Consider the following 225,369-nt stretch of genomic DNA (forward strand, 5'->3'; position numbering starts at 1 on the left):
GGTCGGCCCCGCCTCCTCGGCTTCGCCGTCGTCGGCCTCGTCCTCATCCTCGGCTTCCGCATCGTCCGCGGCCGGGGCGTCGTCGGCCTCGGCGGCCGGCGCCTCCGGCGCGGGCTCCTCCAGGTCGTTGAAGCCCACCACCAGCTCGGCCAGGCGCTTCTTGCCGGCCTTGTGCAGTTCGTAGTCCTCGAGCAGCAGCTGCACCGACCAGGGGAAGCTGGCCAGCGAGGACAGCATCTGGTTCAGGCCTTCCTCGATGCGCTTGGCGATGGCGATCTCGCCTTCGCGGGTCAGCAGCTCGACCGTGCCCATCTCGCGCATGTACATGCGCACCGGGTCGGTGGTGCGGCCGCCCTCGGCGTCGAGCGCGGTCAGCGTGGCCGCCGCCTCCTCGGCCGCGGTGTCGTCGACCTCGCGGTTGCCGGTGGAGTCGCCGGTGAGCAGCAGCGATTCGACATCGGGTGCGATCTCGTGCACCTCGATGCCCATGCCGTTGATCATGCCGATGATGTCCTCGATCTGCTCCGGATCGACGAGGTCGTCGGGCAGGTGGTCGTTGACTTCGGCGTAGGTCAGGTAGCCCTGCTCCAAGCCCTTGGAGATCAGGAGCTTGATGTCGGACTGCTCGGCTGGACGTTCGTTCGCCATGAGGCGCGCACCGGGGAGAAAAGTGAACCCGTAATTATACCATCGCCGCCCCCTCGGGTCCTCCGCGGGTGGCCTGGAGCCCGTCCATCAGGGACCGGGCTGCAGCACAGATGGGGACGGATCCTGCGGATTCCAGCTCGCGGGCCGCCCTCCGAGGCCCCCGAGCAGCCGGAAGCGCCGGATCAGGCGCGCAGCAGGAAGGTGACCGGCCCGTCGTTGACCAGGGCGACCGCCATGTTGGCACCGAAGCGGCCGGTTTCCACCGGGCCGACGTGACGCGCGCGGCATTCAGCCAGCAGACGGTCGAAGACCGCCCGGGCCTCGTCTGGCGGCGCGGCGGTGCTGAAGCCGGGGCGCATGCCCGAGCGGGTGTCGGCCGCCAGCGTGAACTGGCTGACCAGCAGCAGGCCGCCGCCGGTGTCCGACAACGAACGGTTCATCCGCCCCTCCCCGTCTCCGAAGACCCGGTAGCCCAGCAGGCGATCGGTCATCCGCGCCAGCTGCGCCTCGCCATCGCCCGGCTCGATGCCCACCAGCGCCAGCAGCCCGGGCCCGATGCGGCCGACGACCTCGTCTTCGACACGGACGCTGGCTTCGCTGACGCGCTGGATGAGGGCAAGCATGGGCGGGCGCGGGGTTCCGGGGCGCGTGGGGCGTCAAGCCTAATGGTTCGGCATTCCGCGCGCATGGGTGGATCTGCCGCGACACGCGGATGCCCTGCTGCGCGCACGACGCCTGCTGCAGCCGCGGGTGTGGATGTCCGTCGTCGAGGGCTGCGGCGCATGGCGACGCGCCGCCGACCAAGGCCCAGCCGGGGCGCCCGCCCGCCGCGCCGGGCGACTGCTGCCAGCGCGCCCGGCCCTGTGCGCATAGCGCGATGCGGCGCGGCCGTCAGGGCCCCGCGCCCCGGGTTGCGGTCCGCGCTCGCTACACTTGCGCGCATGACCGACCTCCTGGCCCGGCTCCTGTATGCGCTCGCCGCCGTGATCGGCCGGCTGCCCTGGCCCGCCCTGCAGCGCCTGGGCGACGCGCTGGCGTGGCTGTGGCTGCGCACCGGCGCGCGGGAGAGCCGGGTGGCGCTGCGCAACCTGGAACTGGCCTACCCCGACCTGCTGCCGGCCCAGCGCGAGGACTGGCGCCACCGCATCCTGCGTTCGACCGGCCTGCAGACCCTGCAGACCCTCCGGATGTGGACCCGCCCGCATGCCGAGAACCTGGGCCTGATCGCCGAGATCCACGGCGAGGCGCTGTTCGACGACGCGCTGACAGCGGGCCGCGGGCTGATCGTGGCCGCGCCGCATTTCGGTAACTGGGAACTGCTCAACCAGTGGCTGGCGGCGAAGACGCCGCTGGCGATCCTCTACAAGCCGCCGGAATCGGCCATCGGCGAGGCCTTCCTGCGCCGCGTGCGCGCCGACACGCAGGCCGACCGCGTCACCCAGGTGCGGGCCGAAGGCGCGGGCGTGCGCCAGCTGTACAAGCGCCTGCAGGCCGGCGGCGTGGTCGGCATCCTGCCCGACCAGCAGCCCAAGGGCGGCGACGGCGAATTCGCACCCTTCTTCGGCGTACAGGCCTCGACCATGACCCTGCTCGGCCGGCTCGCCTCGCGCAGCGGCGCCACGGTGCTGTTCGCCTGGTGCGAACGCATCGGCCCGGGCCCGGCGCATGCGCTGCGGATCATGGCCGCCTCGCCCGGTGTCGCGGCGGCCGACAGCCGGATCGCGACGGCCGCGCTCAATGCCGATGTCGAGCGCATCGCCCGACGCGATCCGGCCCAGTACCAGTGGACCTACAAGCGCTTCAAGGCGCAGCCGCCCGGCGCCGCGACCTCCAATCCCTACGCCGATCTGGAAGGCGGATGAGCGCGCCGGACACTGCCCCGGACCTACCAGGTCCCGCGGACGACGACGCGGGCTGGCAGCCGCTGCCGTCGCGCGCCCGCTGGCTGTTCGTGCTGGGCAGCGCCTTCGGCAACGGCCTGCTGGCGCTGGTCCTGCTCGTCCCGATCGGGCTGCTGGTCGCGGAAGCATGGCGCCTGCCCCTGGCGCTGGCGGTGCTGGTCGCCCTGCCGGCGTTCGGCGCCTGGGCCGGTCAGCGGCGCTACGCCTGGACCCGCTGGCGCCTCGATGGCGATGGCTATGCGCTGCGGCGCGGCCGCCTGTGGCGCCAGGAAACCCTCGTTCCCGGGTCGCGGGTGCAACACCTGGACCTGCGCCACGGCCCGATCGAGCGCCGCTTCGGCCTGTCCACGCTCGTGATCCACACCGCCGGCACCCGCAGCAACGCGGTGGCCACGGCCGGGCTCGATGCCGCCGACGCGGAGCGGCTGCGCGACCGGCTGGCGCGCTGGATCGAGACCGATGACGACGAGCCCTGATCCCGCGCTCCAGGCCTCGCCGGCCGACCGGCGCCTGCATCCGTGGTCCTGGCTGTTCGTGCTGCTCGGCTCGCTGCGGCAGTTCCTGGTACCGCTGCTGGTGCTGCTGGTGTTCGGCGGCCGCCGCGACGAGGGCTACCAGCTGGCCGCCGCCGGCGTGGCGGTGCTGGTGCTGGCGGCGGTGTCGGTCTGGCGCTATTTCACCTACCGCTTCCGGATCGAGGGCGACAGCCTGGTGATCCGCAGCGGCCTGCTCGAACGCAGTCTGCGGCAGGTGCCGTTCTCGCGCATCCACAACGTCGAGTTGCGGCAGAGCCTGCTGCATCGCCTGTTCGACGTGGCCGAGGTCAAGCTCGAATCGGCCGGCGGCACCCGGCCCGAAGCGCAGATGCGGGTGCTGCAGCTCGGCGATGCGCTGGCGCTGGAACAGCTGATCCGCCAGCGCGCGCATGGCGTGGAGGCGACAGCCGACGCCGCGCCCGCCGACAGCGGGCACCTGCTGCTGGCGCTGCCGCTGCCGGAGCTGGTGCGCCTGGGGCTGGTCTCCAATCGCGGCATGGTGGTGGTGGGCGCGGCATTCGCGCTGGCCTGGCAGGCCTTGCCGGAGAACACGATCAAGCAGGGCTTCGACCGGATCCGCGGCGAGCTGTCGGGCTATGCCGCCCATCTCGATGGCGGCTGGACCTCGACGGCGCTCGCGCTCGCCGGGGTGCTGCTGCTGGCCCTGGCGCTGCTGCGGCTGTTCTCGGTCCTGCTGGCGATCGTGCGCTACCACGGCTTCGAGCTGCGCGAGCACGGCCGCCGGCTGACGGTCGAGCGCGGACTGTTCTCGCGCGTGCGCAGCAGCGTCTCGCGCCGCCGCATCCAGGCCTGGACCCTGCGTGAAGGCTGGCTGCACCGGCGCTTCGCGCGCCGCTCGCTGTCGATCGATACCGCAGGCGTGCAGGGCGACGACGGCCAGGGCCAACCGCGCGAGGCGCCCGAGCTGGCCCCCATCGCCACGCCCGCGGCCTGCGATGCGCTGCTGGTCCGGTTGCTCGACGGCGGCCTCTGGCCACCGGAAGGCTGGCGCCCGCTGCACCCCCGCGCCTGGCAGCGGCTGCTGCTGGGCGATGCGGTGTTCGCCACCCTGCTCAGCGCCGGACTGTGCTGGTACGGCGGCGCCTTGGGGCTGCTGGGCCTGCTCTGGCTGCCCTGGGGCTGGTGGCTGGCGCTTCGGCACGCGCGCTTTGCCGGCTACCACGTCGACCGTCGCCTGGTGGCCGTACGCGAGGGCTGGTGGGCGCGCCACTGGCGCTTCGCCGAGATCGACAAGCTGCAGTCCCTGCAATTGCGCCAGTCGCCGCTCGACCGCCGTTTCGGCATGGCCTCGATATGGCTCGATACGGCAGGCGCCAGTGGCCTGGCGCCGCCTTTGCGCATCCGCTACCTGCCGCTGGCCGAGGCGCGCGCCCTGCACCACAGCCTCGGACGCGAAGTGGCGCGGCGGCCGTTGCGCTGGTAGCGAGCCTCAGCCGCGCAGCGGCGGCTGGGCGGCAAGTTCGAGGAACAACGCCTCGTAGCGCGCATTCATGTGCTCGCGCCCGTATTCGCGCAGCGCCAGCGCGCGCGCGGCCGCACCCAGGCGCGTGGCCAGCGCGTCGTCGCGCAGCAGGCGCTCGAGCGCATCGGCCAGCGCGACCGGATCCGACCCGGGCACCAGCAGGCCGTCCACGCCGTCCGCGATTACCTCGCGCACACCGGGAACCGCGCTGCCCACCACCGCGCAGCCGGCCGCCATGCCTTCGATCAGGGCCAGCGGCATGCCTTCGTAGCGGGTGCTGAGTACCGCGATGCGATGGGTCTGGAGCAGTTCCGGCACGTTGCGCGCCACGCCCAGGAAACGCACCTGGTCCTGCAGGCCCAGTTCGGCCGCCAGACGTTCGACCGGCGCGCGATGCAGGGCCTTGCCGCCGCCGGCCAGCAGCAGCGGTGGGCGCAGTCCGCGCTCGGCGAGCAGGGCCAGGGCACGCAGCAGGCTGGCGTGGTCCTTCTGTCGCGAATAGCGCGCGACCATGACGATGCCCGGAACGCGTGCGGCAAGCGGATGCGCGTCGGCCCCGGCGAAGGGATCGAGGCGGATGCCGTTGGGGATGGCGATGGTGCGCCCGGGCGGCATGCCCATGTCCAGCAGCACCTGGCGCACGCCTTCCGAGCAGCCCACGATGCGCGACGTGCGCGCGGCCAGCCAGCGCGTCTGCGCCAGGCGCCAGCGGGTGTAGCGCTCGCGGGTGTTGTGCTCCACGTGCACCAGGTGCGGCACCTTCGCCAGCAGCCCCGCGTAGCGCCCCCAGAGATGTTCGCTGAAGCCGTGCGCCACCAGCACGTCGGGCCGGAACTCGCGGCACAGCCGCACCAGGGCCTGGATGGTGGCCAGGTGCGTCCAGCCCGGCACCAGCCGCAGCGGGGTTCCGGCCGCGCGCAGTTCCGCGATCCGGGCTGGATCGCCGCGCCGCTTGCGGCGCAGCACCAGCAAGGGTTCCACCCGCCCGCCCGCCATGCCGGCATTCACCAGCTGGATCGCGACCTGGGTCGCGCCGCCGGAGAATCCGCCAGTGACGAGATGGAGCACGCGCGGGCGGGCCTGGGTCATGACGAGTGATTCACGCGAGGGGGTTCATACGATAGCGCCAGCGCACCCCCGCGTATCCGCCGCGCCATGGCTCTGCTCTGCACAGGCTGCCTCCTGCTTGCCTTCGCCGCAGCGATGTCGCTGGCGTGGTGGCTGCGGCGGCCGGTCGAATCGGCGCCGTGCCGGCCACGCGTCTGGCTGATCGAAGGCGGCGGGCCGGTGCGGGGCGGAGCGACGATCCCGCGCACGCTGTGGTCGTACTGGCACGAGGATCGCGTGCCCCTGGTGGTGCGCCGCTGTCTGGACAACTGGCGACGCCACTGCCCTGGCTGGGAAATCCGGCTCATCGTCGGCGACGACCTGTTGCGCCATGTCGAGGCCGACGACCTCCCGCCCGACTTCGAACGGCTGACACCGGCGCGGCGCTCGGACTGGCTGCGGCTGTATCTGCTCTCGCGCCACGGCGGCGTCTGGATCGACGCGAGCACTATCCTCACCGAATCGCTCGACTGGCTCGTGGAGGCGCAGGCCGACAGCGGCGCGCAATACCTGGGCTTCTACCTGGAGGGATTCTGCGTGCCCGGCGGCACGCCGGTGCTCGACAGCTGGTGCATGGCCGCGCCGCCGGGCATGCCCTTCCTCGTCGACTGGCATGCGGAGCTGGCCAGGGCCCTCGCCGTCGGCGACGAGGCCTATCTCGAGGCCCTGCGCCGCCAGGGCCGCTACCAGCGTCTGGTCAAACGCATTTCCAGGCCGGGCTACCTGATCGTCCACGTCTGCGCCCAGGTGGTGCTGGACACGGGCCGTGCCTACCGCCTGCAGCTGTGGCGGGCCGAGGACACGGCGTACTTCCTGCAGCAGATCTCGCACTGGCGACGCTTCCGCCTGTACCGGCGCCTGCTCGCCCATCCCGCGCCGGCGCGACCCCCGCGCCTGATCAAGCTGCGCGGCGGGGAGCGCAGGAAGCTCGAAGGCTATGTCGCCCACCACCTCTACCGCGAAGGCAGCATCGTCGCCCGTTACCTGCCCTAGCCGCGCCTCACTGGGCCCGGTGCAGCCAGCCGCGCCGCGCGAGGCTGCGCTCGGCGCGCCAAGCGCGCAGCCACCAGCCACGCGCGCGGTACTCGGCCAGCACCGCAGGCATGCCCTGCGGGAACACGGCCGCGATGGCGTCGCGGCAGTCGCGCACCAGCGCCTCGTCCTCGGGCAGCTTGCGCGCCAGCGAGGCGAAGGTACGCAGGCAGAAGTATTCCAGCGCCAGGCGCGTGCGCGCCGAGATGCCGCCGGGCAGGGCCAGCAGCCCGGCGTGGAACTCGCGCAGCGATTGCAGCAGGTCGCGCGACTTGGCCGGCGTCATCCGCGCCAGGATGCTGTCGCCGCGCTGGCGGTAACCCACCCAGGGGCGTGCGGCGTGGGTCCAGCTGCGCACGGCACCGGCGAGTTGCGGGATCACCGCGATGTCCTCGAAATACCGCCCTTCGGGGAACCGCGCCGCGCGCCAGGCCGACAGGGTCGCGATCTTCGACCAGGTATGCAGCTGACGGGTCTCCAACAGTCCGGTCAGCAGGACGTCCCGATCGTGCGAGATACCTGCGGCTGCCCCGTCGAACGAACGCCGGTGCCAGCCGCGGCGCAGCCGCTGACTGAGGCCGGAGCGCTCGCCGAACAGCGCGTAGTCGCACAACACCAGGTCGGGTGCATCGCGCTCGACCAGCGCGCGCAGCCCGTCGATCGCCCCCGGACGCAGCACATCGTCCGAGTCCAGGAACCAGACGTAGCGCCCGCACGCCTGCTCCAGCAGGCTGTTGCGCGCCGCGGACAGGCCGCGGTTGCCCTCGTGCGTGAAGCTGCGGACGCGGCCAGGGTGCGCGTCCTGCACCCGACGCACGACCTGCATGGAGCCATCCGGTGATGCATCGTCGAGCACCAGGATCTCGACGCCGGCATCGGCCTGGGCCAGCACCGACTCGAGGCAGTCGCGGATATAGGGTTCGACGTTGTAGACAGGCACCAGCACGCTCAACCAGGGCGGGTTCGCAGATGGCGACATCGAGCGTTCCGGAGCGTCGGGAAAGACCGGCGCGAGTCTACAGCGGCGGCGCCCCGCACACGACCTGCGGTCTTATCCGGTCTTGCGCAGCGCGGCGTAGAAGAAGCCGTCCATCCCGTACTCGCCGGGCAGCCGCTGGCGGCCGGCGCCCGCAACGTGGCCGTACGCCGGGTCGAGCCCGACGGCCACGGCATCGGGCGTGCGGGCGAGGAAGGTCTCGACCTGCTGCCCGTTCTCCGCACGCAGGATCGAACAGGTGGCGTACAGCAGGGTGCCGCCAGCGGCGAGCAGCGGCCACAGCGCATCGAGCAGGCGCGCCTGCAGGATGGCCAACGCCTCCAGATCGCCGGGCCGCCGGTGCAGCAGCACATCGGGCTGGCGACGCACGATGCCGGTCGCCGAACACGGCGCGTCGAGCAGGATCGCGTCGAACAACTCGCCATCCCACCATGTCGCAGGCGCGGTGGCATCGGCCGCGAGCAGGCGCGCGTGGCGGCCTACCCCCAGCCGCTCGAACGTGTCGCGGACGCGGCGCAGGCGTCGTTCGTCGACATCGAGGGCGGTCAGCTGCAGCGTCGGATCGCGTTCGAGCAGGTGCGCGGACTTGCCGCCCGGGGCCGCGCAGGCATCGAGCACGCGGCGACCGGCCACAACGCCGGCGAGCGGCGCCAGCACATCGGCCACGCGCTGCGCGGCTGCGTCCTGCACCGAGGCATCGCCTTCGGCGAAGCCGGGCAGCGTGATCGGCGAGACAGGCGCATCGATGCGCAGCGCATCGGGCAGGTCCTCGGCCACCGTGGCCGCCACCCCGGCCTCCTGCAGCCGCGCCGCATAGTCCTCGCGCCGGCTACGCCCGCGGTTTACCCGCAGCCAGGTCGGTGCCGGCGCTGCGCTGGCGTCGAAGATCGCGACAGCCGCCTCCGGCCAGTCGGTCTGCACCCGCTCGCGCAGCCAGGCCGGCCAGGCGGCTGCGGCCTCGCCCGCCGGCAGCCCCTCGCGCTGGGCACGCCGCAGCAGCGCGTTGACCATGCCGGCCTGGTGGCTGCGGCCCAGGGCGCGGGCGGCGTCGACGGTCGCGTCCAGGGCCGCATGCGCCGGCAGGGCCAGCGGATCTAGCTGGGCGAAGCCCACATGCAGCAGCGCACGCAGCGGAGCGTCCCGCCGCGCCAGCGGTCGCGGCATCCAGGCCGCCATCGCCGCGTCGTAGCGTGCGCGTCCGCGCAGTGCGGCAAAGGCGATCGCCTCGACCAGGGCGCGGTCGCGCGGGTCGGCCAGCGTCGGCAACACTTCCGCCAGCATCGTCCTGAGCGAGCGGCCCTGGCGCAGGACCGCGTCGAGCAACTCGATGGCCCGCAGGCGCACGGCGACGCCGGGCGCCAGCGCGCCCTGGGCTGGTCCCGGCCCACCGCGCCGACGCTTCATGCGCCAGGCCCGCGCGCGGCGTCCGCCGCGCGCATCGCCAGTTCGCGACGCGCGTTGAGGTAGTCGGCGGCCGTGATCACCTTGCCGCCCGGGCGCTGCAGCGAACGGATGCGCAGCGCACCGTCCCCGCAGGCGATGTCGATCCCGTCGCGCCGGGCCACCAGGACCGTGCCCGGCGCGGCGCGATGCGCCAGCCCGAGCGCGACCGCGCCGTGGATGCGCACCGCTTCGCCGGCCACCTCGCCCTCGGCCACCGGCCACGGCGAATACGCCCGCACCTTGCGCGCCAGCGTTGCGGCCGGCTGCCGCCAGTCCAGGCGCGCCTCGGCTTTTTCGAGCTTGTGGGCATAGGTCACGCCCTGCTCGGGCTGCGCCACTGGCGCGGGGCGCACGCCGGCGCGCAGCAGGGTGAGCCCGTCACCCAGCACCTGCGCGCCGAGGTCCGCCAGGCGCGCATGCAGCTGCCCGGCGGTTTCGTCCGCGCCGATCCGAGTGGCCTGGGACAGCAACACCGGGCCGGTATCCAGGCCCTGCTCCATCTGCATCAGGCAGACGCCGGTTTCGGCATCGCCGGCTTCGATCGCGCGCTGGATCGGCGCCGCGCCACGCCAGCGCGGCAACAGCGAGGCATGCACGTTCCAGCAGCCGTGGGACGGAATCGCCAGCACCTTGGGCGGCAGCAGCAGCCCGTAGGCCACCACGACCATCAGGTCCGGCTGCAGCGCGCGCAGGGCCTTGCGCGATTCCACGCTGCGCAGGGTTTCGGGCTGCAGCACCGGCAGGCCCAGCCGCTGCGCCTCGAGCTTGACCGGCGAGGCGGCCAGTCCCCGCCCGCGTCCGGCGGGACGGTCGGGCTGGGTATAGACCGCGACCACCTCGCCACGGGCGGCCGCCACGCGCAGCGAGGGGACCGCGAAATCGGGCGTGCCGGCGAAGACGATGCGCATGGATGAAGAGCCGGGATTCGGGATTGGGGATTCGGATTGGGAATAGCGGGAGCGGGGGGGCGGGAGAATCCCGCCGTACCGCGCCCCCCGCTCGCGGATCGCTAATCCCGGCCTTTCCGCAGTTTCTCGAGCTTCTTGATCGCGCGGTCGCGCTTGAGCGGCGAGAGGTAGTCGATGAAGAGCTTGCCGTCGAGATGGTCGATCTCGTGCTGCACGCAGGTGGCGAGCAGGCCATCCACGCGCAGCTCGAAGGGCTTGCCGTGCCGGTCGAGCGCATCCACCACGATGCCGTCGGCACGGGTGACGTCGGCATAGATGCCGGGGATCGACAGGCAGCCTTCCTGGTGCGCACGCAGTTCGGGCGAGCGCTCGCGGACGGTCGGATTGACGAACACCAGCGGCTGCTCGCGCCCCTCGGTGACGTCGATGACCATGAAGCGCTGGTGGGTGTCGATCTGTGTCGCCGCCAGCCCGATGCCCGGCGCCTCGTACATGGTCTGGAACATGTCGTCGAGCAGGCGCTGGAAAAGCGGATCCTCCAACTGCGCGGGGTCGACCGGGCGGGCCACGGTCCGGAGCCGGGGGTGGGGATATTCGAGGATCGGGAGCAGGGCCATGGCGGAAAGGTGGCGGCGGTCACAACCGCACGGAACGGCTGGCCATTGTAGCGCCCTGCGGCTTGCAACCGGCCGCCCCTTTCAGGCTATAGTGCGGCCGCTGCACGGGGAAATCTTCAAGGGGAGCAATTAGATGGCCCGTATGCTTCAGCGCCTTTCTCAGGGGCTCCGCACGACGTGCGTGGTCGCCTTGATGACGGTGGCCACCTACGCGACCGCGCAGACCATGCGCGGCGATCATCCCGATACGTATGTCGTGCAGCGTGGGGATACGCTGTGGGACATCGCGGGCCGGTTCCTGCAGCGGCCGTGGCTGTGGCCGGAAATCTGGCAGGCCAACCCGCAGATCCACAATCCGCACCTGATCTATCCGGGCGATGTCATCAGCCTGGCCTACCTCAACCGCGTGACCGCGACCGAGGGCCCGCGCGAAGCGACGGCGCAGCCGATCAATGCGATCCCGCTGTCGGACGTGGAGGCCTTCCTCAAGGACCTGCGCGTGGTCGACGGATTCGAGCACCTGCCCTACGTGGTCGGGCTCGAGGAAGACCGCCTGCGCGCGACCCAGGGCCAGGTGGCCTACATCCGCGGCCTGGAAGGGGCGAGTGCCGGCCAGCGCTATGCGGTGGTGCGTCCGACCGTGCGCTATACCCACCTGGACCGCAGCGGCCTGTGCTGCGACCTGTTCCACAAGGACGACCTGGATTTCCGCGGCAAGCGCATCGCCGACTTCCAGCAGTTCTGGACCAACGTGATCACCCCGGACAAGGGCCAGGAACTGCTCGGCTACGAGTTGCAGCGGGTCAACGTCGGCACGATCACCCGTGGCGAGGTCGGCGGCATCCAGGCCAGCACCCTGCTGTTGGACGAGACCGGTCGCGAAGTCCGCATCGGCGACCGCCTGATCCCGGTCGACGCCCAGCCCTACGACCTGCAGTTCTTCCCGCACGCCCCGTCCCAGCAGCTCGAATACGGCCGTGCCCGCGTGCTGGCGGTGGCCGACGCGCTGTCGCACGGCGGTCCGCGGGACGTGATCGCGCTGTCGGTGGGCGCGCGCGAGGGTGTGGACAACGGCACCGTGTTCTCGCTGTGGCGCGAGGGCACCAACACCGTCGACCGCGTCGAGAAGGGCCCGGACCGAGACGCCGACACCGTGTTCTACGAGAACAAGGTGCGCCTGCCGGACGAGTTCGCCGGCCACGCGATGGTGTTCCGCACCTACGACAAGGTCAGCTACGCGCTGGTGATGGACAGCATCAAGCCCACCCGCGTCGGCTACCACCTCAAGCACCCCGACGCGCCCTACTGACGGCGCGGGGTTTTCCGACAGGACACAGCGACGGCGCCGGAAGGCGCCGTCGTCGTCTGCGCGGCACGCTGCCGGCATGACGACCGACGACCTCGCCCTGCTGCGCCTGATCGACTGTGGCGGCGCCAGCGCGCCGCGCCGCAGGCTGCTGGAGCGGCATGCCGGGCCGGCCGCGGCCCTCGCCGCAGGCCCGCACGCCTGGCGCGACGCTGGCCTCGATCAGGCCCAGGTGCGCGCCCTGGACCGGGACGACGCCCCCGCCGCCCAGGTCCAATGGCTGGCGGATCCGCGCCATCGCCTGCTCGGCTGGCACGATCCTGACTACCCGGCCCTGCTGCGCCGCATGGCCAGCCCGCCGCTGGCGCTGTTCGTGGCCGGCGATGCCGGCCTGCTCTGGCATCCGGCCGTCGCGGTGGTCGGCACCCGCGCGCCCACCGCGGCGGGCCGCGACCAGGCCCGGGACTTCACCCGCGCCTTCGCCGGCGCCGGCCTGGCGGTCTGCAGCGGCCTGGCCGCGGGCATCGATACGGTGGCCCACCAGACCGCGCTGGATGCCGACGGCATCACCGTGGCGGTGCTGGGCAGCGGTATCGACGTTCCCTACCCGCGCTCCAATGCCGGACTGCACCGGGCCATCGTCGCGCGCGGCGTCGTGCTGAGCGAGCATCCGCCCGGAACCGGCGCCCGCCGCGAGCACTTCCCGGCCCGCAACCGGATCATCGCTGGCCTGGCCCTTGGCACGCTGGTGGTGGAGGCCGCGCAGCGCTCGGGGGCGCTGATCACCGCGCGCCTGGCCGCCGAGGCCGGGCGCGAGGTGTTCGCGCTGCCCGGCTCGATCCGCAACCCGATGGCGCGCGGCTGCCACCGCCTGCTGCGCGAGGGCGCCACGCTGGTGGAACGGCCGGGCGAGGTCGCCGCCGCCCTCGCGCCGGTGGCCGCCAGCCTGGCCGACGCCTTGCGCCAGCGCCTGCACGCCCCCATCCAGGGATCCGCGGCGCCCCTCCCGGAGTCCGTGAGCAGCCAGGGCCCGGAGGATCCGGACTACCAGCGCTTGTGGTCGGCCCTGTGTCACGACCCAAGCCCTATGGATGAACTGCTGGAGCGCACTGGATTGACGACCGCCAAGGCGTCGTCCATGCTCCTGCTCATGGAGCTGGATGGGCGGGTCGTGCACGAGCACGGCCGTTATTCCCGAAAGTCATGACATTTCGCGCCCTCGGGCGCAGGCCGGGGGGAAATGAAAGAGAGCATCCTGGACGTCCTGCTCTATCTGTTCGAACACTATTTCAGTGAGGACGCGGACCTGGTCCGCGACCGCGACTCGCTCCAGGCCGGCCTGCTCGAGGCCGGATTCAGCCCGGCGGAAATCAGCAAGGCCTTCGACTGGCTCGACGCGCTGGCCCAGCAGCGGCCCGGTGCCGGCACCGGCCGCGCCGACGGTCCGGTCCGGGTCTACTTCGGGCCGGAGCTCGACAAGCTCGATGTCGACTGCCGCGGCTTCCTGCTGTTCCTGGAACAGCACGGCGTCCTCGATGCCGGCCAGCGCGAGCTGGTGCTGGACCGGGCCATGGCCCTGGACCAGGACGAGCTGGACCTGGACGACCTGAAGTGGGTGGTGCTGATGGTGCTGTTCAACCAGCCGGGCATGGAGGCGGCCTACGCCTGGATGGAAACCCAGATGTTCGCCGACGAACCCGAGCCGGTGCACTGACGCCGCGCTGATACCCGGATGATCCCGCCCGTCCCCGGCGTCGGCCCACCGCCGCTGCCGCCACCGCCCGCACGTCCGCGGCCGGCGCCAGCGCCGCGCCAGGGCATGCACGGCTGCCTGATCGCCCTGCTGGTCGCGGGCGGGCTGGCGATTCCGGTGGCCGCGATCCTGGTCGCGATCGCGATGCCTGCCTACAACGATTACCTGGCGCGCTCGCAGATCGTCGCTGCGCTGGCCGAAACCGCGCCAGTGAAGGTCAGGCTGGGGGAATTCGTCGCGCAGCACGGCCGCTGTCCGCTTGCCGACGAGCCCGGCTTCGGTGCCGCGCACGCGCCAGGCCAGGCCCACGCCGGCGTCGCCTTCATCGCCACGGACTCCGGCTGCGCGATGGCGATCGCGCTGCCCGACACCCGTGGCGGGCCGCTGCAGGGCAAGCGACTGTGGCTGGAGCGCGAGGAGGATGGCAGCTGGCGCTGCGGTTCCGATGCCGAAGACCGGTACCTGCCCGCCGACTGCCGGGGCTGAGGCGCAGCGTCGCGGGGGCGGCGCCGAACACAAGCAACACAGGGGAAAACACGATGTCGAACTGGTATTACGCCGATGCCGACCACGCGCGCCAGGGGCCGGTCGACGCCGCCAGCCTGGTGCGCCTGCGGCTGCAGGGCAGGCTGGGCTGGGACACGCTGGTATGGCGCGACGGCATGGCCGACTGGCAACCGATGCGCGACTTCGCCGCCGAGCTGGCACAGGCCGACGACCGGGCGCCGCCGCTGCCGACATCCCCAACGGCCGATCCCGTGGCCGCGGCGGGAGCGGCCGCCGCGGTCGACCCGGCATCGCCCTATGCCCCGCCGGTGGCGGCCGTCAGCGCGAGCGGGGCCGTGGTCGCCGGGGGCGAGGTCGTCCACGCCGGATTCTGGAAGCGCTTCGCCGCCATGGTGATCGACGGCCTGGTCACGGCCGTGGCGTCGTGGGCCATCCAGATTCCGCTGCTGCTGATGGCCGGCGCCGCCGGCGCGATGGGCGGGGACCTGTTCGGCACCGGCGGTTCGCTGGCGATCGTGCTGCTGTCCTACGGCGTGGGCCTGCTGGTGCCGCTGCTGTATTTCGCCTGGATGCACTCGGCGCCGGGCCAGGCCTCGCTGGGCAAACTGGCGGTCGGGATCAAGGTCTGCCGCGGCAATGGCGAGCGGATCAGCTTCGCGCGCGCGTTCTGGCGCTATGCGGCCTACTTCGCCACGGTGGTGTTCAGCTTCGGCCTCGGCGGCCTGGTATCGGCGCTGACGACCGGCCTGGCCGAACGCAGGCAGGCGCTGCACGACATGATCTGCGACACCCTCGTGGTGGACCGCTGGGCCTTCACCGACCGGCCGGACCTGCAGCGGCGGGAGCTGGGAACCGTGGCCTGGGTCATACTGGTCATCGGCCTGGTTCTGCTGGGCCTGCTGCTGCTGGGAATCGTGGCCGCGATCGCAATTCCGGCCATGACGGGCTGAGCGGCGGCGGCCGGCCGGGCGCGGCTTGCTTGACACCGCCATGGGCGGCGTGATTCCACTATAAATAGCGCCGTCCCCGGACGGCATCGTCTCCTGCGCCCGGGACCTCCCGGGCGTCGTGTTCTTCACATCCCGAACGGCGCGGCCGACAGGCCCGCCCGGAACCCGCACCCGATGCCCAAGCACCTGCTCATCGTCGAATCGCCGGCCAAGGCCAAGACGATCAACAAGTACCTCGGCAAGGACTTCCAGGTCCTTGCCTCGTACGGCCACGTCCGCGATCTGGTGCCGAAGGAGGGGGCCGTCGACCCGGAGGACGGCTTCCGCATGCGCTACGAGCTGATCGAACGCAACGAGAAGCACGTCGAGGCGATCGCCAAAGCCGCCCGCGCCGCCGACGGCATCTGGCTGGCGACCGACCCGGACCGCGAGGGCGAGGCGATCAGCTGGCACATCGCCGAGATCCTGCGCGAGCGCGGCCTGCTCGAGGGCAAGGACCTGCAGCGCGTGGTGTTCACCGAGATCACCCCGCGCGCGATCAAGGAAGCGATGAACCAGCCGCGTCGCATCGCCGACGAACTGGTCGACGCCCAGCAGGCGCGGCGCGCGCTCGACTACCTGGTCGGCTTCAACCTCTCGCCGGTGCTGTGGCGCAAGATCAAGGCGGGCCTGTCCGCCGGCCGCGTGCAGTCGCCGGCGCTGCGCATGATCGTCGAGCGCGAGGAGGAGATCGAGGCGTTCAAGGCGCGCGAGTACTGGACGATCGAGGCCGACTGCGCGCATCCCTCCCAGCCCTTCGGCGCCAAGCTGGTCAAGCTGGACGGGCAGAAGTTCGAGCAGTTCACCATCACCGACGGCGACACCGCCGAGGACGCGCGGGCGCGCATCGCCGCCGCGGCGCAGGGTTCGCTGCACGTCACCGACGTGGCCAGCAAGGAACGCAAGCGCCGGCCGTCGCCGCCGTTCACCACATCGACCCTGCAGCAGGAGGCCGCGCGCAAGCTCGGCTTCACCACCCGCCGCACCATGCAGGTGGCGCAGAAGCTGTACGAGGGCGTGGCCATCGGCGAGGAAGGCACGGTCGGCCTGATCACCTACATGCGTACCGACTCGGTGAACCTGTCGCAGGACGCGCTGGGCGAGATCCGCGACGTGATCGCGCGCGACTTCGGCACCGCATCGGTGCCGGACAAGCCCAACGTCTACCAGACCAAGTCCAAGAACGCGCAGGAGGCGCACGAGGCGGTGCGGCCGACCTCCGCGCTGCGCACGCCGGCGCAGGTGGCCCGCTACCTGTCCGACGACGAGCGCCGGCTGTACGAACTGGTGTGGAAGCGCGCGGTCGCCTCGCAGATGATCCCGGCCACGCTCAATACCGTGACCGTCGACCTCGCTGCCGGCGCCGAGCACGGCTTCCGCGCCTCCGGCACCACGGTGGTCGTGCCCGGCTTCCTGGCGGTGTACGAGGAAGGCAAGGACAGCAAGGGCAAGGAGGACGAGGACGAGGGCCGCAAGCTGCCGGCGATGAAGCTCGGCGACCGCATCCCGCTCGATCGCATCCACGCCGACCAGCACTTCACCCAGCCGCCGCCGCGCTACACCGAAGCCTCGCTGGTCAAGGCGCTGGAGGAGTACGGCATCGGCCGCCCCTCGACCTACGCCTCGATCATCCAGACCCTCACCGGCAAGCAGTACGCGGTGCTGGAAGGTCGCGCGTTCAAGCCCACCGACGTGGGCCGCGCGGTGTCCAAGTTCCTCAGCAACCACTTCAGCAAGTACGTCGACTACGACTTCACCGCCAACCTCGAGGACGAACTCGATGCGGTCAGCCGCGGCGAGGAGGAATGGATCCCGCTGATGGAGAAGTTCTGGGGCCCGTTCAAGGAACAGGTCGACGAGAAGAAGGCCACGCTCGACAAGGCCGATGCCGGCAGCATCCGCGTGCTCGGCGACGATCCCGAGAGCGGGCGCCCGGTCAGCGCGCGCATCGGCAGGTTCGGCCCCCTGGTGCAGATCGGCACCGTCGAGGACGAGGAGAAGCCGCGCTTCGCCTCGCTGCGCCCGGGCCAGAGCATCTATTCGATCAGCCTGGAGGAGGCGCTGGAGCTGTTCCAGCTGCCGCGCGCGCTCGGCCAGAGCAACGGCGAGGACGTGAGCGTGGGCATCGGCCGCTTCGGTCCCTTCGCCCGCCGCGGCAGCACCTATGCATCGCTGACCAAGGAAGACGATCCGTACAAGATCGACCTGGCGCGCGCGGTGTTCCTGATCGAGCAGAAGGAGGAGATCGCGCGCAACCGCGTGATCAAGGAATTCGAGGGCAGCGACATCCAGGTGCTCAACGGGCGCTTCGGCCCGTACATCAGCGACGGCCGGCTCAACGGCAAGATCCCGAAGGACCGCGAGCCGGCGTCGCTGACGCTCGAGGAAGTGACGCGCCTGCTCGAGGAAACCGGCAAGCCGGCGCGGCGCGGTTTCGGTGCGAAGAAGGCGCCGGCAAAGAAGGCCGCGGCGAAAAAGGCGCCCGCCAAGAAGGCGACGAAGAAGGCTGCGACCAGGAAAACGGCGGCCAGAAGCGCCGCCCGGCCCTATTCCTCGGACCTGGAGGAAGCCAAACCCCTGGTCACTGCCGCCAAGTTCGAACCCGGCAAGAAGCGCGTGGTGAAGAAGGCCGACGACGCGCCGTTCTGAATCGCGCAGGGCGCAGGCGACCGCTGAATCGGCGCCTGCCGCCGCCACCCGACTGCGATTCACGCCAGCGAAGCGTCGCGCGCAGGGGCGGCCGCGCCGGGGTTGTTACCTGTGGGAGTGCGCTTGCGCGCAAAAAAATGTTCGCGACCAAGGTCGCTCCGACACGCAGGGAGAGGCGGTCTGCGACCACGGTCCGGGCCCCGCCCCAACCGGAACGGTCCGGCGTAACGGCACACCGATCGCCCACCACCGCGATTGGTATTCGCCCGGCATATCCCTAAGCTTGCCGGCATGCCCCCGTCCGCTTCCGCTTCCGTCCAGGACGCCATCGCCATCGTGCGACGCGGCGGCGTGATCGCCTATCCGACGGAAGGTGTCTGGGGCCTGGGTTGCGACCCCTTCGACGAGGCGGCGGTGATGCGCCTGCTCGCGCTCAAGCAGCGCGAGGTCGAGAAAGGTCTGATCCTGGTCGCGGCCGAACCGGCCCAGCTCGACGGGCTGGTCGACTGGAGCCGCCTTGCGCTGCCCACGCGTCGCGACGTGCTCGCATCCTGGCCCGGCCCCCACACCTGGGTCATGCCGGTCGCCGCGCGCGTTCCGCGGTGGATCACCGGTGCGCACGACGGGGTGGCGGTGCGGGTCAGCGCGCACCCGGTCGTCGTCGCACTGTGCAATGCGTACGACGGCGCGCTGGTCTCCACCAGCGCCAATGTCGCCACGCACCCGGCGCCCCGCACACGCCAGGAACTCGATGCGGCGATCGCCGCGGGCGTGGACGCGATCGTTGCCGGGGAAACCTCCGGACTGGCCCAGGCGACCGCGATCCAGGACGCACGGGACCGACGCAAAATCCGCTAGAAAACAAGGGCTTTTCCGCCGCTTCCTGTTGCAGCGGAAACCATCACGGCGCCGGCGTTGCCGCGCCGCACCAATTGTGTTTTATTCGGATCACGTGGCTGCGCCGCCGGGTCGTCACCGCCAGGGTGACGCGCCGGTTTCCCCACGCACACCCGTCCCTCCCACCACGACGACACGACGATGCGGGCACACCCGGATCGGGGCCTCCACGACCCCGCAAGCGAACACGACAGCTGTGGTTTCGGCCTGATCGCCAGGATCGAGGGCGAACCGGAACGGGCGGTCGTGGACATCGCGCTGGAGGCGCTCTCGCGCATGGCGCATCGCGGCGGCGTCGCCGCCGACGGCCTGTCGGGCGACGGCTGCGGCGTGCTGATCCATGGTGCCGAACGGTTCGTGCGCGTGCTGGCGCGGGACGCGGGGCTGCCCCTGCATGCCGGAACGGTTGCCGCCGGCATGGTGTTCCTGCCGCACGGGGCCACCGACGCCGCCCACTGCCGCGACACGCTCGCCGCGCAACTCGGGCGCGAGGGCGTGCGCGTGGCCGGCTGGCGCGAGGTGCCGCTGGACATGGCCGCCTGCGGCAAGCTCGCGCGCCAGACCGTGCCGCGGATCGAGCAGGTCTTTATCGAGGCCGACGAGGCCGAGCTCGACGCGCTCGAGCGAGCGCTCTATCTCGCCCGCCGGCGCACCGAGGAAGCGCTGTCCGCGCTGCCCGACTTCTACGTGGTGGGGCTGTCGCCGCGCCTGCTCGGCTACAAGGGCATGGTCCTGCCCAGCCACCTGCGCCAGCTGTTCCCCGACCTCTCGCATCCGGACCTGGCCGCGCGCGCGGTGGTCTTCCACCAGCGCTTCTCCACCAACACCCTGCCGCGCTGGCCGCTGGCGCATCCGTTCCGCCGCCTGGCGCACAACGGCGAGATCAACAGCATCGAGGGCAACCGGCGCTGGGCGCAGGCGCGCAAGGGCGTGTGGCGTTCGCCGCTGATCGACGTGTCGGAGTTCTCGTCGAGCGTGACCATGCATGGCTCGGATTCGCAGTCGCTCGACAACATGCTCGAGTGGCTGCTGCTCGGCGGCATGGACCTGCCGCAGGCGATGCGCATCCTGATCCCGCCGGCGACGCAGTCGCTGGAGTACAAGGACGCGGACCTCTCGGCGTTCTACGAGTACTACTCGATCAATTCCGAGCCCTGGGACGGCCCGGCGGGCGTGGTGATGTGCGACGGCCGCTATGCGGCCTGCACGCTCGACCGCAACGGCCTGCGCCCGGCGCGCTGGACCCTGTCGAAGGACGGCGTGTTCGTGATCGCGTCCGAAGCCGGCGTGTGGGACCTGCCGCCCGACCAGGTGCAGGCCAAGGGCAAGCTCGGCCCGGGCGAGATGATCGCCGTCGACCTGGAGGGCGGACGCCTGCTCGACAGCGACGCGATCGACGACATCAACCGCGCGCGCGCGCCGTACAAACAGTGGCTCAAGCGCGGCATGCGCTGGCTGCACACCGAACTGATCGATCCGGCGCTGACCGACGCGCCGTTCACGCCGGAAATGCTGCTGGCGTTCCAGAAGCTGTTCCAGCTCTCGCGCGAAGAGCAGGAGGCGGTACTGCGCCCACTCGCCGAGACCGAGCAGGAAGGCATCGGCTCGATGGGCGACGACGTGCCCATGGCCGCGATCAGCCAGCGCGTACGCCCGCTCTACGACTGCTTCCGCCAGGCCTTCGCGCAGGTGACCAACCCGCCGATCGACCCGATCCGCGAGGACTGCGTGATGTCGCTGTCCACGCAGATCGGGCGCGAGGGCAACCTGTTCCTCGACCAGGCCGAGAACGTCGACCACGTGATGCTCAACTCGCCGGTGCTGTCGCAGCGCAAGCTGCACCAGCTGCTGGCGCTGGAGCGCTTCGCGTCGCGCCATCGCTACATCGACCTGTACTTCGACCGGCGCGCCGGCCTGCGCGCGGCGATCGCCCGCATCTGCGCCGAGGCCGAGGCGGCGGTGCGCGAGGGCGTGGAGCTGCTGATCCTCAGCGACCGCCGCCCGCGCCACGGCCACGCCGCCGTGCACGCCCTGCTGGCCACCGGCGCGGTACACCTGCACCTGGTGCGCCTGGGCCTGCGCTGCGACGCCAATCTCATCGTCGAGACCGGCACCGCGCGCGACCCGCACCACTTCGCCTGCCTGATCGGCTTCGGCGCCACGGCCATCTATCCCTACCTGGCCTACCAGAGCCTGGCGGCGCTCGCGCGGCGCGGGCTGCTCGGCGGCAAGACCAGCAACGAGCCCAGCCAGTTCGGGCGCAGCTACCGCCGCGGGGTCAAGAAGGGCCTGCTCAAGATCCTGTCGAAGATGGGCATCGGCAGCATCGCCAGCTACCGCGGCGCGCAGCTGTTCGAGATCGTCGGCCTCGACGAGGACGTGGTCTCGCTGTGCTTCGAGGGCACGCCGTCGCGCATCGGCGGCGCCGGCTTCGCGCGCCTGGAAGCCGACGCCTGGTCGCTGGCCGAACACGGCTGGGACGACAACGCCCTGCCCGAACCGGGCGGGCTGATGCGCTACGTGCACGGCGGCGAGTACCACCAGTACAACCCGGACGTGGTGACCAGCCTGCAGCGCGCGGTGCTCACCGGGACGCGCGAGGACTGGAAGGTCTATGCCGACCACGTCAACACGCGCCCGCCGGCGGCGCTGCGCGACCTGCTCGGCTTGCGCCCGCTCGGCGCGCCGCTGCCGCTGGACGAGGTCGAACCGGTGTCGTCGATCGTCAAGCGCTTCGACAGCGCGGCGATGAGCCTGGGGGCGCTGTCGCCCGAGGCGCACGAGGCGCTGGCGATCGCCATGAACCGCCTCGGCGGCCGCAGCAACTCGGGCGAAGGCGGCGAGGATCCGGCCCGCTACGGCACCGAGAAGCGCAGCAAGATCAAGCAGATCGCCTCGGGCCGCTTCGGCGTCACGCCCGAATACCTGATCAATGCCGAGGTGCTGCAGATCAAGGTGGCGCAGGGCGCCAAGCCGGGCGAAGGCGGGCAGCTGCCGGGCAGCAAGGTCAATCCGTTGATCGCGCGGCTGCGCTATGCGCGCCCGGGCATCGGCCTGATCTCGCCGCCGCCGCACCACGACATCTATTCGATCGAGGACCTGGCGCAGCTGATCTTCGACCTGCGCCAGGTCAATCCCGAGGCGCTGATCTCGGTCAAGCTGGTCTCGCACGCCGGCGTGGGCACGATCGCCGCGGGCGTGGTCAAGGCCGGCGCCGACCTGATCACCATCTCCGGCCACGACGGCGGCACCGGCGCCAGCCCGCTGGGCTCGATCCGCTACGCCGGCGTGCCCTGGGAGCTGGGCCTGTCCGAGGCGCGCCAGGCGCTGCAGGCCAACGAACTGCGCGAGCGCGTGCTGCTGCAGACCGACGGCGGGCTCAAGACCGGGCTGGACGTGGTCAAGGCGGCGATGCTGGGCGCCGACAGCTTCGGCTTCGGCACCGCGCCGATGATCGCGCTGGGCTGCAAGTACCTGCGCATCTGCCATCTCAACAACTGCGCCACCGGCGTCGCCACCCAGGACGAGCGCCTGCGTTCGGCGCACTTCACCGGCCTGCCGGAGCGCGTGGAGAATTTCTTCCGCAACGTGGCCGAGGACGTGCGCGAACTGCTGGCCTCGCTCGGCGCGCGCTCGCTGGACGAGATCACCGGCCGCACCGACCTGCTCGAGCAGCAGCTGCGCCACACCCGTGAGGACGTGGACATCGACCTGTCGCGGATGCTCGCGCGCGATCCCGGCCAGCCCGCCGCGTACTGCGGCGCGCCCGCGCTGCAGGCCCCGGCCGATGGCCTGGCCGCGCGCCTGGAGGCGGCGCTGACGGGCGCGATCGAGCGCGCGCAGGGCGGCGAGCATGTCGACACCATCCGCAACACCGACCGCAGCATCGGCACGCGCCTGTCGGGCCTGATCGCGCGCCACCACGGCAACACCGGCATGGCCGCGCGTCCGCTCACCCTGCGTCTGACCGGCAGCGCCGGGCAGAGCTTCGGCGCGTTCAACGCCGGCGGCCTGCGCCTGGAGCTGGAGGGCGAAGCCAACGACTACGTCGGCAAGGGCATGGCCGGTGGTCGCATCGTGCTCTCGCCGCCGCGCGGCAGCGCGTTCGAGTCGCGGCACGCGCCGATCCTCGGCAACACCTGCCTGTACGGCGCGACCGGTGGCGAACTCTACGCGGCTGGACGCGCGGGCGAGCGCTTCGCGGTGCGCAACTCCGGCGCGGTGGCGGTGGTCGAGGGCGCGGGCCACCACTGCTGCGAGTACATGACCGGCGGCACCGTGGTGGTGCTGGGCCGTACCGGCCTGAACTTCGGCGCCGGCTTCACCGGTGGCCTGGCCTATGTGCTGGACCTGGAGCGCGACTTCGTCGACCGCTACAACCACGAACTGATCGACATCGTGCGCATCTCGCCCGAGAGCTTCGACAACTACCGCCAGCACCTGACCGACCTGCTGCAGTCGCACGCCGACCTCACCGGCAGCGCCTGGAGCGCGCGCATCCTCGACGAGTTCCGCGATTTCGTCGGCAAGTTCTGGCTGGTCAAGCCCAAGGCCGCGAGCCTGGAAGCGTTGGCGCACGAACTGCGCAGGGCGGCGTGATGAGAGCCGGGATTTGGGATTCGGGATTCGGGATTGGGAAACGCGGAGGCGTGCCTCCCGACCCATGCGCGATGTCCGCGCGTGGCGTTCTTCCGATTTCCCATTCCCGATTCCCGATTCCCGCCCATGAGCAAGAAGCAGGTCTTCCAGTTCCTTGACGTCCCGCGCGACATGCCGCGCAAGGTGCCGCTGCAGCTGCGCACCGACGGCGACTGGAACGAACTCTACGGCCGCTTCGGCCAGGCCGAGGCCGTGCACCAGGCCGGGCGCTGCCTGGACTGCGGCAATCCGTATTGCGAAGCCAAGTGCCCGGTGCACAACTACATCCCCAACTGGCTGGCGCTGGTGGAGGAAGGGCGCATCCTCGAGGCGGCCGCGCTTTGCCACGAGACCAATCCGCTGCCGGAGATGTGCGGCCGCGTCTGCCCGCAGGACCGCCTGTGCGAAGGCGCGTGCACGCTCAACGCCGGCTTCGGCGCGGTGACCATCGGCGCGGTGGAGAAGTACATCGTCGATACCGCCTTCGAGCAGGGCTGGCGTCCCGACCTGTCCAAGGTGGTGGCCACCGGCCGTCGGGTAGCGGTGATCGGTGCCGGTCCCGCCGGCCTGGCCTGCGCCGACCGCCTGGCGCGCGCCGGCATCGCCGCGACGGTGTTCGATCGCTACGAGCAAGTGGGCGGCCTGCTGCAGTTCGGCATCCCCAGCTTCAAGCTCGACAAGTCGGTGATCGACACCCGGCGCGAGGTGCTCGAGGAGATGGGCGTGCGCTTCCGCCTCGGCGTGGAGATCGGCCGCGATGTCGCGATCGGCAGCCTGCTGTCGGAGTACGACGCGGTGTTCCTGGGCCTGGGCGCCTACCGCTATACCGATGGCGGGCTGCCGGGCCAGGACCTGTCCGGCGTGCTGCCGGCGCTGCCCTTCCTGGTGCAGAACGGGCGCATCGTGACCGGACGGCAGCCGCATGGCCGCCCCATCGCCGGCTGGGAAGACCGGCTGGAACTGCCCGACCTGGCCGGCAAGCGCGTGGTGGTGCTGGGCGGCGGCGATACCGGCATGGACTGCGTGCGCTCGGCCGTCCGCCTCGGTGCGGCCAGCGTCACCTGTGCCTACCGGCGCGACGAGGCCAACATGCCGGGTTCGGCGCGCGAGGTGGCCAACGCTCGCGAGGAAGGCGTGCGCTTCCTGTTCAACCGCCAGCCGCTGGCGATCGAGAGCGCCGACGGCAGTAGTGCCAGCGGCGTGCGCGTGGTCGAGACGCGGCTGGGCGAACCCGACGCCAATGGGCGCCAGCGCGCCGAACCGGTCGCCGGCAGCGAATCGGTGATCGAGGCCGACGTGGTGATCATCGCCTTCGGCTTCTCGCCGCGCCCGCCCGAATGGCTGGACGCGCTCGGCGTGAGGGCGCGCGAGAACGGCCGCCTGATCGTCGGCGGCGAGGGGCGCCTGCCCTACCAGACCTCGCATCCGCAGCTGTTCGCCGGCGGCGACTGCGTGCGCGGTGCCGACCTGGTCGTGACCGCCGTGCAGGAAGGTCGCGACGCCGCCGCCGCGATCGCGCGCATGCTGCGCAGCCAGGAACAGCCGATGGCTGCGCTGGACGCGGCCTGAGCGGCGCCGGCTTGAATCCGGGCTGAGGCCGGCGCGCCCCGCGTTTGCAGGGGCCGGGTTGCGGTTGCAAGATGGCCGCATGCGCCTGCCAGCCACCGCCCGCCGCCTGTTGCCCGCACTGGCGATTGCCGCGTGCGCGCTGGGCGCGACGGCGGCCGAGCCGGTGACGGTGTATCGCTGCGTGGATGCGCGCGGACATGTCACCATCGGCGACGTGCCCTGTGCCGAGGGCAGCGACGGAGAGGTGCGCGAGATGCAGCGGCCGCAGGACGGCACGCCACTACCGCGACCCGCGCCCGTCCAGGCCCAGGCGCCACCGGCGCCCGCTCCGCAGGTGGTCGTCGCGCGCGCCCCGCAGCCCATGTACGAGTGCGTGACGCCGGACGGCGAGCGGTACACCAGCGAGACCGGCGACGGCAATCCGCGCTGGGTGCCGCTGTGGGCCCAGGGCTATCGCGGCAATTGGCGGCCGGGGCATCCCCGCCAGGATGGCGGCGGCCGCGAACTGATCGACTACTACGCCCGGCGGCCCCTGGGCGGCTATGTCGGCGCCCCCACGCCCAGGCCCGAGCCGCCATCGAGCGGCCGCGGGCGACCGCCGCACGGCGGGCACGGCGGACACGGTCCTGGCTACGGCGGCGCCGGCACCTGGGTGCGCGACACCTGCCATGCCCTGCCCCAGGGCGAGGTCTGCGCGCGCCTGGCCGACCGCCGCGACGAGATCCGGCGCCGCTTCTTCAATGCCCAAGAGCGCGAGCGCGACACGTTGCGCCTTGAAGAGCGCGGCATCGACGCGCGCCTCGCCGCGGACTGCGGACAGCCGTGACGCGCCCCGCCTTGCTGCTGGCCGCCGCCCTGCTGGCGTACGGCCCGATCGCCGCGGCCCAGGACGCAGCCACCATCTACCGCTGCACCGCCGCCAGCGGCGAGGTCACGATCCAGAACGGCACGCCCTGCCCGGCCGGCAGCCGCCAGGAGATCCGCCGGGTCGAGGCGCTGCCGACGCGTCCGGCCCCGCCCGCGCCGCTGACCGTGGTGGAAGAGCCGGCCTGGACTCCGCCCCCGGCGTCGGACTTCGTGCTGGTCGCCGGCCCCGAAGACGAACCGATCGCCGGCCCGCCGCGGCCCGACCTGCCCCGGCCGGCCAGGCTCGCGGCCGAGGATCGCCTGCCGCCCCCGCCGATCTACCAGTGCGAGACCTGGGACAACGACAGCTACGTCAGCGAGGACCCGGCGCCGAAGCCGCGCTGCGTGCGCCTGGACACGGGCGGCGTGGGCCAGGCCTGCGAGAACCGCTACGACGCCTGCGCGCGCATCGGCCAGCAGGCCGAGTGCGCGGGCTGGAAGCGGCGCCAGCGCGAGATCGAATCGGCATGGCGCCACGCGCGTGCGGCGGACAAGGCCGGGCTGCAGGAGGACTTCGCGCGGGTCACCCGCATCCTCACCGATTCCACCTGCGCCCTGCCGCCCTGACCGGTCGGCCGCTCAGCCTTCGAAGCTGATCCGCACCGATTCGGCGCTGCGCTGCGCGGGGCCGTGGTACACCGCCTCGATGTTGTTGCCGTCCGGATCCAGGACGAACGCGGCGTAGTAGCCGGGATGGTAGGCGCGCTCGCCCGGCGCGCCGTTGTCGCGACCGCCGTGCGCCAGGGCGGCCGCATGGAAGGCGTCGACCATGGCCCGGTCCTGCGCCTGGAACGCGAAGTGGTGGCGCCCGGTGGGCTGGCCCTGCGCCGCCTCGCTGTCGATGCCGGAGACGAACAGCTCGTCGGCCCAGAACCAACCTTCGCCGCTGCCGCCGAGCGGCACGCCCAGCGCGGCGAGGACGGGTTCGTAGAAGCGTCGGCTCGCGTCCAGATCGCGCACCACCAGTTGCAGGTGATCGATCAGGCGGCCGCGGAACAGTTCGGTGGTTTCCATCTAACGCATCCTGCTGGGTCGGGGCGCCTTGATAGCATTCCGCCCCTTGCCGGCGCCACCGGCTACAGCCAGCGTGGTACGGCGTCCCGATAGGCGGCGTAGGCCGCGCCGAGGCGCGACTGCAGCGTCGCCTCCTCCCAGGGAATGATGCGGTGCTGCAGGACCCACACCGGCAGCGGCAGCATCGCCAGCGCCCAGGGAAGGTCGTACATCAGGGCCAGGCCTACGTAGCTGGCCAGCATGCCGATGTAGACCGGGTTGCGCGTACGCCGGAACGGCCCGCCTCGCACCAGTCCGCTGGGCACGCTCCCGGGCATGATCGTGGTGCGGCGGCGTGCGAACAGCGCGAAACTCCACAGCACCAGCAGCAGGCCTCCATTCGCGAGCACGGTGCCGGCAAGCTGCAGGCCATCGCGCAGGCCGCCATGCGGCACGGGCAGATCCAGGCCGCCCTGCACCAGGGCGCCGGCGGCGAACGCCAGTACGCAGTGCAGCGGCGAGGTCGAGCGCACCAGCCAGGGTGCCGTCGTGCGCGTTGCGCCCGCCGGCGCGACGTCAGAAGCCATAGCGCAGGAAGCCGCCGTCCACCGCGATGCATTCGCCGGTGATGTAGCCGGCCGCGGGCAGGCACAGGAATGCGACCGCGGCGGCGACCTCCTCGGGTTCGCCCACCCGCCCCATCGGCGTGCGCAGCAGCACCTCGTCCAGGTAGTCCGGATCCGACAGCTTGTCGGAGGTGCGGCGCGTGCGGATGTACCAGGGCGCCACCGCGTTCACGCGCACGCCGTCCTCGGCCCATTCGGCCGCGAGGTTGCGCGTCATCTGGTGCATGGCCGCCTTGCTCATGCCGTAGGGCGCGCCGCTGCGCACGTGGGTCAGCCCCGACACGCTGCCGACGTTGACGATCGACGAGACGGCATGGCGGGTCAGCAGCGGGTAGGCGTAGCGCGACAGTTCGAAGGCACTGAACAGGTTGATCTCGAAGATCTCGCGCCACTCGTCCTCGGTGTAGTCGTTGGCCGCGCGGGTGAGGTTGCCGCCGGCGTTGTTGACCAGGATGTTGAGGCCCTCGCCCTGGTCCTCGACCCAGTCCAGCACTTCCCGCCGCTGCTCCTCGTCGGCGACGTTGCCGATGAAGGCGCGGATGTCGCCGGCCGGGAATTCCTCGGCCAGCTCATCGCGCGCGGCCTCCAGCGCATCGCCGTTGCGCGCGACGATCAGCACCGTGGCGCCGAAACCCAGCAGCTCGCGCGCGATCGCGCGGCCGATGCCGGCGCTGCCGCCGGTCACCAGCGCCAGTTGCCCATCCAGGCGCCAGCGATGCGGATCCATGCTCAGTTCCCCTTGACGTGACCGGCGTAGCATAACGCCGGACCCACAGGGAGGCCGCCATGCACGCCATCCGCCGACTGGGCATGCTCGCCGCGCTGTTCGCCTGCAGCGCCTGCGCGCCGCCGCCCGATCCGCCCGAAGAGAAGCTTCCGGAACCCCAGGCAGCAGCGCCGGCCGAAGCGGCCCCGACCTGAAATGCGCTGGCACGATCCCGGCAGGAATCGCGCCCGACCGGACGGTCAGCTGCCCGGCTTCAGCGGCTGCGCGAGGCCTCGTCGAACACGATGAAGATCACCAGGTCCTCGTCGCCCAGCTGGCGCAGCGCGTGGCTGTCGCCGTTGCGGGTGAGGATGGCGTCGCCCGCACCGACCTCGCGCACCGCGCCGTTGAGCGTCAGCTCGCCCCGGCCCGACAGCACGTAGTAGATCTCGTCCTTGTCGTTGACGTGGGCGCCGATCGTCGCGCCCGGATGCAGCGCGCGCTTGCGGAATACCAGGTCGAACCCGGTCGCGTCGGCGAAGAATGGATAGGCCGTGGTGCTGCCCTGGCCGCCATGCGGGCCTGGCTGCACGACGGCGATGTCGCGTTCGGCGACCACGACCGAGGGCGAGACCGGTGGCGCGGTGCCGGCCTCGATGCGATGGCACTCCTCCGGCGTCACCTCGCGCACCGGCGCGCCGGCATCGGCCCCACGCCAACCCGCGGCCACCAGACACGCCACCAGCTGCGCGCCTGCCGCGCTGAAGTGGGTGTCGTCGGCCTGCCTCTGGGCCGGCATGTGCATGTAGTAGGGCTTCGAACGCGCATCGCCGGCCAGACGCAGCCAGTCCATGCTCGCGGCGTGGAGGTCGACCAGCGTCACGCCCTCGCGCCGCGCCAGCTCGCGCACCGCCTGCGAATAGGGGCCGTGCGTGTCCAGCAGCTGGCTGCCGTCGAACTTGCGCCGCGCCACAGGCGTCACCAGCACAGGGATGGCCCCGCGCGCCCGCGCCAGGTCGACGTAACGCATCAGCCAGCGCGGGTACTCGGCCGTGGGTTCGCTGTAGCGCGCGGGATCCTCGATCTTTGCGTCGTTGTGGCCAAACTGCACCAGCAGCACGTCGCCCGCGTCCAGTTCGCGCGCGATGCCGTCCAGCCAGCCCTGCTCGATGAAGCTGCGCGCACTGCGCCCGCTCTGCGCGTGGTTGCGCACCTGCGCCCCATCGGCCAGGTAGCGCTGCAGCTGCATGCCCCAGCCCTGGCGCGGCGCGCGCGACGCCGGATACTCGCTGGCGGTCGAATCCCCCGCGATGAAGACGCGAACGGACGCGTCTGCCGCCGAAGCGGTGGCGGCGATGCACAGGCCGGCGCAGGCGGCCAGCTGCTTGATCCGATGCAGCATGGATGTGTCCTCGGAGCGGCCGGCGATGGTTCCCCGGCCGGGGACGGAAGCGGAACGGACGGATCGCCGCATGGGAGAGGACGCCGGCCGTCCGCCCGTTCCGCAGTCGATCAGCGCGCGAGCCAGCCGCCGTCGACCGGGATCACCGCGCCATTGACGTAATCCGAGGCGCGGCTGGCCAGGAACACCGCCGCACCGCCGAGATCCGAGGGTTCGCCCCAGCGCGCCGCCGGGATGCGGTCGAGAATCGCCTGGTTGCGGTCCGCGTCCGCGCGCAGCTGCGCGGTGTTGTCGGTGGCCATGTAGCCCGGCGCGATCGCATTGATGTTCACGCCCTTCGCGCCCCACTCGTTGGCCAGCAGCCGGGTGATGCCGGCGATGCCGCTCTTGGACGCGGTGTACGAGGGCACGCGGATGCCGCCCTGGAACGACAGCATCGAGGCGATGTTGATGATCTTGCCGCTGCCCTGGGCGATGAAGTGGCGGCCGGCGGCCTGCGACATGAAGAACGCGGACTTGATGTTGACGTTCATCACGTCGTCCCAGTCCTTCTCGCTGAAGTCGACCGCGTCGGCGCGGCGGATCAGGCCGGCGTTGTTGACCAGGATGTCGAGCCGGCCCAGCTGGGCGACGGTGCCCTCCACCAGCCGCGCCACCGGTTCGATCGAGATCAGGTTGGCCTCGAGGTTGACGAAGCGGCGGCCGAGCGCGCGCACCTTTTCGCCGGTTTCAACGGCTTCCACGATGCCGGCGCCGGCGATGTCCGCGCCCGCCTCGGCCAGCGCCAGGGCGATGCCCTGGCCGAGGCCCGTGTTGGCGCCGGTGACCAGCGCGACCTTGCCTTCCAGACTGAAGGGATTGCCTGCCACGTTGTTGCCTCCTGGTTACTTGAGCTGGCAGATGTCCAGCACGTGCATGTCGGTGTAGTCGAGGTTCTCGCCGCCCATCGCCCAGATGAAGGCGTAGTTGGACGTCCCCGCGCCCATGTGGATCGACCACGGCGGCGAGATCACCGCCTCGTCGTTCTGCATCACGATGTGGCGCTGCGCGTCGGGCTGGCCCATGAAGTGGTAGACGCGATCGTTCTCGCCCAGGTCGAAGTAGAAATAGATCTCACTGCGGCGGTCGTGCAGGTGCGGCGGCATGGTGTTCCACACGCTGCCGGGCTTGAGCACGGTCAGGCCCAGCAGCAGCTGCGAGGACTGGCAGGTGGCCGGCACGATGAACTGGTAGATCGTGCGTTCGTTGCTGGTTTCCAGCGCGCCGCGCTCCAGTGCGACGGCGTCCTTGATCGACAGTTGCCTGGTCTCGAAACGCGCGTGCGCAGGCGTCGAGGTGAGGTAGAACTTCGCCGGCGCGGCTGCGTCGTCGGAGGCGAAGGTGACGTCCTGGCTGCCCATCGCCACGTACAGGCCGTCCTTGGGCCCGAGCGCGTATTCGGTGCCGTCAACGGTCACCTTGCCGGCGCCTGCACCCACGTTGATCACGCCCAGTTCGCGGCGCTCCAGGAAGGGATGGCCCTTCGCCGACTCGGGTTCGGTCTGGCGCGGCAGCGCGACGGATTTCGAGACCGGGGCGGCCCCGCCGATCACGAAGCGCTCGTTGTGCGAGTAGTTGAGCTGCACCGTGTCCGCGACGAACAGGTTGCCGACCAGGTAGCGGTCGCGCAGCTGGTCGTTGCTGGCGCCATCCATCATGTCGGGGTGGGTGGCGTGGTAGGTCTTGCTGAACATGGCGGGGACTCCGTGATTCGGAGGCCGGCGAGGCCGGCCAGGGGATCGACTCGAGCCAGTCTATCCACTTTGGTAACCGGTGTCATATTGCGCTGCGGCACGCCGGGCCGCTGCCAGCGCTTCCTGGGAAGGACCATTGGACGCAGGCCAGGCGAAGGGGTTCGCGCGGAACGCCGGCCGGCTCCGACTTCCACCGCAACTGTCCGGGCCGCGGGCAGACGTTGTCCGCACAGGCGGACCGCGCCGGCGGCGCGCGACTGCGCACGCGTCAGCGCGTGGACACCATGGGTCGAGCGCGGCGCCGGATGCCTGCAGCCGTCAAGGCTGCGCGCCAGCCGATCCACTGAGATCGTCTGTCCGAACGCGGGAACGCTGTCGCCCGCCTACGCGGGCGGCTGGCAGGAGTCGCGGATCACCAGGTGCGGACGCACGCTCGCGAGCGGACGGCTGGTCGACTCGGCCTGCAGCAGCATTGCCGCCGCCATACGACCGGTGTCGCGGGTGTCGCGGCGCACCGAGGTCAGCGGCGGCCACAGGCGCGAGGCCAGGGTGCTGTCGTCGTACCCCACCACCGACAGCTGCTGCGGGATCTGGATGCCGGTGCGCAGCGCCACGCGGTAGACGCCGGCGGCCATCTCGTCGTTGCCGCAGAAGATCGCGGTCGGGCGCTCTTTCGCCGACAGCAGCTTCTCGGCGGCGGCCACGCCCGACTCGAAGGTATAGCCGGCCTCCACCAGTCGCGATTTCGGCAGCTCGATGCCGCGCCGCTGCAGTGCGCCGACGAAGCCCTGCGTGCGTTCGATCGCCGACCGGTAGGCGGCCGGGCCGGTGATCATCGCCACATCGCGATGGCCGAGACTTTGCAGATAGTCCGCGACCTCGGCCGCACCGTCGCGGTCGTGGGTGACCACCATCTTTTCCGGGCCGTCCAGCGAGACCGCGGCGATGCGCGCGTAGCGGCAGCCGATCTCGTTGAGCATGTCGCACAGCGCCTGGTCCTCCGACACGCGCGGCACCAGCATCACCCCGTGCAGCTTCTGCTGCTGCACGAAGCGGCGCACGCCGTCCACGTAGTCGGGGCTGCGGCTGTCGCAGGGATGCACCACCAGTTCGAAGCCCGAATCGCGCAGCGCGTCGAGCGCGCCGTACTGGATGTCGACGATGTACTGTGCGGTCGGGTTGTCGTAGATCATGCCGATCAGGAACGAGCGCCGGAACGCCAGCCCGCGCGCCATCGGGTCGGGCACGTAGCCGACCTCCCGCATCAGCGCCTCGACCTTCTCGCGGGTGTCGCTGCGCACCAGCGGCGAGTGGTTGATGATCCGCGAGACGGTCTTCTTCGACACGCCGGCAAGCCGGGCGATGTCGTTGATGGTGGCGGCCTTGCCGCCGAGCGAGGCCTTGGGGCTGTCTTCCTTGGGGGGGCGCGACATACGACTCCTGCCCGGTGATACCGGTGTCCGGGCAGTCTAGCGCGGAGCGGCCGGGCTTTGTCGGATTCAGGCGGGGCCGGCGCCCCGCACCGGTCCGCCCCGACGCCCCGATCCCCGCGGGCGATGTCAGCCGCGCAGCATCGCCGGCAGCCACAGCGACAGCGGCGGCCAGAACGCGACCACCAGCAGCACCGCTAGGCCGGCGAGCCAGAACGGCCAGATCGTGCGCAGGCTCTGGCCGATGGTGATCTTGCCGATCGCCGTGCCCACGAACAACACCGAACCCACCGGCGGCGTGACCAGGCCCAATCCACCGGCCAGCACCAGCACCATGCCGAAGTGGATCGGGTCGATGCCATAGGCGCGCGCCACCGGCAGGAAGATCGGCGTGCAGATCAGGATCATCGGCGCCAGGTCCATGAAGATGCCCAGCAACAGCAGCATCACCACGATCAGCACCAGCACCATCTCCGGGCTGTCGGCGAAGGACTGCAGCGCATGCACCGCCGCAGCGGGCACCTGCAGGTAGGCCAGCAGCCAGCCGAACAGCGCCGCGGTCGCGATCACGAACAGGATCACCCCGGTGGTGCGCGCCGCATGCGTCACCGTCGCCAGGAACTCGCGGAAGCGCAACTGCCGGTACAGCACCGTGGTCACCAGCAGCGCGTACAGCACCGCGACCGCCGCACTCTCCACCGCGGTGAAGATGCCGGCGCGTATGCCGACGAAGATCAAGGCCACCAGGCCCAGGCCCGGCAACGCCGCCAGCAGCCGCACCAGCACCGCGCGCAGCCCCGGGAAGGGCTCCACGCCGTAGCCACGGCGCCGCGCGACGACGTAGCCGGTGACCATCAGCACCACGGTCATCAGCAAGGCCGGCAGGATGCCGCCGGCGAACAGGTCGGCGATCGAGATGCCGCCCCCCATCGCCGCCGAGTACAGGATCAGGTTGTGCGAAGGCGGTACCAGCAGGGCCACCAGCGCCGCGGTGATGCTCACGTTCACCGCGAAATCACGGTCGTAGCCGCGCTTGACCATCTGCGGGATCATCGTCCCGCCGACCGCGGAGACATCGGCGATCGCCGATCCGGAGACGCCGCCGAAGAACAGCGAGGACAGGATGCTCACCTGTCCCAGGCCGCCGCGGATGCGCCCTACCAGCGAGGACGCCAGCGCGATCAGCCGTTCCGAGATGCCGCCGCGCATCATGATCTCGCCGGCGAAGATGAACAGGGGAATCGCGATCAGCGACGCGGTCCCGATGCCCGCCCCGATCTGCTGGACCATCACCACTTCCGGCAGCCCGAGATAGGCCAGCGTCGCCATCGACGCGGCCGCCAGGGCGAACGCCACCGGCACGCCGATCGCCAGCAGCAGCACGAAGATTCCAAACAGCAGCGCGATCGCCATCAGCCTTCCCCGCCCTTGTCCGCGGTCCACACCGCAACGCCGCGCGCGAGCGCGAACACCACCATCAGCGCCCCGCCCAGCGCCAGCGGCAGATAGGGCAGGCTCTGCGGCAGCGGCGCGCCCGCCATCCTGATGTCGAGGCCGTCGGCCAGCAGCACCGCGCCCCAGCTAGCCATCACCGCGCCGATCGCCGCGATCACGAGGTTGACCACGGTGTCGACGAACCTGCGATGCAGCGGCCGCATCGCCTGCGCCAGCAGGAAGAAGCCGAAGTGACGTCCGGTGTGTACGCCCGAGGCCGCGCCGAAACTCATGGCCGCGGCCAGCAGCAGGATGGTCACCGGCTCGGTCCAGCTGGGCGAATCGTTGACCACGTAGCGGGCGAACACCTGCCAGCCCTGCACCACCACCAGCCCCAGCAGCGCGGCCACCGCCACGCCGATCGAGGCATCCGACAGGCGGTCGAGCGCGGTGGCGCGCACGTCGTGCTGCGGCTTCTCTTCTTCGCTCATCGTCCCTCCTCAGGTCGCCGCGCGGATGCGGCGATGGATATCGGCGATGGCCGCGTCAGCCAGGTAATCCTCGACCAGCGGGCGCGCCGCCGCGCGGAACGCTGCGCCATCGACGTCGTTGAAGGCCACGCCGGCTTCGGCCACGGCCTGGCGCGCCGCCGCCTCGGACGCGTCCCACAACCTGCGCATCACCTTGACAGACTCGCGCGCGGCATCGATCAGCAGGTCGCGATCGCCCGGCTGCAGCGCGTCGAGCGAGCGCTGCGAGACCAGCAGGATGTCCGGCGCGCGCGAATGCTCGCTCTGCGACCAGTAGCTGGCCGCCTCGAAATGACGGCTCGAGTGGAAGCTGCGCATGTTGTTCTCGGCGCCGTCGATCATGCGCGTCTCCATGCCCGAGAACGTGTCGCCCAGCGACATCGGCGTGGGGTTGGCGCCGAGCATGCGCACCAGCCGGATGAAGATGTCGGAAGCGGCCACGCGGATCTTCAGCCCGCGCAGGTCTTCCGGCACCACCAGCGGCCTGCGCGTGTTGTAGAAGCAGCGCGCGCCGCTGTCGTAGATCGCCAGCCCCACGAGTCCGCGCGTGCGGAAGCCGTCGAGCACGGTCTGCGCGATGCCCGCATCCAGCGCCTGGCGCATGTGCGCGGTGGAATCGAACACGTAGGGTAGGCACAGCGGAATCGTGAGCGGGAACGCGTTGTTCAGCGCGCCGCCGTAGACGCGGGTGATGTCGATCGCGCCGTAGCGGGCCATGTCGATGGCCTCCGACTCGCGGCCGAGCTGGCCGGAGTGGTACTGGCGCAGGCGCACCCGACCGCCTGTCTCGCGCTCGAGCGTCTCGCCGATGAACCGCACCGCCTCGACCGTCGGGTAGTTCGACACATGCACGTCGGTGGCGGTCAGGACCGTGGCCCCGCCCGCCGCACGCGCACCTGGCCACATCGGCAGGCCCGCCACGCAGGCCGCGCCCGCCGCGGCGATGAATGCGCGCCGCCTCATGCCTGCGTCTCCGCGCCACCGAAAGGCAGTGCCGCCACTGCGCGCCCGGAGATCCGCCCGTGCTGCCCGAAATCGACCGTGGCCTGCTGGCCTTCGCGGATGTCGTGGATGCCGGTCGCGTTGCCGGTCGCGATCAGCTCGCCCGCGCGCAACGGGCGGCACCGCCGTGCCGATCGCGACAGCGCGAACGCATACGCCGCCAGCAGGCCGCCGGGCAGCCTCGATGCACCGCCCTCGCCGACGACGACACCGTCGACCGAGGTCGCAACCTGCATCCGCGCTTCGGGCACCTCGAGCCAGTCCTGGATCTGCGGACCCAGCACCAGCCCGTTGTTGTTGCCGAAATCCGAGACCACCACGCGCGGCCCCAGCTCGTTGATCGTCGCCAGCGGGCTGCTGGCGATCTCGACACCCACGTACAGGTCGGCCGGCAGTCCGGCGGCTTCCGCAGGCGTCCAGTCGCGCTTGCCCTCGGGCGCATCCGCGCGCAGGCGCAGCACGTATTCGGCCTCGATCGCGCCGAAGCCGCCAGCGAAGATCGGGAAGGAGACGCCTGCCGAACCCGCTTGCAGGTTGCCCGCGAAGATCGGCCCCAGCAGGCGCTCGTCCCCGGATGCGTCGCGGCGGTCCGCGGCGATGTAGCCCACCTTCCAGCCGACCACGCGGTCCGGCCAGAGCGCGATGGCGGCATCCTGCACGCGGTAGGCGGCGACCAGGTCGGCGGGAATCGGGCCGGGGAAGTCCGGCAGGCTTACGGCGCGGCGGCGCGCCTGGACAAAGCGGTCGGCGATGTGTTGTCCGGCGGTGTCAACCCCGCCGGGGCTCGTCGGTGTCATATGGATCCTTGTCCCCTCTGCCCTGGCCGCGTGATGTTGCAGTGCAGATCGCCGCACCACGGGTGACGGTATAAGGTAAAGCGGTGTCATCTTTCAATGTGCAGTGCGTCATTTCGTAAGCGAGGCGCTGCCGGCACCCTAACGCACTGCGGAGATCCTGCATGAGCCCATCGTTCCGATCCTCCCTGCTGGCGCGGCTGGCCACCCTTGTGTGCCTGTCCGCGCTGATCCTGCCGGCGCTTGCGCAGCCGGCGTCCGACGCGATCGCGTTTCCGGGCGCGCAGGGCTGGGCGGCAGACACCGCGGGCGGCCGCGGCGGGCGGATCCTGCGGGTGACCACGCTGGCAGCGGAAGGTCCCGGCTCGTTCGCCGAGGCGGTGAACAGCCCGGGGCCGCGCATCGTGGTGTTCGAGGTGGGCGGCGTGATCGACCTGGGCGTCAAGACCCTGCGCATCACCGAGCCCCATCTCACCATCGCCGGGCAGACCGCGCCCGCGCCCGGCATCACCCTCATCCGCGGCGGGATCGATATCGCCACCCACGACGTGGTCGTGCGCCATCTCCGCGTGCGCCCGGGCGACGCCGGCCAGCCCCTGCGCAGCGGCGTGGACTTCGATGCGATCTCCACCGTGCGCGCCGAGAACGTGATCGTCGACCACTGCTCGCTGACCTGGGGCACGGACGAGGGCCTGTCCTCGTCGGGCACGCGCTTCATCGAGGGCGGCCGGACGCTGGAGGATTTCCGCAAGGGCACCTCGCGCCGCGTCACCTTCAGCAACAACCTGATCGCCGAAGGCCTGGCCTATTCCAGCCACGGCAAGGGCGAGCACTCCAAGGGCACCCTGGTCCACGACCACGTGCAGGACATCCTGATCGTGGGCAACCTGTACGCGCACAACTACGAGCGCAATCCGCTGTTCAAGGGCGGCGTGTCGGGGCAGGTGATCAACAATCTCATCTACAACCCGGGCGCGCGTGCCGCCCACTACAACCTCATCGCCGAGGAGTGGCTGGGGCACGACTACGCCACCGGGACGATGGTGCTGCGCGGCAACGTGCTGCGCGCCGGTCCGGACACGCGCAAGCTGGCGCTGTTCATGGTCGGCGGTTCCGGCGATGTCGATCTCTATCTCGAGGACAACCTGGCGGTCGATGCGATCGGCGAGGCCACGATTCCCGAGATCGGCCGCTACACCACCGCACCGGTGAAGGTGAACCGCCTGCGCGATGCGCCCGCCCTGCCCTTCGGCGTGACGCTGCAGCCCTCTGCGCAGGTGCAGGACGCGGTCATCGCCAATGCCGGCGCCACGCCCTGGAACCGCGACCCGATCGACCGGCGCATCGTCGCCGACGTGATCGAGGGCCGCGGCGAGATCATCGACAGCCAGGACGAGGTGGGCGGCTATCCGCAGTACGCCGAGACCCGCAGGCCCTTCGTCGAATCCGAATGGGATCTCGACACGATGGAGCCGCACGCGGGATATGCGCGCGGCGAACCGCTGCGCTGACGCAGGCCCATGCGGGTCACCCGCCGGGCCCTCCTGGAACGCTGCGCGCTGGCGGCCGCAGCGGCGCTCGCCTCCATGACCGTACCCGCTGCGCCGTCTCCCACGCCCAGCTACGCGCGCGTCCGTGGGGGACGCGTCGCAGGCACCGTGGAAGGCGGCGTCCATGTGTTCCGCGGCCTGCGCTACGGTGCCGATACCCGCGGGCAGCGGTTCCTGCCGCCGCGCCGCGAAGACCCGTGGCGCGGCGTCCGCGATGCCACCGTGTTCGGCGCCGCCGCCCCGCAGCGCGGCGGCGAGGGCCCCGGCAGCGAGGACTGCCTGTTCCTCAACCTGTGGACACCCGGGCTGCGCGACGGCGGCAAGCGCCCGGTGCTGGTCTATCTGCACGGCGGCGGCTTCAACACCGGCTCGGGTAGCGACCCGCTGTACGACGGCACGCGGCTGTGCCTGCGCGGCGACGTGGTGGTGGTCACGCTGAACCATCGGCTCAACGCCTTCGGCTACCTGCACCTGAAGGAGCTGCTGGGCAGCGGCTATGCCACCTCCGGCAACATCGGCCAGCTCGACCTGATCGAGGCGTTGCGCTGGGTGCAGCAGCACGCCGCGGAGTTCGGCGGCGATGCCGGCAACGTGACCGTGTTCGGCCAATCGGGGGGCGGCGCGAAGATCGCGACACTGATGGCCATGCCGGCCGCGCGCGGGCTGTTCCATCGCGCCTGGACGATGAGCGGACAGCAGGTCACCGCCGCCGGGCCGCGCGCAGCCGATGGACGCGCGCGCCTCTTGCTGGACGCACTGGGCCTGGCCCCGGGCCAGGCCCATGCACTGACCACGCTGCCGCTGGACGCCGTGCTGCATGCGCTGGCCACGCGCGACCCCTCGCGCGAGGAAGACACCACCCTGTACCTGGGCCCGGTGCTGGACGGCGTAACGCTGCCGCGGCATCCGTTCTGGCCGGACGCCCCCGCGCAATCGGCGTCGATCCCGATGGTCATCGGCAACACCCGCGACGAAACGCGCGCCTTCCTCTGCGCCGATCCGGCCCACTTCGGCCTCGACTGGGATGCGCTGCCGGCGAAACTGCGTGCCCACCAGTACGTGGACCTGGATCCGGAGCAGGTGGTTGTCGAGTACCGGCGGCTGTATCCGCACTACACGCCGAGCGAGGTGTTCTTCGCCGCGACCACCGCGGGCCGCTCCTGGCGGGGCGCGATCGAGGAACTGGAGGCGCGTGCGCGCGCACGTGGAGGCAACACCTGGGCCTACCAGCTCGACTGGCATCCCCGCGACGTCGATCCGGAGGCGCGCCTGCGCGCCTTCCACACCCTCGACATCCCGCTGGTGTTCGACAACATCCAACAGCCCGGGTCGCGCACCGGAACCAGCGCCGGGGCGCAGCGGGTGGCCGATGCCATGGCCGGCACCCTGCTGGCGTTCGCGCGCAGCGGCGATCCCCGCACCGCGGCCACCGCGGACTGGCTGCCCTACTCGCTCGCGCGGCGCGAGACGATGGTGTTCGACCGCAGCCCGCGCATGGAGCACGACCCGCGCGGCGGCGAGCGCAGGCTGTACCAGGGGGTTCCGTTCGTGCAGCGCGGGACGTTCTGACGCACGCCTTCCTGGCGTGCGGGGCAGCCGCGCGTTCGGTCCATCTACCGGCAACGGGATTGGTGCGCACGCACCGTGGACCTTGGCCACCGTTCGTGCGCGCGATCACCTGCGACCCGGATCATCACACAGGCGAGATCGCACCTCAGCGGACGGCAGCATCTGCACTCATGCGGCGCTGAATCACGCGCGCCTGCCGCAGCCGCTGCAGGGTAGCCAACCCCGTGACGCGGATCGAGCTACCGGCGTTCCACAGGGGGATGTTTGCGCACGAGTCACCCACCCGCCCAACTTGCCCTCGTGCTCGCAGGGCAGTTGGGCGTGGATGCGCGGCACTGCGGTGCACGCGGCCGACGCATTGCGCCGGGCACGACAGCACAGCGGGCCGACTAAGCCATAACCTCCCCTGCTGGGCGCGACCTGAACTCCAGGCGGAAACGACAGCGCCTCCCCCTGCTCCCACCCCTCGCTCCGTAGAGGAACCAGAACGGGGCCCATGCGGGCCCCGTCTGGAATCTCACGACGCGCGGCGGCCCTTTCCGGGCCGACGCGATGGGTCAGAACTTGTAGCGGAATCCGACCATGAACTGCCGGCCGGTGTGGGTGTAGGCGATCGGGCGGTCGCCGGTGGAGTCGATCCACAGGTCGCTCCACTCGTCGGTGAGGTTGAGCCCTTCCAGCGAGACCGAGAGATGGTCGTTGATGTTGTAGGCGATCGAGGCGTCGACCGTGGTCGTGGCCTTGGTGCCTTCGACGTCGCTGCCCTCCCGGCCCGGGATCTGGTTGAGATATTCGTCGCGATAGGCGGCCGAGAGGCGTGCGGAGAACTTCTGGTTGTCGTAGTACAGCGTCGCGTTCCAGGCGTTCTCCGACAAGCCCACCATCGGCCCGCGCGCCGACGGGGCGCCACTCGAGCTGAGGTACTGGATCTCGGATTCGACGTAGGTGTAGTTGAGCTGCACGCCGAGGTCCTGCCAGGCGCCCGGCAGGAAGGTGAAGGGCTGCTGGTAGCTGATCTCGTAACCGGTGAGGTCGCCGCCGGGGGTATTGAGCGGCTGCTGGAAGACGAAGTCGTCCGCCGGCGTCGCGCCGGTGCCGGCCAGCAGCGACTCGGGCAGGCCGGAGCTGCTGAACGGCCGCGTTTCGCGCGAGGTCTGGATGTAGCTGTCGATGTCCTTGTAGAACGCGCCCAGCGACAGCAGACCTTCGTTGCTGAAGTACCACTCGAGGTTGAGGTCGAGGGTCTTGGCGCGGAACGGATCGAGCCTCGGGTTGCCGGTGGTCACGGTGCGGGCGCCGCCGCTGACGGTCACCGTGGCGCCCGGGTTGAGGAAGCCCAGGTTCGGTCGCGACATCACTTCGGCACCCGACAGCCGCACGATGAAATCGGGGGCCACCTCGGCGATGAGGTTGAACGACGGCAGCGTGTCCGTGTAGTCGTGGGTCACGCGGGTCGGCACCGAGACGCCGCCCACGATCGAGGAACCGTCGCTGGTGAGTTCGGTGTCAACCCGGCGCACGCCGACGTTGCCGCGGAACGGCACCGGCCCGATGTCGAACGAGAAGTCGCCCTGCACGTAGAAGCCTGTGCTGCGCTCGTTGACGACGCGATTGTTGGCCGCCACACCCGACAGCGTGTCCGACACGGCGAACAGGCCGCGGTTGCTGTAGATGTCGTAGGCGTCCGCGAACGCGTTCACGTCCGGGACCACCCAGCGGTTCGTTCCGCCCGCGCCGATGCCGTACAGGCCGAACTCGCGCACCAGCCCGGCCAGGGTCGCGCTGTCCACCGCCGGCACCGCGCCCTCGGATGCCCGCCGCCACTCGCGGCCGGTGTAGGTGTAATCCTTGTAGTGCGCACCGCCCTTGAGCGAAAAGTACGGCGACGCATTCCAGGTCATGTCCACCTGCCCGGTGTCGTATTCGTTGCGCGCGTACTGGGGCCGCAGCCGCACTTCGGCCAGGCTCCAGCCGTTCGGATCGAGCGGATCCAGCGCGCCGTAGTCGAACGCCGGCAGGCGGCTGTTGCCGCGGTAGTCCCACGAGTACCCGTCGACATCGAACTTGTCCATGATGATCGTGGTCTGGATCGGGTTGTCGTACTCCGAGCGCGAACTGCCCACCAGCGCGTTGAGCGTGACGTCGTCGCTGAAGCGGTGCTTCAGCGTCCAGCCCCACTGCAGGAAGTCGGTGGTCTGTTCGTCGTAGCGTCCCTCGGAGCGGATGTCGACGTTGTCGAACACGCCGTAGACCAGGTTGCCGCGGTCGTCGATCTCGCCGTCCAGCACCACCGTGTTCGGCTTGCCGGTGGCCGGTGGATTTGTTGGATTGTTGCCGCGGCTGAACGACACCGCATTCATGTTGTCCTGCCAGCGATTGGCGTCAAAGCGCGCGTAGAGCGCGTCGAACACCAGCTCGGTGCGGTCGTTGGGGCGGAACTGCAGCGAACCGGTCAGGCCGATGCGTTCCTGGTCGTGGACGTAGACGTTGTAGCGCGGGATCCGCGGGTGGAAGACGTCCGCGCTGCGCGCCTGCAGGAACGGCGAGGAGGCGCTGAAGTTGCCGTTCGAGGTGCCGTTGGCCCAGCGCACCGAGTCGGACCCCTCTTCCACCACCTTGCGATCGGTGTAGGCGACCGAGAGCAGCGCGCCAAGCTTGTCGTCGGCAAAGGTGTTGCTGATCAGGAAGCTGCCGCGCGGATCGGTTTCCTCGAGCAGATCGTTGTAGCTCGCCTGCCCGCCAACCGAGAGGGTGAAGCCGTCGAAATCGAAGGGCCGAGCCGTGCGCAGGTCGACGGTCGCGCCGAGCGAGCCTTCCTCGATCTCGGCCGCCGAGGTCTTGCGTACGACGAGCTGGCTGAACAGTTCCGAGGCGAAGGTGTTGAAGTCGAAGCCGCGTCCGCGGTTCACGCCGCCGGAGGTGTCGGTGCCGCCGCCGGTCGCCAGCGCCTCGATGCCGTTGATGCGCACGCGGGTGAACTGCGGCCCGAGGCCGCGCACCGAGATATTGCGCCCCTCGCCGCCCTCGCGGGTGATCGACACGCCCGGGATGCGCTGCAGCGATTCGGCCAGGTTGAGGTCGGGAAAATCGGCGATGTCTTCCGCGACGATCGCGTCCACCACCCCGGCCTCGCCACGCTTGATGTCCAGCGCCTTCTCCAGGCTGGCGCGATAGCCGGTCACGACCATCGTATCCAGGGTCTGCGCCTCCTCCGCTGCCCCAGGCGCCTCGGCCTCCTGCGCAAGCGCGAGCATGGCGTTCGCCTGCAGCGCGAGGCCGATCGACAACGCGAGCAAGGTAACCGGTGTCTTTTTTACCCTCGAAGCAGCTTGCATAATTCCCCTCCCGTGGAGTCAGACGTGGACCCTGCAACGGCTGACGGTTGTATGGTGTCGCTGGACGATTGCCTGGCGGGCCGAATGACACCGCTGGTCAAAACCCTAACAAAACCTTTCCCCGCAAGCATGCTGCGGCGCAAAACGGCCCATCCCGGGCCGCGGGGAAGGCGCCACCAAGGAGAGCTCATGGCCGGTCGGATCGCGTGTTTCGGTGAACTGCTGCTGCGCCTGGGGGCGCCCGGACGGGAGTTGCTGCTGCAGTCGCCCGCGCTGGAGGTTCGCATCGGCGGGGCCGAGGCCAACGTCGGCGTGTCGCTGGCCCGGTTCGGGCACGAGGTGGCGATGCTGGGCACCGTGGCCGACAACGCCCTGGGTCGCGCCGCCCTGGGCGAACTGCGCCGCCATGGCGTGGACACCCGCGCGGTGCGCGCGGTGGAAGGCCGCATGGGGCTGTATTTCCTGGCGGCCGGCGCCGGCCATCGCCCCAGCGAGGTGCTCTACGACCGTGCGGCCTCGGCCTTCGCGCTGGCGCCCGCCGCGGAGTACGACTGGCCGGTCCTGCTGCGCGGCGTGGGCTGGCTGCATCTGTCGGGGGTCACCCCGGCGCTGGGCGCGGCCACCGCCACCGCCGCGGCCGACGCGGTGCGGGCCGCTGCCGCACTGGGCGTGCGCGTGTCCTTCGACGGCAACTTTCGTCCCAAGCTGTGGGCGGCCTGGGACGGCGAGCCGGCGCGCATCCTGCGGCCCCTGCTGGACGGTTGCGAGATCGCCTTCGCCGACCATCGCGACATCGATGTGGTGCTGGGCGCCGAGGATGGCGACGGCGACGCGCCGCATGCGCAGCGCTTCGCCCGCGCGGCGCGGCGGGCATTCGATGCGTTTCCGCGCCTGCAGCGCCTGGCCTGCACCACCCGCGCCCAGGCCAGCGTCGAGCACCATGCGCTCGGCGCGCTCATGGCCACGCGCGCGGGGGAACTGCACCAGGTCGAGGCGCGCGAACTGCCGGGCATCGTCGACCGGATCGGCGGCGGCGATGCCTTTGCCGCCGGCGTGCTGCACGGCCTGCTGAGCGGCTGGGACGACCAGGAGAGCCTGCGTTTCGGCCACGCTGCAGGCTGCCTCAAGCACTCGGTGCCTGGCGACTTCAACCTGTGCGACGCGGAAGATGTGCTGGCGCTGGTGCGCGGCGAACGCCTGGACGTGAAGCGCTGAGGCCACGACCGCCCACCTGGGCCGCGCCCGGGTGGTCTGCTGCATCGGCGGCGGCGTGTTCCGCCGCCGCGGGCCGCCGGCAGCGCCGGCGAACCTTCAGATCCCGCAGAAGCAGTGCGCCAGCACCGACACCGGCGCGCCGTTGCGGGGCTTGAGCACCTGCTCCAGCACGTCCAGGTCGCGCCCGGCCTGCGGCGCGGCACGCGCGAGCAGAGACTGCGCGAACTCCGAATCGCGCAGCCAGGCCTGGCCGATGCGGCCCTGCACGAAGCCGGTGAACAGCTTCTCGAACGGCGTCGCCGCGCGCTCCACATAGCGCAGGCGCCAGTTGCCCGCCTCGCCCAGCTTGGCCCGGGCCGCGGCATCGGCCACGGCCGCCTGGATGCCGCCGAACTCGTCGACCAGCCCGCGCTCGCGCGCCTGCCCGCCGGTCCACACCCGCCCACGCGCGACCGCATCGATCTGCTCGGGCGTGCGCCCGCGTCCCTGTGCCGCGCGGGTGATGAAATCGCGATAGCCCTTCTCGATCGCCACCTGGATCACCTGCCCGACCTCGGGCGACAGCGGCCGGCTCAGGTCGAAGGCGCCGGCGATGCGGGTGGTGGCCACGCCGTCGGTCCGCACGCCGATCTTCTCAAGCGCGCGCGGGAAGGTCGGGACCAGGCCGAAGATGCCGATCGATCCGGTGATCGTGGAGGGATCGGCGTAGATGCGGTCGGCGTCCATGCTGATCCAGTAGCCGCCGGACGCGGCCACGTCGCCGAAGGAGACCACCACCGGCTTGTCCGCCGCCTGCAGCCCGAGGATCTCGCGCCGGATCACTTCGGAGGCGTAGGCCGAGCCGCCGGGCGAGTTCACCCGCAGCACGACCGCCTTCACGTCGTCGTCGTCGCGCGCCTCGCGCAACAGGGCCGCGGTCGATTCGCCGCCGATCCGGCCCGGCGGCTGCCGGCCTTCCACGATCTCGCCTTCGGCCACCACCACCGCCACCTGCGGGCGCGGGTCCACGGCGCGCGCCGGGCCCTCGGCATGGCGCAGGTAGTCGAGGAAGCCCACCTGGCGGAAGCCGCCCTGGGCCTCCTCGTCCGGCTCGCCGCGCTCGGCCAGCAGGAGCTCCAGCTCTTCCTGGGTCTTCAGCCCGTCCACCAGCTTCTGCTGCAGCGCGTACTGGGCGATGTCCCCGTTCGCCGCGGTGATGCCCTGCGGCAGCGTGTCGATGTCGGCCGCGAGCTTCTCTGCGGTGGTCCCGCGCAGGCGGGCGACATCGGCCAGGTAGCGCTGCCAGACATCGCCGCGCCAGAACAGGTCGGCTTCCTTGGCCTCGGGAGAGGCATCGTCGCGGATGAAGGGCTCTGCCGCCGACTTGTACTCGCCCACCTTGAACAGGTGCATGTCGATGCCGAGCTTGTCCTGCAGGCCTTCGCGATAGAACTGGCGATAGCCGCTCAGGCCCATCAGCAGCACTTCGCCCTGCGGATCGAGATAGACCTCGTCGGCATGCGCGGCCAGCAGGTATTGCGCCTGGCTGAAGCGTTCGCCAAAGGCGACCACCTGCTTGCCCGATTCGCGCAGCGCCTGCACGGCCGCGCCGATCTCGCGGATCGCGGCGAAGCCGGCGAAGCCCATCCGGTCCACGCGCAGCAGCACGCGCTCGATGTTGTCGTCGGTCCGCGCGGCTTCCAGCACCTTCAGCACATCGCGCAGCTGCACCTCGGCCGGGCCCTGGCCGAAGCTGGCCTGCAGCGAGCGGCTCATCGGGTCGGTGGTGTACTGCTCCACCAGCACCGCCTCCGGGGCGAACACCAGGGTGGTGCCCGTCTGCAGCGGCTGCAGCCCCCGGCCGCCGCCCACCACGACCGCCAGCACCAGCAGCAGCAGGAAGAAGAACAGTAGGTTCAGGATCAGCCGGCGGACGAAGTTCATCCCGTCCCAGACGCCGACGATGGCGCGCGCCACGGGGCCGCGCGAAGAGGCTTGACTCATTGGGGGCTTTGCTCGCTGTTCCGGATGTGCAGAGTACCCGCCGGATGCGGGGTTTTCATGCGTCGTTCGTCACCCGGCCCGGTGGCAGGGCGTCCGCCCTGCTGCTGCGCAGGAAGCGCCAGGCCATGAGCACCGCCGCCACCAGCAGCCCGGCGATCAGCCCCAACCACATGCCGGTCGGCCCCCAGCCCAGCCCCAGGCCCAGGCCGGCGCCCAGCGGCATGCCCACGCCCCAGTAGGCGAATGCGGCGATGAACATCGGCACCCGGGTGTCCTTGAGCCCGCGCAGGGCGCCGGCGGAGAGCACCTGCACCCCGTCGGGGAACTGGAAGGCCGCCGCATACAGCAGCAGGGTTCCGGCCAGCGCGGCCACCGCCAGGTCGCGCGTGTAGATCGCCGCGATCGCATCGTGCCAGCCCAGCAACACCGTGGCCGACAGCGCCTGCGTCCCCAGCACCAGCAGCATGCCGGCGTAGGCCGCGCGGCGCACGCCCTGGGCGCCGCGCGCGGCGCCCACCGCATGCCCGACGCGCACCGTGGTCGCCTCGGCCAGCCCGAAGGGGATCATGAAACACAGGGAGGCCACGTTGATCGCGATCTGGTGCGCGGCCACCTCGAACTCGCCCAGCCGTCCGATCAGCAGCGCGGTGACGATGAACAGGCCACCCTCCATCGCCACGGTCACGCCGATCGGCAGGCCGGTACGCAGCAGGCCCCCGATCTCGCGCCAGCGCGGCAGGTCGAAGCGCTCGAACAGGCGCAGCGCCGCGAAGCGGCGCGAGCGCGCCAGGTAGACCAGGAAGCCCGCCACCTGCAGCCACATCATCGTCGCCGAGGCCAGTCCCAGCCCGCCCGCCCCCATCTCGCGGAAACCGAACGCACCGAAGGTCATCGCGTAACCCAGTGGCAGCAGCACCAGTAGGCCACCGAAACCGAAGGCCATGGTCGGCAAGGTCCAGTGCAGGCCATCGCACAGGTAGCGCAGGCAGAAGTACAGGGTGAGCGCGGGGATGCCCCAGCGGATGCCGTGCAGGAAAGCCGTGGCCGTGGGCCGCACCTCCGGTGCGATGCCCATCGGTTCGAGCGCGTATACCGACAGGCTGAGGCAGGCGAACAGCAGCAGCCCCAGCATCAGCGACAGCCACAGGGCCTGTCGGAACAGCGGCCCGATCTCACCGCGCCGGCCGGCGCCGTCGAGCTGCGAAACCGATGGGGGCAGCGCCATCAGCGTGCCCATGGGCACCATCATCGGCAGCCAGAACATCGCCGTGCCGACCGCGACCCCGGCCAGCGTATTGGTGCCGTGGCGGCCGGCGATCACGTTGTCGACGAAGCCGATCAGGCCGGTGGCGAGATGGCCGGCCACCAGGGGCGCGGCCAACGCCGCGGTGGTGCGCACTTCATGGCGGAAGCGCGCCGGCGGGGCGGGCGGAGTCATGGGAGCGGGGGAAGGCGCGACTGCGGCCGGCAGCGATCCAGTGTCGCGCGCTGGCGCCGGGTCGGCGGCGGCCGGTATCTTACCGTCCGTCCCCCTTATCGTCACCGCGGCGCAGGCTGTGCAGGCCACGCCGGACGCGCCTGCCCGCGGCAGCGAGCCAGGCCGCGGGCCAACACGACCAGGACCGTCATGCCGATGAGTACACCGCAGCCCCCGACCGCAGACACCGTGCCAGCCGCATCGCCCGGCGTGCAGGCGGACTGCGCCAACTGCGGCACCGCGCTGCTGGGCGAACACTGCTACGCCTGCGGGCAACCGGTGAAGGGCCTGGTGCGCCACTTCTCGAGCCTGGTGGGCGACGTGCTCGACAGTGTCTTCGAATGGGATTCGCGCACTCCGCGCACGCTGTGGCCGCTGCTCGCGCGGCCGGGCTACCTGACCCTGGAGTATTTCGCCGGACGCCGCATCCGCTACGTCAGCCCGTTCCGGCTGTTCTTCTTCATTGCGGTGCTGACCTTCTTCGTCGGCAAGTTCACCCTGAGCTTCGGCACCGAAAGCCCCGTCCAGTTCGGCGGCGATTCGGGCATCGAGACCGCGCGCGACATCGCCGAGGTCGAGCAGGCGCGCGACCGCGCCCTGGAGCGACTGGCCGCGGCCCGGACCGATGAGGCCACCCCCACCGACGCCGCAGACAATGCCGAGCCGCCCGTCGCGGGCGCCGCACGACGCGCGACCGACGCCGCGCTGAGCGCCGGCGAGGCGGCCATCCGCGCCCAGGCCGAGGAACGCATCGCCGCCTTCCGCCATGCGGAGGAGACCGGCGGCCCACCGCCGATCCCGCGGCTGCACCGGCTGCAGTTCAGCGGCAGCGAGCCCTGGGACGCCGAGCGCAACCCGGTGCGCATCGCATCCCTGCCGGGATTCGCCAACGACTGGATCAATCGCCAGATCGGCCGCCTGGAAAAGAACATCCCGCGACTGCAGGAAGACCCCGACCTGTTCAAGGACGCGGTGCTGGGCGCCGTGCCCTCGACCCTGTTCGTGCTGCTGCCGCTGTTCGCCCTGATGCTCAAGGCCGCCTATGTGTTCAAGCGGCGCCTGTACATGGAGCACCTGATCGTTGCGCTGCACAGCCATGCCTTCCTGTGCCTGGCGCTGCTGCTGATGTTCCTCTCGATGGGCCTGGAGCACTGGCTGGCGCCGACCCAGCTGGCGGCGCTGCTCGCGTTCGACCTGGTCGAGGCCGCGATCTGGATCTGGATGCCGCTGTACCTGCTGCTGATGCAGAAACGCGTGTACCGGCAGGGCTGGACGATGACCCTGCTCAAGTTCGCGGTGATCGGCCTGTGCTATTCGATCCTGCTGAGCTTCGGCGCGGTGTTCACCACGATCACCAGCCTGGTGTGGATGTAGGCGGGAGGGACGCGATGGTGCTTTACGAAGTGAGCGTACGGATCGATCGCGCGGTCGCCGACGCCTACCTGGCGTGGCTGCCCGGGCATGTGCAGCGCATGCTGGCGCTGCCGGGGTTCGAGTCGGCCGAAATGTTCGAAGTGGTGGAGACCCCGCCCGATGCCGGCCTGGTGCAGGCCTGCGTGCACTACCGCCTGGCCGATGCCGGGGCGCTGGAGCGCTACCTGCAGGACCACGCCGCGCGGATGCGCGCCGAAGGCATGGAACTGTTCGGCAACCGGATCCGCGCCGCGCGCAGGGTGTTGCGCCCGCTTCCAGGCTGACCGGCGTAGCGGGCGGCCCGCGCTCGCGCGGGCTTCAGGGCCCCACGCGCTGGCGCAACCATTGCGCCCGCTGCGCCGCCGGCTGCGCCAGCAGGGCCGTCCGCAGGCCGTCGCGCTCCTGCGGCGGAATGCGCTGGGCCAGCACCGCCAGGTCGTCGCGCGCCTGCGCCGGCAGGGCGCGCAAGGCCTGCAGCAGGGCCTCGCGCTCTTCCGGGGGTACCTGGGCGAACAGCGCGTGCAATCGGGGCCAGTCCGCGCCCAGCACCGGCCCCAGCAGCCAGCCGCGCGCGATGCCGGCATCGAGCGCATCGAAGCGCGCACGCAGCGCCTGCTGCTCGGCGATGGGCAGGGAACGCCAGGCTTCCCGCGCGGCGCGCATGCGCTCGCGCTCGGCTTCCGGCAGGGCGCGCCAGGCCTGCCAGACTTCGCGGCGCTCGCGCCGCAACGCTTCGGGCAGCGCCTCCCATGCCTGCAGCCGACGCTGCAGGGCCTCGGCCTGTGCGGGGTCGAGCGCGGCCAGGCGCGCCGAGGGCGACGACTGCGCGCCCGCGCCCGCCGCCCCCAGCAACAGGGCCAGCGCCGCCATGGCCAGGCCAACGCTAGCGCGGCGCATCCACCTGCTCCTGCGAGGCGGCGCCCTCGTCGATCCTGGTGGTGTCGGGGACCGGCGGCAGGCGGTCGTCCTGCCCCAGCGCCATCACCAGCCAGGCATCGAAGGCGGGATCGGCGTCGTCGGCAAACACACCCGTCGCCTCGTCGAGCAGCAGCGCGAGGTCGCGATGGCTGGCGAGCGTTCCCGCCGGGTCGAAGCGGGCGGCCGGTGCCGCCGGCGGCGGCAGGTCCTCGATCCGGATGCGTTCCCCCCCTCCGGTTTCGGGGGCGGGCAGCCAGGGTCCCCACCACGTAGCGGCCAGCGCTCCAGCCGTCAGGGCGCCCACCGCCAGCGTCGACGGCCACAGCCAGGCCGGCCGGCGCGCGGCCTCCGGCGCACCCGCGGTGCGGACCGGCGGCGGGCGCAGGCCGTCGCGCAGCAGGGCGATGGTCTCAAGCCGCTCGGCCGGCACCGCCCGCACCGCCAGTTGCGCGGACTGCGACAGCGCGCGCCAGGCGTCGGGGTCGGCACTGCCGTCGTCGCGATGCGGCAGCGCCCGCTGCAGCGCCAGGCGGTAGGTCGGCCGGGCGATGCCGAGCACGGCCGCGGCCTCCGATTCGGCCAGCCCGGCCACGACCCGCAGCAGCAGGGCCGCGCGCGGCCCGCTGCCCAGCCCGGCCACTGCGGCCGGCACCTCGGCCGAGGCCCCGCCAGCGCCGCGCAGTTGCGGAGCGGCCAGCAGCATCGCCCAGAAGCGGCGGGGCCACTCGGCAAACGGCAGGCCCGGCGCCGCCTGCGCGAACCCGCGCAGGGTTGCGGCCAGGGCCGCGTCGCCCAGCGCGGCGTCGCCGCCCTGCCAGTGCGCGAACACCACGCCGCGACGTTCGACGCCACGCAGGAAAGCGGTCAGGGCGGCACGGGCCGCAACGGGATCGTTCAAGAGGGGAAAACCGGTTTACGGGCCCGGGGGCGGCCCGCTGCGCGCCATGATACGGCGCGCCCGCGGCGGGGCCGCACGACTTGACGATCGTCTCATTCGTTGATCCGCGCGCGGCTGTGCGGGCGCATGTTGTGCACATGCGTCGCCAAAACGTCACATCCGCGGGTCCGTGAAGGGCGTTTGTCTATGTGAAGGCTTTGTTTCACGGTCAAGTCATTGATTTTTCTTGACAAATGTCAGGTGGCGTTTTTTTCGCCAAGCCAGCCTTTCACATGGATGACGCCGTCAAAACGTGCCCCGAAAGCGCTTGGTGCACAGACTTATCCACACAAATTGTGGATAAGGGGAAAACCCTTCCACACCATCGACTTGCGCCACCTACGTCGGCGCGCCGGCAACTTGGCCGCGCAAGTCGCGGCGCGCCAAAGCGGCAGGCCGGCCCGCCACACTCGCTAGACTTCGGCGGTGTCCGACATCGCCCCGCCCGTCCTCCAGGTCGCCCTGCCGCTGCCGCCGCTGCGGCTGTTCGACTACGCCGCTCCGGCCGGGCACCTCCCCGGTCCGGACGACATCGGCCGGCGCGTGCGGGTACCGTTCGGGCCGCGCGAACTCGTCGGCGTGGTCGCCGGGGTGGGGTCTGCCGCACCCGCGCCGGAAGCCCGCCTGCGGCCCGTGCACGCGCTGCTGGACGAAACGCCCCTGCTGCAGGGCGAACTGCTCGAGTCGCTGCGCTGGCTGGGCCGCTACACCCATGCGCCGCTGGGCGAGGTGCTGGCCACGGCCCTGCCGGCCGCCCTGCGCCGCGGCGAACCGATCCCCGACACCCATGCCTGGGCCTGGCGCCTGACCGAGGCCGGCGCAGCCGCGCTGCCCGGCCTGCGCCGCGGCAGCCGCCCCCGGCACCTGGCCGAACTGCTGGCGGCCGCACCCCGCGACGAGGAGGCGCTGGGTTCGATGGAGGCCTGGCGCACCGCGGCGCGCGCGCTGGAGGGCCGCGGCCTGGCCGAACGCATCGCCGTCCCGGCGCCGGGCTTCGCGCCCGCTCCGCAACCCGGCCCGACCCCCAACCCCGAGCAGCGCGCGGCGATCGAGGCCGTGCGCGAGGCGGCGGGCTTCGCGCCCATGCTGCTCGACGGCGTCACCGGCAGCGGCAAGACCGAGGTCTACCTGCACGCGATCGCGGACTGTCTGGCGCGAGGCCGCCAGGCCCTGGTGCTGGTACCGGAGATCGGCCTGACTCCGCAGTTGCTGGCGCGCTTCCGTGCGCGCCTCGGCGTGCCGGTGCACGCCGCCCACTCCGGACTCAACGACAACGAACGCGCCCGCACCTGGGCGGCGGCCTGGCGCGGCGAGGCGCGGGTGATCGTCGGCACGCGCTCGGCCGTGTTCACGCCGCTGCCCGATGCCGGCCTGATCGTGATCGACGAGGAGCACGACGCCAGCTACAAGCAGCAGGACGGCATCCGCTACCACGCGCGCGATTTCGCCCTGGTGCGCGGCAAGTCGCTCGGCGTCCCGGTACTGCTGGGCAGCGCCACGCCGTCGCTGGAGAGCCTGCACAACGCCGGCGCCGGCCGCTACGGCTACCTGCGCCTGTCGCAGCGCGCGGGCGATGCACGCCCCCCCGCGGTCCGCGTGATCGACGTGCGCAAGCGCGCGCTGGATGCGGGGCTGTCGGGGCAGATGCTCGATGCGATCCGCGGCGCGCTCGGCAGCGGCGGCCAGGTGCTGGTATTCCGCAACCGTCGCGGCTACGCACCGGTACTGCTCTGCCACGACTGCGGTTGGAGCGCGCAGTGCCCCCGCTGCAGCACGCCGGAACACGGCCGCCCGATGACCGTGCACGCGCACGGCAGGCGTCTGCAGTGCCATCACTGCGGCCATCGCCGGCCATCGCCGCCGGCCTGCCCGGATTGCGCCAGCCTGGCGCTGCAGCCGCAGGGCGCGGGCACCGAGCGGATCGAGGAAGTCCTTGCAGCGACGTTCCCGGAGGTGCCGGTGCTGCGCATCGACCGGGGCAGCACCCAGCGCCGCGATGCCTTGGCGCAGCTGCTCGGCAGCCTGGGCGACAGGCCGGGCATCCTGATCGGCACCCAGATGCTGGCCAAGGGCCACGATTTGCCTGACCTGAGCCTGGTCTGCGTGGTCGGCGTCGACGAAGGGCTGTTCTCGGCGGACTTCCGGGCCCACGAGAAGCTCGCGCAATTGCTGATCCAGGTGGCCGGTCGCGCCGGTCGCGCGCGCCGCGCCGGCGAGGTGCTGCTGCAGACCCATCATCCGGAGCATCCGCTGCTCGCGACCCTCATCGCCGGCGGCTACCCCGCGTTCGCCGGCGACGAGCTGGCCCAGCGCGAAGCCGCCGGCTTCCCGCCCTATGCGCACCTGGCGCTGCTGCGCGCCGAATCCAAGCACGCCGAACCGCCGATGGAGTTCCTGCGCGCCGTGCGCCGCACGCTCGAACCCGCGGGCCGCGCGCGCGCATCGGCGCAGGACGGGCTGTCGATCAGCGGCCCGATGCCGGCACCGATGCCGCGGCGCGCCGGCATGCACCGCGCCCAGCTGCTGCTGCTCGCGCAGTCGCGGCGCACCCTGCATGCCGCGCTCCACGACGCGGTCCCCGCGATCCACGCACTGACCGAGGCGCGCAAGGTGCGCTGGTCGCTGGACGTGGACCCCGCCGACCTCTACTGAGCGGCTTCGCCGCCCGGCCCGGCCTTGGCCGGAGCGGCCTTGCCGGGACGCCTGCGGCGCCGCGGATCGGCGCGCGGCCGCTCGCGCACCAGCACCTTCTGCCCCTCGCGGCGCACCTCGAACAGTTCCACCGCGTCGATCAGCGCGCTGAGGCTGCGATAGCCGTAGTTGCGCGGATCGAACGAGCCCTGGTTGCCCAAGTGGCTGCCCACGCCGCCCAGATGCGCCCAGCCCTCGTCGTCGGCCACCGCCGCGACCGCGCCGCGCAGCTGGTGCGCCAGCGCTTGGTCGCCCTTGAGCTCGCCCGAGGTCTTGGGCCGCGCCTGGTCGGGCGCCACGTCGCCGTCGTCGCCGAGCTTCTCCAGGAACAGGAAGGTGGAACAGGCCTTCACGAACGGCAGCGGCGTCTGCTTCTGGCCGAAACCGTAGACCGCGTAGCCGTCGTTGCGCAGGCGCATCACCAGCGGGGTGAAGTCGGCGTCGCTGGAGACGATGGCGAAGCCGTCCAGCGTGCGCGCGTACATCAGGTCCATGGCGTCGATCACCATGGCCATGTCCGAAGCGTTCTTGCCGGTGGAATAGGCGAACTGCTGGATCGGGCGGATCGCGTACTCGTGCAGCACCTTCTCCCAGCCGGCCAGGTTCTGGCTCTTCCAGTTGCCGTAGGCACGGCGCACGTTGACCACGCCGTGCCGGGCCACCTCGTTGAGGATGGCGTCGATCTTCGCCGCCGGCGCGTTGTCCGCGTCGATCAGCAGGGCGATGCGCTTGTCGCTTTCGGCCATGTCGGTGTCCCCTGGGTGCAGGCGACAGGGTAGCGCGGCGATCGTACGGCCTGAAACCAACACGGCAGCGGCACGGCGGATCGGCGACAATGCGTGTCCCCGCATTCGCAGACGCCACGCCGACATGCCGACCCAGCTCGAACAGCTCCGTTCCCTGTCCACCGTCGTCGCCGACACCGGCGACATCGAGGCCATCGCCCGCTTCAAGCCGATGGACGCGACCACCAACCCCTCGCTGCTGTTCAAGGCCGCGGCCCTGCCGGCCTACGCCGGACATCTCGCGGAGGCGGTGGCCGGCGCCAGCGGCAGCGGCGAGGCGAAGGTGGCCGACGCGGGCGACCGGCTGTCGGTGGCGATCGGCGGCGAGATCCTCAAGCTGATCCCCGGCCGCGTCTCGACCGAGGTGGATGCGCGCCTGAGCTTCGACACCGAAGCCACGATCGCCAAGGCGCACCGCCTGGTCGAGCTCTACGACCAGGCCGGCATCGGCCGCGACCGCCTGCTGATCAAGATCGCGTCGACCTGGGAAGGCATCCGTGCCGCCGAGCGGCTCGAGCGCGAAGGCATCCACTGCAACCTGACCCTGCTGTTCTCGTTCGCGCAGGCGGTGGCCTGCGCCGAGGCCGGCGTGTTCCTGATCTCGCCCTTCGTCGGCCGCATCCTCGACTGGCACCTGGCCAACGGCATGGACAAGCCGGCCACGCCGCAGGACGATCCGGGCGTGCAGTCGGTCACCCGCATCTGGCAGTACTACAAGCAGCACGGCTACCAGACCGTGGTGATGGGCGCGAGCTTCCGCAACACCGGCGAAGTGCTGGCCCTTGCCGGCTGCGACCGTCTGACCATCTCGCCCGACCTGCTGGCCGCGCTCGAGGAGTCCGAGGGCACGGTCGAGCGCGCGCTGGTCGAAAGCGGCGACCGCGGCACCCCGCCTGCCGCGCTCGACGAGCCGGCGTTCCGCTGGCAGCACAACGAAGACGCCATGGCCACCGAGAAGCTGGCGCAGGGCATCCGCAACTTCGCCGCCGACCAGCGCAAGCTGGAAGCGCAGCTGGCCGCGAAGATCGGCTGAGACTTCGTGCTGCGCATGGCGCCGCCGCAGCGCGGTGCCATGCCTCCGATGCGAGTCGTACGCGGCGCCTGCGGGCGCCGCGTGCATATGCCGGCGCGAAAGTGGCGGCCTCCGCCGCATGGCGGCGTTTGCATACGCGATGTCCACAACGCCGCGCGCCCTGGCCCATAGAATGGGTGCCATGGAAGCCAGCCAGGCACACGTGGTGATCGTCGGCGGCGGTTTCGCAGGCCTCTGGGCTGCGCGCGCGCTCCGCTCCGCGCCGGTGCGCATCACCCTGGTCGACCGCGGCAACCACCACCTGTTCCAGCCCCTGCTCTACCAGGTGGCGACCGCTGGCCTGTCCGCGCCCGACATCGCCGCCCCGCTGCGGCAGATCCTGCGCCGGCAGAAGAACGTGCAGGTGCAGCTGGCGACCGTCTCGCGCATCGACGTGGACGCGCGCGAGGTCGAACTCGACCATGCCGAAGGCGTGCGCCGCCTGCGCTACGACCAGCTGCTGCTGGCCACCGGCGCGACCCACGCCTATTTCGGGAACGAGCACTGGGCGGAACACGCGCCCGGCCTGAAGACGCTCGACGATGCACTGGACCTGCGGCGCAAGCTGCTGCTGGCCTTCGAGCGGGCCGAAGCCGCCACCGACCCTGCCGAGCGCGACGCCTGGTTGAGCTTCGCCATCATCGGCGGCGGCCCCACCGGGGTGGAACTCGCCGGCACCCTGGCCGAGATCGCGCGCCACACCCTGGGCGGCGAGTTCCGCAACATCGATCCGGCCCGCGCGCGCGTGCGCCTGGTGGAGGCCGGGCCGCGCGTGCTGTCCTCGTTCCCGGAAGACCTCTCGGAACGGGCGCGGACGCAGCTGGAGAAGCTCGGCGTCGAGGTGCAGACCGGCGCCGCGGTCGAAGACATCACCGAAGCGGGCTACTGGCGCGGCGGCGAGTTCGTACCGGCGCGCACCGTGGTCTGGGCCGCCGGCGTGGCGGCGTCGCCGCTCGGCCGCTGCCTGGGCGTGCCGCTCGACCGCGCCGGGCGCGTGCAGGTGCGGCCCGACCTCTCCATCCCCGGCCATCCGGAGGTGTTCGTGGCCGGCGACCTGGCGGCGATCGCGCGCGCCGACGGCCGTCCCGTGCCGGGCGTGGCGCCGGCGGCCAAGCAGATGGGCCGGCACGTGGCGCGCATGATCCGCGCGCGCCTGGCCGGACAGGAAGGCGAAGGCGCGCCGTTCCGCTATCGGGACTTCGGCAACCTCGCCACCATCGGCCGCATGGCCGCGGTGGTCGACCTCGGAAAGCTGCGCTTCTCCGGCATGCTGGCCTGGTGGTTCTGGCTGGTCGCGCACCTGTTCTTCCTGATCGGCTTCCGCAACCGCTCGGTGGTGCTGCTCAACTGGTCGGTGGCGTACTGGACCCACCAGCGCGCGGCACGCATCATCCTTGGCGGCGACGATCGGTCCGATACAAAGTAACGATCGGGCGCACCTGCGAAAGCAGCATCGCGTGCACAGCGGCTGGGCTAGGATGTCGCGTCCCCCGAAGCGGCCCGCGCATGACCGATGTCCCCACGCAGAACATGCTGATCGCACTTGCGGTCACCACCGTGGCCGGGCTGGCCACCGGCTTCGGCAGCCTGCTGGTATTCGCGTCGAAGGGCCCGAACGCGCGCCTGCTGGCGTTCGGCCTGGCCTTTGCCGGCGGCGCGATGGTGTACGTGTCGCTGGGCGAGATCCTGGGCAAGTCGGTGGCGTCGTTCTCGGCGCAGTTCGGCGACCGGCTCGGCTTCACCTGGGGCACGATCGCCTTCCTGGCAGGCGTGCTGCTGATCGTCACCATCGACCGCCTGGTGCCCAACCCGCACGAGCGGCTCGAGGTCGACGATCCCTATTTCCGCGAGCACAACGTCGACTACGTCAAACGCGTCGGCCTGCTGACCGCGGTGGCGATCACCGCGCACAACTTCCCCGAGGGCTTGGCCACCTTCTTCGCCACGCTCGAGAACCCCGGCGTGGGCATGCCGCTGGCGTTCGCCATCGCCATCCACAACATTCCCGAGGGCATCGCCATCGCGGTCCCGGTGTACTTCGCCACCAACAACAAGACCTACGCCTTCGTCGCCTGCCTGCTGTCGGGGCTGGCCGAGCCGGTTGGCGCGATCGTGGGCTATGCGCTGCTGCGCCCGTTCATGTCCGACGCGGTCTTCGGTGCGGTGTTCGGCCTGATCGCCGGGGTCATGGTGTTCCTGGCCCTGGACGAGCTGCTGCCGGCGGCCAAGCGCTACGCCAAGGGGCACGAGACCGTGTACGGCCTGGTGACCGGCATGGGCGCGCTGGCGATCAGCCTGGTCCTGTTCAAGTGGTGATCCGCCCGGCCTGAGCGACGTACGGATCGGCCGATCCGCACCTGCGAAGGCGTCCATAGCGTTCGGGTCCGCCGGCCCGGACGACCGCCACTGCCCTGTTCCGCACCCTCCTCCCATCGATCCGATGGAGAAGCCCATGCGTCCCCGCCTGTCCGCCCTCGTCCTGCTCCTGGCACAGGGGCTGTTCTCGCTCGCCTGCTTGGCCACCGCCGCGTATGCCTTCGCCTACCTGTACCTCACCGCGCGCGGCGGCGACCCCTTCGCGGCCCGGTTCGCGGTCTCCGGACTGGATGTGCCGGCGCACTTCTTCGGCGCGGGACTGGCCCTGCTGCTGTTGCCGCTGCAGCTGAGCCAGGGCGTGCGCAGGCGCTGGCCGGCGCTGCACCGCCTCGGCGGCTGGCTGTCGGCGGGGGCGATCCTGATCGGCGGAGTGTCCGGGCTGTCGCTGGCCCAGCAGGCCCACGGCGGCTGGCCCAGCCGGGCCGGCTTCAGCCTGCTGTCGCTGCTGTGGCTCGGCGTGACCGCGAACGGCATCCGCCTGGCCATCGCCGGGCAGATCGCGCGGCACCGGCGCTGGATGGCATATTCGATGGCACTGACCGCGGGGGCGGTCACGCTCCGGGTCATGCTGGCGCTGGGCACCGGCCCGCTGGGCTGGCCTTTCCTGCCGGTCTATATCGGCACCGCCTGGGCCAGCTGGCTGTTCAACCTGGCCGTCTGCGCCTGGCTGCTGCGGCTGCGCGCTCCTGCGCCGCCTACCGCGTCGCGTGCTGTGCCCGGTACGCGCTGGGCGTCTGGCCCACCCGCTGCTTGAACGCGGTGTTGAAGGTCGACTTGGAGGTGAAGCCGGCGTCGTAGGCGATCTCCAGGATCCCCCGCCGGTCGCCGGGATCGGCCAGGCAGGCGCGCACCGCTTCGATCCGGTGGCGATTCACGTACTCCCAGAAGTTGCCGCCGAGCCGGCGGTTGATCACCGCCGAGACCAGATATTCGGGATAGCCGCTGCGCCGCGCGACCTGGGCGATGCCCAGCGCCGGCTCGCGATACAGCGCCTGCTCCGACATCAGCTGCACCAGGCGCGCCTCGACCTCGTCGAAGCGCGGATCGTCGCCCTCGGCCGCGACCGGCGCCGGTCCAGGCGCCTGGGACCCGAGCGGCTCGGCCACCGGAGGCTGGCTCAGGCTGAACCAGCCGACCACGCAGACCCAGCCGGCGACGGCTGCATAGATCAGGAAATAGTCGACCATCGGCAACTGCGCCATCGCATGCAGCGCGGCGATGCCCCAGATCACGAGCTGGCACACGACCATGGCCGCCAGCCAGCGCATCGACAGCCGGTCGGCGTCCGAGCGCCGGCCGCGCAGCCAGCGCCGGTAGCGCCGCACCTGCAGCGCCCCGGCCGCCAGATAGCCCAGCGCGACAGAGAACAGCACCGGGTCGAACCAGCGCCGGTGCCAGTCCCCGTCCGCCGACACGGGCGCGCCCGCAAGCCAGCAGCCGGCCATCCGGGCGAGCAGCAGGGCCAGCCAGATCCCGTGCCACAGATCGCGCAGCCCTGGCGCGCGGCCGCTCACCAGGGTGCGCACGTAGAGGAAGAACAGTGGCGCATAGGCGAACGGCATCAGCCGCAGCACCCGGAATGCGGGGGCGAAGCCCGCCTGGGGCGCCGAGATGTGGGCCGCCTTGACGGCCAGATCGATGGCGATCAGCGCCAGCCACAGCGAGAGCACGCGGTTGGCGGCCGTGTTGACCGGGCGACGCCACAGCGCGGGCGCAAGCATTGCCGCCTGGACCGCGCCTACGGCGTACAGGAGGATCCAGAATCGGGTCACGTGCGAATCGGGTCGGTCACCGCCGCACAGGGTACCGCGCACAGCAAAAGCCCGGCACGTGGCCGGGCTTCATCGCTCCTGCGGGCGCGCCGCGATCAGGCCGTGAACAGCGCCTTCATCTTCTTCAGCGCGTTCGCTTCCACCTGGCGGATGCGCTCGGCCGACACGCCGTATTCGTCGGCCAGCTCCTGCAGCGTGATCTTGCTGTCGGCATCCAGCCAGCGGCGCCGGATGATGTCGCGCGAACGCGCATCCAGCCGGGTCATGCCTTCGCGCAGCAGCTCGAGCTGGCTGTCCTCGCTGTCCATCCGCTCGTAGGCCTGGGCGGGATCCTCGTCGCGCGAGATCAGGTACGCGGCAGGCGCGGGCGGCGCGCGATCGTCGTCCTCGTCGGACGGCGCGTCGAACCCGACGTCGCGGCCGGACAGGCGCGACTCCATCTCCAGCACCTCGCGCTCGGAAACGTTGAGGTCGGCCGCGACGGTGCGCACTTCCTCGGCATTGAGCCACCCCAGACGGGTCTTGCTCTTGCGCAGGTTGAAGAACAGCTTGCGCTGCGCCTTGGTCGTGGCGACCTTCACGATGCGCCAGTTCTTCAGGATGAACTCGTGCATCTCGGCGCGGATCCAGTGCACCGCGAAGCTCACCAGGCGCACGCCGATATCGGGGTCGAAGCGCTTGACCGCCTTCATCAGGCCGATGTTGCCTTCCTGGATGAGGTCGCCCAGCTGCAGGCCATAGCCGCTGTAGCCGCGGGCCACATGGACGACGAAGCGCAGGTGGGAATGCACCAGCTCGCGTGCCGCATCGAGGTCTTCCTCGTCGCGGTAGCGGCGCGCCAGCGCCTGCTCGTCCTCAGAGGACAGCACCGGGATCTGGTGGACGGCGCCGATGTAGGCCTCCAGCGAACCGAGCGGAGTCAGCCCGGTGAAGGCGGGAACCGGCAGGTTGTTGGCAACGAGGGCTTGGGACATGGGCGTCTTCATGGGAAAGGAGTCTAGCAGTCGCTACCTGTGACTGCTAAGGCATGGGAAAGTTCCCTGTGTTGCACGGCTGGAACGACCCCAGTATTCCGCTCGCGCCGCGACGGCGCGGTGAACCGCGAAGCAGGCCGACAACCTCTTAAACATCAATAAGTTACAGAAAAACGAAGGCCGGCGCATCCCTGCGCCGGCCTCCGTGGACAGCACCGCAGCGCCTGAACTCAGAACGTCTGCGCGTAACGCATGTACAGCGTGCGCCCGTACGCGTCGTACAGCTCGAAGTTCCAGGGCCGCCCACGGACCTCCAGCAGCTCGGGATAGCGGTCGCCGGCATTGTTCACGCCGAGGGTGATGCTGCCCTCCCAGGGCGCGCGGTAGGTCACCGACAGGTCGTGGGTGGTGTAGCTGCCCAGGCGCGAGCCCGGCCCACCGCCGACGAAGCCGAACGAAGGCGTGCTGCCCGGATTCTCCTGCGAGTCGATGTAGTTGAGGTTCCAGTTGGCGGTGAAGGCGCCCAGCGTCCAGCTGTTGCGCAGGTTGACCCGCAGGTCGGGCGCGGAGATCCAGCCCAGGCGGTCCTTGACCGTGGTGCCGTCGGTCACCGTGTAGTCCAGCACCTTGGCCACCTGCAGCCAGTTCTCCAGACGCCCCGATCCATCGAGGTCCAGACGGGTCCGCAGGTTGAGGTCCAGGCCGCTGGTCTCCAGGTCGCCTTCGTTGGCGTAGGCCGTGTTGACCTCGCTGATCGAACCGTTGCCACGACGCAACACCGAGGTCCCGCTGGGCAGCGCGATGCCGGCGTTGTCGAAGTTCACCAGCTCCTGGTATTCGATCAGGCGGATGCGGTCCTCGACCTCGATCGAGTAGTAGTCGAGGGTGAGGTTCAGCCAGTCGGTCGCGTCCCAGGCCAGGCCCACGCTGAACTGCCGCGAGGTCTCCGACTCGAGGTCCATGTTGCCGCTCGACCAGGTGTCGACCTGGTAGCTCACGTCATCGCCCTGCGGGCCGTCGGCGATGTTGTCGCCATTGGCGTCGCCGCCGCAGTCGGCCGGCGCGTAGCCCAGCACCACGCAGGTGCGGTAATCGTTGACCTGCTCGGCCGAGAACGCGCGCTTGCCGTGTACGTAGGGCAGCGGCGGGGCGCGGAATCCCTGGCCTACCGACGCGCGCAGGGTCAGGTTTTCCAGCGGCTGCCAGCGCATCGACACCTTCGGCGAGACGTCGCTGCCGTAGTCGCTGTAGCGGTCGTAGCGCGCAGCCACGGTGAAGTCGAAGCTGTCCACGATCGGGAACAGCCACTCGGCATAGGCCGCGTAGATCTCGCGCGAGCCGGCCGCCGAGTTGCCCGAGGAGCCAGCGACCACGCCCGCCTCGGACAGCGAATCGTAGATGTCAGCGTAGTCCTCCTGGCGATACTCGGCGCCGAAAGCCACCACCGACACGCCGCCGCCCATCTCGAACAGGTCGAGCGTGGCATTGGCGTACAGCTCTTCGATGTCGAAGATGCCATCGCGCGAGGTGGTCGCAGTGAATCCCTTGATCACCTCCTCCGAGTTGCCGAACGGATCGAACAGGTTGTACGTGCCGTTGGCGACCGCCTGCTCGGCCAGCGGCGTGACGATGTAGCCGCGGCCCAGTTCCTTGAACTTGGCCTTGCTGCGGCGCATGCCGAAGTCGAGGTAGAGGTTGTCGGTGGCCTGCCAGTTGAAGCCGAGATTGAGGTCGGCGACGGTGTTGTCGACGAAGTTGTCGCGGTTGCCCGCGGCGGCGTAGCGGTGGTAGACGAAGGCGCCCAGGCCGTCGCCGGGCAGCGGGTCGTTGGGCGACCCTTCCGGCACGTACAGCGCACCCGGCGTTGGCGCGTAGCGGCCGAAGCTGTCGGTACTGCTGTAGCTGCCGGAGGCGTAGATCGACCAGTCCTCGTTGATCTGCAGGTTGCCGCGCGCGAACAGCGACTTGTTCTTGACCGAGGCCTCGTCGGCGGCGACCGCGTTGAAGTCGTAGACGCAGTTGTCGCCATTGCGCCAGAAGTTGGGATCGTCGCAGGCATAGCCCGGCAGCGCGCCGCCGAACTCGCCTTCCTCGCCCGGATCGGTCGCGCTCTCGAAGTAGAAGTTGTTGCCGTAGAACGAGCCGCCGCGCAGGGTGCCGCTGATCTGGTCGCGGGTGTAGACCATGTCGCGCGAGTTGGCCGAGGCGCCGAGGATCAGGCTGCCGCGGTCGGACGAGGTGCCGAAGACCAGCGAAGCTTCTTCCGTATCGCCGCCGCGCACCTTGGGGTTGCCGATGCCGTAGCGGACTTCCGCGCCTTCGTAGTCCTTGCGCAGGATGATGTTGACAACGCCGCCGATCGCATCCGAGCCGTACAGCGCCGAGGCGCCGTCGGACAGGATCTCGATGCGCTCCACCGCCGCCAGCGGGATGGTGTTGAGATCGGCGTTGCTGCCGGTCGAGGGCGCGTACGGCACCCGGCGGCCGTCCACCAGTACCAGGGTGCGGTCGGAGCCGATGCCACGCAGGTCGATGTCGGCCATCGCCTGGGCCGAGCTGCCCGAGCGCGGACGGAAATTGCCGAACGATGAGAAGGTCGAATCGCGCAGCACGTCCGCCACGGACACATCGCCGCTGGCGTCGATCGCCGCGCGATCGATCACGGTCAGCGGCACCGCACCCTCGATGTCGGCGCGCCGGATGCGCGAGCCGGTGACCTGGATGCGGTCGAGGGTCTGGGTGTCTTCGGCGGGCGCGTCCTGGGCAGCGACGGGAAGCGCGGGCAGGGCGCAGGCAATGGCGATCGGCAGTGCGGCGATCCCGCGCGCACGCGACCGGTAAAGGGATGTCATGAGGCGTTTCTCCGGATCTCGTTATGTGTGCGTTAAACGCATCGACGACGTTACGGCCCGGGCGCGGCGGACGCTTGGCGGCGCATGCCTGTCCGGTTTGCGCCGTGTGTCGTCCAGGCGACGCGATAACGCGATGGCGGCATGCCGAAGCGCGCGCGGAACGCCCGCGAGAAACTGCAGTTGTTCTCGAAGCCGCAGGCCGCGCCCGCCTCGCTCACCGACAGCCGTGTGCCGCGCAACAGCCCCGCCGCGCGCGCCAGGCGCATGCGGCTCGAGGCCGCCTGCGGGCCTTCGCGGTAGAGCGCCTGGAAGGTCTTGGTGAAGTACCAGACCGAAACGCTTCCCAGCCCGGCGAGTTCGGAGATGCGTACCGGGCGGTCGAGGTTCCCGGCCAGATGCATCCAGGCGCGCTGCATCCGGGCGAACACCTGGCGCCGGCGCCGCAAGGAACGACCCGGGCAGCGATCGACCAGGTCCCGGTAGTCGGCCTGCTGCGCAGCCAGCAGCCGCAGCAGCGGTTCCAGCCGCAACCGGTCGGTTGCCTGGAGCCGGCTGGTATTGCGTGCGAACACGGCGCAGCGCCGCCACAGCCGCAGCGCCGCCGGACGCGCACCCGGCGCCATTTGTCCCAGCCCCGGGAACAGGCCGCCGTCCGCCGCCAGCATGGCCTGCAGGCGCGGAGTGAGCGCGATCCCGATGGCACTGCCGTCTGCCGAGGTCTGCAGCAGCGGGCGCGTGTCGCGCTCGAGCACGATCCATTGCCCGCGCGAAAGATGGAACCGGCCCTCGCGGCAGTCCAGCCGGGCATCGCCGCGCAGTACCAGCCAGGCGCTGGCCGTCGGATCGACGATCGCGACGCTGCCGCCACGACTGGCCACCATCAGAGTGGGCGCGTCATCGCCCGCCTGCCCTCCACCCACGGTCTGCGCGCCACCGCGGTCGCTCCACAACGTCTGCACTTGCATGGCTGTCTCCTGTACGGAATCCAGCCTGCTGTTTGACGCAACGGGTTCCGAAACTCAGGAAACCAGCACGAATTCGTACCGACATCGTGCCGTGCGGCATCCGAAAGTCATGCCCCGCGGTGTGATTGCCATGACCTTCGCCATGGTCCGGCCGCGACTGGCCGCTTCGGCAAGGGCCGCGCCTAGGCCGGGCGCCAGCTGCGCCCAACCGATGTCGATGTTCTGGCTCATCGGCAGGCCGAGGTACAGCCAGCGACCCTGGGCGTCCACCGCAGGCGAGCCGCCCACCGCCATGCCCGCCTGCGAGAGGCAACGCCCGGTTCCCTGTTCCTGCAGCGGTCGCCAGGGCGTGGCGCAGCCGGATTCGGGGCCGATCGAATACACCCGTCCGCCGTGTACTCCCCAGTGCCGGTAGTGCTGGGGTTCGGGAAGCGCGTCGGAGAGGCGGGTGATTTGGCGCAGGGAGGCATCGGTGCGCCACAGGCCCGGCGCCGAGGTTCGACTGAACACGACCGCATCGTTGACGGGGTCGTAGCGCGCCAGCCCCACGTCGTCCCGGGTGGCCAGTTCGCGCCAGTCCGCGCGGGCGTACAGCACCAGGCGCACGCGCCCGCGGCCATCGTCCACCCCCACCAGCAGCCGGTCCGTCTGGCCCGCGTACGCGGCGAATACCGGCCGCGCGGCCGGAACGGGGAGGATCTGCGCGCGGCCGGACACGGCATCCACTTCGTAGAGCCGTTCGCCGGCGGGCGTGCGGCCCAGCACCAGCAGGCTGCGGCCATCGGCCGACCAGACCGGCGGGTGGCGCGGCAACGGCTGCAGTCCCTCGACCGGGTGCAGGGTGGCGGGGTGGTCGACCTCGCCCAGCCACAGTTGCGTCGACATCGAGCGGTCCGACAGGAAGGCCAGGGTGCGCCCGTCCGGCGAGATCGCCGGCAGCATGTCCACGCCGCTGGACGCGAACACGGGCTCTGGCGCCGCGCTGCCGACGCCGTCGAGGCGCGCGCGGAACAGGCCACTGCGCGACTGATCGATCTCGAACACCATCGACCACGCATCGGCGGCGATGTCCGGATGCACGGCGTTGCCGACCGGCAGCCGCGAGAGCGGCTGCATGGCCGCATCCGACAGGCGCAGCAGCCACAGCGTCGACTGCCCGGCGACATGGCTGAGCACCAGGCCGCTGCCATCGGGCAGCCAGTCCCAGCCGCGGATGTCGCCGCGCAGACGGGTCAGCGGGCGGGGCGTGCCCCCTTCGGCCGGCATGATCCAGAGGTCGGCCAGCGACACGTTGCGCCGGAATACCAGCTGGCGACCGTCCGGCGAGTAGCGCGGCAGCTGGTCGACCTCGCCTTCGCCGATCGCGTAAGCCAGCGGCTGCCAGCGGCCGGTGGCGAAATCGAGCCTGTGCAGCGGGGCACTGCTGCCGCCGTCGCCGCGGGGGCCGCCCATGACCAGGCCGCGTCCATCGGGCGTCCAGTCGTACTGGGACCAGGTGCCGTGCAGGCAGGGCCCGACTTCGCGCGGCTCGCCGCCGCTCGCAGCGACCAGCATGAACCGGCACGCATCGGCGGAGACGCGGACGAAGGCGATGCGGGTGCCGTCGCGCGACCACACCGGCATCGTGTCCGACTGGCCAGCGGCCGGCGCGGTGAGCGCGCGCGCCGCGGCCTGTGCCACCGGCTGCAGCATCAGCACACTGTCGCCCTCCGCGCCGGACTGGGCGAACGCCACCGTGGTGCCGTCCGGGGACAGGGCGGGAAGCCGTTCCTGTCCGGGCGCGGAGGTGATCGCGCGATAGCCCAGATCGAGCACGGCGGGCTCGGCCACCGGCGCCGCTGGCACGGAGTCGCCGGTGCCTACGATCCAGAACGTCACGACCAAGGCAAGCATCAGCGCAGCCGCGGACAGCGGCCACCGCCAGCGCCGCGCCGGCCCAGGCGCGACCGGCCCGGCTTGCGGAGCCGGCATCTGCGCCTCCGCAGGCGCAGCCGGCATGGCGGGAGGCTGTAGAGCCGGAAGCTGCACGGCCGGCGGCTGCAGCGCAGCGTCCGCCTCGTCGAGCCATACCGCCGGTGCGAGCAGGCGATAGCCGGTCTTGGCGATCGTCTCGATGTAACGCGGCGCATCCCGGTCGTCGCCGAATGCCTTGCGCAACTGGGTAATGGCCTGGGTCAGCACGTCATCGGTCGGCATCGTGTCCGGCCAGACCTGTTCGAACAGGGCTTCGCGCGTGACCACGCTGCCGCTACGCTCCACCAGCACCAGCAGCACCTGCAGCGCCTTCGGCGTGAGTCGCCGACCGTCGTCGCCCTCGCCTCGCGTCACCACGCGCCGCAGTGCGTCGACCTCGCAGTCGAGCACGCGAAGCCGGTTGGCCACGGGCCGGATCATGGCCGCCGCATCGTGCGCCTGCACGACGGATCGACCTGGTTGCCGGGGAACGGAAGGCTGCGCATGCGTGTCGCGGGACGGTTCGCGGAGAGGGGGAACCCGCAGCCTGTCACCGCGATCGCCTGCCCGCATGTGTCATAGGTCGGGCCCGCGCACCACGAAAATCCCGCCGAGGCCTCACCTGCCTCCGCCACGCTTTGCAGGAACTGGCGCGAGCGTCTGGCGCTGGTCACGGGCACTTCAGGCAGATTCGCCTGGGCGCGGCGATCCCTAGCCTGTCACTTCCTCCCACCCAGGAAGACCGCAATGAAAACGCTCGCGATCACCCTCGGCGCAATGCTGTCGGCCACGGCATTGCTGCCGGTTTCCGCCAGCAGTGCGGCCCCGCTGCCCGACTGCGTCACGCTCTCGCCCACGCACCAGGGCACGCGCGCCGCCGACAACGCGCAACTGCTGCTCAAGGATGGCGACGCCCACTACCGTGTCGACTTCAAGCGCAGCTGCGACGCGATCGGACGCAACTCGAAGATCACACTCGAAACCAATGGCCAGGCGAACCTGCTGTGTCCGCAGGGCACGACCGTGCGCGCGGCCAACACCAGCTGCGGCGCGCGCTCGGTGGAGCTGATCGAGGCGGACGTCTACGAGCGCAGGGCGCGCATGAACCGGCGCCGCTGAGGCTCATGCGGGGGGGACGGACACCGCATTTGCGCCGCCCCGCCCGGTCGCGATCAACGCGGCGCGGGCACCATGCCGGCGCGATACGGGTACTGCGCGAAGATGTCGGCCATGGCGCCGTCGATGCGCGCGTCCCGCTCGGCGGCGTCGCGCGTGCGCCCCACGCGGCCCACCGCGATCCCTTCCCACACCAGGCGGTTGCGCTCGACATCGATCAGGTCGATGTTGAGCGTGCCCTCGGTGTAGCGATGCACGTCGGTCCGGTCGCGCCAGTAGGGCACCACGTAATAGCCGCGCGCCCGGTAGCTGTAGTAGTACGCGTAGTCGACCGTCGGCATCGAAGTGACGTCGGTGCGCTGCTGCGAATAAGCGTTGATGTTGAGCCACAGATCGGGCTTGCCGGTCGTGAACTCGTAGCCCCGGGCTTCCATCTGCGCGCGCGCAGCGGCCTTCATGCGCTCGCTGGCCGCCGAGCTGTAGCCGTGCGGCTCGATCGCGAGCGGGGAGTAGAAACCGAAGCTGCGGTAGCGGCCGAAGTCGGCTTCGGGGTCGGCTTCGGTCGTGATGCGCGGTCCGGTGGCGCAGGCTGCAAGCACGAGGGCCAGGGCGACGAACCCCAGGATCCGTGCAACTGGGCGGAAGGTACTCATGGGCAAGGCCTCCTGTGGGTTCGCGGACGCTAGCATGCGTCCGGCTACGCGGAGTGAATGGATGCGAGACGGCCCGCCGCAGAGCATTTCGAGCCGACGGGCGGCGTGCACATCTCCATGATGCCCGTTGGGCCAGACTGGTCCCACAGCCCGGCCATCCGAGCGGGCCTCTCTCTCTTCCCAAGTTGGGGCGCCGCATGCCGGCGCCCTTCTTTTGTCTGCCCGCGCTTGTCGGACGGCGCAAGCCGGGTTCGGACGCGCCAGCTCCGGACGGCCCAGGGACCCCACCCGCGCAACGAACCCGCGCGGCCGATCTCCCCCGGGACGACGCCACCAGCGGACGCTTCGCCGCGCGCCCTGGCGATCGCAGTCCGGAGTCAGCCACCCCGGACGACTGGCCCGCAAGTTCAGGCCGGCCGGTACACCTGCGCCCCCTGCCCGATGAATTCGGCGGACTTCGCCGCCATGCCCGCCTCGCGCGCGTCGTCGAGGCCCTGCGCCGCGGCGTGATCGCGCACATCCTGGGTGATCTTCATCGAGCAGAAGTGCGGCCCGCACATCGAGCAGAAATGCGCCAGCTTGTGCGCGTCCTTGGGCATGGTCTCGTCGTGCATCGACTGCGCCCGCTCCGGATCCAGCCCCAGGTGGAACTGGTCCTGCCAGCGGAATTCGAAGCGCGCCTTGGACAGGGCGTTGTCGCGCACCTGCGCGCCCGGGTGGCCCTTGGCCAGGTCGGCTGCGTGGGCCGCGATCCTGTAGGCCATGATGCCATCGCGCACGTCCTCGCGATCGGGCAGGCCCAGGTGTTCCTTCGGCGTGACGTAGCAGAGCATGGCCGTGCCGAACCAGCCGATCATGGCCGCACCGATGGCCGAGGTGATGTGGTCGTAGCCCGGCGCGATGTCGGTGGTCAGCGGCCCGAGGGTGTAGAACGGCGCCTCGCCGCACTCGGCCAGCTGCTTGTCCATGTTCTCCCTGATCAGTTGCATCGGCACGTGGCCCGGCCCTTCGATCATGGTCTGCACATCGTGCTTCCAGGCGATCCGCGTCAGTTCCCCCAGTGTCTCCAGTTCCCCGAACTGCGCGGCATCGTTGGCGTCGGCGATGCAGCCCGGGCGCAGCCCGTCGCCGAGCGAGAAGGCCACGTCGTAGGCCTTCATGATTTCGCAGATCTCCTCGAAATGGGTGTAGAGGAAGTTCTCGCGATGATGGGCCAGGCACCACTTGGCCAGGATCGAGCCACCGCGGGACACGATCCCGGTCACGCGTTTGGCGGTCAGCGGCACATAGCGCAGCAGCACCCCGGCGTGGATGGTGAAGTAGTCCACGCCCTGCTCGGCCTGCTCGACCAAGGTGTCGCGGAAGATCTCCCAGGTCAGCTCCTCGGCGCGGCCGTCCACCTTCTCCAGCGCCTGGTAGATCGGCACGGTGCCGATCGGCACCGGCGAGTTGCGCACGATCCACTCGCGGGTTTCGTGGATGTGCCGGCCGGTGGACAGGTCCATCACCGTGTCGGCGCCCCAGCGGATGGCCCACACCAGCTTCTCCACTTCCTCGGCGATGCCCGAACTCACGGCGCTGTTGCCGATATTGGCGTTGACCTTGGTCAGGAAATTGCGGCCGATGATCATCGGCTCGCTTTCCGGATGGTTGATGTTGCAAGGGAGGATGGCGCGGCCGCGCGCGATCTCGTCGCGCACGAACTCCGGGGTGACCAGGGCCGGGAGGCTCGCGCCGAAGGACTGGCCCGGGTGCCGCGCCAGCAGTCCGGCGTCGCGCACCGCGTCGATGCGCTGGTTCTCGCGGATCGCCACGTACTCCATCTCGGGCGTGACGATGCCGCGACGCGCGTAATGCATCTGGGTGACGTTGGCCCCGGCGCGCGCCCGTCGCGGCAGGCCGCGTCGCGGGAAGCGCACCGCGTCGAGCCTGGCGTCCGCCAGACGCCCGCGGCCGAAGGCCGAACTGGGCACGGGCAGCGGATCGCTGTCGCCACGCTCCTCGATCCATCGCGCACGCAGGGGCGTCAGTCCGCGGGCCAGGTCGATGCCGGCGTCCGGATCGGTATAGGGGCCCGAGGTGTCGTACACGGTGACGGGCGGGTTGTCTTCGCCACCGAACAGCGTCGGGGTGCGCGTCTGCACGATCTCGCGCATCGGCACGCGCAGGTCCGGCCTGGATCCCTCGACGAATATCTTCTGCGACCCGGGAATGGGGCGCGTGACGGAGGCGGACAGCGCTCCGGCCTGCTGGATCAGCGAATCTGCGGGAATGGCGTTCATCGGCCTCGTCCATGGGTGGCCGCGAGGGATTCGCGGCACGGGAACGAAGCGAAGACGCAGCCGCCCCCTCGCCGGGGCGTTCGCCGCGAAGCTTCCCTACGCCGGTGTCAGCCGGATCAGGTTCGAAGGGACTGTCTCAATCCGCGGCGCCAGGCGCTGCGGATACCCCCGCTTCAAGGCCTATTAGACCTCGCCCGCCGCGACTGCGCCAGCGTCGCGGCGGGCGTGGGATCAGAACGCCAGGGTCACGCCCGCGATCGGGCCGCGGAAGCGCTGGTCCAGCCCGACCGTGCCGTCGGAACCATGCTGGCGGACATTGAGCTTGAACCAGTCGTAGCCGGCATACAGGCCGAAGTTGTCGGTGAAGCGATACTCCACGAGCGCGTTGGCGCGGCTGAGGTCGCCGTCGTAGTCGTCGAAATCGCCCCAGTCCGCATCCAGGTATTGGCCCTGCACGACGAAACGCCAGCGCTGGTCCTCGGTATTGAATCCCAGCCGCACGCCGACCACGGGCGCGGTGCCGCTTTCGGATGCGCGCGCGGTGTAGATCTCGCCATCGCTGTCGGCACGCAGTTCCGCGGCGAGCTTGGCGCGCTGCACGCCGACCTGCAGGCCGATGCTGGTGGTCGGCGTCTCGACCACCGCGAAGTCGTAGACCGCTCCGCCCAGGTCGAATTCGGTGTCGAAGGCCGCGGTGGTGTCGGCGGGAATCACGGTGTCGCCCAGCTCGATGTCCTCGCCCAGCGCGTAGCTGCGGTCTTCGCTGTAACGGAAATAATTGAACAGCAGGCGATGGCGGTTGCCGAAACGGAACGCACCCTCCACGCGCGGCACGGTTTTCTCGCCCAGTTCGTAGCGATCGCTCTCGAAGGCGTATTCCTCGCCGCCGAACACGGTATCGGCGGTGAACTGGCTCTCGGCCTTGGCGTGCATGCCGCCGAGGCGGAGGGTGAAGCGGTCGTCATCGGCCTGGGCCGCGAATGCGGGTGCCAGCAGCAGTGCGCCAAGGGCGCAGGAAAGAAGTGTCTTGTTCACGGCATAGATCCTGTGGGAACGGACGCCATCGGGTGGCCCGCCGCATTGAAGGAAACCGCCGGTGCAACATGCGTGAACGCGAAGCGGCAAACATGTACGCGGCGTTCAGTTCCATGCGTCGATCGCAGCGGTCCGGATCAAGCGCCGCGGTGCATGCCAGACCTTCGCCGGCACGTCGATCCCGGTCGCCATCGCGGATCACGGGATTCGACGTTGCGGACCGGGATCCACCCGGTCCCGCGCGTCTGCGTTGAGACGCCTCCGCACCCGTCGGCGAGGATGGTTCCCGATGCAATCAAAACCGTGTCTTGACGCACTGCACCAGCGTCCGGTATTCATGGCGGCCATGTCGAACGTCCCCACCATCGCCGCCTTCCGCGACGCCGCGCCCACCGCGCAGGCGGTTGCGATTGCGACGATTACCACCACCGGCACCATTGGGGCCGGGGTGCGGACGCGCGTGCAGGATTGATCGACCACGCCGCTCCGCACCCGATCCGGGTGCGGGCCGCACGGCTTCCACCTCGACCGGACGCGGAGCCCAACCGGAGCTTCCAGAGCATGTCGTCCGTATCCCAACTCCCCGGCGACGCCGTCGCCTCCGCCGCCTCGTCGGTGCTCGCGGCGCTGCGGCCCGCCGCGATGACCCGCGTGCACAAGTTCGGCGGCAGCAGCATCGCCGACGCCACGCGCATCGCGGGGCTGGCGCCGCTGGTCGACGACGGCGCGGGGGGCAGCGTGGTCGTGGTCTCCGCCATGGCCGGCACCACCAATGCGCTGGTGGCGATGGCCACGCAGGCAACCTCGGGACAGGACTGGAGCGGCGAGTGGTCGGCGCTGCGCGAGCGCCATCTGCAGGCTGCCGACACCATCGATCCGGAGGTCCGGCACGGCCTGCGCGATGCGGTGGCCCGCGACTTCGACGGGCTGCGCGACGACCTGCTCGCCCTGGCGTCCGCGAGCGGCGACATCGAACCGCTGGTGGCGCAGGTGCATGGCCTGGGCGAACTGGTGTCCTCGCGCCTGGTCCAGGCCGCGCTCGGGGGCGAAGCCGGCGGCTGGCAACGGCTCGACGCGCGCGACGTGCTGGTCGTGCACCCGGGCGACATGGGCGTGGGCGTGGACTGGGAGGCATCGCGCGAGCGGTTCGCCGACTGGCGCGCGCGCCAGCAGCCCGCGCGGGTGGTGGTCACCGGCTTCATCGCGCGCGATGAGGCCGGCCGCAGCACCACGCTCGGCCGCAACGGCAGCGACTATTCGGCCGCGATCTTCGCCAACCTGTTCGATGCCGGCGAACTGCTGATCTGGACCGACGTCGACGGCGTGCTGTCGGCCGATCCGCGGCTGGTGCCCGATGCCATGGTGCTGCCGACGATGTCGTATGCCGAGGCCTGCGAACTGGCCTACTTCGGCGCCAAGGTGCTGCATCCGCAGACCATGGCGCCGGTGCAGTCGCGCGGCATCCCGCTGTGCATCCGCAACACCCTCAACCCCTCTGCGCCCGGCACCTGGATCCTGGAAGAGAACCCGGCGGGCGACACCGAACTGTCGCCGGTGAAGGGCCTGACCATCGTCCGCGACATGGCGGTGCTGGAACTGACCGGCAACGCGATGGTCGGCGTCCCGGGAACCGCGGAGAAGCTGTTCGCCGCGCTGCACAGGGCCGGCGTGTCGGTGGTCATGATCTCGCAGGGCTCCTCGGAGCATTCGATCTGCTGCGTGATCCGCGACAACCAGGCCGAGCGCGCACGCATCGCGGTGGAATCCGCGTTCGCCGAGGCCATCGCCGACACCCAGGCGCAGGGCGTGCGGCTGACCCGCGACATCTCGATCCTGGCCGCGGTCGGCGACGGCATGGTCGGCATTCCGGGCGTGGCCGCGAGGCTGTTTGCGGCGCTGGCGCAGGCGCGGGTCAACATCCGCGCGATCGCCCAGGGCGCCAGCGAGCGCAACATCTCGGTCGCCATCGCCGATGCCGACGCCACCCGCGCCCTGCGCGCCGCGCACTCGGCGTTCTGGCTGTCGCCGCAGACGGTATCGGTGGGCCTGATCGGGCCGGGCCAGGTGGGCCGCGCGCTGCTGTCGCAGCTGGCCAAGGTGCTGCCGCGGCTGCGCGCGACCTCCCAGGTCGACCTGCGCCTGCGCGCCATCGCCAACAGCGGCTACATGGCGCTCGACCATTTCGCGATCCATCCCGACGAAGCCACCGCCCGCCTGACCGGCATGACCACCCAGGCCTTCGACGCCGGCGTGTTCGCCGCGCACGTCCGCGCCGAACACATCCCGCACGCGCTGATCGTGGACTGCAGCGGCAGCGACGCGGTCGCGCGCCACTATCCCGACTGGCTGGCGGCGGGCATCCACATCGTCACGCCCAGCAAGCACGCCGGCAGCGGCGACTGGGAGCGCTACGTCGCCATCCGCGAGGCCCAGCGCGGCGGCAGCCGCTTCATGTATGAGGCCACCGTGGGCGCGGGCCTGCCGGTGATCAGCACGCTGCGCAACCTGCTCGACACCGGCGATACGGTGCAGGCCATCGACGGCATGCTCTCGGGCACCCTGGCCTGGCTGTTCAACAGCTTCGACGGCAGCCGTCCGTTCTCGGCACTGGTGCGCGAGGCGCGCGAGCTCGGCTATACCGAGCCCGATCCGCGCGACGACCTGTCCGGACTGGACGTGGCGCGCAAGCTGGTGATCCTGGCGCGCGAGGCCGGGCGCGAGCTGTCGCTGGACGATGTCGAGATCGAGAGCCTGGTGCCCGAAGCCCTGCGCGATGTTCCCCGCGACGAGTTCCTGGCGCGACTGGAGGAGCTCGACGCACCGATGCGGCAGCGGCTGGACGCGGCGCGGGCGCAGGGCCAGTCGCTGCGCCATATCGCGCACCTGTCCAGCGAGGGCGGCGCGCGCGTGGGCGTGGTCGCCCTGCCCGCCTCGCACGCCTGCTGCCATACGCGCCTGACCGACAACCTGGTGCAGTTCACCACCGAGCGCTACGCCAGCAATCCGCTGGTGGTGCAGGGGCCCGGCGCCGGGCCGCAGGTCACCGCGGCCGGCGTCTTCGGCGACGTGCTGGCGATCGCGCACTCGCTCAGCACCGGGGTCGGCGTGCAGGCATGAACCACGCGATCCGCGCATTCGCGCCTGCCAGCGTCGGCAATATCGGGGTCGGCTTCGACCTGCTCGGACACGCGGTCGTCGGCCCGCGCGACGTGGCGACGGTGCGCCGCATCGACGCGCCCGAGGTGCGCATCGAGGCCATCGACGGCGACATCGCCGGGGTCGAGCGGCTGCCGCTGGAAGCCGCACGCAACACCGCCGGCGGAGCCCTGATCGCACTGCGCGAACAGCTGGCGCTGCCCTACGGCTTCGCACTGTCGCTGCACAAGGGTATTCCGCTGGGCTCGGGACTCGGCGGCTCGGCGGCCTCGTGCGTGGCCGCCCTGGTCGCGGCCAATGCGCTGCTGGATGCGCCGCTGTCGCGCGAGGCCCTGTACGGTTTCGCGCTGGACGGCGAGGCGATCTCGAGCGGCAGCCGGCACGGCGACAACGTCGCGCCGATGCTGCTGGGTGGCGTGGCCGTAGCCACCGCCCGCCGCGCGCTGCGGCTGCAGGTGCCGGAGTGGCTGCACGCGGTCGTGGTGCACCCGGACCAGGTGCTGGAGACGCGCCGTTCGCGCGAGGTGCTGGCCGAGCCTTACCGGCTGCCGGTCCTGGTCGAGCAGACCGCACACCTCGCGCAGTTCCTCCTCGGCCTGCAGCACGCCGATGCCGCCCTGATCCGCGACGGGCTGCAGGACGTGCTGGTGGAGCCGCGACGCGCGCCGCTGATCCCGGGCTTCGCCGCAGTCAAGGCGGCGGCGCTCGACCATGGCGCGCTGGGCTCCAGCATCTCGGGCGGCGGTCCGAGCGTGTTCGCCTGGTTCGAATCGCGCGAGATGGCCGAACAGGCAGCGCCGGCGATGCGCCAGGGCTTCCTCGATGCAGGCTTCGATGCCCGCGCCTACGTCACGCCCGTGGACGCGCCGCGCGCCGACGTGCTCGGCGCCGACTAGCCCCGCCCCCCGGGCGTGGCATCGCGCCGCCGGCCCCGCCCACCCGTCTTGGAGCGAACAGACAGCCATGCAGTTCATCAGTACCCGCGGACAGGTCGCGCCGACCCCGATCGATGCCGCGCTTGTGGCCGGCCTGGCGCCCGACGGCGGCCTGTACGTGCCCGCATCCATCCCGACGGTGGACTTCGCCCGACCGGATGAGCGCCTGCCCGGGACTGCACTGCGCACGCTGGCGCCCTTCTTCGTCGACTCCGCGCTGCGCGACCGGCTGGCGGCGATCTGCGAGGACGCGTTCTCGTTCGAGGCGCCGTTGCGGCCGCTGAGCGGCACCGGCGACCACGCACTGGAGCTGTTCCACGGGCCGACCGCGGCGTTCAAGGACTACGCCGCGCGCTTCCTGGCGCGCGCGCTCGAGGGCTTGCGCGATCCCGCCGCCCCGTCCACCACCATCGTGGTCGCGACCTCGGGCGATACTGGCGCCGCAGTGGCCGCGGCGTTCCACATGCGTCCCGGCTTTCGCGTGGCGATCCTGTATCCGGACGGCATGGTCTCGCCGCGGCAGGCGCACGGGCTGGGCTGCTGGGGCGACAACGTCGCGGCCTGGCGCGTGGACGGCAGCTTCGACGACTGCCAGCGCCTGGCCAAGCTGGCGCTGTCCGACGCCGCGCTGCGATCGAAGGTGGCCCTGGGCTCGGCCAACAGCATCAGCCTGGGCCGCTTGCTGCCGCAGGCGGCCTATTACGCGCATGCGGCCAGCCGCTTCCACGCCGCGCACGGGCGAGTCCTGAATTTCATCGTGCCGACCGGCAACCTGGGCAACGCCAGTGCCGCCTTCGTCGCGCGCGCGATGGGAGCGCCGGTGGGCGAGATCCGCCTGGCCTGCAATGCCAACGACACGCTGCCGCGCTACTTCTCCGGCGGCGACTACGCGCCGCGCGCCACGCTCGCCACCCTGGCCAACGCGATGGACGTGGGGGCGCCGAGCAACTTCGAACGCCTGCGCCACTGGCTAGGCAGCGACGAGGCGCTGCGTGCCGCCTTCGTCGCCACCACCGTGGACGATGCCACCATCCGCGACGTGGTCCGCGAGGCGCCCGCGCGCCATGGCATCGTGGCCTGTCCGCACACCGCGACCGGGCTGAAGCTGCTGCAGGACCTGCGCGCAGCCGGCGACACCCGCGACTGGGCGGTGGTGGCGACCGCGCACCCGGCCAAGTTCGACAGCATCGTCGAGCCGCTGGTAGGGCACGTGGTGCAGCCGCCGCCGGCGCTGGCCGAGTGCCTGGCCAGGCCGGCCCAGGCCACGCCCATGGCGGCCGACTACGACGCGCTGCGGGCGGTGCTGGAAGCCTGAGGGGCCCAGGGCCGGTGTCGCCCTCCGGCCGCGACTGACGGCGTGCACCGGTGCGCGCTCAGCGCGCCGCCATGAAGGCCTCGATCTCGTCGGCGCTGCGCGCCAGCCTTGCGGTGAGGACCTCGTGGCCCTCGCGGGTGATGGCCACGTCGTCCTCGATGCGGATGCCGATCCCGCGCCATTTGGCCGCGACGCTGCTGTCGTCGGCGGGGATGTACAGGCCCGGCTCGATGGTGAACACCATGCCGGGCTCGAGCAGCCGCGATTCGCCGTCGATGCGGTAGTCGCCCACGTCGTGCACGTCCAGGCCGAGCCAGTGCCCGGTCTTGTGCCGGTAGTAGCGCTTGTAGCTGGCGTCGGCGATGTTCTTCTCGAGCCTGCCCTTGAGCAGGCCGAGCCTGAGCAACCCCTCGGTGAGCGTCTCGACTGCCGCGTTGTGCCCGGTTTCGTAGGCGACGCCCGGCCGCGCCTGCGCCAGCGCCGCAGCGTAGGCGGCGTCGACCAGTTCGTGCAGCGCGCGCTGCGCCGGGCTGAAGCGGCCATTGGCCGGGAAGGTGCGGGTGATGTCGGCGGCATACCCGCGGTACTCGGCACCCGCGTCGATCAGCACCAGGTCGCCGTCGCGGGCCTGGCCCGCATTGGCCCGGTAGTGCAGCACGCAGGCGTTGGCGCCGGCGCCAACGATGCTCGAGTACGCCGGCTCCGCATCGGCGGCCCGGAACACGCGCTCCAGCTCGGCCTGCAATACGTATTCGTGCACGCCGGGCCGCGCCGCGCGCATTGCCGCCTCGTGCGCCTGCACGCTGATGCGCGCGGCCTGCCGCATCAGCCGCAGCTCGTCGCGCGACTTGAACAGCCGCATCTCGTCCAGCAGGTGGCCCAGTTCCAGGAATTCGTGCGGCGGCTGCGCGCCCAGGCGGACCTGTGCGCGCACGCGGTTCAGCCATCCGATCAGCTTGAGGTCGAACTCGGTGTCGCGGCCAAAGTGGTAGTAGACGCGGCTGCGGCCTTCCAGCAGGCCGGGCAGGATCTCGTCGAGGTCGTCGATCGGATACGCATCGTCCATGCCGAAGGCCTCGACCGCGCCTTCGGGACCCGCACGCGGGCCATCCCAGCCCTCGCGCTCGGGGTCGCGTTCGCGGCAGAACAGCAGGGTCTCGCCGTGCTGGCGCCCCGGCACCAGCACCAGCACCGCCTCCGGCTCGGGAAAGCCGGTGAGGTACCACAGGTCGGAGTCCTGGCGGTACGGGTAATGGGTGTCGCGGCTGCGGATGCGCTCCGGGGCAGCCGGCAGCACGAGGATGGCGTCGTCGCCGGCCATGCGCATCAGCTGGCGCCGGCGCCGGGCATACCCCTGGGCGGTGATGCCGGTGGCCGGCCGCATCAGCGCCTGCCTCCCGTCATCGCGAGCGGCGACCGCGGATGCGGCGGAACGGCGGGAGCGCGCATCGCCGCGCGCATGGATCCGACCCCGGGCACCCTCGGCACCCTAGTTCAGGCGCCCGCGATGGCGCGGGCCCAGCGCGCAGTCGCCGTGCAGCAGCAGCACCGCGACCCGGACGTATTCCTCGATCTCCGCCAGCGCGTCTTCGTCTTCCTCGTCGCCGCCTTCCTCCGGCGCCGCGGCCGAAAGACGCACCAGGTCGGCCAGGGCTTCCTGCCCTTCGGCCGACAGCGGCGGGGTCGCGCCGGCCGCCAGCCCGAAACCGCCGACGAAGCCGCGGCACCAGCCGAACAGGGCCCCGCTGCGTTCGTAGAGGCTGGCCTCGGCGTCGGGCAGCAGCAGTTCTAAGCCGAACTCGCGGTCCTCCAGCTGGGACACGCTGGCCTCGCGCAGCCGGTCGAGGGCATCGCCCGGCGCCACTGCGGCGATCTCGGGATCGGCCAGCACCTGCGCCAGCCAGCCCGGGCCATCGCTGCCGCCGCCGGCCAGCCAGCCGCACAGGCCACCGTGCAGTTCGCTCGCGTCGGCACCCAGTTCACGGTCGCGGCAGGCCGATTCGACGTCCTGCAGGGGGGGCAAGGCTGGAGGCACGGGCGGGGTCCGGACGGGGGCGTCCAGTCTAGAGCCTCGGCGCGGCCGCTGCATGCCGCCGCGTCGGGCGCGCTTGTTGCGGGCTGGCGTTGGCACCTACACTCGGCCGGTCCATGAACGCTACGCGCAGGGGTTCGCCGCGTGCCGACCAATCCGGGGGATCTCCAGCTCATGGGCGCGGCCGCCGCCGTGTCGGTGCTGCTGATCGCGCTGGTCGTCATCACCCTGCGCCGCCGCCAGAGCGAGCGCGCGCACCTCGCCCGGCTGCGCGACCGCGAGGAACGCCTGAAGCTGGCCCTCTGGGCCACCGGCGAGCGCTACTGGGACTATGACGTGGCCACCGGGCGGATCAACCGCCTGGCGCTGGACTCGCCCGAGGACCCGGGGGGCGGACTGGGCGAGGATGTGGTCGACCTCGCGGCGATCATCCATCCCGACGACCTGCCGATGGCGCGCCAGCGCATCGCCGACTACATCGCCGGCAAGACCGACACCTTCCTGGCCGAGCTGCGCATCGAGCGCAATCGGGAATGGGTGTGGATGCGCGCGCGCGGGCGCGCGGTGGCGCGCGACGAGCACGGCCGGGTGCTGCGGATCGCGGGCACCGCACTCAACATCACCGGCACCCGGGCGGCCGAACGCGAGCTGCGCATCTCCAGCGAGGTGCTGCGCAGCATGAACGAGGCGGTCGTGGTGATCGACCGCAACTTCGACTTCGTCTCCGTCAACCCCGCCTTCCTGCGGATGACCGGTTACGACGAGGACGAGGTGATCGGGCGCAACGCCAGCATCCTCGACAGCCTCCAGCACGACGGCGCCTTCTACCAGCACATCCGCGAGCAGATCCGGCGCAAGGGCCGCTGGACCGGCGAGATCTGGCAACGACGCAAGGACGGCGAGGAGTTCCTCTGCCAGATCGAAACCAGCACGGTCTACGACAAGAACGGCCAGCTGATCCTGTACGTGATCGTGCTCAACGACATCACCCAGCAGAAGCGCGCCGAGCAGGAGCTGCGCTACCTGGCCAACTTCGACACCCTGACCAACCTGCCCAACCGTTCGCTGCTGTCCGAGCGCCTGTCGCGCGCGATCGTGCGCGCGCACCGCGAGGACAACCGCATCGCGGTGCTGTTCCTGGACCTGGACCGGTTCAAGGACGTCAACGACTCGCTCGGCCATGCCGCCGGCGACCGCATCCTGCGCGCCGCGGCCGCGCGCCTGCAGCAGACCGTGGGCATGCACCACACCGTCGCCCGCCTGGGCGGCGACGAATTCACCGTGGTGCTGGAGAACCTGGACGCCCCCGAGGAGGCCGACCGGGTGGCGCGCGAGATCATCATGGCCTTCGAGGCGCCGCTCCTGCTCGACGACCGCCGCGAGATCGCGATCTCGCCGTCGATCGGCATCAGCCTCTACCCCGACCACGCGCACGTGCCGACCGAGCTGCTCAAGCAGGCCGACACCGCGATGTACCAGGCCAAGGCCGCCGGCCGCCGCACCTTCATGCGCTACGACGATGCGATGGACGTGGTGGTGCGCCAGCGCGCGACCATCTCCGGCGCGCTGCGCAAGGTGCTCGACCGCGGCGAGCTGCGCCTGGTGTTCCAGCCGCGGATGGCGCTCGCGCAGGGCCGGATCACCGGGGTAGAAGCGCTGTTGCGCTGGACCAGCGACGAACACGGCGAGATCCCGCCCTCGGACTTCATCCCGATGGCCGAGGAGAGCGGCCTGATTCTGGAAATCGGCGAATGGGTGCTGCGCGAGGCCTGCCTGACCCTCCAGCGCTGGCGCCAGCATGGGCTGACCGACCTCACCGTGTCGGTCAATGTCTCGGTGCTGCAGCTGCTGCGCGGCGATTTCCCCGAGGTGGTGAGCCGGGTGCTGGCCGATGTCGACCTGCCCCCGAGCGCGCTGGAGCTGGAGCTGACCGAGAGCGTGCTGATGGCCAACGCCGAGCATGCCGCCGCCAAGCTGCAGTCCTTCCGCGAACTGGGCGTGTCGCTGGCGATCGACGATTTCGGCACCGGCTACTCCTCTCTGGCCTACCTGAAGCGGCTGCCCATCACCACGATCAAGATCGACAAGGCCTTCATCGGCGACCTCACCCACGACCCGGAAGACGCGGCGATCACCAGCACAGTGATCACGATGGCCCATTCGCTGGGCCTGAACGTGGTCGCGGAAGGGGTGGAGACGGATGCGCAGGCACGCTTCCTCCGCGACCACCGTTGCGACGAGGTGCAGGGATTCTGGCTGTCGCAGCCGCTGGAAGGGCACGCCTGCCTGGCATTCATCCGCAACTGGCGCCCCGCCGAGGAACAGGCGCTGGCGACGCCGCTGGCGGCGCCTTGACCGCTCCGCGCGGCCTGCTATCGTGCCGCCATGGACCGCCCCGACGTGATCGCCCAGCTCCGCGCGCTGACCGCGCGCATCGACGCGCTGGTCGACCGTGCCCAGAGGCTGGCCGAGGAGAACCGCTCGCTGCGCCAGCAGCACGAGCAGATTTCCGGCGAACGCTCGCAGCTGCTGGCCAAGAACGAACAGGCGCGCTCGCGGGTCGAGGCGATGATCGCGCGGCTCAAGTCGCTGGAGCAGCACACGTGAGCGCCTGCGCATGAGCGGCACCAGCGAGGCGGTCAACGTTCGCCTGCTCGACCGCGAGTACACGGTGGGCGTGTCGGCGGACGGCCGCGACAGCCTGGTCGCGGCGGCAAAGCTGCTCGACGAACGCATGCGCGAGGTGCGCGGCAGCAACCGCATGGCCGCGGTGGATCGCGTGGCCGTGCTCGCGGCGCTGAACCTGGCGCATGAGCTGCAGCAGGTCCGCGTGGAGAACGCGCAGCGCGACCGCGAAATGGCCGATCTGCTCGAAGGCCTGCAGCGCAAGCTCGACGACCTGATCGACGCACGCTGACGACCGCGCTCCCCTCACGTCCGCGCGCGCCATCGCCGCCCTGCAACCCGCCGATCCGGCTGGACCGCGCCGGACATCGGACTTCAATGAACCGCACCATCCTGGCGCCGACGAACGGGCTTGGCAGGTTCTACGTGCGGGCTATACTGCGCCTGCGTCCTCTGCCGTGATCGACGGCATGCGCAACATTCGCCTTGTCCCTTAATGACGACCACGGGGGCGCCGCGGAATCCGGGTGTGCAGGTCCGCCTCGCAGCGGGAAGCCCGATGGATCCCAAGCGTTCCCACTTGAACCCCGGGTTCAAGGTCGTTTCGCAGGCATCGGCACAGGCGGAGGACGTATTCATTCCAGGGCGCGCGTCGCGTGGGCAGGCCGCGGCGCGCTTCCAGTCCCGGTGCAGCGCCGGTCACAATAGGCGCATGTTCCCGCGCCGACCTTTCCGATGAACGACGACCGCGCCGCGCTGCGCCGCGAACTGCGCGAGCGCCGGCGCGCGCTGCCGGCCGCGCAGCGGATCGCGGCGGCCGATGCGTTGGCCGCACGCCTGCTGGCCCTGCCCTTCGCCCCGCGTACCGGCCACGTGGCCGGATATTGGGCACTCGACGGCGAGATCGCCCTGCACGTGTGGCAGATGCGCCTGCCGCGCGAGCTCAGCTATTGCCTGCCCGTGCTGCACGCGGACAACACGCTGCGGTTCGCGCCATGGCGGCCGGGCGCGCCGCTGACCAGCAACCGCTACGGCATTCCCGAACCAGACGTGCCGCCGGCGCAGCTGCTGCGTCCCGAGCAGCTCGACCTCGTGGTCGTGCCACTGGTCGCCTTCGACGCGCACGGCCACCGGCTGGGCATGGGGGGCGGCTGGTACGATCGCAGCTTCGCGTTCCGCGTGGACCGGCCGCCGCCGCCGCGCCTGGTGGGCGCGGCGTTCGCTATGCAGCAGGCCACAGCCATCGCCCCCGAGCCCTGGGACATCCCGCTCGACGCGGTCTGCACCGAATCCGAGACCTTCCTGGTAGATCCATGAGTCCACGCAAGCGCTACTGGCTGATGAAGTCCGAACCCACGGACTTCTCCATCGACGACCTCGAGCGCGTCGTCACCGAACCCTGGACCGGCGTGCGCAACTACCAGGCGCGCAACTTCATGCGCCAGATGCAGGTGGGCGACGGCGTGCTGTTCTACCACTCCAATACCGACGTGCCCGGCATTTACGGCATCGCCGAGGTGGCGAGCGCGGCCTATCCCGATCCGACCCAGTTCCAGAAGAAGTCCAAGTACTTCGACGAGAAGGCCACGCGCGAGCAGCCGCGCTGGGACCTGGTGGACGTGAAGTTCGTGCGCAAGCTCGCGCGCGCGGTGTCGCTCGACGAGATCCGCGGCCATGCCGAGGCGCTGGGCGAGGAGTTCGCGCTGATCCGCAAGGGCTCGCGCCTGTCGGTGCTCCCGGTCACGGCGGCGCAGTGGAAGCTGCTGCTGTCGCTGGAGTAACGGCCGACGCATCGCCGACACCCGTCCCCTGCCGCCGTCGCTGCGCGGGCGCCCTCTTCTTCCCATCCAGTCCAGATCCGAGTTGCCAGCCCCATGTCCGAACACAAGCGCCTGGCCGGCGAGAAGGCCATCGAATTCGTCGAGGACGGCATGGTCGTCGGCGTCGGCACGGGCTCGACCGTGGCCTATTTCATCGACGCGCTCGCCCGCATCCGCGACCGCATCGCCGGCGCGGTGTCGAGCTCGGAGCAGAGCACCGCACGTCTGAAACAGCACGGCATCGAGGTGCTCGACCTCAACGCCACCGGGCCGCTGGCGCTGTATGTCGACGGTGCCGACGAATGCGATCCGCAGCGCTGCCTGATCAAGGGCGGCGGCGCGGCGCTGACCCGCGAGAAGATCATCGCCGAGGCCAGCCGCAGCTTCGTCTGCATCATCGATCCGGCCAAGCGCGTCGACGTGCTGGGACGCTTCCCGCTGCCGGTCGAGGTGATCCCGATGGCGCGCAGCCTGGTCGCGCGCGAGATCCTCGCCAGCACCGGCGGGCAGCCGGTGTGGCGCGAGGGCGTGGTCACCGACAACGGCAACGCGGTCCTGGACGTGCACAACCTGCGCATCGCCGACCCGGTGGCGCTGGAGCGTGAACTCAACCAGATTCCCGGCGTGGTCAGCGTGGGCCTGTTCGCCCGGCGTCCCGCCGACGTGGTGATCGTGGGCGGGGAGCCGCCGCTGGTCCTGCGCTGAAGGTCGGAGGTCCCTGCCAGGCAGGCTCGACCCCGCGCAGCCTGGCGTCCGCCGTCCGGATCGATCCAGCCCAGTGGGGATCCGGCGATCTCAGCGCAGCACCAGGGCCGCCAGCAGGCGCGATGCGCGCCGCGATGGGGCGCGCCGGCGCCGGGCCATCGCGGCGGCCGGGCGGCGACGCGGCCGGGCCATCGGCAGGGAACCGGCGCAGCCCGGGCCGGGGCGCAGCAGGCGCAGCGCGAATGCCGCCGCCAGGCTCGCGGACGGGGCCAGCAGCAGCCACAGGCTCATCCAGCCCGGCGTGGGCAGCGACAGCACGGCCAGGCCGCCGAGCAGCAACGCGCCCAGCAGGGCGGCCTCGAGCTGGCGCAGGGGCTGGGCGGGGGTCCGGCGGGTCGGGAACGCTGTGGTCATGGCGGCACTCCTGGGCGGGACGACAGCCTCGGCCAGGGACATCTCATGGGTTGCGACGCGGCCGGCCGCGCCCGCCTGCCGGCTCAGTAGCCGGCGGCGTCCAGCGCTCGGGTCGCGGCGAGCCGGCCCACGTCGATCAGCTCGGCTGCGCGCCAGAACTCGTAGAACTGGCAGACGTCGCGGGGGATCCGGATCAGCAGCTCGGGCGGGTCGAGCGCGAGCTGCACCCGCGCGATCTGCGCCTGCATCGTGTCCAGCGACCGCGACATGATCTCCGGCAGCGCCATCTGCAGCGCATCGCCGGCCGGTGCGTCGTCCACACCGCGCACCACCCGCTCCAGCCAGTTGCCGACCCGCGCGCCCAGGCCCGGGGGATCCTCATCGGCGCCCGGGGACGCCGGCTCGCCCGGAGGCCGCCGCGGCCAGCCATGCATGTCCACGGCCACCAGCCGATGCGCATCGGCCAACCGCGTCGCCGTGATCGGCAGCGGCGCCAGCAGGCCACCGTCGACCAGCGCGCGTCCGTTGACCGGGTGCGGGGTGAACAGCCCCGGGATCGCGAACGAGGCGCGCAGCGCGTCCCACAGCCGGCCCTCGCGGATCCAGACTTCGCGCTGGCGCTCCAGATCGACCGCGACCGCGGTGAACTCGACCGGCAGGGTTTCGATCAGCGGGTCGCCCACGACCTCGCGCATCGTGTCCACCAGGCGCTGCCCGCGCAGCACCCCCGAACGTCGCCAGCCCGGATCGAGCAGGCGCAGGATGTCGTTGCGCGACATGGCGCGCAGGCGCTGGTCGAACTCGCGCAGCCGGCCTGCGGCGAAGATGCCGCCCACCAGCGCGCCGCTGGAGGATCCGGACACCGCGTCGATGCGGAACCCGCGCTCCTCCAGCACCTCGATCACCCCGATCTGGGCCAGGCCGCGCGCGCCGCCGGCGCCCAGCGCCAGCGCGATGCGTTCCTGCCCGGCAACCTGCGCGGGAGCGGCGGGCGCGTCGGGCCTCACCGCTCGTAGTTCGACAGCGCCAGCTGCAGCAGCGCTTTGGCCTGCTCGCGCAGCGCGGGCGGGCCGACGATCTCGGCGTCGGCGCCGTAGTGCAGCACGTCCATCAGCAGTTCGCGGGAGGCGCTGTAGGGCAGCTTCAGCTCGTAGCGCCCGTCGGGCAGCAGGCGGCCCTGCTGCTGCGAATGCCAGTGTTCGTCGGCCACCCAGCGCGCGGCCTTGGCGCTGAACACGATCGTCGCCACGCCCTTGGCCGGGCCGGAAAAGATGCCGTAGCTGCCGGCCAGGTGGGTGTCGAGCTCGGCCTCGTCGATGTCGCGGGCGGGAGGATCGAGCACGCGCGCGGTGGCGATGCGGTCGACCGAGAAGCTGCGCAGCGCCTCGCGCTCGTGGTCCCAGGCGTCGAGGTACCAGTTGTCGCGGTAGTGGGTGATACGCTGCGGCGAAACCGTGCGACGGGTCTTCTCGTCGGTGGAGCGGGCGCGGTAATCGAACGCCAGCTGCCGGCGCTGCAGCACCGCCGAGCAGACGTTGCGGAACACGTGCTCGTCCATGCGCCGCCCGCGGTGCGGGATCACGCGCACCCGCTCGACCGGCCACTGCTTGCCGGCCGAATGCTCGTCGAGCAGCCTGTCGATGCGCGACTGCAGGGGCGCCAGTGCGCTCGACAGCACCCCGCCGGCGCTGCGCGAGAGCAACTGCTGCGCGGCCAGCAGGGCGTGCAGCTCGTCGGAATTGAGCCACAACCCCGGCAGCTCGAAGCGCCCGCCCTCCTCGGCGTCGTAGCGGAACCCGGCTTCGCCGTCGCCGACGATCGGCGCCATCAGCGCGTCGCGCAGGAAGGCCAGGTCGCGGTAGACGGTGGCGCGGGAACATTCCAGCTCCCCCTGCAGCCGCGCCACCGTCACCGGGTAGCGCGACGTCTTGAGGATGCGGTGCAGGGACAGGATGCGTTCGTATCGGTCCATGCGGGCGATTATGCGCTGTCCGGGGGCGCTGCGGGCCCGTGTTCCGGCGCCGTCCGGGCACCCGGATTTGCAGCCCCGCGGCACCGGCCCCACCATGCGCGGTGGATATCGCGGGGGATCGGCCGGACGTGGCCAGCAGCAGGACCGGAACAACGACGGCGGTGGCGGGGCGGGCGGCAATGCGCGCGCCGACCCCATGCACCTGGGAGACGGCATGGCGCTGTGGCTGACGTTGGCGATCCTGGCCGGCGCGATCGCCCTGTTCGTGACCGAGAAGCTGCGGGTCGACGTGGTCGCCCTGCTGGTGATGACCGCGCTGGTGGTCACCGGCACGATCAGCCTGGCGGACGGGCTGTCGGGCTTCAGCAACCAGGCCACGATCATGGTCGCGGCGATGTTCGTGCTGAGCGCGGCGCTGCAGCGCAACGGCGCGGTGGCGGCCATCGGCGAGGTGCTGTCGAAGATCCGCTACGAATGGCTGTTCCTGCTGGTGATGCTGGTGCTGGTCTCGTGCGTGGCGGCGTTCGTCAACAACACCGCCACCGTGGCCGTGTTCCTGCCGCTGGTCCTGGCGGCCAGCACCGCCAACCGCTGGGCACCGTCGAAGTTCCTGATCCCGCTGTCGTACATGTCGCAGGCCGCGGGCGTGTGCACCCTGATCGGAACCTCGACCAACCTGCTGGTGGATTCCATGGCCCGCGACGCGACCGGCGTGGGCTTCACCCTGTTCGAGTTCGCGCCGCTGGGGCTGGTCTTCGTCGGCATCTGCATGCTCTACCTGATGACGGTAGGGCGCTGGCTGCTGCCCGATCGCGGCGTGCCGGGCACCGAGGAGCACGAACACGTCGGCCGCTACGTGGCCGAGCTGCTGGTGCCGGAAGAATCAGGGGCCATCGGGCTGCGCCGCGAACAGGTGGTGCCCGACAGCATCGACGACGTGGTCGTGCTGGAGATCCTGCGCGACGGCCGCGCGCTCCACGGCAGCGAGGCTCAGGTGCGCGCAGGCGATCGCCTGCTGCTGCGTGGCGAGTGGAAACGCATCGCCGCGGTGCGCAAGGCGCGCAAGCTGCGCTTCGACCACGTGGCGCGCGACCTCGACGGCGATATCGATGCCGAGCGCATGCAGGTCGAGGTGATGGTGTCGCCGGGTTCGCACCTGATCGGCCATACCCTGGCCGGCATGCGCTTCGGCCACATGTATCGCGCGCGCGTCCACGGCATCCACCGGCGCCTGCTCGACGTGCGCCAGCCGCTCGACCAGGTGCAGCTCGACCTCGGCGACGTGCTGCTGCTGGATGCGCCGGCCAAGGCGATCGAGGACCTGCGCGCGGACAAGGGGATGATCGTGCTGGGCGCACGCAGGCAGGCCAAGGTCGACGTGTTCCGCGCCACGGCGTCGGTGCTGATCATGGTCGCCGCGATCACGGTGGCGGCGCTGGGCTGGCTGTCGATCGTGGAGGCGGCGCTGCTCGGATGCGCCTGCCTGCTGGTGTTCCGCCTGATCGAGCCGGACGAGGCCTACCGGGCCATCGACTGGCGGGTGATCCTGCTGCTGGCCGGGATCCTGCCGCTCGGCATCGCCCTGCAGAAGAGTGGCGGTGCGGCGCTGGCGGCCGACTTCCTGATCGGTTCCCTGGGCGGATTCGGGCCACTGGCGGCCCTGGCCGCGGTCTACCTGATGACCTCGATCGCCACCGAGTTCATGAGCAACAACGCCTCGGCGGTGCTGGTGGTGCCGATCGCCCTGGCGACCGCCGAGTCGATGGGCATCGACGCCAAGCCGCTGCTGGTGGCGGTGGCTTTCGCGGCCTCCACCAGCTTCGCCACGCCGATCAGCTACCAGACCAACACCATGGTCTTCACCGCCGGCGGCTACCGGTTCTCGGACTTCGTGCGCATGGGGATCCCGCTCAACGTGGTGTTCTGCACCGCCGCGATCCTGCTGATCCCGCGTTTCTTCCCGTTCTGAGCCCATCCGGCGGCCCGGGGCCGCGGTGGGCCTGCGGTTCAGTTGAGATCACGGCGGCGCTTGGCACAATGGCTGCCGAAACCGTTTCCACCCCGGAGTCCGGATGCTCGCCAGCTGGTGGCTGGCCGTCGTCGGCCTGCCCGTATTCCTGCAGCCCCTGCCCGAAGCGCCGGACCAGCCGGCGGCGATGGCGGTCGCCTCGGGGCGGGTGTCGCTGCGCCAGCCCTGCCTGCGCCTGGTGTGTCCCGACGCGGAATGGCAGCAGGCCCGGCGCACGCTGGCCCCGGCGACCGCGCCGGGGGTGGTGGACGAGATCCGGCCGCGGCGGCTGCCCCGCCTGGCCACGCGCCGCTTCATCGGCCTGCATTCCCCGGCCTCGCGCCGCGACTGGTTCCATTCCAGCGGAGGCGCGGCCCTGGTCGATGCGCGCTACGGGATGGAGGCGGTGCGCAATCCGCAGACCCGCGTCCAGCTCGAACTGGGCACCGGCTACCGCCTGCAGCCCTACGCCAATTACGGCACCGCCGCGCAGGGGCCGGTGGCGATGGGCCAGCTGCGGCTGTCGCAGCGGCTGGGCGACTTCGGCTCGCTGAACCAGCAGGTCCGTCTGGAGCGCGGCCGCGAGAACGCCTATCTGCGCCAGACCATCGGCCTGGACTTGGAACTCGCGCCCCAATGGTCGCTGCTGGGCGACTTCGAACTGCGCCACGACACCGCCGGCAACGGCGGTCAGGGCCACACCGACCGCGAAGGCTCGCTGCGGCTGCACTACGCCTTCTGACCCTACCGTCTTCCATTCGCCCGGCCGGCGCGCGCAGGCCGGCATTCGCCTGCATTCCTGCCACGTGAACCTGTTCCCGATCCGTCCGCTCGCCACCCTCCTCCTGACCTGCGCCAGCCTGCCTGCCCTGGCCGCGGAAGCCGATGCTGTCGATGCTGTCGATGCCGTCGATGCCGTCGATGTCGCCGAAGGCTGGACCGGCACCGGCGAGCTGGGCTTCGCGCTGTCGCGCGGCAACGCGCGTTCCGAAAGCCTCAATACCCGGCTCGCCTTCACGCGCGAGGACGCGCGCTGGCAGCATCGCCTGCACGCGGCCGCGCTGCGCGCGCGCAGCGAGAGCAGCGGCGACTTCGATGGCGACGGCATCGAGGAGCAGCGCTACGCGCTCAGCGCCAACCGCTTCGAACTCGGCGGTTCCAGCGGCTACAGGTTCGACCCGCGTCACTCCCTGGTGGGCAGCCTGCGTTACGAGCACGACGACTTCTCGGCCTGGGAGCAGCAGGCCACCGCCTCGCTCAACTACGGCCGGCTCATGGTCGACAACGAGCGCACCCGGCTCTCCGGCGAGATCGGACCCGGCCTGCGTCGCGCGCGCAGCGCCGAGACCGGGGAATCGGTGGGCGATGCGATCCTGCGCGCCCGCGCCGAACTGAGCCATCGGCTCACCGGCAACACCCAGTTGCTGAACACCCTGCTGGTGGAATCGGGCGCGGACAACACCTTCGCCCAGAACGACCTCGCCATCAGCGTGGCGATGAGCGACAAGCTGGCGCTCAAGGCGGGCCTGCAGACCCGCCACAACACCGAGGTCGACGAGGCTGCCGGCGTGCGCCGGACCGACACCCTGACCACGCTCAACCTGGTCTACAGCTTCCGCTGAGCGGGCTCAGCGCGGCGGCAGGAATGCGCCCGCGCCGCTGGCCAGCAGCTGGCCGGCCACCTCGCGCCCCAGGGCCTCGGCATCGGCACCGGCGGAGCCGGCGCGCACCAGGCGGCCATCCGTCGCATCGCCCACCAGCCCCTGCAGCTGCAGTTGGCCGTCGCCCGACTCCTGCGCGAAGGCCGCCACCGGCACGTGGCAGCTGCCGTGCAGGGCGCGATTCATGGCCCGCTCGGCCTCCACGCAGCGCCGGGTGGGCGCGTGGTCGAGGACGACCAGCAGGCGCTGGATGCGTGCGTCGCCGTCGCGGCTCTCAACCGCGATCGCGCCCTGCGCAGGCGCGGGCAGCCATTGCGGGGGCAGCAGGCGGTCGCGGATGCGCGCCTCCAGCCCCAGCCGCAGCAGGCCGGCGCAGGCGAGCACGATCGCGTCGTATTCGCCGGCATCGAGCTTGGCCAGGCGCGTGTTGACGTTGCCGCGCAGGTCGCGCAGCCGCAGGTCCGGCCGGCGCGCGCGCAGCTGCGCCTGGCGCCGCAGCGACGAGGTACCCACGCAGGCACCCTCGGGCAGCGCGTCGATGCCCTCGTAGCGGTTGCTGACGAAGGCGTCGGCTGGGTCGGCGCGCTCCAGGATCGCCGGCAGCACGAAGCCCGGCTCGAGTTCCATCGGCACATCCTTGAGCGAATGCACCGCGCAGTCGGCGTCCCCGCGCTGCATCGCCACTTCCAGCTCCTTGAGGAACAGACCCTTGCCGCCGATCGCGGCCAGCGAGCGGTCCAGCACTTCGTCGCCGCGCGTGCTCAGCGGCACCAGCGCGACCTCCAGCCCCGGGTGGGCGGCGCGCAGGCGCGCGGCCACGTGTTCGGTCTGCCACAGGGCGAGCGGGCTCTTGCGGGTGGCGATGCGGAGGATGTCCATGCGCGCATTATCCCCCGCGCGCCGGCCCGGCGGGCAGGGCGCGCCTGACGGGGCTAGAGGCTGCGAACGGTGTCGCGCAACTGCGCCACGCAGCGCCGGCTGACCTCGAGCGGGCGATCGCCGTGGCGCAGGATGGCGTGCACATGGCCGTCCAGTCCGCGGCGCAGTTCGACCAGTTCGTGGCGTGCCACCAGGCAATTGCGGTGGATGCGCACGAAGCGGTCGCCGAGTTCGTCCTCCAGCGACTTGAGCGACTCCTCGATCAGGTCCTCGCCGCGCGCGTGGTGGACCACCACGTACTTCTCTTCGGCCTGCAGGTAGCGCACGTCCTCGATCGGGATCAGCCGCAGGCTGCCGCGCAGCCGCGCGCACAGATGGGTGCGGCGCGCGCCCTCGGACCCGTTGCCGGCCCGCTGCTGACGTCCCGCGGCCAGGACCCGCGCCCGCTGCAGCGCGGAGGCCAGACGCTCGGCACGCACCGGCTTGACCAGGTAGTCGACCGCCTCGGCGTCGAATGCCGACAGCGCATGGGCATCGTAGGCCGTGCAGAACACCACCGCCGGACGCGGCTCGAATGCCTGCAGGTGCCGCGCCACCTCCAGCCCGTCGATGCCGGGCATGGCGATGTCCAGCAGGACCAGGTCGGGATCGTGCTGCGCGCAGGCATGCAGGGTCTCGTGCCCGTCGCCGACCTCGGCCACCACCTGCACGTCCGCCTGCGCGGCCAGCAGCGCACGCAGGCGCTCGCGCGCTAGCGGTTCGTCGTCGGCGATGACGATCTTCACTGGGGCACCTTGTCCAGCGGGAGCGTGATCTTGCAGACATAATAGCCATCGTCCCAGCCCGACACCATGCGAGCCTGGGGGCCGAACATGTAGCCCAGGCGGTGGCCGATGCTGCGATGCGCATGGCCCGCCCCGTGGCGACTGCCCGGCCCGGGAGGCAGCGAGGGGTTGCGCACCTGCAGGTTCAACGCCCCGTTGCCCACGTCGATGTCGATCTCGATGGTGCCGCCCTGCGGCAGGCGCGAGATCCCGTGCAGCACCGCGTTCTCGAGCAGCGGCTGCAGCACCAGCCGCGGCATCCGCAGCGACAGCGGCAGGTCGTCCTGCTTGCGCCACGCGATCCGGAGCCGCTCGCCCATCCGCAACTGCTCGATGGCGAGGTAGCGTTCGCTCAGATCGATCTCCTCCCCCAGCGAAGAGTGTTCGCCTGCGCCCAGGGCCGCGCGGAACAGGTCGGACAGGTCGAGGACGGCGCGCTCCGCCACCTCGGGATCGCGCTGCACCAGGCTCGCGATCATGTTCATGCTGTTGAACAGGAAGTGCGGACGGATGCGCGCCTGCAGCGCATCCGCCTCCGCCCTGGCATGCGCGCCCACCTGCGCCTGCCAGCGGTCGATGACGTAGAAGTAGCGCAGCGCCAGCGCCGTCAGCAGCGCCACCACGGCCGCGCTGCCCGTGGTGAACCTCAGCAGTCCGGGCAGTTCGCCGCTCTCGCCCACGCTGGAGAACAGTCCATGGACGATGGCCGACGCCAGTCCGGCGACGGCCACCGACAGCGCCACCGCGACCAGCGCGCCGGTGCGCATCGGCAGGGCCGACAGCGCGCGTCGAAGCACGCACAGCAACCCGGACACCGACAGCGCAAGCCACAAGGCGTAGCCGCTCGCATTGACGAACCCGCGCAGGTCCCATTCGCGGGAACCGTCCGGCACCAGCGCCACCACCAGCACGGTCAGCTGCGCCAGGCCCAGCATCCCGACCAGCCGTGGCATCCGGCACAGGTCCGGCAGCCAGGGCTCGTCGCCAGACCCGGGGCGCATCCGCTCAGCCGGCCGCGAGCCGCTTGCCGAACCAGTCGCCGAGGTCGCGGATCTCCTCGATGCAGACCGAGTGCGGCATGGGGTAGCGATGGAAATCGACCTCGAAGCCGTGCTGGCGCAGCCAGGCGGCGGACTGCTCGCCCGCCGCGAAGGGCACCACCGGATCGGCGCTGCCGTGGGCCATGAACAGCGGCTGCGCGCGGGCCGCCGCCGTCAGTGCGGCTGCGGCGGTCGCGGCGCCCGGCAGGTAGGTGGACAGGCCGACGAGGCCGGCCAGCGGCGTTTCCCGGCGCAGTCCGGCGGCCAGGGTGATCGCCCCGCCCTGGGAAAAACCGGCCAGGAAGATCCGCGAGGCGGGGATGCCGCGCGCGATCTCGCGGTCGATCAGCGCGGTGACCTGGGCGATGGACTCCAGCACGCCCTGTTCGTCGGCGCGGTTGGCCAGGTCGAAGTCGCGGATGTCGTACCAGGCGCGCATGCGGGCGCCGTTGTTGATCGTCACCGCGCGCATGGGCGCATGCGGGAACACGAACCGGATCGAGGGCCAGTCGCGACGCACCAGCTCGGGCAGGATCGGCAGGAAGTCGTTGCCGTCCGCGCCCAGGCCATGCAGCCACAGCACGCTCCAGGCGGGATCGGCGCCGGTTTCGCGCTCGATCGTCTCCAGCAGCTGCGGTTCCTGATCGCTCATCCTGTCCTGTCCCCGTCGATGGAGCGGCGACTATACCGTGCCGCCCCGTGTCCCCCGCCGCAGGCCGCCACGCGCGACGCGCGCCGGTCGCATGGAACAGGCCTGCTGCATGCGGCGCGACCGGCAGGCGCTGTGGCGGTCCGCTGTCACCCACGCGACGCGGACAGTCCCGTATGCGGATGCGCGGGGAGGCGCAGGCCTGCGCGTCAATCTGCCAGCCCGTGGTTCCGCCAGGCCGCGCGGATCGTCGCGCGCGCGGCCTCCAGGGCGTCGTCGAGCGGCACGATCCGGGTGCGACGGTCGAGGGTGCAGTCCAGGCCCGCCGCCACCAGCAGCGCATGCGCGTCGCGCAATGCCGCCGCGGTCGGCGCATCCAGCCTGCCGGCCTCTGCCAGCGCGTCGAGCAGCAGCGGCGTGGCGCGCGGCGACAGCAGCGCCGGCTGCGTGGCTGCATCGCGCAGCACCAGGTACTGCAGCAGGAACTCCAGGTCGACCAGCCCGCCCTCGCCCTGCTTCAGGTCGAACAGCCCCTCGCCGCCACGATCCAGTTCGGCGCGCATGCGCGCGCGCATCGACACCACATCGGCGCGCAGGGCCGCGCCGTCGCGGCTGCGTCCCAGGGTGGCGGCACGTACGCTGTCGAACGCTGCGGCCAGTTCGGCATCCCCCGCCACGCAGCGCGCGCGCACCAGGGCCTGGTGCTCCCAGGTCCAGGCGCGTTCGCGCTGGTAGTCGCCGTAGCTGGCGAGCGAGGACACCAGCAGGCCCTTGCCGCCGTCGGGACGCAGCCGCACGTCGATGTCGTACAGGCGTCCGGCGCCGGTGACCGCGCCCAGCAGCGCCACGACCTTCTGCGCCAGACGTGCGAACCAGCGCGGCGCATCCAGCGGGCGCGGGCCATCGGACTGCGCCTCCAGCGGCGCGTCGTACAGGAACACCAGGTCGAGGTCGGAGCCGAAGCCCAGCTCCTCGCCGCCGAGGCTCCCGTAGCCGAGCACCGCGAAGCCGGCACCGGCGATGTCGCCGTGCGCCGCCTGCAGTTCGCTCCGGGCCAGCGCCAGCACCTCCCGCACCACGGCGTCGGCCAGCCAGGCGAGCTGGCGGGTGCTGTCCTGGGCCGGCTGGCGGCGGTCCAGCGTGGCCAGCGCGATGCGGAAGCTGAGCTGCTGGCGGACCTCGTTGAGCGCGAACAGCGCGCTCTCGGTGTCGTCGCCATCGTCGCCGCGGCAGGCCTCCTCGAACAGTTCGCGGGTGAGTTGCGATCCATCGCTGCGCGCATCGAGCAGTTCGTCGAGCAGGATGGGGTGCGCGGCCAGGCGCTCGGCCAGCAGTGCGCTGCGCGTGACCAGATCGACCAGCCGCGCCAGTGCCGGCGGATGTTCGTCGAGCAGGGCCAGATAGCTCGCGCGGCGCAGGATGTTGTGCAGCAGGGCGAGCAGCCGCCGGATCGCCTGCAGCGGCCGCGTGGCCGGCACCGACGCCTGCAGCAGGACCGGCATCACCCGGTCCAGGCGCGCGCGCGCGGCGTCGGACAGTTCGCGCACGTTGGGCGAGCGCGCGAAGTCGCTCAGCGCCGCGTCCACGTTGCCGGCGTCGCCGAAGCCTGCGGCCGCCAGCGCCTCGGCGCCGCTGCCCTCGGGCAGCGCGCGCCAGTAGGCGGCGATGTCGTGGTCCACCGACGGTTGCTGGCAGCGCTGCGACAGCAGTGCGTCGAACTCCTGTGCCACGCGTTCCCGGCGCTGCGCCGTCGCCGAGGCCAGCGATTCCCAGTGCGCATGCCCGAGCCCGCGCGCGATGCGGTCGCGGTCGACGGCGGAGGCCGGGAGCACGTGGGTCTGCGCATCCCGCAGCATCTGCAGCCGGTTTTCCAGGCGGCGCAGGAAGCGGTAGTCGTCGACCAGGGCCGCGGCGGTGTCCGCGCCGATCTGGCCGGCCTCGCGCAAGGCGTCCAGTGCGGGCAGCAGCCGCGGCTGCTGCAACGCCGGCTCGCGACCGCCCCGGATCAGCTGCAGCGCCTGGGCGAGGAACTCGATCTCGCGGATGCCGCCCGGGCCACGCTTGATGTCGTCGGCGAGATCCTGGCGCGCGACTTCGGCGGCGATCATCGACTTCATCTGGCGCAGGCCGTCGAGCGCGCCGAAGTCGAGGTAACGCCGGTAGACGAAGGGGCGCAGCGTATCCAGGAAGCGCCGCCCGGCGTCGAGATCGCCGGCGACCGGGCGCGCCTTCTGCCAGGCGTAGCGTTCCCAGTCGCGACCTTCGCGCTGGAAGTAGAGTTCCAGCGCGGCAAAGCTCATCGCCACCCGTCCGGCGTTGCCGAAGGGACGCAGCCGCAGGTCGACGCGATGGCAGAAGCCGTCCACCGTGGTCTCGTCCAGCAGCCTGGCCAACTGCTGGCCCAGGCGCGCGAAATAGTCTTCGGCGGCCAGCGGCCGGCCGCCGTCGCTCTCGCCGCCGGCCTCGTAGGCGTAGACCAGGTCGATGTCGGAACTGAAATTGAGCTCGCCGCCGCCGAGCTTGCCCATGCCGAACACGACCAGGCGCAGCGGCCGGCCCTCACGGTCGCGCGCCACGCCGTGGCGGCGGGCGAAATCCTGCTCCAGCGCATCCAGGGCCACGCACAGGCATTGTTCGGCCAGGCGCGTGGTACCGGCGAGCGTGGCATCCACCCCGTCCAGGCCGAGCACGTCGCGCCAGACCAGGCGCGTGGACTCGCCGCGCCGATGCTGGCGCAGCAGGCGCGGCCAGTCCTCCCGCCGGTCGGCATCGAGCGCGGGCGGCGGCAAAGCCTCGGCCCCATCGTCCTGCGCCAGCCGCGCCAGCAACGCCGGCTGCTGCACCAGGACATCGATCGCGAAGTCGCTGGCGATAGCCACCTGCCGCAGACGTCCGCGCAGCGGATCGTCCTCGGCCAGGGCGGGGAAGCGCGCAAGCGCGCGGTCGGCGATGGCCTCTGACTGTGAGCGTGCGTCATCCATGCGGCGATTGTGGCAGCAGGACCGGTTGCAGCCACGCGTCGATCATCATCGCCGCCGACGTCGACATCGACGCACACCAAGGTCCGTAGGCAGCGCACGGTGGCGGTCGCCGGGGGGCCTGAAGCGATTCCCCGCACGCAGTGCGAACGCATGCACGGCTGGCACGACGTGCACCCGGACGGCTGTGAACGCGTGGGGCGGCGGGCAAAAAAAGCCCGCTCGCAGTTGCCTGCCAGCGGGCTTTGCTCCCTCCCCCACGTCGGGTGCGGGGGCATCGTGAACGATTCGTTACACCGGTTGCACGCTGCACCGCAAAACGATACCGGCGGGTTTACTAAGCGTGGACGACGCGGGGTTCGGCCTGCCGCCCGATGGTAACGATTACATCGCCTGCAACGCGTGCTTCCTGCCGCTGCAGTGGCTGATGTCGCGACCCTGCGCGACTGCGCGTGGGCTCGGCAGCCGGCTATCGCGGGCGCGGGCCGCGCCCCAGATCGCGCAGGATCTCGCGCGCGGCATTGCGTCCCGGCAGCCCGGTCACCCCCCCGCCGGGGTGGCTGCCCGAGCCGCACAGGTACAGCCCGGGCAGTGCACCGCGGTAGTTGCCCTGCCCCAGCAGGGGGCGCGCGCTGAACATCTGGTCCAGGCCGAGGGCGCCGTGGAAGATGTCGCCGCCCACCAGGCCGAACTCGCGCTCCAGGTCCAGCGGCGACAGCGCGCGATAGCCCAGCACGCTGCGCGCGAAGTTGGGCGCGACCGCATCCACGGTCTCGATCATCAACCTGGCCACGGTGTCGCGGTGCGCGTCCCAGCCGCCGTCGACCTCGGGATGCACGTGCTGGCAGAACAGGCTGGCGACGTGCTGCCCGGGCGGCGCCAGCGTGTCGTCGAGCGTGGACGAGATCACCAGCTCGACGATCGGTGCACGCGCCCACCCCGGGTTGTGCGCCTTCGACTTGGCGTCGAAGTACGCGGCCTCGAAGTATTGCAGCGAGGGCCCGACCAGGATCCCGCTCTGGTGGTGCGGCTGCAGCGCAGTGCCGGGCGCGGCGCTGAAATCCGGCAGCTCCGACAGCGCCACGTTCATGCGGAACGTGCCGGAGCCGCAGCGGTAGCGTTCGATGCGTTGCGCGGTGTCCTCGTCCAGGTGCGCGCGATCGACCAGGCGCGTGTAGAGCAGTTTCGGATTGAGGTTGGATACGACCGTGCCCGCGCGCAGTTCGCGGCCGTCGTCCAGCACCACGCCCCGTGCGCGTCCGCCCTCGACGATCACCTGCGCCACCGCCTGTCCGCTGTGCACCCGCACGCCGCGCGCGGCGCATTCGGCCGCGATCGCCTGGGTGATCGCACCCATGCCGCCGATCGCGTGCCCCCACACCCCCGGCTTGCCGTTGGTCTGGCCGAACACATGGTGCAGCAGCACGTAGGCGCTGCCCGGCGTGTACGGGCTGGCGAAGTTGCCCACCACCGAATCCCAGCCCAGCGCCGCCTTGAGCGGTGTGGATTCGAACCAGTGGTCGAGCAGTTCGCCGGCGGACTTGGTGAACAGGTCGAGCAGGTCGCGCCGGCCGCGCAGGTCGAGATGGCGCAGCCGGCGCGCGGCGTCCAGCGAGGACAGCCAGTCGGCCAGCGACATCGCCCCACCGAGGTTCGGGGGCGTGCGGTGCATCAGCTCGCGCAGCACCCCGACCGCGCGGTCGAGCATCGCGCCGTAGCCGGCCAGGCGTTCGATGTCGCGCGGCGAGGTGGACTGCAGGGAGGCCTCGGTCTGGCCACTGCCGAGGCGGAACGCGCCGCCGTCTGGCAAAGGCAGGAAGTTCGCGTAGGGCCGCTCGACCACGCGCAGGCCGTGCCGGGCCAGGCGCAGCTCGGCGATCACCTTGGGATCAAGCAGGCTGACGGTGTAGCTGGCGGTCGAGTTGCGGAAGCCGGGATGGAATTCCCCTGTCACCGCCGCGCCGCCGACCACCGCGCGACGCTCGAGCACGCTGACCTGGAGCCCGGCCGCGGCGAGGTACGCCGCGCAGACCAGGCCATTGTGGCCGCCGCCGATGACCAGTATGTCCGTCTGCTGTGGCACTGCCGATCTCCTGCTTCGTGGCGTGATTGTAGGAGCGCCTCCGGGTTCGCGAGCGCAAGATCGGGTCCACCCCCGGTCACGGCATCGACGGCCGCCGGCGCAACGTCGGGCCGCGGCATCGCACGGTGGCCACGTTGCCGTTGAGGCGGCCGAAGAGACCGCGGCCGGCCGGGAGAACCCGCTCGGGTCATGCCGGCGGACGCGGCAGGAATCTCCTCGCGGGGTACAGGACCTCCCGCCAGCGCGCTAGCGCAGCAGGCGCTCCACCGCATCGGCCAGGCGCGCGGCAGCATCGGGGCGTCCCAGCGCGGCAGCGGCGCGGGCGGCGTCGGGCAGCCGGTCCGGCGACTCGAACGCCTCGCGCAGCAGCGCGGCCAGCGATTCGGGCGACAGGTCCGGCTCGGCGACATGCCAGCCGACGCCGGCCGCGGCCAGCGTCTCGGCATTGCGCCGCTGCTCCTCGCGCGCGCCGCCATGCGGCAGCGGCACGAAGATCGCCGGGCGGCCGATGGTGAGCAGGTCGGCGGCGGTGGTGGCGCCGGCGCGGGTGACCACCAGGTGCGCCGCGCGCAGGCGCTCGCCCATGTCGTCGAAAAACGGGCGCACGGCAGCCTCGATGCCGGCTTCGCGCAGCTGCGCGGCGATCGCCTCTGCATCCTCGCCCCGGTACTGCAGCGACAGCCGCAGGCGCGCGCGCAGCGCCGCGGGCAGCAGCGCGAGCGCCGGCGGCACCACCCGGCCGAACACGGCCGCGCCCTGGCTGCCGCCGACCACCAGCAGGTGCAGCGGCGAGGCCGCGTCGAACGGCGGATAGTCGCCGCGCGCGGCGAGGATGGCCTGGCGCACCGGATTGCCGGTCTGCACGATCCTGGACGGATCGAAGCCCTGGGCGCCGGCCACCGCCGGGAACGAGGTGGCCAGGCCATCGGCCAGCCGCAGCAGCTGCGCATTGGCCTTGCTCAGGCGCGTGGCCTGTTCGTGCAGCAGCAGCGGCAGGCCCAGGCTCTTCGCCGCCAGCGCAGGCGCGAAGCTTGGATAACCGCCGAAACCGACCATCAGCGCGGCACGGCGCCGGCGCAGGTCGCGGCGCGAGGCCAGCACGCCGCGCAGGATGGTCAGCGCGGCGCGCGCTTTGGCCGCGATCCCGCCTTCGAGCGAACTCGCCGGCAGCACCACGTGCTCGATACCCGCCAGCGCCTGCGCGTACTGCGCGCCGCGTCGCTCGGTGTGGATAACCACCGCGTGACCGCGGGCCATCAGTTCGCGCGCCAGCGCTTCGGCCGGGAACAGGTGTCCGCCGGTGCCGCCGGCGGCGAGGGCGATGGTGGCGCGGTCGGCTGGAGGCATCGGAACGCAGGCGTCGGGGGCGGACACTATAGCGTCGCCGCCTGCAGCAGGCCGCGCTGGAGCGCCGCGTGCGGCAGCCTGCAAGCGCGGCGGATCGCGGCGCAGAGCACGCGCGCCCGTGACTTTTGTCATGGGGCCGCCGCAGTGCGGTCTGTACCATATCTGCAGTCGGGCCTTGCGCCGTGTGTCGTCGGCGGCCCGTCGCGCGTGTCCTCCCACCTGCCCACCCCGAGCGCCCGCGGCACTGCGTCGCTGCGCCCGCCCCACGGATTGTCCGGATGAACCCCAAAGGTCTCGCCAAACCCGCCCTGATCGTCGTCGCCGTGCTCGCCACCGGCCTGCTGCTGTGGCGCGGTTTCGGCAGCGGCGAGGACGCCGCGCCGCAGGGCCGCGGCCGCTGGGGCGACGGCGAGCGCCCGCCCACGCCCGTGCGCGTCACCGAAGCCGCGCGCGAGCCGCTGGCCGTGCAGATCAAGGCGCTGGGCACGGTGACGCCGCTCAAATCGGTGACCGTGCGCCCGCGCGTGGACGGCGAACTGCTGCGCGTGGTGTTCGATGAGGGCCAGCATGTCGCGGCCGGGCAGCTGCTGGCCGAGATCGACCCGGCCCCGTTCCGCATCCAGCTGGCGCAGGCCCAGGGCCAGCAGAAGCAGAACCTGGCCGAGCTCGAGAACACGCGCATCCAGCTGCGCCGCTACCAGGACCTGTCGCAGGGCTCGTACGTGTCCGCGCAGGACGTGGCCAACCTGCAGGCGCAGGTGCGCCAGCTCGAGGGCCGCCGCGAGATCGACCAGGCCGCGGTGGACGAGGCCAAGCTGCAGCTGCAGTACACGCGCATCGTCGCGCCGGTGGCCGGCCGCGTCGGCCTGCGCACGGTGGACGCGGGCAACCTGGTGCGCAGCGGCGACGAGGATGGCATCGCCAGCATCGCGCAGATGCGGCCGATCAGCGTGCTGTTCTCGGTGCCCGAGAACGTGCTGCCCTCGGTGATCGACGCGGTGCGCCGCGACCCGGCGCTGCCGGTCGAGGCCTGGGACCGCGAGGAGCGCCACGTGCTCGCGCGCGGGCGGCTGTCGAGCCTGGACAACCGCATCGACCCCGAAACCGGCACCCTGCGCCTGCGCGCGCTGTTCGACAACGACGACGGCGCGCTGTTCCCCAGCCAGTTCGTCAACGCCCGCCTGCAGCTGGGCGACGACGAAACCCTGGTGATCCCCGACGCCGCCGTGCAGTTCGGCAGCCAGGGCACCTATGTCTACCTGGTCGGCGCCGACGACACCGCCAGCGTGCGGCCGGTGGTGCTGGGCGCGAGCAGCGAGGGGCGGGTGGCCGTGCTGGAGGGCCTGGAGGCCGGCGACCGGGTGGTGCTCGAAGGCATCGACCGCCTGCGCGAAGGCGCGAAGGTCGAGATCGTGGAGCACGACGGCGACATCGACGGCGAGGACGCGCAGGACGACGGGCGCGACGCATGAACCTCTCGCGCCCGTTCATCCTGCGCCCGGTGGCGACCACGCTGCTGATGCTGGCGCTGCTGCTGTCGGGACTGTTCGCCTACCGCCTGCTGCCGGTGGCCGCGCTGCCGCAGGTGGACTACCCCATCATCCAGGTGCTCACCCTGTACCCGGGCGCCAGCCCGACGGTGACCACCAGTGCGGTGACCGCGCCGCTGGAGCGCCGCCTGGGACAGATCCCCGGCCTCAACCAGATGTCGTCGACCAGCTCCGGCGGCGCCTCGGTGATCACCCTGCAGTTCGCGCTCGAGGTGGACCTGGGCGTGGCCGAGCAGGAAGTGCAGGCGGCGATCAACAGCGCCGGCAGCTTCCTGCCGGGCGACCTGCCGATGCCGCCGGTGTACCGCAAGGTCAACCCGGCCGACACGCCGATCCTGACCTTGGCGATCACCTCCTCGACCATGGCCCTGCCCGAGGTCTACGACCTGGTCGATACGCGCATGGCGCAGCGCCTGTCGCAGCTGCCCGGCGTCGGCCTGGTGAGCATCGCCGGCGGCCAGCGCCCGGCCGTGCGCATCCAGGTCAATCCGTCCGCCCTGGCCTCGGCCGGTGTCGGCATGGACGACATCCGCGCGGCGATCGCCGCGGCCAACGTCAACATGCCCAAGGGCAGCTTCGACGGCCCCACCCGCGCGATCATGCTCGATGCCAACGACCAGATGCGCTCGGCCGAGGAGTACCGCCAGCTGGTGATCGCCTGGCGAGGCGGCGCGCCGCTGCGCCTCGGCGACGTGGCCACGGTCGAGCAGGGCGCGGAGAACCGCCAGCTCGCGGCCTGGTCGGGCGAGGTGCCGGCGATCCTGCTCAACATCCAGCGCCAGCCCGGCGCCAACGTGATCGAGGTGGTCGACGGCATCCAGGACCTGCTGCCGCGCCTGCGCGCGGCCATGCCCGCGGCGGTCGACGTGACCGTGCTCAGCGACCGCACCGAATCCATCCGTGCCTCGATCAAGGGCGTGCAGCACGAGCTGCTGCTCGCCATCGGCCTGGTCGTGCTGGTGACCTTCGTGTTCCTGCGCACGATTCCGGCCACCATCATCCCAAGCCTGGCGGTGCCGCTGTCGCTGGTGGCGACCTTCGGCTTCATGCTGCTGGCGGGCTTCTCGCTCAACAACCTGACGCTGATGGCGCTGACCATCGCCACCGGCTTCGTGGTCGACGACGCGATCGTGATGCTGGAGAACGTGGCGCGCCATCTGGAGGAAGGCAAGTCGCGGCTGCAGGCCGCGCTCGACGGCGCCCGCCAGATCGGCTTCACCCTGATCTCGCTCACCGTCTCGCTGATCGCGGTGCTGATCCCGCTGCTGTTCATGGGCGACGTGGTCGGGCGGCTGTTCCACGAGTTCGCGATCACCCTGGCGGTCGCCATCGCCATCTCGCTGGTGGTCTCGCTCACGCTCACGCCGATGCTGTGCGCGCGCTTCCTCAAGGCCGGGCGCGACCACGGCATCGCCGAGGGCGAGGCCGCGCACAGCGGTGCCGAGGGCGACATGTTCGACCGCGTGGTGGCGCTGTACGACCGCGCCCTGCACTGGACGCTCGCCCGCCAGCCACTGATGCTCGGCGTCACCGTGGCGACGCTGGCGCTCACCGCCGCGCTGTACCTGGCGGTGCCCAAGGGCTTCTTCCCCTCGCAGGACGCGGGCCTGGTCCAGGGCATCAGCGAGGCGCCGGCCTCGATCTCGTTCCAGGCCATGTCGCAGCGCCAGCAGGCGCTGGCCGAGGCGATCCTGGAGGATCCCGACGTTGCCTCGCTCTCGTCCTTCATCGGCGTGGACGGCAGCAATCCCACGCTCAACACCGGCCGCTTTCTGATCGAGCTCAAGCCGCATGCGCAGCGCGACGCCGGCGCGCACGCGATCATCGAACGGATGCAGGCGCGCGCGGCGCAGGTGCCGGGCATCGGCCTGTATCTGCAGCCGGTGCAGGAGCTGTCGATCGAGGACCGGGTGAGCCGCGGCCAGTACCAGTTCGCGCTCACCAGCCCCGACCAGGCGGCGCTGGCGCAGTGGACGCCGCGCATGCTCGAGCACCTGCGCGGCACCGGCGCGCTCGCCGACGTCGCCAGCGACCTGCAGGACGCAGGCCTGCAGGCTTGGGTGGACATCGACCGCGACGCCGCCGCGCGCCTGGGCGTGCAGGCCTCCGACGTGGCCGACGCGCTGTACGACGTCTTTGGCCAGCGCCAGGTGTCCACCATCTTCACCCAGTCCAACCAGTACCGCGTGGTGCTGGAGGCCGATGCGCAGTTCCAGCTGGGCCCCGAGGCGATCGGACGCATCTTCGTGGCGACCGCCGACGGCGGGCAGACGCCGCTGTCGGGCATCGCCCGCGTGTCCACGCGCAGCGCGCCGCTGCTGGTCAGCCATATCGGCCAGTTCCCCGCGGCCACGGTCTCGTTCAACCTCGCGCCGGGCGCCTCGCTGGGCGAGGCGGTGGAACAGATCGAGGCCGCGCGCGAAGCGATCGGGCTGCCGGCCTCGATCGAACTGCGGCTGCAGGGCGGCGCGCAGGCCTTCCGCAATTCGCTGTCCAGCACGCTGTGGCTGATCTTGGCCGCGGTGCTGGTGATGTACATCGTGCTGGGCGTGCTCTACGAGAGCTTCATCCACCCGGTGACGATCCTGTCCACCCTGCCCTCGGCCACCGTCGGCGCACTGGCCGCGCTGCTGCTGTCCGGGCGCAGCCTGGACCTGATCGCGGTGATCGGCATCATCCTGCTGATCGGCCTGGTGAAGAAGAACGGCATCATGATGGTCGACTTCGCGCTGGAGGCCGAGCGCGAGCAGGGTCTGAGTCCGCAGCAGGCGATCCATCGCGCCGCGCTGCTGCGCTTCCGTCCGATCCTGATGACCACGCTGGCGGCGCTGTTCGCGGCGATCCCGATGATGCTGGCCTCGGGCTCGGGCGCGGAGCTGCGCCAGCCGCTGGGCCTGGTGATGGTGGGCGGGCTGCTGGTGAGCCAGGTGCTGACCCTGTTCACCACCCCGGTGATCTACCTGTTCTTCGACCGGCTGACGCGGCGCAAGGCGCCCGCGCCCTTGGCCGACGACGAAGCGTTCTCGTGATGGCCAAGCCGCGTCCCAGTGTGGGAGCGGGCTCGCCCGCGATGCCGTTCGCGACGGAAGTCGGCGCTCCCGAACCCGGCGCCACCGCTTATCGCGCGCAAGCGCGCTCCCACATGTCCCGGGCGGGATGGCGCTGATGGACAGCCAGCGCCTCAACCTGTCGCGCATCTTCATCGAGCGTCCGGTCGCGACGATCCTGCTCGCCGTGGCCGTGGTACTGGCCGGCATCCTCGCCTACCGCATGCTGCCGGTGGCGCCGCTGCCGCAGATCGACTATCCCGCGATCCAGGTCAGCGCCTCGCTGCCCGGCGCCAGTCCCGAATCGATGGCCGCCACCGTGGCCACGCCGCTGGAGCGCGCGCTGGGCACGATCCCGGGCATCACCCGGATCAGCTCCAGCAGCAACCAGGGCAATGTGCGCATCGACCTGCAGTTCACCCTGGACCGCAACGTCGACGAGGCCGCGCGCGAGGTGCAGGCGGCGATCAACGCCGCGCGCGCGCAGCTGCCCTCGGGCATGCCCGGCATGCCGCAGTACCGCAAGATCAATCCCTCGCAGGCGCCGATCCTGGCGCTGGCGCTGAGTTCGTCCACGCACACGCCCGGCCAGGTCTTCGACGTGGCCTCGACGATCATCGCGCAGAAGATCGCGCAGATCCCCGGCGTGGGCCAGGTGGAAGCCGGCGGCGCCTCGCTGCCGGCGGTGCGCGTCTCGCTCAACCCCAGCGCGCTCAACCAGTACGGCATCGCGCTGGACGAGGTGGCTGGCGCGATCCGCAACGCCAATGCGCTGCGCCCGCTGGGCCACGTGGTGCGCGGCGAGCGCCAGTGGCAGATCGAGGCCAGCCTGCAGCTGCGCACCGCGGCCGAGTACCGCGACCTGATCGTGGCCTGGCGCGGCGACCGCCCGGTGCACCTGCGCGACGTGGCCGAGGTCAACGAAGGCACCGAAAACCGCTACGCCGCCGGCTTCCACAACGACCGCGACGCGGTGCTGCTGGTGGTCAGCCGCCAGCCCGGCGCCAACATCATCCGCACCGTCGACGCCATCCACGCGCAGATGGACACGCTGCAGGCGCTGCTGCCGCCGGGCATCGACATGACCCTGGTGATGGACCGCTCGCCGGTGATCCGCGCCACCATGGCCGAGGCCGAGACCACCCTGCTGCTGGCCGTGGCCCTGGTGGTGCTGGTGGTGCTGGCCTTCCTCGGCAGCTGGCGCGCGGCGCTGGTGCCCACGCTCGCCATCCCGGTGTCGCTGCTGGGCGCGCTGGCGATCATCTGGCTGGCCGGCTTCTCGCTCAACACCATGTCGCTGATGGCGCTGATCGTGGCCGCGGTGCTGGTGGTGGACGATGCCATCGTGGTGCTGGAAAACATCTCGCGCCATATCGACGCGGGCCTGTCGCCCTGGCATGCGGCGATGCGCGGCGCCGGCGAGGTCGGCACGACGCTGCTGTCGATGAATATCGCGCTGGGCGTAGTGTTCGTCTCGATCCTGTTCCTGGACGATTTCGTCGAACGCCTGTTCCGCGAGTTCTCGCTGACCCTGGTCGCGGCGATGACGGTCTCGCTGCTGGTCTCGCTGAGCCTGACGCCGACGCTGTGCGCGCGCCTGCTCGGCGGCCACCGCCGCACCGCGGACGTGCCGAAGTGGCAGCGCCTGGGCACGCATGTCTCCGATCGCCTGCGCGGCCTGTACCTGCGCTCGCTGGGCGCCACCCTGCGCCACACCACGCTGGCGCTGCTGGTCCTGCTCGGCGCCATCGTGTTCAACGCCTTCCTGTTCGCCAAGGTGCCCAAGGGCACCGTGCCCGAGCAGGACACCGGCCAGCTGCGCGGTTTCGCGCGCGGCGACGACGGGCTGTCGTTCCAGGTGATGCAGCCCAAGATCCGGGCCTATCGCGAGCACCTGCTGGCCGATCCGGCGATCGAGGAGATCTCCGGCTACCTCGGCGGCGGCACGGGCGTGAACAACGGCTTCGTGATGATCCAGATGAAGCCCCTGGCCGAACGCGGCGTGTCCAGCCGCGAGGTGATCGACCGCCTGCGCGCCAGCCTGCCCAAGGTGCCCGGCGGCAACCTGTGGCTGTGGGTGGACCAGGACATCCGCATCGGCGGCGGCGGTGGCGGCGAGGGCAACTACAACCTCGAACTGCTGTCGGACGACACCGCGCCGTTGCGCGCCTGGACGCCGCGCATCCGCGAGGCGCTGGAGGCGCTACCGCAACTGGTGGACGTGGAGTCCGGCGGCGACGAGGGCATGCGCCAGGTGGCGCTGGAGATCGACCGCGACGCGGCGGTGCGGCTGGGCGTGGACATGCGCACCATCGCCACGGTGCTCAACAATTCCTTCAGCCAGCGCCAGGTGGCCACGCTCTACGACAGCCTCAACCAGTACCGCGTGGTGATGGAACTCGATCCGCGCCATACGCAGACGCCGGATACGCTGGAGCAGGTGTTCGCCATCGGCGAGGGCGGCCGGCGCGTGCCGCTGTCGGCCTTCGCGCGCTGGGAGTACGGCATGGCGCCCGACCGCATCCAGCACCGCGAGCAGTTCGTGGCCACGCGGGTGAGCTTCGCGCTGGCGCCGGACACCACCCTGGAGGAGGCGGTGGACGCGATCGACCAGGCCATGGCCCGGATCATGCTGCCCAACGAGGTGCAGGCGCGGCTGGGCGACGAAGCCGGCAGCCTGCAGGAGATGAAGCAGCGGCAGCTGTGGATGATCCTCGGCGCGGTGCTGGCGGTGTACCTGGTGCTGGGCGTGCTGTACGAAAGCTACGTCCAGCCGCTGGCGATCCTGTCGATCCTGCCCTCGGCCGGGATCGGCGCGCTGCTGGCGCTGCTGCTGTTCGACGGCGCGCTCGACCTGATCTCGCTGCTGGGCCTGTTCCTGCTGGTCGGGGTGGTGATGAAGAACACCATCCTGATGATCGATTTCGCCTTGGCCACGCAGCGCGAGCGCGGGCTGTCTGCCGAGGCGGCGATCCTGGAAGCCGCCAGGTTGCGCTTCCGCCCGATCCTGATGACCTCGCTGGCCGCCCTGCTCGGCATGCTGCCGCTGGTGCTGTCCACCGGCGAGGGCTGGGAAATGCGTCGCCCGCTGGGCCTGGCCATCGTCGGCGGCCTGCTGGTGAGCCAGTGGCTGACGCTGTACACCACGCCCGCGGCCTTCCTGGTGCTGGCGCGGTTGCGCGCACGGCTCGGCAAGCGGCCGCGCACCGCCGCCACGCCCGCGAGATCCGGCACGCCCTGAACGGCCGCAGCGCCACGCCGGGCGGGACGCAGGGCAAACATCCGCTGGCGTATCGGGGCGATAATGGGCGTCCCCACCGCAAGACCCTCCCAGATGCACCAGCACCGGATCCGTTGCGCAGCCCTGCGCGACCGCGTCGTCGACGCCGCCTCCGCCGCCAGCCACATCCTGCCCGGCGCCACCGTCGCGATGAGCGGCTTCACCGGCTCCGGCTATCCCAAGGTCGTGCCCGGCGCGCTGGCCGAGCGCATCGGCCAGGCCCACGAGGCGGGCGAGGCCTTCCAGATCCGCCTGCTCACCGGCGCCTCGACCGCGCCCGAACTCGACGGCGCCCTGGCCAGGGTCGACGGCATCGCCCTGCGGCTGCCCTTCCAGAGCGATCCGGATACGCGCCAGCGCATCAACGACGGTTCGCTGGCCTACATCGACGCGCACCTGAGCCATGTGGCCCAGCACGCCTGGTTCGGGTTCTACGGCGACATCGATGTGGCCGTGGTCGAGGCCGTCGCGATCCGCGAGGACGGCGGCATCGTGCCCTCCACCTCGGTGGGCAACAGCAAGACCTGGCTGGACCTGGCGAAGAAGGTGATCGTCGAGGTGAATACCTGGCAGCCCGAAGGACTGGAGGGCATGCACGATATCTACTACGGCACCGCACTGCCGCCGCAGCGCAAGCCCATTCCGCTGGAACATACCGGCGACCGCATCGGCGAGACCGCGCTGCGCGTGGACCCGGACAAGATCGTCGCGGTGGTGATGACGCATGGTCCCGACCGCAACAGCCCGTTCAGTCCCGCGGACGCGGCCAGCGAGCGCATCGCCGGCCACCTGATCGAATTCCTGCAGCACGAGGTCGCGCGCGGGCGCCTGCCGGCCAGCCTGCTGCCGCTGCAGTCGGGCGTTGGCAACATCCCCAACGCGGTGCTGGCCGGACTGGCGAAGAGCGGCTTCCGCGATCTCACCGCGTTCACCGAGGTGATCCAGGACGGCATGCTCGACCTGCTGCGCAGCGGCGTGCTGGCCAGCGCCTCGTGCACGGGCTTCGCGATGAGCCCGGAGGCCAACGAGGCCTTCAAGCGCGAGATCGATTTTTTCCGCGACAGGATCATCCTGCGCACGCAGGAGATCTCCAACCATCCCGAGCTGGTGCGGCGCCTGGGCTGCATCGGCATGAACGGCATGGTGGAAGTGGACCTGTACGGCAACGTCAATTCCACCCACATCATGGGCAGCCGGATCATGAACGGCATCGGCGGCTCGGGCGACTTCGCGCGCAACGGCTTCCTCTCGATCTTCCTCTCGCCCAGCACCGCCAAGGGCGGCAGCATCAGCTCGATCGTGCCGATGGTCAGCCATGTCGACCACACCGAGCACGACGTCTCGATCGTCGTCACCGAACAGGGCCTGGCCGACCTGCGCGGGCTCTCGCCCAAGCAGCGCGCGAAGGTGCTGATCGAGCGTTGCGCGCATCCCGAGTACCGCGACGCGCTGCAGGACTACTTCGACCGCGCCCTGCGCGACAGCTACGGCAAGCACACCCCGCACCTGTTGCCTGAGGCCCTGTCGTGGCACCAGCGCTGGCTGGACACAGGTTCGATGCTGCCGCGCTGACGCCGGGCGGCGGTAGCCGGCAGCGCAGTCGTCTCTTTCCCCGCCGACGCCGGAACATCGTTGCAGCGCGCGGCGTCCCGGCGGACGCCGTGGTCGCGTTACGGCCGCGGCCGCCTCAGCAGGGAGGCGTCCGCTGCCTGCTTGAAGAACGCGCGCTTGCGCGCCCGCGGCAGCTGCTTGAGCCGCCACTCGGCACGTGAGGCCGACGCGCGGTCGGGATAGGCGCGGCTTGCGATCAGGAAGAACGGGCCGCGGCCGCGCGTATAGCGCGCGCCCCTGCCTTCGGCATGCGCGCGCAGCCGCGCCTCGAGGTCGTTGCTGATCCCGGCATACCAGCTGCCGTCGCCGCACTCGAGCAGGTAGAGCCACCAGCGCCCTGCGGTCGCTTCCCGCTCGGGCTGGGCACTTGCCGGGAAGTCCGGTGACAAAGTTCGTTGGCTGGCGCGGGCGGACATGAGGCAAGCATGCCCCAGCCGCGCCGTGGGAGCGCGCTTTGCGCGCGAAACCCTGGCGGCCGGGTCTGCCCGCGGCGGCAGTACGCCGTCCACCATCCGTCGCTCCCTGCGCATCTTGAAAGCGCGGTGCAGCATGTCCCAAGGCCGCCGTCCTCGAACGAACGGCCAAAGAAAAACCCCGCCTTGCGGCGGGGTTTTCCGTGTTGCGGTACAGCGTTGTGGCGCTGGATCAGAAATCCATGCCGCCCATGCCGCCCATGCCGCCGCCGCCCGGCATCGCCGGCTCTTCCTTCTTCGGCAGCTCGGCCACCATCGCTTCGGTGGTGATCATCAGGCCGGCGATCGAGGCCGCGTTCTGCAGCGCCGAACGGGTGACCTTGGTCGGGTCCAGGATGCCGAACTCGATCATGTCGCCGAACTCGCCGTTGGCGGCGTTGTAGCCGAAGTTGCCCGAACCGTCCTTGACCTTGTTGACGATCACGGAGGGCTCTTCGCCGGCGTTGGTGACGATCTCGCGCAGCGGGGCTTCCATCGCGCGCAGGGCGATCTGGATGCCGTGGCTCTGGTCCTCGTTGGCGCCCTTGAGCTGGCCGATGGCCTGCAGCGCGCGCACCAGGGCGACGCCGCCGCCCGGGACCACGCCTTCCTCGACGGCTGCGCGCGTGGCGTGCAGGGCGTCTTCGACGCGGGCCTTCTTTTCCTTCATCTCGATCTCGGTCGAGGCACCGACCTTGATCACGGCCACGCCGCCGGCCAGCTTGGCCACGCGCTCCTGCAGCTTCTCGCGGTCGTAGTCCGAAGAGGTCTCTTCGATCTGCGCCTTGATCTGCTTGATGCGCGCTTCGATGCCAGCGGTCTCGCCGGCGCCGTCGATGATGGTGGTGTTCTCCTTGGAGACCTGCACCTTCTTGGCGCGGCCGAGGTCGGCGATGGTCGCCTTCTCAAGCTGGAGGCCCACTTCCTCGGAGATCACGGTGCCGCCGGTCAGCACGGCCATGTCTTCCAGCATCGCCTTGCGACGGTCGCCGAAGCCCGGGGCCTTCACGGCGCAGACCTTGACGATGCCGCGGATGGTGTTGACCACCAGGGTCGCCAGGGCCTCGCCCTCGACTTCTTCGGCGACGATCAGCAGCGGCTTGCCGGCCTTGGCCACGCCCTCGAGGACGGGCAGCAGGTCGCGGACGTTCGAGATCTTCTTATCGTGCAGCAGGATGAAGGGATCATCCAGCTCGGCCGACATCGACTGCTGGTTGTTGATGAAGTACGGCGACAGGTAGCCGCGGTCGAACTGCATGCCCTCGACCACGTCCAGCTCGTTCTCCAGGCCCGAGCCTTCCTCGACCGTGATCACGCCTTCCTTGCCGACCTTCTTCATCGCGTCGGCGATGATGTTGCCGATCGACTCGTCGGAGTTGGCCGAGATCGTGCCGACCTGGGCGATCGCCTTGTCGTCGGCGGTGGGCTTGCTGATCTTCTTCAGCTCTTCCACGGCGGCCTTCACCGCCTGGTCGATGCCGCGCTTGAGATCCATCGGGTTCATGCCGGCGGCAACCGCCTTGGAACCTTCGCGGATCAGCGCCTGCGCCAGCACGGTGGCGGTGGTGGTGCCGTCGCCGGCGTTGTCGGAGGTCTTGGAAGCGACTTCCTTGACCATCTGCGCGCCCATGTTCTCGAACTTGTCGGCAAGCTCGATTTCCTTGGCGACGGAGACGCCGTCCTTGGTGATGGTCGGGGCGCCGAAGCTCTTCTCGAGCACGACGTTGCGGCCCTTCGGGCCGAGCGTTGCCTTCACGGCATTGGCGAGCACGTTGACGCCACGCACCATCTTGGCGCGAGCGTCCTCACCGAAACGGATTTCTTTGGCAGCCATTTTGAAACTCCGGGAATAGGGATTGGGGATTAGGGATTAGGAAAAGCGGCAGCGACGGGTTCGAGCGGGCGGGATCGTGAGCGCCGTGCGCTCTTCCGAATCTCCAATCCCGAATCCCGAATCCCGTCGCGGCGATCGGCTCAGCCGAGCACCGCGAAGATGTCGTCTTCCTTCACCACCAGGTAGTCGGTGCCGTCGAGCTTCACCTCGGTACCGCTGTACTTGCCGAACAGGACCTGGTCGCCGGCCTTGACCTTGGGGGCGCGCACGCTGCCGTTGTCGAGGACCTTGCCCTCGCCCACGGCGACGACTTCACCCTTGATCGGCTTCTCGGTGGCCGAATCGGGGATCACGATCCCGCCGGCGGACACCTTTTCTTCTTCCATGCGCTTGATGACCACGCGGTCGTACAGCGGCTTGATGTTGCTCATGTTCAACCCTCGCAAGTGATTGATAGGACTACAAAATTTGCGGCGATCTTAGCAGTCGCGGGTGGAGACTGCCAGGATCGCGGGCGCGAAAATCCCGGACGAACCGGGAGGTGCGGCCGAACATGGGGAGGCTTCACGGGGCTTTCAAGGGCCGCACCGGAATTTTTCGCGTTCCCGGTCTCCGGGGCCGTGGTCCTTGTCCGATCGAGATGCGAAGGATGTGCAGGACGTGCGAGGTGCCGGCTGCGGGGAGTCCCGGGGACGAATGTCCCCCGGCGCCGGCCTGCGGCCGGCGCCTCCTCCTTGATTTCGTCCCCGGGACTCCCCGCATCCGTCTGGACAGCTCTCCGCGCCTGCTGGAAGGCGATCCCGCGCTACCGCAGCCGCGGCCGGCGGGGTCGGCAGGCCCCTGGGGCGAAATCAAGGAGGAGGAGGGCTTCGCCGCAGGCGGAGCCCGGGGGACATTCGCCGCAGGGGCCTGCCGGGCGCGACGGGCTCCTTCAGGTCGCCGCGCCGTCGCGTGCGCTCTGACAGCGCGCATCCAATGGATGCCGCGTTCGGCGCCGGCACGCGCCAGACGGGAGGGTGCAGTCCGGCAGACAGGCCGCCTCAGTCCGCCACCGGCAGCTCCAGCGTTTCCTTGACCTCTTCCATCACGATGTAGCTCTTGGACTCGCGCACATGCGGCAGGGTCAGCAGGGTGCTGCCCAGCAGCTTGCGATAGGACGCCATCTCCGAGATGCGCGCCTTGATCAGGTAGTCGAAGTCCCCGGACACCAGGTGACATTCCAGGACGTTGGGCAGGCGCAGCGCCGCACGGCGGAACTCCTCGAAGATGTCGCCGGACTTGTAGGCCAGGCTGATCTCCACGAACACCAGCAGGCTGGCCTTGACTGCCTCGGGCGCCAGGCGCGCGTGGTAGCCGGTGATCACGCCGTCGCGCTCGAGCCGGCGTACGCGTTCGGTGCAGGGCGTGGTCGACAGGCCGACCCGCTCGCCCAGTTCGGTGAAGGAGATCCGCCCCTCCTGCTGCAGGATCCGGAGGATGCGCCGGTCGATGCGGTCGAGCTCGCGTGCCTTCATTGGTCCCGTCAAGCGCTGGATCTGCGGGGATTTTACCTGCCCTCTGCAGATAAAACCGCGGAATCGACTGGCTGCCAATTCCTATACTGGTGGAAGTCCCGGCTTTCGCTGCGGGGCCCAGCGTCCGCCACCCACCCTCCCGGGCGGCGGCACTGGGCCCCGGCCTTTGCGAGCGGCGCCGCCGGCCAGCCGGGCCGTGCACACAGTCAGATCTTTCGTCGAGAGCGAAGCGATGCGCATCCTGATCCTGGGTTCGGGCGTGATTGGCGTCACCAGCGCCTGGTATCTGCGCCAGCAGGGCCACGAGGTGGTCGTGGTCGATCGCGAGGCGGCGCCAGCGCTGTCCACCAGCTTCGCCAACGCGGGGCAGGTGTCGCCCGGCTACGCCTCGCCCTGGCCCGCGCCCGGCATCCCGCTCAAGGCGGCGAAGTGGCTGCTGTCGCGCCATGCGCCGCTGGCGATCAAGCCCACCGCCGATCCCGCCCAGTACCGCTGGCTGTGGGCGATGCTGCGCAACTGCACCCATCCGCGCTACGCGGTAAGCAAGGCGCGGATGGTGCGCCTGGCCGAGTACAGCCGCGACTGCCTGGCCGAGCTGCGCGGGGCCACCGGCATCGAGTACGAGCAGCGCACCCTCGGCACCACCCAGCTGTTCCGTACCCAGGCCCAGCTCGAGGCGGCCGAGCGCGACATCGCGGTGCTGCGCGAGTACGGCGTGCGCTATGAGCTGCTGGATCCGGACGGCATCGTGCGGGTGGAGCCGGCGCTGGCCCAGGTGCGCGACACCCTGGTCGGGGCGCTGCGCCTGCCGGGCGACGAAACCGGGGACTGCCATCTGTTCACCACCCGCCTGGCGGAGATCGCCGCCGCGGCCGGGGTCGAGTTCCGCCTGGGCCAGCGCGTGGACGCGCTGCTGGCCGAGGGTGATCGGCTCTCGGGCGTGCGCATCGACGGGCGGGTCGAAACCGCCGACCGCTACGTGCTGGCGCTGGGCAGCTGGTCGCCGCAGCTGCTGGCGCCGGTGGGGATCCGGCTGCCGGTGTATCCGCTCAAGGGCTATTCGCTGACGATTCCGATCTCGCGGCCGGAGATGGCGCCGCACTCGACCGTGCTCGACGAGAGCTACAAGGTGGCGATCACCCGCTTCGACAACCGCATCCGCGTGGGCGGAATGGCCGAGGTGTCGGGCTACGACCTGTCGCTGCCACGACGTCGGCGCGAGACGCTGGAACTGGTGGTGCGCAGCCTGTATCCCGACGGCGGCGACCTGGCCGCGGCCGAATTCTGGACCGGCCTGCGTCCTTCCACGCCCGACGGCCCGCCGGTGGTGGGGGCGACGAAGTACCGCAACCTCTGGCTCAATACCGGTCACGGCACGCTCGGCTGGACCATGGCCTGCGGTTCGGCGCGCTATCTGGCCGACCTGATCGACGGGCGAGCACCGGCCATCGACACCGAGGGCCTGGACATCTCGCGCTACGAGCGCCCCTGGCCGGTCCCGACCGGACTGCGCTGACGATGCGTCCCTCGCGCGCCCGCATCGACCTGGAGGCCCTGCGCCACAACTACCGCCACGCGCGCTCGCTCGGCGGCGGCCGGGCGCTGGCCGTGGTCAAGGCCGACGCCTACGGCCATGGCGCGGTCGCCTGCGCGCGCGCGCTCGATGCCGAGGCCGACGGCTTTGGCGTGGCCAGCATCGAGGAGGCGCTGGAGCTGCGCGAGTCCGGCATCCGCGCGCCGATCCTGCTGCTGGAGGGCTTCTTCGACGCCGACGAACTGCCGCTGATCGAGCGCCACGCGCTGTGCACGGTGGTGGCCTCGCCCTGGCAGGTGGAGATGCTGGAGGCCCATCGCGCCACGCGTCCATGGCGGGTGTGGCTCAAGCTCGACTCGGGCATGCACCGGCTGGGCCTGTCGCCGCACGAATATGCCGGCGCGTGGCAGCGGCTGGCCGCGCTGCCCTGGATCGCGGAGATGGTCGCGATGAGCCATTTCTCGCGCGCCGACGAACTCGCCCACGCCAGCACACCCGAGCAGCTGGCCACCTTCGAGGCGGCGCTGGCCGGGCTGCCGCCGGGCACCTGCGCCAGCATCGCCAACTCCGCCGCGCTGATGGCCTGGCCGTCCACGCGGCGCGCCTGGGTGCGCCCAGGGCTGATGCTGTACGGCTCGCACATGCTCGACGCGCCCTGCGCCGCGGCCGACGCACTGCGCGCGGTGATGACGCTCGAATCGAAGGTGATCGCGGTGCGCGAACTGGCCGCGGGCGAACCGATCGGCTACGCCGGCACGTTCACCACCACCCGCCGCACGCGCGTGGGCGTGGTTGCGGCCGGCTACGCGGATGGGTATCCGCAGTACGCCACGTCCGGCACGCCCGTGGTCATCGACGGCCGGCCCGGCGAGCTGATCGGGCGCGTGTCGATGGACATGCTCACCATCGACCTGACCGACCACCCGCAGGCCGGGCTGGGCAGCCTCGTCGAACTCTGGGGCCCGCGGCTGCCGGTCGCCGACGTCGCCGCGCGCAGCGGCAACAGTCCCTACCGTCTGCTGGCCGGACTCAAGCGGGTGCCGCGCGTCTACGCCGGCGAGGCCTGAGCGCGGCGTCGGTCACGCGGCGGAAGGCTCCGACGGCTGCAGTCCCGCGAGCGGCCGATGGATCCGACAGCCACGCGCCAGGACGCATCAGCCCTGCAGGCGTCGCGCTGCCAACCGCGCCCGGACCCTGCCGCGGGGCGGATGCTTGCTTGCCGGGCGTGCAGCGCGCCTAGAACCGCCAGGCCGCCTGCAGCATCGTCTCGCCGTCGTTGGGCTGGTGCAGGCTGGCGTTGGAGATGTGGCGGGCCAGCAGCGAGAAGCGGCCCCAGCGCCAGCCGATGGTGCTGATGAACTGCGGGTCGCCCGACAGCGCCTCGGTCTTGCCGTCCTGCACGCCGACGCCGAACCCGCCCACCAGGCCACTGGGCCGCTCGTAGCGCAGGCCGCCGTGGAAGACGGTGACGTCGTCGCCATTGTCGTAGGCCGAATCGCTGCGGCCGCGCACATGCATCGCGCCGACCTCCCAGCGCAGGGTGCCACCGCGGAACTCGCGCCACTCCGGCAGCCAGGCCACCGCCGCGACGGGCGTGTCCTCGTTGTCGCGGGTGAACGACATGCCCGCGCCCACTTCGACCTGGGCCGCGGCAGCGGCGCTCCAGCCGGCGAGGATGGGGAGCAGCACGACGGCAAGCCGGCGCAGCCCGGCACGAGGCGTTCGCGACATGGGAGTCGAGGCGAGTGTAGGGGCGCAAAGGATACCGGCAGCCCGGTAAACCGGGCGATGCAGGTCTCCGACACGCAGCGTTGGGGATGGCGGGACAATCCGTCCCGCACGCCGGCGGCTGCGGCAGGCCGGCCCCGCAGCCGCGGTCGGCTACCCTATCGGGTCCCGACACCCCCCCGCCACCTCGCCGTGACCGCCCTCGCCTGCCTGTGTACCTGCCCCGATGCCGCGGTCGCCGCGCGCATCGCCGAGGCGCTGGTCGGCGAGCGGCTGGCCGCCTGCGTGAACGTGCTGCCGGGGGTGGAGTCGGTCTACCGCTGGGAGGGCCGGGTGGCACGCGCCGGCGAAGTGCTGCTGGTGATCAAGACCGTGCGCGCCCGCCTCGATGCGCTGACGGCGCGGGTGGTCGAGCTGCACCCCTATGAATGCCCCGAGGTGGTGGCGCTCGACATCGCCGGCGGCCTGCCGGCCTATCTGGCCTGGATCGCGGACGCCACCGGCCCCGGAGCCGACGCTTGAACCGACCGATCGCCCACCTGATCCGCGCTGCCTCGTTCGCGCTGCTCGTCCTGCTGGCCCTGCCCGTCGCGGCCGTGGACGACAGCGAACTGTTGCCGGTCGACCAGGCCTTCGTGCTGCAGGCGCGCGCCGTGGAGCGGGGCCGCATCGAGATCCAGTGGCAGATCGCCGAGGGGTATTACCTCTACCGGCACCGAACCTCGGTCCAGGTGAGCGACGGCGGCTTCAAGGCCAACCCGCTGCAGCTGCCGGCGGGCAAGCGCCATACCGACGAATTCTTCGGCGAGGTGGAGACTTATCGCGACCGCCTGGTCGCCACGCTCACCGGCGCCGCGGCCGATGGCGTGCGCGAACTCGCCCTGCAGGTGAAGTACCAGGGCTGCGCCGACCTCGGCATCTGCTATCCACCGCAGACGCGCACCCTGCGGGTCGCACTGCCGGCCGATGCCCCGGTCGCGCCGACGGGCGCGTCCCCGGACCCGCGCCTTGCTGCGCTGGGGCGCAGCCTGGGCGGCGCGACCCCTGCCCCCGGCGCGCTGCTGGGCCTCGACCCCAGCGGCACGGCCCAGGCGCTGCCGCTGCCGCCGGAACAGGCCTTCGCCTTCGAGGCCATCGCCGGCGACGGCGATACCCTGCTGCTGCGCTTCACTCCGGCGCGCGGCTACTACCTCTACCGCGACCGCAGCAGCTTCGTCGTGGACGGCGCGCCGGGCATCCGCGCCGGCAGGCCGCAGTGGCCGCGCGGCGTGGCCCACCGCGACGAGCACTTCGGCGAGGTGGTGGTCTATTTCGACCAGGTCGACGTGCCGCTGCCGCTGCTGCGCAGCAGCGCCGAGGCCGCGACCGTGCGCCTGACCGCCAGTTTCCAGGGCTGCCAGGACGAGGGCATCTGCTATCCGCCGATGACCCGCACGGTGGAGGTGGCGCTGCCCGCGGGAACGGTCGCGGCCGCTTCGACCGCGCCCGGGGCAACCGGGCAGGCCGGCCCGGCGCAGGAACCCGCGGCCGCATCGACCAGCGCGGCCGACGACGCGCCACCAGCGGACGCCAGCCGCAGCCCCACCGCAGCGCCCTCGACCGGCGCCGACCCGGACGCGGAGACGAGCGCGGGCGTTGTCGCCGCTGCCCGGCCGGCCGACGCCTCCGCCGACAACGCGGTGCGCACCGCGCCTCCGGGCACGGCGCTGCCGGCCGGCGGCGCCTTCGGCGCGCTGCTGCTGGCCCTGCTGGGCGGACTGGTGCTCAACCTCATGCCCTGCGTGCTGCCGATCCTGTCGCTCAAGGTGCTCGGCCTGGCGCAGAGCGGCGAGAGCCGCGCGCACGCCCGCCGCCACGCGCTCTGGTACACCGCCGGCGTGCTAGTGGCCTTCGCCGCGATCGGCGCGCTGGTGCTGGCCCTGCGCGCCGGCGGCCAGGCGCTGGGCTGGGGCTTCCAGCTGCAGCAGCCCTGGTTCGTCGCCGCGCTGGTGTACCTGATGTTCGCGGTGGGCCTGAGCCTGTCGGGCGTGTTCACGCTGGGTGCGGGCATCGGCGGCATCGGCCAGTCGCTGGCCGCCCGCAGCGGCCCGGCGGGCGACTTCTTCACCGGCGTGCTGGCCTGCGTGGTCGCCAGCCCCTGCATCGCGCCCTTCATGGGCGGGGCGCTGGCGTTCGCCTTCACCGCGGCGCCGTGGCTGGCGCTGGCGGTGTTCCTGATGCTGGGCCTGGGGCTTGCGCTGCCCTTCCTGCTGATCGGCTTCGTTCCGGCACTGGCCGACCGGCTGCCGCGGCCGGGTGCGTGGATGGAAACGCTCAAGCAGGTGCTGGCCTTCCCGATGTACCTCACCGCGATCTGGCTGCTGTGGGTGCTGGGCAAGCAGCGCGGCGTGGATGCGATGGCGCTGGTGGCGGTGGGCCTGGCGCTGTTCGCGCTGGGCCTGTGGTGGCACGAACGCAGGCGCTGGACCGGCGGGTTCGCCGGGCGCGCACTGGCGCTGGCGCTGGCCGCGCTGGCGCTGCTGCCGGTGTGGAAGGTCGAATCGCTGCCGCCGCCGCAGCGCGCAGCGCTCGCGGACGAGGGCCACGAGGCCTGGTCCGAGGCGCGGCTGCAGGCGTTGCGCGACGAAGGCCGCGCGGTGTTCGTGAACATGACCGCCGACTGGTGCGTGACCTGCAAGGCCAACGAGCGCCGCGTGCTGTCGCAGCCCGTCTTCCGCAGCGCCCTGGAACAGGCCGACGCGGTCTACCTGGTGGGCGACTACACCAATACCGATCCCGCGATCACCGCCTACCTCGACCGCCATCGCGCGGTCGGCGTACCGCTGTACGTGGTCTATCCGCGCGGCGGCGGCGAGGGCGTAGTGCTGCCGGCCCTGCTCAGCGACGACATCGTGACCGCGGCGCTGCGAAGGGCCGCGCCATGAAGCTGACGCCGCTGAAGATCGTGCTGGTGGCCGCTGCGGCCGGATGCCTGGGCGTGGTCGCGGGCATGTTCGCCACCGGCCCCGGCCCGCTGCTGGGCAGCGAATTCGGCCAGAGGGTGCTCAACGACGCGCTGACCGCCAATGCCGACGTGCCCGGGGGCGTGGCCGTCGCCCGTCGCGGCGAGTCCCTGCCGCCGGTGCGCGTGGACGGCCTGGATGGCGCGGGGTTCGCGCTGCCCGAAGACTTCGCCGGTCGCCCGCTGCTGGTCAACGTCTGGGCCAGCTGGTGCGGGCCGTGCATCAAGGAGATGCCCGAGCTCGATCGTTACGCCCGCGCGCAGGGCGAGGGCGGCGTGCAGGTGCTCGGCCTGGCCCTGGACGATCCCCAGGCCGTGCGCGAATTCCTGCAGCGCATCCCGGTGGCGTACCCGCAGGCGATCGACACGCCCGGGCCGGCCGATGCCGGCGTGCAGCTGGGCAACCCCAAGGGCGTGCTGCCCTACTCGATCCTGGTCTCGGCCGATGGCCGCCTGCTGAAGCAGAAGATCGGCCCCTTCGAGGAGGGCGAGATCGACGCCTGGGCGACGCCCTGAGCGCTCAGTCCAGCCCGGCGAAGGGATCGCGCCAGGCCTCGATCTCCTCCAGCCGCGCGTGCCAGGCGCGCACCTCCGGGAAGGCATCGAGCGCGATCCCGGCCTGCGCCGCGAACGGCAGTACCGAGGACACGCGGAAATCGGCGTAGGTCGGCGCATCGCCCACCAGCCAGCGGCGCCCGGCGAGCGCATCCTCCAGCACTGCGGTAAACGGCTTCAGCTCGGCTTCGGCCTCCGCGACCGCGGCCGCGTCCGGCGCACGCGCGAAATAACGCGGCACCACGATCCGCTCGAAGTACAGCACCCCGGCCCAGCGGGTGAAGTGGTGGGCGCTCCAGCTCACCCACATCATCACCTCCTCGCGCCGCTCCTGCGGCCAGAACGCAGGGAGGAAGCGGCCGGCCAGGCGCATCGCGATCGCATCGGTCTCCCACAAAGTGAGCGCCTGCTCCACCAGCACCGGCACCCGCGTGTTGGGGTTGATCGCGCGGAACGCGGCCTGGTCGCGCCCCATCGGATCGGCGCGGACGAAGCGCAGCGGCGCCTGCAGATATCGAGCCACGGCCACCGCCACGCGGGGGTTGAGGTGGTGGGAGTAGTACAGGCGGTCTTCGTTGGGCATCGTGTCGGCTTCCGGGGTAGTTCCCGAGCGTCGAACGACGGCGGCCGCGATCGACACGCGATCGCGCACGCGCGGCTTCTTGACCGGCGGAAAACTCAAACACCCGCTTAAGTCCAGCAAACGTCGGCGAACTGGACAGCATTCGCGACTTCCCCCAGACTGCGCGCCTTGTCCCGCACCGCATTCTCGATGGCCCAGCTGCTGCTCCTGCACGGCCCCAACCTCAACCTGCTCGGCACACGCGAGCCGGAGGTCTACGGGCACACCACGCTGGCCGACATCGACGCCGACCTGCGGGCCCGCGCCGCCGACGCCGGCCACGCGCTCGAGAGCCTGCAGTCCAATGCCGAGCACGTGCTGGTCGACCGCGTCCAGGCCGCACGCGGCGACGGTACCGCCTTCATTCTGATCAACCCGGCCGCCTTCACACATACCAGCGTCGCCCTGCGCGATGCGCTGGCGGCGGTCGCGATCCCCTTCATCGAGATCCACCTGTCCAACCCGCACACCCGCGAGCCGTTCCGCCAGCACAGCTATTTCAGCGACAAGGCGGTGGGCGTGGTCTGCGGTTTCGGTGCCGACAGCTACCGCTACGCGCTCGACGCGGCCCTGCGCCGGCTGCCGGCCGCCGCCTGAACCCTTTTCTCTCTCGCAAGCCCGAACCCGAGGCCGTCCATGGACCTTCGCAAGCTCAAGAAACTCATCGAACTGCTCGAGGAGTCGAACCTCGCCGAAATCGAGATCAAGGAGGGCGAAGAGTCGGTACGCCTGTCGCGCGGCACCAGCGTCGGCACGCCGATGGTCTATGCGCAGGCGCCTGCCGCCGCGCAGGCTCCGCGCGCCGAGCCGGTGATGCCGATGCAGTCGCCGGTCGAGGCCGCCACCGGCGGCCGTGCGCCCGCGGGCGACTCCGGCCTGCCGGCCGGCCACGTCGTCACCTCGCCGATGGTCGGCACCTTCTACAGCTCGCCGGCGCCCGACAAGCCGCCCTTCGTCACCGTCGGCCAGACGGTCAAGGCCGGCGACACCCTGGGCATCATCGAGGCGATGAAGATGTTCAACCCGATCGAGGCCGACGCCTCGGGCACGGTGCTGGCGATCACCTGCGAAAGCGGACAGCCGGTGGAGTTCGACCAGCCGCTGTTCGTGATCGGCTGAAGCCGATCACGACGGGATTCGGGATTGGGGATTCGGGATTTGGTGGAAGACCTGTCGCTGCCGAGACCACACGAACGCCTGGACGTCTGGCGCGATGCGATGCTGCTCGTGGAAGAGGTCTACCGCGCGACATCCCGGTTTCCGGCGGAGGAGCGCCTGGGCCTGACGGCCCAGATGCGCAGATCCGCGGTCAGTGTCCCGTCCAATATCGCCGAGGGTGCCGCCCGCCGCTCCACCTCCGAATACCTGCGTTTCCTGTCGATCGCACGCGGTTCGCTCTCAGAGCTGGCGACCCAGATTGAAATCTCCCGCCGCCTTGGCTTCGGCGAAGGCCCCGCTATCGATCCGGATCTGCTCGACCGCACGTTCGCGCGCCTCAATGCGCTGATTCGCGCCAACGAGAGACGTCTGCGTGAGCCGGACGAAGCGCTTCCCGAATCCCCAATCCCGAATCCCGAATCCCATGCTCGATAAAGTCGTCATCGCCAACCGTGGCGAAATCGCGCTGCGCATCCTGCGCGCGTGCCACGCGCTCGGTATCCGCACCGTCGCGGTGCACTCCACGGTCGATCGCAACCTCAAGCACGTGGCGATGGCCGACGAGTCGGTGTGCATCGGCCCGGCGCCGTCCAACCGCAGCTACCTCGACATGCCGGCGATCATCGCCGCGGCCGAGGTCACCGACGCGCAGGCGATCCACCCCGGCTACGGCTTTCTCAGCGAGAACGCCGATTTCGCCGAGCGCGTGGAGCAGTCGGGCTTCATCTTCATCGGACCCAAGGCCGAGACCATCCGCCTGATGGGCGACAAGGTCGAGGCGATCCGCGCGATGAAGGAGGCCGGCGTGCCCTGCGTGCCCGGCAGCGGCGGCCCGCTCGGCGACGATGCCGAGGCCAACGTGCGCATCGCGCGCGAGATCGGCTACCCGGTGATCGTGAAGGCGGCCGGCGGCGGCGGCGGGCGCGGCATGCGCGTGGTCCACACCGAGGCCGCGCTGGTCAACGCCATCGCCACCACCAAGCAGGAAGCCAAGGCCGCGTTCGGCAACGACATGGTCTACATGGAGAAGTTCCTGGAGAACCCGCGCCACGTGGAGATCCAGGTGCTGGCCGACGGCCAGGGCAACGCCATCCACCTGGGCGAGCGCGACTGTTCGATGCAGCGCCGCCACCAGAAGGTGGTGGAAGAGGCACCGGCGCCCGGCATCAGCGATGAACAGCGCGCGGAGATCGGCAAGGTCTGCGTCGAGGCCTGCATCCGCATCGGCTATCGCGGCGCGGGCACGTTCGAGTTCCTGTACGAGAACGGCCGCTTCTACTTCATCGAAATGAACACCCGCATCCAGGTCGAGCATCCGGTGACCGAACTGGTGACCGGCATCGACCTGATCCGCGAGCAGCTCAAGATCGCCTCGGGGCAGAAGCTGTCGATCCGCCAGGAGGACATCGTGCTGCGCGGCCATGCGATCGAGTGCCGCATCAATGCCGAAGACCCGGACAGCTTCCTGCCCTCGCCCGGCCTGATCCAGCACTTCCATTCGCCCGGCGGCCCCGGCGTGCGCGTGGATTCGCACATCTACGAGGGCTACACCGTCCCGCCGAACTACGATTCGATGATCGGCAAGCTGATCGTGCATGGCGCCGACCGCGAACAGGCAATCGCCCGCATGCGCGTGGCGCTGAGCGAGATGGTGGTCGACGGCATCAAGACCAACATCCCGCTGCAGCAGCGGATCATGGCCGACGGCGGGTTCCAGGCCGGCGGCCAGAACATCCACTATCTCGAAAAGCGCCTGGCCGAGCGCAAGGACAAGGCGCTCTCGATCGGCTGATCGCGCCCCGGTCGCGCCGCGGTCCGGGAAGCGCGGGCGCAGCCGGCGCTCGTTTCGTTGCAAGGCAGCCGGACCGGCCGACGCGCGGTCGGCCGACGCGTCCGGCGAAAGGTCCTACTGCTGGCCCATCAGGACGCCGCGGACGGCACCGTCCTCCAGCGGCACGGCCGGCACCTGTCCCGGCAGGGGCTCCTCGTCCCGGGGACGCATGTCCGGGACCGGCGTGATGCCATCGGCCGCGGCCGGATCGGTCACCACCACATACTCGCTCGATCCGTCCGGCCAGACGATCTGCACCGTGGTGCCGGGCGGCAGGGTGGCGAACGGCGCCCCGCTCTGTGCGCGGTACACGGCCACCATCTGCGCCGCGCCCAGCCGGCGTTGCTCCTCGCTGGCGCGCACGGTGACCAGCGATACGCGCGACAGCTCCGCATAGCGGTCCTCCGACGCGTCGAGCACGGTCACCCCGATCGCCGCCACCGAATAGACGGCAAACAGCAGGATCCAGAACAACGCGGCGAGACGACGCTTCCTCATGTCCAACTTCATGGTCTTCCTCCAAACCGTTCCACCAGCGCCGACACCGCCTCGCGGACGACATCTGCGCTCTGCCGCGGCACCGCGGCGTCGTATACGAACTCCTCGAATCCCTGTTCCGGCAGGCGCGAGCAGATGCCGCCGTTGACGCAGTACGAGGTCATCACCGGGCTCTGCGGGCCGCAGTCCGCGCCCATGCGGCAGGCGGCGATCTGCCACACCAGCGGCGCGTATTGCGGAGCGATATCCAGGTCCAGCATCGACAGCCAGCCCGTCACCTCTCCAGCCGAGGACAGCGCGCCGAAGGCCTGCGGATCGCCGGCCGCGCCGATGCGCTGCAGCAGGTCCTCGCCGTAGCCGCGCTCGGCCGAAAGCGGTTCGCCGCGCGCGAACAGCTCGGCCTCCGCCACCAGGCCGCCCGCCCGCGCCGACTGCACCCGCAGTTGACCGACACGCACCTGGCTCAAGCCGTCACCGGGGCCGAAGCGTCGGCAGCGGCTGTCCACCCGGCTGCGCGCGGCCTGCATGGCCCGCGATGCGGGCAGGCCCAGGCCCGACAGCACCGCGCTGTCGCGCGCGAACGCGGGGGGATCGGCGGCGTATTGCCGGCATTCGTCGATCACGCGACTCAGCAGCCAGATCGCTTCCGGGGCGCCGTCCCGCGCCTCGGGCTGCAGCCGCTGCGCGAAGGCGAACAGGTCGGTGCTGGTGTCGAACTCGCGACGACGCGCGGCGACGTGCGTCGGCAGCGCGGTCATCCGTCGCGGTGCGGCGGTGGCCCGCGGCAGGGGATCGGCCACGACTTCCGCCAACGGCGCCGCGGGTGCGACGGCAGCCAGCCTGGGAGCTGCATCGACGGCGGCTGCGGCGGTGCCGGGGCGTGATCCGTCCAGTCGTACCAACAGCGCCAGCAGCGGAACCAGACACAGCGCTGCCAGCAGCAGGACGCGCACCTGCGAGCGTCCGGCCGCCTCTCGCCACGCATTGTCCTGGTCGACCCGCATCGACAGACTCCTGGACGTCCGCCCGCCGCCGAAGGGATGGCTACCGGAGTCCGGCTGCAATTCTAGCCTGCGCCGCCCCTTCCGCTCCGGCACGATGTGGCCGGCGGCCCGCGCGGCCACGTGCGCACGGCGACGGCCGCCCCGGTTCAGGCGCCCGGGGACACGCGGACGCTATGCTGTGCGGCATCCCTCCGCCGCCCCCGCCTCCGTCGTGCCTAGCGCGCTGCCCCGCATCCTGCTGTGCCTGTGCCTGCTGTTCCAGGGCATGGCGCCGGCGTTCGCCGGTCTGCAGGTCGCGATCGCGGAGGCGGCGTCGGCCCAGCCGCCGGCGATGGCGGATTGCCACGGGGCGGAAGCACCCGCGCCCGAGCCGGACCCGGCCCTGGCCGGACAGACGCCCGAGGATTGCCTGCAGCATTGCCTGGACCTGTGCCTGCAGCAGGGCCACGCGCTGGGTCGCCCGGGCCTGGCCATGATGCCGCCGGCGGCCGGTGCGGCACCATCCGCCGCCCTGCAACCTCCGTCCACCCCCGCCGTTCCGTTCCCGCCGCTGCGTCCTCCCATCGCCTGAGCGGCTGCCCAGGCACGTCCGCTGCTGCCGGCCCGCCAGGGCCGCGCATCTTCCAGGTTGACGATTTCGCGGCGCGCGATGCGCCCGCGACCGGAGTCCACGCATGATCCATCCACCGCTCCCGCGGCCGCCCTCGCCCGCGCGGCGCCGCTTCGTCCAGGGCCTGTTGCTGGGCGGCGCCACGCTCGCTGCCGGCACCCTGCGCAATCCCGCGCAGGCAGGCAGCCGCACCTACGCCACGCCCGGCCAGACGCTGTCGGGCGATGCCTTCCAGCTCGACATCGGCGCGTCCCTGGTGAACTTCACCGGCCGCGTCCGCCCGGCGATCACCGTCAACGACAGCCTGCCGGCGCCGCTGCTGCGCTGGCGCGAAGGCGACACGGTCACGCTGCGCGTGTCCAATCGCCTGCCGCAGGGCCATCCGAGCTCGATCCACTGGCACGGCATCCTGCTGCCGTCGAACATGGACGGCGTACCGGGCATGAGCTTCGACGGCATCATGCCGGGCGAGTCCTACCTCTACCGTTTCACGCTCAGGCAGTCCGGCACCTACTGGTACCACAGCCATTCCCTGCACCAGGAGCAGGCCGGACTGTATGGCGCGATCGTCGTCGATGCGCGCGAACCCGCCCCCTACCACTGGGATCGCGAACACGTGGTGTTGCTCTCGGACTGGACCGATCTCGCGCCGGCCGACCTGTTCGCGCGCCTGAAGAAGGCGCCGCACTACGACAACTGGTACAAGCCGACGATCGGCGATTTCCTGCGCGATGCGCGCCGCGATGGCCTGGCCGCCACGCTGGCCGACCGCCGCGCCTGGGGCGAGATGCGGATGACGCCGAGCGACCTGTCGGACGTCAACGCCCACACCTACACCTACCTGATGAACGGTGCGACGCCCGCCGGCAACTGGACGGGCGAATTCCGTCCGGGCGAGAAGCTGCTGCTGCGCCTGATCAACGCCTCGGCGATGACCCACTTCGACCTGCGCATCCCCGGCCTGAAGATGACGGTGGTGGCTGCGGACGGCCAGTACGTGCACCCGGTGAGCGTGGACGAACTGCGCATGGGTGCGGCCGAAACCTACGATGTGATCGTCGAGCCGCGCGGACAGGAGGCCTACACGATCTTCGCGCAGGACATGGGGCGCACCGGCCACGCGCGCGGCACCCTGGCGGTCCGCGCCGGGCTGCAGGCACCAGTGCCGTCGCTGGACCCGCGTCCACGCCTGACCATGGACGACATGGGCCACGGTGGTCATGGTGGTCATGGCGCCATGACCGAAGGCGGCTGCGGCGCAGCGATGGCGGCGGAGGGCGGCTGCGGCGCGCGGCACGCGCCTGCGTTGGCCGACGCGCATGGCAGGCACGACGCGCATGCCGCGCACGGCGCCGGCCTGCAGACGCATCCGGCCAGCGAGGACGGCAATCCGCTGGTCGACATGCAGACCATGGCGCCGACGCCGAAGCTCGACGATCCCGGCATCGGTCTGCGCGCCAACGGCCGCCGCGTGCTGACCTACGCCGACCTCAGGAGCGTGTTCGACGACCCCGACGGCCGCGAGCCGGGGCGCACGGTCGAACTGCACCTGACCGGGCACATGGAGAAGTTCGCCTGGTCCTTCGACGGCATCCCCTTCGCCAGCGCCGAACCGCTGCGCCTGAACTACGGCGAGCGCATGCGCATCGTGCTGGTCAACGACACGATGATGCAGCACCCAATCCACCTGCACGGCCTGTGGAGCGATCTGGAGGACGCCGACGGCCGGTTCATGGTGCGAAAGCACACCGTCGACATGCCGCCGGGCACGCGCCGGAGCTACCGGGTGCGTGCCGACGCCCTGGGGCGCTGGGCCTATCACTGCCACCTGCTCTACCACATGGATGCCGGCATGATGCGGGAAGTGCGCGTGGAGGAACGCGCATGAGCCGCGCCTACACCCTCGCTTGCGCATTGCTGCTCACCGGCGCTCCCTGCGGCGTGGCGCTGGCGCAGCATGCGCACGGCGCATCCCGGAACACGCCCGCCGCAGATAGCTGCACGCCCGCACACGCGGCCATGGGCCACTGCGTACCGGCGGCGCGGCATCACGGCGCGCCTGCGGAGCATCGAGCCCTTCCGCCTCCCGCACGCGACGCGGACGGATGTACTTCCGAGCACGCCGCGATGGACCACTGCACGCCCGCTGCCGCGACGTCCACGCAGCAACCGGGCACACACGGGGGACATGACGCCGATCCGCATGCCGCGCACGGCAGGAACGGCTGCACGCCGGAGCACGCCGCGATGGGACACTGCGCGCCCGCTGCCGCGACGTCCACGCAGCACCCGGGCACACACGGGGGACATGACGCCGATCCGCACGCCGCGCACGGCAGGAACGGCTGCACACCGGAGCACGCCGCGATGGGACACTGCGCGCCCGCCGCCGCGACATCCACGCAGCACCCGGGCACACACGGGGGACATGACGCCGATCCCCATGCCGCGCAAGGCGGGAACGGATGCACCCCGGAGCACGCCGCGATGGGTCACTGCGTGCCCGATGGCGCGCGGCGTCCGCGCGAACCGATCCCGCCGGTCACCCAGGCCGATCGCGATGCGGCCTTCCCCGTGCTTTCGCACGGCCACACGACGCACGGCGCCACGACCTATACCCGGGTGAAGTTCGACCGTTTCGAGGCCTGGGACAGCGACGAGGCGAGCGGCCAGGCCTGGGAAGGCAGCGCGTCCGTAGGCGGCGACCTGCACCGCGTCTGGCTGCGCAGCAGCGGCAGCCGAAGCGCAGGCCGCACCACGGCAGCCAGCGCCGAGCTGCGCTGGTCGCGTGCGGTGGCGCGCTGGTGGGACGTGGTGGCCGGCGCACGCCATGACGTCCGTCCGGGCCCGTCGCGCACCCGCGCCGCGATCGGCGTGCAGGGCCTCGCGCCCTACCAGTTCGAAGTCTCGGCGATGGCCTATTTCGGCGATGGTGGACTGGCCGCGAAGCTCGAGGCCGAGTACGACCTGCGTTTCAGCAACCGCCTGGTGCTGCAGCCGATGCTGGAGCTGGAACTGCAGGCGCGGGACGACCCTGCGCGCGGCACCGGCAGCGGTCTGTCGAAGGCGGAAGCCGGGCTGCGGCTGCGATACGAGGTCACGCGCCGGTTCGCGCCCTACCTGGGCCTCGCGCACGAGCGCAGTTTCCGCCGGACCGCCGACTACCACGCGGCGCATGGCGAGGCACCCCGGGAAACGCGGCTTGTGGCCGGAGTGCGGTTCTGGTTCTGAAGCCGCGCTGTCGGCCGTGTTTCGGACGCGTCGGCCGTGATAACGGAATCACGCCAGCCGCTGGGCGCCCTCCTCAGGCCTCCAACGCGGCCAGCGGCGGCAGCGCCCAGTCGATGGGTGCCTGGCCGCGGCGCACGAGCGCCTGGTTGGCTTTGGAAAAATGCCCGGAGCCGAGGAAACCGCGGTGTGCGGACAGCGGCGAAGGATGGGTGGTCCGCAACACGCTGTGGCGACGCGCATCGACGATGCCGCCCTTCTTCTGCGCATAGCTGCCCCACAGCATGAACACCAGGCCCTCGCGCTCACGGTTGAGCACATCGACCACATGATCGGTGAAACCTTCCCAGCCCTTGCCCTGGTGGGCGCCGGCGCGGCCTTCCTCCACGGTCAGCACCGCATTGAGCAGCAACACGCCCTGGCGCGCCCAGGGCATCAGCCAGCCGTGGTCCGGCGGCGCGATGCCGAGGTCGCGCTGCAGCTCCTTGTACATGTTCTGCAGCGAGGGCGGCACCGGCACGCCGGGCGGGACCGAGAAGCACAGGCCATGCGCCTGCCCGGGGCCGTGGTAGGGATCCTGGCCGAGCACGACCACCTTCACCGCGTCGAAAGGCGTGGCCTCGAACGCGGCGAAGATCTGCGGCCCGGGCGGATAGATGCGGGCGCCGGCGGCCTTGCGCTGGCGCAGGAAGGCCGACAGCGCACGCATGTCCTCGCGCGCGAACCAGTCGCCCACGCGCGCCTTCCACGAGGGCTCCAGGCGGACGTCGTCGCTCACGGCTGCTGCTGCGCGGGCGAAACCGGCATGCGCGAAAGGCGCAGCTGGAACAGCGCCTTGGTCGCCAGCAGGCGCTCCTCGATCGGCTTGAGCACCAGGTCGTTGGCGCCGTCGCGCAGCAGCGCGGCCTGGTTGGCGCGGTTGTCGTCGCCGGTCATCACCAGCACCGGCAGCCGGCGCTTGCCGTAGCCCATGTGGTTGCGCACGCGATCGAGCACGTCGCGCCCGCTCAACTCGCCCTTGAGGTAGAGATCGGTCAGCACCAGGTCGGCGCCGGGCGCGGCCTCGGTGCCGGCATAGGCCTCGAGGTAGGCGATCGCGTCCTCGGCGGTGGTGACATGGGTCACGCGCATCTGGTGCGCCTCGAGCATGCGCCGGATGGCCACCGCCACCGTGCGGCTGTCCTCGATGTAGAGCACGTGCGCGTCCGGGATGGGCTGCGGCTGCACGTAGCCGCGGATGAAGGCCGCCAGCGCGTTGTGTCCGAGCGACTTGTCGAAGTAGTCGGTGACGTCCTCGGTGAAGCGCCGGTCCTCGAGGTGCGACTGCACGTCGCCCGAGATCACGATCACCGGCACGTAGCGCTGGCCGCCGGCTTCGCGCACCGCGCGCGCCACCTGCAGGCCGTCGCCATCGGGCAGCACCAGGGCGGTGGTGACCAGGTCGATGGGGTCGCCGGCCAGCAGCGCGCGCGCGTCCGCCAGGCTGCCGCCCTCGACCACCTGCACGCCCGGCAGCTCCTTCACCAGCACCGCCTGGATCAGCTTGCGCACCAGCTTGGAGCCGTCCACCACCATGACGCGCGGCTGGTCGGATTCGAGGTGGCGCAGATCGTGCTGGTTCATGCGGTCAGAGTCCGGTGGGGCGCGTCTGGCGCAGGAAATGTCCGGTCACCAGGCCAGCGCCGAGCCAGCCGAGCACGGTGGCCCCCGCGATCACGCCCAGCGCCCAGGGCAGGTCGATCCCGGACAGTGCGAAGCTGCTGCCATAGCTCGCCGCCAGCACCGCCAGGGGGTCGCGCAACGACAGCGCGACCGCGGCCAGCAGCGCGACCGCGAACGCGCCCGCGGCCAGGCCGTACCACGCCCCCAGGTAGAGGAACGGGCGTCGGATGAAGCCGTCGGTCGCACCGAGCAACTGCAGCACGCCGATTTCCTCGCGCCGCGACTGGATGTCCAGGCGCACGGTATTGCCGACCACCAGCAGCGCGCCCAGGCCCAGCAGCATCGCCAGCACCCACGCCACGCGCCCGCCGAAGCGCAGCCAGCCGTCCAGACGCTCGCGCCACTGCACGTCATGCTGCACCAGCCCGGCCTCCGGCAACTGCTCGAGTGACGCCGCCACCATCCTCTCGTCGCCCGCGGGCGTGACCAGCAGCAGGTGCGGCAGCGGATTGTCCTCGCCGACCGCGTCGACGATCCCGGCCAACGCCCCGCCGGCACGCAGCGAGGCCAGGCCTTCGTCCGGCGTGACGTGGACCACTTCGCTCACGTTGGCGCGCGCACGCAGTTCGTCCGCAAGCTGGCCGGCGCGTGCGGCGTCGACCTCCTGCCTGAGGAACACGCTGATCTCGCGCGAGCGCTCGACGTTGCCGGCCAGCCGCTCGAGGTTGCCCAGCACCAGCCAGAGCCCCAGCGGCAGGGCCAGCGCCAGCGCCATCACCGAAACCGTCAGCAGCGCCGCCCCGGGCTTGCGGAATACCCGTCCCAGGCTGGCGACGAGGCTGTAGAGATGGTGGTCGATCCAGGTGCCCAGCGGCGAGGCGGAGCGATCTGCGCGTGCGTTCGCCTCAGCCATCGGCCAGATCCTCCGGCGCGATGTCGTCGACCAGGCGGCCATGGTCGAGCACCAGCACGCGCTTGCGCATGCGCTTGACCAGGCCCAGGTCGTGGCTGGCCACCAGCACGCTGGTGCCGCGTTCGGGCAGCGAGGCGAACAGCGCCATGATTTCGGCCGACAGGGTGGGATCGAGGTTGCCGGTCGGCTCGTCGGCCACCAGCAGCCGCGGCTCGGCCACGACCGCGCGGGCGATCCCCACGCGCTGCTGCTCGCCGGCCGAGAGCTGGCCCGGCAGCGCGGCCTCGCGATCACCCAGGCCCAGCCGCTCGAGCACGCTGCGCACGCGCTTGCCGATCTCGCCGCGGCGCAGGCCGCGCAGGATCAGCGGCAGGGCGATGTTGTCGAACACGCTGCGGTCGGTGAGCAGGCGGTGGTCCTGGAACACCACGCCGACCTCGCGCCGGTGCAAGGCCACCCGCCGCCCGCGCACCTTGAGCAGGTTGCGGTCGTTGAACAGCACCGCGCCGCGGCTGGGCCGCTCGGCGAGGTGGATCAGCTTGAGCAGGGTGCTCTTGCCCGCACCGGAGTGCCCGGTGAGGAACAGCATCTCGCCGGCAGCCACGTCGAAGCTCACCTCGGCGAGCGCGACGCGCCCACCGGAATATTGCTTGCTGACACTGTCGAAGCGCAGGACGGTCATGGCGGGGGAGTATCGCAGAACTGGCATGGACCGAATCGGACGCCGTGCTGGCTTTGCGACGCCGACGACCGGCCGCGTGAAACCGACCAGCGCGGCGCAGCGGTGCCTGTCCCCAGCGCCGCAGGGGCAGCGACCGAGGCGGCGCCGGGAGCTGCGTCGATGCAGCCCGGGCGGGCGCACGCTTCGCGGCCGCGGCCTGGCCTCGCATCCGGGGCGAACGTGCGTCCACCGCGCGTGCAGACGACCGTCGCGGGGCCGTCGCAGACGTTGCGGGCACGACACAGGCAGCGCCGTGACCGGCAGCGCCGCGACGCCCGGCCCCATTCATGGAGCGACGCCGGCAGGTGCCGGCGTCGGGGTGCGAATCAGTGCTGGCTCTGCGGCGCGCGCGTGACCAGCTTGCGCAGACGCGCGCCGATGCGCGAGATCAGCGACGGCGCCGCGGCATCGGCCGCGCGCGTTGCCGCCTGCGCTTGCGGCGCCGGCGCGGCACGGGGTTCGCGCGGCCGGGGCTGGCCGGATTCGGCCTGCCCGCGCGGGCTGCCCATCGCGGCTTCCGCGCCTTCGACGCGCTTGCCACCGCGACGCCGGCGGCGCTTGCGGGGCGGGCGCGACGCATCCGGCGTGGCCGCGGCCACGGCGCCGGCAGCATCGATCACGGGCCTGGGTTCGGCACGCGGCGTGGCCTGCGCGGCGTCCACCGCCGGCGCTGCCGCAGCCGCCTCGCCTTCGGGCCGCGGGCGCGGCTGTCGACGCGGCCGGTCGCGGTCGCCGCCACTGCTGCCGCTGCGCGGACCGCGACCTCCGCCACCGGGGCCGCCGCGACCGCCACTGCGGCCACCGCCGCGCTTGGCGTCCTCGGCGGCGCGCGCTTCGCGCACCTCGCGGTAGATCTCGCCGATGCTGTCGCCATCGCCATCGCCATCGCCGTCGTCGCCGTCGTCGCCGTCGGCAGCTTCGGCCGGCCTGGCGCGCTCCGGACGCGGCAGCGCAACCAGCAGTTCCCGCGTCACCGGCTCGGACGGGATCTTCTGTTCGATGTAGGCCTCGATATCCGGCAGGCCGATCGCGTAGCGCTCGCAGGCGAAGCTGATCGCGTCGCCCTCGGCGCCCAGGCGCGCGGTACGGCCGATGCGGTGCACGTAGTCCTCGGCGTCGAACGGCAGGTCGTAGTTGTAGACGTGGCTGACGCCGTCGATGTGCAGGCCGCGCGCGGCCACGTCGGTGGCGACCAGGATCTCGAGCTGGCCGGCCTGGAACTTCTTCAGCAGCGACTCGCGCTTCTTCTGCGGCACGTCGCCCGACAACACGCCGACGCGGTAGCCGGCGCGCTCGAGCGAACGCGCGACGCGCTCGACGAAGGCCTTGGTGTTGACGAACACCATGGTGCGGGCGCCTTCCGAACGCGAGAGCAGCCCCAGCAGCAGCGGCATCTTCTCCTCGTCCGAGGGGTAGTACAGCTTCTGGCGCACGCGCGCGGCGGTGATCGATTCGGTCTCGACCACCATCTTCTCCGGCTCGTTCATGTGCTCGTAGGCGAGCTCGAGCACGCGATGGCTCAGGGTGGCCGAGAACAGCAGGGTCTGGCGCTCGGTGCGCACCGGCATCCGCCGCAGCAGGAAGCGGATGTCCTTGATGAAGCCGAGGTCGAACATGCGGTCGGCCTCGTCCAGCACGCAGACCTCGCAGGCGTGCAGGGACACGACCTTGTGCTGCTTGACGTAGTCGATCAGGCGGCCGGGGGTGGCGATGATCACGTCGGCGCCGGCCTGCAGCAGCGCGCGTTGCTTGTCGTAGTCGACGCCGCCGTAGACCAGGGCGAACTTCAGGCCCAGCTCGGGCGCGAGCTTCATCGCGTCCTTGTGGATCTGGATGGCCAGTTCGCGGGTGGGCGCCAGGATCAGCGCGCGCGGATCCTCGGGCTTGCGCTCGGCCAGGGCGGGCCTGGACAGCAGGCGGTTGATCACCGTGACCAGGAAGGCCAGGGTCTTGCCGGTACCGGTCTGGGCCTGGCCGGCGACGTCGCGCCCGGCGAGGGTGATCGGCAGGGTCATGGCCTGGATCGGGGTGCAGCGGGTGAATCCGGCGGACTCGAGGCCGGCCAGCAGGGCCGGATGCAGCTCGAAGCTGGAGAAGGTGATGTCGGTAAGTGGCTTGTCGCTCATGTATTGGGATCTTGAGTGCGGCGCCAGGGCGTGCGTGCCCGAAGCGGCTCCCGGTCCGCTTGGGTCGGCGCAATGCGGGGGGCTGTCCCGCATACCGGCGACCCAAACGGGCAGGGAAGTCGTTCGAACTGCATGACACGCTCTGGCGCTTGCGTGGGTGGCGCCCGCAACGCAGACTGCCTGGAAACGGGACGGCGCCGAAGCGCGCTCCCGAGGGCTCGCGGACCATGGGCGTGGGGTGCCCGGCGTTCCCGGACCGGGCAATCCCGGGCGGGAGGCCCTTGATTCGGGCCGCGAATCGCCCAAGTTTACCATCCATCCCCGCAGCCGCCCTGCCCGGCCGCCCTCTTCTCTTCAGGAGCCTTCCCGTGAGCGAACACGTCATCCATGCCAGCGACGCCGACTTCGATGCCACCGTGCTGCAGTCCGCCGAGCCGGTGCTCGTCGATTTCTGGGCGCCCTGGTGCGGACCGTGCAAGATGATCGCCCCGGCCCTGGACGAGCTGGCCGACGAGTACGCCGGCAAGGTCAAGATCGCCAAGGTCAACGTGGACGAGAACCGCGCCACGGCCCTGAAGTACCACGTCCGCTCGATCCCGATGCTGCTGCTGTTCAAGGGTGGCCAGGTGCAGGCGACCCAGATCGGCGCCGTGGGCAAGGCCCAGCTGGCGCAGATGATCGACAAGGCGGTCTGAGGACCGCCGGGCGCCGGCCGGCGCCCTTTGGCGCATGCCCCGCCGGCGCCCTGACGTCGGCCTCACGTGGCTGCCCGCAGGCTGGCCGCGGCTTCGAACGCGTGCATGCGGTCGCTGCCGCATGAACGCCGCACCCGCATCCTGCTTGCCGGCGGCCCGCCACAGGTGGTAGTTTGCCGCCATCCGGCGTGGAATTCGGCGCCGCACCCCGTCTGCAGGATCTCCTTCCAACATCCCCGCCCACTCTCCGGGCGCTCGCACCGAGCGAGGAAATCGCACTTGTCCGACAATACCCCCGACGCCGGCGACACCGTCGCCAAGCGCGTGCGCAAGACGGCCGCGCGCACCACCAAGAAGGTCGTCAAATCCGCCGACGCGGACACGCCCAACCTGTTCGAATCCAGCGCCGCGCCCTCCGCGCCGCGGGCCGAACCGCGGCAGGACGCGCCCGTGCAGCAGGAGGCCCGGCCCGCGCCGGCCGCCGAAACCGGCTCCAGCCAGTCCGCACCCGCGCAGGGCGGCGGCGAGGCCGCGCCGGCCGAGGGCGGCGGGCAGCAGCCGCGCCAGCAGCACGACAGCCGCCAGGGCGGCAATCAGCAGCCCGGCAACCAGGGTCAGGGCCAAGGCCAGGGCAACAACCGCCGCGACCGCTTCCGCAACCGCCGCGACCGCCAGCGCGACCGCCACCGCGACGGCGGCCTTCCGCAGGACGACGGCGGCAACGGCCACGAGCAGGCCAACCGCATGCCGCCGCCGAACATCCCCGAAGGCTTCCCCCAGTACTCGCTGGGCGACCTGAAGCGGATGCCGGCGCACAAGCTGTTCGACATCGCCGAGCAGCTCAACATCCACGAAGGCGTGGCCCGCGCGCGCAAGCAGGACGTGATCTTCGCCCTGCTCAAGGTGCTCACCCGCACCAACGAGGGCGTGCAGGCCGACGGCGTGCTGGAGATCCTGCCCGACGGCTTCGGCTTCCTGCGCGGCGCCGAGGCCAGCTACCTGGCCGGCCCGGACGACACCTACATCTCGCCCAGCCAGATCCGCCGCTTCAACCTGCGCACCGGCGACCACCTGTCCGGTCGCATCCGCTGGCCCAAGGACGGCGAGCGCTACTTCGCGCTCAACGTGGTCGACACGATCAACGGCGAGCCGCCGGAGGCCAGCAAGGGCAAGGTGCTGTTCGAGAACCTCACCCCGCTGTTCCCGCGTAGGCGCTTCAAGCTCGAGCGCGGCGACGGTTCCAGCGAGGACATCGCCGGCCGCATCCTCGACCTGATGGCGCCGCAGGGCAAGGGCCAGCGCGCCCTCATCGTCTCGCCGCCCAAGGCTGGCAAGACCATGCTGATGCAGCAGATCGCCACCGCGATCACCACCAACCATCCGGAAGTGCACCTGATCGTGCTGCTGGTGGACGAGCGTCCGGAAGAAGTGACCGAAATGCAGCGCACCGTGCGCGGCGAAGTGGTCTCCTCGACCTTCGACGAGCCGGCCGCGCGCCACGTGCAGGTCGCCGAGATGGTGATCGAGCGCGCCAAGCGCCTGGTCGAGCACAAGAAGGACGTGGTGATCCTGCTCGACTCGATCACCCGCCTGGCCCGCGCCTACAACAACGTGGTGCCGTCCTCGGGCAAGGTGCTCACCGGCGGCGTCGACGCCAACGCCCTGCACCGCCCCAAGCGCTTCTTCGGCGCGGCGCGTAACGTCGAGGAAGGCGGCTCGCTGACCATCATCGCCACCGCGCTGGTCGACACCGGCAGCGCGATGGACAAGGTGATCTACGAGGAGTTCAAGGGCACCGGCAACTCGGAAATCCACCTGGACCGCCGCATCACCGAAAAGCGCGTCTACCCGGCGATCGCGGTCAACCTCTCCGGCACCCGCCGCGAGGACCTGCTGATCGAGCCGGACCTGCTGCAACGCATCTGGATCCTGCGCAAGCTGCTGCATCCGATGGACGAGATCGCGGCGATGGAGTTCCTGCTCGACAAGATGAAGAGCACCAAGTCCAACGACGAGTTCTTCGCTTCGATGAAGCGCTGAACCCGGCGCCGGAGGTCGACGAAAAGCCCGCTTCGCGGGCTTTTCGTTTGTTCGGCCTCCGGGCCGGGGGCCGCCCGCCGCAGCTGCCATTGCGCGGGTCCCCCCGTCGCCGCAACATGGACCTCCGCGCACACATGGAGCCGTCGCGATGCCCGCAATCGCCACCGCCTTCCTGACGAACGCCGCGAGCCGGCTTGCGCCGCTGGACGAGGCGCTGGCACTGGCGCAATCGCCGAACGACGTCGCCTGGACGCTGTGCCGCTTCAGCGGCAAGGAACTGCAGCTGGTGGACGTGATCGTCTACCTGTGCGACCCGGGCGGACGCAGCCTCACCCAGCAGGCGGCATGGGGGCCCAAGCGCGCCGCCAGCCGGGTGCTCGAATCCCGCCTCACCCTGGCCCTCGGCCAGGGCATCGTGGGCCGGTGCGCGCTGGCGCGGCTGCCGCAGCGCACCGGCGATGCGCGCTTCGACGCGCGCTACGTGCCCGACGACCAGTCCAACCTGTCGGAGCTCGCGGTGCCGATCGAGCACGGCGGGATCCTGTTCGGCGTACTCGACAGCGAGCATCCGGAAGGCGATCACTACACCCTCGCGCACGAACACGCGCTGCAGGCGATCGCCGAGCGCGGCGCCCGCCGGCTGCATGCGCTGGCGAAGGCAGCCCCCGCCGGCGCCTGAGCGGATCAGCCGCCGTCCAGCGGACCCAGCAGCTTCAGCCCCATCCCGACCTGGTGCACCTCCCCCGCGATCAGGGTATCGGGTGCGATGTCGAAGCCCTCGAGGCTTTCCATCCGCCATGGCACCGGCATGCGCGGCCCGGGTACGTAGACTTCCCACTGCCCGTACGCCGCCGGCTTTCCCACGCCGTGGATGCGGTAGTCGACCGGCACCCGTACCGACCAGACCGGCTCCTTGGCCATCTCTCCGCTGGTCGGCGGACGGAACTGCCAGCGGCGGGCAGCCGTCACCGCCGACCGCGCCAGCATCTCGCGCATGCGCACCATCTCGCGCTCCGGCCCCACCACCCGCAGATTGACCTGTTCGGCCACGACATCCAGCACCTCACCCGACGGACCGATGCGGAGGACGAGATAGACGACGCCCGTCACGCCCATCTCCAAGGCCTGTTGCGGGTATCGGGGTGCGGCCATCTGCGCCGCACTCACCTGGTCGGCGGGAGGACTGTCCGCGAACTCTTCGGGCGCCCCGTCGACCCGCCGCGCCATCTGCACGGCTTCGCGCCCGAAATAGCCGTCGCGGATGGAGACGCGGAAGCGCTCATCGTCGACGCGCTCGGCCGCCATCCGCAGGCTCATCCGGGCACTGCCGTGCGCCGGCTTGCCGTCGACCAGGATCGGCTCGAAGCGCCAGCCAGGCGCGGACGCATCGATCACGTCGAGCACCGCCGTCGGCAGGTCCTCGCGCCGGTCGATCGTCCAGTCGCCGATCGTTCCTTCCGGCGTGATCGTGACCCGCCCGGTCACCAGCATGCTGCCCTCGACCTGCTTTCGCGCTGCCTTGGCGTTCTGGGCGTCCGCAGCCGACGCGAAGCAGGCGAGCACGACTGTCAGCCATAACACCGGCCATCTCCGGATGGTCTTCATCCTTCCTCCTGTCCATGGGTGATCGATGCGGGCAGCGTACAGCCTCGGACAGCCCGACACCCCGGGCGAGCCGTCCGGCGCTGCAGGGATTGGCGTCGCCACGCTGTCGCGGATTGCGCGACAAAGAAGGGTCGGACCATTCGCGTACATCGCGACAGGCGCAACGTGGACATGGCCCACGGCCACCGGTGCGCCGGGCAGCCGCACGGACAACTATTCCGACGAACAGGCCAGCGCGGATCGCGGCCGGCCCCGACGCGGACATCGCAGCACGCCGAAGCGGGCGGGATGGACGCCGCCCGATTGCGGTCGACCGCACGCGCATGCGGTGCGCGCACGGCACCGCGCATGATCGCGCAAAGGTCTCCGCCGGACGTCCCCGTGCCACCGCGTTGCCCCCAGGCAGGCGCCTGCGCCGATCATAGCGCTCGCGGGGGCGCGACCTGCCAGTGGCGCTCAGCCGCGGTCGCGCAGGAACCGGGCCATCGAGACCCCGGACTGCACCGGCACGTACTCGTGGGCCACGTCGACGAAGCCGCGCATCACCGCGATCTCGCGCGGGGTACGGTTGAGCGCATCGCGTGCTTCCGGATCGGCGCCGGCGCGCAGCAGGCGGCGGGTCAGGCGCAGCAACCCGTGCAGCGCCGCCAGGTGCAGGGGCCCGAAACCGCGCGGGTCGCGCGCCTCCAGCGAGGCGCCTTCGTCGAGCAGGTGCTCGAGTACCGCCAGCAGCACGTCCTCGTCGCAGGCGGTGCCGGGTTCGGCGCGTGCGCCGAGCAGCAGCAGCAGCGGGGTGACCCCGCCCGCGGCGGCCGCGTCGACCTCGGCGCCGGCCAGCAGCAGGGTGTCGAACAGGGCCACCAGGCGGGTGCGGTCGCGGGCGGTGAAGCCGTACAGGGCGGCGCAGTGCAGCGGGGTCAGGCCCTGGGCGTCGGTGGCGTGGACGTTGGCGCCGGCGGTCATCAGCTTCGCGCACAGGTCCGGCAGCCCCAGCGCCGAGGACAGCATCAGCACGGTGACCTCGCCCGGCAGGCGCTGCTCGAGCCTGGCGCCGGCGGCCAGGAGGCGCTCGACCAGTTCGCCCTGGCGCATGCTCACCGCCGCAGACAGCGGCGTGGCGCCGGTGTGCGCGACATGCTGTGGATTGGCGCCGCGCGCCAGCAGCAGTTCCACCACGGCGCGGTGGCCGCCGCCGCAGGCGCGCAGCAGCGCCGTGCAGCCCTGGGGATCGACGCTGTCCACTGGCAGCCCCAGGTCGATCAGGCGACGGACCGCGTCGGCGTCGCCGGCCATGGCCGCGGCCGGCACGTCGGCCGGCTGCAGCACCCGCCGCGGCAGGGCCCAGCCGCGCCAGTCCAGCCAGTCGGCCAGGTCGCGGCGGCCGCTGGCCAGGGCCACGCCCAGCGGGGTCTGCCCGTCCTGGGCGCGCACGTCGACCGCGGCGCCGTGACGCACCAGGGTCTTGAGCACGTCCTCGCGCGCCAGCGCGGCGGCCAGGTGCAACGCCGTCATGCCGCGCGCATCGCGCGCGTCGGCATCGACGCCGATCGCGAGCAGGCGTTCGATCAACCGGTTCCAGCCCAGATGCACGGCCAGCGACAGCGGCGGGTCGCCAGCGGGCGAAGCGGCGAAGGGATCGGCGCCCTGCTCCAGCAGGTCCAGCGCCGACTGCTCCAGCGTGCGGCCCGCCTGGTCGCCCTTCACGCATGCGGCCAGGAACCGCGCCAGGCCGCCACTGCCGGCTGGCGAGGCGCCGTGGCCGAGCAGCGCCTGCAGCGCCGGCAGGGCGGCGGGCCCGCAGGCCAGCAGGCGGAAGGCGGCGGTGTCGCCATTGTCGTCACGGACCTCGCCGTCGGCTCCCTGGGCCATCAACCAGTCCACGCGCGCCCGCGAGGGGATCGCATCCCCCTCGAACAGCAGGCGGCCCAGTTCCGACGGCGAGACCAGGGCGGCGATACGCTCGAGTTCGTCGTAGCGACCCGCGTCCAGGCCTTCGCGCAGCAGGAGCATGGGGGCGCGCTGTTCGGGCACGGCCTCGCCCGAGTCCGGACGCACGCTGGCGGGCAGCGCGTAGTCCGGGTCGAGCATGGCCACCAGCCGCCAGCGGCCGGCTTCGGCCGCAATCGCGGCCGCGCGCCGGCCATCATGGCCTGTGGCGCGCGGATCGAGGCCGAGTTCGAGCAGGCGCCCGACCAGGGCCGAGGACGGAGTGTCGGCCAGACAGGCCAGCACCAGGGCGTTGCGCCCCTGCGCGTCCACCGCGGCAGGATCGGCCTTTGCCGCCAGCAGGGCCTCGAAGGCGCTGAGCGAGCCGCCGCGCGCGGCTTCCAGCAAGGGGGTCGCACCGGCGCCATCGCGGGCCTGCGCATCCGCGCCGGCGTCGAGCAGGGCGGCGACGATGGCGGCATGGCCCTGCGCCGCGGCCACGTGCAGCGCGGTGCGCTGGTCGCGGTCGCGCGCGTCGACCCGTGCCTTGTGCCGCAGCAGCAGTTGCACGCCGGCCGGGTCGTCCTCGTCGCCGCCCGCCGCCGCCAGCAGCGCCGGGGTGCCGGACTCGATCAGCGGCCGGGCGCCGCGCTCGAGCAGGAAGCGCGCCAGGCGCCAGTTGCCGGCGGCGCAGGCCACGCCCAGCGGCGTCAGCCCATCGTGGTTGGCCACGTCCAGCTCGGCCGAGGCATCGCGCAGCAGCGCGGCCACGCCGGGGTCGGAACTGCGCGCGGCGTGATGCAGCGGAGTGTTGCCGTCCAGGTCGGCGGCGCGCGGGTCGGCACCGTTGGCCAGCAGGGTCATCACCGCTTCCGGGCGGCCGTGCCAGCTGTCGCGGGTCGCGGCCAGCAGCGGAGTCAGGCCGGCATGCGCGGTGTTGAGGTCGACGCCGCGCGCGATCAGGGCGCGCAGCAGGCGCAGGTCGGGCAGCACCGCGGCCAGCACGGGCAGGCCGCGCTGGTCGCGGTCATCGGCCAGCGGCAGCGCATGAACGTCGGCTCCGGCCTCGATCAGGGCCAGCGCCTGATCCACGCGCCCGGCGCGTGCGGCGGCCACCAGCGCGCGGTCCAGGTCCCCGTCCAGCGCCGGCAGCGGCAGACTGGAGGCCTCGCCTTCCATCTCGACTACCGGGATCGTGCGTGCGGCCTCGGCGGGCGCCGGCAGGCGCTGCAGCAGCAGGTGCAGCAGCGGCCAGAGCAGGATCGATGCGCCGGCCAGCGACCAGCGTGCCGTGTCGCCGAGAAGTTGCGGCCAGGCCAGCAGCACGATGCCGGCCATGATCGCGGCGACGGCGGCGGCAGCGGCCGCCCCGTGCCAACCGGACGCGTCGCGCGCAGGCAGCGCCTGCCATTCGTGGGCCAGGCTGCCCCCTTCGCGCTCGAGCGCACGCCACACCGGCCAGGTCCGCCACAGCCCCAGCACGCCCAGGCCGGCGAGCGCGCTCAGCGCAAGCGCCGCGCCCAGGCCGCCGCTGCGCAGCAACGCCAGCAGCGGCCAGCTCACCAGCAGCGCGGCGACCAGCAGGCCGGCGGCCCACAGCGCCAGCAGCGCGCGCGCATCGCGCAGCAGGCCGGCGCGATGCGCGGGCAAGGGCGAATCCGCGCGCCAGCCCCGCACGGCCAGGGCGAAGGCGGGCTGGGCCAGCAGCGCGGCCACCAGCGCCACCAGCCCGCCCATGCCGGCGGCCAGCGTCAGCGCGAGGCCGGTCGCGGCGGCGGCGATGGAGGCGCGTCGGGACGTCGGGGTCGCGGGTACCCGGGGCTCAGGCATCGGTGCCCCAGTCCTCGCTCATCGGATCGGCAGCGGCCCCCGGGGGAAACTGCAGGTGGAAGCCGCGCTGGACCAGGTTGGCGCGCACCTCGTCGGGGTTCTCGCGTGCCAGCGTGCGGCCGGGCACCAGCGCGACATCCAGCACGAAGCGCAGCGGACCCAAGCGTTCGCGCAATGCTTCGGGCAGCCGCCCGAAATCATCGCGGGCGGCGAGATACACATAGGTGTCGGCCCGGCGCTGGCTCTTGTAGACGTAGGCTTGCATGTCCGCGTGTGGTCACAGGTCGCGGAATTGTGCGGGAAATCGGCCCTGCGGGGAACGTCGAACCGTTCAGGAGCGCGGCTCGCGGCGTTGCGGCGGGCATCGCGGCCATGACCCTCGGCAGATGTTCGGCCCGGGCCGGCTGCTAGGCTGTCGCGATTCCCGCTGCCCGTCCCCCGCGATGCCTCGATCCGCTCCGCTGCTGTCCTGCCTGTTCCTGTCCGCCTTCGCCGCGCTCGCGCAGGCGCAGCCCGCACAACCGCTCACGCTGGACCGAATCATGGACGACCCCGACTGGATCGGACCACCAGTGGAGCAGGCCTGGTGGTCCTGGGACGGGCGCCAGGCCTATTACCTGCTCAAGCGCGAGGGCAGCGGCATCCGCGACATCCACGTGCAGGACATCGCCGGAGGCGCGGCCCAGGTCGTCGACGGCGCTTCCCGGGCCGGCATCGATGCCGCGCAGCCGGTGCTGGACCCGCAGCGCACCCGCATGGCCTTCGTGCGCAACGGCGACGTGTTCGTGCGCGACCTGCGCAACGGCGCGCTGACCCAGCTCACCCGCAGCGAGGCGACCGAGTCCGGCCCGCGCTGGTCCAGCGATGGCGCCCTGGTCTGGCGCAGCGGCCATGACTGGTTCCGCTGGAGCGCGCAGGACGGCGCCACCACGCACGCAGCTTCGCCACAGGTGCAGGACGACCCGGCCGCGGCGCCCAAGTCCGACCTGCTGCGCGAGGACCAACTGCGCCTGGTGGAGACGCTGCGCGTGGAGCGCGAGCGTCGCGAGGCCCAGCGCAAGCGCGAGACCGAATTGCGCCGCGCCGATCCCACGCGCGCGCCAGCGCCGGTGTACCTGGGCAAGGACGTCGAGATCGCCGCGACCTCGCTTTCGCCCGACGGCCGCTGGCTGGCGGTCGCCACCGAGCGCAAGGCCGACGAGCGCGGCCAGGGCGGCAAGATGCCCAAGTACGTGACCGAATCGGGTTACGAGGAATTCGAGGACGTGCGCACCCGTGTGGGCCGCAACCTGCCGCGCGCGCAGACCTTCTGGCTGGTCGACATGCGCGACGGCTCGCGCCGCGAGCTGTCCACCGCCGGGCTGCCGGGCATCGACCGCGATCCGCTGGCGTCGCTGCGCGAAGCCGCGGGCAAGGAACCGCTCAAGGGCGCGCGCGCGCTGCGCGTGGAGGACGCCGCGGGCGGTCTGCTGTGGAGCGCGGACTCGCGCCATCTGGCGCTGATGCTGCACTCGGTCGACAACAAGGACCGCTGGCTGGCGACGCTGCAGCCCGAAGCGGCGACCCTGCAGTCGCGCCACCGCCTCACCGACCCGGCCTGGGTCAACTGGAGCTTCAACGAATTCGGCTGGCTGCCCGACCAGCGCACGCTGTGGTTCGTCTCCGAGGAGAGCGGCCATGCGCACCTGTACACCGTCGATGCTGCCGGCGGCCGGCCGCGCGCGCTCACCTCGGGCCGCTGGGAGGTATCGCAGCCGGCGCTGTCGCCCGACGGCAGCCGCGTCCTCTTCACCTGCAACCGCGCCAGGCCGGGCGACTACGAGCTGTGCGCGGTGCCCGCGAATGGCGGCGATGTCGTCGAACTGACCAGCCTCGGCGGCGTCGAGGACTTCGTGGCCTCGCCCGACGGCGCGCGCCTGCTGCTGCGCCATTCCTCCAGCTACGTGCCGCCGCAGCTGGCGGTCATGGATGCCGGCGGCGGCAACCTGCGCACGCTCACCGACACGCGCAAGGCCGAATACCGCGCCTTCGAGTTCCTGCAGCCCGAGTACGTGCAGGTGCCTTCGAAGCACGGCGCCGGCACGATCTGGGGCAAGTACTACGGCCCGGCCACGATGGAGCCGGGACGCAAGTATCCGGTGGTGCTGTTCGTGCACGGCGCGGGCTACCTGCAGAACGTCAGCGACCGCTACCCGAACTACTTCCGCGAACAGATGTTCCACAACCTGCTGGTACAGCAGGGCTACATCGTGCTCGACCTCGATTTCCGTGCGTCCGAGGGCTACGGCCGCGACTGGCGCACCGCGATCTACCGGCAGATGGGCCATCCGGAGCTGGAGGACTACCTGGACGGCATCGACTGGCTGGTCGAGCACCGCCAGGCCGACCGCGAGCGTGTGGGCATCTACGGCGGCAGCTACGGCGGCTTCATGAGCTTCATGGCGCTGTTCCGCGAGCCGGGCAAGTTCAAGGCCGGCGCCGCGCTGCGTCCGGTCACCGACTGGACCCAGTACAGCCACACCTACACCGCCAACATCCTCAACACACCCGACATCGATCCGGAGGCCTATCGCAAGTCTTCGCCGATCGAATACGCCGATGGGCTGCAGGACCACCTGCTGATCGCCCACGGCATGATCGACGACAACGTGTTCTATCGCGACTCGGTGGTGCTGGCGCAGCGCCTGATCGAGCTGCGCAAGGACAAGTGGGAGCTGGCCAGCTATCCGATGGAGCGGCACGGCTACGTGCACGCCGATTCCTGGTACGACCAGTACCGCCGCATCCTCGAGTTGTTCGAGCGCGCGCTGAAGTGATGCAGGCGCCGGGCACGCCGGAGCCGCGCGCCATCGAGGTGCTGCGTCCGTCGCCGGTCCGCTGGCTGGTGACGGCTGCCATCTGCGCGGCCTTCGTCTGGGCCGGATCGGCGATCATGCCGAGCCATCCGCTGCTGGCCTGGGCCTGCATCGCGTTCTTCGGCCTGGGCGTGCTGGTGGCCCTGGCCAACCTGTTGCCGGGCGCCAGCGGCCTGGTGCTCGATGCCGAAGGCTTCGAGATCGTCTCGCTGTACCGCCGCTCGCGCATCGCCTGGGCCGACGTGGCGCGTTTCGGCGAAGTGGGCGTGGGCCTGGAACGGATGGTCGGCTTCGATTTCGCCGAGGGCGCGCGTAGCCAGGCCCGGATGCACCGGATCAACCGCCGGGTCAGCGGCTTCCACGGCGCCCTGCCCGACCGCTACCGGCTCGGGGCCGCCGAACTGGTGCAGCGGCTGGAACATTACCGGCAGGACTGGCACGCCCGCCATCCGGGGGCGCCCGCGCGCCTGACTTGATCTGGCGCAACCCGCCCCGCAGCCGGCGCGCCTAGAATGTCGCGCATGGACCGATTCGACGATATCCGCGACTACCTCACCGGCCTGCAGGACCGCATCTGCAGCGCGATCGAAACCGCCGACGGCGGCGCCCGCTTCATCGAGGACGCCTGGCAGCGCGACCCGCACGATGCCTCCACCCATCTGCGCGGCGGCGGCCGCACCCGCGTGCTGCGCGAAGGCGCGGTGTTCGAACAGGCCGGCATCGGTTTTTCCGATGTGTCCGGCGATCGCCTGCCGCCCTCGGCCACCGCCGCACGCCCGGAACTGGCCGGCGCCTCCTGGCAGGCAGTGGGCGTGTCGCTGGTGTTCCACCCGCGCAATCCCCACCTGCCCACCACCCACGCCAACGTGCGCCACTTCCGCGCCCTGCGCGACGGCCAGACCGTGGCCTGGTGGTTCGGCGGCGGCTTCGATCTGACCCCGTTCTATCCGGTCGACGAGGATGTGCGGCACTGGCACCGCACCGCGCGCGCGCTGTGCGAACCCTTCGGCGGGCAGGAGCGCTACCACGCGCACAAGCGCTGGTGCGACGAATACTTCTACCTCAAGCACCGCAACGAGACGCGCGGCATCGGCGGCCTGTTCTTCGACGACCTGCACGGCGACATGGAGCAGGATTTCGCCTACCTGCGCGCGGTCGGCGACGGCTTCCTCGACGCCTACCTGCCGATCGTCGAGCGCCGCAAGGACACGCCGTACGGCGAGCGCGAACGCCAGTTCCAGCTGTACCGGCGCGGTCGCTACGTCGAGTTCAACCTGGTCTACGACCGCGGCACCCATTTCGGCCTGCAGAGCGGCGGCCGCGCCGAGTCGATCCTGATGAGCATGCCGCCGCTGGCGCGCTGGGAGTACGGCTACACGCCCGAACCGGGCAGCGCCGAAGCCCTGCTGCACGACTACCTGGTGCCGCGCGACTGGCTCGCCGGCACCTGACGCCGGCATGGACGAGACCGCCACGCTGAAGCGCAATCTCGACGCGATCCGCGCGCGCATCGATGCCGCCTGCCATGCGGCCGGACGCGATCCGGGCGAAGTCCGCCTGCTGCCGGTCAGCAAGACCGTGGACGCGGCGCGCCTGCGCCAGGCCTGCGCCGCAGGCATGCGCGAGTTCGGCGAGAACAAGGTGCAGGAAGCGATGGGCAAGTGGGAGGCGATGGCCGACCTGCCCGACCTGCGCTGGGTGCTGATCGGCCACCTGCAGACCAACAAGGCCAAGTACGCGGCGCGCTTCGCCAGCGAATTCCACGCCCTCGACAGCCTGCGCGTGGCCGAGGCGCTGGATGCGCAGCTGCAGTCGTGCGGCCGCGCGCTCGATGTGCTGGTGCAGGTCAACACCTCGGGCGAAGCGACCAAGTTCGGCCTGTCGCCCGACGAGGTGCTGACCTTCGTGCGCCAGTTGCCGGCGTTCGCCTCGCTGCGCGTGCGCGGCCTGATGACGCTGGCGCTGTTCTCCGACGATGCCGCGCGCGTGCGCGCCTGCTTCGTGCGCCTGCGCGAGTTGCGCGAGCGCCTGCGCCAGGACGCGCCCGACGGCATCGCGATGGACGAACTGTCGATGGGCATGTCCGGCGATTTCCCGCTCGCGATCGCGGAAGGCGCCACCACCGTGCGCGTGGGCACGGCCCTCTTCGGCAGCCGGGCCGTGCCGGAGGCCGGACGCGCCGGCAGCGGCGCGGCGCCGGCATGAGCGGCGGCCAGGCCGGCTTCGCCCCCAGTGCGGGCAACCGCCTGGTCGACGTGGTGTCGGTGCAGTCGCAGGTGGCCTATGGCGGCGTCGGCAATTCCATCGCCGTGCCCCTGCTGCAGGCGCTGGACCTGCGGGTGGCGCCGGTGCCGACGGTGCTGCTGGGCAATACGCCGCACTACCCCACGATGCACGGCGGGCCGCTGCCGCAGCACTGGTTCGAGGGCCTGCTCGAGGACCTGGAAGCACGCGAAGTGGCCACGCGCGCGCGCCTGCTGCTGGTCGGCTATCTCGGCTCGCCGGAGCAGGGACAGGCGCTGGCGCGCTGGATCGACCGCATCCGCCTGCGCAACCCCGGGCTTGTGGTGCAGATCGATCCGGTGATCGGCGACCACGACAGCGGCCGCTATACCGATCCGGCGCTGGAGCCGGTGTGGCGCGACGCGCTGATGCCGCGTGCGCAGGGACTCACCCCCAACCACTACGAACTCGAACAGCTCAGCGGCCGCCGGCTGCACACGCTGGACGACTGCGCGCAGGCCGCCCGCGACCTGCTCGGCGACACCACGCGCTGGGTGGTGGTCACCAGCGCCGCGCCCGCCACCTGCCCGCCCGGCCGGCTGCAGCTGGTGGTCGCAACCGACACCGGCAGCAGCACGCTGGAACATCCGCTGGTCCCGCACGCGGTCAAGGGCGTGGGCGACCTGTTCGCGGCCCTGGTCGCGGGTCGGCGACTGCGGGGCGCGACGCTGGAGGATGCCGTGCGCCGGGCCTGCGAGGACGTGGTGCGGGTGCTGCGCCACGTGCAGGCACAGGGCTGGCAGGAACTGGCCCTGCCGAGGGACATCGTGCGCAGCCTGGACTGACGGCGACGCGACGGCCCGCATCCGCCCGCGAACGCTGCTTCCCGCCGTCGCCTGGCGCGCGGCAGGCCGCAGACCGCACTCAGCGACGCCGATTCTCCGACGCGGTCTCGCCCCCGGCGACCGCCGCGCACTATCCTTGCCGCTGCGCATCGCCGGACCCACCCCCGGCCCGGAACCCTGCTTGACGACCACGCCGCCCCTGTTCTCCGTCGTGCCGCCGGGCCTGTTCGGGCCGCTGGCCTCGGCCAACCGGGCCCACTACTGGCTGCTGCTGTGCCGCCTGTTCGACGAGTTCTTCGGCCCCGACGCGCCGCTGCCGCCCAGCATCGGCCTGCCGCGCCGCGAGATCACCGCCGCGATCGAGCGCACCCTGCTCAGCGACGATCCCTGGGAAGACGAGGACGGCGACACGCCGGACACGCCGCGTCCGGTGCGCGCCACGCACATCTACGAGCGTTTCCGCAATGCCGGCTGGCTGCGCCAGGAGCGCATCGGCGCGCGCGAGATGGTGACCATGCCGCCGGCGGTGTCGCAGCTACTGTCGGCCCTGGTCGAATTCGCCGAGCACGGGCCGACCTTCGTGTCCGCGCGCATGCGCTCGATCGAGCTGCAGCTGCAGCAGGTGGCCGAGGGCAAGGCCGCGGGCGATGCGCTGGACGAGGCGGCGGACCAGTCGCGACGCCTGCTCGTGTCGCTCTCGTCGATGAGCCTGCAGGTGCGCGACCTGATGCCGGAGCTGAGCAAGGCCGAGACCACCGCGCAGTTCGCGCGCCAGTGGTTCGAGCGCTACGTCAGCGACTTCTTCATCGGCGACTACGCCGAACTGCACAAGGCCGACCATCCGCTGGCGCGGCGCAGCGCGATCCTGGCGATGGCGCAGCAGTTCGAGACCGGCGACCGGCGCACGGCGCTGCTGGACTGGTATGCCGAGCACGCCACCGGCGGGGATGCCACTCGCGCCGAGCAGCGCTTCGGCCGCAGCCTGCGCCGCCTGCATGAACTCGAGCGTATCGACGAATACCTGGCGCGCCTGGACGACGACATCCGCCAGGCCAACCGCCGCGCGCTCGCCTTCCTCGACTATCGCCTGCGCGCGCCGGACAGGCTCGACATCCTGCTGCGCCGCGCCTGTCGCGGTGTGCTGTCGGCCCCGGCCGAAGCGCTGCGCCTGCCGGTGGCCCCCGGCGCGCTGATGGACGCGGCGCGCCTGCGTCCGCCGCGGCAGAAGCCCGCGCCGATTCCGCGCACCGCCAACGCCGGCCAGCCGCCCTCGCCCGAGCAGCTGGCACGGCTGTCGCTGCTGCGGCGCATGAAGCGCGCGCGACTGGTCACCGCCGAGGACATGGCGCGCTACCTCGGCCGCCACCTCGACCGCGCGACGCAGATCGGCTCGGGCGCGCTCGCGATCGCTTCGATCGAAGACCTGCGCGCCTACCAGACGCTGCTCACCCTCGCCCTGCGCAGCCACCGCATCGGCGGCCTGCGCCGCGAGGATCCGCTCGGCCGCCTGCTGCGCGGCTACCGGGTCGAACTGCTCGACGCCGGCGAGCGCGACGACAACGGCTATCTGCGCGCACCGCGATTCGTGGTGCGACGCGTCGGCCAGACCACACGGAACACCGCATGAAACGCAGCTGGAACACGCTGAGCCAACAGTCCAACGGCGTCTACGCCGTGCAGGATTTCGAGCGCGCCGCCTATCGCCTGGTGGTCGAGCAGGTGCTGTACGCGGCCGATCGCAATACGCGCCTGGCTTACCACCTGGTCGAGGACCATTACGACGACTTCGTGGCCGCGCTGGCGCCGCTGGGCATCCGCCTGGAGCGCAATGCGCACCATCGCTACATCGTCGCCCTGCCCGTGCACGGCGAAGGCGTGCCGGTCTCGCTGGCCGAGACCCTGCTGCTGCTCGTGCTGCGCCAGCGCTACGACGAGGCCATGCGCCAGGGGCTGGTCGAGGACGAGGGCGTGGTGACGGTGGAACTGCCGGAGCTGCAGGAGGCCTACCAGGCGCTGGCCGGCCGCCCGATGCCCGACATCGGCAACCTGCGCGAGCTCGGCCGCACGCTCAGGCGCTGGGGCGTGGCGCGCCTGGTCGATTCGGAGGGCGACGATCCGCAGCCCTTCCACCTGCAGGTGCGTCCGGCCATCGTCGACATCGTCGGCGAACACTGGCTGCAGCGGCTGGACCAGCACAACCGCGACGACGATCCGGCCGATGCCGGCAGCGATGCCGACGCCGCCTCGGAGGACGACGATGCAGCTGCTTGAGCGCGTGCACCTGGTGCAGTTCTTCCTGTTCGAGGCGCAGACCCTCGAGCTCGACGCCACCAGCGCCATCATCGCCCCCAACGGCGCCGGCAAGAGCGCCCTGCTCGATGCGCTGCAGATCGTGCTGCTGGGCGTGGACCGGTCGCGCATCCGCTTCAACGCGCAGGCCGGCGGCAGCCACCGCGCGCGCAGCATCCGCGACTACTGCCTGGGCGTGTACCGCAGCGGCGACGAAGGGCGCAAGCGGCGCACCGCCACCACCTACATCTCGCTGGTGTTCCGCGACACCGACAGCGGCGAGACGCTGACCGCGGGCGTGGCGCTGGGCGCCACGGTCGATGAACCGGACCACCGGCTGCACGGCATGTACCTGCTGCCGGGCGTCGCGCTGGAGCTGGACGACCACCTGGAGCGCGTCAAGGGCAAGGAGCTGCCGCTGGCCTGGAACACGTTCCGCGAACAGGCCGCACGGCGCTGCCGGGACGCCGGCACCCGACCCGAGCTGCACACGGCCGCCGAGCGTTTCGTCAAGGACCTGCTCTACCGCCTGCGCGCCTCGCCCGGCGCCAATCCCGACGTCACCGCCTACCGCAAGGCCTTCCTCAACGCGCTCAACCTGCAGCGGGTGGAGGACGTGGACCTGTTCGTGCGCACCCTGGTGGCCGAGGACCGGCCGACCGATGTCGCGCGCTTCCGCGCCCTGCTCGAGAGCTTCCGCCAGATCCGCGACCGCATCGAGCAGGTGCGCCTGCGCATCGAGGCGGCCGAAGGCGTGGAGCACCAGTACGACCGGATCGCCGCGCAGTCGGTGCGAGGCGCCTCGTACCGAGCGCTGGCCGCCGAGTACGCGCGCGATCTCTACGCCGAACAGGTGGAACAGGCCGAGGACGACGTGCAGGCGGGCGACGCCCTGCTGGCCGGGCTGCGCCGCGCGCTGGACGAGGCGCGCGGCGAGCGCGACCTGGGCCGCGACGAACTGCAGCGCGCCAGCGTCCTGCTGCAGGGCAGCGCGGGCTACGGCGAACAGTCGCGCTTCGACGAGGTGAGCGGTCGCGATCTCGATCGCCTGCGCCAGCTGCGCGGCGAACTGCTGCGCGAGACCGCGCAGGTGCGCGACCAGCTGCGCGCGACCGCCGGCCTGTCGCTGGCGCCGGACATCGCCGCCGGGGCCGGCGACGCCGCCGCGCACTGGTCGCGTTGGCACGACGCGCTGGCCGCGCTGGAGGATGCGGCGCCGCTGCCGTGGACGCCCGAGCGCCTCTACGAAGACGCGCGGGCTGCGCTGCAGTCGGCCGCGCCCCTGATCGATGCGGTCGAGCGGCTGGCCCACGCGCAGCGCGAAGCGCTCGACCAGGCGCGCGACCGGCTGGACGCCGCACGCCAGAACCAGAAGCGCATCGCGGCCGGCCAGGCCGAACTGCATCCGGACACCGTGCGCCTGATGAGCTACCTGCGCGAGGCCGGCATCGATGCGCGCCCGGTCTGCGACCTGGTCCAGGTGGTCGACAAGTCCTGGCAGGCGGCGATCGAGGGCTACCTGCGCAGCAATGTCGAAGCGTTGCTGATCCCCGAGGCCGACGAGGAGCGCGCGACCAGGCTCTATCGCGGCCTCGGCGGCGGACGCGCGGTGTATGGCGTCAAGCTGGCGCTGTCGAGCCAGGCGCGGCGTGGTCGCGCGCAGGCACCGGCGGCGGGCGCCGTCGCCGCCCTGCTCGACGGCGTCAACGCCGAAGCCCTGGCGTTCCTGCGCCGCCAGCTCGGCGAGCTGCAGTGCGTCGACAGCGAGGCCGAGCTGGTGCGCAGCCGCCAGGGCCTGACCCGCGACGGCCTGCTCGCCCGCGGCGGCAGCATCGAACGGCTGCGGCTGCCGGCGGGCAGCGAGCTGAAGATCGGCGCCTCCGACAACCGCGCACGCCTGCGCGTGCTGCGCGAGGACGTGGAGGCGGCCGAGCGCGAGGTGCAGGCGCTGGAACCGGTGCTGCGCGAACTCGACGGCCACCGCCGCCAGCTCGCGCGCCTGGCCGACGCCGATGCCCTGGCCCAGGCCCTGCATGCGCGCGGGCTCGAATACCAGCAGACGCGGCAGCGCTACCGCAGCGCGCTCGACAGCCGCGAGGTCCAGCACGATCCCGACCTGCTGCGCCTGTCCGAGCAGGTGCGTGCGCTCAAGGGCGCGCTCGAGGCCAGCGAACGCCGGGTCGAGGAGCTGATCGGCGAGGAGGCCGTGGCGAAGCGGCAGGGCGAGGAACGCCGCCGCCTGCTGGCCGGCCTGCGCGAGCAGGAGGCGATCGTCGCCCGGCGCGCGGTGGACGCGTTCAAGGATCCGGATGTCGACCCCAACCTGGTCGAACGCCATCGCGACGAGCTCGACGACAAGGTCGAGTCGCTGGAAGAGCGCGCCCGCACCTGCGAGCGCCGGGCCGACGAGAGCGACCGCCAGCTGGCCCGGCTGCTGCCCGAGGCCTGGAGCGCGCTGGCGCAGTACGCGCGCGACCATGGCCTCACCCTGGAGTTCGACGCCAACGCCTGGCGCCAGGCGCTGGCGCTGCTGCGCCGCGAGCTCACCCAGCTGCGCGAGACCGACCTGGTCCGCTACGAGGGCGAGGCGCGCCAGGCCTACGACACCGCGGTCGAAACCTTCCGCTCCAGCGTCGCCGCCGCGCTCAACGACAACTTCGTGCGCCTGCGCCAGCAGATCGCCACGCTCAACCGCACCCTGCGCAGCAGCCCGCCGTTCTCCAACAACGAGCGCTACCAGTTCCACTACGAGGTGGTGCCGGAGTTCCGCGACCTGGAACGCTTCATCAAGCGCGCCACCGACGTGGGCGGCGAGGACGGGCTGTTCGGCAGCGCCGGCGAGGTGCCGGCGGCGTTCCGCGAGCTGATCGAGGACGATGCCGCGGCGCGCACCGCCACCTCCCCGCTCGACGACTACCGCCGCTTCTTCCGCTTCGAGGTCCAGATCCGCCAGGACGACCGGGTGATCGGCACGCTCAGCGAACGCATGCGCTCGGGCTCCGGCGGCGAGCACCGCGCGCCGCTGTACGTGATCGCCGGCGCCGCGCTGGCCGCCGCCTACGGCAAGACCGAGGCCCAGCCCGGCGGCATGGGCCTGATCCTGCTCGACGAGTTCGGCGACAAGATCGACGCGCAGAACGCGCGCGCCACCACCAACTACCTGCGCTCGCTCGGCCTGCAGCTGGTGCTGGCCGCGCCCGATACCGCGCAGGGCACGCTCAGCGGCGTACTGGAGAGCTACATCGAGCTGTTCCGCGACGGCGAGCTGTTGCAGGCCGAACGCATCGAGGTGCAGGCCGCCGCGCGCGAGCTGCTGCTGTCCGACCAGTTCGACCTGCATCCGGAACTGCTGGAAGCGGAGATCGCCAGCATCCAGCGGCAGACCCCGGCACCGTGAGCGACGCCACGCTCCTGCTGCAGCGACTGTTGCGCAGGGGCGAGGCCGCCAGTCTGCGCGGCGACCCGAAGCCCGTGTCGCTGCCGATGACCGCGGCCTCCAGCGCGCGCGAGTATCTTGCCCTGGCGACGCTGGCCGAGCGCGAGCGTTTCCACGGCCAGATCGCGCTGGCCGAACGCGCCGGCGCGATCACGGTGCTGCGCGACCGGCACCGTGGCGATGGCGAGCAGCTGCTGCGGCTCACCCTGGCCGATGCCGGGGCGCTGGCCGCCTTCCTGGGCGTTGCCCTGCATGCCAGCCGCATCGAGGCGGCAACGTGCGCGCTCGCCGGCTGGACGGCCACATTCCCGGTCGTCGAGGCGGTCCTCGAGGCATGGCGGGGCGGCCGCAAGGTCAGGGCTTGCGGCCCCGAGGCGGCGGGCGATCTCGCGGACGCGGCGCGCGCGGTCGCGCATTGCGCCCACGACAGCTCCCGCGAGCGGCTGCTGCGCCGGGAAAGCGTCCGCCTGTTCGGCGACAGCAAACGGCTCGAAGCGCTGACGCCCTGGCTGGACCTGCTGGTCACTGGCGAGATCGCGACGCGCGACTGCGACAGGGCGCATACCTGGGCCGCGCTGGGCCTGCGCCGCGAACCGCAGCCGCTGCTGCTGTCGGGCAGCGGGCAACTGCGGCTCGACGGCGCTCGACTGCCGCTGGTGCGCCCCTGGCTCGGCGTGCCGCCAGAATGCGTCGAGGCGCTCGCCACCCCTGCGCGCCGGGTGCTGAGTATCGAGAACCTGGCGAGCTTCCACGAGGCTGCCCGCACGACGAGTGCGGCCGACCTCCTGCTGATCTACACCGGCGGCATGCCGTCGCCCGCGTGGCGACGCGCCTATGTCCGCCTTCTCGCCGGGTTGCCTGGCGAAGCCACCCTGTACCACTGGGGCGATATCGACGAAGGCGGGTTCCGGATCGCCGCCGTGCTGACGGAGGCGGCATCGGGGACAGGGCGCGGGCTGCGCCCCTGGCACATGTCGGCCGCCACCCTGCCTGAAGACATCGTCGCCATGGCCGCCGTGCCCGATCGCGCCGTCCTGGGCGCGATGCAACGCTGGGCGATCCGCGCCGGCTGGACCGAGGTCGCGGACGCGCTGCAGCAGCACCCGATCCGGCTCGAACAGGAAGCGCTGGATCCGGCCCGCGCCGACATCGGGCTACCGACTGCGCCGCCCGGCTGAGTGGCACCCCTTCACGCGCAGGCGCCCTAGAAGCTGGCGCTGAGCTTCACCCAGGCGGTGCGGCCCGGCTCGTGGATGCGCGTGGGATCGGCCGGATAGCCGAAGGCACTGTTGCCGGCCAGGTTGAGGTGCTCGGCGTAGTCGCGGTCGAACAGGTTGTCGATGCCGGCGGCCAGGCGCAGTTGATCGTTGATGCGCCAGGTGCCGTTGAGCGAGAACACCGCGAAGCCGTCGCTCGGGCCGAGGTCGCGGCCCACCACGTTGCCCAGCGACGGACTCACCCGGTCCTGCGTCGCCACCAGTCGCAGCAGTGCACCGGCCGACCAGGTGCCGTTGTCCCAGGCGGCGTTGAGCCGTGCTTCCAGCGGCGGCATCTGCGGCAGCGCCTGGCCGGTGGCGGCCAGCTCGCCCCAGGAGTAGGCCAGCGTGCCGCCGAGCTTCCAGTGCTCGGCCGCGCGCCACTCCACGCCCGCCTCGCCGCCGCGGATGTCGGCATCGGCATTGCGCGCGCGCGTGCTGGTGCCCATCGCGCCGCTCATGTAGTCGAAGGCGATGTAGTCGGTCATGCGGCCGGCGTAGGCCGACACCCAGGCATCGACGCGCTTGCCGGCATAGCGCATGCCGACGTCGAGCTGAGTGGTTCGTTCCGGTTGCACGCCCGCAAACGCATTGGCCGCGCCGTCCGGGCCGCGATTGGGCGAGAACAGCTCCCAGTAGTCGGGCATGCGCTGGGTGTGGCCGACGCCGGCGTACCAGCGCAGCGGCCTGCCCTCGAGGTCCTGCTCGAAGCGCACGAAGGCCGAGGGCAGGGTTTCCGAGCGCGTCCGGCCCAGGGTCGGGTTGGGCATCGGCATCATGCCGCCGGTGCTGGCGCGGCGATCCTCGGCCTCGGCGCGGTCCACGCGCGCGCCCGCGATCAGGTGGTTGCGCGCATCCAGGTGCCAGTGCAGCTCGGCGAAGGCGCCGGCCTGGCGGAAACGCGCGTCCACCATCCACGGCTGCGCGAGATACTGGCCGCGGCCCGGTGCGCTGCGGCGCGCGTGGCGGCTGCTGCGCGCGTCGACGCCGGCAGTCAACTCCCAATGGTCGCCGCCGAAGCCGAGCGCCGCACGGCCACCGCTGGTGCGGTGCGCGACGTTGCTCGCCATCGGCATCGGCATCGCGCCATCCGGGTCGGGATCGCGCAGCGTGTAGTTGTCCATCACATGATCGACGTCGTTGTAGTAGACGTTGGCGGCGATCTCGCGCAGCCTGCCTTCCATGCCCTTCTTCTCGAAGCGCAGGCCGTAGGTGGTGCGGTCGAAGCGCGAGCCGTCCATGCCGCGCCCCGCGTAGCGGGCCTGGCCGTCGCCGCTGCCGACGCTGGCCTCCAGCACCGTATCCGGATCCGGCGTCCAGCCGATGGCCGCGTCGGCATTCCACTTGTCCCAGGCCGATGGCACGCGCCGGCCGGCGCCGTCCTCGTAGTCGCCCGACTCGGAGCGGTTGGCAGTCAGCCTTCCGTACACCTGCGGGTTGCCGGCCAGCGCGTTGACCACCTGGTCGTTGCGGCCATGGCTGGCGAACATCGCGCTGCCGTCCATGCGCAGGCCGGCCTGGTCGAAGTACGGGATCTCACGTTCGAAGCGCACCGTGCCCGCGGAGGCACCGCCGCCCCAGAGCACGGTCTGCGGCCCCTTGACGATGGTGAGCCGGTCGTAGGTTTCCGGCGAGACGTAGGACATCGCGTTGTCCATGCGCGAGGGACACGCACCCATCAGCGCGCCATCGCCGGCGAGCAGGTTGAGGCGCGAGCCGAACTGTCCGCGCAGCACCGGGTCGCCATTGGTACCGCCGCTGCGCAGCGTGGCGAAGCCAGGCACGGTCTTGAGATAGTCGGCGCCATCGCTGGCCGGCACCGGCTGGCGCGGCAGGCGTGGATCGGTCACCCAGGTCAGCGAGGCGACCGGCGCCACGCCCACCACCACCAGCGTGCCGAGGTTGACCACGCGCTCATCGAGAGGCGCCAGCGCCTCGTCCGCCGCCCAGGCGCTGCCTGCGGCGAGCTGCGCAAGCACGGCGGCCACACCCAGGTACAACAGCTTGCTTCTCATTCCCGATCCTCCGTTCATGGCGCCATTGCAGCGCCAATCCGTACGCGCGGGAACGGACAAAATGTCCACATTCCATGCGCGCTTGACCTGGATCACCCGCAACGCGAAGCGCGCCTGTGGGCTGACGCAGATCAAGGCGTTCCGGGGTGCGCACGCACATGCTGGCCAGCCGTCGGCGATTGCCGTCAGCCCTGAGGAAACCCGATGCAATTCAACGTACAGCTCGACACCGGCCGCATCGATCTGCCCGCGCTTGTGCAGCAACTGCAGGCGCAGGATCCGGCGGCAATGGCCGACTTCGACACGCTCGGCCGCATCCTGCGCATCTCGACGAGCCTGGGCGAGGGCGAGATCGCCACCGGGCTGTCGCAGGTCGGCATCACCGTGCCGATGCATGCGATCGAGCGCCAGGCCTCCACCTGCTGCGGCGGCTGCGGCGGCTGAGCTGCGTGGTCAGCTGGAGATCGACTGCGCCGCGGAAGCGACAGCTTGACAGGCGCACGAAGCAGACGATCATCGTGCGGTCTCGCCGTTCGAGTCGCCTGGCGGGCTGTTCGCCGGCGCGAGCCGGCCGCCACCAGCGATGGTTCTTACGTGGCACCGCCCGCGAGACGCCGAATTCCATAGGCGTGCGCGGAGGGCCGATGAGCACGAACGATCACCTGCACACCGATCGCATGGACCATGGCCGGCAGCCGACGCCCAATAAATGCAAGCGCGACTCAGGCAGGTTTGGCGTCGGCATGCGCACGCTGGCCAGCCTGCGGCGCAGGGCGGCGCAGCGGACAGGGTGGCGCGCATCGACGGGCCGCGCAGCCCCGGGCGGATGAGCTTGCCCGCGCCGACACGGCTGCTGGCGCTGCTCGTCGGTCGTGCGGTGCCCTATACGCGTCCGGGCAGTCGCAGTGCGATCGACAAGCGTCCCCTGGAGGGTGCGCTGGCCATCGGCCCGACGGGCCTGCATGGCGACGAGCAGGGCGACATGCGCGTGCATGGCGGCCCCGACAAGGCGATCCACCACTATCCCTGGGACCACTACGCGGCGTGGCGCCTCGAGCTGCCCGGGCGCACCGTCCTCGATGCGGCCGGCGCCTTCGGCGAGAACTTCTCCACCCTGGGGTGGACCGAGCAGAACATCTGCATCGGCGACATCGTCCAGGCCGGCAGCGCGACCCTCGAAGTCTCGCAAGGGCGGCAACCCTGCTGGAAGCTCAACGACCGCTTTGGCCAGGCCGACATGGCGCGCAGGCTGCAGGCCAGCGCACGCACGGGCTGGTACTACCGCGTGCTGGAGCCCGGCGAAGTCCGCAGCGGCGACGGGTTGCACATCGTGGCGCGTCCCTTCGCCGACTGGCCGCTGGCCCGGCTGCTCGACATGCTCTATCACCGCACGCTCGATCGCGATCTGCTGGAACGCGCCGCCACACTGCCGCTGCCCGACTCGTGGATGCGCGTGATCCACAACCGCTTGCGCACCAGCAGCGTGGAAGCCTGGGACAAGCGCCTCGACGGTCCTGCGCGCGACGAGGGGACGCCTTAGCCCCGCCGTGCGGGCCGGCGATCGTCGCGCGCCAGGCCGTCGGCGGATGCAGCGAGCGGCGCCGACCCCGTGTGCGTGGGCTCGCGTCGCCTCGGATCGCGCCGCGTTGCGGCTACGTCGACTGACAAGTCCCATGCACTGCGTGGCCGGGCGCCCGTCGTCCCAAGCACGCATCGGACCCGAACGCGCCAAGGTCTCGTCCAGGCGCCCGGCCCGTGTCTGCATCCCGCCGCGTTTCATCGCCCCATGAGGGGGCGCTGAGATACGCTCGCGCACTTCCCACGACCGCAGCGCACCGATATGGAATGGCTTTCCGACCCGACCATCTGGATGGGCCTGGCGACCCTGGTGATCCTCGAGATCATCCTGGGCATCGACAACCTGGTGTTCATCGCGATCCTGGCGGACAAGCTGCCGCCGCACCAGCGCGACAAGGCGCGCATCATCGGCCTGTCGCTGGCCCTGCTGATGCGTCTGGTCCTGCTCGCGGCGCTGTCGTGGATCATGCGGCTGACCACGCCGCTGTTCACGGTCTTCGACCATGCCTTCTCGGGGCGCGACCTGATCCTGCTCGGCGGCGGCCTGTTCCTGCTGTTCAAGGCCACCATGGAACTGCACGAACGGCTCGAGGGCGGCAGCCACGCCAGCACCGGCAAGCAGGTGTTCGCGAGCTTCGGCGTGGTGGTGACCCAGATCGTGATCCTCGACGCCGTGTTCTCGCTGGACTCGGTGATCACCGCCGTCGGCATGGTGGACGAGCTGGGCGTGATGTACGCGGCGGTGACCATCGCCATGGCGGTGATGCTGCTGGCCAGCAAGCCGCTGACCAACTTCGTCAACAGGCATCCCACGGTGGTGGTGCTGTGCCTGGGCTTCCTGCTGATGATCGGCTTCAGCCTGGTCGCCGAAGGCCTGGGCTTCAAGATCCCGAAGGGCTATCTGTACGCGGCGATCGTGTTCTCGATCCTGATCGAGGGCTTCAACCAGTGGTCGCGGTTCCGGCGCGAGCAGCGGGCCGCGTCGGTCCCGTTCCGCCAGCGCACGGCCGAAGCGGTGACGCGGCTGCTGGGCGCCCGGGACGGGACCGCGCAGGCGGAGGACGGACAGGCCGACGGGTCGCGGCCCGCCGCGCCTACGACCGAACGGCTGGAGGCTGCCGAGCACGACATGATCCGGAGCGTGCTGACCCTGGCCGAGCGTTCGGTCGCCAGCGTGATGACGGTGCGCACGGACATCGAATGGGTCGACGCCGGGCGCGGCATCGAGCACGCGACCGGTCGCCTCATGCAGGCGCCGCACACCAGGCTGCTGGTCGCTGACGGCGATCTGGACAACCTGCAGGGCGTGGTGCAGAGCCGCGACGTGCTGGCCGGCGTGCTGTCCGGCAAGCCGCTGGCGCTGGCGGACTATCTGCGCGAACCGCTGATCCTGCCCGAAGGCACCACCGCCCTGCAGGCGCTGGAGCGCATCCGCGAGCACCCGGTGCCGTTGGCGGTGGTGGTCGACGAATACGGCAGCGTCAACGGCCTGGTCACCGCCAACGACCTGCTGGCCGCGATCGCCGGCGACCTGGCCGATACGCGCGACGCGGACTATGGCGCCGAACGCCAGGCCGATGGCGGCTGGCTGGTGGATGCGTCGATGTCGATGGAGGACCTGCAGCGCGCCACGGGTATTTCGCTGCCGCGGGATTCCACCTACGTCACCCTGTCGGGACTGTTCCTGCACCACCTGGGCAGGCTCCCGGTCGAGGGCGACGCGATCACCGTGGATGCCTGGCGGCTCGAGGTCGCATCCCTCGAGCGTCGTCGCGTGGGCCGCGCCGTGATCCGGAAAGCGGACGTCGAGTAAGCGGTTCGACCGGGCTCCGCGCACTGCGCGGAGCCCTGGCGGGCGATGACCGCCCGCGAAGCGAGGGGCGGCGAGTCGCCTGCCCTATCGCCAGTTAACACTCACGCGCTATGCCAGCGCTCGCTGGTGCCTGCATGGCGCCATGCGCGCCCGCTTCCCGACGGCGCTTCGACGACGGGCGGCCGGCGCTACTCGACGGTGACCGCCTTGGCCAGGTTGCGGGGCTTGTCGACGTCGGTGCCGCGCGCCAGCGCGGCGTGGTAGGCCAGCATCTGCACCGGGATGGTGTGCACGATGGGGCTGAGCACGCCGACATGGCGCGGTGTGCGGATCACGTGCACGCCCTCGGACTCGCTGAAGTTGCTGTCGGCGTCGGTGAACACGAACAGTTCGCCGCCGCGTGCGCGCACTTCCTGCATGTTCGACTTCACCTTCTCCAGCAGGCCGTCGTTGGGCGCGATCACCACCACCGGCATCGCCGCATCCACCAGCGCCAGCGGCCCGTGCTTGAGCTCGCCCGCCGGGTAGGCCTCGGCGTGGATGTATGAGATTTCCTTGAGCTTGAGCGCGCCTTCCAGCGCGATCGGATAGTGCACGCCGCGACCGAGGAACAGCGCGTGTTCCTTGGGCGCGAAGCGTTCGGCCCAGGACGCGATCTGCGGCTCGAGGTTGAGCGCATGCTGCACGCTGCCGGGCAGGTGGCGCAGCGCTTCGATGTACTCGGCCTCCTTGTCCGCATCCAGCCGGCCATTGAGCTTGGCCAGGGTCGCGGCCAGCGCGAACAGGCCGACCAGCTGCGTGGTGAAGGCCTTGGTGGAGGCCACGCCGATCTCGGCACCGGCGCGGGTATAGAACACCAGGCGGCTGGCGCGCGGGATCGCGCTTTCGGGCACGTTGCAGATCGAGAGCGTATGCGCATGGCCCAGCGACTTGGCGTACTTCAGCGCCTCCATCGTGTCCAGCGTTTCGCCCGACTGCGAGATGGTGACGATCAGCTGCTTCGGATTGGCGACCGCCTGGCGGTAGCGGTACTCGCTCGCGATCTCGACGCTGCAGGGCAGGCCGCTGATCGCCTCGATCCAGTATCGCGCCACCGAGCCGGCGTAGAAGCTGGTGCCGCAGGCGAGGATCTGCACGCCCTCGACTTCGCGCAGCACCTGCTCGGCCTCCCTGCCGAACAGCGTGGCCGGGAAACCGTTCGCATCGATGATCGCCTCGAGCGTGTCGCCGATCGCGCGCGGCTGCTCGTGGATCTCCTTCTGCATGAAATGCCGGTATGGGCCGAGTTCCAGCGAGGCCAGCGACACGTCCGACAGGTGCACCTCGCGCTCGACCTGCGCGTCCTGCGCATCGAACACGCGAACCGCGTCGCGGGTGACTTCGGCGGTATCGCCCTCCTCGAGGAAGATCACCCGGCGAGTGGCCTGCAGGATCGCCGACACGTCGGAGGCGACGAAGTTCTCGCCCTCGCCCAGGCCCACCAGCAGCGGGCAGCCCATGCGCGCCACCACCATGCGGTGGGGCTCCTTGCGGCTGACCACGGCCAGCGCGTAGGCGCCGTGCAGTTCCTTGACCGCGCGCTGCAACGCGCCCAGCAGGTCGTCGCCGGACTTGAGGTAATGGTGGATCAGGTGCGCGATCACCTCGGTGTCGGTCTGCGACTCGAACGCATAGCCGAGCTGGTGCAGGCGCGCGCGCTGCTCCTCATGGTTTTCGATGATGCCGTTGTGCACCAGGGCCACGCCCTGGCTGATGTGCGGATGCGCATTGGCCTCGGTGACGCCGCCGTGGGTGGCCCAGCGCGTATGACCGATGCCGAGCATGGCGGAAACGCCCTCCGCGCCCGCGGCGGCCTCCATCTCCGACACGCGGCCGGTGCGGCGCACGCGCCGGACGTCGCCGGCATCGACCAGGGCGATGCCGGCCGAGTCGTAGCCGCGGTATTCGAGCCGCTTAAGGCCTTCGATCAGGACGGGGACAACATCGCGATCCGCGATCGCGCCAACGATGCCGCACATGGTTCCGCTACTCCTCGAGTGTCTGCCGAGTGTACGGGAAAGGACTGTCCGTCCGGACACGTCCGGCGTCCGGACGGACACTTCGAGCAGGGTGATTCCTTCATGCAATCAATGAGTTGGATGTTGGCACGTTGATTGCGTGCAACCTCGGCAGGCCTTCCTGCATCCACATCCACACATGGACACCCAAGCCCGTATCCGCGACACCTCCGGACAGGACCAGACCCTGGCCCGTCCCACCGGCCTGCGACGCGTGCGCAAGGCCTGGCTGTTCGCCGGCGGCGGCACGCTCGGCGTGGCGGCGCTGGTGGCCTGGGTCGCCAGCGGCTGGGCGTCGGGCGCCTCGTCCTACGATGCCTCGCGCGTGCGCATCGCCGAGGTGACGCGCGGCGACCTGGTGCGCGACCTGTCCGCGGACGGGCGCGTGATCACGGCCAACAGCCCCACCCTGTACGCGATCGCCGGCGGCACCGTGTCGCTCAAGGTCGTGGCCGGCGACGTGGTCAAGGCCGGGCAGGAACTCGCGGTCATCGACAGCCCGGAGCTGCGCAGCCGGCTGGTGCAGGAGGAATCGACCCTGGCCAACCTGGAGGGCGAGGCGAACCGCGCCGTGCTCGATGCGCAGCTCACCCGCTCCGAGGCGCAGAAGCTGCTCGACCAGGCGCAGATCGACCATACCGCCGCGCAGCGCGACGTGGAGCGCTACGAGCGCGCGTTCGAGGGTGGCGCGGTGTCGAAGAACGAGTACGACCGCGCGCTCGACGGACTCAAGAAGGCCGACCTGGGCCTGGCGGCCGCACGCAAGGATTTCTCGCTGCAGGGCCAGGGCGCGGGCATCGACGCGCGCAACAAGCGCCTGCTGGCCGACCGCCAGCAGGCGGTGGTCGCCGAGCTGCGGCGCCAGGTCGACGCGCTCACCCTGCGCGCGCCCTTCGACGGCCAAGTGGGCCAAGTGCAGGTCGCGCAGGGCACCAACGTCGCGATCAATGCGCCGGTGCTGGGCGTGATCGACCTGAGCGTGTTCGAGGTCGAGATCCGCGTGCCCGAAAGCTTCGCCCGCGACCTGGCGATCGGCGTGCCGGCGCAGGTCACGAGTTCCGGCAACCGCTATGCCGCGCAGGTTTCGGCGGTCTCGCCGGAGGTCGTCAACGGCGAGGTCACCGCCCGCCTGCGCTTCGACGAGGGCCAGCAGCCGCCCAACCTGCGCCAGAACCAGCGCCTGTCCGCACGCATCGTGCTGGACACGCGCGAGGACGTGCTGATGGTCGAGCGCGGGCCGTTCCTGGAGCAGGACGGCGGCCGCGTGGCCTGGGTGGTCGAGGGCAGCAGCGCCGTGCGCCGCCCGATCCAGGCCGGCGCCTTCAGTCTCAACGCCGTGGAAATCGTGTCGGGCCTGCAGGAGGGCGAGCGCATCGTCGTCTCGGGCACCGACCAGTTCGCCAACGCGGACCGCGTCCGCATCTCGGGACAATGACATGGACACCTTCGCCCACTTCCCCACCCGCCTGCACTGGACCGCGCAGCAGTTGACCGACGCCGTTCCGCTGCGCCTGCACGAGCTGTATGCGTTCGACGCCGCGCGTGGCGCGGCCTGCCCCGGCGCCGCGAACGGCGAACGCCGGACGCGGCCGGCCGCGAACGCCTACGCGGTGCGCTCGCCGCTGCCGGCCCGGTTCGGCATCGGCTGAGCCCCCGCTTCATCCCGCCCGCCCGCCGTGCCGTCTCTCTCTCCGGCCACGATGCGGCGGCGGGGTGGCCTTTCTCTCCCTGCTCCGAAGGAACCCACCATGCTCGACATGCGCCAGGTCACCAAGGTCTACCGCACCGAACTCGTCGAAACCCACGCGCTGCGCTCGCTCGACCTGCAGGTGCGCGACGGCGAGTTCGTCGCCGTCACCGGCCCGTCCGGCTCGGGCAAGACCACCTTCCTCAACATCGCCGGCCTGCTGGAGACCTTCACCGGCGGCGAGTACCACCTCGATGGCGTGAACGTGAAGGGGCTCAACGACAACCAGCGCTCGCGCCTGCGCAACGAGAAGATCGGCTTCATCTTCCAGAGCTTCAACCTGATCCCGGACCTCAACCTGTTCGACAACTGCGAGGTACCGCTGCGCTACCGCGGCATGCCCGGTAATGAGCGCAAGCTGCGCATCGAGGAGGCGCTGTCGCAGGTGGGCCTGGGGTCGCGCATGAAGCACTACCCGGCCGAACTGTCGGGCGGGCAGCAGCAGCGTGCCGCGATCGCGCGCGCGCTGGCCGGTTCACCGCGGCTGCTGCTGGCCGACGAACCCACCGGCAACCTCGACTCGCAGATGGCGCGCAGCGTGATGGAGCTGCTGGAGGACATCAACTCGCGCGGCACCACCATCGTGATGGTGACCCACGATCCGGAACTGGCCGCGCGTGCGCAGCGCAACGTGCACATCGTCGATGGCATGGCCACCGACCTGTCGATCGAGCCCGGCCTGGGTCGCGCGACGCAGGCCGCCTCGGCCGAAGCCGAGCCCGCCTGAACCACGCAGCCTCGATTCCACCAGCCGCGGGCCAGACCCGTCTCCGGAGCGCCACATGTTCGGCTACTACTTCAACCTCGCCCTGCGCAGCTTCCGCCGCAACCGGGTGCTCACCGCGCTGATGGTGCTGGCGATCGCGCTGGGCATCGGCGCTTGCATGACCACCTTGACCGTGTTCCGGGTGCTGTCCGGCGACCCGATTCCCGGCAAGAGCGGACAGCTGTACTACGTGCAGCTCGACCCCGAAGGCATGCAGGGTTACACCCCCGGCGGCGAACCCAATGACCAGGTCACCCGCACCGACGCCGAGACGCTGCTGCGCGAGAAGCGTGGCGACCGCCAGGCGATGATGACCGGCGGCGGCGTGTCGGTGACCCCCGACCGCGCCGACCTGACGCCGTTCGTTTCCGACGCGCGCTACGCCAGCACCGACTTCTTCCCGATGTTCCAGGTGCCCTTCCTGCACGGCAACGGCTGGTCGCAGGCGGACGACGAGGCGCGTGCGCGGGTGGTGGTGATCTCGCGCGACCTCAACGAGCGCGTGTTCGGCGGCACCAACAGCGTCGGCCAGCGCCTGCGCCTGGACCAGACCGATTTCACCGTGATCGGCGTGATCGACGAGTGGCGCCCCACCCCACGCTTCTACGACATGAACAGCGACCGCTACGGCGAACTGGAGGACGTGTTCCTGCCGTTCTCGACCTCGCGCGACCTGCAGATGGGCCGCAGCGGCAACATGAACTGCTGGGGCGACTCGCGCGGCGACAACACCGCGCTCAACGTGCCCTGCGCCTGGATCCAGTACTGGGTTGAGCTCGGCTCGGAAGACAAGCGCAAGGCGTATTTCGACTATCTCACCAGCTACTCCGAGCAGCAGCGCGCCGCCGGCCGCTTCGAACGCCCCACCAACGTGCGCCTGCGCAGCGTGATGGAGTGGCTGGACTACAACCGCGTGGTGCCCAACGACGTGGTGATGCAGCTGTGGCTGGGCTTCGGCTTCCTGCTGGTGTGCCTGCTCAACACCGTCGGCCTGCTGCTGGCCAAGTTCCTGCGTCGCAGCAGCGAGATCGGCGTGCGCCGCGCGCTGGGCGCTTCGCGCGCCGAGATCTTCAAGCAGTGCCTGGTCGAAGCCGGCACCATCGGCCTGGCCGGCGGCGTCATCGGCCTGGGCCTGGCCCTGCTCGGGCTGTGGGCGGTGCGCCAGCAGCCGGCCAGCTACGCCGAACTCGCGCACCTGGATCCGGCCATGCTGCTGACCACCTTCGTGCTCGCCATCGTCGCCAGCCTGTTCGCCGGCGTGCTGCCGGCCTGGCGCGCGATGCAGGTCACCCCCGCGCTGCAGCTCAAGTCGCAGTAACGCCGCCGCATTCCCGGAGACAGCCATGGAAATCCGTCCGATCCTCTCCACCCTGATGCGGCACAAGACGGCCGCGACCCTGATCGTGCTGGAGATCGCGCTGACCTGCGCGATCATCTGCAACGCCCTGTTCATGATCGGCGAGCGCATTACCTTCGTGAACGAGGCCAGCGGCCTGGCCGAGAACGAGCTGGTACGCGTGCAGATCACCGGCATCGGCAACGACGACAACGCCGCCGCGCAGACCCGCACCGACCTCGCCGCGCTGCGCGGCCTGCCCGGGGTGACCGGCGCCACGGTGATCAACCAGGTCCCGTTCACCAACTCGTCCTGGAACAGCGGCGTGCGTCTGAGCACCGAGCAGACCCAGCCGAACATGGTGGCCACGGTCTACATGGCCGAGGACCAGTTCATGGACACGCTGGGCCTGCGCCTGGTGTCCGGACGCTGGTTCCAGCCCGACGAGTTCCTGGAGTTCGATGCCGTCGACCGTGCCGAAGGGCCGGTGCGCATCCCCGTGGCGATCATCACCCGCAAGATGGCCGAGCGCCTGTTCCCCGGCGAGGAGGCGGTAGGCAAGAACTTCTACAGCTGGGGCGACGAGCCGATCCGCATCGTCGGGGTGATCGAGCACCTGGTGCGGCCGAGCCTGCAGGGCGGCCCGGAAGGCCGCGAGCACAGCATGGTATTCCCGATCCGTCCGACCTACGCGACCGGCGGCAACTACGTGATCCGCACCGCCCCGGAACGTCGCGACGAGATCCTGGCCGCCGCCACCAAGACCCTGCGCGACAGCGGCCCCCGGCGCATCGTGCTGGAAGAGAACACCAAGACCATGCAGGCCCTGCGCGAGGAGTTCTACCAGGCGCCCAGGGCGATGGCCTGGCTGCTCGGCATCGTCTGCCTGGGCCTGCTGTTCATCACCTCGCTGGGCATCGTCGGCCTGGCCAGCTTCTGGGTGCAGCAGCGCACCAAGCAGATCGGCGTGCGGCGCGCGCTGGGCGCGACCAAGGGCCAGATCCTGCGCTACTTCCAGACCGAGAACTTCCTGCTCGCCAGCATCGGCATCGTGCTCGGCATGCTCGCCGCCTACGGCATCAACCAGGTGCTGATGAACCAGTACGAGCTGGCGCGCCTGCCGCTGTACTACCTGCCGCTGGGTGCGCTGGCGCTCTGGCTGCTGGGGCAGATCTCGGTGTTGGGGCCGGCCCGTCGCGCGGCCTCGGTCCCGCCTGCCATCGCCACGCGCAGCGTCTGATGCGCGCCGCGATCGCCAGCCCGAACTCCGCCCCGCGCCGCGCGCGCGGGGCGGCGCTGTTCGCCGCCGGCCTCGCCCTGGCCTGCGGCATCGCGCCCGCCGGCGAGCCGCCCGCCGGCCCGGCCCTGGCCGAGGCCATCGCCGGGCTGGATGCCGCCCTGTTCGATGCCTTCAACCACTGCGCCGATCCGGCGCAGCTGGCCCGCCACGCCGCTTACTTCGACGAGGCCGTGGAGTTCTACCACGACACCGGCGGGGTGACCTGGACGCGCGAGGCGATGCTCGACAACACCCGCCGCCATGCCTGCGGCCGCTACACCCGGCAACTGGTCGAAGGCAGCCTGCGCGTCCACCCGGTCCCCGGCTTCGGCGCGATCTCGCAGGGCAGCCACCGCTTCTGCGCGTCAGGTAGCGACGGCTGCGAAGGCCTGGCCGACTTCACGATGGTCTGGCAATGGCGCGACGGGCGCTGGAGCGTCACCCGCGTGCTGAGTTACGGCCACCGCGCCGCTGCGGACCCGCAGTCGCTACGATAGCGGCAGGCCCGCACGCGTCCGCACATGCCCACCCTCCTCGTCATCGACGACAATCCGTCCGTCGGCACCGCGCTGGAACTGCTGTTCTCCCTGCACGAGATCGACGTGCGCCGCGCCGAAACCCCGGACGAAGGCCTGGCGCTGCTGCAGCGCGGCGGCATCGACCTGGTGATCCAGGACATGAACTTCCACGCCGACACCACGTCCGGCGACGAGGGTGTGGCCCTGTTCCGGCAGATCCGCGCGCAGCACCCCGATATGCCGGTGATCCTGCTCACTGCGTGGACGCGGCTGGAGTCCGCGGTCGACCTGGTCAAGGCCGGTGCCGCCGACTACATCGGCAAGCCCTGGGACGACCACAAGCTGCTGGCGTCGGTGAACAACCTGCTCGAGCTGGCGGAAACGCGGCGCGAGCTGGCCGCGCGCAGCGCGGGCGAACGCGGCCGGCGCGAGGCGATGGCGCGGCAGCACGACCTGCGCGGCCTGGTCTACGACGACGTCGCCAGCGAGACGGTGCTGTCGCTGGCGCTGCAGGTGTCGCGCTCTGACCTGCCGGTGCTGGTCACCGGGCCCAACGGCGCCGGCAAGGAAAAATACGCGGAGATCATCCACTTCAACTCGGCGGTGCGATCGGGACCGTTCGTGGCGGTGAACTGCGGCGCGCTGCCCAGCGAACTGATCGAGGCCGAACTATTCGGCGCCGAACCGGGCGCTTACACCGGCGCGGGCAACAAGGCGCGCACCGGCAAGTTCGAAGCTGCCGACGGCGGCACCCTGTTCCTCGACGAGATCGGCACCTTGCCGCCGGCCGGCCAGGTGAAGCTGCTGCGCGTGCTGGAGACCGGGCGGTTCCAGCGCCTGGGCGGCAACCAGGAGCGCAGCGTGAAGGTGCGCGTGGTCAGCGCCACCAACGCCGACCTGGCGGCAATGATCGCCGAGGGGCGTTTCCGCGAAGACCTGTACTACCGGCTCAACGGCATCGAACTGCGCCTGCCTGCGCTGGCGCGCAGGCCGCGCGACATCCTACCGCTGGCGAGGCATTTCCTTCCCCCCGGCCGGCAGTTGAGCCCCGCCGCCGAGCGCGCGCTGCTGCACCATCCCTGGCCCGGCAACGTGCGCGAACTGCGCAACGCGGTGCAGCGCGCCGCGCTGCTGTCGGGCGACGTGATCGAAGCCGCCGCCCTGGGCCTGGCGCCGCTGTCGGCGGACGCGGGCGCGCACGGCCACGGCGACGAACCCGACCGCGCCGCGATCGAAGCGGCGCTCGCGCGCGCGGGCGGCGTGCTGGCGCAGGCCGCGACCGAGCTGGGCATGTCGCGGCAGGCGTTGTACCGGCGCCTGGACCGCTACGGCATCCCACGCGGCTGACCGCGACGCATGCGCATCCTCCGCGTCCTGCCGCTGGCGATTCGCATGATCGCGCTGGTGGTCGTCGCCGTGGCGGCCGCCTCCGCGCTTACCGCGATGTTCGCAACCTGGATGTCGGCCTGGCTGGCGGCGCTGCTGGGCACGCTGACCAGCGGCACGCTGATGGGCCTGGTGGTGTGGCGCACCTTCGTGCCGCTGCGTGCGCTGATCCGCGCCCTGACCGGCACCGTGGCCGGCTACCGCGACGGCGACTTCAGTTTCGGCATCACCTGGGACCGATACGGCGACCTGATCGAACTGGTCGACGCGCACAACGCGCTCGGTCAGGCCCTGCGCGAGCAGCGGCTGTCGCTGGTGCAGCGCGAACTGCTGCTCGACACCATGGTGCAGAACACGCCGGTGGCCATGCTGCTGCTCGACCCGGCGCTGCGCGTGGTGCTCGGCAACCTCGCGGCACGACGGATGCTCGGCGACGGGCGCCGGCTGGAGGGACGCGCGCTGGAGGACCTGCTACGCGACGCGCCGCCCGCGGTGGGCGAAGCCTTCGCTCGCGGCGGCGACGGCATGTTCACCGTCGGCGACGAAGACCACGAGGACATCTACCACCTCGCGCGGCGCATGTTCCGCCTCAACGGGCGCCGCCACGAGCTGATCCTGCTGCGCCAGATGACGGCCGAACTGCGCCGCCAGGAAGTGCAGACCTGGAAGAAGGTGATCCGGGTGATCAGCCACGAGCTCAACAACTCGCTGGCGCCGATCGCCTCGCTCGCCCACTCGGGCGCCGAACTGCTGCGCCGCGGCCAGCACGAGAAGCTGCCGCTGGCGCTGGCCACCATCGAGGAACGGGCGCGCCATCTGGAAGGATTCCTGCGCGACTACGCGCGCTTCGCCAAGCTGCCCGCGCCGCGCGCCGAGCCGATCCAGCTGGGGCCGTTCCTGGAGAAACTGCGCAGCCAGGTGGCGTTCGCGATCGAAGGGGTGGTCCCGGACGAGGTGGTGCGCTTCGATCCCGCGCAGATCGAACAGGCCCTGCTGAACCTGCTCAAGAACGCCCACGAATCGGGCACGCCGCACGAGGCGGTCTCGCTGGCGGTGCGTCGCATCGCCGAGGGCTGGCGCATCGACGTGCTCGACCGCGGCAGCGGCATGAACGAGGCGGTGCTGGCCAATGCCCTGCTGCCGTTCTACTCGACCAAGCGCAGCGGGACCGGCCTGGGCCTGGCGCTGGCGCGCGAGATCGCCGAAGCCCACGGCGGCCGCATCGCCCTGCTCAACCGCGACGGCGGCGGCCTGTGCGTCTCGATCGTATTGCCGGGCTAAACGTAACCATCAGCCGCTTGCAAGAAAAACGCGTCCCCACGCGCGAGAAACCCGACGCCTCGCGCTGTTGAAGCCCACCCAAGCCCCCCTCGACCGCAACGGCACCAACGCGTCCCCACGCCTGCCGAACGGAACACACGCAAGGCCGCAACCAACCCGCCACCCCATTCGCAACCGGATGCACTCGGCGCTACGCGTGTTGCACCGAGGTGCGCGCCTCTGGATGCACTCGCACCAGGCGCGACTTCAATCGCGATCGCAACCCATGCACAGCAATGCGGCTGCAAGAGTCAGCCTCAGCCGCTCCCGCCGACCCCGGCGCCCGCACGCTACGACTTCTTCTGCGGCCGCTCCCATCCCTCGATGGTCATCTGCCGCGCCCGCGCCACGGTCAGCTTGCCTGGCGCCGCATCCATTCCGATCACCGATCCAGCGCCGATGGTCGCGCCCTCGCCGATCGTGACCGGTGCGACCAGCGCCGAATTGGAGCCGATGAAGGCGCCATCGCCGATGGTGGTGGTCGACTTGTTCGCGCCGTCGTAGTTGCAGGTGATCGTGCCGGCGCCGATGTTCACCTTCGCGCCCACCACCGCATCGCCCAGGTAGGCGAGATGGTTGGCCTTGCTGCCCACGCCCAGCCGCGCGTTCTTGGTCTCGACGAAATTGCCCACGTGCACGCCGTCGGCCAGCACGGTGCCCGGGCGCAGGCGCGCGAACGGGCCGATGCTCGCCGCGCCTTCGACGCGCGCGCCTTCCAGGTCGCAATGGGCGCGCACTTCGGTGCCAGGCCCCAGCACCACGTCCTTGAGCCGCGTGAACGGACCGATGCGCACGCCATCGCCCAGTTCCACGCGGCCCTCGAACACCACGTCGGCGTCGATCTCCACGTCGCGCCCCACGATCACTTCGCCGCGGATGTCGAGACGGGCGGGATCGGCCACGCGCGCACCCTGCAGGCACAGCGCCTTGGCCGCGCGCAGCTGGAACGCGCGCTCCAGTTGCGCCAGCTGCCAGGGATCGTTGGCGCCCTCGGTCTCGCGCGCGTCGTCCACGATCACCAGCTCGGCCGCAGTGAAGTCGGCCGCGGCCATGCCGGCCACGTCGGTGAGGTAATACTCGCCCTGGGCGTTGTCGTTGGACAGGCGCGACAGCCAGCCCTTCAGCGCGGTGGCATCGGCGGCGATCACACCCGTGTTGACCAGGCGGATGGCGCGCTGCTCGTCGCTCGCGTCCTTCTCCTCGACCACGGCAGCGACATGGCCCTGCGCGTCGCGCACGATGCGGCCATAGCCGGTCGGGTTGTCCAGTTCGGCCGCCAGCAGCGACAGCCTGCCCCCTGCCGCCAGCAGGCGCCGCAGGGTCTCGACGGTGAACAGCGGCGCGTCGCCGTACATCACCAGCACGCGCGCCTGGTCGGGCACGTCGGGCATCGCCTGCTGCACCGCATGGCCGGTGCCCAGCTGACGTGCCTGCTCGGCCCAGGCCAGGTCGGGCTGGTCGGCGAACGCGGCCTGCACCTGTTCGCCCCCATGCCCATGGACGATGTGGATGCCCGCGGGCGCGAGCGCGCGCGCAGTGGCGATCACGTGGGCGAGCATCGGCCGTCCCGCGACCTTCTGCAGCACCTTGGGCAGCGACGACTTCATGCGCTTGCCCTCGCCGGCGGCGAGGATCACGACGTGCAGCGGAGTGCTCATGGGGCTTCCAGTGGGTCCGGACCGGGGATTCTAAGGCGCTCCCCGCATGTACGCAGAATCGCGCACGGGCCGGACCGGCGTCGTCGACCGGCCCGCGGTCCATCGTCCAGCCGATGTCGCCTTAACCCGCGGAGCGCTACCCTTGGCCGCCATGACCGCCCGCCCGACCCCCGCACCTCGACTGGAGCACGCGCCGTGAGCCTGCGTCGCCAGGGCGGCCACTACCTCGTGATCGGCGGCCTGCAGTGGCTGCTCGACTGGGGCGTGACGGTATGGCTGTCGCACCTGGGCATGCTGATCGAGCCGGCCAACGTCACCGGCCGCATCAGCGGCGCGATGCTCGGTTACTGGCTCAACGGCAAGTTCACCTTCGCCGGTGAGGACTCGGCGATGGGGCGGGTGCAGTTCCAGCGCTTCGCCCTGATGTGGCTGTGCACGACCGCCGTCAGCACCTTCGCGGTGGGCGTGATCGACGACATACTGGGGCTCAGGTGGGCCTGGCTGGCCAAGCCGGTGGTGGAGGTCGCGCTGGGCCTGGTCGGGTTCGTGCTGTCGCGACACTGGATCTACCGGCGCTGAGCGCCGCCGCGGCGCGCTATCGCCCTGGTGCGGATCTCCCGGCGCGCAGCAGCGGCAGCGCCCGGTCCAGCGGAAGCGCCGGCACCGTGCCGCGGTGGCCGTCCATGTCGCGCGCGCGGAACAGCGAATTGACGATGGCCTCTTCGGTGGCCTCGGCCACCGCGTCGAACAGCGGCGTCATCGCCTCGTTCGCCAGCAGCGGCCGCGCCGTTTCCTCATTCTCGCGTTCCCGGCCCGGGCCTGCGGCGGTGGAGAAGGCGATCACGTAGTCTCCCGAGCCGTTGCTCATCGACGAGCCGGTGCGCCCCAGGCCCAGCAGTGCGCGCGTGGCCAGGCGCCGCAGCAGGCGCGCGTCGAGGGGAGCGTCGGTGGCGACCACGATCATGATGCTGCCGTCGCCGCTGGCCGGCGGCATGTCGCGCGCGGCAAGGCGCGGCGGCTGCAGCTGGTCCAGCGCGACGCCCGCGATTGTCAGCCGCCCCCCGTAGTTGCTCTGCACCAACACCCCGACCGTGTAGCCACCCTGGGCGGGGGCGAGGCGCCGCGAGCTGGTGCCGATGCCGCCCTTCCAGCCGAACGCGACCGTGCCTGTCCCCGCGCCCACGGCCCCCTCCGCGACGTTGTCCGTAGAGGCCGTGTCCAGCGCCTGGCGCACGTGCTCCGGGCGCAGCGGGCGCGCGCGGATGTCGTTGAGGTAGCCATCATTGGTCTCGCCGACCAGCGGGTTGAGCGACCGCACCTGCTCCATGCCGGGGCGGGAGAGCTGCCAGTCGACCAGCGCATCGGCCGCGCGCCAGACGCCCAGCGTGCCGGTCAGCAGGATCGGCGTTTCCAGCTCGCCCAGTTCGTCGACCTGGGTGATGCCGAGCAGCTTGCCGTAGCCGTTGCCGACCACGATCGCCGCCGGCACGCGCTCGCGGTAGAGGTCGCCCGGATGCGGCAGGATCGCGGTGACGCCGGTGCGGATGCGCTCGCCCTCGATCACCGTCGCATGACCGACCGCCACGCCGGCCACGTCGACGATGGCGTTGCGCGGTCCGGTCGGCAGCACGCCGATGACCACGCCCGCCTCGCGCGCACGCGGGCGCTCTGCGGCGATCGCCGGCGCCGCCAGCAGGCATGTCGCCAGCATCGCGGCCAGCGGACAGGTCCAACGCCAGTGTGCGTTCGCCATCGCGCGCTCCCCCGGATCCGTGATGGCGCATTGTGTCGCAATCGCGTGTACATCGGCGCCGCGTTGCCGGCTGCGCTTCGGCAGGGCGGACACCACAGGCGCCGATCCGGCCGTTATCGGCGGCGCGGGAAGCAGGCCGCTCGCGCGTGGCCGGCCCGCCGCGGCATCCGCAGCCATCGGCTGCCGCGGACGCGTTACGTCGCAGCGCGCGGAAACGCGCCGCCTGGCCCGGATGCGCGAACGCCGGCGCGAGGCCGGCGTCCCGTCAAGCTGCGCTGCGCGTTCGCTCAGTGCTTGAGGTTCTTGCGCAGGCGCTCCAGCGCCGAGAGCTGGGCCATCACCTCGGCCAGCTTCTGCTGCGCCTCGGCGACGTCCATCGCCTCGCCGCGGCCGGCCAGCACGCGCTCCGCCTCTTCCTTGGCGGCGCGCACCTTGGCCTCGTCGATCTCGTCGGCGCGGATCGCGGTGTCGGCCAGGATCGTCACCACCTGCGGCTGCACCTCGAGGATGCCGCCACCGATGGCGAAGTCGAGCACGCTGCCGTCCGGCCGGGTCACCACGACCTTGCCCGGCTTGAGCCGGGTGATCAGCGGCGCGTGGCGCGGCGCGATGCCGAGCTCGCCCATCTCGCCGGTGGCGACCACGAGCGTGGCCTCGCCCTGGAAGATCTCGGCCTCGGCGCTGACGATGTCGCAACGGATGGTAGACATTGTTTCCTCGCTACGCTCGGAAACGGGATTCGGGATTCGGGATTCGGGATTCGCAACGGCAGTGCCGCGCTCGACCCTCTTCGACCTCAAACCGGTGCCCGCTTTTCCGAATCCCTAATTCCGAATCCCGAATCCCACGAAGATTCCCGCTTACGCGGAAATCTTCTTCGCCTTCTCGACCGCCTCGTCGATGGTGCCGACCATGTAGAACGCCTGCTCCGGCAGGTGGTCGAACTCGCCCTCGACGATGCCCTTGAAGCCGCGGATCGTCTCCTTCAGCGACACGTACTTGCCGGGCGAGCCGGTAAACACTTCGGCGACGTGGAAGGGCTGCGAGAAGAAGCGCTCGATCTTGCGCGCGCGGGCCACGGCCAGCTTGTCGTCTTCCGACAGCTCGTCCATGCCCAGGATCGCGATGATGTCCTTGAGCTCCTTGTACTTCTGCAGCGTGGCCTGCACGCGGCGCGCGGTGTCGTAGTGCTCGTGGCCGATCACGTTCGGGTCGAGCTGGCGCGAGGTGGAGTCGAGCGGGTCGACCGCCGGGTAGATACCCAGCGAGGCGATGTTGCGGCTCAGCACGACGGTGGCGTCGAGGTGGGCGAAGGTGGTCGCCGGCGACGGGTCGGTCAGGTCGTCCGCGGGCACGTACACGGCCTGGATCGAGGTGATCGAACCGGTCTTGGTCGAGGTGATGCGCTCCTGCAGCACGCCCATCTCCTCGGCCAGGGTCGGCTGGTAGCCCACCGCCGACGGCATGCGGCCCAGCAGCGCCGACACTTCGGTACCGGCCAGGGTGTAGCGGTAGATGTTGTCCACGAACAGCAGCACGTCGCGGCCTTCGTCGCGGAAGTACTCGGCCATGGTCAGGCCGGTCAGCGCGACGCGCAGGCGGTTGCCCGGCGGCTCGTTCATCTGGCCGTACACCATCGCCACCTTCGACTTCTCCGGCTCGGCGATGTTGACGACGCCCGACTCCTGCATCTCGTGGTAGAAGTCGTTGCCTTCGCGGGTACGCTCGCCCACGCCGGCGAACACCGACAGGCCCGAGTGCTCGGTCGCGATGTTGTTGATCAGTTCCATCATGTTGACGGTCTTGCCCACGCCGGCGCCGCCGAACAGGCCGACCTTGCCGCCCTTGGCGAACGGGCACATCAGGTCGATGACCTTGATGCCGGTTTCCAGCAGCTCGGTGGTCGAGGACTGGTCCTCGTAGGACGGGGCCGCGCGGTGGATTTCCCACGTGGTGTCGGCCTTGACCGGGCCGGCCTCGTCGATCGGCGCGCCCAGCACGTCCATGATGCGGCCCAGCGTGCCGGTGCCGACCGGCACCGAGATCGCGCGGCCGGTGTTCTCGGCCACCAGGTTGCGCTTCAGGCCGTCGGTGGAGCCGAGCGCGATCGTGCGCACGACGCCGTCGCCGAGCTGCTGCTGCACCTCGAGCGTGATCGCGGTGTTCTGCACCTTCAGCGCGTCGTACACCTTCGGCACTTCGCTGCGCGGGAATTCCACGTCGACGACCGCGCCGATGATCTGAACGATCTTGCCCTGACTCATTGCTGCATTCCTCTAATTGAATTCTGTGGTGGCGCGGTCAGACCGCCGCCGCGCCGCCGACGATTTCGGAAATTTCCTGGGTGATCGCCGCCTGCCGGGCCTTGTTGTAGACCAGGTTCAGCGTGTCGATCAGCTTGGTGGCGTTGTCGCTGGCCGACTTCATCGCCACCATCCGCGCCGCGTGCTCGGACGCCACGTTCTCCATCACCGCCTGGTACACCAGCGACTCGATGTAGCGCGTCAGCACGTGCGCCAGCACGCGCTCGGCATCGGGTTCGTAGATGTAGTCCCAGTCGTGCTTGGCGACCGCGGTCTCCGACGCCGGCAGCGGCAGCAGCTGGTCGAACGCCGCGCGCTGGGTCATGGTGTTGACGAAGTCGTTGTAGACCAGGAACACCTTGTCCAGCCGGCTGGCGTCGTAGGCCTCGAGCATCACCTGCACCACGCCCACCAGCTGCTCGACCTCGGGCTGGTCGCCCAGGTGCGCCACGCTGGCCAGCATGTTGACCTTGAGCCGGCGGAAGAACACGGCGGCCTTCTGGCCGATGGTCACCACGTCCACCTCGACGCCCTTTTCCTGCCACTGGCGGATCTCGACCAGCAGCTTGCGGAACAGGTTGTTGTTCAGGCCGCCGGCCAGGCCGCGGTCGGACGAAACGATGACGTAGCCGACGCGCTTGATGTCCTTGCGCTCGACCAGGTAAGGGTGCTGGAACTCGGTATTCGCCTGCGCCAGGTGGCCGATGATCTGCTTCATCGCCCGCGCGTAGGGGCGCGAGGCCTTCATCCGGTCCTGGGCCTTGCGGATCTTCGAGGCCGAGACCATCTCCAGCGCGCGCGTCACCTTGCGGGTGTTCTGCACGCTCTTGATCTTGGTCTTGATTTCCCTTCCACCAGCCATCTAGCTCGCTCCGCTCGCGGTGATTGGCGATCGGTGGCCGGCGATCCGATACGAATCCCGACCACCGCCACCTGCTGTTGCCTTAACCATCACGGGTCGCGAACGACCCGACACACCGGCTCAGTACGAGCCGGTCTTCCTGAAGTCCTCGATGCCGGCCTTGTAGGCCGCTTCGATCTCGTCGTTCCAGTCGCCGCTGCCGTTGATGCGCTCGATCAGCGCGCCCTGGGTGTTGGCGAAATGCGCGTGCAGGGCCTCTTCGAACGCCAGGACCTTGCTGACCGGCACGTCGTCCATGTAGCCCTTGTCCACCGCGTAGATCGACAGCGCCTGGTAGGCGATCGACATCGGCTGGTACTGCTTCTGCTTCATCAGCTCGGTGACGCGCTGGCCGCGCTCGAGCTGCTTGCGGGTCGCGTCGTCCAGGTCGGAGGCGAACTGGGCGAACGCCGCAAGTTCGCGGTACTGGGCCAGGGCGATGCGGATGCCGCCGGACAGCTTCTTGATGATCTTGGTCTGGGCGGCGCCGCCGACGCGCGACACCGAGATGCCGGCGTTCACGGCCGGGCGGATGCCGGCGTTGAACAGGTCGGTTTCCAGGAAGATCTGGCCGTCGGTGATCGAGATCACGTTGGTCGGCACGAACGCGGACACGTCGCCGGCCTGGGTCTCGATGATCGGCAGCGCGGTCAGCGAGCCGGTCTGGCCCTTGACCTCGCCGTTGGTGAACTTCTCGACGTACTCGGCCGAGACGCGCGCGGCGCGCTCGAGCAGGCGGCTGTGCAGGTAGAACACGTCGCCCGGGTAGGCTTCGCGGCCCGGCGGGCGCTTGAGCAGCAGCGAGATCTGGCGGTAGGCCACGGCCTGCTTGGACAGGTCGTCATACACGATCAGCGCGTCCTGGCCGCGGTCCATGAAGTACTCGCCCATGGTGCAGCCCGAGTAGGCGGCGATGTACTGCATCGCGGCCGACTCCGACGCGGTCGCCGCGACCACCACGGTGTGCGCCAGCGCGCCGTTCTCTTCCAGCTTGCGCACGATGTTGGCCACGGTCGAGGCCTTCTGGCCGATCGCGACGTAGACGCACTTGATGCCGGTGCCCTTCTGGTTGATCACCGCGTCGATCGCCATCGCGGTCTTGCCCGTCTGGCGGTCGCCGATGATCAGCTCGCGCTGGCCGCGGCCGATCGGGATCATCGCGTCCACCGACTTGTAGCCGGTCTGCACCGGCTGGTCGACCGACTTGCGCCAGATCACGCCCGGCGCCACGCGCTCCACCGGGGCGGTGAGCTTGGCGTCGATCGGACCCTTGCCGTCGATCGGCTCGCCCAGGGCGTTCACCACGCGGCCGAGCATCTCGGGGCCGACCGGCACCGACAGGATCTGTCCCGTGGTCTTGGCCACGTCGCCTTCGCGCAGGTGCTCGTAGTCGCCCAGCACCACCGCGCCGACCGAGTCGCGCTCGAGGTTCAGCGCCAGCGCGTAGGTGGGCGTGCCACTTTCGGCAGCGGGCAGCTCGATCATCTCGCCCTGCATCGCATCGGCCAGGCCGTAGATGCGCACGATGCCGTCGGAGACCGAGGTCACGGTGCCTTCGTTGCGCGCTTCCGCGGACAGCTTGACGTTCTCGATGCGGCTCTTGATGAGCTCGCTGATTTCGGACGGGTTGAGCGTGGTGGTTGCCATCTTCGTTTCCTTGGAGGTGGTCCGCAGCGTGCGGTTCACCGCTTCGATTGCGTTTTGGGATTCGGGACTCGGGATTGGGGATCTGGGGAAGCAGCGCTCGCTCTTCCGAATCTCCAATCCCGAATCCCGAACCCCGGCTTCATCCTGCCAGCGCCGACTGCAGACGCGAGAGCCGGCCGCGCAGCGAGCCGTCGATCACCACGTCGCCGGCGTCGATCACCGCGCCGCCGATCAGCGACGCGTCGACCGCCGTCTCCAGCTCGACCTCGCGGCCGAAGCGCTTGCGCAGCGCCGCGCGGATGCTGTCGAGCTCGGCCTCCGGCATCGCCATCGCCGAGGTGACCTTGGCGCGCACGACGCGCTCGGCGTCGGCGCGCAGTTCCTCGAACAGCCCGGCGATCTCCGGCAACAGGGCCAGCCGGCGGTTGTCGGCCAGTAGCGACAGGTAGTCGCCGAAGCCGGCCAGCTCCGCCTGCGGGGCCAGCAGCGCCACGGCCTGCTCGCGCTTGAGCGAGGGGTGGCCGAGGACGCCTGCCGCCTGCGGATCGGCGGCGATGCGCGCCGAGAAGGCCAGCGCCTGCGACCAGGGCGCGAGCGCCCCGGCCTCCCGCGCCAGCAGGAACGCAGCGCGGGCGTAGGGACGGGCGAGCGTGAGGGCCTGGCTCATCGGATCAGCCCGCCTCGGCCGCCAGTTCGCCGGCCAGCTCGTCGAGCAGCGCCTTGTGGGCGTTGGCGTCGATTTCGCGGCGCAGCAGCTTCTCGGCGCCGGCCACGGCCAGCGTCGACACCTGGCGGCGCAGGTCTTCGCGGGCGCGCGTGGTCGCGGCCTCGATCTCGCTCTGCGTCGCCGCCTTCAGGCGCGCGGCTTCCAGCAGCGCCTCGGCCTTGGCGGCGTCGACGATCTGGTTGGCGCGCTGGTGGGCGTGCTCGATGATCTCGTTGGCCTTGGCGCGGGCCGCCTTGAGCTCCTCGGCGACCTTTTCCTCGGCCTGCGCCAGGTTCTTCTGGGCATGGTCGGCGGCCGCGAGGCCTTCGGCGATCTTCTTCTGGCGCTCTTCGATCGCCGCCAGCAGCGGCGGCCAGATCTTGCTGGCGATCAGCCAGATCAGGGCGGCGAACGCCAGGGCCTGGGCGATTAGGGTCAGATTGAGGTTCATTGATGCGCTCTGCCTGTACTCAGGGCGCCGCCGGCCGGATGGCCGGGGCTACCCACATGCCGCCAGGCGGACCAAGCAGGTCCGCCGGAGGCGCCGTCGGTGCGAAGACCGACAGTTACGGGGCCAGGCCGCCGACCAGGAACGGGCTGGCGAAGGCGAACAGCAGGCCGACGGCGACCGAGATGATGAACGCGGCGTCGATCAGGCCGGCGGTGATGAACATGCGGACCTGCAGCACCGGGATCAGCTCGGGCTGGCGCGCGGCCGACTCGAGGAACTTGCCGGCCATGATGGCCAGGCCCAGACCGGCGCCGAGCGCGGCCAGGCCGATCATGATGCCGATGGCCAGAACGGTCGAAGCCTGGACGGAAGCGAGGGCGGTCAGTGCGGTTTCCATGGTTTTCTCCGAAACAACGAGCTTGGTAAGGGTGAAGGATGGCGTGGAACGAAAGCGGAACTCTTAGTGCGCGTCTTCCGACAGGCTCAGGTAGACGATCGACAGCATCATGAAGATGAAGGCCTGCAGCGGGATCACCAGCAGGTGGAAGATCATCCAGCCCAGGCCGAACAGCGCGCCGCCGAGCAGGCCGAGGATGCTGGCGCCGCCGAGCACCCAGATCAGCAGGAACACGATCTCGCCGCCGAACATGTTGCCGAACAGTCGCATCGCCAGCGAAATCGGCTTGCTCAGCCACTCGACAATGTTGAGGATGAGGTTGAACGGCATCATCCACTTGCCGAACGGCGCGGTCAGGAACTCCTTGCTGAAGCCGCCGATGCCCTTGGCACGCAGCGCGAAGAACAGCATCAGGAAGAACACGCTGATCGACATGCCGAGCGTGGCGTTCACGTCGGCGGTCGGCACCGGCTTCCAGTAGGGCACGCCCAGCAGCTCGAGCGGCTTGGCGATGAAATCCGCCGGGATGAACTTGAGCATGTTCATCAGCAGGATCCAGAAGAACAGCGTGATCGCGATCGGCGTGACCAGCTTGCTCGTACCGTGATAGGTGTCACGGGCCTGGCGGTCGACGAACTCGAGCATGATCTCGACGAAGGCCTGCCACTTGCCCGGCACGCCGGCAGTGGCCTTGCGCGTGGCCAGCCAGAAGATGAAGACCATGAACAGGCCCATCGTCACGGAAGTGGCGAGCGTGTCCACGTTGATCGTGAAGAAGCCGCCCTCGCCGACCTGTGCGGTCAGGTTCTGCAGATGGTGCTGGATGTAGCTGGTTGGGGTCAGTTCCGACTCGCCCGCCATGTCTCGACTCGTCCTGTTGATGACTGCTCTGGATCAACGCCGCGCCAGCGCCACGACCTGGGCGACCAGTGCGACAAGGGTTCCCGCCAACACCGCCGCAGGCGGCCAGCCGGCCCATGCCACCGCCGCCAACAGCACGGCAATTACCACCACCCACTTCGCCAGCATGGCGGCCATCAGCCGCAGCAGCGCCGTGGTTCCGGGCCCGACGCCGCCGCCCAGCGCCAGGCGCGTGGACAACCAGCCTCCGGCGATGACCGCCGCCCCGCCGGCCAGCACCCCCAGCGACCACGCCCCGCCCTGCATGAGCCAGGCGGCGACCGCTGCGAGGGCCGTCGCGATCACCTGCGGCACCACTGCCTGCGCGAGTGCGCGCCGGTGAGCGGAGATGGGATCGCGCAAAGCCCGTGCCTCTGGTCGTCGGAGGGTTGGCCGAGGGAAACGGCCCGGCAAAGCCGCAAAATTATAGCAAGGGCCGCATTTGAACGGCAATGTGTTGCAGCGCACAACCTGAAGGGCCTGTCGGATCCCCCTGGCTGGCATCAAGGCGGCGGGCCACGGCCCCGGGAACTTCGCCGGACAGCCCGGGTCCACCCATGCAGGCCCGCGATCACCCTCGTCGATCCCCCGGGCCACCAAGCCCCGGCCCGTGCCGGGGCTTCTTTTGGTTCTGCTCCTACTCGAAAGAGGAGTTGGACACGATTGTGGAGATGTCCCTACCAGATGGTCCCCGCCTTCGGGCCGACGCCGCGTCCCGGCGACCGGGGGTCGCTTTTCGCTCGGTCAGGACATCCATGTCCTGACTCGCGCGCAAAACATCCATGTTTTGCTTGTCGCGACCCCCGGTCGCCGGGACGCGACTCACCGTTCCTGATGCTGCGATGCCTCCCCATTCGAGGGCACTGGGCGGAAAGCAAAGGCCGCATCAGGCCCCTGGAGGCCGCGGGGAAGCAAATCCCAAGGCTTGCCGCCAAAGATGCGCTAGCCAAAAAGAGGCGGCAGTGGCGACGGCGAGCTGCCTGGGCGCGCGAGGATCCCACCACGACGGATGCGGATGTCCCTGGGTGCGAAATCAAGGAGGAGGCGAGGGCCGCAGGCCGTCGCCGGGGGACATTCGCACCCAGGGGCGTCCGTAGCCGTCGCACCGGGCACATGCACGCAGCGGCTTTCCACACGCCACGCGGGAAGACACTCCAGATCGGCAAGATCCAGACCACGCAGGAGCCGCGGCGCAACACCAGACGGCTCCTCCGCGGCGGATTCCGCCGCTACTTCTTCTTGGGCAGGTACAGGTCGGTGATGGTGCCGTCGAACACCTCGGCCGCCATCGCCACCGACTCGCTGAGCGTGGGATGCGGATGGATGGTGTGGCCGATGTCGGCGACCTCGCAGCCCATCTCGATCGCCAGCGCCGCCTCGGCAATCAGCTCGCCTGCGTGCACGCCAACGATGCCTGCGCCGATGATCCGGTGGGTGGCCTCGTCGAACACCAGCTTGGTGAAGCCCTCGGTGCGCGACAGGCCGATGGCACGGCCAGAGGCCGCCCACGGGAACTTGCCCACGCCGACCTTGAGTCCCTTGGCCCTGGCCTCCGTCTCGGTGACACCGACCCACGCGATCTCGGGATCGGTATAGGCCACCGACGGAATCACCCGCGCGACCCACTCCTTCTTGTGGCCGGCCGCGACTTCCGCCGCGAGCTTGCCCTCATGGGTCGCCTTGTGGGCCAGCATCGGCTGCCCGACGATGTCGCCGATGGCGAAGATGTGCGGCACGTTGGTGCGCATCTGCGCGTCGACCTCGATGAAGCCGCGCTCGGTGCCGCGCACGCCGGCCTTGTCGGCGTCGATCTTCTTGCCATTCGGTGCACGGCCCACGGCCACCAGCACGCGATCGAACAGCTTGCCCTCGGGGATGTTCTCGCCGTCGAAGCTGACCTCGATGCCCTTCTTGCCGGCCTTGGCTTCCACCACCTTCGTCTTGAGGTGGGTGGCGACGCCCTGCTTCTTCAGGCGGTCGGCGAGCGGCTTGACCAGGTCCTTGTCGGCGCCCGGCATCAGCTGGTCGGCCAGCTCCACCACCGTCACCTCGCTGCCGAGGCCGCGATAGACCGTGGCCATCTCCAAGCCGATGATGCCGCCACCGACGACGAGCAGCTTCTTGGGCACGTCGGCGAGGTCGAGCGCATCGGTGGAATCCATGATGCGCGGGTCGTCCCAGGGGAAGCCCGGCAGCTTCAGCGCCTGCGAACCGGCGGCGATGATGCACTGGCCGAAACGCAGCAGCTGGGTCTTGCCGTCGTCGCCGGTGACCTCGAGCTCGTTGGCCGAGACAAACTTGCCCGTGCCCTGCAGCACGCGCACCTTGCGCTGCTTGGCCATGCCGGCCAGGCCCTTGGTGAGCTGGCCGACGACTTTTTCCTTGTAGCCGCGCAGGGTGTCGAGGTTGATCTTCGGCTTGCCGAAGTCCACGCCGTAGTCGCTGGCGTGCGCGGCCTGGTCGATCACGTCGGCCGCATGCAGCAGGGCCTTGGACGGGATGCAGCCCACGTTGAGGCAGACGCCGCCCAGCGAGGCGTAGCGTTCGACCAGCACGGTGTCCAGGTCGAGGTCGGCGGCACGGAACGCGGCCGTGTAGCCACCGGGACCTGCACCCAGCACCACCACCGCGCACTCCACGTCGGCCTTGCGGCCCGACGCCGCGGCCGCTTCGGGCGCCGGGCCTGCGGGGGTGCGGTGCGAGGGCGCCACCGGGGGCTTGCTGCCCGGCGCGACCTTGTCTGCGGGGCGCGCGTACGGAGGGGTATCGCCCTCGGCCTCGATCAGCGCGACCACGGCGCCCTCGGACAGTGTGTCGCCCACCTTGACCCTGAGCTCCTTCACCACCCCGGCGTGCGAGGACGGCACTTCCATCGTCGCCTTGTCGGATTCCAGCGTGACCAGGCCCTGGTCCTTGGCCACGGTATCGCCGACCGACACCAGCACCTCGATCACGGGCACATCGTCGTAGCCGCCGATGTCGGGCACGGTGGCCTCGACCAGGCCGCCACCCGCGGCGCCGTCCTGGCGGTCGCCGGCACCTGCCGGAGCGGGCGGCGGGGCCGTCTGCGCTGCGGCGGTCGCCTGGCCCGCCTGCTTGGCAGGCGCGGGCGCAGGCGCCGCTTCCGCCGATGCGCCTTCCACCTCCAGCACCATCACCACGCTGCCTTCCGACACCGTGTCGCCGAGCTTGATCCTCAGTTCCTTCACCACGCCGGCATGCGAAGACGGGACTTCCATCGTCGCCTTGTCCGATTCCAGCGTCGCCAGCCCCTGGTCCTTGGCCACCGTGTCGCCAACCGCCACCAGCACCTCGATGACCGGGACATCGTCGTAGCCGCCGATGTCGGGGACCTTCACTTCAACCGTGTTCGCCATGCTCTGTTCCTTTGTCGGGCGGGCTGGCCCGCCCCGTCGCGCAACGTGGATGCCGGGCCGGACGCGCAGCGCGTCCGGTCCATCTGGCAGGCGCTACAGCAGCACCCGGCGCATGTCCGCGAGCAGCTGCGCGAGGTAGGCCGTGAAGCGCGCCGCCGCGGCGCCGTCGATCACGCGGTGGTCGTAGCTCAGCGACAGCGGCAGCACCAGGCGGGGCTGGAAGGCCTTGCCGTCCCAGACCGGCTTCATCGAAGACTTCGACACGCCCAGGATCGCGACTTCAGGCGCATTGACGATCGGCGTGAACGCGGTGCCGCCGATGCCGCCGAGCGAGCTGATCGAGAAGCAGCCGCCGGACATGTCGGCCGGGCCGAGCTTGCCGTCGCGCGCCTTCTTCGCCAGTTCGCCGGTTTCCTGCGCGATCTGGATCACGCCCTTCCTGTCGACATCGCGCACCACCGGCACCACCAGGCCATTGGGCGTGTCGGCGGCGAAGCCGATGTGGAAGTACTTCTTGAGCGTCAGCGTCTCGCCCGAGGCATCGAGCGAGGCGTTGAAGTCCGGGAACTTCTTCAGCGCATTGGCGCTGGCCTTGATCAGGAAGGCGAGCATGGTGAGCTTGATGCCGGCCTTCTCGTTCTCCTTGTTGAGCGCGACGCGCAGCGCCTCGAGGTCGGTGATGTCGGCATCGTCGTGCTGGGTGACGTGCGGGATCATCGCCCAGTTGCGCGCGAGGTTGGCGCCCGAGATCTTCTTGATCCTCGGCAGCGGCTTTTCCTCGATCTCGCCGAACTTGGCGAAGTCGACCTTGGGCCATGGCAGCAGATTGAGACCAGCGCCGCCGGCGACCGGGGCCCCGGCCGGAGCCGCAGTCGCGCCGGACATCACGCCCTTGACGAACTTCTGCACGTCCTCCTTCGTGATCCGGCCGCCCTTTTCGCTGCCGTCCACCCGGCCCAGATCCACCCCGAGCTCGCGCGCGAACAGGCGCACCGCGGGACTGGCGTAGGGCACCTTGCCGGGAATCAGCGCGTCGGCCTCGAACCGCAGCGGCGGCTGGCCGGAGGTAGGCGCCTGCCCGGCCTGGGCATCGATCGAGGCCTGGGCCAGGCGATCGGGACGATCGCCCACGGCGACCGGCTCGACCACCGGATCAGGTTCCTTGGCGCGCGTCGGGACCGGCGCTGCGGCAGCGGGAGCGGGGGCCGCCTTCGGTGCTGGCGGCGTGGCGGCATCGCCGTCGCCGGCCGCTTCGATCACGGCAACGAGTCCGCCTTCGGAGATCGTATCGCCCACCTTGACCTTCAGTTCCTTCACCACGCCGGCGTGCGCGGACGGCACTTCCATCGTCGCCTTGTCCGACTCCAGCGTGACCAGCCCCTGGTCCTTGGCCACCGTGTCGCCCACCGCGACCAGCACCTCGATGACGGGGACATCGTCGTAGCCGCCGATATCGGGGACACGGGATTCTTTGAGCTCGGCCATCCGGCCCTCTCCAGGCGCAAGGGGATTCCTATTGTGGCGGTACGGCCCCCTGCCGCCAACCTCGCGTGGGATCCCGCTGCGCCCGCCGCCGCAGCGCACCGGCAAACGGCGGCATCTGCTGCGCAACGCGGGTGCACGCTGCCCGCGCGCGGCGCGCGATACGCCTGCGCACAGTCGAGCCGCCGCCAGTGTTCCGCGCATGGTTGCGACTGAAACATGTGCCGGCACCCTCCGTGTCGATCCCAAGGAGGTACTGGCCGCCCGCTCGCGCGAGCGTCCGCCGCACGAACCATGCGGCAGGCTTGACCTTTCACATCTTGCGCCGGGGAAATATGTCGACGCGGTGTCGATGCGCCCGCGCAGCCCGCATCGCCACGCGGTTTTCCGCGACTGCGGCGGCCAACGCGCTCCGACGCGTGCAATCACCCGCATGAACCCCAGCCCGACGCCGGGCGCGGGTTCATCGCACGCAGCGGCATGCATTCATGGAGCGCTGCCTACGTTAGGCGCCGCCCACCTCAAGGGCGCACAAAACAACCACTGAGGAGTTCCCCCATGCAGTCCATGCGTCTTTACGGCCTTTCCGCCGCCATCGCCGCCCTCCTGGTCGCCCCGACCGCCTTTGCCCAGGACAGCGACACCGCTTCCGGCAAGCGCTTCTCCGTGGTCGGCAGCGCCACCATCATGGAACCCGATGCCGATCCGCTGGGCGCCGAAGTCCGCGGCGATGTCGCGCCGACGCTGAGCGCGACCTGGCATGTCAACGACAACGTCGGCGTCGAGCTCTGGGGCGCGGCCGACAAGTTCAACCATCGCGTGCGCAGCGACGCCGGCAACCTCGGCACGGTCGACGCGCAGCCGATCGCGCTGAGCGGCCAGTACCACTTCGGCTCGGCCGACAACACGTTCCGCCCGTTCCTCGGCCTGGGCTACCACCAGACCAACATCAGCGACGAGTCGATCGGCAGCGGCGAGCACGTGAGCATGACCACGCCCAAGGGTGCGATCGGCACCGCCGGTGTCGACATCAACATCAACCCCACCTGGTTCGCGCGCGTGGATGCGCGCTACCTGGACGGCGATGCCGACGTCAAGGTCGCGGGCGAGACGGTCGAGCGCGACGTCGGCTTCGACCCATGGACGATCGGCTTCGGTATCGGCGCGCGCTTCTGACCGACCGAGCGGACCTGCGCCATCGCAACGGGCCCTTCGGGGCCCGTTGTCTTTTGTCCCGCTTCAGCGCCGCCGCAGCATGCCCAGGCGTCGCAGCTTTCGCCGCAGCCCCAGCGCAAACGCGAGGTGGTAGCCCAGCAGCAGCCCGCCCACCGCCCACAGGCTGGCCGGCTCCGCCAGCCACGGCCATGGGACGGGGGCGGGCAAGCCTTCCCAGGCGCGATGCCAGGCCTGCCATGCGCCCAGAGCCACGCGCGCGGCGACCAGCAGCGTCAGCGCCAGCACCAGCCAGGGATTGGCGATGTAGTGGAGTTGGCCATTGCCCGCCTCGAAGCGCGCCAGCCACAGCCCCACCGCACCTGTCGCCAGCCCGGCCACCAGGCCGACGCCCGCGTTCCAGGCCGCGCCCCCGATCCAGATCCCCGCAAAAGCCGCGCCCGCCAGGAACAACGCCGAAGACAGCAGCAGGCCGGCGGCGTTGAACGTCACCCAGCCCGGCCGCGCCCGCCTGCGTGCGCGGCCGGCGCGATAGCGTTGCCACAGCCCCAGCGGCCACAGCAGCAGCAACAGGACCACGAAGCACAGCAGCAGTGCGGGAATCAGCAGCAGGGGCATGGGCGGGCGCCCGGGGCGGCGGTTCGAATCGGCCTTGCAGCCAGGCCGGCATGCGGTGCAGGGACGGTGGCGTTGCGATGGCTCACAGCGATGGCCTCCAGGCCGTCAGTGGCGCTGGCGATGCAGGCTCAGGGTGGCGGGGTCTGGGCCGCACCCGCTTCCTGCGACGCACCCACCACGCGCTCGCGGCGGATCAGGTACAGGCCGCTGGCGACGATGATGGCCGCGCCCAGCCAGGTCTTGGCGTCGGGCAGCGCCTGCCAGACCGTCAGGTCGATCAGCACCACCCACAGCAGCGCGGCGTATTCCAGCGGCGCGATCTGGCTGGCCTCGCCGATGCGGAAGGCATGGGTCAGCGCGACCTGGCCCAGCGCACCCGTCAGCCCGACCAGGCCGATCACCCACAGGTGGCCGGCCTGGACCGGATGCCAGTCGAAGGCGGCGACGGTGCCGGCGAACACCGCCAACAGGGCCAGGAACCAGAACACCATCGCCTCCGGGCTGTCGCGCATCGCGAGCTTGCGCACCGTGATCGCGGCGATCGAATAGCACAGCGCGGCCAGCACCAGCACCAGCCCGGCGGTGGTGGCCATGCCGCCGCCGGTGGGACGCAACACCACCAGCACCCCGACCAGGCCGAGCGCGATCGCGGTCCAGCGGCGCGGCCCGACCTTCTCGCCCAGCAGCGGCACCGCCAGCGCGGTGATCATCAGGGGCGCCACGAACACGATCGCGTAGGCGGTCGACAGCGGCATGCGCGCCAGGCCGTAGACGAATCCGACCATCATCCCCACGCTCAGCAGGCCGCGCAGCAGGTGCAGCGGCCAGTGCACCCGCAGCAGCGTGTGGGCGCGTCCACGCGCGAGGATCCAGACCACCACCAGCGGCAGCGCCGACAGGCTGCGAAGCGCGGCCACCTGGAACGGCGGGTAGTCCGCGGCGAGCCACTTCATGCCCGCGTCCATGACCGCGAACAGCACGCCGGCCACCAGCATCCACGCGGCCGCCGCGCCGGGCCGCAGTTCCTGCGGGCGCATCAGCGTCCCAGCGAAGCGGTGTCGATCACGAAGCGGTAGCGCACGTCGCCGCGCAGCATCCGTTCATAGGCCTCGTTGATCTGGTCCACTGCGATCAGTTCGATATCCGCGGCGATGCCGTGCACGGCGCAGAACTCCAGCATCTGCTGGGTCTCGGCGATGCCGCCGATCAGCGAGCCGGCGATGCGCCGGCGCTTGGACACCAGCGGGAAGGCCGACAGCGGTGCGGGTTCGGGTATGCCCAGCAGCACCAGAGTCCCATCGACCTTCAGCAGGCCCAGGCAGGCGTTGTAGTCGTGTGGCGCCGAAACCGTGTCGATGATCAGGTCGAACTGGCGCGCATGGCTCTTGAACGCGCGCCCGTCGCCGGTGGTGGCGAAATCCTGCGCCCCCAGGGCCAGGGCGTCGGCGCGCTTGGACGCGCTGGTGCTCAGCACCGTGACCTCGGCCCCCATCGCCACCGCCAGCTTCACCGCCATGTGGCCGAGTCCGCCCAGGCCCATCACCGCCACGCGGTGGCCGGCGACCACGCCGAAGTGGCGCAGCGGCGACCACGTGGTCACGCCCGCGCACAGCAGCGGGGCGGCGCGATCGAGCGGGATGCCGTCGGGAATCCGCAGCACATAGTCCTGGTCGACCACGATCCGGGTCGAATAGCCGCCGTAGGTCGGTGCGCCGCTGAGCCGTTCGTGCGAGTTGTAGGTGGCGGTCATGCCCTCGTCGCAGTACTGCTCCTGGCCGGCGTGGCACTGCGGACAGGCGCGGCAGGAGTCGACGAAGCAGCCCACGCCGACCGCATCGCCCACCCGGTGGCGCTCGACCCGTGCCCCGACCGCAGAAACGCGGCCGATGATCTCGTGGCCCGGCACCATCGGGAACATGGCCCCGCCCCACTCGTCGCGGGCGAGGTGGATGTCGGTATGGCAGACGCCGCAGTAGAGGATGTCGATCTGCACGTCGCGTGGCCCGGGGGCGCGACGCTCGATCGCGAAGGGCGCCAGCGGCGAACCGGCGGCCTGGGCGGCATAGGCGGGGATCATGGGTCGGGCCCGACGGAAGGGAGATGCGCATGATGCCGCATCCGCCACCGCTCAGCCGGCCTCCAGCACATGCCCCAGGCCATCGGCGTCGATCTCGGCCACCGCCATCGACAGCGCCGCCGGATCGGTGCCGCGGACGAAGCCGATGCGGAAATGCACCTCGCCGGCCGGCGTGCGCGAGGAATGGATCGATTCCAGGCTCACCCCGTGGCGCTCGAACACGTGCAGCAGCGTGCGCAGCGAACCGGGCCGGTCCTCGGGCAGGTGCACGCTGGCGTAGCGCCGGGTGACCAGGTCGGCGAGCAGGTAGCCGACCCGTTCGTAGGCGTAATTGCCCTCGGCCAGGGCCTGCGCGCCGAAACTGTCGCGGCTGTGCAGGAAGCGTTCGCGGAAGCGGGCGCGTGCCGCGTCGTCGCCCTGGCTGACCAGGCTGCGCAGTTCGGTGAACTGCGCCAGCAGCCGGTCCAGCACCTCGGCCGCATGGCGGTTGCCGAACTGGATCTCTTCGTAGATCGCCGGGTTGAGCGACAGGATGCGCGCGGCGATCGCGGCATCGAGTTCGAACGAGGCCGAGCGGAACGGCAGGATCGCCTGCAGCCCGCCCAGTTCGTCGGCGTACTCGCCCAGTACGCCGGCCTGCGCCAGGTGCGAGGCGTGCACCATCGCCTGCACCAGCGCCATCATCCGGTCGTGGCGCTCGGCGCTGGCGTGCACGTATTCGCCCTCCAGCGCGTCGAGCAGGCCCTGCAGCCATGGCCGCCAGCGGTCGAGCCGCGCTTCGCACACCACCACCACGCGGCCCTTGAGGGTCGGCGCCTTGGGCGGAGCGGTCATCGGGTGCAGGCCGGCCACTTCCGCGCGCGACCGCAGCATCGCCTCGGTCGGCGCCTGCTTGATCGAGGTGATGTCCAGCCACAGCCGGCCCGCCTCGCGTCCGGCCGACCGGCGCACGTACTCGTCGATCACCTGCGGCGTCTGCCGGATCGGCGTGGCGAACAGCAGCACGTCGGCCTGCGCCAGCAGCGCCTCGGGCGCATCGCTGCCGGGATCGCCGGGATCGTGGCCGAGCACGCGCAGGCCCATGCGCCGTTCGAAGAAGCCGCGCAGCCAGCGGCCGTAGGTGCCGGCGCTGCCGACGATGGCGATGATGGGGGATGGGTTCACGCAACGGCACGTCGGCACAGGCAGGCGCGACACGTTACGGGCTGGCAGGCGCGTGCGCATCCGTTGCGGGCGCAACTGTGGGGTAACCTAGCGCCCGGCGCACGCGGCAGCGCGCCGCCTGCCCGGGCGCTGCCGTCGATCCACGTCGTCCCGCGCGGGACGACGCCCCATTCCCCCCGTTTTCCTCGAGTCCCGCCATGCCCTCCTTCGACATCGTCTCGGAAGTCGACACCCACGAACTGATCAACGCCGTCGACCAGGCCAACCGCGAACTGTCCACCCGCTTCGACTTCAAGGGCGTGGACGCGAAGTTCGTGCGCGAGGACGCGGTGATCACCCAGTCCGCGCCCAGCGAGTTCCAGCTGCAGCAGATGACCGACATCCTGCGCGCGCGCCTGATCGCGCGGAAGATCGACGCGCGCTGCCTGGAGTTCGGGGACATCGACACCAACGTCGCCGGCGCGCGGCAGAAGGTCACCGTGAAGCAGGGCATCGAGCGCGAGCTGGCCAAGAAGATCCAGGGCAAGCTCAAGGACGCCAAGCTCAAGGTCGACAGCCAGATCAACGGCGACAAGCTGCGCGTGACCGGCAAGAAGCGCGACGACCTGCAGGCCGCGATCGCGCTGCTGCGCGGCGAAGACTTCGAGCTGCCGCTGCAGTTCGACAACTTCCGTGACTGAGCCGGACTTCGACCAGGCGCTGGTCGAGCGCGCCGTGCGGCGCTGGCTCGAGCGCGCCGTCATCGGCCTCAACCTCTGCCCCTTCGCCAAGGCGGTCTACGCCAAAGGCCAGGTGCGGATCGTGGTGAGCGACGCCAGCACCGAGCGCGCGCTGCTCGAGCAGCTGGGCGAAGAGCTGGCGCTGCTGCGCGACACGCCGGCCGCGGCCATCGATACCACCCTGCTGGTGCATCCGCTGGTGCTGGGCGATTTCCTGGCCTACAACGACTTTCTCGATGAGGCCGACGCCCTGGTCGAGACGATGGCGCTGGACGGGGTGCTGCAGGTGGCGAGCTTCCATCCCGACTACCAGTTCGCCGACAGCGCGCCGGACGAGGTCGACAATCTCACCAACCGCGCTCCGTATCCGATCCTGCACCTGCTGCGCGAGGACAGCGTCGACCGCGCGGTCGAGGCCTATCCGGAGCCGGACGCGATCATCGAGCGCAATATCGCCACGGTACGGGGGCTCGGATTCGCAGGGTGGCAGGCGCTGCTGGACGACCCGGACGGCGCGCCCGTCGACAGCCCACCCGCGGCCTGACCCGCTAGACGGCGCGCGCGAGCGCAGCGGCCTCCAGCAGGGTCTGCGCCCGCGCCAGCGAGGGCACGATCCGGTGGCCGAGACCGCGCAGCGCCGCATCCGGCTCCACCAGGTCGGGCACCTGCACCGGCAGCATCCCGGCCGCCAGCGCGGCACGCACCCCGGCCGGCGAATCCTCCAGCACCAGGCAGCGCGCGGGCTCGACCCCAAGCCGCTCGGCCGCGAGCAGATAGACGTCCGGTGCCGGCTTGGGCCGGGGCACGTCGCTGCTGGTACACACCGCATCGAAGCGGTCGAGCAGGCCGGCGCGGCGCAGCTTGCGCAGGGCCAGCGGCCGCCGGGTGGAGGTCGCGACCGCGCGCGGCAGGCCCTGCCGCTGCAGCCAGTCCAGCAGCTCGACGATGCCTGGGCGATGCGGGATGCCCGCCTCCACCATCGCCTCGTACAGGACGTCGGCGCGATCGAGCATCGCGTCCGCCGCGCGCCCGCCCAGCCGCTCCGCCAGGATCTCGCGACAGGCCTGTTCGCCGGTGCCCACCAGCGACAGCCACAGCGAATGCGGCAGCGCGTGCCCCGCCTCGGCGGCGGCGCGGGCCATGCAGTCGGTGATCGCCCGCTCGCTGTCGAGCATCAGGCCGTCCATGTCGAACACCACCGCCGCGGGCAGGAACGGCAACGGGGCAGCCGCACTCACGCTGCCGGCCCGTCGAACAGCCGGGCGAGATCGTCGGCGCCAAGCTGGCGCCACTCACCCGGCGCCAGTCCATCGAGCGCCAGTCCGCCGATGCGCGGGCGGTGCAGCGCCAGCACGTGGTTGCCCACGGCGGCGAACATCCGCCGCACCTGGTGATAGCGGCCCTCGGTGAGGGTCAGGCGCGCGTGCGTGGCATCGACTGGCTCCAGCCGGGCCGGTTTCAGCGGCGTGGTCTCCGACTCGAGCATCAGGCTGCCGCTGGCGAACACCGCCGCCTCGTCGCCGCGCAGCGGGCGGTCCAGCGTGGCCTCGTAGGTCTTGGCGAGGTTGGATCTGGGCGAGATGATCCGGTGCAGCAGCTGGCCGTCGTCGGTCAGCAGCAACAGACCGCTGGTGTCGCGGTCGAGGCGTCCGACGGTGGACAGCACCGGGTCGCGGCGCCGGAACCGTGGCGGCAGCAGGTCGTAGACCAAGCGGCCGGCGTCCTTGGTCGAACAGGTCACGCCGACCGGCTTGTGCAGCATCAGCACCATCCCCGGGGCCGGATCGAGCGGCTCGCCGTCGATGCGCACGGTGGCGTGCTGCACCGGGTCGTCCGCGTAGAGCACCTCGCCGTCGGCGTCGGTGATCCGGCCCTCGCGGAACATCCACTGCACCTCGCGGCGGCTGCCGTAGCCGAGGTTGGCGAGGTAGCGCAGCAGCTTCATCGGGCCCTCACCGCATGCACCACCTTGAAGCCGCCCTGGACGGCGATCTCGCCGACCTGCCCGAAGCGCGCGGCCAGCATGTCCTCGTAGGGCAGCTGGCGGTTGGCCACCAGCCACAGTCCACCGCCGGGGCGCAGCGCATCGGCGGCCGCGGCGATGAAGGCGCGACCGATCTCCGGGCGCGGCTCCCCGCGCAGCGCATGGAACGGCGGATTGCTGACGATGAAGTCGTAACGGCGCGGCAGCCCGGTGGTGACGTCGTGCCACAGGAACTCCAGCGCGGCGCGGCTGGCATGCGCGGCCAGGTTGGCGCGCGCGCAGTCCAGCGCGCGCAGTTCGGCCTCCACCACGTCCAGCGCGGTCACGCCCGGGCAGCGCGCCAGTACCTGGTCGGACAGATAGCCCCAACCGGCGCCGAGGTCGGCGCCATGCCCGGACAGCGTCGCCGGCAGGTGCCGCGCCAGCAGCGCGGAGGCGGCGTCGACACGGTCCCAGGCGAAGACGCCGGGCCGGCTGAGGAATCGGCCATCCAGGATCGGCCGCGGCGCATCCAGCGCGCCCCACTCCGCGGCCAGCGCCGCGTCGGCGCCGCCTGCCTGCGCCCAGAACACCCGGCACTTGTGCTTGCTCTGCACGCTGGCGGCACCCAGCAGCGCCTCGAAATCCGCCTGCCCGGTGCGGGCCCCGGCATCGTTGGGCATCGCCGCCACGACATGGCCGCCCGGCAGGGTGCGTGCCAGCGCCTGGGCCAGCAGCGCGCGCGCCTCGTCGCGCTGGCGCGGCGGCAGCAGCAGCACCAGCCCGAAACGGTCGTCGCTGGCGGCACGCACCGCGAACCCGGAACGCCCGAGCGCATCGTGTTCGGGACGGAAGCTCTGTTCGCAGGCCAGGCTGCGCGGCGCATGGGCGTGCAGCGCGGCGCCGCTGCGCGCGCGCAGGAACAGCGCGCCCGCCTCGGGCCAGGCCAGCTGGCCGCTGGCGAAGGGCAGCATCAGCGCATCGAGGGCGGGATCGGACATCGGCACGGCGGCACGGCAGGGCGCACGATTCTAGCGGGCCGCGCGCGGCCGGCCCGGAAACGCCCGCCATACGCATCCTTGACCGCGCAAGAACATCCGCGCCCGCAGGCTGGTGACTGGCACATGACATTGGGAGGCGCCATGCGCGCACTGTTCGTCGGCGGCGTGATCGACAATGGCGAGCTGGACCTGGACGGCGAGCCGCCGGTGCACTACCCGCCCGAAACCGGCAGTGGCCAGTCGCGCTACCGCCTGCAGGCGGTGGGACGCGGTGACGATGGCGTGGCGTGCGCGGTCTACGGCGCCCCGGATTTCGACCGCGACGAAGTGATGCGGATCAGCGAAGAGCGCGACTACGCACGCCGCTTCGGTGTCCAGCTCGATGAAGTGGAGTAGCGCGCGCGGCGCGGCCGCCGGCTAGGCGGGCGCGGCCCACGCGGCCGCTCGCAGCCGGCGCGCGGCTTCGGGCAGCCAGGACAGCAACAGGCAGGTGGCGCCCAGCAGCGCCCACTGTGCCGCGCCCGTGCCCAGCGCCTGACTGGCCAGCGCCCACCACTGGCCGCCGAAGTACCCCAGGGTGCCCATGGCCGCCACGGCGAGCGTGGCCAGCAGCGCCTGCAGCAGGCCGCGCTCCAGACGCGCATCGGCCGGCTGCGGCCGTGGCGCCGCCGCGGCCAGCGCCGCGACGCCGGCGGCGAAGTCCTGTGGGGGCTGCGACAGCGGCTGGCTGTGCAGCGCGCGCGCCAGCAGGGCATCGGCGCGGCGCGACGGCGCCTCCAGGGCCTGTTCCTGGGCCAGCCAGTCGCGCTCGGCAACGGAGCCTTGGGTGGATGGACGAGGCAGGCGGGTGTTCATGCGGCGAAAACTCCCAAGCTGGGTTCCAGCAGCTCGCGCAGGCGCTTGCGGCTGCGGAACAGATGGCTCTTGATCGTACCTTCGGCCAGACCGGTGATCCGTGAGATCTCGCCGATCGGCGTGTCCTCCATGTGATACAGCGTCAGCAGCGTCCGCTGCAGTGGCGGCAGCCGCCCGATGGCCTCATGCAGCATGGCGACGGCCTGGTCGTCTGCGGCGGCCGACTCCAGGTCGAAACCGTCGCCGACCGACTCGGCCAGGTCGGGCGCGTCGGCCCCGGCCGCCGGCTCGGCGATGGGGATCCGCCTCTTCTCAAGGTGCCGCCGGGCCACCGAGTACGCCACCTGGGCGACCCAGGACTTGAGGGCGCTGTCGCCGCGGTACTGGTGCAGGGCCTGGTGCACGCGCAGGAAGGCCTCCTGGCACAGTTCGCGGGTGTCGTCCGGGTGGCGCACCATCCGGTCGATCACGTGCCAGCACAGGCCCTGGTACTCCCGCACCAGCCGCTCGAACGCGCCCGGCGTACCGGCCAGCACCGCCGCCACCAGGGCGCGGTCCGCGTCCAGCACGTCCTTGTCGGGGGCGGGGAATCCGGTCATCGCCCACAGGGATACGCCCGGCGCGGGAACGGTTGCAAGGCCGGAACGGCAGGGGCAGGCCGCCACCGCTGCAACCGCGCGCCGGCTCGCCGTATCTCCAGTGCCGAACCCACCACACTCCGCAACCTCCGGGAACCCGCCATGGACATCGCCGTCTTCATCCCCATCGTCCTGTTCGTCTGCATCTACCTGTCCATCAAGGCCGTGGTCGATGCCCGCGCCCGCCGCCACCTGGTCCAGTCGCACGGCTCCGAGGACATGCTGCGGACCCTGCTGGCCGGCGAGGAATCGCGCCGCCGCCACGCCTCGTTGCGCTGGGGCGTGATCCTGGTGGCGCTGGCCGTCGGCTTCGGCGTACTCGAGGCCGTGGGCGGGGAGGACCCCTCGCCGCTGATGTTCGCGATCCTGCTCGGCGCGACGGGCCTGGGCAACCTGGCCGCCTACGCGGTCACCCGCCACCTCAAGTAGGGCTTCCGGCCGGCTGCCGCGACGGCAGCCGGCCGGCCGTTTCAGGCGGCCTGCACGCCGCATCTGCGACTTTGGTCGAGCGTCCCGCTACCGCGCGCGCGCCGGAGGGGCGCTTTTCCGCGATACTTGCAGGATTGTCCCGCGCAAGACGAGTCGTCCGTTCGATGAAGGATTCCTTTAGCTACGACCAGCTGATCGCCTCGGGTGAAGGCACGCTCTTCGGCCCCGGCAGCGGCCGCCTGCCCCTGCCGCCGATGCTGATGTTCGACCGCATCACCCATATCGACGACGAGACCGGCGCCTATGGCCTGGGCCGGGTCGAGGCCGAACTCGATATCCGCCCCGACCTGTGGTTCTTCCAGTGCCACTTCGCCGGCGACCCGGTGATGCCCGGCTGCCTGGGCCTGGACGCGATGTGGCAGCTGGTCGGCTTCTACCTGACCTGGCAGAAGCTGCCCGGCCGCGGCCGCGCGCTCGGCGCCGGCGAGGTCAAGTTCACCGGCGAGGTGGGCCCCGACGCGAAGCTGGTGCGCTACGAGATCGACATCAAGCGCGTGATCAAGCGCAAGCTGATCCTGGCCATCGCCGATGCCCGCATGTACTGCGACGGCACCGAGATCTACACCGCCAGCGACCTGCGGGTGGGCCTGTTCCAGCGGGAAGGCGAAGCATGAGCCTGGCGCTGGGCCCGCGTCGCGTGGTGATCACCGGGATGGGCATCGTCTCGTGCATCGGCAACGACCTGGACACCGTGTCCGCCGCGCTGCGCGACGGGCGTCCGGGCATCCGCTTCGACCAGGAATTCGCCGACCGCGGCCTGCGCAGCCAGGTCTCGGGCGTACCGCAGGTGGACCTGGAGGCGCAGATCGACCGCAAGCTGCGCCGCTTCATGGGCGACGCGGCGGCCTATGCCTACATCGCGCTGCGCGACGCCATCGCGCAGTCGGGGCTGGGCGAAGAACAGGTGTCCAACCCCCGCACCGGCCTGATCATGGGCTCGGGCGGCGGCTCGCCGACCAACCAGATCGAATCGGCCGACACCCTGCGCGAGCGCGGCATCCGCCGCGTCGGGCCCTACCAGGTCACGCGCACGATGAGCTCGACCGTGTCGGCCTGTCTGGCCACCGCGTTCGGCATCAAGGGCCTGAACTATTCGATCTCCTCGGCCTGCGCCACCTCGGCCCACTGCATCGGCGTGGCCGCGCAGCAGATCCAGGCCGGCCTGCAGGACGTGGTCTTCGCCGGCGGCGGAGAAGAGGTCAGCTGGGGAATGGCCATGCTGTTCGACGGCATGGGCGCGCTGTCCACGAAGTACAACGACACGCCGCAGCGCGCCTCGCGCGCCTACGACACCGATCGCGACGGCTTCGTCATCGCCGGTGGCGGCGGCGCCCTGGTGCTCGAGAGCCTGGAACACGCGCAGGCGCGCGGCGCCACGATCCTCGGCGAACTGGTCGGCTTCGGCGCCAGCTCCGACGGCGAGGACATGGTGGCCCCGTCCGGCGACGGCGCCATCGCCTGCATGCGCCTGGCCATCGACGGCCTGGATGGCGGCATCGACTACATCAACACCCACGGCACCTCGACGCCGGTCGGCGACGTGAGCGAGCTGCGGGCGATGCGGGCGGTGTTCGGCGAAGCGGTGCCGCCGTTCTCCTCGACCAAGTCGCTCACCGGCCACTCGCTGGGCGCGACCAGCGTGCACGAGGCGATCTTCTGCCTGCTGATGCTGCAGCAGGGCTTCATCGCCGGTTCGGTGAACGTGGACAACGTCGATCCGGAAGCAGCCGACCTGCCGCTGGCGCGCGAGAGCCGCGACGCCGGCCTGCGCACGGTGCTGTCCAACAGCTTCGGCTTTGGCGGCACCAACGCCAGCCTGGTGCTGCGCCGCTGGGAGAACTGACCAGCGGCGACCATCCCGGCGCCCGCACTGCGGGAGCCCTTCAGGCGCGAACTCGATCCGCCGCGACACGCCTCCGGCTTCGCGACTGAAGTCGCTCCCACAGCGGCCTGCGGCGCACGCAGGTCCGGCGTCTTCAGGGTCCGCCGGCGGTGACGCGGATCCGGACGCCGTCCGCCTCCACCACCTGGCCCGCGCGAATCTTGCAGGTCTTGCGCAGTTCGACCTCGCCATCCACGCGCACCGCGCCGCTTGCGACCAGCGCCTTGCCGGCGCCGCCGCTGTCGACCACGCCGCACAGCTTGAGCAACTGGTTGAGTTCGACGTATTCGCCGTCGAGCGCGAAGGTTTCGTCATCCATCGATCATCCTCCGCCTAGCCCTGCAACTCGCGCAGCGTCGTCGAGGGCGGCGCGTCGAGCACGCGCCTGGTGGCGTACAGGCCGGCGGCCAGGGTCACCGCCACGCCCAGTGCGCCGCCCACCGCCGCCAGCATCCAGTTCGCCCGCCAAGGCAGGTCGAACACTTCGGTGGCGATGACGCCCGACAGGATCGAGGCCGCGAGGGCGGCCACCAGCCCGGACAGCAGACCGATCGCGGTGAACTCGGACACCTGCGCCATGCGCAGTTGCCCGCGCCGGCCGCCCAGCGCGCGCATCACCCCGCCCTCGAGCAGGCGTTCGTCCTGGCTGGCGCTCACCGCCGCCAGCAGCACCAGCACGCCCGCCAGCAGCGAGAACCAAAACACCACCTGGACCACGGTCGACACCTGGTCGGCGGTGCTGCGCACCTGCGCCAGCACTGCGTCCACGTCGATCACCGACAGGTTCGGGAAGGCCTGCACCAGTTCCGCGGTGAAGCGGGACTGCTCGGGCGGCACCTGCACCGCGGTGATGTGGCTGGCCGGGTAACCATCGAGCGCGCCGGGCGACGCGAGCACGAAGAAGTTGGGCTGGAAGCTTTCCCACTCCACGCTGCGCAGGCTGGTGATCGGCGCCTCGAAGCGCTGCCCGGCGATGTCGAAGGCGATGCGGTCGCCGACCTTCCAGCCCAGGCCGTTGGCGAACTCCTCTTCCACCGACAGCTCGGGCGTGGCCGGCGTCCCGTTCCAGAAGCGCCCCGCCGTGACCCGGTTGTCGTCGCGCAGGGCATCGGCCATCGACAGGTTGAACTCGCGCTCCGCGCGCCGCTGCGACTGGCGATCCTCGTCCGCGTCGCCGGTGCGGTTGGCATAGTCCTCGCCGCGCACGGGCTCGCCGTTGCGCTCGACCAGGCGCGCGCGGACCATGGGGAACAGCACCGGCTCGGCCACGCCGCGTGCCGCGATGAATTCGCGCACCGGCGCCAGCTGGTCGGACTGGACGTTGATGATGAAGCGGTTGGGCGCGTCCTGCGCCAGCGCCAGCTGCCAGCGGTCGAGCAGATCGGTGCGCACGAAGGTCAGCAGCAGCAGCGCCATCAGCCCCAGGCCGAGTGCGCTGACCTGGGCGATCGAGGTGCCTGCGCGCCGGCTGACGTTGGCCAGCCCGTAGCGCAGTGCGCCGCGCAGCCGCGTGCGCAGGCGGCGCACGGCGACGATCAGCAGCCAGGCGATCAGCGCCAGCACCGCCAGCGTCGCCACGATCCCGCCAAGCATCGCCGTGGCCAGCGTGGCCGAGCCCGCCTGCCACCACAGCAGGGCGGCCAGCCCGCCCAGCCCCGCCAAGGCGACGATCCATGCCGAAGGTTCGGTGCCGTCCAGATCGCGGCGCAGCACTCGCAGCGCGGGCACGCGCCGCAGCGCCAGCACCGGCGGCGCCCCGAAGGCCAGCAGCACCACAAGGCCCACGCCGTAGCCGCGCAGCGCGGGCCACACGCTCGCCGGCGGGATATCGACCTTGAGCGCCTGGGCCAGCCAGCCGGCCACCGACCACTGCAGGGCGAAGGCCAGCGCCACGCCCACGGTGCAGGCGATCAGGCCCAGCAGCAGCAGTTCGCCGACATGGATGCCGACCAGCGTGCGCTGCTGCGCGCCGAGGCAACGCATCACCGCCACGCCGGAGAGGTGCCGCTCGCTGTGCCGGCGCGCCGCCATCGCGACGGCCACCGCCGCCAGCACCACCGACACCAGCGCCGCCAGACCGAGGAAGCGCCCGGCGCGGTCCAGCGCCGAACGCACTTCCGGCCGCGCGTCGCTGATCGTCTCGATGCGCTGCCCGCGACCGAGGTTGGCCTTCGCAACGCTGGCGAAGCGCTCGACCGCGGCGGCTTCGCCCGCCACCACCAGCCGGTAACGGATGCGGCTGCCTTCCTGCACCAGGCCGGTGGAGTCCAGGTCGTCCAAGTTGAGGAAGGCCTTGGGCGCCACGTTGAAATAGTCGATCGAGGCGTCGGGCTCCTGCACCACCAGCGCGGCGAGGCGGAACTCGCGCGTGCCGATGCCGACCGGGTCGCCGACGCGTGCACCCAGGGTGTCGGCGCCGGCGCGGCTGAGCCACAGCGTGCCGGGCTCGGGCACGCCGGCCGCGTCGCGCTCGATGCCATCGGCGCCTGCGATCCGGAACACGCCACGCAGCGGGAATCCGGCGCCCAGGGCGCGCAGGTCGCCCAGCTGCAGCCGCGCATCGGCACCGCTGCCGACGCGGATCATGCTGTCGAGTTCGACCGTCTGCGTGCGCTGCAGGCCGGGGGCGCCGGCAGCCTCGTCGATCGCGCCGGCGATGGGCGCATCGCCGCGCACCAGCGCGTCGCCGCCCAGCAGGCGGTTGGCCTCCATCGCCAGCGCGCGGCCGGCACGGTCGGTGACGAAGCCCACCGAGGTGACCGCCACCACCGCCAGCACCAGCGCGGCGAACAGGATGCGGATGTCGCCGGCCTTGATGTCGCGGCGCAGCTGGCGCCATGCGAGCGTGAGCGTCCTCATGCGCCGATCAAACCGCGCTCGTCGGCGACGAGCCGACCGCTGTCGAGCCTCAGCGTGCGATGGCAGCGCGCGGCCAGGTGGTCGTCGTGGGTCACCAGCACCAGGGTGGTGCCGGCATCGGCGTTCATCGCGAACAGCAGTTCGATGATCGCCTGCCCGGTGTTGGTGTCGAGGTTGCCGGTGGGTTCGTCGGCGAACAGCAGGGCCGGCCGGGTGACGAAGGCGCGCGCCAGCGCCACGCGCTGCTGCTCGCCGCCGGACAGTTGCCTGGGATAGTGGCCCAGGCGTTCGCCGAGGCCGACCTTGCCCAGCATCGCGCGCGCAGGTGCGTCGGCATCGCCGTCGCCGCGCAGTTCGAGCGGCAGCATCACGTTCTCCAGCGCGGTCAGCGACGGCAGCAGCTGGAAGTTCTGGAATACGAAACCGACCTGTTCGCCGCGCACCCGGGCGCGTCCGTCCTCGTCCAGCGCCGAGATCGCCTCGCCCCCCAGCGCGACCGTGCCGGTACTGGGGGTATCGAGCCCCGCCAGCAGCGACAGCAGGGTGCTCTTGCCCGAGCCCGAAGCGCCGACGATGGCCACCACCTCGCCACGTGCGACCTCGAAGCCGACGCCATCCAGGATGGTCAGGGGACCGGACGGGAGCGCCACCTGCTTGCCCAGCCCCTGCACGCGCAGGGCGGGAGCGGCAGCGGTCGAGGCAGGCGCCGGGTCGGCGGCGGCGTGGGGCACGAAAGCGTCGGCCATGTTCATTCCGGATTGGTTATCGTGGACCGCAGGCGCGATGCGCACGACGGACGAGGAGTTTCGATGCAGCAGCTTGACGGTCACGGCACGGCACCGGCGGCGTCCGCGCATGCGCGGCGACCCGATGCGCCCCGTGCGCGGACGCAGGACCCGCTGGCCCGTCGCGGGGCCGGCCGGCACGCGCCGCCGCGCAGGAACGCGGGGCGGCGGAGCGTACGTCTTGCACCTTATGGCGGCTGCCTTGGCCGGATGCAATGGGCCATCGGTTTACTCCTGCTGCTGTGCCTGCTGCCGGCCCTGGCCCAGCCTGCGCCAGCGGCGGGTGCACAGCCGCGCACCGTGCTGGTGATGGGCGACTCCCTCTCGGCCGGCTACGGCATGGCTGCGCACGAAGGCTGGGTCTCGCGGCTCGGCGAACGGCTGGCGCGCGAGCGGCCTGGCTGGCGCGTGGTCAATGCCAGCATCAGCGGCGAAACCACGGCCGGTGGCGCCTCGCGCATTGTCGGCGAGGTGCTGCGCCATCGTCCGGATGTAGTGGTGATCGCCCTGGGTGCCAATGACGGCCTGCGTGGCCTGCCGTTACGCGAGGCGCGGCGCAACCTGGCGCGCATGATCGGCGCCTCGCAGCACGTGGGTGCGAAGGTGCTGCTGGTGGGCATGCGCATGCCGCCCAACCTCGGCCAGGACTACACCCGCGGCTTCGAGCGCAACTACCGCGAGCTGTCCGAACTGTTCGACACCGCCTTGCTGCCGTTCCTGCTGGAACCCATCGCGCTCGACCGCAACGCCTTCCAGGATGACAACCTGCACCCCACCGTCGAGGCGCAGGACAAGCTGCTCGAGCATGTATGGCCGGCGCTGGAACCCCTGATCGAGGACACCGGCACGCCTTGAGCCGGGGCGTCGCCCCTGCGGCGACTTCACGGATCCACGCTCCCGCATCCAACGCCAGGTCGACGAGGCGCGACCGTAATCGTCCGGCGGGAATGCGCGCCCCCGGTTAGGGCGTGGCGGCAAGGGCGACCCGGGTCTGTGTGAAACCACCCTTCCCCGGACTAGCGGCCGTGCCGGCGCTGGAACCCATTCAGGCCGGGCCGCACAAGACGCCGCGACCGCTCCGGCCAGACCCGCGCTGCGTCCGCTCAGCGCGCCAGCGCAGCTTCCTCCGGCGGACTCGCCTCCCGCCCCGGAGCGACGGCGGTCGACTGCAGCCCGTCGAGCCGCGCCTCTCCGTCCCGCAGCCAGTGCCGCGCCTGCGGCGTGTCGAGCATCGCGGCGGACGCGGCGGAGATGCGGGCACCATCCCCGGACTTGATCGCATCGAGGAGGCTGTCGAGCGCGCGGCCGGACTCGCCGGTATGCAGCAGCGGCCGGTCGACCGGAGGCGCGTCGCGCCCGCGCATCCGCAGCAGCGCGCGGGCGGCCTCCTCCTGTCTCGCGATCTCGCCATCGAGGCTGGGAATCATGGCGCTGTCCATGCCGTGGCGCTGCAGCGCTTCGTGCAGCGCTGGCCCCGCCTGCCTGGCCAACTCGACCGTGCCGTGCACGTCGTAGCCGGTCCAGGGTGAACCGGGCCGGTAGGCCACGGCGCCGCCCAAGAGCATCCCCTGGGTGCCGCCCAGAGTTGCACCCGCCAGCGGCGCGCGTGCGGTAACCGCCTCGACGCGTTGCCCACCCGCGTCCAGCACCGCATCGACGACCGTGCCGGCCACGGCCAACCGCAGTTTCATCGTCTCGCCGGCCTCGCGGGCGTTGGCGTACATCGCCTCGCCCATCGACCGCGACGCCAGACGGATCGCGCCGGCCGACACCTGGCCCTGCGTCCGCGCCTGTCCGGCCTCGGCCCTCGCCTGCGCGGCCAGGGTCCCGGCCTGTGCGAGGCTGGCGTCGGCCTGTCGCTCCAGGTCCCGCCGGGCCTCCGGCGACACGACGCCCGCGACGGCAGCGAGCACCCGCCAGCCGCCGGCCGCTACCTGTCCCTGCCGTTCCTGCACCCAGCCCCGGGCGTCGTGGACGTCGGCCTCCACCGACGCGCCCAGTTCCCGCCACTGCGCCGCCAGTTCGCCAGCACAGCGCGTCCCATGCGCGAAGGTGGTGCCGCCGACCCGGTAGCCCTCGGCCGCAAAAGTCCCCGCCTGCCAGAGCGCGCCGCGGACACTGTCCCCGCCGACGTCCAGCCCGCGCCCGCCCCAGCGTCCGCCGACCGCCACGACCTGGCCTACCGAACTGCCCGCTTCTGCACCTCGCGCGGCGGACGCCAGCGTGGTCAGCAGCGGGCTGGCCAGTCGATGCAGGTCGGCCACCGAAGCCGCGTGCTGGCGATCCACCAGGACACCGTCGACCGACGCCATTGCAGGCAGCGGTGGCTTGCGCACGCCGGCAGCCTGCGGCAGGTCGCGCAGCAGCGAAGCGCCGTTGCCGCTCTCCAGCCTGTCGAGAAACGCATGCACGGCCGGATGCGACGACTCCGAGATCCCCGCCATCAACTCGCGCTCCAGCACCTGGCGAGCCTCGGGCACATTGCGCAGCACGCCGGCGGTGTCGGACAGCAGGCTGCCAAGTCGATAGCGGTCCAGCACGCCCAGCTTGGCCAGATCGCCCTGGACACCATCGTTCAGGAGGTCGCCCTGGACCTGCCAGGCGGTGACGGTCTGCAGCGTGTCATACACAGGAACGTTATGCGCCTTGGCAAATCGGTCCACTGTCTCCGGATGAAGACCTGCAGGGTTGAACGTATAGGCGCGCATGCCGGTAACTGCAGACGCCGCCGCTGCAACGGCGGCGCCCATGCTGTGGCCAGACATGTCGAACTCGAGACCTTGCTGCCTCAAAAATACGGCCAGATCCATGCCCCTATCGTGGTACTCCACTGGCAGCCCTACCGACTGTGGAAAGTTGTTCCCCGCGAAATCCTCAAGAGCCGTATCCCGACGGGTTCCATCGGACTGCAGGACTTCTCCGGCAGAGCCTTTGAATACGAGAGTAGGCTTGAATCCAAGCCCCAGGATCTCTGGGTCCGGAAAATATATCTCCGCCCGGAAGCCAGAGGTGTCCGGTTTGAGGAGACCCAGAAGTTCGGCTTCCGACAAATCGCTTCCCGGCAACGCTTTGAGAAGCAGGGCGGGATTCTCGCTGCCCCTCAGCCAGCCGTGGGGCGAGACCCCCTCGCCTTTTGCCGCCATGTAACCATCGCTCGTTACTCCCGCCATCTGCCGCGCGCGGTAGAGTTCATCGAGGTTGGAGGCGTGCGTCTCCAACGCCAATTCGTTGGTCGTACGCAGTTTTGCAAGAAGTTCCTGCTGTTCCTCGCGTCTGCCGTTCATGACATTCCTTGTCTTCGATTCAGGCTACGGCCCGTCAATCATTTTTTGCGACAGCCAATCCGAGGCGTTCGCGCATCGCCCGATAGTGTTCCGGGATTGGAGGACGCTCATACCCGCGCGCGAGCAGGACGGCTTGGCATTTGATCTGCCAATCAGGTGCTTCCGGATCACCCGGGTGCCAGAAGATCGCTTCAATGGCATGGGAGTCCGCCTTCGCGACAGGTGCCCTCTGCTCGTCGTACTCCCTCGACGGGTCAGCACCACGCTCAAGCAGCCAATAGGCCGTCTCAAACGCTCCCCGAGATGCGTACACGTTGAGGATGGTGCGCCCTACAGAGACGTCGGCATTCACATCCGCCCCCCGCTCCACCAGCAGTTGCACGTTGCGCCACTGGTTTCCATTGATATAGGCGTGGAGCAGCAGCGCTTCGTCGTTGGCATTGCGGGTGTCCGGGTCGCCGCCGTGGTCGAGCAGGATCCGCAGGTAGATCGGATCCGGCTGCTGCGCAGCCCAGACCATGGCGTTGGGCTGGTAGCGCTCGCCTCGATCGCTGGGAAAAAGCCTTTTGACGTTGGGATCGGCGCCGGCCTCGAGCATGGCGCGCAGGCCCTCGGGATTGCCGGTGATGATCGGCCAGGCCAGCAGCGGGATGCGACCCTTGGGGCTGCTGAAGATCGCGTCCGGATCGACGCCCTCCTCCCGCATCAGCCGCGTTACCTCGCGCGCATCGCCATGCTCGGCGGCAATGGCCAGCGCCTGCGCCTGGGGGTCAGGAAAGATCTCGACCAGGGCGGCCTGCTGGCGCGATTGCCGCGCGGCGGCGAACAGGTCCGGATGGCACCCGGTGAGCAGCAGGCAGGCCAGCGCGAGCCAGCACAGCAGGATGCGGGGGACGGTGGGCGCGACCCCCGCGGCACCGCGCTGCTGCGTGGTACGGGACGGCATCCCTGCGACTCCTTCCATGGCGTCCTGCCTGTCTGGTCGACGGCCGCAGGTTAGCGCAATCGGCGGTCGCGGACCATGCGGCGGCCGTCACCGCGCAGGGCTGCCGCCCAGCAGCGGATAGGGATTGACCGGCGTGCCGGTCCACCACTGGCGCTCGGGTCCGAGCGCGAACACGGCGAAGTGCAGGTGCGGGGCGGAGGGATCGGCATTGCCCGTGCTGCCGACATAGCCGATCACCTGGCCGCGCCGGATCTGTGCGCCTTCGGCCATGCCAGGCGCATAGGCCTGCAGGTGGGCGTAGTAGTAGCACCAGCGCCCCGTGGGCTCGAACTGGTAGAGGGTCAGCCCGCCGCGCTCGCTGTCGAACAGCTTCTCGACGTGGCCATCGGCCACCGCCAGCACCGGCGTGCCGGCCGGGGCCATGATGTCCAGCGCTTCGTGACGGCGCTCGTTGCCGCGCGGGTCGCCAAAGGTGTCGGACAGCTCGCGCGCCTCCACGCCCTGCACCGGGACCAGCAGGTCTGCGGAGACCGTCGCTGCGGCTGCAGCCCGGGGCAGCGGCGGCGCTGCTTGTGCACTCGCTTCGCGAGCGCGTGCCGGCGGCTCGATCGACGGGTTGGACGCGCCGACGCCGGCCACGGCGGATGCAGGCGCGACGTCCTCGCTGACCTGTGGCGTCGGGCTGCGCTGCCAGAGCGCCCGACCGTCGCCACCCAGCAACCACCACCCGGCATTGGCCAGCAGCAGGAGCAGCACCGCGAGGCCCAGCCAGCGCATGCGCCGCGCTCACTCCTGCAGCAGGACGCGGGTGCCGGCGCGCACCGCACCGGACACCGCGCGAGCCGACCAGTTGGTCAGCCGGATGCAGCCATAGGACTGAGCCTTGCCGATCTGCGCCGGTTCGGGCGTGCCGTGGATGCCGTAGTGCGGCTTGGACAGATCGATCCAGACCGAGCCGACCGGGTTGTTCGGCCCCGGCGCCAGCGTGGCCTTGGCGTGGTCGGGTTCGGCGTCCCAGAACAGTTCGGGGTTGTAGTGATAGGTCGGGTCGATGGCCACGGTCTGCACCTTCCACTCGCCGATCGGCAGCGGGTCGTGCTCGCTGCCGGTGGACGCCGGAAACTGGGCGTAGACCTTGCCCGCCGCGTCCTGCAGCCGCAGGACCGAGTCGGAACCGTCGACCACGACCGCAGCAGCCTCCGGCAGCGCCGGCAGGTCGGCGACGTTGGGCACCACCAGTTCGGTGCCCGCCTCGAGCGCCTTGTCCGGGTTGAGGCGCGCGATGAGCGTCGGCGACGCCTGGAACTTCTCCGCCACCGCCTCCTCCACCGAGGCATAGCCCAGCGCATCGAGGCCGGCCTTCTCCATCGTGTCCTGGGGAATGTCCTGGAACGGGCCCGCCACGTCCTCGGCAGTGAGCTTGTAGACCACCAGCGCCGGCGCGCCATCGGCGGCCAGCGCCTCCCAGGTCTTCTCCCCCAGTTCGCCGTCGGCTTCCAACCCCTTGGCCCGTTGGAAACCGGCGAGCGCGCGCCGGGTATTGGTGCCGGTGCCGCCGTCGATCTCGCCCGGGGAAAAACGCGCGCGTTCCAGCAGCACCTGGGCCCGCAGCAGCGCCGCGGGCCCGGCGCCCGTGGCGGCGTTCACCGTCTCCGGGCTCAAGTCGGGCGTGTCGACGCCAGCGGCGTGGCCCGGCGCGATGGCCAGGCACAGCAGCACGGCGGACAGGGACGGCAGCAGTCGGGACATGCGCGGCTTCCGGGTGTCGATTCGGGGCGAATGATTGCGCGAGCGCCCGCCTGCGGCACGTGAACAGGGTCGTGGACGGTTAAGCCCGGCCGGCGCAGACTGCCTGGGTCCACCCCGGAGTCCCGCCATGAGCCGCGCCGCACGCCTGCTCCTGCTGGTTGTCGTCCTGCTGGCGACCGCCACCGTCACCGCAAAGACCCGCAACGTCACCGATCCGGAAGCGCCGCGCAGCCTGCCGGCCGAAGGCCCGGTCCAGGTACAGTGGACCGACCCGGCCGAGTTCACCGATCTCAAGTTCAGCGGCAACCGCTGGCATGCCGCCCGTGGCAACTGGGTCGAGCAGTTGGCCGAGCACCTGCGCGAATCGGCGACCAAGCGCCTGCCCGAGGGCGAGCGCCTGGAAGTGACGATCACCGACATCGGCCGCGCCGGACGCTACGAACCCTGGCGTGGCATGAACATGCAGGACGTGCGCTTCCTGCGCGACCACTATCCGCCGTCGATCGCGCTGGAGTTCAGGCACTACGGTGCCGACGGCCAGCTGATCGCCGAGGGGACGCGCAGCGTGCGCGACGCCGGCTACCTGTCGGTGGGCGGCGCGGGTCCGGGTACGCGCGACCAGCTGTACTACGAGAAGCGCATGATCGACGGCTGGGTACGCGACGAACTGCGCCGCTCGGAAGTCGCCAGCCACTGAGTGGAGCCGCGACGCGGTGCCGCTCAGCGCACCGCGTCGAGGAAGTGCATGTGGCGGCGGTACTGGTCGAGGACGTCGTGGATCACGTCCTCGCGCCGCCAGCCTATGATGTCGTAATCCTGGCCGCCTTCGCGCAGGTGGACTTCGGCGCGGCACGATAGGCCGCCCGCAGCGCGCCGGCGCGGATCGGCCAGCAGGAACGACGGCGGCGCATAGGCGCGCGGGCGGACCGAGTAGAAGAAGTCCATCTCTTCGCCGTGGCCGACCTGCAGCCAGACGCGGCCGTCCTCGCCCTCGGCGGTTTCGGCCGGCAGCCCCTGCCGGCACAGCTCGCCGGCCACGTCCCGCAGCGCCGGCAGCACCTCGCCGCGCAGGAAGGCCAGCACTTCCTCGCGCCCCGGCTGGTGCACCAGCACGCGCAGGCGCGTTCGCCAGTCGGTGTCCACGCCCAGCCCGGGCGGCATCGTGCGTGCACCGCGCACGGCCTCGCGCTTGGTCACGTCCAGGCGCATCGCGCGCAACAGCCCCACGCAGGCCAGGATCATCACCACGGTGAAGGGCAGGGCCGCGGCGATGGTGGCGGCCTGCAGGGCGGTCAGCCCTCCCGCGGCCAGCAGCGCGATCGCGATCGCGCCGACCAGCAGCGACCAGAAGATCCGCTGCCACACTGGCGATTCCTGCTCGCCCTTCGAGGACAGCATGTCGATCACCAGTGCGCCCGAGTCGGCGGAGGTGATGAAGAACACGGCCACCAGCAGCGTCGCCACCGAACAGGTCAGCGTCGCCAGTGGCAGCTCCTGCAGGAAGCGGTACAGCGCGACCGAACTGTCGGCCGCCACGGCCTCCACCAGCGCCGCGTCGCCACCGAACAGGATCATGTGCAGCGCGCTGTTGCCGTACACGGTCATCCACAGGCAGGTGAAGCCCATCGGCACCAGCAGCACGCCGACCACGAATTCGCGCACGGTGCGGCCGCGCGAGATGCGCGCGATGAACATGCCCACGAACGGCGACCAGGCGACCCACCAGCCCCAGTAGAACAGGGTCCAGCCCCCGATCCAGCCGGTGGGCTCGTAGGCATACAGGTTGAAGGTCATGGGAAACACGCTGGACACGTACATGCCGGTGTTCTGGACCAGCGCCTGCAGCAGGTGGATGGTGGGCCCGGCCAGCATCACGAACAGCATCAGGGCGATCGCCAGCACCATGTTGAACTCCGACAGCCGGCGCACGCCGCGGTCGAGCCCGGAAAACACCGACAGGGTCGCCACCGCGGTGATGCCCGCGATCAGCGCGACCTGCACGCCGGTATCCACGCGCAGGCCGAACAGATAGTTCAGGCCGGAGTTGATCTGGATCACGCCCAGCCCCAGCGACGTCGCCAGGCCGAAGATCGTGCCGAGCACCGCGAAGGCGTCCACCGCATGACCGATCCAGCCATGGATGCGTTCGCCGATCAGCGGGTACAGCGCCGAGCGGATCCGCAGCGGCAGGCCATGGCGATAGGCGAAGTAGGCCAGCGACAACGCCACCACCGCATACACCGCCCAGGCGTGCAGGCCCCAGTGGAAGAACGTGATGCGCATGGCCTGGCGCGCGGCCTCGACGCTGCCGGCCTCGCCCACCGGCGGCGCGCTGAAGTGCATCACCGGCTCGGCCACGCCGAAATACATCAGGCCGATGCCCATGCCCGCGGCGAACAGCATCGCGAACCAGGTGGTGTAGCCGTAGTCCGGCTCGCTGTGGTCCGGCCCCAGCTTGAGCCGGCCGAGGCGGCTGGCCGCCACCCCGACCACGAACACCAGGAATCCCGCCACCGACAGCACCGTGAACCAGCCCGCTTCGTCGGCCGTCCATTGCTTGGCCGCGCCGAAGACCGCCTCGATCCGCGCTGGCGCGACGAACGATGCGGTCACCAGCAGCAGGATCAGTCCCGCCACCGGGTAGAACACCTGCGGCAGGATCATGGCGCGCGGCCGACGCTGCGCCGTGCGGGATTCGGTCATGGCGCCTCCTGGCTGCAGTCGACGGCAACGACCCCACTGTTTGCGCGAAGATACGTTGTCGCCACGTGAGGAGCCGCCGCCGGATGACCGTTTACGTCGATGACGCGGTGACGCTGTGGCGCGGCCGCCGCTGGGCGCACCTGATGGCCGACACCCTCGACGAACTGCACACCTTCGCCGCCCGCCTCGGGTTGCCGCGCCACGCCTTCCAGAACAAGACCAGCGGCGCCCACTACGACGTCACCGCCGAGTTGCGGGAGCGGGCGATCGCGCTGGGCGCACAGGCGATCTCGCGCCACCACGACCGCGCCCTCGTCCGCGCCGTGATCGCGCGCGCCCGGGCGCAGGGGCGCGGCGAAGCGCAGTGAGCGGTCCGCTACAATCGCGCCCACACCCGATTCGTCACCTTTCGCCATGTCCGAAACGCCTCCCGACCGCCTCTGCAACGATCCGCGCAGCCCGCACTACGACGAGGCCTCGCTGGGGCGCGGCATCGGCATCCGCTTCAAGGGCGTGGAGCGCCGCGACGTGGAGGAGTACTGCATCAGCGAAGGCTGGATCCGCGTGGCCGCCGGCAAGGCCCTGGACCGCCGTGGCCAGCCGCTGACGATCAAGCTCAAGGGCGACGTCGAAGCCTGGTACCTGCTGCCCGAGGGCAGCTAGCGCCGCGCACCCCGGCCGGGCGGCTCTACTGCCTCCGCGCGGCGCTGCCGCGCCCGGACGATGCGTGGACCGCCACGCCGAACCCCACCCGCCTGGCGACGCCCGCTGCGGGACGCGATCGCGCGCGCGGCCGCGACCGGAAGCTGGCAAACTCCGGGACCCCACCGCACGGAGGCCGACCATGTCCGGTTTCGACCTGACACCGCCCGATCCCGCGCAGCGTGCCACGCTGGAGGCCGGCCTGGACGAGGCCGAACGGCGGGTGCTGCTGGCGCATGGCACCGAGGCGCCGTTCTGCGGCGTCTTCCTGGACAACAAGCGCGAGGGGACCTACATCTGCCGGCTGTGCGGGCTGCCGCTGTTCCGCTCCGGCGCCAAGTTCGATTCGGGGACCGGCTGGCCGAGCTTCTTCGCGCCCTGGGCGCCCGACCACATCCGCTACGTGCGCGACACCAGCCACGGCATGGTCCGCACCGAAGAAGTCTGCGCGCGCTGCGGCAGCCACCTGGGCCACGTATTCCCCGATGGCCCGCCGCCGACGCACGAACGCCACTGCATCAACTCGGTGTCGCTGGCCTTCGTCGACGCTGGCGAACCACTGCCCGACCCGCTGGGGCGCGGCGACAACCAGGCCGCCACCTGAGCGATCCACGGAGGATCCGATGCAGTATCTGCTGCTGGTCTACGTCGACGAATCGATGATCGAAGCGCTGCCGGACGGCGAGTACGACCGCCGCATGCGCCACTGTCTGGAACGCGCCGACGCGCTGCAGGAGGAAGGCAAGGTGCTGGGATTCCAGCAACTGGAACCGGCACGCACCGCGAAGTCGGTGCGCCGCCGGGAAGGCAGGGTCAGCGTGGTCGATGGCCCCTTCGCCGAAACCAAGGAACTGCTGGCAGGCTTCAACCTGGTCGAGGCCGACAGCCTCGAGGACGCGGTGCGCATGGCCGAGGAGTTGCCCTGGGCCGAGACCGGCTGCATCGAGGTGCGCGCGGTGCGCGACGTCGACGCCGTCCGAGCTCGCGTCGGCGCGCCGCGGCGTCCTGCCGCCGCGTAGACGCCCCTCCGCGCGGCACGGGCCGCGCGTTCCCGGCGTCGATGCCGGCCGCTCAGCGCCCGGTGGCGCCGTCGAGATGCTCGGCGAGAAGCCAGCAGCTGTGCGTAATCGCGGCGCCGGTGTTCCTCCCGGCGGCCACGCGCGCTCGGCGTGCAGGCTGCGAGCAGCTCAGTGCACCACGAACACCACCGCGGTGCGCGCGGGCACCTGGAAGCTGCCGCTGGCCGCGTCGTAGCGCGCGGCGGCGGCCCGGCGGTCGGCGGCATCGCGGGCGCGGTGCACCGGGTGCAGGCGATAGGGCTTGCCCGCTTCGGCGGGCACGGCGATGGCATGCGCGCGCTTGTCGACGTTGATCAGGTACACGAGTTCGCGGAATCCAGCGCCCGCATGGCCGCGGCCATCGAGGTGCCCGACCAGCACGGTGGGCTCCTGCGTGCTGCCGGTATTGTGGAAGCGCAGCCGCCGGTTGATCTCCTCGGCGGTCCGCAGCCGGAACAGGCTGGAACTGGCGCGGATGCGCAGCAGGTCGCGGAAGGCGTCGCGGGTCCAGCGGATATCGGCGGGCAGCGGCACGATCGCCGGATCGGCCAGCAGCGGCGCCATCACCGGCCAGTTCTCGCCATTGTCCGAGCGCATCGGCAGGCCCACGCCGAAGTTGTTGCTGCGGTAGGTCCAGTCGAGCGCGTTGAACCAGTCGCCGCTGTCGTAGCTGTTGCGGTCCAGCGACTTGCTGCGCAGGGTATCGATGCCGGCATGGAAGTAGGCCACGCCCTGGCTGAAGGCCGTGGTCGCGGCGCCCAGCACCTGCACCCGCGCGCGGTCCTCGCGGCTGGTGGCACGCGGCAGCTTGTAGGCGTTGGCGTCGAACAGGGTCGGGTTGTCGTGGTTGTCGACGTAGTTCACCACCTCCTGCGGATCCACCACGTAGCCGGCGGGCTGGCCGTTGTAATCGAGTTGCTCGAGCCGCAGCACCTCGTCCCAGTGGGTCTGCAGCCGGTAGCTGCGGATGGAGCCGGCGAGGCCAACCTTGAGGATGTCGGCCGACCACATCAGCGCGCTGCGTGGATGGTTGCCCCCGCTGCCGTTGTCGTCGTAGTGCAGGCCGTTGAGGAAGCCCTGGCTGCGCAGCAGGGCCTGGCCACTGTCGAAACCGGAACCGCCGCGCGCGTGGTCGCGGGCACGGTCGCTGAAGGTACCGATGCCGCTGCCGTTGAGCGACAGCTGCGAGGCCTGCACGAAGCGAGCGCCGTCGGCCACCTCACCGAAGTTCCAGCCTTCGCCGATGAGCTGGACCGGCCGGCCCACCGCGGCATTCACCTCCTCCTGCAGCCGCTCCATCACCGATCGCGGCTGGTGCCCCATCAGGTCGAAGCGGAACGAATCGACGTGGTACTGGGTGGCCCACAGCTTCACCGAATCGATCATGAGCTTGCCCATCATCAGGTGCTCGGTTGCGGTGTTCTCGCAGCAGGTGGAACGCTCGATCCGGCCGTCGCCATCGAGGCGGTGGTAGTAGCCGGGCACGATGCGGTCGAGCACCGACTTCGGATCCTGGCCCGAGGCACTGGTGTGGTTGTAGACCACGTCCATGCCCACGCGCAGCCCAGCCTCGTGCAGGGACATCACCATCGCCCGGAACTCGCGCACGCGCGCGGCGCCATCGGACGCGTCGCTGGCGTAGCTGCCTTCGGGCGCATTGAAGTGCCAGGGGTCGTAGCCCCAGTTGAAGCAGTCGCTGCCGCGGCTGGCGGCCACCGCCGCCTGCTGCGCGTCCGAATCGGGCGCCGCGGCGGGCACGACCGGGGTCGTGCAGCCGGTCTCCGGCACGCTGGCGAAATCGAAGGCGGGCAGCAGGTGCACGTCGGTCAACCCCGCCCGCGACAGCGCCCGCAGATGGCGCATGCCGTCGCTGTTGTACTGGGCGAACGCGAGGTACTTGCCGCGCAGCGGCGCACGGACGCTGGCGTCGTTGATGGAGAAATCGCGCACGTGCAGCTCGTAGATCGACATGTCCTCCTGCGCGCGCACCACGTCGGGCGTACGGTCGCGGGCCCAGCCCGGCGGCGCCAGCGCGGGCGAGGCCAGGTCGCCGACATAGCTGCGCTGCGAATCGGCATCCAGGCTGATCGCATAGGGATCGGTGACCAGGTTGCGCACCAGGCCCACGCCGCGCACGAACACCTGCACCGCATAGCGATAGTGGTCGCCCGCGCGCAGTTCGCGACGCGCAGCCGACCAGCTGCCGGTGGCCGGATCGAAATCCATCTCCTGCAGCAACGGCTCGCCGCCGCGCGCGCGATAGCCGCACAGCCAGACCCGCTGCGCCGTCGGCGCCCACAGCCGGAACCGGGCCTGGCCACCCTCGATCCGCACGCCCAGGTCGTCCAGGCGGTCGGCCGCGGCGTAGCGATCATCCAGTTGCCCAGGCAACTGCGGGGTGGTCGCCGACAGCACCCGCCCCTGCGCATCCTCCTGCGCAAGTACCAGCTGCCCGCGCAGCAGCGCCGCCAGCGTGGCGTCATCGCCATCATCGACGGCCAGCACCACGCCGGCGCCCACCCAGCGAAAGCGGTCGGCGAGTTCGGCGGGCGCATGCGCGACCGACAACGCCAGCGCACCATCCGCACCGGACACCGGCGCGCCCTTGCGCGCCACAATGCCGCCGCGTGCGGAATGATGCAGCCGGAACCTGCCGCCCGCATCGGTGCGCGGCCACTGCAGCAAGCGACGCGACAACCATACCGCGCGCGCGTCGGTGGTGGAGGCGCGGCCCAGGTCCGGCGGCGCGGTGAACACGCGAGGTTCCTGCTGGACGAGCCAGACGTGACCGGTGCGGCCAACGACCTGCAGCCCGGCCAGGCCGATGCCGATGTCGGAGGTCCATCCATCCTTGTTGTCGACACCGCCCCGCGGATTGTCCGGCATGCCGTGCAGGACCAGATCGACCCGGACGCGGCCGGCATCGTCGCGCGGGTTCAGCACGGGCAGGTCGAAGGCGACTTCGGACCCATCGTCGGCGGCCACGTAGTTGGGCATCGCCGAGAGCGGCACAGGACGTTGCCAGTCGCCGAGGGCCAGGCCGGGCAGGCGCGCCACGTCGACGCCGCTGCCGTCCCACAGGTGCAGGCCCCACTGCGCAAAGCCGTTGTCGTAGCGGCGGTAGTGCACGCGCACGGTATCGATGTCGGGTGTGGCGGCAAGCGGATTGCTGCGGTACACCGCCGGATCGCCGGAGCGCAGCCACAGCGTTTCGCCGTCGGCGAACTGCCAGGTGCGGTCGGCTCCGGGATCGCCGGCCTGGCCAGGCCGGTGCACGATGAACCCGAAGCCGGAGGCGGACGCGTCGATGTCGAAGTAGGCGCCGTACTGGTCCACGCCCGCGCGCGGCAGCGGCATATCCCAGGTGACGCCCGGGTAGTCGCCCACATGCCGCCCGTCGCCATCCACCTGCCATACATGCAGTCCCCAGTCGGCGTAGGCGCCATCGGGGCGGTGGTAATGCACGCGCACGCTGCGCGCTGCCTCGCCGGGTGTCGCCGGTGCGGGCACCAAGACCGTCGCATGCGGCGCTTCGCAGATCGCAACTGCGCCATTGTCGACCGGCACGGCCGGCGACGGCGTCGGCGGTGGCGCGTCCGGGTGCGCCGGATCTGCGGCCAGCGGCTCGTCGCAGGCGGTCACGCCGGCAAGGACCGCGAACAGCAGCAGCACGCGCATTGCGCGCAGGCAGGCGGCAACAGGATCTCGCATGGCGGCTCCGCGGATCGAAGATCGGTGGGTTCGCGCCGGCCTCGTAGCACCCGGCCGTGCGCGGCGCCCTGGGTGCTCCGACTCTGCGACGCGATGCAGGCCGCGGCAAGGCATGTGGTGCACGCTGCATACGTATTCAGCGCGTGCAGGTCGTGCAATGGCGCAATTGCGTCGTCGAACGCAGCCACCGTGCGCCAGCCGGAAGCGCGGCGTGCTGGCGATTCCCTCCATGCGCTGCAGCGCAGCACCAGCGCGCGCGGTCGCGATGGCGGCCGCGTGGGCGCTACGCTCCGCTACAGGTGCCCGGCTCCGCCCGGCCATTCGCATGTGCGGAGCCTAGAGATGGATGCGTCGCCGATAGCCGCACGGCGCGTGAAGCCCGGGCGACCGCTGCGCGCCTCGTCTACCATCGTGTCCATGCCCAGGCACCCCTCTCCCATGCCGCGGGCGTTCGACCTCAGGGAACCTTCCATGCGCACGATATCCTGGCTGCTGCTCCTGAACCTGATCGCGGCCAGCGCTAGCGCTGGCGAGCCCGTCGCCAGCGTACGTGTCGCCTTCGACCGCGCGGGACCGACCTCGGTGCAGGCCGAAGGCCTCGCGGACATCGCCGCCGGACGCGCCGTGACCGCGGACGATCCGGTGCGCGTGGCCTCGATCTCGAAGCTGGTGGTGGCGATCGGCGTGTTGCGCCTGGTGGAAGCCGGGCAGCTGGACCTGGAGGCCGACGTGTCCGATGCGCTCGGGTGGCGCCTGCGCCATCCGCAATGGCCGGAGCAGCCAATCACGCTGCGCATGCTGCTGTCCCACCAGGCCGGGCTGACCGACGCGGCCGGCTACTGGCAGGTACCGCTGGGCAGCGAGCTGCGCGGGCTGCTGGACGATCCGCGCGCCTGGGATCCCGCGCACGCGCCCGGGCGCTTCTTCCGCTACGCCAACCTCGGCTTCCCCCTGGTGGCGGCGGCGATGGAGCGCGCCACCGGCGAGCGCTTCGACCTGCTGATGCAGCGGCTGGTGCTGCAACCACTCGGCATCGCCGGCTGCTACAACTGGGCTACCTGCGACGAGGCGACCGCGGCGCGGGCGGTGGTGCTGTACGACGCCGCGCACGCGCCGGTACGCGACGACCATCGTGGCGGCATGCCCGCGTGTGCGGTGATCACCGCAGAAGGTGCCGGCTGCGACCTGTCGCAGTGGCGCGCGGGCGTCAACGGCGCGCTGTTCTCGCCCCAGGGCGGCCTGCGCATCTCCGCGCGCGACCTGGCCAGGATCGGGCGCCTGCTGCTGGGCGACGGCGAAGTGGATGGCGTGCGCCTGCTGTCGCCGGCGTCGGTGCGCAGCCTGCTGGCGCCGCAGTGGACCTATGCCGGAGACAACGGCATCGGCCACGAGGAGGACACCGGCGACGGCGATCGGCTGGCCTTCTTCTGCCGTTACGGGCTGGCCGCGCAGACGCTGGCCACAGCGCAGCCCGACTGCGGCGACGATCCCTTCGGCGATGGCGTCGAGCGGGTCGGGCACAGCGGTTCGGCATACGGCCTGCGCTCGGGGCTGTGGATCGACCGCGCTGCAGGCAATGGCGTGGTCTATTTCGCGACCGGTGTAGCGGACGACCGCACCGGCGCGCGCTCGGCCTTCAGTGCGATCGAGGAGCAGCTGGCGCGCGGGAACTAGGCGCCGCGCGCTTCGCGCCTCATCGCGCCTGGAACAGCCGGATCGGACGGATGCCATGCTCGCGCTCGGCCGCATCGGCCAGCAGCGCCAGTTCCGCCAGCTCGCGCCGGTACAGCTCCAGGAACGCGTCCTCGGCCGGCGCGGTTACGTGGATGAAGGCGAAGGGGTCGCCGCCCGCCGACGACATGCGTCCGCAGCGGCCGCGCAGATGCCGGCCCAGGGTCGCGCCATCCGCGAGCGCAACGCCGTCGAGCTGTTCCAGCAGGGCATCGAACTCCCGCCGGTACTGTTCGGCCATTGCGAACACGCGAACGCGCAGGGTGTCGGCATCACGGCTCATGCCGGACTGCAGCCGCAGGCAGACGCGGCCTTCGGACGTCAGCCGCTCAAGCCGCGGCCAGGCATCGTGCAGCTGCTGCAGCAGGACCAGCGCGGCCTGCGCCCGCGCCTGCGATGAGCCGGCCATCGCCGCGGCCGCCAGCTGGAAGCGGCGCGCGAACAGCGCGAGGATGCGCCCAGCCAGCTTGCGGTCCGCGGAGGCATCGTTGCGGCAGCGGCCCAGCTGTTCGCGCAGCGCGCCGGGATCGGGTTCCGACCCGTCGGGCATGCTGAAATCGACGCCCAGGTCCACCAGCCTGACCCATAGTTCGAGTTCGTCGGCCCGCGTACGGGCACGATCCAGCCTCGGCCACAGGCTGGAGGCGTCCGGCCCCAGCCTGCGCAGTTCGTCCACGCAGCCCTGCCAGTCGAAGCCGGCGGCGGGCAGCAGCGTGCCCTCGACCGGATCGAGCAGCGGCACCGTGCCGAGCATGCCGTTGGCGAAGCGCTTCCAGGCCTGCGCAAGCTCCTCGGGCAGCTGGCCCATGCCGAGCAGCTGCGCGGGCGCCAGCAGGTTGCGCGCGCCGAACTCCAGGTCCATCTCGCGGTAGTAGTGCGCGGTCACGTCACGGCACAGCGCGGGAAAATCCGCGAACAGTTCCGCTGCCGGGCGTTCGTCGACGAACATGCCCGCGGCCGGATGCGAGATGGCGTTGGTGATGCGCGCCTGGTCTGCCGGGTGCGAATCCCAGAAGCGCGTCTCATCGTCGTTGTCGAGCAGGCGCTCCACCGCCTGCCAGTCCTCCGCGCCCCACTGCCCCATCCGCAGCGCAGCCGCGGCGGGCAGGTCGTCCACCAGGCCACCCTCGCGCCAGGCCTTTCGGTTGAGTGTCTCCACCTCGTGCATCGCCTGCGCCAGCGCGCGCAGGCGCAGCGCGGTGCCGGCGAAGCTGTCGCTGCCGGCCACGGCGACCTCGTAACGGTCGGCGTCGAACTCCATTTCCTGCGACAGCCGCCGGCTCATGCGGAAGCTGAGCTGGAACAGCCCGCGCAGGAAGACGCGCGTCAGCCCAAGGCAGAACTGGGCGACCCCGCACATCAGATGGAACAGGTTGCCGCCATCGCCGTCCTCGCCGTCGTCCAGCCAGCGCTGCAGGCGCTCGTCCCATTTGTCGCGGTGGTAGGCGCGCGACTCCAGCCAGCGGTTGACATGGTTGATCACGTGCGCGGCGCGCATGCCGCCGCCCTGCGCGAAGTGACCGAACTCGTGCGCCAGCACGCCCACCAGCTGGCGCGCGGTCATGCCCGCCACCAGCGGCAGGCCGATCGTCAGCGTCCTGGCGCCGCCCACCAGTCCGGCCGGGCCGGCACTGAACTGCACCCAGGCATTGACGCTGTGGCTGAGGTAGATCTCACGCGGCGGCGCAACGCCCACGGCCCGGCACAGCGAGATCACCGCCGCCCGGAATGCCGATTCGCCCTCGGGCAGGCGCACCGCATCTGGCGTCTTCGCGCGCGGCGCGAACAGCGGCTTGAGCAGGAACAGGATCAGCACGCCCAGCACGAAGCCCGGCACGGTCCAGGCGATCATCGCCCAGCCACTGATCGTGCGTGGCGCCCATTCGGTGTAGTAGGCGTAGCCCAGCCACGCCAGCGCCGCCACCAAGGCGAAATACACCACCGGCACCAGGCAGGACAGCAGCGCCACCAGCCACAGCAACAACGTGTACAGCGGGCGGCGCGCCGGCCGCGGCACCGAACCGGGCGCCATCGCGTGCATCAGTCCGGTCGACGATTGCGTCGTCGCGGCCGCGGGCATCGCCATCATGTCCATGATCTCCCCCGCGTGCGCCGGAGGGCCGGGCACGGCTGGCTTCGTTGCTCCTGGCTCCGCGACATGCCCCATGCCGTCGGCGGCGCGATGCACCACAGCCCCCTGCGTGATCACGCCCACCGAGCATACACAATCCGCCGCCGCTGCCGAAGGACCCGGCTGGAGCGCCGCTCCCTCACGTATCGCAACGCCTGCGCCCAGCCCGGATCCTCCAGACGTCCCGTCACCGGGCGGGCGATGTCGATCCGGCGGCTGGCGATTCGTCGCATCGGCGTGCGCTGTCGCACATACCCCGTGCAGGAGATCCCATGGTCCAGGCCGTCAACCCCTATCTCAACTTCCCCGGCAACACGCTCGAGGCATTCGAGTTCTACCGCTCGGTGTTCGGGGGCGAGTTTCCAATGGTGGTCCGCTACCGCGACTTTCCCGGCAACATGGGCGCGCCGGACGAGGCCGCCGACCGCATCGCGCATATCGCGCTGCCGCTCGGCCCCAACATGCTCATGGGCACGGACCTGGTCGGCGCCGACGTGGCGAAGTTCCAGCCTGCAAGCAGCAGCTACATCGTGATCGCACCCGACGATGCGGCCGAAGCGGCGCGCGTGTTCGAGGGCCTGTCGGCGGGCGGTACGGTGCAGATGCCGCTGCAGCCCACCGAGTGGGCAGAGCAATACGGCATCTGCATCGACCGCTATGGCGTGCAGTGGATGATCAGCTACGAGGGCAATACCCGGTTCCGCCCCTGAGCGATGCCCGCGCCGGCAGCAGGGTCGAAGACCGGTCGCACTCCCAGGGCTCGGCCGGACTGCCCGCCGGCACCGACCGCTGCTGCCCGGCGCGCCGGCGGCAGCCGAGGGACGCCACGTGCTACAAGAACGCCCCGCCCCACCCACGACGCGCCATGTCCACCCGCGACGCCGCTCCCATGCTTGCCTGCCGCCTGGCGGCAGCCTGCCTGGCCTTCTTCATCGCAGCGGCGATCGTGCTGCACCTGCTGCGGCCGGACCTCGATCCGGTCCACAGCCAGATGAGCCTGTACCTGATCGGGCCGTGGGGCGGGTTGCTGCAGGCGGCCTACGTCGCGCTGTCGGTGGCGATGGTCGGGCTGGCCTGGCAGGCCCGCCACAATGCGCCCCCGCACGCGCGCAGCGCCGCAGCGCTTTCGATGTTCGTGCTGGGCGGGGTGTGCCTGTCGATCACGGCCTACGCGGGGATGGACCTCCCCGACGTGGACGCCAGCATGGAAGGCCTGGTGCACGGCATCACCGCGCAGGGCGCATTCCTGTTCGCCACCACCGGCATCGTGCTGCAGGCGCTGCGGCTGCGTCAGGATCCGCGCTGGCGGCGACATGCGCGCTGGCTGCTGCCCTGGGCCGTGGCCTGCTTCGCCGCCATCTGGGTGCTGGCGCTGGCGCGCGATCTGCCGCGCGGCCTCGCGCAGAAGGCGGTCATCTGCCTGATCGTCGGCTGGCTGGCCGCACTGCTCGTCCTGTCCTGGCGCAGGTTGCGCATGGCCGACCGCTGAGCCTCAGCGGTCGCCCGAAGAGTCGCGCTGCTGGCCATAGCGCAGCCACAGCGCGGCGGAGTGCACATCGGCGAACACCTGGGCTTCCAGTCCAGAGCCGATGGCCGAGAGCATGCAGTGCTCCACAGTATCCAGGCCACGCGGCTTGACATGCGCCACCCGCAGCCGGCCCAGGAGCGGTCCGAATTCGGCCACCAGCGCGCGCCAGTCCGCGGCGTCGAGCGGCGGCCCCTCCAGTTCATCGACCAGCAGCAGCAAGCCCGCGCGCTGCGCTTCCAAGGCCTCGGCGATGGCACGCCAGTAGCCGAACGTGTTCGCGCGCGTATTGGACCCGGTCACATGGGCCTGCAGCTCGCCAGCTTCGCGCCGCAGCGCGATCCGGAAATCCCCACTCATCGCGCATCTCCCCTGTCGCCTGCGCGTGTGTCGTCCGACCCGCGAATGCCTGCCTACGGCCGGCAACGCGCCCCGCGGTCCTAGCCCCTTCCGCGTCCCCTCGGCGCCCATCCCGCTGCCGACATCCTAGATCACCTCGTCGTCACCTGCGCGTTAATTGCGTCACGACGCAGCCTGCACGGGCGATCCACAAGCCGCGCCGCATGATCCGGCCTCACCCCCAACCGAGCCGGAGCACAACGCATGAACAAGCATGATACGAATCCCGACCCGATCACCGGCGCGCCGGGCTCGCATCCGGTGGGCGTGGCGGCGGGCGGCACTGCCGGCGCCATCGCAGGAGCGGCGATCGGCAGCTTCTTCGGCCCCATCGGCACCTTGATCGGCGGCGGTATCGGCGCCGTCGGGGGCGCGTCGGGCGGCAAGGCGATCGCCGAGCGCGTCGATCCCACGGCCGAGGTCGAATACTGGCGTCAGGACGCAACCGGCCGCGAGTACTACCGCGCCGACCGCGACTTCGACCGCGACTATGCCCCGGCCTATCGCCTCGGCACCGAGCATCGCAACGAGGCCGGCCGCCGCGACTGGCAGGAAGCCGAGTCGGAATTGAAGGCGCGCTGGGACCAGACCCGCGGGCAGTCGACGCTCGACTGGGAGGCCGCGCAGCCGGCGGTACGCGATGCCTGGGATCGCACCGACCGCACCTTCGGCGCCTATGAGGACACCGATCGCCACTACGGCGAACAATACAACAAGGCCTCGTACTACCGCCAGGATTTCGACTATCAGGATTACCGGCCGGCGTATCGCTACGGCACGCAGGCCCGCAGCCTGTCGGCCGGTTCTGCCTGGGACGCGGACACCGAGTCGCGGCTGGAGCAGGGCTGGGAGCGCGCCAAGGGCGAGTCGCGCCTGTCCTGGCAGGAAGCCAAGGAAGCGGTGAAGGACGCGTGGCATCGCGTCGAGCGCCGACTGCCGGGCGACGCGGACGGCGACGGCCGCTGAGCGCGAAGCACTTTGCTGACCCCGCAAGCCCCCTTGACCGGGGGCTTGTCGGTTCTGCCGATGCTCGCGATGCAGTCGTCCATGGCGTCGGACCCCATTTGGGTCGCGCGCCCTGCTTGGGCAGCCCGCGTCACGCCAATGGTCACGCACGGATCACCTGTCCTGTTTCAACCTGATTTCCTTACAGCGCCGGAGTATTCCCATGTCACTGATCAAGCTTGTCGCCTATGGCACCATCGGCTACATCGCATACCGCGCCTGGCAACGGCACCACGAGACCACGACGCTGCGCCCGCAGGACGATGGCTCGCGTACTCCGCCCCACGGCGATCCCGTCCTGGTAGGCGAACAGATCGACGTGTCCGAGCCGCCGCGTGCCGCCGCGCACGCGAGCCGCGGTTTCGGCGAAGAATGACGGAGGCCCCATGCGCCTGCTCGTCGTCCTGACTGCACTGGCCATGCCCATCGTGGCGTGGCTGTCCAACACCGGCGCGTTCGGGCCGGACCAAGGCACGATCTCGGACCGCTATCCGACCTTGCTTGTCGCGGCGGGTTATGCGTTCTCGATCTGGAGCTTGATCTTTCTGCTCGACCTGCTGTACGCGTTCTGGCAGGCGAGCGGCGAACGCAGGCAGGACGCTACGCTCGGGCGCATCGCGCCCTGGGCGGCGGCTGGATTCTTCCTCACCACGATGTGGATGCCGCTGTTCTCCCAGGAACTGTTCTGGCTGTGCCTGCTGGTGATCTTCGGCGCGCTGGCCTGCCTGGCCTACTGCGCCGTGTTGCTGACGCGCGACCCGGCGCCGCTGCAGCGCCAGCACCTGTTCGCCTGGCTGCCGCTGTCGCTGCACGCGGGCTGGCTGACCCTGGCCGCCTTCCTCAACCTGGCGCAGGTGATGGTGGCCTACGAGGTGATGCCCGTCGACGCGCAGCTGCCGTGGGCGCTGGGCCTGTATGCCATGGCCGCCGTCGTGCTGCTCGTGCTCAATCACCGCATGCGCGGCAACGTGGCGTATGCGGCGGCGGCGTTGTGGGCACTGGTCGCGGTGTACGTGCGCCAGTCCGGCCATGACCTGGCGGGCTCCGACGTCTCGGCGTGGATCGCGCTGGCGATCGCGGTGGTGCTGTGCGTGCAGACCGCGATGCTGCGGGTTCACAATCCGGGCGGCTGGGTGCCCGCCGCCGGGCGGGTGGCGCTGCGGCGCTGATCGGGGACACCGGGGCGCGCGCCGGACCGAACGTCTGGCGCGCGCTGCTACTGGTGCGTCTCGGTCAGCTGCGCAGCAGTAGTGTTTCGTGGTCGTGGGCGGACGGGGGGAACTGCGCCTGGGTGGGCTCGGACTGTGCTTCCGCAACGTGCTGCGCCGCACGTTCCGGCGCACGAAAGCTGAAGTCGAACGCGATACGATTGGCGAGCGCGGCATCGCCCGCCAAGACCGCCGCGTAGTACCGGTTGAGATCGGGATTCTC

The 225,369-nt window shown here is 71.0% G+C and carries 195 protein-coding genes, 1 other RNA gene and 1 riboswitch (2 of these 197 running past the window's edge); of the genes, 100 read left to right on the forward strand and 96 right to left on the reverse strand.

Annotated elements, in window-relative coordinates; genetic code table 11:
- Nucleotides 1-648, reverse strand: the start of a protein-coding gene (gene rpoD, locus ACQYVW_RS05635) for an RNA polymerase sigma factor RpoD (RefSeq protein ID WP_434936008.1). The gene continues 1,215 nt to the left of window position 1, outside the view; only the first 648 of its 1,863 coding nucleotides appear in the window; its start codon is at nt 646-648; its stop codon lies beyond the left edge, outside the window.
- A gap of 182 nt (nt 649-830) precedes the next feature.
- Entirely contained in the window at nt 831-1,271 is a 441-nt protein-coding gene (gene dtd, locus ACQYVW_RS05640) for a D-aminoacyl-tRNA deacylase (protein WP_434946316.1), read from the reverse strand.
- Between the two features lie 318 nt (nt 1,272-1,589).
- Here dtd and ACQYVW_RS05645 point away from each other — a divergent pair, with 318 nt between their 5' ends.
- From ACQYVW_RS05645 to ACQYVW_RS05655, 3 genes are read left to right on the forward strand one after another with little or no spacing between them, the layout of a single operon-like run.
- Nucleotides 1,590-2,510, forward strand: coding sequence for a lauroyl acyltransferase (locus ACQYVW_RS05645; protein ID WP_434946317.1), 921 nt, complete (start codon nt 1,590-1,592; stop codon nt 2,508-2,510).
- Nucleotides 2,507-3,025 (forward strand): PH domain-containing protein, encoded by a 519-nt coding sequence (locus ACQYVW_RS05650; protein ID WP_434946318.1) that lies wholly within the window; start codon nt 2,507-2,509, stop codon nt 3,023-3,025. The genes ACQYVW_RS05645 and ACQYVW_RS05650 overlap by 4 nt, the downstream gene beginning before the upstream one ends.
- Complete coding sequence (locus ACQYVW_RS05655) at nt 3,009-4,529, forward strand: PH domain-containing protein (RefSeq protein WP_434936339.1); 1,521 nt, start codon at nt 3,009-3,011, stop codon at nt 4,527-4,529. The genes ACQYVW_RS05650 and ACQYVW_RS05655 overlap by 17 nt, the downstream gene beginning before the upstream one ends.
- Before the next feature lie 6 nt (nt 4,530-4,535).
- On the opposite strand, the gene ACQYVW_RS05660 is transcribed toward ACQYVW_RS05655, so the two are convergent.
- Nucleotides 4,536-5,657 (reverse strand): glycosyltransferase, encoded by a 1,122-nt coding sequence (locus ACQYVW_RS05660; RefSeq protein WP_434946319.1) that lies wholly within the window; start codon nt 5,655-5,657, stop codon nt 4,536-4,538.
- Nucleotides 5,658-5,723: 66 nt separating this feature from the next.
- On the opposite strand from ACQYVW_RS05660, the gene ACQYVW_RS05665 reads away from it, so the two are divergent.
- Nucleotides 5,724-6,668 (forward strand): glycosyltransferase family 32 protein, encoded by a 945-nt coding sequence (locus tag ACQYVW_RS05665; RefSeq protein ID WP_434936335.1) that lies wholly within the window; start codon nt 5,724-5,726, stop codon nt 6,666-6,668.
- A 7-nt stretch (nt 6,669-6,675) separates the two neighbouring features.
- On the opposite strand, the gene ACQYVW_RS05670 is transcribed toward ACQYVW_RS05665, so the two are convergent.
- From ACQYVW_RS05670 to def, 4 genes are all read right to left on the reverse strand, one after another.
- Nucleotides 6,676-7,686, reverse strand: a complete 1,011-nt coding sequence (locus tag ACQYVW_RS05670) for a glycosyltransferase family 2 protein (RefSeq protein ID WP_434936333.1) — start codon at nt 7,684-7,686, stop codon at nt 6,676-6,678.
- Between the two features lie 72 nt (nt 7,687-7,758).
- A complete protein-coding gene (rsmB, locus tag ACQYVW_RS05675; RefSeq protein WP_434946320.1) occupies nt 7,759-9,108 on the reverse strand; it encodes a 16S rRNA (cytosine(967)-C(5))-methyltransferase RsmB in 1,350 nt (449 codons plus the stop codon).
- The gene (gene fmt / locus ACQYVW_RS05680) at nt 9,105-10,055 is read right to left on the reverse strand and encodes a methionyl-tRNA formyltransferase (protein ID WP_434946321.1); all 951 of its coding nucleotides are present in this window, start codon (nt 10,053-10,055) and stop codon (nt 9,105-9,107) included. The genes rsmB and fmt overlap by 4 nt, the downstream gene beginning before the upstream one ends.
- Nucleotides 10,056-10,156: 101 nt before the next feature.
- Nucleotides 10,157-10,672 (reverse strand): peptide deformylase, encoded by a 516-nt coding sequence (def, locus tag ACQYVW_RS05685; RefSeq protein WP_434936752.1) that lies wholly within the window; start codon nt 10,670-10,672, stop codon nt 10,157-10,159.
- A 142-nt stretch (nt 10,673-10,814) separates the two neighbouring features.
- On the opposite strand from def, the gene ACQYVW_RS05690 reads away from it, so the two are divergent.
- The 11 genes from ACQYVW_RS05690 (at nt 10,815) to ACQYVW_RS05740 (ending at nt 26,453) form a co-directional block, all read left to right on the forward strand.
- Nucleotides 10,815-11,981, forward strand: coding sequence for a LysM peptidoglycan-binding domain-containing protein (locus tag ACQYVW_RS05690; RefSeq protein ID WP_434936754.1), 1,167 nt, complete (start codon nt 10,815-10,817; stop codon nt 11,979-11,981).
- A gap of 76 nt (nt 11,982-12,057) precedes the next feature.
- Complete coding sequence (dprA, locus tag ACQYVW_RS05695; protein WP_434946322.1) at nt 12,058-13,185, forward strand: DNA-processing protein DprA; 1,128 nt, start codon at nt 12,058-12,060, stop codon at nt 13,183-13,185.
- Nucleotides 13,186-13,218: 33 nt separating this feature from the next.
- On the forward strand, nt 13,219-13,692 hold the full coding sequence (locus tag ACQYVW_RS05700) for a DUF494 family protein (protein WP_434933777.1): 474 nt from the start codon (nt 13,219-13,221) through the stop codon (nt 13,690-13,692).
- An 18-nt stretch (nt 13,693-13,710) separates the two neighbouring features.
- Entirely contained in the window at nt 13,711-14,217 is a 507-nt protein-coding gene (locus ACQYVW_RS05705; RefSeq protein ID WP_434946323.1) for a pilin, read from the forward strand.
- A gap of 53 nt (nt 14,218-14,270) precedes the next feature.
- Entirely contained in the window at nt 14,271-15,188 is a 918-nt protein-coding gene (locus ACQYVW_RS05710; RefSeq protein ID WP_434946324.1) for an RDD family protein, read from the forward strand.
- Between the two features lie 174 nt (nt 15,189-15,362).
- Nucleotides 15,363-17,876 (forward strand): DNA topoisomerase I, encoded by a 2,514-nt coding sequence (locus ACQYVW_RS05715; RefSeq protein WP_434946325.1) that lies wholly within the window; start codon nt 15,363-15,365, stop codon nt 17,874-17,876.
- Between the two features lie 291 nt (nt 17,877-18,167).
- Complete coding sequence (tsaC, locus tag ACQYVW_RS05720) at nt 18,168-18,734, forward strand: L-threonylcarbamoyladenylate synthase type 1 TsaC (protein WP_434946855.1); 567 nt, start codon at nt 18,168-18,170, stop codon at nt 18,732-18,734.
- A gap of 180 nt (nt 18,735-18,914) precedes the next feature.
- Complete coding sequence (gene gltB / locus ACQYVW_RS05725; protein ID WP_434946326.1) at nt 18,915-23,372, forward strand: glutamate synthase large subunit; 4,458 nt, start codon at nt 18,915-18,917, stop codon at nt 23,370-23,372.
- A gap of 126 nt (nt 23,373-23,498) precedes the next feature.
- Nucleotides 23,499-24,980 carry an FAD-dependent oxidoreductase gene (locus ACQYVW_RS05730; protein WP_434946327.1) on the forward strand — a complete coding sequence of 494 codons (1,482 nt, stop codon included), beginning with the start codon at nt 23,499-23,501 and terminating at the stop codon, nt 24,978-24,980.
- 79 nt (nt 24,981-25,059) lie between these two features.
- Nucleotides 25,060-25,806, forward strand: a complete 747-nt coding sequence (locus ACQYVW_RS05735; RefSeq protein ID WP_434946328.1) for a DUF4124 domain-containing protein — start codon at nt 25,060-25,062, stop codon at nt 25,804-25,806.
- Nucleotides 25,803-26,453 carry a DUF4124 domain-containing protein gene (locus ACQYVW_RS05740; RefSeq protein ID WP_434946329.1) on the forward strand — a complete coding sequence of 217 codons (651 nt, stop codon included), beginning with the start codon at nt 25,803-25,805 and terminating at the stop codon, nt 26,451-26,453. The genes ACQYVW_RS05735 and ACQYVW_RS05740 overlap by 4 nt, the downstream gene beginning before the upstream one ends.
- Nucleotides 26,454-26,465: 12 nt before the next feature.
- Here the strand turns inward: ACQYVW_RS05740 and ACQYVW_RS05745 are convergent, their stop codons facing one another.
- From ACQYVW_RS05745 to ACQYVW_RS05755, 3 genes are all read right to left on the reverse strand, one after another.
- A complete protein-coding gene (locus ACQYVW_RS05745; RefSeq protein ID WP_434946330.1) occupies nt 26,466-26,900 on the reverse strand; it encodes a VOC family protein in 435 nt (144 codons plus the stop codon).
- A gap of 62 nt (nt 26,901-26,962) precedes the next feature.
- The gene (locus tag ACQYVW_RS05750) at nt 26,963-27,466 is read right to left on the reverse strand and encodes a methyltransferase family protein (protein ID WP_434946331.1); all 504 of its coding nucleotides are present in this window, start codon (nt 27,464-27,466) and stop codon (nt 26,963-26,965) included.
- Complete coding sequence (locus ACQYVW_RS05755) at nt 27,456-28,232, reverse strand: SDR family oxidoreductase (RefSeq protein WP_434933794.1); 777 nt, start codon at nt 28,230-28,232, stop codon at nt 27,456-27,458. The genes ACQYVW_RS05750 and ACQYVW_RS05755 overlap by 11 nt, the downstream gene beginning before the upstream one ends.
- Nucleotides 28,233-28,291: 59 nt before the next feature.
- On the opposite strand from ACQYVW_RS05755, the gene ACQYVW_RS05760 reads away from it, so the two are divergent.
- Entirely contained in the window at nt 28,292-28,426 is a 135-nt protein-coding gene (locus ACQYVW_RS05760) for a hypothetical protein (RefSeq protein WP_434933795.1), read from the forward strand.
- A gap of 59 nt (nt 28,427-28,485) precedes the next feature.
- On the opposite strand, the gene ACQYVW_RS05765 is transcribed toward ACQYVW_RS05760, so the two are convergent.
- The 8 genes from ACQYVW_RS05765 to ACQYVW_RS05800 all read right to left on the reverse strand — a co-directional run bounded on the left by ACQYVW_RS05765 (nt 28,486) and on the right by ACQYVW_RS05800 (nt 36,539).
- On the reverse strand, nt 28,486-29,613 hold the full coding sequence (locus ACQYVW_RS05765; RefSeq protein WP_434946332.1) for a GDSL-type esterase/lipase family protein: 1,128 nt from the start codon (nt 29,611-29,613) through the stop codon (nt 28,486-28,488).
- A 110-nt stretch (nt 29,614-29,723) separates the two neighbouring features.
- Complete coding sequence (gene kduD, locus ACQYVW_RS05770; RefSeq protein WP_434933797.1) at nt 29,724-30,482, reverse strand: 2-dehydro-3-deoxy-D-gluconate 5-dehydrogenase KduD; 759 nt, start codon at nt 30,480-30,482, stop codon at nt 29,724-29,726.
- Nucleotides 30,483-30,497: 15 nt separating this feature from the next.
- Nucleotides 30,498-31,346 carry a 5-dehydro-4-deoxy-D-glucuronate isomerase gene (gene kduI / locus ACQYVW_RS05775; RefSeq protein WP_434933798.1) on the reverse strand — a complete coding sequence of 283 codons (849 nt, stop codon included), beginning with the start codon at nt 31,344-31,346 and terminating at the stop codon, nt 30,498-30,500.
- A gap of 383 nt (nt 31,347-31,729) precedes the next feature.
- Nucleotides 31,730-32,779, reverse strand: a complete 1,050-nt coding sequence (locus ACQYVW_RS05780) for a LacI family DNA-binding transcriptional regulator (protein WP_434933799.1) — start codon at nt 32,777-32,779, stop codon at nt 31,730-31,732.
- Between the two features lie 126 nt (nt 32,780-32,905).
- Complete coding sequence (locus ACQYVW_RS05785; protein WP_434933800.1) at nt 32,906-34,189, reverse strand: TRAP transporter large permease; 1,284 nt, start codon at nt 34,187-34,189, stop codon at nt 32,906-32,908.
- The gene (locus ACQYVW_RS05790; protein ID WP_434946333.1) at nt 34,189-34,701 is read right to left on the reverse strand and encodes a TRAP transporter small permease; all 513 of its coding nucleotides are present in this window, start codon (nt 34,699-34,701) and stop codon (nt 34,189-34,191) included. The genes ACQYVW_RS05785 and ACQYVW_RS05790 overlap by 1 nt, the downstream gene beginning before the upstream one ends.
- Before the next feature lie 9 nt (nt 34,702-34,710).
- Nucleotides 34,711-35,703 (reverse strand): TRAP transporter substrate-binding protein, encoded by a 993-nt coding sequence (locus ACQYVW_RS05795; protein WP_434933802.1) that lies wholly within the window; start codon nt 35,701-35,703, stop codon nt 34,711-34,713.
- Nucleotides 35,700-36,539, reverse strand: a complete 840-nt coding sequence (locus tag ACQYVW_RS05800; protein WP_434946334.1) for a 2-keto-4-pentenoate hydratase — start codon at nt 36,537-36,539, stop codon at nt 35,700-35,702. The genes ACQYVW_RS05795 and ACQYVW_RS05800 overlap by 4 nt, the downstream gene beginning before the upstream one ends.
- A gap of 161 nt (nt 36,540-36,700) precedes the next feature.
- Between ACQYVW_RS05800 and ACQYVW_RS05805 the strand changes: the two genes are divergently transcribed.
- Both ACQYVW_RS05805 and ACQYVW_RS05810 read left to right on the forward strand, forming a co-directional pair.
- Nucleotides 36,701-38,047, forward strand: coding sequence for a pectate lyase family protein (locus ACQYVW_RS05805; protein WP_434946335.1), 1,347 nt, complete (start codon nt 36,701-36,703; stop codon nt 38,045-38,047).
- 9 nt (nt 38,048-38,056) lie between these two features.
- Complete coding sequence (locus ACQYVW_RS05810) at nt 38,057-39,655, forward strand: carboxylesterase/lipase family protein (RefSeq protein ID WP_434946336.1); 1,599 nt, start codon at nt 38,057-38,059, stop codon at nt 39,653-39,655.
- 557 nt (nt 39,656-40,212) lie between these two features.
- Here ACQYVW_RS05810 and ACQYVW_RS05815 read toward each other — a convergent pair.
- Nucleotides 40,213-42,990: a TonB-dependent receptor gene (locus ACQYVW_RS05815; RefSeq protein ID WP_434946337.1), complete on the reverse strand. Its 2,778-nt coding sequence runs from the start codon at nt 42,988-42,990 to the stop codon at nt 40,213-40,215.
- Between the two features lie 189 nt (nt 42,991-43,179).
- Here ACQYVW_RS05815 and ACQYVW_RS05820 point away from each other — a divergent pair, with 189 nt between their 5' ends.
- On the forward strand, nt 43,180-44,205 hold the full coding sequence (locus tag ACQYVW_RS05820; RefSeq protein WP_434946338.1) for a sugar kinase: 1,026 nt from the start codon (nt 43,180-43,182) through the stop codon (nt 44,203-44,205).
- A gap of 96 nt (nt 44,206-44,301) precedes the next feature.
- Here the strand turns inward: ACQYVW_RS05820 and sppA are convergent, their stop codons facing one another.
- Nucleotides 44,302-46,188, reverse strand: coding sequence for a signal peptide peptidase SppA (gene sppA, locus ACQYVW_RS05825; RefSeq protein ID WP_434946339.1), 1,887 nt, complete (start codon nt 46,186-46,188; stop codon nt 44,302-44,304).
- Nucleotides 46,189-46,243: 55 nt separating this feature from the next.
- Nucleotides 46,244-47,626 (reverse strand): MATE family efflux transporter, encoded by a 1,383-nt coding sequence (locus ACQYVW_RS05830; protein WP_434936461.1) that lies wholly within the window; start codon nt 47,624-47,626, stop codon nt 46,244-46,246.
- Nucleotides 47,627-47,821: 195 nt separating this feature from the next.
- Here ACQYVW_RS05830 and ACQYVW_RS05835 point away from each other — a divergent pair, with 195 nt between their 5' ends.
- The gene (locus ACQYVW_RS05835) at nt 47,822-49,039 is read left to right on the forward strand and encodes a DUF3667 domain-containing protein (protein ID WP_434946340.1); all 1,218 of its coding nucleotides are present in this window, start codon (nt 47,822-47,824) and stop codon (nt 49,037-49,039) included.
- Nucleotides 49,040-49,053: 14 nt separating this feature from the next.
- Entirely contained in the window at nt 49,054-49,362 is a 309-nt protein-coding gene (locus ACQYVW_RS05840; RefSeq protein WP_434946341.1) for a DUF4286 family protein, read from the forward strand.
- A 34-nt stretch (nt 49,363-49,396) separates the two neighbouring features.
- On the opposite strand, the gene ACQYVW_RS05845 is transcribed toward ACQYVW_RS05840, so the two are convergent.
- Nucleotides 49,397-49,975: a DUF3106 domain-containing protein gene (locus ACQYVW_RS05845; protein WP_434946342.1), complete on the reverse strand. Its 579-nt coding sequence runs from the start codon at nt 49,973-49,975 to the stop codon at nt 49,397-49,399.
- Entirely contained in the window at nt 49,962-50,894 is a 933-nt protein-coding gene (locus ACQYVW_RS05850; RefSeq protein ID WP_434946343.1) for an RNA polymerase sigma factor sigma-70 region 4 domain-containing protein, read from the reverse strand. Before ACQYVW_RS05850 ends, ACQYVW_RS05845 begins: the two co-directional genes overlap by 14 nt.
- 474 nt (nt 50,895-51,368) lie before the next feature.
- Here ACQYVW_RS05850 and ACQYVW_RS05855 point away from each other — a divergent pair, with 474 nt between their 5' ends.
- Nucleotides 51,369-53,585, forward strand: coding sequence for a primosomal protein N' (locus tag ACQYVW_RS05855; RefSeq protein WP_434946856.1), 2,217 nt, complete (start codon nt 51,369-51,371; stop codon nt 53,583-53,585).
- On the opposite strand, the gene ACQYVW_RS05860 is transcribed toward ACQYVW_RS05855, so the two are convergent.
- Nucleotides 53,579-54,370, reverse strand: coding sequence for an NYN domain-containing protein (locus ACQYVW_RS05860; protein ID WP_434946344.1), 792 nt, complete (start codon nt 54,368-54,370; stop codon nt 53,579-53,581). The two genes, ACQYVW_RS05855 and ACQYVW_RS05860, sit on opposite strands and share 7 nt — an antisense overlap.
- A gap of 124 nt (nt 54,371-54,494) precedes the next feature.
- Between ACQYVW_RS05860 and tal the strand changes: the two genes are divergently transcribed.
- The 4 genes from tal to ACQYVW_RS05880 all read left to right on the forward strand — a co-directional run bounded on the left by tal (nt 54,495) and on the right by ACQYVW_RS05880 (nt 58,611).
- Nucleotides 54,495-55,442, forward strand: a complete 948-nt coding sequence (gene tal / locus ACQYVW_RS05865; protein ID WP_434946345.1) for a transaldolase — start codon at nt 54,495-54,497, stop codon at nt 55,440-55,442.
- A 181-nt stretch (nt 55,443-55,623) separates the two neighbouring features.
- A complete protein-coding gene (locus tag ACQYVW_RS05870) occupies nt 55,624-56,907 on the forward strand; it encodes an NAD(P)/FAD-dependent oxidoreductase (protein ID WP_434946346.1) in 1,284 nt (427 codons plus the stop codon).
- Between the two features lie 80 nt (nt 56,908-56,987).
- On the forward strand, nt 56,988-57,797 hold the full coding sequence (zupT, locus tag ACQYVW_RS05875) for a zinc transporter ZupT (RefSeq protein WP_434934117.1): 810 nt from the start codon (nt 56,988-56,990) through the stop codon (nt 57,795-57,797).
- Nucleotides 57,798-57,933: 136 nt separating this feature from the next.
- Entirely contained in the window at nt 57,934-58,611 is a 678-nt protein-coding gene (locus ACQYVW_RS05880; RefSeq protein ID WP_434946347.1) for a DUF2306 domain-containing protein, read from the forward strand.
- Here the strand turns inward: ACQYVW_RS05880 and ACQYVW_RS05885 are convergent.
- From ACQYVW_RS05885 to ACQYVW_RS05905, 5 genes are all read right to left on the reverse strand, one after another.
- On the reverse strand, nt 58,553-59,629 hold the full coding sequence (locus ACQYVW_RS05885; RefSeq protein WP_434946348.1) for a helix-turn-helix domain-containing protein: 1,077 nt from the start codon (nt 59,627-59,629) through the stop codon (nt 58,553-58,555). The two genes, ACQYVW_RS05880 and ACQYVW_RS05885, sit on opposite strands and share 59 nt — an antisense overlap.
- A gap of 95 nt (nt 59,630-59,724) precedes the next feature.
- On the reverse strand, nt 59,725-60,615 hold the full coding sequence (rpoH, locus tag ACQYVW_RS05890) for an RNA polymerase sigma factor RpoH (RefSeq protein WP_434946349.1): 891 nt from the start codon (nt 60,613-60,615) through the stop codon (nt 59,725-59,727).
- A 218-nt stretch (nt 60,616-60,833) separates the two neighbouring features.
- Nucleotides 60,834-63,455 (reverse strand): TonB-dependent receptor plug domain-containing protein, encoded by a 2,622-nt coding sequence (locus ACQYVW_RS05895; protein WP_434946350.1) that lies wholly within the window; start codon nt 63,453-63,455, stop codon nt 60,834-60,836.
- A 50-nt stretch (nt 63,456-63,505) separates the two neighbouring features.
- On the reverse strand, nt 63,506-64,420 hold the full coding sequence (locus tag ACQYVW_RS05900; protein ID WP_434934112.1) for a helix-turn-helix transcriptional regulator: 915 nt from the start codon (nt 64,418-64,420) through the stop codon (nt 63,506-63,508).
- Between the two features lie 54 nt (nt 64,421-64,474).
- Nucleotides 64,475-66,814: a winged helix-turn-helix domain-containing protein gene (locus tag ACQYVW_RS05905; RefSeq protein WP_434946351.1), complete on the reverse strand. Its 2,340-nt coding sequence runs from the start codon at nt 66,812-66,814 to the stop codon at nt 64,475-64,477.
- A 306-nt stretch (nt 66,815-67,120) separates the two neighbouring features.
- Here ACQYVW_RS05905 and ACQYVW_RS05910 point away from each other — a divergent pair, with 306 nt between their 5' ends.
- Nucleotides 67,121-67,492: a hypothetical protein gene (locus tag ACQYVW_RS05910; protein WP_434934110.1), complete on the forward strand. Its 372-nt coding sequence runs from the start codon at nt 67,121-67,123 to the stop codon at nt 67,490-67,492.
- 53 nt (nt 67,493-67,545) lie between these two features.
- Here the strand turns inward: ACQYVW_RS05910 and ACQYVW_RS05915 are convergent, their stop codons facing one another.
- The 3 genes from ACQYVW_RS05915 to ACQYVW_RS05925 form a co-directional block, all read right to left on the reverse strand.
- On the reverse strand, nt 67,546-68,142 hold the full coding sequence (locus ACQYVW_RS05915; RefSeq protein ID WP_434934109.1) for a DUF4136 domain-containing protein: 597 nt from the start codon (nt 68,140-68,142) through the stop codon (nt 67,546-67,548).
- A 407-nt stretch (nt 68,143-68,549) separates the two neighbouring features.
- Nucleotides 68,550-70,424 (reverse strand): phosphomethylpyrimidine synthase ThiC, encoded by a 1,875-nt coding sequence (gene thiC / locus ACQYVW_RS05920; RefSeq protein WP_434934108.1) that lies wholly within the window; start codon nt 70,422-70,424, stop codon nt 68,550-68,552.
- A gap of 75 nt (nt 70,425-70,499) precedes the next feature.
- A riboswitch (TPP riboswitch) is annotated at nt 70,500-70,604 on the reverse strand.
- A gap of 51 nt (nt 70,605-70,655) precedes the next feature.
- Nucleotides 70,656-71,459 (reverse strand): TonB-dependent receptor, encoded by an 804-nt coding sequence (locus tag ACQYVW_RS05925; protein ID WP_434934107.1) that lies wholly within the window; start codon nt 71,457-71,459, stop codon nt 70,656-70,658.
- A 346-nt stretch (nt 71,460-71,805) separates the two neighbouring features.
- Between ACQYVW_RS05925 and ACQYVW_RS05930 the strand changes: the two genes are divergently transcribed.
- The 4 genes from ACQYVW_RS05930 (at nt 71,806) to thrC (ending at nt 76,865) form a co-directional block, all read left to right on the forward strand.
- Complete coding sequence (locus ACQYVW_RS05930; protein WP_434934106.1) at nt 71,806-71,931, forward strand: hypothetical protein; 126 nt, start codon at nt 71,806-71,808, stop codon at nt 71,929-71,931.
- Between the two features lie 89 nt (nt 71,932-72,020).
- Nucleotides 72,021-74,576 carry a bifunctional aspartate kinase/homoserine dehydrogenase I gene (gene thrA / locus ACQYVW_RS05935; RefSeq protein ID WP_434946352.1) on the forward strand — a complete coding sequence of 852 codons (2,556 nt, stop codon included), beginning with the start codon at nt 72,021-72,023 and terminating at the stop codon, nt 74,574-74,576.
- The gene (locus ACQYVW_RS05940) at nt 74,573-75,511 is read left to right on the forward strand and encodes a homoserine kinase (RefSeq protein WP_434946353.1); all 939 of its coding nucleotides are present in this window, start codon (nt 74,573-74,575) and stop codon (nt 75,509-75,511) included. Before thrA ends, ACQYVW_RS05940 begins: the two co-directional genes overlap by 4 nt.
- A 67-nt stretch (nt 75,512-75,578) precedes the next feature.
- Nucleotides 75,579-76,865, forward strand: coding sequence for a threonine synthase (thrC, locus tag ACQYVW_RS05945; RefSeq protein WP_434946354.1), 1,287 nt, complete (start codon nt 75,579-75,581; stop codon nt 76,863-76,865).
- A gap of 58 nt (nt 76,866-76,923) precedes the next feature.
- Here the strand turns inward: thrC and ACQYVW_RS05950 are convergent, their stop codons facing one another.
- Together ACQYVW_RS05950 and ACQYVW_RS05955 are read right to left on the reverse strand one after the other, a co-directional pair.
- A complete protein-coding gene (locus ACQYVW_RS05950; RefSeq protein WP_434934102.1) occupies nt 76,924-78,249 on the reverse strand; it encodes an aminopeptidase P N-terminal domain-containing protein in 1,326 nt (441 codons plus the stop codon).
- Between the two features lie 105 nt (nt 78,250-78,354).
- A complete protein-coding gene (locus ACQYVW_RS05955) occupies nt 78,355-78,900 on the reverse strand; it encodes a UPF0149 family protein (RefSeq protein ID WP_434946355.1) in 546 nt (181 codons plus the stop codon).
- Between the two features lie 141 nt (nt 78,901-79,041).
- On the opposite strand from ACQYVW_RS05955, the gene ACQYVW_RS05960 reads away from it, so the two are divergent.
- The 7 genes from ACQYVW_RS05960 to rpiA all read left to right on the forward strand — a co-directional run bounded on the left by ACQYVW_RS05960 (nt 79,042) and on the right by rpiA (nt 84,047).
- On the forward strand, nt 79,042-81,252 hold the full coding sequence (locus tag ACQYVW_RS05960; protein WP_434934100.1) for a putative bifunctional diguanylate cyclase/phosphodiesterase: 2,211 nt from the start codon (nt 79,042-79,044) through the stop codon (nt 81,250-81,252).
- 30 nt (nt 81,253-81,282) lie between these two features.
- Nucleotides 81,283-81,504 carry a TIGR02449 family protein gene (locus ACQYVW_RS05965; protein ID WP_434934099.1) on the forward strand — a complete coding sequence of 74 codons (222 nt, stop codon included), beginning with the start codon at nt 81,283-81,285 and terminating at the stop codon, nt 81,502-81,504.
- Nucleotides 81,505-81,514: 10 nt separating this feature from the next.
- Nucleotides 81,515-81,814 (forward strand): cell division protein ZapA, encoded by a 300-nt coding sequence (locus ACQYVW_RS05970; RefSeq protein ID WP_434934098.1) that lies wholly within the window; start codon nt 81,515-81,517, stop codon nt 81,812-81,814.
- Between the two features lie 155 nt (nt 81,815-81,969).
- Nucleotides 81,970-82,155: non-coding RNA, 6S RNA (ssrS, locus tag ACQYVW_RS05975), on the forward strand.
- A gap of 102 nt (nt 82,156-82,257) precedes the next feature.
- Nucleotides 82,258-82,839 (forward strand): 5-formyltetrahydrofolate cyclo-ligase, encoded by a 582-nt coding sequence (locus ACQYVW_RS05980; RefSeq protein WP_434934097.1) that lies wholly within the window; start codon nt 82,258-82,260, stop codon nt 82,837-82,839.
- Nucleotides 82,836-83,303, forward strand: coding sequence for an EVE domain-containing protein (locus ACQYVW_RS05985; RefSeq protein ID WP_434934096.1), 468 nt, complete (start codon nt 82,836-82,838; stop codon nt 83,301-83,303). Before ACQYVW_RS05980 ends, ACQYVW_RS05985 begins: the two co-directional genes overlap by 4 nt.
- A 93-nt stretch (nt 83,304-83,396) precedes the next feature.
- Entirely contained in the window at nt 83,397-84,047 is a 651-nt protein-coding gene (rpiA, locus tag ACQYVW_RS05990; protein WP_434934095.1) for a ribose-5-phosphate isomerase RpiA, read from the forward strand.
- A gap of 90 nt (nt 84,048-84,137) precedes the next feature.
- On the opposite strand, the gene ACQYVW_RS05995 is transcribed toward rpiA, so the two are convergent.
- The 3 genes from ACQYVW_RS05995 to ACQYVW_RS06005 form a co-directional block, all read right to left on the reverse strand.
- Nucleotides 84,138-84,461 carry a hypothetical protein gene (locus ACQYVW_RS05995; RefSeq protein ID WP_434946356.1) on the reverse strand — a complete coding sequence of 108 codons (324 nt, stop codon included), beginning with the start codon at nt 84,459-84,461 and terminating at the stop codon, nt 84,138-84,140.
- An 83-nt stretch (nt 84,462-84,544) separates the two neighbouring features.
- A complete protein-coding gene (locus ACQYVW_RS06000) occupies nt 84,545-85,468 on the reverse strand; it encodes a patatin-like phospholipase family protein (RefSeq protein WP_434935288.1) in 924 nt (307 codons plus the stop codon).
- On the reverse strand, nt 85,465-86,433 hold the full coding sequence (locus tag ACQYVW_RS06005; protein WP_434935286.1) for a helix-turn-helix transcriptional regulator: 969 nt from the start codon (nt 86,431-86,433) through the stop codon (nt 85,465-85,467). The genes ACQYVW_RS06000 and ACQYVW_RS06005 overlap by 4 nt, the downstream gene beginning before the upstream one ends.
- Before the next feature lie 214 nt (nt 86,434-86,647).
- On the opposite strand from ACQYVW_RS06005, the gene ACQYVW_RS06010 reads away from it, so the two are divergent.
- The 3 genes from ACQYVW_RS06010 (at nt 86,648) to ACQYVW_RS06020 (ending at nt 90,063) form a co-directional block, all read left to right on the forward strand.
- A complete protein-coding gene (locus tag ACQYVW_RS06010) occupies nt 86,648-88,402 on the forward strand; it encodes an SLC13 family permease (protein ID WP_434946357.1) in 1,755 nt (584 codons plus the stop codon).
- 103 nt (nt 88,403-88,505) lie between these two features.
- Nucleotides 88,506-89,183, forward strand: a complete 678-nt coding sequence (locus ACQYVW_RS06015) for a DUF481 domain-containing protein (RefSeq protein ID WP_434935283.1) — start codon at nt 88,506-88,508, stop codon at nt 89,181-89,183.
- 64 nt (nt 89,184-89,247) lie between these two features.
- Nucleotides 89,248-90,063 (forward strand): DUF481 domain-containing protein, encoded by an 816-nt coding sequence (locus ACQYVW_RS06020; RefSeq protein WP_434946358.1) that lies wholly within the window; start codon nt 89,248-89,250, stop codon nt 90,061-90,063.
- A gap of 6 nt (nt 90,064-90,069) precedes the next feature.
- Here the strand turns inward: ACQYVW_RS06020 and hemC are convergent, their stop codons facing one another.
- The 7 genes from hemC to ACQYVW_RS06055 all read right to left on the reverse strand — a co-directional run bounded on the left by hemC (nt 90,070) and on the right by ACQYVW_RS06055 (nt 99,902).
- On the reverse strand, nt 90,070-90,981 hold the full coding sequence (hemC, locus tag ACQYVW_RS06025; RefSeq protein WP_434935279.1) for a hydroxymethylbilane synthase: 912 nt from the start codon (nt 90,979-90,981) through the stop codon (nt 90,070-90,072).
- 53 nt (nt 90,982-91,034) lie between these two features.
- Complete coding sequence (locus ACQYVW_RS06030; RefSeq protein WP_434935277.1) at nt 91,035-91,766, reverse strand: LytR/AlgR family response regulator transcription factor; 732 nt, start codon at nt 91,764-91,766, stop codon at nt 91,035-91,037.
- Nucleotides 91,763-92,806: a sensor histidine kinase gene (locus tag ACQYVW_RS06035; RefSeq protein WP_434946359.1), complete on the reverse strand. Its 1,044-nt coding sequence runs from the start codon at nt 92,804-92,806 to the stop codon at nt 91,763-91,765. Before ACQYVW_RS06035 ends, ACQYVW_RS06030 begins: the two co-directional genes overlap by 4 nt.
- Nucleotides 92,807-92,810: 4 nt before the next feature.
- Nucleotides 92,811-93,497 carry an alpha/beta hydrolase gene (locus ACQYVW_RS06040; protein WP_434946360.1) on the reverse strand — a complete coding sequence of 229 codons (687 nt, stop codon included), beginning with the start codon at nt 93,495-93,497 and terminating at the stop codon, nt 92,811-92,813.
- A gap of 206 nt (nt 93,498-93,703) precedes the next feature.
- Nucleotides 93,704-96,475 carry a bifunctional [glutamate--ammonia ligase]-adenylyl-L-tyrosine phosphorylase/[glutamate--ammonia-ligase] adenylyltransferase gene (gene glnE / locus ACQYVW_RS06045; protein ID WP_434946361.1) on the reverse strand — a complete coding sequence of 924 codons (2,772 nt, stop codon included), beginning with the start codon at nt 96,473-96,475 and terminating at the stop codon, nt 93,704-93,706.
- Nucleotides 96,476-96,941: 466 nt separating this feature from the next.
- Nucleotides 96,942-98,555, reverse strand: a complete 1,614-nt coding sequence (locus ACQYVW_RS06050; RefSeq protein WP_434946362.1) for a phytoene desaturase family protein — start codon at nt 98,553-98,555, stop codon at nt 96,942-96,944.
- 246 nt (nt 98,556-98,801) lie between these two features.
- Entirely contained in the window at nt 98,802-99,902 is a 1,101-nt protein-coding gene (locus ACQYVW_RS06055; protein ID WP_434946363.1) for a UDP-N-acetylglucosamine--N-acetylmuramyl-(pentapeptide) pyrophosphoryl-undecaprenol N-acetylglucosamine transferase, read from the reverse strand.
- A 278-nt stretch (nt 99,903-100,180) separates the two neighbouring features.
- Between ACQYVW_RS06055 and ACQYVW_RS06060 the strand changes: the two genes are divergently transcribed.
- The 4 genes from ACQYVW_RS06060 to scpC all read left to right on the forward strand — a co-directional run bounded on the left by ACQYVW_RS06060 (nt 100,181) and on the right by scpC (nt 109,351).
- Nucleotides 100,181-101,374, forward strand: coding sequence for an efflux RND transporter periplasmic adaptor subunit (locus ACQYVW_RS06060; RefSeq protein ID WP_434934649.1), 1,194 nt, complete (start codon nt 100,181-100,183; stop codon nt 101,372-101,374).
- Nucleotides 101,371-104,481 carry a multidrug efflux RND transporter permease subunit gene (locus tag ACQYVW_RS06065; RefSeq protein ID WP_434946364.1) on the forward strand — a complete coding sequence of 1,037 codons (3,111 nt, stop codon included), beginning with the start codon at nt 101,371-101,373 and terminating at the stop codon, nt 104,479-104,481. The genes ACQYVW_RS06060 and ACQYVW_RS06065 overlap by 4 nt, the downstream gene beginning before the upstream one ends.
- A gap of 136 nt (nt 104,482-104,617) precedes the next feature.
- Nucleotides 104,618-107,740, forward strand: a complete 3,123-nt coding sequence (locus tag ACQYVW_RS06070) for an efflux RND transporter permease subunit (RefSeq protein ID WP_434946365.1) — start codon at nt 104,618-104,620, stop codon at nt 107,738-107,740.
- Between the two features lie 93 nt (nt 107,741-107,833).
- Nucleotides 107,834-109,351 (forward strand): succinyl-CoA:acetate CoA-transferase ScpC, encoded by a 1,518-nt coding sequence (gene scpC, locus ACQYVW_RS06075; RefSeq protein WP_434934654.1) that lies wholly within the window; start codon nt 107,834-107,836, stop codon nt 109,349-109,351.
- A 98-nt stretch (nt 109,352-109,449) separates the two neighbouring features.
- Here scpC and ACQYVW_RS06080 read toward each other — a convergent pair whose 3' ends face one another.
- The 4 genes from ACQYVW_RS06080 to ACQYVW_RS06095 form a co-directional block, all read right to left on the reverse strand.
- Complete coding sequence (locus ACQYVW_RS06080) at nt 109,450-109,806, reverse strand: GIY-YIG nuclease family protein (protein ID WP_434934656.1); 357 nt, start codon at nt 109,804-109,806, stop codon at nt 109,450-109,452.
- A gap of 229 nt (nt 109,807-110,035) precedes the next feature.
- Nucleotides 110,036-111,676 (reverse strand): chaperonin GroEL, encoded by a 1,641-nt coding sequence (gene groL, locus ACQYVW_RS06085; RefSeq protein WP_434934658.1) that lies wholly within the window; start codon nt 111,674-111,676, stop codon nt 110,036-110,038.
- A gap of 140 nt (nt 111,677-111,816) precedes the next feature.
- On the reverse strand, nt 111,817-112,107 hold the full coding sequence (gene groES, locus ACQYVW_RS06090) for a co-chaperone GroES (protein WP_434934659.1): 291 nt from the start codon (nt 112,105-112,107) through the stop codon (nt 111,817-111,819).
- 609 nt (nt 112,108-112,716) lie between these two features.
- Entirely contained in the window at nt 112,717-113,190 is a 474-nt protein-coding gene (locus tag ACQYVW_RS06095; RefSeq protein WP_434934661.1) for an Lrp/AsnC ligand binding domain-containing protein, read from the reverse strand.
- A 232-nt stretch (nt 113,191-113,422) separates the two neighbouring features.
- On the opposite strand from ACQYVW_RS06095, the gene ACQYVW_RS06100 reads away from it, so the two are divergent.
- A complete protein-coding gene (locus ACQYVW_RS06100) occupies nt 113,423-114,706 on the forward strand; it encodes a D-amino acid dehydrogenase (RefSeq protein WP_434934663.1) in 1,284 nt (427 codons plus the stop codon).
- Nucleotides 114,707-114,708: 2 nt separating this feature from the next.
- Nucleotides 114,709-115,791: an alanine racemase gene (gene alr / locus ACQYVW_RS06105; protein ID WP_434934664.1), complete on the forward strand. Its 1,083-nt coding sequence runs from the start codon at nt 114,709-114,711 to the stop codon at nt 115,789-115,791.
- Nucleotides 115,792-115,960: 169 nt separating this feature from the next.
- Here the strand turns inward: alr and ACQYVW_RS06110 are convergent, their stop codons facing one another.
- Nucleotides 115,961-116,413 (reverse strand): acyloxyacyl hydrolase, encoded by a 453-nt coding sequence (locus ACQYVW_RS06110; RefSeq protein ID WP_434946366.1) that lies wholly within the window; start codon nt 116,411-116,413, stop codon nt 115,961-115,963.
- A gap of 231 nt (nt 116,414-116,644) precedes the next feature.
- Between ACQYVW_RS06110 and cutA the strand changes: the two genes are divergently transcribed.
- The 3 genes from cutA to ACQYVW_RS06125 are packed head-to-tail and all read left to right on the forward strand — an operon-like array spanning nt 116,645 to nt 119,969.
- Nucleotides 116,645-116,974, forward strand: coding sequence for a divalent-cation tolerance protein CutA (gene cutA, locus ACQYVW_RS06115; protein ID WP_434934667.1), 330 nt, complete (start codon nt 116,645-116,647; stop codon nt 116,972-116,974).
- The gene (locus ACQYVW_RS06120; protein ID WP_434946367.1) at nt 116,971-119,376 is read left to right on the forward strand and encodes a protein-disulfide reductase DsbD family protein; all 2,406 of its coding nucleotides are present in this window, start codon (nt 116,971-116,973) and stop codon (nt 119,374-119,376) included. Before cutA ends, ACQYVW_RS06120 begins: the two co-directional genes overlap by 4 nt.
- The gene (locus ACQYVW_RS06125; protein ID WP_434936033.1) at nt 119,373-119,969 is read left to right on the forward strand and encodes a TlpA family protein disulfide reductase; all 597 of its coding nucleotides are present in this window, start codon (nt 119,373-119,375) and stop codon (nt 119,967-119,969) included. The genes ACQYVW_RS06120 and ACQYVW_RS06125 overlap by 4 nt, the downstream gene beginning before the upstream one ends.
- Before the next feature lie 4 nt (nt 119,970-119,973).
- Here ACQYVW_RS06125 and ACQYVW_RS06130 read toward each other — a convergent pair whose 3' ends face one another.
- Entirely contained in the window at nt 119,974-120,591 is a 618-nt protein-coding gene (locus ACQYVW_RS06130) for a glutathione S-transferase family protein (protein WP_434946368.1), read from the reverse strand.
- A 189-nt stretch (nt 120,592-120,780) separates the two neighbouring features.
- Between ACQYVW_RS06130 and aroQ the strand changes: the two genes are divergently transcribed.
- From aroQ to accC, 4 genes are read left to right on the forward strand one after another with little or no spacing between them, the layout of a single operon-like run.
- Nucleotides 120,781-121,227 (forward strand): type II 3-dehydroquinate dehydratase, encoded by a 447-nt coding sequence (aroQ, locus tag ACQYVW_RS06135; protein WP_434946857.1) that lies wholly within the window; start codon nt 120,781-120,783, stop codon nt 121,225-121,227.
- 39 nt (nt 121,228-121,266) lie between these two features.
- Nucleotides 121,267-121,749, forward strand: a complete 483-nt coding sequence (accB, locus tag ACQYVW_RS06140; protein ID WP_434936030.1) for an acetyl-CoA carboxylase biotin carboxyl carrier protein — start codon at nt 121,267-121,269, stop codon at nt 121,747-121,749.
- A gap of 39 nt (nt 121,750-121,788) precedes the next feature.
- The gene (locus tag ACQYVW_RS06145; RefSeq protein ID WP_434946369.1) at nt 121,789-122,223 is read left to right on the forward strand and encodes a four helix bundle protein; all 435 of its coding nucleotides are present in this window, start codon (nt 121,789-121,791) and stop codon (nt 122,221-122,223) included.
- Nucleotides 122,213-123,580 carry an acetyl-CoA carboxylase biotin carboxylase subunit gene (gene accC / locus ACQYVW_RS06150; RefSeq protein ID WP_434946370.1) on the forward strand — a complete coding sequence of 456 codons (1,368 nt, stop codon included), beginning with the start codon at nt 122,213-122,215 and terminating at the stop codon, nt 123,578-123,580. Before ACQYVW_RS06145 ends, accC begins: the two co-directional genes overlap by 11 nt.
- Before the next feature lie 114 nt (nt 123,581-123,694).
- On the opposite strand, the gene ACQYVW_RS06155 is transcribed toward accC, so the two are convergent.
- Nucleotides 123,695-124,117, reverse strand: coding sequence for a hypothetical protein (locus ACQYVW_RS06155; protein ID WP_434946371.1), 423 nt, complete (start codon nt 124,115-124,117; stop codon nt 123,695-123,697).
- A gap of 8 nt (nt 124,118-124,125) precedes the next feature.
- Nucleotides 124,126-125,121, reverse strand: a complete 996-nt coding sequence (locus tag ACQYVW_RS06160) for a hypothetical protein (protein WP_434946372.1) — start codon at nt 125,119-125,121, stop codon at nt 124,126-124,128.
- 211 nt (nt 125,122-125,332) lie between these two features.
- Between ACQYVW_RS06160 and ACQYVW_RS06165 the strand changes: the two genes are divergently transcribed.
- From ACQYVW_RS06165 to ACQYVW_RS06175, 3 genes are all read left to right on the forward strand, one after another.
- On the forward strand, nt 125,333-125,692 hold the full coding sequence (locus ACQYVW_RS06165; protein ID WP_434946373.1) for a CopL family metal-binding regulatory protein: 360 nt from the start codon (nt 125,333-125,335) through the stop codon (nt 125,690-125,692).
- Between the two features lie 103 nt (nt 125,693-125,795).
- A complete protein-coding gene (locus ACQYVW_RS06170) occupies nt 125,796-127,619 on the forward strand; it encodes a copper resistance system multicopper oxidase (protein ID WP_434946374.1) in 1,824 nt (607 codons plus the stop codon).
- 599 nt (nt 127,620-128,218) lie between these two features.
- On the forward strand, nt 128,219-128,962 hold the full coding sequence (locus tag ACQYVW_RS06175) for a copper resistance protein B (RefSeq protein WP_434946375.1): 744 nt from the start codon (nt 128,219-128,221) through the stop codon (nt 128,960-128,962).
- A gap of 73 nt (nt 128,963-129,035) precedes the next feature.
- On the opposite strand, the gene ung is transcribed toward ACQYVW_RS06175, so the two are convergent.
- The 5 genes from ung to rhlB all read right to left on the reverse strand — a co-directional run bounded on the left by ung (nt 129,036) and on the right by rhlB (nt 134,381).
- Nucleotides 129,036-129,737: a uracil-DNA glycosylase gene (ung, locus tag ACQYVW_RS06180; protein ID WP_434946376.1), complete on the reverse strand. Its 702-nt coding sequence runs from the start codon at nt 129,735-129,737 to the stop codon at nt 129,036-129,038.
- On the reverse strand, nt 129,734-130,582 hold the full coding sequence (locus ACQYVW_RS06185; RefSeq protein WP_434936499.1) for a response regulator: 849 nt from the start codon (nt 130,580-130,582) through the stop codon (nt 129,734-129,736). Before ACQYVW_RS06185 ends, ung begins: the two co-directional genes overlap by 4 nt.
- Nucleotides 130,583-130,586: 4 nt before the next feature.
- Complete coding sequence (gene ftsX, locus ACQYVW_RS06190; protein WP_434936498.1) at nt 130,587-131,534, reverse strand: permease-like cell division protein FtsX; 948 nt, start codon at nt 131,532-131,534, stop codon at nt 130,587-130,589.
- A complete protein-coding gene (gene ftsE / locus ACQYVW_RS06195) occupies nt 131,527-132,216 on the reverse strand; it encodes a cell division ATP-binding protein FtsE (protein ID WP_434946858.1) in 690 nt (229 codons plus the stop codon). Before ftsE ends, ftsX begins: the two co-directional genes overlap by 8 nt.
- A gap of 365 nt (nt 132,217-132,581) precedes the next feature.
- Nucleotides 132,582-134,381, reverse strand: coding sequence for an ATP-dependent RNA helicase RhlB (gene rhlB, locus ACQYVW_RS06200; RefSeq protein WP_434946377.1), 1,800 nt, complete (start codon nt 134,379-134,381; stop codon nt 132,582-132,584).
- Between the two features lie 368 nt (nt 134,382-134,749).
- Here rhlB and trxA point away from each other — a divergent pair, with 368 nt between their 5' ends.
- From trxA to ACQYVW_RS06215, 3 genes are all read left to right on the forward strand, one after another.
- Nucleotides 134,750-135,076: a thioredoxin TrxA gene (gene trxA, locus ACQYVW_RS06205; RefSeq protein ID WP_434936879.1), complete on the forward strand. Its 327-nt coding sequence runs from the start codon at nt 134,750-134,752 to the stop codon at nt 135,074-135,076.
- Nucleotides 135,077-135,355: 279 nt separating this feature from the next.
- Entirely contained in the window at nt 135,356-137,116 is a 1,761-nt protein-coding gene (gene rho / locus ACQYVW_RS06210) for a transcription termination factor Rho (RefSeq protein WP_434946378.1), read from the forward strand.
- Nucleotides 137,117-137,264: 148 nt separating this feature from the next.
- A complete protein-coding gene (locus tag ACQYVW_RS06215; RefSeq protein ID WP_434936614.1) occupies nt 137,265-137,795 on the forward strand; it encodes a GAF domain-containing protein in 531 nt (176 codons plus the stop codon).
- 5 nt (nt 137,796-137,800) lie between these two features.
- On the opposite strand, the gene ACQYVW_RS06220 is transcribed toward ACQYVW_RS06215, so the two are convergent.
- The 3 genes from ACQYVW_RS06220 to ACQYVW_RS06230 all read right to left on the reverse strand — a co-directional run bounded on the left by ACQYVW_RS06220 (nt 137,801) and on the right by ACQYVW_RS06230 (nt 142,742).
- Complete coding sequence (locus tag ACQYVW_RS06220) at nt 137,801-138,721, reverse strand: energy transducer TonB (protein ID WP_434946379.1); 921 nt, start codon at nt 138,719-138,721, stop codon at nt 137,801-137,803.
- 456 nt (nt 138,722-139,177) lie between these two features.
- Nucleotides 139,178-142,477, reverse strand: coding sequence for an ankyrin repeat domain-containing protein (locus ACQYVW_RS06225; protein WP_434946380.1), 3,300 nt, complete (start codon nt 142,475-142,477; stop codon nt 139,178-139,180).
- The gene (locus ACQYVW_RS06230; protein WP_434936329.1) at nt 142,470-142,742 is read right to left on the reverse strand and encodes a YcgL domain-containing protein; all 273 of its coding nucleotides are present in this window, start codon (nt 142,740-142,742) and stop codon (nt 142,470-142,472) included. Before ACQYVW_RS06230 ends, ACQYVW_RS06225 begins: the two co-directional genes overlap by 8 nt.
- A 178-nt stretch (nt 142,743-142,920) precedes the next feature.
- Between ACQYVW_RS06230 and ACQYVW_RS06235 the strand changes: the two genes are divergently transcribed.
- The 9 genes from ACQYVW_RS06235 (at nt 142,921) to ACQYVW_RS06275 (ending at nt 155,303) form a co-directional block, all read left to right on the forward strand.
- On the forward strand, nt 142,921-145,293 hold the full coding sequence (locus ACQYVW_RS06235; RefSeq protein ID WP_434946381.1) for a S9 family peptidase: 2,373 nt from the start codon (nt 142,921-142,923) through the stop codon (nt 145,291-145,293).
- Nucleotides 145,290-145,808 carry an STM3941 family protein gene (locus ACQYVW_RS06240; protein WP_434946382.1) on the forward strand — a complete coding sequence of 173 codons (519 nt, stop codon included), beginning with the start codon at nt 145,290-145,292 and terminating at the stop codon, nt 145,806-145,808. Before ACQYVW_RS06235 ends, ACQYVW_RS06240 begins: the two co-directional genes overlap by 4 nt.
- Before the next feature lie 45 nt (nt 145,809-145,853).
- A complete protein-coding gene (gene hemF, locus ACQYVW_RS06245) occupies nt 145,854-146,783 on the forward strand; it encodes an oxygen-dependent coproporphyrinogen oxidase (RefSeq protein WP_434936324.1) in 930 nt (309 codons plus the stop codon).
- Nucleotides 146,784-146,790: 7 nt separating this feature from the next.
- Nucleotides 146,791-147,537 (forward strand): YggS family pyridoxal phosphate-dependent enzyme, encoded by a 747-nt coding sequence (locus tag ACQYVW_RS06250; RefSeq protein WP_434936322.1) that lies wholly within the window; start codon nt 146,791-146,793, stop codon nt 147,535-147,537.
- On the forward strand, nt 147,534-148,400 hold the full coding sequence (pdxK, locus tag ACQYVW_RS06255; RefSeq protein WP_434946383.1) for a pyridoxine/pyridoxal/pyridoxamine kinase: 867 nt from the start codon (nt 147,534-147,536) through the stop codon (nt 148,398-148,400). The genes ACQYVW_RS06250 and pdxK overlap by 4 nt, the downstream gene beginning before the upstream one ends.
- 181 nt (nt 148,401-148,581) lie before the next feature.
- Nucleotides 148,582-150,027, forward strand: a complete 1,446-nt coding sequence (locus ACQYVW_RS06260) for a Wadjet anti-phage system protein JetA family protein (protein ID WP_434946384.1) — start codon at nt 148,582-148,584, stop codon at nt 150,025-150,027.
- A complete protein-coding gene (locus tag ACQYVW_RS06265) occupies nt 150,024-150,671 on the forward strand; it encodes a DUF4194 domain-containing protein (protein WP_434946385.1) in 648 nt (215 codons plus the stop codon). The genes ACQYVW_RS06260 and ACQYVW_RS06265 overlap by 4 nt, the downstream gene beginning before the upstream one ends.
- Nucleotides 150,658-154,086, forward strand: coding sequence for an SbcC/MukB-like Walker B domain-containing protein (locus tag ACQYVW_RS06270; RefSeq protein WP_434946386.1), 3,429 nt, complete (start codon nt 150,658-150,660; stop codon nt 154,084-154,086). The genes ACQYVW_RS06265 and ACQYVW_RS06270 overlap by 14 nt, the downstream gene beginning before the upstream one ends.
- Nucleotides 154,083-155,303, forward strand: coding sequence for a Wadjet anti-phage system protein JetD domain-containing protein (locus ACQYVW_RS06275; RefSeq protein WP_434946387.1), 1,221 nt, complete (start codon nt 154,083-154,085; stop codon nt 155,301-155,303). The genes ACQYVW_RS06270 and ACQYVW_RS06275 overlap by 4 nt, the downstream gene beginning before the upstream one ends.
- 26 nt (nt 155,304-155,329) lie before the next feature.
- On the opposite strand, the gene ACQYVW_RS06280 is transcribed toward ACQYVW_RS06275, so the two are convergent.
- Complete coding sequence (locus tag ACQYVW_RS06280) at nt 155,330-157,396, reverse strand: TonB-dependent copper receptor (RefSeq protein ID WP_434946388.1); 2,067 nt, start codon at nt 157,394-157,396, stop codon at nt 155,330-155,332.
- Nucleotides 157,397-157,600: 204 nt separating this feature from the next.
- Between ACQYVW_RS06280 and ACQYVW_RS06285 the strand changes: the two genes are divergently transcribed.
- The 3 genes from ACQYVW_RS06285 (at nt 157,601) to ACQYVW_RS06295 (ending at nt 160,787) form a co-directional block, all read left to right on the forward strand.
- Nucleotides 157,601-157,840: a hypothetical protein gene (locus tag ACQYVW_RS06285; RefSeq protein ID WP_434934704.1), complete on the forward strand. Its 240-nt coding sequence runs from the start codon at nt 157,601-157,603 to the stop codon at nt 157,838-157,840.
- 382 nt (nt 157,841-158,222) lie between these two features.
- Nucleotides 158,223-158,936, forward strand: coding sequence for an MOSC domain-containing protein (locus ACQYVW_RS06290; protein WP_434934705.1), 714 nt, complete (start codon nt 158,223-158,225; stop codon nt 158,934-158,936).
- 300 nt (nt 158,937-159,236) lie between these two features.
- Nucleotides 159,237-160,787 (forward strand): TerC family protein, encoded by a 1,551-nt coding sequence (locus ACQYVW_RS06295; RefSeq protein ID WP_434934706.1) that lies wholly within the window; start codon nt 159,237-159,239, stop codon nt 160,785-160,787.
- 188 nt (nt 160,788-160,975) lie between these two features.
- Here the strand turns inward: ACQYVW_RS06295 and glmS are convergent, their stop codons facing one another.
- Nucleotides 160,976-162,805: a glutamine--fructose-6-phosphate transaminase (isomerizing) gene (gene glmS, locus ACQYVW_RS06300; RefSeq protein WP_434934709.1), complete on the reverse strand. Its 1,830-nt coding sequence runs from the start codon at nt 162,803-162,805 to the stop codon at nt 160,976-160,978.
- A gap of 178 nt (nt 162,806-162,983) precedes the next feature.
- On the opposite strand from glmS, the gene ACQYVW_RS06305 reads away from it, so the two are divergent.
- The 8 genes from ACQYVW_RS06305 to ACQYVW_RS06340 all read left to right on the forward strand — a co-directional run bounded on the left by ACQYVW_RS06305 (nt 162,984) and on the right by ACQYVW_RS06340 (nt 171,157).
- Entirely contained in the window at nt 162,984-164,279 is a 1,296-nt protein-coding gene (locus ACQYVW_RS06305; RefSeq protein ID WP_434934711.1) for an efflux RND transporter periplasmic adaptor subunit, read from the forward strand.
- Nucleotide 164,280: 1 nt separating this feature from the next.
- Nucleotides 164,281-164,493 carry a hypothetical protein gene (locus ACQYVW_RS06310; protein ID WP_434934713.1) on the forward strand — a complete coding sequence of 71 codons (213 nt, stop codon included), beginning with the start codon at nt 164,281-164,283 and terminating at the stop codon, nt 164,491-164,493.
- A 99-nt stretch (nt 164,494-164,592) separates the two neighbouring features.
- Nucleotides 164,593-165,318 (forward strand): ABC transporter ATP-binding protein, encoded by a 726-nt coding sequence (locus tag ACQYVW_RS06315; protein WP_434934715.1) that lies wholly within the window; start codon nt 164,593-164,595, stop codon nt 165,316-165,318.
- A 55-nt stretch (nt 165,319-165,373) separates the two neighbouring features.
- Nucleotides 165,374-166,675 (forward strand): ABC transporter permease, encoded by a 1,302-nt coding sequence (locus ACQYVW_RS06320; protein WP_434934717.1) that lies wholly within the window; start codon nt 165,374-165,376, stop codon nt 166,673-166,675.
- A 25-nt stretch (nt 166,676-166,700) separates the two neighbouring features.
- The gene (locus ACQYVW_RS06325) at nt 166,701-167,933 is read left to right on the forward strand and encodes an ABC transporter permease (protein WP_434934719.1); all 1,233 of its coding nucleotides are present in this window, start codon (nt 166,701-166,703) and stop codon (nt 167,931-167,933) included.
- Nucleotides 167,933-168,469 (forward strand): nuclear transport factor 2 family protein, encoded by a 537-nt coding sequence (locus ACQYVW_RS06330; RefSeq protein ID WP_434946389.1) that lies wholly within the window; start codon nt 167,933-167,935, stop codon nt 168,467-168,469. Before ACQYVW_RS06325 ends, ACQYVW_RS06330 begins: the two co-directional genes overlap by 1 nt.
- Nucleotides 168,470-168,493: 24 nt before the next feature.
- Nucleotides 168,494-169,837 carry a sigma-54-dependent transcriptional regulator gene (locus tag ACQYVW_RS06335; RefSeq protein WP_434946390.1) on the forward strand — a complete coding sequence of 448 codons (1,344 nt, stop codon included), beginning with the start codon at nt 168,494-168,496 and terminating at the stop codon, nt 169,835-169,837.
- A 9-nt stretch (nt 169,838-169,846) separates the two neighbouring features.
- The gene (locus ACQYVW_RS06340; protein ID WP_434946391.1) at nt 169,847-171,157 is read left to right on the forward strand and encodes a sensor histidine kinase; all 1,311 of its coding nucleotides are present in this window, start codon (nt 169,847-169,849) and stop codon (nt 171,155-171,157) included.
- Between the two features lie 329 nt (nt 171,158-171,486).
- On the opposite strand, the gene glmU is transcribed toward ACQYVW_RS06340, so the two are convergent.
- Nucleotides 171,487-172,854 carry a bifunctional UDP-N-acetylglucosamine diphosphorylase/glucosamine-1-phosphate N-acetyltransferase GlmU gene (gene glmU, locus ACQYVW_RS06345; RefSeq protein ID WP_434935048.1) on the reverse strand — a complete coding sequence of 456 codons (1,368 nt, stop codon included), beginning with the start codon at nt 172,852-172,854 and terminating at the stop codon, nt 171,487-171,489.
- Nucleotides 172,855-173,049: 195 nt separating this feature from the next.
- Here glmU and ACQYVW_RS06350 point away from each other — a divergent pair, with 195 nt between their 5' ends.
- Nucleotides 173,050-173,433, forward strand: coding sequence for a GtrA family protein (locus tag ACQYVW_RS06350; RefSeq protein WP_434935047.1), 384 nt, complete (start codon nt 173,050-173,052; stop codon nt 173,431-173,433).
- 16 nt (nt 173,434-173,449) lie between these two features.
- Here ACQYVW_RS06350 and ACQYVW_RS06355 read toward each other — a convergent pair whose 3' ends face one another.
- The 12 genes from ACQYVW_RS06355 to ACQYVW_RS06410 all read right to left on the reverse strand — a co-directional run bounded on the left by ACQYVW_RS06355 (nt 173,450) and on the right by ACQYVW_RS06410 (nt 186,774).
- Nucleotides 173,450-174,607 (reverse strand): DmpA family aminopeptidase, encoded by a 1,158-nt coding sequence (locus ACQYVW_RS06355; protein WP_434935045.1) that lies wholly within the window; start codon nt 174,605-174,607, stop codon nt 173,450-173,452.
- 287 nt (nt 174,608-174,894) lie between these two features.
- Nucleotides 174,895-175,317 carry a F0F1 ATP synthase subunit epsilon gene (locus tag ACQYVW_RS06360; protein ID WP_434935043.1) on the reverse strand — a complete coding sequence of 141 codons (423 nt, stop codon included), beginning with the start codon at nt 175,315-175,317 and terminating at the stop codon, nt 174,895-174,897.
- Between the two features lie 150 nt (nt 175,318-175,467).
- Complete coding sequence (atpD, locus tag ACQYVW_RS06365; RefSeq protein ID WP_434946392.1) at nt 175,468-176,871, reverse strand: F0F1 ATP synthase subunit beta; 1,404 nt, start codon at nt 176,869-176,871, stop codon at nt 175,468-175,470.
- Nucleotides 176,872-176,908: 37 nt separating this feature from the next.
- Nucleotides 176,909-177,772, reverse strand: coding sequence for a F0F1 ATP synthase subunit gamma (gene atpG / locus ACQYVW_RS06370; protein ID WP_434946393.1), 864 nt, complete (start codon nt 177,770-177,772; stop codon nt 176,909-176,911).
- A gap of 120 nt (nt 177,773-177,892) precedes the next feature.
- Entirely contained in the window at nt 177,893-179,458 is a 1,566-nt protein-coding gene (gene atpA, locus ACQYVW_RS06375) for a F0F1 ATP synthase subunit alpha (protein ID WP_434946394.1), read from the reverse strand.
- Nucleotides 179,459-179,597: 139 nt separating this feature from the next.
- Nucleotides 179,598-180,125, reverse strand: coding sequence for a F0F1 ATP synthase subunit delta (locus ACQYVW_RS06380; protein WP_434935035.1), 528 nt, complete (start codon nt 180,123-180,125; stop codon nt 179,598-179,600).
- A gap of 4 nt (nt 180,126-180,129) precedes the next feature.
- Nucleotides 180,130-180,615: a F0F1 ATP synthase subunit B gene (locus ACQYVW_RS06385; protein ID WP_434935033.1), complete on the reverse strand. Its 486-nt coding sequence runs from the start codon at nt 180,613-180,615 to the stop codon at nt 180,130-180,132.
- A gap of 115 nt (nt 180,616-180,730) precedes the next feature.
- Nucleotides 180,731-181,012 (reverse strand): F0F1 ATP synthase subunit C, encoded by a 282-nt coding sequence (gene atpE, locus ACQYVW_RS06390; RefSeq protein WP_013534007.1) that lies wholly within the window; start codon nt 181,010-181,012, stop codon nt 180,731-180,733.
- Between the two features lie 63 nt (nt 181,013-181,075).
- Complete coding sequence (gene atpB, locus ACQYVW_RS06395; protein ID WP_434935031.1) at nt 181,076-181,873, reverse strand: F0F1 ATP synthase subunit A; 798 nt, start codon at nt 181,871-181,873, stop codon at nt 181,076-181,078.
- A gap of 33 nt (nt 181,874-181,906) precedes the next feature.
- On the reverse strand, nt 181,907-182,275 hold the full coding sequence (locus ACQYVW_RS06400; protein ID WP_434946395.1) for a hypothetical protein: 369 nt from the start codon (nt 182,273-182,275) through the stop codon (nt 181,907-181,909).
- A gap of 866 nt (nt 182,276-183,141) precedes the next feature.
- A complete protein-coding gene (gene lpdA / locus ACQYVW_RS06405) occupies nt 183,142-185,289 on the reverse strand; it encodes a dihydrolipoyl dehydrogenase (protein WP_434946396.1) in 2,148 nt (715 codons plus the stop codon).
- A 93-nt stretch (nt 185,290-185,382) separates the two neighbouring features.
- The gene (locus tag ACQYVW_RS06410) at nt 185,383-186,774 is read right to left on the reverse strand and encodes a dihydrolipoyllysine-residue acetyltransferase (RefSeq protein WP_434946397.1); all 1,392 of its coding nucleotides are present in this window, start codon (nt 186,772-186,774) and stop codon (nt 185,383-185,385) included.
- Nucleotides 186,775-187,329: 555 nt separating this feature from the next.
- On the opposite strand from ACQYVW_RS06410, the gene ACQYVW_RS06415 reads away from it, so the two are divergent.
- Nucleotides 187,330-187,947 carry an OmpW/AlkL family protein gene (locus ACQYVW_RS06415; protein ID WP_434946398.1) on the forward strand — a complete coding sequence of 206 codons (618 nt, stop codon included), beginning with the start codon at nt 187,330-187,332 and terminating at the stop codon, nt 187,945-187,947.
- 63 nt (nt 187,948-188,010) lie between these two features.
- Here the strand turns inward: ACQYVW_RS06415 and ACQYVW_RS06420 are convergent, their stop codons facing one another.
- From ACQYVW_RS06420 to ACQYVW_RS06435, 4 genes are all read right to left on the reverse strand, one after another.
- Nucleotides 188,011-188,562, reverse strand: a complete 552-nt coding sequence (locus ACQYVW_RS06420; RefSeq protein ID WP_434946399.1) for a DUF1453 domain-containing protein — start codon at nt 188,560-188,562, stop codon at nt 188,011-188,013.
- Between the two features lie 128 nt (nt 188,563-188,690).
- On the reverse strand, nt 188,691-189,599 hold the full coding sequence (locus ACQYVW_RS06425; protein WP_434935730.1) for a DMT family transporter: 909 nt from the start codon (nt 189,597-189,599) through the stop codon (nt 188,691-188,693).
- Nucleotides 189,599-190,639: an NAD(P)-dependent alcohol dehydrogenase gene (locus tag ACQYVW_RS06430; RefSeq protein ID WP_434935732.1), complete on the reverse strand. Its 1,041-nt coding sequence runs from the start codon at nt 190,637-190,639 to the stop codon at nt 189,599-189,601. The genes ACQYVW_RS06425 and ACQYVW_RS06430 overlap by 1 nt, the downstream gene beginning before the upstream one ends.
- A 51-nt stretch (nt 190,640-190,690) precedes the next feature.
- Nucleotides 190,691-191,803 carry a prephenate dehydrogenase gene (locus ACQYVW_RS06435; RefSeq protein WP_434935734.1) on the reverse strand — a complete coding sequence of 371 codons (1,113 nt, stop codon included), beginning with the start codon at nt 191,801-191,803 and terminating at the stop codon, nt 190,691-190,693.
- A 197-nt stretch (nt 191,804-192,000) separates the two neighbouring features.
- Between ACQYVW_RS06435 and ACQYVW_RS06440 the strand changes: the two genes are divergently transcribed.
- Nucleotides 192,001-192,483, forward strand: a complete 483-nt coding sequence (locus ACQYVW_RS06440) for a YajQ family cyclic di-GMP-binding protein (RefSeq protein WP_434935735.1) — start codon at nt 192,001-192,003, stop codon at nt 192,481-192,483.
- Nucleotides 192,476-193,066: a DUF1415 domain-containing protein gene (locus ACQYVW_RS06445; protein ID WP_434946400.1), complete on the forward strand. Its 591-nt coding sequence runs from the start codon at nt 192,476-192,478 to the stop codon at nt 193,064-193,066. The genes ACQYVW_RS06440 and ACQYVW_RS06445 overlap by 8 nt, the downstream gene beginning before the upstream one ends.
- Nucleotides 193,067-193,070: 4 nt before the next feature.
- On the opposite strand, the gene ACQYVW_RS06450 is transcribed toward ACQYVW_RS06445, so the two are convergent.
- The 3 genes from ACQYVW_RS06450 to ACQYVW_RS06460 are packed head-to-tail and all read right to left on the reverse strand — an operon-like array spanning nt 193,071 to nt 195,486.
- Complete coding sequence (locus ACQYVW_RS06450; RefSeq protein ID WP_434946401.1) at nt 193,071-193,760, reverse strand: HAD family hydrolase; 690 nt, start codon at nt 193,758-193,760, stop codon at nt 193,071-193,073.
- Entirely contained in the window at nt 193,757-194,467 is a 711-nt protein-coding gene (locus ACQYVW_RS06455; protein ID WP_434946402.1) for a pseudouridine synthase, read from the reverse strand. The genes ACQYVW_RS06450 and ACQYVW_RS06455 overlap by 4 nt, the downstream gene beginning before the upstream one ends.
- Nucleotides 194,464-195,486 carry a class I SAM-dependent methyltransferase gene (locus ACQYVW_RS06460; RefSeq protein WP_434946403.1) on the reverse strand — a complete coding sequence of 341 codons (1,023 nt, stop codon included), beginning with the start codon at nt 195,484-195,486 and terminating at the stop codon, nt 194,464-194,466. Before ACQYVW_RS06460 ends, ACQYVW_RS06455 begins: the two co-directional genes overlap by 4 nt.
- A 141-nt stretch (nt 195,487-195,627) precedes the next feature.
- Here ACQYVW_RS06460 and ACQYVW_RS06465 point away from each other — a divergent pair, with 141 nt between their 5' ends.
- Nucleotides 195,628-195,882, forward strand: a complete 255-nt coding sequence (locus ACQYVW_RS06465; RefSeq protein WP_434946404.1) for a hypothetical protein — start codon at nt 195,628-195,630, stop codon at nt 195,880-195,882.
- Between the two features lie 21 nt (nt 195,883-195,903).
- On the opposite strand, the gene ACQYVW_RS06470 is transcribed toward ACQYVW_RS06465, so the two are convergent.
- Both ACQYVW_RS06470 and ACQYVW_RS06475 read right to left on the reverse strand, forming a co-directional pair.
- Nucleotides 195,904-196,341, reverse strand: a complete 438-nt coding sequence (locus tag ACQYVW_RS06470; RefSeq protein ID WP_434946405.1) for a hypothetical protein — start codon at nt 196,339-196,341, stop codon at nt 195,904-195,906.
- On the reverse strand, nt 196,338-196,940 hold the full coding sequence (locus ACQYVW_RS06475; RefSeq protein WP_434946406.1) for an RNA polymerase sigma factor: 603 nt from the start codon (nt 196,938-196,940) through the stop codon (nt 196,338-196,340). The genes ACQYVW_RS06470 and ACQYVW_RS06475 overlap by 4 nt, the downstream gene beginning before the upstream one ends.
- Before the next feature lie 141 nt (nt 196,941-197,081).
- Here ACQYVW_RS06475 and ACQYVW_RS06480 point away from each other — a divergent pair, with 141 nt between their 5' ends.
- From ACQYVW_RS06480 to fabB, 3 genes are all read left to right on the forward strand, one after another.
- Nucleotides 197,082-197,408 carry a hypothetical protein gene (locus ACQYVW_RS06480; protein WP_434946407.1) on the forward strand — a complete coding sequence of 109 codons (327 nt, stop codon included), beginning with the start codon at nt 197,082-197,084 and terminating at the stop codon, nt 197,406-197,408.
- 164 nt (nt 197,409-197,572) lie between these two features.
- Nucleotides 197,573-198,082, forward strand: a complete 510-nt coding sequence (gene fabA / locus ACQYVW_RS06485; protein ID WP_434934725.1) for a 3-hydroxyacyl-[acyl-carrier-protein] dehydratase FabA — start codon at nt 197,573-197,575, stop codon at nt 198,080-198,082.
- Nucleotides 198,079-199,311, forward strand: coding sequence for a beta-ketoacyl-ACP synthase I (gene fabB, locus ACQYVW_RS06490; protein ID WP_434946408.1), 1,233 nt, complete (start codon nt 198,079-198,081; stop codon nt 199,309-199,311). The genes fabA and fabB overlap by 4 nt, the downstream gene beginning before the upstream one ends.
- 133 nt (nt 199,312-199,444) lie before the next feature.
- Here fabB and ACQYVW_RS06495 read toward each other — a convergent pair whose 3' ends face one another.
- From ACQYVW_RS06495 to ACQYVW_RS06505, 3 genes are read right to left on the reverse strand one after another with little or no spacing between them, the layout of a single operon-like run.
- Nucleotides 199,445-199,669 carry an RNA-binding S4 domain-containing protein gene (locus ACQYVW_RS06495; RefSeq protein ID WP_434946409.1) on the reverse strand — a complete coding sequence of 75 codons (225 nt, stop codon included), beginning with the start codon at nt 199,667-199,669 and terminating at the stop codon, nt 199,445-199,447.
- Nucleotides 199,670-199,683: 14 nt separating this feature from the next.
- Nucleotides 199,684-202,209, reverse strand: a complete 2,526-nt coding sequence (locus ACQYVW_RS06500) for an ABC transporter permease (protein ID WP_434946410.1) — start codon at nt 202,207-202,209, stop codon at nt 199,684-199,686.
- Complete coding sequence (locus ACQYVW_RS06505) at nt 202,206-202,955, reverse strand: ABC transporter ATP-binding protein (RefSeq protein WP_434946411.1); 750 nt, start codon at nt 202,953-202,955, stop codon at nt 202,206-202,208. Before ACQYVW_RS06505 ends, ACQYVW_RS06500 begins: the two co-directional genes overlap by 4 nt.
- Before the next feature lie 249 nt (nt 202,956-203,204).
- Here ACQYVW_RS06505 and ACQYVW_RS06510 point away from each other — a divergent pair, with 249 nt between their 5' ends.
- On the forward strand, nt 203,205-203,849 hold the full coding sequence (locus tag ACQYVW_RS06510) for an arylesterase (protein ID WP_434946412.1): 645 nt from the start codon (nt 203,205-203,207) through the stop codon (nt 203,847-203,849).
- A gap of 248 nt (nt 203,850-204,097) precedes the next feature.
- Here the strand turns inward: ACQYVW_RS06510 and ACQYVW_RS06515 are convergent, their stop codons facing one another.
- From ACQYVW_RS06515 to ACQYVW_RS06530, 4 genes are all read right to left on the reverse strand, one after another.
- Nucleotides 204,098-206,278, reverse strand: a complete 2,181-nt coding sequence (locus ACQYVW_RS06515; protein ID WP_434946413.1) for a Tle-like phospholipase domain-containing protein — start codon at nt 206,276-206,278, stop codon at nt 204,098-204,100.
- A 34-nt stretch (nt 206,279-206,312) separates the two neighbouring features.
- A complete protein-coding gene (locus tag ACQYVW_RS06520; protein ID WP_434946414.1) occupies nt 206,313-207,224 on the reverse strand; it encodes an ankyrin repeat domain-containing protein in 912 nt (303 codons plus the stop codon).
- An 87-nt stretch (nt 207,225-207,311) separates the two neighbouring features.
- Nucleotides 207,312-208,001 carry a M23 family metallopeptidase gene (locus ACQYVW_RS06525; protein WP_434934740.1) on the reverse strand — a complete coding sequence of 230 codons (690 nt, stop codon included), beginning with the start codon at nt 207,999-208,001 and terminating at the stop codon, nt 207,312-207,314.
- Nucleotides 208,002-208,010: 9 nt separating this feature from the next.
- Nucleotides 208,011-208,973 carry a L,D-transpeptidase family protein gene (locus ACQYVW_RS06530; RefSeq protein WP_434934741.1) on the reverse strand — a complete coding sequence of 321 codons (963 nt, stop codon included), beginning with the start codon at nt 208,971-208,973 and terminating at the stop codon, nt 208,011-208,013.
- Nucleotides 208,974-209,100: 127 nt separating this feature from the next.
- Between ACQYVW_RS06530 and ACQYVW_RS06535 the strand changes: the two genes are divergently transcribed.
- Nucleotides 209,101-209,670, forward strand: a complete 570-nt coding sequence (locus tag ACQYVW_RS06535; protein ID WP_434934743.1) for a DUF3016 domain-containing protein — start codon at nt 209,101-209,103, stop codon at nt 209,668-209,670.
- A 23-nt stretch (nt 209,671-209,693) separates the two neighbouring features.
- Here ACQYVW_RS06535 and ACQYVW_RS06540 read toward each other — a convergent pair whose 3' ends face one another.
- Entirely contained in the window at nt 209,694-211,676 is a 1,983-nt protein-coding gene (locus ACQYVW_RS06540; protein WP_434946415.1) for a BCCT family transporter, read from the reverse strand.
- A gap of 83 nt (nt 211,677-211,759) precedes the next feature.
- Here ACQYVW_RS06540 and ACQYVW_RS06545 point away from each other — a divergent pair, with 83 nt between their 5' ends.
- The 4 genes from ACQYVW_RS06545 (at nt 211,760) to ACQYVW_RS06560 (ending at nt 213,397) form a co-directional block, all read left to right on the forward strand.
- Nucleotides 211,760-212,044, forward strand: a complete 285-nt coding sequence (locus ACQYVW_RS06545) for a DUF4031 domain-containing protein (RefSeq protein WP_434934746.1) — start codon at nt 211,760-211,762, stop codon at nt 212,042-212,044.
- A gap of 46 nt (nt 212,045-212,090) precedes the next feature.
- Nucleotides 212,091-212,339, forward strand: a complete 249-nt coding sequence (locus tag ACQYVW_RS06550) for a DUF3297 family protein (protein WP_434934748.1) — start codon at nt 212,091-212,093, stop codon at nt 212,337-212,339.
- A gap of 181 nt (nt 212,340-212,520) precedes the next feature.
- Complete coding sequence (gene msrB, locus ACQYVW_RS06555) at nt 212,521-212,982, forward strand: peptide-methionine (R)-S-oxide reductase MsrB (protein WP_434946416.1); 462 nt, start codon at nt 212,521-212,523, stop codon at nt 212,980-212,982.
- Nucleotides 212,983-213,001: 19 nt separating this feature from the next.
- Entirely contained in the window at nt 213,002-213,397 is a 396-nt protein-coding gene (locus ACQYVW_RS06560) for a YciI family protein (protein ID WP_434946417.1), read from the forward strand.
- A 168-nt stretch (nt 213,398-213,565) separates the two neighbouring features.
- Here the strand turns inward: ACQYVW_RS06560 and ACQYVW_RS06565 are convergent, their stop codons facing one another.
- A complete protein-coding gene (locus tag ACQYVW_RS06565) occupies nt 213,566-217,147 on the reverse strand; it encodes an alpha-1,6-glucosidase domain-containing protein (RefSeq protein WP_434946418.1) in 3,582 nt (1,193 codons plus the stop codon).
- A 471-nt stretch (nt 217,148-217,618) separates the two neighbouring features.
- Here ACQYVW_RS06565 and ACQYVW_RS06570 point away from each other — a divergent pair, with 471 nt between their 5' ends.
- Nucleotides 217,619-218,821, forward strand: coding sequence for a serine hydrolase domain-containing protein (locus tag ACQYVW_RS06570; RefSeq protein ID WP_434946419.1), 1,203 nt, complete (start codon nt 217,619-217,621; stop codon nt 218,819-218,821).
- A gap of 19 nt (nt 218,822-218,840) precedes the next feature.
- On the opposite strand, the gene ACQYVW_RS06575 is transcribed toward ACQYVW_RS06570, so the two are convergent.
- Complete coding sequence (locus ACQYVW_RS06575) at nt 218,841-220,967, reverse strand: M48 family metallopeptidase (protein WP_434946420.1); 2,127 nt, start codon at nt 220,965-220,967, stop codon at nt 218,841-218,843.
- Between the two features lie 314 nt (nt 220,968-221,281).
- On the opposite strand from ACQYVW_RS06575, the gene ACQYVW_RS06580 reads away from it, so the two are divergent.
- Together ACQYVW_RS06580 and ACQYVW_RS06585 are read left to right on the forward strand one after the other, a co-directional pair.
- Nucleotides 221,282-221,719 (forward strand): VOC family protein, encoded by a 438-nt coding sequence (locus ACQYVW_RS06580; protein ID WP_434946421.1) that lies wholly within the window; start codon nt 221,282-221,284, stop codon nt 221,717-221,719.
- 155 nt (nt 221,720-221,874) lie between these two features.
- The gene (locus ACQYVW_RS06585; protein WP_434932844.1) at nt 221,875-222,498 is read left to right on the forward strand and encodes a DUF998 domain-containing protein; all 624 of its coding nucleotides are present in this window, start codon (nt 221,875-221,877) and stop codon (nt 222,496-222,498) included.
- Between the two features lie 3 nt (nt 222,499-222,501).
- Here ACQYVW_RS06585 and ACQYVW_RS06590 read toward each other — a convergent pair whose 3' ends face one another.
- Complete coding sequence (locus ACQYVW_RS06590; RefSeq protein WP_434946422.1) at nt 222,502-222,894, reverse strand: hypothetical protein; 393 nt, start codon at nt 222,892-222,894, stop codon at nt 222,502-222,504.
- 243 nt (nt 222,895-223,137) lie between these two features.
- Here ACQYVW_RS06590 and ACQYVW_RS06595 point away from each other — a divergent pair, with 243 nt between their 5' ends.
- The 3 genes from ACQYVW_RS06595 to ACQYVW_RS06605 all read left to right on the forward strand — a co-directional run bounded on the left by ACQYVW_RS06595 (nt 223,138) and on the right by ACQYVW_RS06605 (nt 225,107).
- The gene (locus ACQYVW_RS06595; RefSeq protein WP_434932846.1) at nt 223,138-223,899 is read left to right on the forward strand and encodes a hypothetical protein; all 762 of its coding nucleotides are present in this window, start codon (nt 223,138-223,140) and stop codon (nt 223,897-223,899) included.
- 202 nt (nt 223,900-224,101) lie between these two features.
- Entirely contained in the window at nt 224,102-224,314 is a 213-nt protein-coding gene (locus ACQYVW_RS06600; protein ID WP_434932847.1) for a hypothetical protein, read from the forward strand.
- Between the two features lie 10 nt (nt 224,315-224,324).
- Nucleotides 224,325-225,107 (forward strand): TspO-related membrane protein, encoded by a 783-nt coding sequence (locus ACQYVW_RS06605; protein WP_434932848.1) that lies wholly within the window; start codon nt 224,325-224,327, stop codon nt 225,105-225,107.
- A gap of 64 nt (nt 225,108-225,171) precedes the next feature.
- On the opposite strand, the gene ACQYVW_RS06610 is transcribed toward ACQYVW_RS06605, so the two are convergent.
- Nucleotides 225,172-225,369, reverse strand: the end of a protein-coding gene (locus tag ACQYVW_RS06610; protein WP_434946423.1) for a hypothetical protein. Its footprint extends 1,260 nt past the window's final position; the window shows 198 of its 1,458 coding nt (coding positions 1,261-1,458); its start codon lies off the right edge, out of view — the gene reads right to left on this strand; the stop codon is at nt 225,172-225,174.

The organism is Luteimonas campi (genome assembly GCF_051162505.1).
Classification (GTDB): Bacteria; Pseudomonadota; Gammaproteobacteria; order Xanthomonadales; family Xanthomonadaceae; genus Luteimonas.

What these genes read in the sequence shown, in the direction of transcription:
- ACQYVW_RS05745 (WP_434946330.1), bottom strand. Translation starts at nt 26,900, where the DNA reads ATGGAAACCACCGAACTGTTCCGCGGCCGCCTGATCGATCACCTGCAA.
- ACQYVW_RS05840 (WP_434946341.1), top strand. Translation starts at nt 49,054, where the DNA reads ATGGTGCTTTACGAAGTGAGCGTACGGATCGATCGCGCGGTCGCCGAC.
- ACQYVW_RS06095 (WP_434934661.1), bottom strand. Translation starts at nt 113,190, where the DNA reads ATGAAGGCACGCGAGCTCGACCGCATCGACCGGCGCATCCTCCGGATC.
- ACQYVW_RS06570 (WP_434946419.1), top strand. Translation starts at nt 217,619, where the DNA reads ATGCGCACGATATCCTGGCTGCTGCTCCTGAACCTGATCGCGGCCAGC.
- tal (WP_434946345.1), top strand. Translation starts at nt 54,495, where the DNA reads ATGCCGACCCAGCTCGAACAGCTCCGTTCCCTGTCCACCGTCGTCGCC.
- ACQYVW_RS05965 (WP_434934099.1), top strand. Translation starts at nt 81,283, where the DNA reads ATGGACCGCCCCGACGTGATCGCCCAGCTCCGCGCGCTGACCGCGCGC.
- atpA (WP_434946394.1), bottom strand. Translation starts at nt 179,458, where the DNA reads ATGGCAACCACCACGCTCAACCCGTCCGAAATCAGCGAGCTCATCAAG.
- ACQYVW_RS06530 (WP_434934741.1), bottom strand. Translation starts at nt 208,973, where the DNA reads ATGTCCCGACTGCTGCCGTCCCTGTCCGCCGTGCTGCTGTGCCTGGCC.
- ACQYVW_RS06565 (WP_434946418.1), bottom strand. Translation starts at nt 217,147, where the DNA reads ATGCGAGATCCTGTTGCCGCCTGCCTGCGCGCAATGCGCGTGCTGCTG.
- sppA (WP_434946339.1), bottom strand. Translation starts at nt 46,188, where the DNA reads ATGAGTCAAGCCTCTTCGCGCGGCCCCGTGGCGCGCGCCATCGTCGGC.
- ACQYVW_RS05785 (WP_434933800.1), bottom strand. Translation starts at nt 34,189, where the DNA reads ATGGCGATCGCGCTGCTGTTTGGAATCTTCGTGCTGCTGCTGGCGATC.
- ACQYVW_RS06010 (WP_434946357.1), top strand. Translation starts at nt 86,648, where the DNA reads ATGGCGCTGTGGCTGACGTTGGCGATCCTGGCCGGCGCGATCGCCCTG.
- ACQYVW_RS05910 (WP_434934110.1), top strand. Translation starts at nt 67,121, where the DNA reads ATGAAAACGCTCGCGATCACCCTCGGCGCAATGCTGTCGGCCACGGCA.
- ACQYVW_RS05930 (WP_434934106.1), top strand. Translation starts at nt 71,806, where the DNA reads ATGTCGAACGTCCCCACCATCGCCGCCTTCCGCGACGCCGCGCCCACC.
- ACQYVW_RS06155 (WP_434946371.1), bottom strand. Translation starts at nt 124,117, where the DNA reads ATGAGGAAGCGTCGTCTCGCCGCGTTGTTCTGGATCCTGCTGTTTGCC.
- ACQYVW_RS06425 (WP_434935730.1), bottom strand. Translation starts at nt 189,599, where the DNA reads ATGCGCCCGCAGGAACTGCGGCCCGGCGCGGCGGCCGCGTGGATGCTG.
- glmS (WP_434934709.1), bottom strand. Translation starts at nt 162,805, where the DNA reads ATGTGCGGCATCGTTGGCGCGATCGCGGATCGCGATGTTGTCCCCGTC.
- ACQYVW_RS06290 (WP_434934705.1), top strand. Translation starts at nt 158,223, where the DNA reads ATGAGCTTGCCCGCGCCGACACGGCTGCTGGCGCTGCTCGTCGGTCGT.
- tsaC (WP_434946855.1), top strand. Translation starts at nt 18,168, where the DNA reads ATGCCCCCGTCCGCTTCCGCTTCCGTCCAGGACGCCATCGCCATCGTG.
- ACQYVW_RS06070 (WP_434946365.1), top strand. Translation starts at nt 104,618, where the DNA reads ATGGACAGCCAGCGCCTCAACCTGTCGCGCATCTTCATCGAGCGTCCG.
- ACQYVW_RS05645 (WP_434946317.1), top strand. Translation starts at nt 1,590, where the DNA reads ATGACCGACCTCCTGGCCCGGCTCCTGTATGCGCTCGCCGCCGTGATC.
- ACQYVW_RS06035 (WP_434946359.1), bottom strand. Translation starts at nt 92,806, where the DNA reads ATGCGCCCCGGGTCTGGCGACGAGCCCTGGCTGCCGGACCTGTGCCGG.
- ACQYVW_RS06285 (WP_434934704.1), top strand. Translation starts at nt 157,601, where the DNA reads ATGCAATTCAACGTACAGCTCGACACCGGCCGCATCGATCTGCCCGCG.
- ACQYVW_RS06220 (WP_434946379.1), bottom strand. Translation starts at nt 138,721, where the DNA reads ATGAAGACCATCCGGAGATGGCCGGTGTTATGGCTGACAGTCGTGCTC.
- ACQYVW_RS05730 (WP_434946327.1), top strand. Translation starts at nt 23,499, where the DNA reads ATGAGCAAGAAGCAGGTCTTCCAGTTCCTTGACGTCCCGCGCGACATG.
- ACQYVW_RS06380 (WP_434935035.1), bottom strand. Translation starts at nt 180,125, where the DNA reads ATGAGCCAGGCCCTCACGCTCGCCCGTCCCTACGCCCGCGCTGCGTTC.
- ACQYVW_RS06315 (WP_434934715.1), top strand. Translation starts at nt 164,593, where the DNA reads ATGCTCGACATGCGCCAGGTCACCAAGGTCTACCGCACCGAACTCGTC.
- glnE (WP_434946361.1), bottom strand. Translation starts at nt 96,475, where the DNA reads ATGGATGACGCACGCTCACAGTCAGAGGCCATCGCCGACCGCGCGCTT.
- ACQYVW_RS06230 (WP_434936329.1), bottom strand. Translation starts at nt 142,742, where the DNA reads ATGCAAGCCTACGTCTACAAGAGCCAGCGCCGGGCCGACACCTATGTG.
- ACQYVW_RS06410 (WP_434946397.1), bottom strand. Translation starts at nt 186,774, where the DNA reads ATGGCCGAGCTCAAAGAATCCCGTGTCCCCGATATCGGCGGCTACGAC.
- ACQYVW_RS06170 (WP_434946374.1), top strand. Translation starts at nt 125,796, where the DNA reads ATGATCCATCCACCGCTCCCGCGGCCGCCCTCGCCCGCGCGGCGCCGC.
- ACQYVW_RS05715 (WP_434946325.1), top strand. Translation starts at nt 15,363, where the DNA reads ATGCCCAAGCACCTGCTCATCGTCGAATCGCCGGCCAAGGCCAAGACG.
- ACQYVW_RS06525 (WP_434934740.1), bottom strand. Translation starts at nt 208,001, where the DNA reads ATGCGCTGGCTGGGCCTCGCGGTGCTGCTCCTGCTGCTGGCCAATGCC.
- ACQYVW_RS06265 (WP_434946385.1), top strand. Translation starts at nt 150,024, where the DNA reads ATGAAACGCAGCTGGAACACGCTGAGCCAACAGTCCAACGGCGTCTAC.
- ACQYVW_RS05735 (WP_434946328.1), top strand. Translation starts at nt 25,060, where the DNA reads ATGCGCCTGCCAGCCACCGCCCGCCGCCTGTTGCCCGCACTGGCGATT.
- ACQYVW_RS05665 (WP_434936335.1), top strand. Translation starts at nt 5,724, where the DNA reads ATGGCTCTGCTCTGCACAGGCTGCCTCCTGCTTGCCTTCGCCGCAGCG.
- ACQYVW_RS06605 (WP_434932848.1), top strand. Translation starts at nt 224,325, where the DNA reads ATGCGCCTGCTCGTCGTCCTGACTGCACTGGCCATGCCCATCGTGGCG.
- accC (WP_434946370.1), top strand. Translation starts at nt 122,213, where the DNA reads ATGCTCGATAAAGTCGTCATCGCCAACCGTGGCGAAATCGCGCTGCGC.
- ACQYVW_RS05995 (WP_434946356.1), bottom strand. Translation starts at nt 84,461, where the DNA reads ATGACCACAGCGTTCCCGACCCGCCGGACCCCCGCCCAGCCCCTGCGC.
- hemC (WP_434935279.1), bottom strand. Translation starts at nt 90,981, where the DNA reads ATGGACATCCTCCGCATCGCCACCCGCAAGAGCCCGCTCGCCCTGTGG.
- ACQYVW_RS05830 (WP_434936461.1), bottom strand. Translation starts at nt 47,626, where the DNA reads ATGACTCCGCCCGCCCCGCCGGCGCGCTTCCGCCATGAAGTGCGCACC.
- ACQYVW_RS06280 (WP_434946388.1), bottom strand. Translation starts at nt 157,396, where the DNA reads ATGAGAAGCAAGCTGTTGTACCTGGGTGTGGCCGCCGTGCTTGCGCAG.
- pdxK (WP_434946383.1), top strand. Translation starts at nt 147,534, where the DNA reads ATGAGCGGCGGCCAGGCCGGCTTCGCCCCCAGTGCGGGCAACCGCCTG.
- ACQYVW_RS06540 (WP_434946415.1), bottom strand. Translation starts at nt 211,676, where the DNA reads ATGACCGAATCCCGCACGGCGCAGCGTCGGCCGCGCGCCATGATCCTG.
- ACQYVW_RS06480 (WP_434946407.1), top strand. Translation starts at nt 197,082, where the DNA reads ATGGACATCGCCGTCTTCATCCCCATCGTCCTGTTCGTCTGCATCTAC.
- ACQYVW_RS06330 (WP_434946389.1), top strand. Translation starts at nt 167,933, where the DNA reads ATGCGCGCCGCGATCGCCAGCCCGAACTCCGCCCCGCGCCGCGCGCGC.
- ACQYVW_RS06415 (WP_434946398.1), top strand. Translation starts at nt 187,330, where the DNA reads ATGCAGTCCATGCGTCTTTACGGCCTTTCCGCCGCCATCGCCGCCCTC.
- aroQ (WP_434946857.1), top strand. Translation starts at nt 120,781, where the DNA reads ATGGCCCAGCTGCTGCTCCTGCACGGCCCCAACCTCAACCTGCTCGGC.
- fabA (WP_434934725.1), top strand. Translation starts at nt 197,573, where the DNA reads ATGAAGGATTCCTTTAGCTACGACCAGCTGATCGCCTCGGGTGAAGGC.
- ACQYVW_RS06130 (WP_434946368.1), bottom strand. Translation starts at nt 120,591, where the DNA reads ATGCCCAACGAAGACCGCCTGTACTACTCCCACCACCTCAACCCCCGC.
- ACQYVW_RS06325 (WP_434934719.1), top strand. Translation starts at nt 166,701, where the DNA reads ATGGAAATCCGTCCGATCCTCTCCACCCTGATGCGGCACAAGACGGCC.
- ACQYVW_RS06270 (WP_434946386.1), top strand. Translation starts at nt 150,658, where the DNA reads ATGCAGCTGCTTGAGCGCGTGCACCTGGTGCAGTTCTTCCTGTTCGAG.
- ACQYVW_RS06440 (WP_434935735.1), top strand. Translation starts at nt 192,001, where the DNA reads ATGCCCTCCTTCGACATCGTCTCGGAAGTCGACACCCACGAACTGATC.
- ftsX (WP_434936498.1), bottom strand. Translation starts at nt 131,534, where the DNA reads ATGGCTGAGGCGAACGCACGCGCAGATCGCTCCGCCTCGCCGCTGGGC.
- thrA (WP_434946352.1), top strand. Translation starts at nt 72,021, where the DNA reads ATGTCGTCCGTATCCCAACTCCCCGGCGACGCCGTCGCCTCCGCCGCC.
- ACQYVW_RS06495 (WP_434946409.1), bottom strand. Translation starts at nt 199,669, where the DNA reads ATGGATGACGAAACCTTCGCGCTCGACGGCGAATACGTCGAACTCAAC.
- glmU (WP_434935048.1), bottom strand. Translation starts at nt 172,854, where the DNA reads ATGAGCACTCCGCTGCACGTCGTGATCCTCGCCGCCGGCGAGGGCAAG.
- rhlB (WP_434946377.1), bottom strand. Translation starts at nt 134,381, where the DNA reads ATGAGCGACAAGCCACTTACCGACATCACCTTCTCCAGCTTCGAGCTG.
- ACQYVW_RS06575 (WP_434946420.1), bottom strand. Translation starts at nt 220,967, where the DNA reads ATGATGGCGATGCCCGCGGCCGCGACGACGCAATCGTCGACCGGACTG.
- rpoH (WP_434946349.1), bottom strand. Translation starts at nt 60,615, where the DNA reads ATGAAGACGCCCATGTCCCAAGCCCTCGTTGCCAACAACCTGCCGGTT.
- ACQYVW_RS06235 (WP_434946381.1), top strand. Translation starts at nt 142,921, where the DNA reads ATGCCTCGATCCGCTCCGCTGCTGTCCTGCCTGTTCCTGTCCGCCTTC.
- kduI (WP_434933798.1), bottom strand. Translation starts at nt 31,346, where the DNA reads ATGTTCAGCAAGACCTACCACGCCACCCACCCCGACATGATGGATGGC.
- ACQYVW_RS05710 (WP_434946324.1), top strand. Translation starts at nt 14,271, where the DNA reads ATGTCGAACTGGTATTACGCCGATGCCGACCACGCGCGCCAGGGGCCG.
- ACQYVW_RS06065 (WP_434946364.1), top strand. Translation starts at nt 101,371, where the DNA reads ATGAACCTCTCGCGCCCGTTCATCCTGCGCCCGGTGGCGACCACGCTG.
- ACQYVW_RS05750 (WP_434946331.1), bottom strand. Translation starts at nt 27,466, where the DNA reads ATGGCTTCTGACGTCGCGCCGGCGGGCGCAACGCGCACGACGGCACCC.
- ACQYVW_RS05650 (WP_434946318.1), top strand. Translation starts at nt 2,507, where the DNA reads ATGAGCGCGCCGGACACTGCCCCGGACCTACCAGGTCCCGCGGACGAC.
- ACQYVW_RS05815 (WP_434946337.1), bottom strand. Translation starts at nt 42,990, where the DNA reads ATGCAAGCTGCTTCGAGGGTAAAAAAGACACCGGTTACCTTGCTCGCG.
- ACQYVW_RS06360 (WP_434935043.1), bottom strand. Translation starts at nt 175,317, where the DNA reads ATGTCTACCATCCGTTGCGACATCGTCAGCGCCGAGGCCGAGATCTTC.
- ACQYVW_RS06125 (WP_434936033.1), top strand. Translation starts at nt 119,373, where the DNA reads ATGAAGCTGACGCCGCTGAAGATCGTGCTGGTGGCCGCTGCGGCCGGA.
- ACQYVW_RS05970 (WP_434934098.1), top strand. Translation starts at nt 81,515, where the DNA reads ATGAGCGGCACCAGCGAGGCGGTCAACGTTCGCCTGCTCGACCGCGAG.
- ACQYVW_RS06460 (WP_434946403.1), bottom strand. Translation starts at nt 195,486, where the DNA reads ATGTCCGATCCCGCCCTCGATGCGCTGATGCTGCCCTTCGCCAGCGGC.
- groES (WP_434934659.1), bottom strand. Translation starts at nt 112,107, where the DNA reads ATGAGCAACATCAAGCCGCTGTACGACCGCGTGGTCATCAAGCGCATG.
- ACQYVW_RS05780 (WP_434933799.1), bottom strand. Translation starts at nt 32,779, where the DNA reads ATGTCGCGCCCCCCCAAGGAAGACAGCCCCAAGGCCTCGCTCGGCGGC.
- fmt (WP_434946321.1), bottom strand. Translation starts at nt 10,055, where the DNA reads ATGCGCATCGTCTTCGCCGGCACGCCCGATTTCGCGGTCCCCTCGCTG.
- ACQYVW_RS06500 (WP_434946410.1), bottom strand. Translation starts at nt 202,209, where the DNA reads ATGAGGACGCTCACGCTCGCATGGCGCCAGCTGCGCCGCGACATCAAG.
- ACQYVW_RS06355 (WP_434935045.1), bottom strand. Translation starts at nt 174,607, where the DNA reads ATGGCGAACGCACACTGGCGTTGGACCTGTCCGCTGGCCGCGATGCTG.
- ACQYVW_RS06580 (WP_434946421.1), top strand. Translation starts at nt 221,282, where the DNA reads ATGGTCCAGGCCGTCAACCCCTATCTCAACTTCCCCGGCAACACGCTC.
- gltB (WP_434946326.1), top strand. Translation starts at nt 18,915, where the DNA reads ATGCGGGCACACCCGGATCGGGGCCTCCACGACCCCGCAAGCGAACAC.
- ACQYVW_RS06060 (WP_434934649.1), top strand. Translation starts at nt 100,181, where the DNA reads ATGAACCCCAAAGGTCTCGCCAAACCCGCCCTGATCGTCGTCGCCGTG.
- lpdA (WP_434946396.1), bottom strand. Translation starts at nt 185,289, where the DNA reads ATGGCGAACACGGTTGAAGTGAAGGTCCCCGACATCGGCGGCTACGAC.
- atpE (WP_013534007.1), bottom strand. Translation starts at nt 181,012, where the DNA reads ATGGAAACCGCACTGACCGCCCTCGCTTCCGTCCAGGCTTCGACCGTT.
- ACQYVW_RS05820 (WP_434946338.1), top strand. Translation starts at nt 43,180, where the DNA reads ATGGCCGGTCGGATCGCGTGTTTCGGTGAACTGCTGCTGCGCCTGGGG.
- ACQYVW_RS05880 (WP_434946347.1), top strand. Translation starts at nt 57,934, where the DNA reads ATGCGTCCCCGCCTGTCCGCCCTCGTCCTGCTCCTGGCACAGGGGCTG.
- ACQYVW_RS05905 (WP_434946351.1), bottom strand. Translation starts at nt 66,814, where the DNA reads ATGATCCGGCCCGTGGCCAACCGGCTTCGCGTGCTCGACTGCGAGGTC.
- ACQYVW_RS05765 (WP_434946332.1), bottom strand. Translation starts at nt 29,613, where the DNA reads ATGCTGCATCGGATCAAGCAGCTGGCCGCCTGCGCCGGCCTGTGCATC.
- ACQYVW_RS06335 (WP_434946390.1), top strand. Translation starts at nt 168,494, where the DNA reads ATGCCCACCCTCCTCGTCATCGACGACAATCCGTCCGTCGGCACCGCG.
- ACQYVW_RS06535 (WP_434934743.1), top strand. Translation starts at nt 209,101, where the DNA reads ATGAGCCGCGCCGCACGCCTGCTCCTGCTGGTTGTCGTCCTGCTGGCG.
- ACQYVW_RS06550 (WP_434934748.1), top strand. Translation starts at nt 212,091, where the DNA reads ATGTCCGAAACGCCTCCCGACCGCCTCTGCAACGATCCGCGCAGCCCG.
- msrB (WP_434946416.1), top strand. Translation starts at nt 212,521, where the DNA reads ATGTCCGGTTTCGACCTGACACCGCCCGATCCCGCGCAGCGTGCCACG.
- groL (WP_434934658.1), bottom strand. Translation starts at nt 111,676, where the DNA reads ATGGCTGCCAAAGAAATCCGTTTCGGTGAGGACGCTCGCGCCAAGATG.
- fabB (WP_434946408.1), top strand. Translation starts at nt 198,079, where the DNA reads ATGAGCCTGGCGCTGGGCCCGCGTCGCGTGGTGATCACCGGGATGGGC.
- scpC (WP_434934654.1), top strand. Translation starts at nt 107,834, where the DNA reads ATGCACCAGCACCGGATCCGTTGCGCAGCCCTGCGCGACCGCGTCGTC.
- atpG (WP_434946393.1), bottom strand. Translation starts at nt 177,772, where the DNA reads ATGGCTGGTGGAAGGGAAATCAAGACCAAGATCAAGAGCGTGCAGAAC.
- ACQYVW_RS05835 (WP_434946340.1), top strand. Translation starts at nt 47,822, where the DNA reads ATGAGTACACCGCAGCCCCCGACCGCAGACACCGTGCCAGCCGCATCG.
- ACQYVW_RS05670 (WP_434936333.1), bottom strand. Translation starts at nt 7,686, where the DNA reads ATGTCGCCATCTGCGAACCCGCCCTGGTTGAGCGTGCTGGTGCCTGTC.
- atpD (WP_434946392.1), bottom strand. Translation starts at nt 176,871, where the DNA reads ATGAGTCAGGGCAAGATCGTTCAGATCATCGGCGCGGTCGTCGACGTG.
- ACQYVW_RS06055 (WP_434946363.1), bottom strand. Translation starts at nt 99,902, where the DNA reads ATGCCTCCAGCCGACCGCGCCACCATCGCCCTCGCCGCCGGCGGCACC.
- ACQYVW_RS06310 (WP_434934713.1), top strand. Translation starts at nt 164,281, where the DNA reads ATGGACACCTTCGCCCACTTCCCCACCCGCCTGCACTGGACCGCGCAG.
- ACQYVW_RS06545 (WP_434934746.1), top strand. Translation starts at nt 211,760, where the DNA reads ATGACCGTTTACGTCGATGACGCGGTGACGCTGTGGCGCGGCCGCCGC.
- ACQYVW_RS05915 (WP_434934109.1), bottom strand. Translation starts at nt 68,142, where the DNA reads ATGAGTACCTTCCGCCCAGTTGCACGGATCCTGGGGTTCGTCGCCCTG.
- ACQYVW_RS05795 (WP_434933802.1), bottom strand. Translation starts at nt 35,703, where the DNA reads ATGAGGCGGCGCGCATTCATCGCCGCGGCGGGCGCGGCCTGCGTGGCG.
- ACQYVW_RS06465 (WP_434946404.1), top strand. Translation starts at nt 195,628, where the DNA reads ATGCGCGCACTGTTCGTCGGCGGCGTGATCGACAATGGCGAGCTGGAC.
- def (WP_434936752.1), bottom strand. Translation starts at nt 10,672, where the DNA reads ATGGCCCTGCTCCCGATCCTCGAATATCCCCACCCCCGGCTCCGGACC.
- ACQYVW_RS06250 (WP_434936322.1), top strand. Translation starts at nt 146,791, where the DNA reads ATGGACGAGACCGCCACGCTGAAGCGCAATCTCGACGCGATCCGCGCG.
- ACQYVW_RS05950 (WP_434934102.1), bottom strand. Translation starts at nt 78,249, where the DNA reads ATGCGGCCGGCCACCGGCATCACCGCCCAGGGGTATGCCCGGCGCCGG.
- ACQYVW_RS06560 (WP_434946417.1), top strand. Translation starts at nt 213,002, where the DNA reads ATGCAGTATCTGCTGCTGGTCTACGTCGACGAATCGATGATCGAAGCG.
- ACQYVW_RS05800 (WP_434946334.1), bottom strand. Translation starts at nt 36,539, where the DNA reads ATGACACCGACGAGCCCCGGCGGGGTTGACACCGCCGGACAACACATC.
- ACQYVW_RS05805 (WP_434946335.1), top strand. Translation starts at nt 36,701, where the DNA reads ATGAGCCCATCGTTCCGATCCTCCCTGCTGGCGCGGCTGGCCACCCTT.
- ACQYVW_RS06585 (WP_434932844.1), top strand. Translation starts at nt 221,875, where the DNA reads ATGTCCACCCGCGACGCCGCTCCCATGCTTGCCTGCCGCCTGGCGGCA.
- ACQYVW_RS06510 (WP_434946412.1), top strand. Translation starts at nt 203,205, where the DNA reads ATGCAATGGGCCATCGGTTTACTCCTGCTGCTGTGCCTGCTGCCGGCC.
- ACQYVW_RS05900 (WP_434934112.1), bottom strand. Translation starts at nt 64,420, where the DNA reads ATGCAAGTGCAGACGTTGTGGAGCGACCGCGGTGGCGCGCAGACCGTG.
- ACQYVW_RS06385 (WP_434935033.1), bottom strand. Translation starts at nt 180,615, where the DNA reads ATGAACCTCAATCTGACCCTAATCGCCCAGGCCCTGGCGTTCGCCGCC.
- ACQYVW_RS06420 (WP_434946399.1), bottom strand. Translation starts at nt 188,562, where the DNA reads ATGCCCCTGCTGCTGATTCCCGCACTGCTGCTGTGCTTCGTGGTCCTG.
- ACQYVW_RS05940 (WP_434946353.1), top strand. Translation starts at nt 74,573, where the DNA reads ATGAACCACGCGATCCGCGCATTCGCGCCTGCCAGCGTCGGCAATATC.
- ACQYVW_RS06080 (WP_434934656.1), bottom strand. Translation starts at nt 109,806, where the DNA reads ATGTCCGCCCGCGCCAGCCAACGAACTTTGTCACCGGACTTCCCGGCA.
- ACQYVW_RS06595 (WP_434932846.1), top strand. Translation starts at nt 223,138, where the DNA reads ATGAACAAGCATGATACGAATCCCGACCCGATCACCGGCGCGCCGGGC.
- ACQYVW_RS05860 (WP_434946344.1), bottom strand. Translation starts at nt 54,370, where the DNA reads ATGGCCGAAAGCGACAAGCGCATCGCCCTGCTGATCGACGCGGACAAC.
- ACQYVW_RS06175 (WP_434946375.1), top strand. Translation starts at nt 128,219, where the DNA reads ATGGGTCACTGCGTGCCCGATGGCGCGCGGCGTCCGCGCGAACCGATC.
- ACQYVW_RS05895 (WP_434946350.1), bottom strand. Translation starts at nt 63,455, where the DNA reads ATGACATCCCTTTACCGGTCGCGTGCGCGCGGGATCGCCGCACTGCCG.
- dprA (WP_434946322.1), top strand. Translation starts at nt 12,058, where the DNA reads ATGACGACCGACGACCTCGCCCTGCTGCGCCTGATCGACTGTGGCGGC.
- zupT (WP_434934117.1), top strand. Translation starts at nt 56,988, where the DNA reads ATGACCGATGTCCCCACGCAGAACATGCTGATCGCACTTGCGGTCACC.
- thiC (WP_434934108.1), bottom strand. Translation starts at nt 70,424, where the DNA reads ATGAACGCCATTCCCGCAGATTCGCTGATCCAGCAGGCCGGAGCGCTG.
- ACQYVW_RS06015 (WP_434935283.1), top strand. Translation starts at nt 88,506, where the DNA reads ATGCTCGCCAGCTGGTGGCTGGCCGTCGTCGGCCTGCCCGTATTCCTG.
- ACQYVW_RS05700 (WP_434933777.1), top strand. Translation starts at nt 13,219, where the DNA reads ATGAAAGAGAGCATCCTGGACGTCCTGCTCTATCTGTTCGAACACTAT.
- ACQYVW_RS06305 (WP_434934711.1), top strand. Translation starts at nt 162,984, where the DNA reads ATGGACACCCAAGCCCGTATCCGCGACACCTCCGGACAGGACCAGACC.
- ACQYVW_RS05655 (WP_434936339.1), top strand. Translation starts at nt 3,009, where the DNA reads ATGACGACGAGCCCTGATCCCGCGCTCCAGGCCTCGCCGGCCGACCGG.
- ACQYVW_RS06215 (WP_434936614.1), top strand. Translation starts at nt 137,265, where the DNA reads ATGCCCGCAATCGCCACCGCCTTCCTGACGAACGCCGCGAGCCGGCTT.
- ACQYVW_RS06340 (WP_434946391.1), top strand. Translation starts at nt 169,847, where the DNA reads ATGCGCATCCTCCGCGTCCTGCCGCTGGCGATTCGCATGATCGCGCTG.
- ACQYVW_RS05980 (WP_434934097.1), top strand. Translation starts at nt 82,258, where the DNA reads ATGAACGACGACCGCGCCGCGCTGCGCCGCGAACTGCGCGAGCGCCGG.
- ACQYVW_RS06505 (WP_434946411.1), bottom strand. Translation starts at nt 202,955, where the DNA reads ATGGCCGACGCTTTCGTGCCCCACGCCGCCGCCGACCCGGCGCCTGCC.
- ACQYVW_RS06005 (WP_434935286.1), bottom strand. Translation starts at nt 86,433, where the DNA reads ATGGACCGATACGAACGCATCCTGTCCCTGCACCGCATCCTCAAGACG.
- ACQYVW_RS06590 (WP_434946422.1), bottom strand. Translation starts at nt 222,894, where the DNA reads ATGAGTGGGGATTTCCGGATCGCGCTGCGGCGCGAAGCTGGCGAGCTG.
- ACQYVW_RS06040 (WP_434946360.1), bottom strand. Translation starts at nt 93,497, where the DNA reads ATGAGCGATCAGGAACCGCAGCTGCTGGAGACGATCGAGCGCGAAACC.
- ACQYVW_RS05810 (WP_434946336.1), top strand. Translation starts at nt 38,057, where the DNA reads ATGCGGGTCACCCGCCGGGCCCTCCTGGAACGCTGCGCGCTGGCGGCC.
- ACQYVW_RS06185 (WP_434936499.1), bottom strand. Translation starts at nt 130,582, where the DNA reads ATGAACCAGCACGATCTGCGCCACCTCGAATCCGACCAGCCGCGCGTC.
- ACQYVW_RS06100 (WP_434934663.1), top strand. Translation starts at nt 113,423, where the DNA reads ATGCGCATCCTGATCCTGGGTTCGGGCGTGATTGGCGTCACCAGCGCC.
- ACQYVW_RS05760 (WP_434933795.1), top strand. Translation starts at nt 28,292, where the DNA reads ATGCACGCCATCCGCCGACTGGGCATGCTCGCCGCGCTGTTCGCCTGC.
- ACQYVW_RS06520 (WP_434946414.1), bottom strand. Translation starts at nt 207,224, where the DNA reads ATGCCGTCCCGTACCACGCAGCAGCGCGGTGCCGCGGGGGTCGCGCCC.
- ACQYVW_RS06455 (WP_434946402.1), bottom strand. Translation starts at nt 194,467, where the DNA reads ATGAAGCTGCTGCGCTACCTCGCCAACCTCGGCTACGGCAGCCGCCGC.
- ACQYVW_RS06515 (WP_434946413.1), bottom strand. Translation starts at nt 206,278, where the DNA reads ATGAACGGCAGACGCGAGGAACAGCAGGAACTTCTTGCAAAACTGCGT.
- ACQYVW_RS05845 (WP_434946342.1), bottom strand. Translation starts at nt 49,975, where the DNA reads ATGCGCCGCGCTAGCGTTGGCCTGGCCATGGCGGCGCTGGCCCTGTTG.
- rpiA (WP_434934095.1), top strand. Translation starts at nt 83,397, where the DNA reads ATGTCCGAACACAAGCGCCTGGCCGGCGAGAAGGCCATCGAATTCGTC.
- ACQYVW_RS05660 (WP_434946319.1), bottom strand. Translation starts at nt 5,657, where the DNA reads ATGACCCAGGCCCGCCCGCGCGTGCTCCATCTCGTCACTGGCGGATTC.
- hemF (WP_434936324.1), top strand. Translation starts at nt 145,854, where the DNA reads ATGGACCGATTCGACGATATCCGCGACTACCTCACCGGCCTGCAGGAC.
- ACQYVW_RS05705 (WP_434946323.1), top strand. Translation starts at nt 13,711, where the DNA reads ATGATCCCGCCCGTCCCCGGCGTCGGCCCACCGCCGCTGCCGCCACCG.
- ACQYVW_RS06475 (WP_434946406.1), bottom strand. Translation starts at nt 196,940, where the DNA reads ATGACCGGATTCCCCGCCCCCGACAAGGACGTGCTGGACGCGGACCGC.
- ACQYVW_RS06470 (WP_434946405.1), bottom strand. Translation starts at nt 196,341, where the DNA reads ATGAACACCCGCCTGCCTCGTCCATCCACCCAAGGCTCCGTTGCCGAG.
- ACQYVW_RS06430 (WP_434935732.1), bottom strand. Translation starts at nt 190,639, where the DNA reads ATGATCCCCGCCTATGCCGCCCAGGCCGCCGGTTCGCCGCTGGCGCCC.
- ACQYVW_RS06600 (WP_434932847.1), top strand. Translation starts at nt 224,102, where the DNA reads ATGTCACTGATCAAGCTTGTCGCCTATGGCACCATCGGCTACATCGCA.
- ACQYVW_RS05870 (WP_434946346.1), top strand. Translation starts at nt 55,624, where the DNA reads ATGGAAGCCAGCCAGGCACACGTGGTGATCGTCGGCGGCGGTTTCGCA.
- alr (WP_434934664.1), top strand. Translation starts at nt 114,709, where the DNA reads ATGCGTCCCTCGCGCGCCCGCATCGACCTGGAGGCCCTGCGCCACAAC.
- ACQYVW_RS05985 (WP_434934096.1), top strand. Translation starts at nt 82,836, where the DNA reads ATGAGTCCACGCAAGCGCTACTGGCTGATGAAGTCCGAACCCACGGAC.
- ACQYVW_RS05790 (WP_434946333.1), bottom strand. Translation starts at nt 34,701, where the DNA reads ATGAGCGAAGAAGAGAAGCCGCAGCACGACGTGCGCGCCACCGCGCTC.
- accB (WP_434936030.1), top strand. Translation starts at nt 121,267, where the DNA reads ATGGACCTTCGCAAGCTCAAGAAACTCATCGAACTGCTCGAGGAGTCG.
- ftsE (WP_434946858.1), bottom strand. Translation starts at nt 132,216, where the DNA reads ATGACCGTCCTGCGCTTCGACAGTGTCAGCAAGCAATATTCCGGTGGG.
- atpB (WP_434935031.1), bottom strand. Translation starts at nt 181,873, where the DNA reads ATGGCGGGCGAGTCGGAACTGACCCCAACCAGCTACATCCAGCACCAT.
- dtd (WP_434946316.1), bottom strand. Translation starts at nt 1,271, where the DNA reads ATGCTTGCCCTCATCCAGCGCGTCAGCGAAGCCAGCGTCCGTGTCGAA.
- ACQYVW_RS06225 (WP_434946380.1), bottom strand. Translation starts at nt 142,477, where the DNA reads ATGCCTGAGCCCCGGGTACCCGCGACCCCGACGTCCCGACGCGCCTCC.
- ACQYVW_RS06320 (WP_434934717.1), top strand. Translation starts at nt 165,374, where the DNA reads ATGTTCGGCTACTACTTCAACCTCGCCCTGCGCAGCTTCCGCCGCAAC.
- ACQYVW_RS05755 (WP_434933794.1), bottom strand. Translation starts at nt 28,232, where the DNA reads ATGGATCCGCATCGCTGGCGCCTGGATGGGCAACTGGCGCTGGTGACC.
- ACQYVW_RS06295 (WP_434934706.1), top strand. Translation starts at nt 159,237, where the DNA reads ATGGAATGGCTTTCCGACCCGACCATCTGGATGGGCCTGGCGACCCTG.
- ACQYVW_RS06160 (WP_434946372.1), bottom strand. Translation starts at nt 125,121, where the DNA reads ATGCGGGTCGACCAGGACAATGCGTGGCGAGAGGCGGCCGGACGCTCG.
- ACQYVW_RS05690 (WP_434936754.1), top strand. Translation starts at nt 10,815, where the DNA reads ATGCTTCAGCGCCTTTCTCAGGGGCTCCGCACGACGTGCGTGGTCGCC.
- thrC (WP_434946354.1), top strand. Translation starts at nt 75,579, where the DNA reads ATGCAGTTCATCAGTACCCGCGGACAGGTCGCGCCGACCCCGATCGAT.
- rsmB (WP_434946320.1), bottom strand. Translation starts at nt 9,108, where the DNA reads ATGAAGCGTCGGCGCGGTGGGCCGGGACCAGCCCAGGGCGCGCTGGCG.